General features: G+C 47.7%; 192 protein-coding genes and 2 riboswitches (1 of these 194 only partly in view). Of the genes, 178 read left to right on the forward strand and 14 right to left on the reverse strand.

What is annotated here, in order from left to right:
• Positions 1-656 precede the first annotated feature (656 nt).
• Positions 657-1,331: a DUF559 domain-containing protein gene (locus HI950_RS17735; protein ID WP_169084382.1), complete on the forward strand. Its 675-nt coding sequence runs from the start codon at positions 657-659 to the stop codon at positions 1,329-1,331.
• Between the two features lie 132 nt (positions 1,332-1,463).
• Here HI950_RS17735 and HI950_RS17740 read toward each other — a convergent pair whose 3' ends face one another.
• Together HI950_RS17740 and HI950_RS17745 are read right to left on the reverse strand one after the other, a co-directional pair.
• Entirely contained in the window at positions 1,464-1,982 is a 519-nt protein-coding gene (locus HI950_RS17740) for a GNAT family N-acetyltransferase (protein WP_169084385.1), read from the reverse strand.
• 158 nt (positions 1,983-2,140) lie between these two features.
• Positions 2,141-3,373: an alpha-L-fucosidase gene (locus HI950_RS17745; protein WP_169084387.1), complete on the reverse strand. Its 1,233-nt coding sequence runs from the start codon at positions 3,371-3,373 to the stop codon at positions 2,141-2,143.
• 202 nt (positions 3,374-3,575) lie between these two features.
• Between HI950_RS17745 and HI950_RS17750 the strand changes: the two genes are divergently transcribed.
• The 11 genes from HI950_RS17750 to HI950_RS17800 all read left to right on the forward strand — a co-directional run bounded on the left by HI950_RS17750 (position 3,576) and on the right by HI950_RS17800 (position 13,706).
• Complete coding sequence (locus HI950_RS17750) at positions 3,576-4,400, forward strand: helix-turn-helix domain-containing protein (RefSeq protein ID WP_169084389.1); 825 nt, start codon at positions 3,576-3,578, stop codon at positions 4,398-4,400.
• 189 nt (positions 4,401-4,589) lie between these two features.
• Positions 4,590-5,426 carry a DUF427 domain-containing protein gene (locus tag HI950_RS17755; RefSeq protein ID WP_169084391.1) on the forward strand — a complete coding sequence of 279 codons (837 nt, stop codon included), beginning with the start codon at positions 4,590-4,592 and terminating at the stop codon, positions 5,424-5,426.
• 250 nt (positions 5,427-5,676) lie between these two features.
• Entirely contained in the window at positions 5,677-6,819 is a 1,143-nt protein-coding gene (locus HI950_RS17760) for a betaine/proline/choline family ABC transporter ATP-binding protein (protein WP_317618396.1), read from the forward strand.
• Positions 6,816-7,466, forward strand: coding sequence for an ABC transporter permease (locus HI950_RS17765; RefSeq protein ID WP_169084395.1), 651 nt, complete (start codon positions 6,816-6,818; stop codon positions 7,464-7,466). Before HI950_RS17760 ends, HI950_RS17765 begins: the two co-directional genes overlap by 4 nt.
• A 27-nt stretch (positions 7,467-7,493) precedes the next feature.
• Positions 7,494-8,441, forward strand: coding sequence for an ABC transporter substrate-binding protein (locus HI950_RS17770; RefSeq protein WP_169084397.1), 948 nt, complete (start codon positions 7,494-7,496; stop codon positions 8,439-8,441).
• A 25-nt stretch (positions 8,442-8,466) separates the two neighbouring features.
• Positions 8,467-9,825: an LLM class flavin-dependent oxidoreductase gene (locus tag HI950_RS17775; protein WP_169084399.1), complete on the forward strand. Its 1,359-nt coding sequence runs from the start codon at positions 8,467-8,469 to the stop codon at positions 9,823-9,825.
• A gap of 21 nt (positions 9,826-9,846) precedes the next feature.
• A complete protein-coding gene (locus HI950_RS17780) occupies positions 9,847-10,674 on the forward strand; it encodes a DUF427 domain-containing protein (protein ID WP_191296924.1) in 828 nt (275 codons plus the stop codon).
• Positions 10,592-11,620, forward strand: a complete 1,029-nt coding sequence (locus tag HI950_RS17785; RefSeq protein ID WP_187768120.1) for a DMT family transporter — start codon at positions 10,592-10,594, stop codon at positions 11,618-11,620. The genes HI950_RS17780 and HI950_RS17785 overlap by 83 nt, the downstream gene beginning before the upstream one ends.
• A 47-nt stretch (positions 11,621-11,667) precedes the next feature.
• Positions 11,668-12,786: a thiohydantoin desulfurase gene (locus tag HI950_RS17790; protein WP_169084403.1), complete on the forward strand. Its 1,119-nt coding sequence runs from the start codon at positions 11,668-11,670 to the stop codon at positions 12,784-12,786.
• Entirely contained in the window at positions 12,770-12,913 is a 144-nt protein-coding gene (locus HI950_RS17795) for a hypothetical protein (protein WP_169084405.1), read from the forward strand. Before HI950_RS17790 ends, HI950_RS17795 begins: the two co-directional genes overlap by 17 nt.
• Positions 12,906-13,706: an IclR family transcriptional regulator gene (locus HI950_RS17800; protein WP_317618397.1), complete on the forward strand. Its 801-nt coding sequence runs from the start codon at positions 12,906-12,908 to the stop codon at positions 13,704-13,706. Before HI950_RS17795 ends, HI950_RS17800 begins: the two co-directional genes overlap by 8 nt.
• 110 nt (positions 13,707-13,816) lie before the next feature.
• On the opposite strand, the gene HI950_RS17805 is transcribed toward HI950_RS17800, so the two are convergent.
• From HI950_RS17805 to HI950_RS17815, 3 genes are read right to left on the reverse strand one after another with little or no spacing between them, the layout of a single operon-like run.
• Complete coding sequence (locus tag HI950_RS17805; protein WP_169084407.1) at positions 13,817-15,103, reverse strand: ABC transporter substrate-binding protein; 1,287 nt, start codon at positions 15,101-15,103, stop codon at positions 13,817-13,819.
• A gap of 59 nt (positions 15,104-15,162) precedes the next feature.
• Positions 15,163-15,996 (reverse strand): carbohydrate ABC transporter permease, encoded by an 834-nt coding sequence (locus tag HI950_RS17810; protein ID WP_169084409.1) that lies wholly within the window; start codon positions 15,994-15,996, stop codon positions 15,163-15,165.
• Positions 15,996-16,877, reverse strand: coding sequence for a carbohydrate ABC transporter permease (locus HI950_RS17815; protein WP_169084411.1), 882 nt, complete (start codon positions 16,875-16,877; stop codon positions 15,996-15,998). The genes HI950_RS17810 and HI950_RS17815 overlap by 1 nt, the downstream gene beginning before the upstream one ends.
• A gap of 133 nt (positions 16,878-17,010) precedes the next feature.
• Here HI950_RS17815 and HI950_RS17820 point away from each other — a divergent pair, with 133 nt between their 5' ends.
• The 17 genes from HI950_RS17820 to HI950_RS17900 all read left to right on the forward strand — a co-directional run bounded on the left by HI950_RS17820 (position 17,011) and on the right by HI950_RS17900 (position 34,226).
• Positions 17,011-18,918, forward strand: a complete 1,908-nt coding sequence (locus HI950_RS17820; RefSeq protein WP_169084413.1) for a cache domain-containing sensor histidine kinase — start codon at positions 17,011-17,013, stop codon at positions 18,916-18,918.
• Complete coding sequence (locus HI950_RS17825) at positions 18,896-20,512, forward strand: response regulator transcription factor (protein ID WP_169084415.1); 1,617 nt, start codon at positions 18,896-18,898, stop codon at positions 20,510-20,512. Before HI950_RS17820 ends, HI950_RS17825 begins: the two co-directional genes overlap by 23 nt.
• An 89-nt stretch (positions 20,513-20,601) precedes the next feature.
• A complete protein-coding gene (locus HI950_RS17830) occupies positions 20,602-21,084 on the forward strand; it encodes a CcdC family protein (RefSeq protein WP_411268105.1) in 483 nt (160 codons plus the stop codon).
• A 19-nt stretch (positions 21,085-21,103) separates the two neighbouring features.
• Positions 21,104-22,450 (forward strand): DUF2252 domain-containing protein, encoded by a 1,347-nt coding sequence (locus tag HI950_RS17835; protein WP_169084420.1) that lies wholly within the window; start codon positions 21,104-21,106, stop codon positions 22,448-22,450.
• Positions 22,451-22,700: 250 nt separating this feature from the next.
• Positions 22,701-23,246 (forward strand): glutathione peroxidase, encoded by a 546-nt coding sequence (locus tag HI950_RS17840; protein ID WP_169084422.1) that lies wholly within the window; start codon positions 22,701-22,703, stop codon positions 23,244-23,246.
• A gap of 1,306 nt (positions 23,247-24,552) precedes the next feature.
• Positions 24,553-25,917 carry a sodium-dependent transporter gene (locus HI950_RS17845; protein ID WP_169084424.1) on the forward strand — a complete coding sequence of 455 codons (1,365 nt, stop codon included), beginning with the start codon at positions 24,553-24,555 and terminating at the stop codon, positions 25,915-25,917.
• Positions 25,918-26,106: 189 nt separating this feature from the next.
• A complete protein-coding gene (locus HI950_RS17850; RefSeq protein ID WP_169084426.1) occupies positions 26,107-27,780 on the forward strand; it encodes a glutamine--tRNA ligase/YqeY domain fusion protein in 1,674 nt (557 codons plus the stop codon).
• A 78-nt stretch (positions 27,781-27,858) separates the two neighbouring features.
• Positions 27,859-28,452, forward strand: a complete 594-nt coding sequence (gene mobA / locus HI950_RS17855) for a molybdenum cofactor guanylyltransferase (RefSeq protein ID WP_169084428.1) — start codon at positions 27,859-27,861, stop codon at positions 28,450-28,452.
• Between the two features lie 198 nt (positions 28,453-28,650).
• Positions 28,651-29,154: a GNAT family N-acetyltransferase gene (locus HI950_RS17860; RefSeq protein ID WP_169084431.1), complete on the forward strand. Its 504-nt coding sequence runs from the start codon at positions 28,651-28,653 to the stop codon at positions 29,152-29,154.
• Positions 29,151-29,864 carry a metallophosphoesterase family protein gene (locus HI950_RS17865; protein ID WP_169084433.1) on the forward strand — a complete coding sequence of 238 codons (714 nt, stop codon included), beginning with the start codon at positions 29,151-29,153 and terminating at the stop codon, positions 29,862-29,864. The genes HI950_RS17860 and HI950_RS17865 overlap by 4 nt, the downstream gene beginning before the upstream one ends.
• Before the next feature lie 3 nt (positions 29,865-29,867).
• The gene (locus tag HI950_RS17870; RefSeq protein WP_169084435.1) at positions 29,868-30,311 is read left to right on the forward strand and encodes a VanZ family protein; all 444 of its coding nucleotides are present in this window, start codon (positions 29,868-29,870) and stop codon (positions 30,309-30,311) included.
• Positions 30,312-30,389: 78 nt separating this feature from the next.
• Complete coding sequence (gene hisC, locus HI950_RS17875) at positions 30,390-31,451, forward strand: histidinol-phosphate transaminase (RefSeq protein WP_169084437.1); 1,062 nt, start codon at positions 30,390-30,392, stop codon at positions 31,449-31,451.
• The gene (locus tag HI950_RS17880; protein ID WP_169084439.1) at positions 31,451-31,888 is read left to right on the forward strand and encodes a hypothetical protein; all 438 of its coding nucleotides are present in this window, start codon (positions 31,451-31,453) and stop codon (positions 31,886-31,888) included. The genes hisC and HI950_RS17880 overlap by 1 nt, the downstream gene beginning before the upstream one ends.
• 164 nt (positions 31,889-32,052) lie before the next feature.
• A complete protein-coding gene (locus tag HI950_RS17885) occupies positions 32,053-32,658 on the forward strand; it encodes a TetR/AcrR family transcriptional regulator (protein ID WP_169084441.1) in 606 nt (201 codons plus the stop codon).
• Positions 32,659-32,664: 6 nt separating this feature from the next.
• Positions 32,665-33,093, forward strand: a complete 429-nt coding sequence (locus HI950_RS17890; protein ID WP_169084443.1) for a DMT family transporter — start codon at positions 32,665-32,667, stop codon at positions 33,091-33,093.
• Position 33,094: 1 nt separating this feature from the next.
• Positions 33,095-33,418, forward strand: a complete 324-nt coding sequence (locus HI950_RS17895) for a DMT family transporter (RefSeq protein WP_169084445.1) — start codon at positions 33,095-33,097, stop codon at positions 33,416-33,418.
• A 130-nt stretch (positions 33,419-33,548) separates the two neighbouring features.
• The gene (locus HI950_RS17900; protein WP_187768121.1) at positions 33,549-34,226 is read left to right on the forward strand and encodes a serine/threonine-protein kinase; all 678 of its coding nucleotides are present in this window, start codon (positions 33,549-33,551) and stop codon (positions 34,224-34,226) included.
• A gap of 72 nt (positions 34,227-34,298) precedes the next feature.
• On the opposite strand, the gene HI950_RS17905 is transcribed toward HI950_RS17900, so the two are convergent.
• Positions 34,299-34,508: a hypothetical protein gene (locus tag HI950_RS17905; protein WP_053373729.1), complete on the reverse strand. Its 210-nt coding sequence runs from the start codon at positions 34,506-34,508 to the stop codon at positions 34,299-34,301.
• 288 nt (positions 34,509-34,796) lie between these two features.
• On the opposite strand from HI950_RS17905, the gene HI950_RS17910 reads away from it, so the two are divergent.
• From HI950_RS17910 to HI950_RS36745, 7 genes are all read left to right on the forward strand, one after another.
• Positions 34,797-35,216 (forward strand): RrF2 family transcriptional regulator, encoded by a 420-nt coding sequence (locus HI950_RS17910; RefSeq protein ID WP_169084447.1) that lies wholly within the window; start codon positions 34,797-34,799, stop codon positions 35,214-35,216.
• A gap of 73 nt (positions 35,217-35,289) precedes the next feature.
• Positions 35,290-35,601: a thioredoxin gene (gene trxA, locus HI950_RS17915; RefSeq protein ID WP_053373731.1), complete on the forward strand. Its 312-nt coding sequence runs from the start codon at positions 35,290-35,292 to the stop codon at positions 35,599-35,601.
• A 272-nt stretch (positions 35,602-35,873) separates the two neighbouring features.
• Positions 35,874-36,656, forward strand: coding sequence for a glycosyltransferase family 2 protein (locus HI950_RS17920; protein WP_317618398.1), 783 nt, complete (start codon positions 35,874-35,876; stop codon positions 36,654-36,656).
• Between the two features lie 96 nt (positions 36,657-36,752).
• Positions 36,753-37,097, forward strand: a complete 345-nt coding sequence (locus HI950_RS17925) for a DUF2304 domain-containing protein (protein WP_169084450.1) — start codon at positions 36,753-36,755, stop codon at positions 37,095-37,097.
• The gene (locus HI950_RS17930) at positions 37,097-37,441 is read left to right on the forward strand and encodes an EamA family transporter (RefSeq protein WP_169084452.1); all 345 of its coding nucleotides are present in this window, start codon (positions 37,097-37,099) and stop codon (positions 37,439-37,441) included. Before HI950_RS17925 ends, HI950_RS17930 begins: the two co-directional genes overlap by 1 nt.
• Before the next feature lie 31 nt (positions 37,442-37,472).
• Positions 37,473-38,735: a phospholipid carrier-dependent glycosyltransferase gene (locus HI950_RS17935; RefSeq protein ID WP_169084454.1), complete on the forward strand. Its 1,263-nt coding sequence runs from the start codon at positions 37,473-37,475 to the stop codon at positions 38,733-38,735.
• A gap of 142 nt (positions 38,736-38,877) precedes the next feature.
• Positions 38,878-41,259, forward strand: coding sequence for an S-layer homology domain-containing protein (locus HI950_RS36745; protein ID WP_169084456.1), 2,382 nt, complete (start codon positions 38,878-38,880; stop codon positions 41,257-41,259).
• 98 nt (positions 41,260-41,357) lie between these two features.
• On the opposite strand, the gene HI950_RS17945 is transcribed toward HI950_RS36745, so the two are convergent.
• Positions 41,358-41,501: a hypothetical protein gene (locus HI950_RS17945; protein WP_169084458.1), complete on the reverse strand. Its 144-nt coding sequence runs from the start codon at positions 41,499-41,501 to the stop codon at positions 41,358-41,360.
• Positions 41,502-41,717: 216 nt separating this feature from the next.
• On the opposite strand from HI950_RS17945, the gene ychF reads away from it, so the two are divergent.
• From ychF to prmC, 3 genes are all read left to right on the forward strand, one after another.
• Positions 41,718-42,818 carry a redox-regulated ATPase YchF gene (ychF, locus tag HI950_RS17950; protein WP_169084460.1) on the forward strand — a complete coding sequence of 367 codons (1,101 nt, stop codon included), beginning with the start codon at positions 41,718-41,720 and terminating at the stop codon, positions 42,816-42,818.
• Between the two features lie 168 nt (positions 42,819-42,986).
• A complete protein-coding gene (prfA, locus tag HI950_RS17955) occupies positions 42,987-44,057 on the forward strand; it encodes a peptide chain release factor 1 (RefSeq protein ID WP_169084462.1) in 1,071 nt (356 codons plus the stop codon).
• A 114-nt stretch (positions 44,058-44,171) separates the two neighbouring features.
• Positions 44,172-45,128 carry a peptide chain release factor N(5)-glutamine methyltransferase gene (gene prmC / locus HI950_RS17960; RefSeq protein WP_169084464.1) on the forward strand — a complete coding sequence of 319 codons (957 nt, stop codon included), beginning with the start codon at positions 44,172-44,174 and terminating at the stop codon, positions 45,126-45,128.
• A 547-nt stretch (positions 45,129-45,675) separates the two neighbouring features.
• Here prmC and HI950_RS17965 read toward each other — a convergent pair.
• A complete protein-coding gene (locus HI950_RS17965; protein ID WP_169084466.1) occupies positions 45,676-46,113 on the reverse strand; it encodes a carboxymuconolactone decarboxylase family protein in 438 nt (145 codons plus the stop codon).
• 125 nt (positions 46,114-46,238) lie between these two features.
• Entirely contained in the window at positions 46,239-47,111 is an 873-nt protein-coding gene (locus HI950_RS17970) for an RNA polymerase sigma-70 factor (RefSeq protein ID WP_169084468.1), read from the reverse strand.
• Positions 47,112-47,387: 276 nt separating this feature from the next.
• Here HI950_RS17970 and spoIIR point away from each other — a divergent pair, with 276 nt between their 5' ends.
• The 60 genes from spoIIR to HI950_RS35895 all read left to right on the forward strand — a co-directional run bounded on the left by spoIIR (position 47,388) and on the right by HI950_RS35895 (position 109,975).
• The gene (spoIIR, locus tag HI950_RS17975) at positions 47,388-48,164 is read left to right on the forward strand and encodes a stage II sporulation protein R (RefSeq protein WP_169084470.1); all 777 of its coding nucleotides are present in this window, start codon (positions 47,388-47,390) and stop codon (positions 48,162-48,164) included.
• 125 nt (positions 48,165-48,289) lie between these two features.
• The gene (locus HI950_RS17980) at positions 48,290-49,351 is read left to right on the forward strand and encodes an L-threonylcarbamoyladenylate synthase (protein ID WP_169084472.1); all 1,062 of its coding nucleotides are present in this window, start codon (positions 48,290-48,292) and stop codon (positions 49,349-49,351) included.
• A gap of 131 nt (positions 49,352-49,482) precedes the next feature.
• Positions 49,483-50,043, forward strand: a complete 561-nt coding sequence (locus HI950_RS17985) for a manganese efflux pump MntP (RefSeq protein ID WP_169084474.1) — start codon at positions 49,483-49,485, stop codon at positions 50,041-50,043.
• A gap of 41 nt (positions 50,044-50,084) precedes the next feature.
• Entirely contained in the window at positions 50,085-50,663 is a 579-nt protein-coding gene (locus HI950_RS17990; RefSeq protein WP_169084476.1) for a low molecular weight protein arginine phosphatase, read from the forward strand.
• Positions 50,664-50,734: 71 nt separating this feature from the next.
• Positions 50,735-50,817, forward strand: a riboswitch (ZMP/ZTP riboswitch).
• A gap of 98 nt (positions 50,818-50,915) precedes the next feature.
• The gene (gene rpiB / locus HI950_RS17995) at positions 50,916-51,374 is read left to right on the forward strand and encodes a ribose 5-phosphate isomerase B (RefSeq protein WP_169084477.1); all 459 of its coding nucleotides are present in this window, start codon (positions 50,916-50,918) and stop codon (positions 51,372-51,374) included.
• A gap of 15 nt (positions 51,375-51,389) precedes the next feature.
• Complete coding sequence (locus tag HI950_RS18000) at positions 51,390-51,995, forward strand: TIGR01440 family protein (protein ID WP_169084478.1); 606 nt, start codon at positions 51,390-51,392, stop codon at positions 51,993-51,995.
• 81 nt (positions 51,996-52,076) lie between these two features.
• Positions 52,077-53,324: a serine hydroxymethyltransferase gene (locus HI950_RS18005; protein WP_169084479.1), complete on the forward strand. Its 1,248-nt coding sequence runs from the start codon at positions 52,077-52,079 to the stop codon at positions 53,322-53,324.
• Between the two features lie 659 nt (positions 53,325-53,983).
• Positions 53,984-55,666, forward strand: coding sequence for a peptide ABC transporter substrate-binding protein (locus HI950_RS18010; RefSeq protein ID WP_317618399.1), 1,683 nt, complete (start codon positions 53,984-53,986; stop codon positions 55,664-55,666).
• A 123-nt stretch (positions 55,667-55,789) separates the two neighbouring features.
• Positions 55,790-56,725, forward strand: a complete 936-nt coding sequence (locus tag HI950_RS18015; protein WP_169084751.1) for an ABC transporter permease — start codon at positions 55,790-55,792, stop codon at positions 56,723-56,725.
• A 3-nt stretch (positions 56,726-56,728) separates the two neighbouring features.
• Positions 56,729-57,673, forward strand: coding sequence for an ABC transporter permease (locus tag HI950_RS18020; RefSeq protein ID WP_169084480.1), 945 nt, complete (start codon positions 56,729-56,731; stop codon positions 57,671-57,673).
• Positions 57,674-57,706: 33 nt separating this feature from the next.
• Complete coding sequence (locus HI950_RS18025) at positions 57,707-58,708, forward strand: ABC transporter ATP-binding protein (protein WP_169084481.1); 1,002 nt, start codon at positions 57,707-57,709, stop codon at positions 58,706-58,708.
• On the forward strand, positions 58,705-59,667 hold the full coding sequence (locus HI950_RS18030; RefSeq protein ID WP_169084482.1) for an ABC transporter ATP-binding protein: 963 nt from the start codon (positions 58,705-58,707) through the stop codon (positions 59,665-59,667). The genes HI950_RS18025 and HI950_RS18030 overlap by 4 nt, the downstream gene beginning before the upstream one ends.
• A gap of 322 nt (positions 59,668-59,989) precedes the next feature.
• A complete protein-coding gene (locus HI950_RS18035; RefSeq protein WP_169084483.1) occupies positions 59,990-61,087 on the forward strand; it encodes a glycine-rich domain-containing protein in 1,098 nt (365 codons plus the stop codon).
• Positions 61,088-61,243: 156 nt separating this feature from the next.
• Positions 61,244-61,873, forward strand: coding sequence for a uracil phosphoribosyltransferase (gene upp / locus HI950_RS18040; RefSeq protein WP_169084484.1), 630 nt, complete (start codon positions 61,244-61,246; stop codon positions 61,871-61,873).
• Positions 61,874-61,910: 37 nt separating this feature from the next.
• Complete coding sequence (gene wecB / locus HI950_RS18045) at positions 61,911-63,059, forward strand: non-hydrolyzing UDP-N-acetylglucosamine 2-epimerase (protein WP_169084485.1); 1,149 nt, start codon at positions 61,911-61,913, stop codon at positions 63,057-63,059.
• 190 nt (positions 63,060-63,249) lie between these two features.
• The gene (locus HI950_RS18050) at positions 63,250-63,483 is read left to right on the forward strand and encodes an AtpZ/AtpI family protein (protein ID WP_169084486.1); all 234 of its coding nucleotides are present in this window, start codon (positions 63,250-63,252) and stop codon (positions 63,481-63,483) included.
• Complete coding sequence (locus tag HI950_RS18055) at positions 63,476-63,844, forward strand: ATP synthase subunit I (protein WP_169084487.1); 369 nt, start codon at positions 63,476-63,478, stop codon at positions 63,842-63,844. The genes HI950_RS18050 and HI950_RS18055 overlap by 8 nt, the downstream gene beginning before the upstream one ends.
• Positions 63,845-63,866: 22 nt before the next feature.
• Positions 63,867-64,625, forward strand: a complete 759-nt coding sequence (gene atpB / locus HI950_RS18060) for a F0F1 ATP synthase subunit A (protein WP_053373756.1) — start codon at positions 63,867-63,869, stop codon at positions 64,623-64,625.
• 84 nt (positions 64,626-64,709) lie between these two features.
• On the forward strand, positions 64,710-64,925 hold the full coding sequence (atpE, locus tag HI950_RS18065) for a F0F1 ATP synthase subunit C (protein WP_053373757.1): 216 nt from the start codon (positions 64,710-64,712) through the stop codon (positions 64,923-64,925).
• Between the two features lie 85 nt (positions 64,926-65,010).
• Positions 65,011-65,493 carry a F0F1 ATP synthase subunit B gene (atpF, locus tag HI950_RS18070; RefSeq protein ID WP_053373758.1) on the forward strand — a complete coding sequence of 161 codons (483 nt, stop codon included), beginning with the start codon at positions 65,011-65,013 and terminating at the stop codon, positions 65,491-65,493.
• Entirely contained in the window at positions 65,490-66,029 is a 540-nt protein-coding gene (locus HI950_RS18075; RefSeq protein WP_169084489.1) for a F0F1 ATP synthase subunit delta, read from the forward strand. Before atpF ends, HI950_RS18075 begins: the two co-directional genes overlap by 4 nt.
• Before the next feature lie 25 nt (positions 66,030-66,054).
• Complete coding sequence (atpA, locus tag HI950_RS18080) at positions 66,055-67,569, forward strand: F0F1 ATP synthase subunit alpha (RefSeq protein ID WP_169084491.1); 1,515 nt, start codon at positions 66,055-66,057, stop codon at positions 67,567-67,569.
• 118 nt (positions 67,570-67,687) lie between these two features.
• Entirely contained in the window at positions 67,688-68,548 is an 861-nt protein-coding gene (gene atpG, locus HI950_RS18085) for an ATP synthase F1 subunit gamma (RefSeq protein ID WP_169084493.1), read from the forward strand.
• A 78-nt stretch (positions 68,549-68,626) separates the two neighbouring features.
• Positions 68,627-70,030 carry a F0F1 ATP synthase subunit beta gene (gene atpD / locus HI950_RS18090; protein WP_065386960.1) on the forward strand — a complete coding sequence of 468 codons (1,404 nt, stop codon included), beginning with the start codon at positions 68,627-68,629 and terminating at the stop codon, positions 70,028-70,030.
• A gap of 24 nt (positions 70,031-70,054) precedes the next feature.
• Positions 70,055-70,453 carry a F0F1 ATP synthase subunit epsilon gene (locus HI950_RS18095; RefSeq protein ID WP_169084495.1) on the forward strand — a complete coding sequence of 133 codons (399 nt, stop codon included), beginning with the start codon at positions 70,055-70,057 and terminating at the stop codon, positions 70,451-70,453.
• Between the two features lie 263 nt (positions 70,454-70,716).
• Positions 70,717-72,939, forward strand: a complete 2,223-nt coding sequence (locus tag HI950_RS18100; protein WP_169084497.1) for a methyl-accepting chemotaxis protein — start codon at positions 70,717-70,719, stop codon at positions 72,937-72,939.
• A gap of 195 nt (positions 72,940-73,134) precedes the next feature.
• A complete protein-coding gene (locus tag HI950_RS18105) occupies positions 73,135-74,748 on the forward strand; it encodes a spore germination protein (protein ID WP_169084499.1) in 1,614 nt (537 codons plus the stop codon).
• Positions 74,745-75,995 carry a Ger(x)C family spore germination protein gene (locus tag HI950_RS18110; RefSeq protein WP_169084501.1) on the forward strand — a complete coding sequence of 417 codons (1,251 nt, stop codon included), beginning with the start codon at positions 74,745-74,747 and terminating at the stop codon, positions 75,993-75,995. Before HI950_RS18105 ends, HI950_RS18110 begins: the two co-directional genes overlap by 4 nt.
• Before the next feature lie 3 nt (positions 75,996-75,998).
• Positions 75,999-76,259 (forward strand): hypothetical protein, encoded by a 261-nt coding sequence (locus HI950_RS18115; RefSeq protein WP_169084504.1) that lies wholly within the window; start codon positions 75,999-76,001, stop codon positions 76,257-76,259.
• Positions 76,256-77,479 (forward strand): GerAB/ArcD/ProY family transporter, encoded by a 1,224-nt coding sequence (locus HI950_RS18120; protein WP_169084506.1) that lies wholly within the window; start codon positions 76,256-76,258, stop codon positions 77,477-77,479. The genes HI950_RS18115 and HI950_RS18120 overlap by 4 nt, the downstream gene beginning before the upstream one ends.
• Before the next feature lie 98 nt (positions 77,480-77,577).
• Positions 77,578-77,949, forward strand: coding sequence for an NADH-quinone oxidoreductase subunit A (locus tag HI950_RS18125; RefSeq protein ID WP_169084753.1), 372 nt, complete (start codon positions 77,578-77,580; stop codon positions 77,947-77,949).
• Positions 77,934-78,452 (forward strand): NuoB/complex I 20 kDa subunit family protein, encoded by a 519-nt coding sequence (locus HI950_RS18130; protein ID WP_169084508.1) that lies wholly within the window; start codon positions 77,934-77,936, stop codon positions 78,450-78,452. The genes HI950_RS18125 and HI950_RS18130 overlap by 16 nt, the downstream gene beginning before the upstream one ends.
• Entirely contained in the window at positions 78,449-79,105 is a 657-nt protein-coding gene (locus HI950_RS18135) for an NADH-quinone oxidoreductase subunit C (RefSeq protein WP_169084510.1), read from the forward strand. Before HI950_RS18130 ends, HI950_RS18135 begins: the two co-directional genes overlap by 4 nt.
• Before the next feature lie 7 nt (positions 79,106-79,112).
• Positions 79,113-80,213: an NADH-quinone oxidoreductase subunit D gene (locus HI950_RS18140; protein WP_169084512.1), complete on the forward strand. Its 1,101-nt coding sequence runs from the start codon at positions 79,113-79,115 to the stop codon at positions 80,211-80,213.
• On the forward strand, positions 80,213-81,229 hold the full coding sequence (nuoH, locus tag HI950_RS18145) for an NADH-quinone oxidoreductase subunit NuoH (protein ID WP_169084514.1): 1,017 nt from the start codon (positions 80,213-80,215) through the stop codon (positions 81,227-81,229). The genes HI950_RS18140 and nuoH overlap by 1 nt, the downstream gene beginning before the upstream one ends.
• A gap of 16 nt (positions 81,230-81,245) precedes the next feature.
• Positions 81,246-81,695, forward strand: a complete 450-nt coding sequence (gene nuoI / locus HI950_RS18150; protein WP_169084516.1) for an NADH-quinone oxidoreductase subunit NuoI — start codon at positions 81,246-81,248, stop codon at positions 81,693-81,695.
• Entirely contained in the window at positions 81,696-82,211 is a 516-nt protein-coding gene (locus HI950_RS18155) for an NADH-quinone oxidoreductase subunit J (RefSeq protein ID WP_169084518.1), read from the forward strand.
• 4 nt (positions 82,212-82,215) lie between these two features.
• A complete protein-coding gene (gene nuoK, locus HI950_RS18160) occupies positions 82,216-82,518 on the forward strand; it encodes an NADH-quinone oxidoreductase subunit NuoK (RefSeq protein ID WP_053373773.1) in 303 nt (100 codons plus the stop codon).
• A gap of 8 nt (positions 82,519-82,526) precedes the next feature.
• Positions 82,527-84,398, forward strand: coding sequence for an NADH-quinone oxidoreductase subunit L (gene nuoL, locus HI950_RS18165; protein ID WP_169084520.1), 1,872 nt, complete (start codon positions 82,527-82,529; stop codon positions 84,396-84,398).
• A complete protein-coding gene (locus tag HI950_RS18170; protein WP_191296928.1) occupies positions 84,395-86,026 on the forward strand; it encodes a complex I subunit 4 family protein in 1,632 nt (543 codons plus the stop codon). The genes nuoL and HI950_RS18170 overlap by 4 nt, the downstream gene beginning before the upstream one ends.
• Before the next feature lie 3 nt (positions 86,027-86,029).
• A complete protein-coding gene (locus HI950_RS18175) occupies positions 86,030-87,589 on the forward strand; it encodes an NADH-quinone oxidoreductase subunit N (protein ID WP_169084522.1) in 1,560 nt (519 codons plus the stop codon).
• A 675-nt stretch (positions 87,590-88,264) separates the two neighbouring features.
• Complete coding sequence (locus HI950_RS18180; RefSeq protein WP_223285349.1) at positions 88,265-91,384, forward strand: S8 family peptidase; 3,120 nt, start codon at positions 88,265-88,267, stop codon at positions 91,382-91,384.
• Positions 91,385-91,455: 71 nt separating this feature from the next.
• Entirely contained in the window at positions 91,456-91,722 is a 267-nt protein-coding gene (locus tag HI950_RS18185) for a DUF1146 family protein (RefSeq protein ID WP_169084524.1), read from the forward strand.
• Positions 91,723-92,023: 301 nt separating this feature from the next.
• Positions 92,024-93,460, forward strand: a complete 1,437-nt coding sequence (murA, locus tag HI950_RS18190; RefSeq protein ID WP_169084526.1) for a UDP-N-acetylglucosamine 1-carboxyvinyltransferase — start codon at positions 92,024-92,026, stop codon at positions 93,458-93,460.
• Between the two features lie 179 nt (positions 93,461-93,639).
• Positions 93,640-94,617: a LacI family DNA-binding transcriptional regulator gene (locus HI950_RS18195; protein WP_169084528.1), complete on the forward strand. Its 978-nt coding sequence runs from the start codon at positions 93,640-93,642 to the stop codon at positions 94,615-94,617.
• A 177-nt stretch (positions 94,618-94,794) separates the two neighbouring features.
• Positions 94,795-96,138, forward strand: coding sequence for an ABC transporter substrate-binding protein (locus tag HI950_RS18200; protein WP_169084530.1), 1,344 nt, complete (start codon positions 94,795-94,797; stop codon positions 96,136-96,138).
• 103 nt (positions 96,139-96,241) lie between these two features.
• Positions 96,242-97,126, forward strand: a complete 885-nt coding sequence (locus HI950_RS18205; protein ID WP_169084532.1) for a carbohydrate ABC transporter permease — start codon at positions 96,242-96,244, stop codon at positions 97,124-97,126.
• Positions 97,126-97,953 (forward strand): carbohydrate ABC transporter permease, encoded by an 828-nt coding sequence (locus HI950_RS18210; RefSeq protein ID WP_169084761.1) that lies wholly within the window; start codon positions 97,126-97,128, stop codon positions 97,951-97,953. The genes HI950_RS18205 and HI950_RS18210 overlap by 1 nt, the downstream gene beginning before the upstream one ends.
• Before the next feature lie 24 nt (positions 97,954-97,977).
• A complete protein-coding gene (locus HI950_RS18215) occupies positions 97,978-99,432 on the forward strand; it encodes a glycoside hydrolase family 32 protein (RefSeq protein WP_169084534.1) in 1,455 nt (484 codons plus the stop codon).
• Positions 99,433-99,444: 12 nt separating this feature from the next.
• Entirely contained in the window at positions 99,445-100,395 is a 951-nt protein-coding gene (locus HI950_RS18220; protein ID WP_169084763.1) for a carbohydrate kinase family protein, read from the forward strand.
• 191 nt (positions 100,396-100,586) lie between these two features.
• Positions 100,587-102,107 carry an efflux RND transporter periplasmic adaptor subunit gene (locus tag HI950_RS18225; protein ID WP_169084536.1) on the forward strand — a complete coding sequence of 507 codons (1,521 nt, stop codon included), beginning with the start codon at positions 100,587-100,589 and terminating at the stop codon, positions 102,105-102,107.
• On the forward strand, positions 102,104-102,865 hold the full coding sequence (locus tag HI950_RS18230; RefSeq protein WP_317618401.1) for an ABC transporter ATP-binding protein: 762 nt from the start codon (positions 102,104-102,106) through the stop codon (positions 102,863-102,865). The genes HI950_RS18225 and HI950_RS18230 overlap by 4 nt, the downstream gene beginning before the upstream one ends.
• Complete coding sequence (locus HI950_RS18235) at positions 102,807-103,991, forward strand: ABC transporter permease (RefSeq protein ID WP_169084538.1); 1,185 nt, start codon at positions 102,807-102,809, stop codon at positions 103,989-103,991. Before HI950_RS18230 ends, HI950_RS18235 begins: the two co-directional genes overlap by 59 nt.
• A 123-nt stretch (positions 103,992-104,114) precedes the next feature.
• Positions 104,115-105,314: a stage II sporulation protein D gene (gene spoIID / locus HI950_RS18240; protein ID WP_223285350.1), complete on the forward strand. Its 1,200-nt coding sequence runs from the start codon at positions 104,115-104,117 to the stop codon at positions 105,312-105,314.
• A gap of 81 nt (positions 105,315-105,395) precedes the next feature.
• Positions 105,396-106,139 carry a M23 family metallopeptidase gene (locus HI950_RS18245; RefSeq protein WP_169084540.1) on the forward strand — a complete coding sequence of 248 codons (744 nt, stop codon included), beginning with the start codon at positions 105,396-105,398 and terminating at the stop codon, positions 106,137-106,139.
• A gap of 190 nt (positions 106,140-106,329) precedes the next feature.
• Positions 106,330-106,617 (forward strand): sporulation transcriptional regulator SpoIIID, encoded by a 288-nt coding sequence (spoIIID, locus tag HI950_RS18250; protein WP_053373789.1) that lies wholly within the window; start codon positions 106,330-106,332, stop codon positions 106,615-106,617.
• Positions 106,618-106,741: 124 nt separating this feature from the next.
• On the forward strand, positions 106,742-107,734 hold the full coding sequence (mreB, locus tag HI950_RS18255) for a rod shape-determining protein MreB (protein WP_169084542.1): 993 nt from the start codon (positions 106,742-106,744) through the stop codon (positions 107,732-107,734).
• 171 nt (positions 107,735-107,905) lie between these two features.
• Entirely contained in the window at positions 107,906-108,769 is an 864-nt protein-coding gene (locus HI950_RS18260; protein WP_169084543.1) for a flagellar hook-basal body protein, read from the forward strand.
• A 32-nt stretch (positions 108,770-108,801) separates the two neighbouring features.
• Positions 108,802-109,644: a flagellar hook-basal body protein gene (locus tag HI950_RS18265; protein WP_169084545.1), complete on the forward strand. Its 843-nt coding sequence runs from the start codon at positions 108,802-108,804 to the stop codon at positions 109,642-109,644.
• A gap of 16 nt (positions 109,645-109,660) precedes the next feature.
• Entirely contained in the window at positions 109,661-109,975 is a 315-nt protein-coding gene (locus HI950_RS35895; RefSeq protein ID WP_223285351.1) for a DNA-directed RNA polymerase subunit beta, read from the forward strand.
• A gap of 142 nt (positions 109,976-110,117) precedes the next feature.
• On the opposite strand, the gene HI950_RS18275 is transcribed toward HI950_RS35895, so the two are convergent.
• Positions 110,118-112,328 carry an Ig-like domain-containing protein gene (locus tag HI950_RS18275; protein ID WP_169084546.1) on the reverse strand — a complete coding sequence of 737 codons (2,211 nt, stop codon included), beginning with the start codon at positions 112,326-112,328 and terminating at the stop codon, positions 110,118-110,120.
• 245 nt (positions 112,329-112,573) lie between these two features.
• On the opposite strand from HI950_RS18275, the gene HI950_RS18280 reads away from it, so the two are divergent.
• The 17 genes from HI950_RS18280 (at position 112,574) to HI950_RS18360 (ending at position 142,426) form a co-directional block, all read left to right on the forward strand.
• Complete coding sequence (locus tag HI950_RS18280; protein ID WP_169084549.1) at positions 112,574-113,107, forward strand: CDP-alcohol phosphatidyltransferase family protein; 534 nt, start codon at positions 112,574-112,576, stop codon at positions 113,105-113,107.
• A gap of 176 nt (positions 113,108-113,283) precedes the next feature.
• Positions 113,284-113,715 carry a 3-hydroxyacyl-ACP dehydratase FabZ gene (gene fabZ, locus HI950_RS18285; protein ID WP_056631018.1) on the forward strand — a complete coding sequence of 144 codons (432 nt, stop codon included), beginning with the start codon at positions 113,284-113,286 and terminating at the stop codon, positions 113,713-113,715.
• Between the two features lie 33 nt (positions 113,716-113,748).
• A complete protein-coding gene (locus tag HI950_RS18290) occupies positions 113,749-115,476 on the forward strand; it encodes a phospho-sugar mutase (protein WP_169084551.1) in 1,728 nt (575 codons plus the stop codon).
• 35 nt (positions 115,477-115,511) lie between these two features.
• Positions 115,512-117,665, forward strand: coding sequence for a DUF5693 family protein (locus HI950_RS18295; protein ID WP_169084553.1), 2,154 nt, complete (start codon positions 115,512-115,514; stop codon positions 117,663-117,665).
• On the forward strand, positions 117,629-118,807 hold the full coding sequence (csaB, locus tag HI950_RS18300) for a polysaccharide pyruvyl transferase CsaB (RefSeq protein ID WP_169084555.1): 1,179 nt from the start codon (positions 117,629-117,631) through the stop codon (positions 118,805-118,807). Before HI950_RS18295 ends, csaB begins: the two co-directional genes overlap by 37 nt.
• A 64-nt stretch (positions 118,808-118,871) precedes the next feature.
• Positions 118,872-119,576 carry a WecB/TagA/CpsF family glycosyltransferase gene (locus HI950_RS18305; protein WP_169084771.1) on the forward strand — a complete coding sequence of 235 codons (705 nt, stop codon included), beginning with the start codon at positions 118,872-118,874 and terminating at the stop codon, positions 119,574-119,576.
• 103 nt (positions 119,577-119,679) lie between these two features.
• Complete coding sequence (locus tag HI950_RS18310) at positions 119,680-120,822, forward strand: glycosyltransferase family 4 protein (RefSeq protein ID WP_169084558.1); 1,143 nt, start codon at positions 119,680-119,682, stop codon at positions 120,820-120,822.
• A 261-nt stretch (positions 120,823-121,083) separates the two neighbouring features.
• On the forward strand, positions 121,084-125,193 hold the full coding sequence (locus HI950_RS18315; RefSeq protein ID WP_169084560.1) for an S-layer homology domain-containing protein: 4,110 nt from the start codon (positions 121,084-121,086) through the stop codon (positions 125,191-125,193).
• 491 nt (positions 125,194-125,684) lie between these two features.
• On the forward strand, positions 125,685-128,390 hold the full coding sequence (locus tag HI950_RS18320; RefSeq protein WP_169084562.1) for an S-layer homology domain-containing protein: 2,706 nt from the start codon (positions 125,685-125,687) through the stop codon (positions 128,388-128,390).
• Positions 128,391-128,590: 200 nt separating this feature from the next.
• Entirely contained in the window at positions 128,591-130,693 is a 2,103-nt protein-coding gene (locus HI950_RS18325) for a hypothetical protein (RefSeq protein ID WP_169084564.1), read from the forward strand.
• A gap of 82 nt (positions 130,694-130,775) precedes the next feature.
• On the forward strand, positions 130,776-131,264 hold the full coding sequence (locus tag HI950_RS18330) for a hypothetical protein (RefSeq protein WP_223285352.1): 489 nt from the start codon (positions 130,776-130,778) through the stop codon (positions 131,262-131,264).
• A gap of 112 nt (positions 131,265-131,376) precedes the next feature.
• Complete coding sequence (locus HI950_RS18335) at positions 131,377-131,649, forward strand: alpha/beta-type small acid-soluble spore protein (RefSeq protein ID WP_169084566.1); 273 nt, start codon at positions 131,377-131,379, stop codon at positions 131,647-131,649.
• A 162-nt stretch (positions 131,650-131,811) separates the two neighbouring features.
• On the forward strand, positions 131,812-133,026 hold the full coding sequence (metK, locus tag HI950_RS18340) for a methionine adenosyltransferase (protein WP_169084568.1): 1,215 nt from the start codon (positions 131,812-131,814) through the stop codon (positions 133,024-133,026).
• A 167-nt stretch (positions 133,027-133,193) separates the two neighbouring features.
• Positions 133,194-137,570 carry an Ig-like domain-containing protein gene (locus tag HI950_RS18345; RefSeq protein ID WP_169084570.1) on the forward strand — a complete coding sequence of 1,459 codons (4,377 nt, stop codon included), beginning with the start codon at positions 133,194-133,196 and terminating at the stop codon, positions 137,568-137,570.
• Positions 137,571-137,746: 176 nt separating this feature from the next.
• Positions 137,747-140,455: a stalk domain-containing protein gene (locus HI950_RS18350; RefSeq protein WP_169084571.1), complete on the forward strand. Its 2,709-nt coding sequence runs from the start codon at positions 137,747-137,749 to the stop codon at positions 140,453-140,455.
• A 77-nt stretch (positions 140,456-140,532) separates the two neighbouring features.
• A complete protein-coding gene (locus HI950_RS18355; RefSeq protein ID WP_169084572.1) occupies positions 140,533-141,693 on the forward strand; it encodes a sensor histidine kinase in 1,161 nt (386 codons plus the stop codon).
• A gap of 4 nt (positions 141,694-141,697) precedes the next feature.
• Positions 141,698-142,426 carry a response regulator gene (locus tag HI950_RS18360; protein ID WP_053373810.1) on the forward strand — a complete coding sequence of 243 codons (729 nt, stop codon included), beginning with the start codon at positions 141,698-141,700 and terminating at the stop codon, positions 142,424-142,426.
• A 157-nt stretch (positions 142,427-142,583) separates the two neighbouring features.
• On the opposite strand, the gene HI950_RS18365 is transcribed toward HI950_RS18360, so the two are convergent.
• A complete protein-coding gene (locus HI950_RS18365) occupies positions 142,584-143,789 on the reverse strand; it encodes an LPXTG cell wall anchor domain-containing protein (RefSeq protein ID WP_169084573.1) in 1,206 nt (401 codons plus the stop codon).
• A gap of 32 nt (positions 143,790-143,821) precedes the next feature.
• A riboswitch (cyclic di-GMP riboswitch) is annotated at positions 143,822-143,903 on the reverse strand.
• 248 nt (positions 143,904-144,151) lie between these two features.
• Here HI950_RS18365 and HI950_RS18370 point away from each other — a divergent pair.
• The 38 genes from HI950_RS18370 (at position 144,152) to argH (ending at position 183,692) form a co-directional block, all read left to right on the forward strand.
• The gene (locus HI950_RS18370) at positions 144,152-144,613 is read left to right on the forward strand and encodes a hypothetical protein (RefSeq protein ID WP_169084574.1); all 462 of its coding nucleotides are present in this window, start codon (positions 144,152-144,154) and stop codon (positions 144,611-144,613) included.
• A 150-nt stretch (positions 144,614-144,763) separates the two neighbouring features.
• Entirely contained in the window at positions 144,764-146,971 is a 2,208-nt protein-coding gene (locus tag HI950_RS18375; RefSeq protein WP_223285353.1) for an ATP-dependent helicase ComFA, read from the forward strand.
• Complete coding sequence (locus tag HI950_RS18380; RefSeq protein ID WP_169084575.1) at positions 146,968-147,855, forward strand: ComFC family protein; 888 nt, start codon at positions 146,968-146,970, stop codon at positions 147,853-147,855. Before HI950_RS18375 ends, HI950_RS18380 begins: the two co-directional genes overlap by 4 nt.
• Before the next feature lie 113 nt (positions 147,856-147,968).
• Complete coding sequence (locus HI950_RS18385) at positions 147,969-148,385, forward strand: TIGR03826 family flagellar region protein (RefSeq protein ID WP_169084576.1); 417 nt, start codon at positions 147,969-147,971, stop codon at positions 148,383-148,385.
• Between the two features lie 111 nt (positions 148,386-148,496).
• The gene (gene flgM, locus HI950_RS18390; protein WP_169084577.1) at positions 148,497-148,763 is read left to right on the forward strand and encodes a flagellar biosynthesis anti-sigma factor FlgM; all 267 of its coding nucleotides are present in this window, start codon (positions 148,497-148,499) and stop codon (positions 148,761-148,763) included.
• Positions 148,764-148,771: 8 nt separating this feature from the next.
• Complete coding sequence (locus HI950_RS18395; RefSeq protein WP_169084578.1) at positions 148,772-149,275, forward strand: flagellar protein FlgN; 504 nt, start codon at positions 148,772-148,774, stop codon at positions 149,273-149,275.
• Positions 149,276-149,294: 19 nt separating this feature from the next.
• Positions 149,295-150,854 carry a flagellar hook-associated protein FlgK gene (gene flgK, locus HI950_RS18400; protein WP_169084580.1) on the forward strand — a complete coding sequence of 520 codons (1,560 nt, stop codon included), beginning with the start codon at positions 149,295-149,297 and terminating at the stop codon, positions 150,852-150,854.
• 23 nt (positions 150,855-150,877) lie between these two features.
• The gene (gene flgL, locus HI950_RS18405; RefSeq protein WP_169084582.1) at positions 150,878-151,849 is read left to right on the forward strand and encodes a flagellar hook-associated protein FlgL; all 972 of its coding nucleotides are present in this window, start codon (positions 150,878-150,880) and stop codon (positions 151,847-151,849) included.
• A gap of 11 nt (positions 151,850-151,860) precedes the next feature.
• Positions 151,861-152,427 carry a DUF6470 family protein gene (locus HI950_RS18410; protein ID WP_169084584.1) on the forward strand — a complete coding sequence of 189 codons (567 nt, stop codon included), beginning with the start codon at positions 151,861-151,863 and terminating at the stop codon, positions 152,425-152,427.
• A gap of 98 nt (positions 152,428-152,525) precedes the next feature.
• A complete protein-coding gene (fliW, locus tag HI950_RS18415) occupies positions 152,526-152,918 on the forward strand; it encodes a flagellar assembly protein FliW (protein WP_169084586.1) in 393 nt (130 codons plus the stop codon).
• Positions 152,919-152,933: 15 nt separating this feature from the next.
• The gene (gene csrA, locus HI950_RS18420; RefSeq protein ID WP_169084588.1) at positions 152,934-153,158 is read left to right on the forward strand and encodes a carbon storage regulator CsrA; all 225 of its coding nucleotides are present in this window, start codon (positions 152,934-152,936) and stop codon (positions 153,156-153,158) included.
• Positions 153,159-153,298: 140 nt separating this feature from the next.
• Entirely contained in the window at positions 153,299-154,552 is a 1,254-nt protein-coding gene (locus HI950_RS18425) for a flagellin N-terminal helical domain-containing protein (RefSeq protein ID WP_169084590.1), read from the forward strand.
• Positions 154,553-154,681: 129 nt separating this feature from the next.
• A complete protein-coding gene (locus HI950_RS18430) occupies positions 154,682-156,499 on the forward strand; it encodes a motility associated factor glycosyltransferase family protein (RefSeq protein WP_169084592.1) in 1,818 nt (605 codons plus the stop codon).
• Entirely contained in the window at positions 156,486-157,520 is a 1,035-nt protein-coding gene (locus HI950_RS18435; RefSeq protein ID WP_169084595.1) for an NAD-dependent 4,6-dehydratase LegB, read from the forward strand. The genes HI950_RS18430 and HI950_RS18435 overlap by 14 nt, the downstream gene beginning before the upstream one ends.
• On the forward strand, positions 157,517-158,686 hold the full coding sequence (locus HI950_RS18440; RefSeq protein WP_169084597.1) for a LegC family aminotransferase: 1,170 nt from the start codon (positions 157,517-157,519) through the stop codon (positions 158,684-158,686). Before HI950_RS18435 ends, HI950_RS18440 begins: the two co-directional genes overlap by 4 nt.
• Positions 158,679-159,839 (forward strand): UDP-N-acetylglucosamine 2-epimerase, encoded by a 1,161-nt coding sequence (gene neuC, locus HI950_RS18445; protein WP_169084599.1) that lies wholly within the window; start codon positions 158,679-158,681, stop codon positions 159,837-159,839. Before HI950_RS18440 ends, neuC begins: the two co-directional genes overlap by 8 nt.
• 75 nt (positions 159,840-159,914) lie before the next feature.
• Positions 159,915-160,994: an N-acetylneuraminate synthase gene (neuB, locus tag HI950_RS18450; protein ID WP_169084601.1), complete on the forward strand. Its 1,080-nt coding sequence runs from the start codon at positions 159,915-159,917 to the stop codon at positions 160,992-160,994.
• Positions 160,991-161,986 (forward strand): GNAT family N-acetyltransferase, encoded by a 996-nt coding sequence (locus HI950_RS18455; RefSeq protein WP_169084603.1) that lies wholly within the window; start codon positions 160,991-160,993, stop codon positions 161,984-161,986. Before neuB ends, HI950_RS18455 begins: the two co-directional genes overlap by 4 nt.
• A gap of 17 nt (positions 161,987-162,003) precedes the next feature.
• Positions 162,004-162,666, forward strand: a complete 663-nt coding sequence (locus HI950_RS18460; protein ID WP_169084605.1) for a class I SAM-dependent methyltransferase — start codon at positions 162,004-162,006, stop codon at positions 162,664-162,666.
• Positions 162,667-162,687: 21 nt separating this feature from the next.
• A complete protein-coding gene (locus tag HI950_RS18465; protein ID WP_169084607.1) occupies positions 162,688-164,019 on the forward strand; it encodes an NAD(P)-binding protein in 1,332 nt (443 codons plus the stop codon).
• 66 nt (positions 164,020-164,085) lie between these two features.
• Entirely contained in the window at positions 164,086-165,135 is a 1,050-nt protein-coding gene (locus HI950_RS18470) for a nucleotidyltransferase family protein (protein WP_169084609.1), read from the forward strand.
• Positions 165,132-165,830 carry an acylneuraminate cytidylyltransferase family protein gene (locus HI950_RS18475; RefSeq protein ID WP_169084611.1) on the forward strand — a complete coding sequence of 233 codons (699 nt, stop codon included), beginning with the start codon at positions 165,132-165,134 and terminating at the stop codon, positions 165,828-165,830. The genes HI950_RS18470 and HI950_RS18475 overlap by 4 nt, the downstream gene beginning before the upstream one ends.
• A 263-nt stretch (positions 165,831-166,093) precedes the next feature.
• Complete coding sequence (gene fliD, locus HI950_RS18480) at positions 166,094-167,602, forward strand: flagellar filament capping protein FliD (RefSeq protein ID WP_169084613.1); 1,509 nt, start codon at positions 166,094-166,096, stop codon at positions 167,600-167,602.
• 65 nt (positions 167,603-167,667) lie between these two features.
• Positions 167,668-168,036: a flagellar protein FliT gene (gene fliT / locus HI950_RS18485; protein WP_169084615.1), complete on the forward strand. Its 369-nt coding sequence runs from the start codon at positions 167,668-167,670 to the stop codon at positions 168,034-168,036.
• 151 nt (positions 168,037-168,187) lie between these two features.
• Positions 168,188-168,601 carry a flagellar protein FlaG gene (locus HI950_RS18490; RefSeq protein ID WP_223285354.1) on the forward strand — a complete coding sequence of 138 codons (414 nt, stop codon included), beginning with the start codon at positions 168,188-168,190 and terminating at the stop codon, positions 168,599-168,601.
• Positions 168,602-168,673: 72 nt separating this feature from the next.
• Positions 168,674-169,099 carry a flagellar export chaperone FliS gene (gene fliS, locus HI950_RS18495; RefSeq protein ID WP_169084617.1) on the forward strand — a complete coding sequence of 142 codons (426 nt, stop codon included), beginning with the start codon at positions 168,674-168,676 and terminating at the stop codon, positions 169,097-169,099.
• Between the two features lie 249 nt (positions 169,100-169,348).
• The gene (locus HI950_RS18500; protein ID WP_028608231.1) at positions 169,349-169,546 is read left to right on the forward strand and encodes a cold-shock protein; all 198 of its coding nucleotides are present in this window, start codon (positions 169,349-169,351) and stop codon (positions 169,544-169,546) included.
• Positions 169,547-169,844: 298 nt separating this feature from the next.
• The gene (gene hpf, locus HI950_RS18505; protein WP_169084619.1) at positions 169,845-170,390 is read left to right on the forward strand and encodes a ribosome hibernation-promoting factor, HPF/YfiA family; all 546 of its coding nucleotides are present in this window, start codon (positions 169,845-169,847) and stop codon (positions 170,388-170,390) included.
• A 139-nt stretch (positions 170,391-170,529) separates the two neighbouring features.
• The gene (secA, locus tag HI950_RS18510; protein WP_169084621.1) at positions 170,530-173,037 is read left to right on the forward strand and encodes a preprotein translocase subunit SecA; all 2,508 of its coding nucleotides are present in this window, start codon (positions 170,530-170,532) and stop codon (positions 173,035-173,037) included.
• Positions 173,038-173,105: 68 nt separating this feature from the next.
• Positions 173,106-174,213 (forward strand): peptide chain release factor 2 gene (prfB, locus tag HI950_RS18515; protein ID WP_169084623.1). Its coding sequence is split into 2 segments (ribosomal slippage): positions 173,106-173,177 and positions 173,179-174,213, totalling 1,107 coding nucleotides; the frame shifts between segments, so codons are not numbered across the junction.
• Positions 174,214-174,299: 86 nt separating this feature from the next.
• Entirely contained in the window at positions 174,300-175,205 is a 906-nt protein-coding gene (locus HI950_RS18520; protein WP_169084626.1) for a YitT family protein, read from the forward strand.
• A 352-nt stretch (positions 175,206-175,557) separates the two neighbouring features.
• Entirely contained in the window at positions 175,558-176,607 is a 1,050-nt protein-coding gene (argC, locus tag HI950_RS18525; protein ID WP_169084629.1) for an N-acetyl-gamma-glutamyl-phosphate reductase, read from the forward strand.
• Between the two features lie 66 nt (positions 176,608-176,673).
• The gene (gene argJ / locus HI950_RS18530) at positions 176,674-177,915 is read left to right on the forward strand and encodes a bifunctional ornithine acetyltransferase/N-acetylglutamate synthase (RefSeq protein WP_169084631.1); all 1,242 of its coding nucleotides are present in this window, start codon (positions 176,674-176,676) and stop codon (positions 177,913-177,915) included.
• A gap of 52 nt (positions 177,916-177,967) precedes the next feature.
• Positions 177,968-178,753, forward strand: coding sequence for an acetylglutamate kinase (gene argB / locus HI950_RS18535; RefSeq protein WP_223285372.1), 786 nt, complete (start codon positions 177,968-177,970; stop codon positions 178,751-178,753).
• Between the two features lie 6 nt (positions 178,754-178,759).
• Positions 178,760-179,962, forward strand: coding sequence for an acetylornithine transaminase (gene argD / locus HI950_RS18540; protein WP_169084633.1), 1,203 nt, complete (start codon positions 178,760-178,762; stop codon positions 179,960-179,962).
• Positions 179,963-180,008: 46 nt separating this feature from the next.
• Positions 180,009-180,968 carry an ornithine carbamoyltransferase gene (gene argF / locus HI950_RS18545; protein ID WP_169084635.1) on the forward strand — a complete coding sequence of 320 codons (960 nt, stop codon included), beginning with the start codon at positions 180,009-180,011 and terminating at the stop codon, positions 180,966-180,968.
• A 52-nt stretch (positions 180,969-181,020) separates the two neighbouring features.
• Positions 181,021-182,250, forward strand: coding sequence for an argininosuccinate synthase (locus HI950_RS18550; RefSeq protein WP_169084637.1), 1,230 nt, complete (start codon positions 181,021-181,023; stop codon positions 182,248-182,250).
• Between the two features lie 26 nt (positions 182,251-182,276).
• Positions 182,277-183,692, forward strand: a complete 1,416-nt coding sequence (argH, locus tag HI950_RS18555) for an argininosuccinate lyase (protein WP_169084639.1) — start codon at positions 182,277-182,279, stop codon at positions 183,690-183,692.
• Between the two features lie 180 nt (positions 183,693-183,872).
• Here argH and HI950_RS18560 read toward each other — a convergent pair whose 3' ends face one another.
• Positions 183,873-185,324 (reverse strand): VanW family protein, encoded by a 1,452-nt coding sequence (locus HI950_RS18560; protein WP_317618402.1) that lies wholly within the window; start codon positions 185,322-185,324, stop codon positions 183,873-183,875.
• A 202-nt stretch (positions 185,325-185,526) separates the two neighbouring features.
• Here HI950_RS18560 and ftsE point away from each other — a divergent pair, with 202 nt between their 5' ends.
• The 5 genes from ftsE to HI950_RS18585 all read left to right on the forward strand — a co-directional run bounded on the left by ftsE (position 185,527) and on the right by HI950_RS18585 (position 191,440).
• On the forward strand, positions 185,527-186,213 hold the full coding sequence (gene ftsE, locus HI950_RS18565; RefSeq protein WP_169084641.1) for a cell division ATP-binding protein FtsE: 687 nt from the start codon (positions 185,527-185,529) through the stop codon (positions 186,211-186,213).
• Positions 186,203-187,120 carry a permease-like cell division protein FtsX gene (ftsX, locus tag HI950_RS18570; RefSeq protein ID WP_169084643.1) on the forward strand — a complete coding sequence of 306 codons (918 nt, stop codon included), beginning with the start codon at positions 186,203-186,205 and terminating at the stop codon, positions 187,118-187,120. The genes ftsE and ftsX overlap by 11 nt, the downstream gene beginning before the upstream one ends.
• 6 nt (positions 187,121-187,126) lie before the next feature.
• Positions 187,127-188,392 carry a murein hydrolase activator EnvC family protein gene (locus HI950_RS18575; protein ID WP_486187807.1) on the forward strand — a complete coding sequence of 422 codons (1,266 nt, stop codon included), beginning with the start codon at positions 187,127-187,129 and terminating at the stop codon, positions 188,390-188,392.
• A 187-nt stretch (positions 188,393-188,579) separates the two neighbouring features.
• Positions 188,580-190,037 carry a S41 family peptidase gene (locus tag HI950_RS18580; RefSeq protein ID WP_317618404.1) on the forward strand — a complete coding sequence of 486 codons (1,458 nt, stop codon included), beginning with the start codon at positions 188,580-188,582 and terminating at the stop codon, positions 190,035-190,037.
• Between the two features lie 107 nt (positions 190,038-190,144).
• Positions 190,145-191,440 (forward strand): PDZ domain-containing protein, encoded by a 1,296-nt coding sequence (locus HI950_RS18585; protein WP_169084647.1) that lies wholly within the window; start codon positions 190,145-190,147, stop codon positions 191,438-191,440.
• A 70-nt stretch (positions 191,441-191,510) separates the two neighbouring features.
• Here the strand turns inward: HI950_RS18585 and HI950_RS36750 are convergent, their stop codons facing one another.
• Positions 191,511-195,920, reverse strand: a complete 4,410-nt coding sequence (locus tag HI950_RS36750) for a collagen binding domain-containing protein (protein WP_169084649.1) — start codon at positions 195,918-195,920, stop codon at positions 191,511-191,513.
• 414 nt (positions 195,921-196,334) lie between these two features.
• Here HI950_RS36750 and HI950_RS36755 point away from each other — a divergent pair, with 414 nt between their 5' ends.
• The 12 genes from HI950_RS36755 to HI950_RS18650 all read left to right on the forward strand — a co-directional run bounded on the left by HI950_RS36755 (position 196,335) and on the right by HI950_RS18650 (position 216,461).
• Positions 196,335-197,492, forward strand: a complete 1,158-nt coding sequence (locus HI950_RS36755; RefSeq protein ID WP_169084651.1) for a response regulator — start codon at positions 196,335-196,337, stop codon at positions 197,490-197,492.
• A 327-nt stretch (positions 197,493-197,819) separates the two neighbouring features.
• On the forward strand, positions 197,820-199,820 hold the full coding sequence (gene uvrB, locus HI950_RS18600) for an excinuclease ABC subunit UvrB (protein ID WP_169084653.1): 2,001 nt from the start codon (positions 197,820-197,822) through the stop codon (positions 199,818-199,820).
• Positions 199,821-199,836: 16 nt separating this feature from the next.
• Positions 199,837-202,719, forward strand: a complete 2,883-nt coding sequence (uvrA, locus tag HI950_RS18605) for an excinuclease ABC subunit UvrA (RefSeq protein ID WP_169084655.1) — start codon at positions 199,837-199,839, stop codon at positions 202,717-202,719.
• A 240-nt stretch (positions 202,720-202,959) separates the two neighbouring features.
• Complete coding sequence (locus HI950_RS18610; RefSeq protein ID WP_169084657.1) at positions 202,960-203,868, forward strand: carbohydrate ABC transporter permease; 909 nt, start codon at positions 202,960-202,962, stop codon at positions 203,866-203,868.
• Positions 203,869-203,889: 21 nt separating this feature from the next.
• Positions 203,890-204,714: a carbohydrate ABC transporter permease gene (locus tag HI950_RS18615; RefSeq protein ID WP_169084659.1), complete on the forward strand. Its 825-nt coding sequence runs from the start codon at positions 203,890-203,892 to the stop codon at positions 204,712-204,714.
• 121 nt (positions 204,715-204,835) lie between these two features.
• The gene (locus HI950_RS18620; RefSeq protein ID WP_169084661.1) at positions 204,836-206,200 is read left to right on the forward strand and encodes an ABC transporter substrate-binding protein; all 1,365 of its coding nucleotides are present in this window, start codon (positions 204,836-204,838) and stop codon (positions 206,198-206,200) included.
• Between the two features lie 110 nt (positions 206,201-206,310).
• Positions 206,311-208,116 (forward strand): cache domain-containing sensor histidine kinase, encoded by a 1,806-nt coding sequence (locus HI950_RS18625; protein WP_169084663.1) that lies wholly within the window; start codon positions 206,311-206,313, stop codon positions 208,114-208,116.
• Positions 208,091-209,704, forward strand: a complete 1,614-nt coding sequence (locus tag HI950_RS18630; protein ID WP_169084665.1) for a response regulator transcription factor — start codon at positions 208,091-208,093, stop codon at positions 209,702-209,704. Before HI950_RS18625 ends, HI950_RS18630 begins: the two co-directional genes overlap by 26 nt.
• A 69-nt stretch (positions 209,705-209,773) precedes the next feature.
• On the forward strand, positions 209,774-210,889 hold the full coding sequence (locus HI950_RS18635; RefSeq protein WP_169084667.1) for a glycoside hydrolase family 88 protein: 1,116 nt from the start codon (positions 209,774-209,776) through the stop codon (positions 210,887-210,889).
• 256 nt (positions 210,890-211,145) lie between these two features.
• Positions 211,146-212,189: a peptidylprolyl isomerase gene (locus HI950_RS18640; RefSeq protein ID WP_169084670.1), complete on the forward strand. Its 1,044-nt coding sequence runs from the start codon at positions 211,146-211,148 to the stop codon at positions 212,187-212,189.
• Between the two features lie 30 nt (positions 212,190-212,219).
• Positions 212,220-216,008, forward strand: a complete 3,789-nt coding sequence (locus tag HI950_RS18645) for an S-layer homology domain-containing protein (RefSeq protein ID WP_169084672.1) — start codon at positions 212,220-212,222, stop codon at positions 216,006-216,008.
• A 237-nt stretch (positions 216,009-216,245) separates the two neighbouring features.
• A complete protein-coding gene (locus HI950_RS18650; protein ID WP_169084674.1) occupies positions 216,246-216,461 on the forward strand; it encodes a hypothetical protein in 216 nt (71 codons plus the stop codon).
• Between the two features lie 60 nt (positions 216,462-216,521).
• Here the strand turns inward: HI950_RS18650 and HI950_RS18655 are convergent, their stop codons facing one another.
• Positions 216,522-217,490, reverse strand: a complete 969-nt coding sequence (locus HI950_RS18655; RefSeq protein WP_169084676.1) for a sugar phosphate isomerase/epimerase family protein — start codon at positions 217,488-217,490, stop codon at positions 216,522-216,524.
• Positions 217,491-217,786: 296 nt separating this feature from the next.
• On the opposite strand from HI950_RS18655, the gene HI950_RS18660 reads away from it, so the two are divergent.
• The 7 genes from HI950_RS18660 to HI950_RS18690 form a co-directional block, all read left to right on the forward strand.
• Entirely contained in the window at positions 217,787-218,908 is a 1,122-nt protein-coding gene (locus HI950_RS18660; protein WP_169084678.1) for a S1C family serine protease, read from the forward strand.
• 57 nt (positions 218,909-218,965) lie between these two features.
• Positions 218,966-220,891: a stalk domain-containing protein gene (locus tag HI950_RS18665; protein ID WP_169084680.1), complete on the forward strand. Its 1,926-nt coding sequence runs from the start codon at positions 218,966-218,968 to the stop codon at positions 220,889-220,891.
• A 160-nt stretch (positions 220,892-221,051) separates the two neighbouring features.
• Positions 221,052-224,168: an efflux RND transporter permease subunit gene (locus tag HI950_RS18670; protein WP_169084682.1), complete on the forward strand. Its 3,117-nt coding sequence runs from the start codon at positions 221,052-221,054 to the stop codon at positions 224,166-224,168.
• Positions 224,169-224,184: 16 nt separating this feature from the next.
• Positions 224,185-225,384, forward strand: coding sequence for an efflux RND transporter periplasmic adaptor subunit (locus HI950_RS18675; protein WP_169084684.1), 1,200 nt, complete (start codon positions 224,185-224,187; stop codon positions 225,382-225,384).
• 136 nt (positions 225,385-225,520) lie between these two features.
• On the forward strand, positions 225,521-228,055 hold the full coding sequence (locus HI950_RS18680; protein ID WP_169084687.1) for a U32 family peptidase: 2,535 nt from the start codon (positions 225,521-225,523) through the stop codon (positions 228,053-228,055).
• Between the two features lie 560 nt (positions 228,056-228,615).
• On the forward strand, positions 228,616-229,311 hold the full coding sequence (pcrB, locus tag HI950_RS18685; protein ID WP_169084688.1) for a heptaprenylglyceryl phosphate synthase: 696 nt from the start codon (positions 228,616-228,618) through the stop codon (positions 229,309-229,311).
• A gap of 478 nt (positions 229,312-229,789) precedes the next feature.
• Positions 229,790-230,686 carry the 5' portion of a response regulator gene (locus HI950_RS18690; protein ID WP_169084690.1) on the forward strand. It continues 246 nt past the right edge of the window, so 897 of the gene's 1,143 nt are visible here — the first part of the coding sequence; the start codon lies at positions 229,790-229,792; its stop codon lies off the right edge, out of view.

Genomic DNA, 230,686 nt, shown 5'->3' on the forward strand with positions numbered 1-230,686 from the left:
CTGATAGGAAAACCCCTCGCTAACCGCATGTCTGTAACCCGATACCGCACCAAATAACAGGAAAACCTCCCGCTAATTACTAGTCAGAGGCGCGATATCGACCAATAACAGGATAAACTCCTGTTAATTTAGTGAAATTTCCATTTCGAGGGCTTAAACAAGAAATTAACTGGAGAAATTCCAGTTAAAATCATCCAAGTGTGGTGGTTAGTGCATTTGAGTAGGCTGCCGCGGGTTTTCTTCCATAGTGAACTAAGCTGAACATGGAATCTTTTCCGACTTGCACCTCCTTGTTGGAGAGGAGATAACACAAGCCCAGTCGAATGTCGTTCGATAAATCCGCTAGTGAGGCGTTAAACATATTTTGGTGTTGAGTCCAAAATGAAAGGGAACTGGCTAGTTGGTTCACGAAAGTATTTTGGGGCTTGGTTGTGGGGGACTAACGCGCATTTTGGCGCAGCTTATATGTTGTGAGAGGGTTGATGTTTGAGAAGTCGGTTTGGAAGTGGAGGCTACTAGAACAATTTTCAAACTAGGACTAGTCCTATCCCGCTAGTTGCCCTATAATCAGAGGCAAGAGACGAAGAACGCCCCGTTAACACTCCTAGGTGAGTGATAGCGGGGCGTTTTCTATTTTCCAGAGAGGATGTATGCAAATGGGATATGAAGAAGCGCATCGCTCCTTTATACAGGAGCATATCGACAATAGGTCGGGAGAACGCCGGGGCAAGCTGGAGAGAGGGCATGGACACGCTGAGTCGTTGTTTTTGCGCAATGTATGGTGGCCTCTTCGGGGGGACTTTCAGCATCTGCATCCTGAGTATGAGGTGTTGGACTGGCGGGGAAGATCCTATTTTGCTGATTTTGCTTGGCTTCCAGGAAGGGTAAAGCTGATTTTTGAAATCAAAGGTTTTGCTTCGCATGTACGCGATATGGATCGGCAAAAATATTGCAACGAACTAAACCGGGAAGCTTTCCTGCACGCGATGGGCTTTCATGTTATCTCGTTCGCTTACGATGACGTAGAGAAAAATCCCGGACTTTGCATGACGATGCTTCGCATGGTGACGAGCAGGTATCAATCCGGGCAGTCACCGATCACGCGTGCCCTGCTTGCCGAGAAAGAAATTATTCGGCTTGCGATTCAGCGAGCTGAGCCCATTCGGCCCAAGGACGTGGAGCGCCACTTTGAAATAGACCAAAAAACGGCGGTTAACCTATTGCAAAAGCTATGCGCCAAGGGCTGGCTGCTGCCCTATTATCGCGGCAATCGTGAACGGATCGTCCGATATGAGCTTGCTCATGATTTCATTCGTTACTTAGATGACTAGGAGAATACGGTTTGATTTTGCTTGTAGGAAGCTGCATAAAAAAATTACTCGAATGATGCGGGGTTACCGATCTCGATAACAGCAATCCCGCGTAGATTCTAGTAGATTGATGAATTTTGCATACTCTATTATTTAGATCCAATATCTCTTAATCACGTTGCCGTTTTCTTCCACGAAGGAGGTGTCCTGTACACCGCCATTGCGGATAATCGTTCTCTCCGAGGCGATATTGCTTTCGTTGCATACGACAAGCGCCTTGTGGATTCCTAGCAGCCGCGCTTCCTCTAAGGCTAACGCCAATAGCTTAGTCGCATAGCCTTTGCCTCGCTCGGATGGGCGAATGCCGTAGCCGATGTGACCGCCGCTATTCCTCAGCTTCTCGGTAAGACGATGTCGAATGTTCACGGCTCCGACGATCTGTTCGTCCTCAGCTACAAGCCAGAAGGTAGAGTCAGGCACCCAGCCCTCGTTCAAACGCTCGCCTTTCTCGTTAGCAAGCAAAGTCTGCACCATGCCCTGGAAATCGGTTGGGTCTATACCGACCACCCAGGGAACAACATCTTCTCCGCTATCCATCCACTCCTGATAAAATGCCAAATAGGCTTCTTCTAATTCCAATGCCGGCCTGACTAATGCGACACTTGCTGCCATAAAGTCCCCACCTTCCACGAATAATCAAAAATGATTCTTTTCTGTATTATACCGATTTATTGCTGCTTCACAACACACAAATAGCCGCAAAACCTATGTAATCAAAAAAACAGCCCATTTCAATCGATAACCTCGAAAGAAACGGACCTTTTTTAGTATCAGCAGCAATAAGCTGCAAAGCTCCGTATCAGAGCTGTTTCCACGCTGGACGTCACCCGAAGCCTAAGCTGCTTGGTATGAACCGCGTCAAACCGATCGATCTTTTTGTGGCCGATGGCGCTTCCTTTGACCAGCTCGACCCATTGTCCCTGCTGCTCTGCCTCAAGTACGTAAGAGCGAATGCGTTCGCCGTGGGCGATGTCTTCCATTAATATCACGTGATTGACTTCGGTCGCAGACTCAAACGCTAGGAGGATCGAATCGCCCTCGCCAACCGTTTGGGCAATGGGACTGGAAAATCTTCTCTTGATTTCACTAGTGAGCTCAAGCAGTCGGTTAACGTCCGCCTCTGGCAGCAGCCCCCGGTTATCGGGTGCCAGATTTAGCAAGAGCGTAGCGCCATGTCCAACAGAGCGATAATAAATATCGAGCAGGTTGTCCAGCGAACGAAGCGTATGTTCATCATTCGGATGCCAGAACCAGCGGTCCTTGCGAATCGGCACATCGCACTCGGCAGGCACCCACGACGGGGTTTCCGGCAGCCAAGCGGCCATATCATCCGTGTACATGCTTAGTTTGGCTGATTCATTCGTGTTCCAGCACGGATAAGAAGCAACGCCGTCCTCATTGCCCACCCACCGAATGGTTGGAATCCCCATGTTGAAAATCATCGCATCCGGCTGATACTGATTCACAAGGCCAATGATGCGTCTCCAGTCGTATTCTCTGCCATGCGATCCGGCTCCGTCGAACCAGAGCTCGACCAGCGGTCCGTACTGCGTTAGCAATTCCGTAATCTGAGCAGCGTAAAAATCGTCATATGCCTCCTTGTCTGAATAACAAGGCTCATGCCGATCCCACGGCGACAAATACAATCCAAAGCGGATGCCCTCTTCCTTGCAAGCATCAGCAACCTCACGCACGACGTCGCCTTGCCCATTTTTCCAAGGGCTTGATTTAACGGAATAATCGGTTGTTTTTGTCGGCCATAAACAGAAGCCATCATGATGCTTGGCTGTTAAAATAAAGTAAGCGAACCCGGCTTGTTTAGCCGTGCGAACCCACTGCCGTGCATCAAGCTGCGTAGGGTTGAACAGCTCCGGCGAATCATTGCCCTCTCCCCATTCCTGATCGCAAAAGGTATTCATCCCAAAATGGCAAAACATCCCGAGCTCCATATCCTGCCACTGAAGCTGCTGTTTCGTGGGCTTTGCTAGTCCTGTATCATTCATTGTAATAATCCCCTTTCGAATAATGTGTCATACGATAATCCTTTGCTTATCGTGCTGTGCTTCCTTCATTAAAGCGCTGTCTCGCTTTCCATTACCGTGCTATTCTTTCATTGTAAGATGCGAAAACAGGGAAATGAATGTATAATAATATGAGGTTTTTGCACAATAGTAAGCTATCTTCATGAAAGGGATGTGTGGAAGGATGAACTTGGCTCGCACATATTTATCGAATACGCAGATCCACATGACGACGGGTGCGCTGACGAAAGTACGTCCTGATTGGGGCGGTACAAACACTATTCAAGGAGAAAATGCGCTCTATTATTTTTTGGATGGAGAAGGCAGGCTGAAAATAAATCATATCGAATATTTCCCCGTCCCAGGGGATCTGTTTCTGGTGCCGGCCGGCACGCGTATATCTTTCTCCACGGATGAGACGAATCCTTTTTTGAAATATTGGTGCCATTTTACGGCGACCGTTGGAGAAAATAACTTGTTCGATTTGCTGCTTGCACCGCATCATATCGCCCTGAGAAATGACGAAACGATAAAAAATCAATTCCTAGAGCTAATCGATCAGCACGAGAGCGATACTCTGGCTGCGCCGTTTATTGTTAAATCGATCTTATTTCATATGATGTCAAGGTTCATTGAACGATCCACGGTAGATCCGCTGCAAACAGCTTCGATTCCGTCGGTGCATAAGCTATATATCGTGCTGCAGTATATCGAAAAGCATCTGACTGAGCAAATCACAGTCGAAGCGCTGGCCCAGCTCGTTCACTTTCACCCGAAATATTTTTTGCACTACTTCAAATCGATGCTTGGCGTCTCGCCTATCGTCTATATCAACAAGAAGCGAATGCAAAAGGCTAGCGCCCTGCTCCTTCATTCGGAGATGACTATCGCGGAAATTGCCGAGCGCTTGGGCATGCAAACCTCTTATTTATCACGCATGTTCAAAAGATTTACCGGCTTTTCGCCGAATGAGTTTAGGCAGCAGCATAGGTTGAATCAGCGCATATAGGCGCACGAAGAAGAATGGCGCTTCATAGTCGAAAGTCGGCTCGTGGGGCGCTTTTTTATTTGCTGAATCCATATACTTAAATTCCTGTTGGTTTTATCTGAATAGCTATTGAGAAATGAAAAACTCGATGATATTATAGAATAATGATAATTCATTATCTATAGTTGATATTATTGAGGAGGGAATTGGATGAGTCTTCATGAAACGGAGCAGCAATCCTGTCAGGTGGCGGATACGTCGAAGAAAAATATAAAAGCGGAGCTGAATCCCCGTTGGGTTCGCGTACAGGTCGGAGGTGTGACCATTGCAGACAGCAAATCCGTATTGACGCTGCATGAACGGGGGCATTTGCCGGTTTATTATTTTCCGGAATCGGATGTCCGCAAGGATTTGCTGGTGCCCTCCGGGCACCAAACCCATTGCCCTTTGAAGGGAGACGCCTCGTACTGGAGCATCCAAGTAGGCGATCGATTGATTGAAAATGCGGTGTGGGGCTACCAGAACCCGATTCCTCAGAGTGAAGCGCTGCGCGGATATGTCGCTTTTTACTGGGATAAAGTCGACAAATGGCTGGAGGAAGAGGAAGAGATTTTTGTTCATCCTCGCGATCCGTACAAGCGGGTGGACGCTATCGCCAGCTCCCGTCATATTAAGGTCGTGCTGAACGGGGTGACGGTTGCGGAGAGCAGCCGGCCGGTTATCGTTTTTGAAACGGGTGTGCCTGTGCGTTACTACCTGCCCATCGAGGATATTCGCCAGGAGTATTTCACCGAATCGAACCTGCAAACGAGCTGCCCTTACAAAGGGACGGCTGCCTATCTATCTGCTGACATCAACGGCCAGCTGCATGAAAATATTTTATGGAGCTATCCGAATCCGATTCCGGAAATACCGAAAATCGCCAACCTGCATTCCTTTTACAATGAACGGGTGGACGCTATTTTTGTAGACGGAGTGAAGGAAGAGCAGCCAAGCTGGTACCGTTCTGCGCTTGACTTTTTTAATGCGAGCGAAATTAAGCGATAGCCCGAAATAGATGGCTTAGCTGGGGATGACTGACCTGAAAACAGGAGGTCTTTTTTTATACCCTTTTTTAAACACTTAATTCCTATAGGATTAGTATAAATAATGATTGACAACCGATAAACCCTATACTATTATTGCGATATAGTCATTGATTATCATATGTTAATAAAGTTTGAGGTCAACCTTACGTTAGGAGGTCTCATTTTCCTTTAGGGGAAAGTGGGGCCTCTTATTTTTTTAGAAGGGATGGATGGATATGAGCGAAGCTGCCGTGGAGTTCAAGCAGGTAAGCAAAAATTATGGCGCGGGATTCGTGCTGGAAAACTTTGATCTGACGGTGCCTAAGGAAAAGATTGTTACGATTATAGGCCCTTCCGGCTGCGGGAAAACGACGATTCTCAAAATGATTAATCGTTTGATCGAGCCGGAGGCCGGACAGATCTTGCTCGAAGGCAGCGATATCGGTTCTCTGGACCCAGTGGAGCTAAGAAGAAATATCGGATATGTCATTCAACAAATCGGTTTATTCCCGCACATGACCATTGAAGAGAATATCTCGGTAGTCCCGCGGCTGAAAGGAGAGGAGAAGCGGCAGTTTAAAGCCCGCACGGAAGAGCTGTTATCGCTTATCGGATTGGACCCTGAATCGTATCGCAAGCGGTATCCGCATGAATTGAGCGGCGGCCAGCAGCAAAGAATCGGCGTAGCTCGGGCGCTGGCAGCCGATCCATCCATCGTGCTTATGGATGAGCCGTTCAGCGCGCTGGACCCGATCAGCCGCATTCAGCTTCAGAAGGAGCTGATCAAGCTGAATGAGCAGGTGAAGAAGACGATCGTATTTGTCACGCATGATATTGATGAAGCGCTGAAAATCGCCGATCTTATCGTGCTGCTCAAGGAGGGCAAAATCGTGCAGGCCGGCACGCCGAAGGAGCTGCTGAATCATCCTGCAGATGCGTTCGTCCGCGAATTCATCGGGCAAGAACGTTTCCAGCCGCTTGCGCCCCAGCATACGGTTGAGAGTGTGCTCGCCCATCATTTATCGATCCACTCCCACCTCACGGCAGTCGATGCGCTTCATTATGTGGAGAAGCATGAGCTGGAGGCGCTCGCTGTAACGAGTCCAGCCAATACGTATCTAGGCATTATTGGACTTGAACAGCTGAGGAGCGAAGCGGCAGCACGCAGCGAGCGGCCTGTGAATGAAATTATGCGGACGGACGCTCCATATGTTAGAGGCGATGCGCCGATTTCTCGTATTTTTGAGCTGCTGCGCAAAAATCGTATCGTTCCAGTCGTTGACGCATCGCATCATTTTCTGGGCGCCGTCACGCAAACGAGCTTGATCGAGGCGTTTGGGAAGCAGTTCAACAAGGAGGAGATGCTTGCATGAATCAATTCTGGAACACGATCAAAGCGGACTGGGCGCATATTTTGCAAAAGACGATCGAGCATATGGAGCTGTCGCTCGTTTCCGTTATTATCGCCTGCCTCATCGCCATTCCAATCGGCATTTATCTCACGACGCACAAGAAGCTCGCCAATGGCATCATAACGGTTGTGTCTGTTATTCAGACCATACCAAGCCTCGCTTTGTTCGGCTTTATGATTCCACTGGTAGGCATTGGCACCAAGCCTGCCATAATCGCCTTGACGCTCTATGCGCTGCTCCCTATTCTGCAAAATACATATGTGGGCATATCCGGCGTTAATCCGGCTTTAATCGAAGCCGGCACAGGTATGGGTATGACACGCTGGCAAATTTTGTGGATGGTTCAACTGCCAATCGCGCGGAGCTTTATAATGGCAGGCGTTCGCGTTGTTGCCGTACAGACGATCAGCTTGGCTACGATTGCTACGTATATAGCAGCAGGCGGGCTTGGGGACATCATTACGAGGGGCATCTCGATGATCAATACGAATGTTATTTTAGCCGGGGCTATTCCCGTTTCATTGCTCGTCATCGTTGTTAATTTGCTGCTGCTGCTGATTAATCGGCGCTTAACGCCTAAGGGCCTGCGGCAGCAAAACAAAATATAAAGGAAACTACGGAAGGGGAAGAAAAGAATGAACGCAAGGAAATGGACAGCAAGCAACAACAGCTGGGGGAAATATTCGCTGCGCAAAGCGATTGCTTTGGGTGCAGCGGCACTATTGATTGCCGTGATGAGCGGATGCTCGGCTTCTGGCTCAGGCAAATCAAGCACGATAAACATCGCAACCAAAGGATTTGCCGAATCGGATATTTTGGCGAATGCGTTTAAGCTGCTCATTGAGAATGACACGAAGCTGAAGGCAAATGTAGAGACGCTGGACAACTCCTTGCTATGGAACGCTTTGCAGGAGGATAAAGTGGATGTATATGCAGAGTACACTGGAACGGCACTCATCAATATTCTTAAAGCAGAACCGGAGTTCGATCCTCAGAAGGCATACGACAAGGTGAAAAGCGAGCTTAAAGAGAAGAACCAGCTGACGGTGCTGGACCCGATCGGGTTCAACAACACGTATGCATTCGGGCTGCGTAAGGATCAAGCGGAGAAATACGGCATTAAGACGACCAGCCAGTTGGCTGAGAAATCCGGTGAGCTGATCTTTGGCGCGAGCGAGGAATTCATTAATCGTCCTGATGCTTGGCCTCCGATACTCGAAACCTATAATCCGAAATTCAAAGAAATCAAAACGATTCAAAATCCTGGGCTCGCTTATCAAGCGATCGAGCAGAAGCTGATTGATTCGATGATTCTATACACGACTGACAGCCAAATTACGGTGAAGCCGATTGTCGTGCTTGAGGATGATAAGCATGTTTTCCTTCCGTACTACGCGGTACCGATCGTCCGTGACGAAGTGCTGAAGGAGCATCCGGAGCTGGAAGAGGTGCTAAATAAGCTTGCAGGAAAAATTACGGATGCCGAAATGCAGAAATTAAACGGTGAAGTGGAGTTAAAGCAAAGACCGGCACTGGATGTAGCCAAAGAATGGCTGACTGCCAATGGATTGCTAGAAAAATAAAACTATGAAGGAGTCGTGATTGCAAATGAGCACACCAAAAAGACAGATGGCACTAGGCGCCATGATGTATTTTCCGGCGGGAGAGCATATTTCCAGCTGGCGCCATCCGGAGGCTGAAGCGGAAGGGGTGCTTGATTTCGATTATTACAAACGAATCGTGCAGACGGCTGAGCGCGGAAAGTTCGATATGTTCTTTTATGCGGATGAGCTGTACGTGTGGGACCGGTTCGAATCCGGCGTAAGCCATTCCAACAGCATTCGGCCGGAGCCGTTCACCCTTCTGTCGGCATTATCGGTTGTGACCGAGCGCATAGGGCTGGCCGCGACGATCTCCACAACGTATAACGAGCCCTATCATATCGCGAGAAAGCTGGCTACGCTTGATTTTTTAAGCAACGGACGTTCGGGGTGGAATATCGTAACCTCTCAAACGGATGAGGAGGCTCGCAACTTCGGCAAAGAGAAGCATCTCCAGCATGCGCTGAGATATGAGCGGGCAAGCGAGTTCGTGGATGTGACGCAAGGCTTGTGGGACAGCTGGGAGGATGATGCCCTGCTCTTTAACAAGGAAACCGGTTATTTTGCCAACAAGGATAAGCTTCATAACTTAGAGCATAAAGGCAACGATTTTAACGTGCGAGGGCCGCTTAACGTTTCTCGTCCGCCGCAAGGGTACCCCGTGCTCATTCAGGCGGGCGCCTCCGAGGCTGGCAAGGAGCTGGCTGCCGCCAAATCAGAGGTCGTATTTGCCCCGGGCTCGACGTTTGCTCCAGGCGGTCTGCTGGAGGACGGACAGCGTCTGTACAAGGATATCAAGGATCGCATGGGCAAATACAACAGACACCCTGACGAGCTGAAAATATTGCCGGGCATTATGCCGATTATCGGCCGGACGGAGTCTGAGGCTAAGGAGCGTCTCGCTGTTATTGAGGAGCTGACGCCACAGAAGCTTGGACTGGATTTGCTGTCGCACTATCTCGGTCACGACATTTCCGGTTATCCGCTTGATGAGCCGCTGCCTTTCATTCCTGAAATAGACAGCTTCAATCAAAGCAAGAGCGGTCTGGAACGTATACTGGAGATTTTGAAGCAAGAGCCGTTAACGATTCGTCAATTGTATCAACGGGTAACGAACAAACGCGGGTTTGCCGGTACGCCGGAGCAAATCGCCGACCATCTGGAAGAATGGTTCGTGAATGGCGCGGCTGACGGCTTCAATATCGCATTCCCTCATTTGCCTGGCAGCCTGGACGATTTCGTAAATTTGGTTATTCCCGAGCTGCAGCGCCGCGGCTTGTTCCGGACGGAATATACAGGCAGTACGCTTCGCGAGCATCTGAATTTGCAGCGCCCAGCCAATCGGCATACGTCGGTACGTATCTAAAGGAAGAAGGAGAGATGGAATATGTCGCATATCGATCCCCAATGGTCATTGCGTGATGGTCAGCACACAGGATGGCAAATTCGAGCGGAGCGCAGTCCCAAATGGATTCGTGTCATCTTTGGCGGAATTACAATAGCGGATAGCAAGCAGGTATTGGTCGTTACGGAAACGGGGAGGCTGCCTGTCTATTATTTCCCTCTGGCCGATGTGAAGACGGAGCTCATTGCTTGGTCGGAGCAGCGCGAGAATAAAGGGAACAAGGGTGAGGCTGTATATGGAACTATTACTGTCGGTGACCGGATCTTTGAGCGTGCTGCTTGGAAATATCCAGAGCCAGTAGGCGAGAGCTCGGTCATAGAAGGCTATGTCTCGTTTGCCTGGAAGCTGGCGGATGCTTGGTATGAGGAAGAAGAGCAAATTTTCGTTCATGCCAGAGATCCGTATTCCCGAATCGATGCGATTCCAAGCTCCCGCCATGTGCAGGTATACATAGGCGGCAAGCTGATAGCGGACAGTCGCCGTCCGGTCATTTTGTACGAAACCGGCTTGACGCCCCGCTATTATTTGCCTAAAGAGGATATTCGGTTCGACCTGCTGAAGCCTTCCGCCACGACGACGCAATGCCCGTACAAAGGGACGGCCTCCTACTGGTCAGCTATTGGCGAGGATGGGCAAACGGTCGATGATATTGTGTGGAGCTATGCCGATGCGCTTCCGGAAGTACATGAAATAGCAGGTCGGCTCAGCTTTTACAATGAGGAAGTCGATGCCATTTATGTCGACGGCGTACAGTGGAAGCTGCAGGAAGAGGATCGGCTCCCGTATAAAAATGCCGCGTCTCATTCCTGATGAAACGGCAACTCAGGAAGTGGTTGTAATGCCAACAGCGCTGCCATCAAGCAAATCGGCTTTTATTGGGCTATTTGCCGTTACGGTTTTGTGGGGAATTAGCTACGTGCTTAGCGCCTATTTGCTTAGAGGCTTTTCCCCCGTGCTCTTATCCTTTCTTCGGATCCTAGTGACAGGATTGATTTTGCTCGCGATCAGCAGGGCGCAGCCCCTCCAGCAACCAACAAGGACCGAGTGGCTGCTGCTGCTCGCGTCCTCCTTTTTTTTCACATTCATTCAGCAGCCCCTTTACTTTCTTGGGCTTCAGTATTCGACCGCAGCCAACGGCGCTCTTATTTATGCAGTTGCCCCGCTGGCAACCCTTCTGCTGGAGGCTATATTTTTCCGGGTGAGGCTGGAGGGCAGGAAGCTGGGCGGGGCCGTTCTTGGCTTCTCTGGCGTTCTCGCCATCGTTGCCTCAGGCCGAACAGCCTTTGGCGTGTCGATTGGGGATCTTTATTTAATCATTGCGATGCTTGGCTTCTCAATCAGTTTGCTGTTCATTCCTAGGCTATCGCAAAGGCTATCCGCATTTACAGTCAATCTTTATTCCACGTTGGTGGGGGGAGCGCTTATGCTCCCGATTGCAGCTGGCGAAGGCATGTTAGGCAAGCTTGAAGCAAGCGGGGAGGGCATGATGTGGGTGCTGCTTGTTGTTGCAAGTCTATTGAACGTGCTGGCAGGCTGGTGGTGGACCCGCGGCGTTGCTGTTGTAGGCGCTGGAACCGCTTCATTATTCAATAACCTGCCGCCCTTCATCGCGCTGCTTGCCGGCTATTTGATATTGGGAGATGCCATAGAAGTGACTCAGTTTCTAGGCGGATTTATTATTCTCGCTGGCGTATTTATTTCCAACTACACATGGAATCGGAAGCCGGAGGCAGGGGTAGGAAAGTCCGGATTATAAATCATTAATACAAGCTCGTTAACGAGGCTGAAATAGGGGGAAATCATATGCGTATTCTAACGGATGAGGATGTATGGGCAGCAGTAAGAGGAGGCTCAGTCTTTGCATGCGGAGGGGGTGGCTGGGTGGACCATGGGCTGCAAATCGGAGGAGCCGCCGTAGCGATCGGGAAGCCGCGGCTCGTTTCCGTCCATGAGCTGCCGGATGATGCCATCGTTATTACTGCGACGGCAATCGGTGCGCCTGCGGGTACAGATTGGCAAATGCTCGGAACGGATTATATTAAAGCGGTGAAGCTGCTGCAAGAGAACTACGACGGCAAAATCGTAGGCGTCATGACTCCTCAAAATGGAATGTCCAGTACGATCAACGGCTGGCTCCCGGCTGCGCTGCTTGATTTGGCAGTGGTCGATGCAACAGGGGATATCCGCGCGCATCCAACCGGAAAAATGGGTTCGATGGGACTCGCCGCTTTGGAAGACTACGAAACGATTCAAGTTGTCGTGGGAGGCAAACGCGAAAATGGCTCTTATCTTGAGCTTGTCGTCAAAGGCTCGCCCTCTAAGACGTCAAACATATTGCGCACAGCCGCCGACCAAGCGGGAGGCTTCATCGCATCAGCGCGCCATCCGCTCCCGGCTTCCTATATTAAAGAGCATGCTGCAATCGGCGGCATTACGATTGCAATCGAGCTTGGAAAAGCGATTATTGCAGCGCAGCCGCAAGGCGCCCAGGCTGTTATCGATACGATTGTAACTCAGACAAAAGGCAACATTCTTGGGCAAGGCATCGTTACGCGCAGAGACGTTCATTATTCGGGAGCCTTCGATATCGGAACGATCGATGTAGAGATTGAAGGCGACACCATCACGCTTCATGTCATGAACGAATATATGGCTGCGGACGACAGCCGCGGCAACCGGTTAACGACGTACCCGGATGTCATTACGACGCTGTCTACGGATACGGGATTGCCCGTCAGCGTTGGACATGTAGAGGTAGGCAGCAAGCTTGCCGTGCTGTCTATCAACAAAAATCATATCCCGCTAAGCACAAGCGTCAAAGACCCTACCGTGTATCCCGAAGTAGAGAAAGCGCTTGGGATACCGCTTGCGCGCTATGCGCTGGAAAGCATAAAGGAGCAGCGTCATGATCGCCAAGCATAAGGAACAGGCTCGCAGCTTGACCGGCGACATGCATGCGGCATATAAGCTGCCGAAAAGCAGTCCGTCCATCCATCATCGGGGAGGCTCTGCCGAGCAGGTGGTAATTCACACAGGAAGAGGTGCATAAGCTGACAACCCAATCTATAGAAGCAACTTTAAATGCAAACGTCGAGGCGCGGTCTATAAATGGCACACAAACGTTAGGCAGAGCGCTGGACATCCTATTCGCGCTTGCTGAAGCGGACGGGGCATTGTCCGTTACCGACATCGCACAGAAGGTGGCTATACCCGAGAGCTCGATTTATCGATTCCTGCAAACGCTGGAGCAAAACGGAATCGTGGAGCGCAGAGGCAAAGGGCAGATCGGCCTTGGCATGCGGATTTTGGACCTTGCGAGGAGCCTCAGTCAACAGATGCATAGAGAGATTGTACCGCTGGCGCTGCCAGTCATGGAGGAATTGACTCAAGTAACAAATGAAACTTCGCTGCTGTTCATCCGTTCGGGCGCGAGCGCGACCAGCATCCAGACGGTTCGGAGCAAGGCACTCATCCAGTATTCTGCCGAGAATGGGAGAATGCTGCCGTTATACTTGGGTGCTTCATGCAAAGCGATTCTAGCGTACGAGAGTGAAAAAACGATTCAGAACGTGCTGGACAAGTGGGCGCCGAATCTGTCCAAGGACTCGCTGCTGCAGCAATTGCACCGCATTCGCGAGCAGGGCTATGCGCTTACGCAGGGGGAGATTGATCCCGATGCATTCGCCGTTGGCGCACCTGTATTCGACTCGAGAGGAATGCTAGTTGCGAGCTTGTCGATTGCCGGTCCCAAATACCGCTTTGATGACAAGCTTAGACGTCTATCGATTCAAGCGGTACAGCATGCTGCCGAGGAGCTGTCGCGCAAGATGGGGAAGGAATAGAAGCGAAGAGCCTGTTACGGGTAGTGGGCAATGGGCTTTGCATAAGGCAAAAAAACAGCCGCTTAACCTCCATGATGGACGGTTAAACGGCTGTTTCCTTTTGCTATCTCTTATTTCTTAAGCTTATCCCATGCGCCTTGCATGCCAGTCTCCCATGCAGACTCATCGATTCTGCCCGCAATGTACTGTTGAATGACGCTGGCAAATTCCTGTGTTACGCCATCGGGGTATTTCGAGGATTGCAGGCCAAGCACTTTTTCAGCTTGCACGTAGTTATAAACCTCGGTTCCGATATCGCCCATATCCTCAGGAGTAGCTGTAATTGTCGAAAGCGCCGGAATGAATTTGAATTTTTTCACGATGTATTCTTTACCGATATCAGAAGTAACGAGCCAGTTCAGGAATATTTTAGCTTCTTCCTTCACATCGGATTCTTTGTTGATAACAAGGTTAGCTGGAATACCAACGTTCAGCTTGTCATTCGCTTCAGCATCCTCGCCAAGCGGCATTGGCAGAACGCCAAGGTTCATGTCAGGGTTAATGCTGTCGATTTGCACTTGTGCCCAGTTGCCTTCCTGCATCATTGCAGCTTCACCGCTCGCAAATAGGGATACTTGCGTGTTGTAGTCTGTTGTGAGCGGGTTTTTGTTGCCGTAATCAACGGTAAGCTTCATCAGCTTAGCCCATTCGGCGAATTTCTCGTTGCCTGGAATTTTTGCTGTTCCATCGTTAAGTCCAGCGATAAAAGCATTAACGTCTGGCTGTTGTGCAAATGCAGGGTTGATGCCTTGGTTACCGATCAACCACCACTCTTGGTACGCGTTAGCGAATGGCGTAATGCCGGCTGCTTTTAGCGTTTTGGCAGCAGCCTCTAGCTGAGAGTACGTTTTAGGAAGCTCCGTAATGCCTGCTTTAGCAAAAAGGTCCTTGTTGTAGATGTAGCCGAAGCCTTCAAGGTTCATGGCCATGCCGTACACTTTGCCGTCTTTGGTCATTGGCTCAGCAGCTAAAGGAACTAGATCCTTCACCCACGCTTGGTCGGATAGATCCTCCAGCTTGTCCAGCCACATTTCCATTTCCGCGTAGCCGCCGTTTGAGAAGATGTCAGGCGCGTCGCCGGCAGCAAATTTCGTTTTGAGGGAAGCGCCATAGTCAGCACCGCCGCCTACCGTCTGAATGTCCAGCTTAATGTTTGGATATTCTTTATTAAACTCCACAGCCAATTCATTTAGGCCTTCAACAATTTCGGTCTTGAATTGGAAAATGGTTACCGTTTTTGTTTCGTCCTTGCCTTTGTTTGTGCCGCCGTCTTCATTGCTGCTTCCGCCGCATGCGGACAAGATGATGCTCATGGCCAGCACAAGGCTAAGCGATAGCATGGTCAGCTTTTTATTCATGATGCAAATCCCCCTTGATAATGTATTAGTATATGGAATCGACCGTTTGATTATAAGCGTTAGCCTTTAACCGAACCAGCCGCTACTCCCTCAACGATGTAACGCTGTAATAACAGGAAGAAAGCTACGATAGGCGTGATGCCAAGTACAAGCGCTGGAAGCGCAAGGTCCCACTGCTTCGTATATTGTCCGAAAAACGCGAAGGTCGCGAGCGGGATCGTACGCATATCAGGCTTTTGCAAAATTAGCGATGGAAGCAAGTAATCATTCCACACCCACAGGCAGTTCAAAATGATGACGGTCATGAGCATTGGCTTCAGCAGCGGAAGCACAATTCGGAAGAATACTGTAATCGGATTACAGCCGTCAACGGTCGCCGCTTCTTCAATCTCAAGCGGAATCGCTTTGATGAAGCCGTGAAAAAGAAATAGCGAGAGCGGAGCACCTAAACCGAGATAACACATAATAAGACCGTACATACTATTGTTGACGCCCAGCACGTTCACGACTTTTAACAAAGGGATCATGATCGACTGGAACGGAATAACCATAGCCGCAACAAAAAACATAAACAAAATGCGGTTAAAGCGCGTATTGGAACGAACCATCCGATAAGCGCCCATCGCGCTGATGAGCGCAGTCAGAACAACGGTGACGACTGTGATGATCAGCGAATTGCTGAATGCTTGCGGAAATCGAGTGAGCTTCCAAGCGCGGGAGTAGTTCTCCCAGTTGAACACCTGCGGCCAGCTTGCCGAATTGGCCATAATTTCGCCGAAGGGCTTAACCGAGTTCACGAGCAGGAAATAAAACGGCGCAAGGAACAACAAGCCGACGATAATCATGATCGCTTCGGCTATGAACAGCTTTCCGGTATATTTTTTCGTATCCATTAAGCTTCAACCTCCTTGCTCTTGGTGACGCGAACCTGTATAAGCGTAATGACGGCAACGACGATAAAGAAGATGAGCGATTTCGCTGTACCAAGTCCATACCGGTTGTTCTGGAACGCTTCCGCATAAATATTGAGTGCGACGGATTCCGTTGATTTGAACGGTCCGCCCTTGGTGAGCGACAGGTTGAGGTCGAACATTTTGAACGACCAGGAGATCGCTAAGAACAGGCAAACCGTAATAGCAGGCATAATGAGCGGCAAAATAATGCTGCGAAGCACCTGCATGCGAGTAGCGCCATCGATCTCAGCAGCCTCAAGCACTTCCTTTGATACGTTCGTGAGGGATGCAATGTACACAACCATCAGATAACCGGCTGACTGCCAGACGAATACCATCGTAATGCCCCAGAAGCCAGTCGTCTCATCGCCAAGCCATGGGAGGTTGAAGAAGGACCAGCCGGTCATGTCGCCAACGGTAGAGAAGCCTTTTACAAATATAAATTGCCATATGAAGCCGAGCAGCAAGCCGCCGATTACGTTAGGCATAAAGAAGATCGTCCGCAGCACGTTGCGCGTTTTCAGCTTCTTCGTGAGCAGGTAGGCAAGGAAGAAACCGACCAAGTTGGTTAAAATAACACCAACTACGGTGAAGCGAATTGTAAACCAGAAGGAAGACCAGAAATCGGCATCATTCGTAAAAATTTGCTTGAAGTTGTCGAACCCGACCCAATTAACCGTTCCGGCAACGCCGTTCCAATCGGTAAACGAGTAGTACATGCCAAGCAGAAACGGGATTATCATAATAAGTAGAAAAAAGATGGTAACTGGCCCCACGAATACCAATTGCGGCCACCATCCGGACATTCTCTTGCTGCCCATCGTAGGAACTCCCCTTTCTTTTCACCAGAAAACTATTGTATGTTTAATTATGCAAGTGACAGAGCGTGATAAACACCGACGGATGTGACCGGTCAGGTGCAATATATTGATCGCGAGCGGAGGCGGCTTATTTTTGAGATTCAATAGCATACGGACTAAGCTAATCGTATTTATGCTGATAGCGACCATCGTGCCGATTGTGACGACGATGATTGTGACATACAGCTACACAACGAAGTCGATGAAGGAGAGGGCGCTCGAGGATACGCAAAACCTGCTGTATCAAGGCCAGCGGAACTTGACGGCAGTTCTGGAGGAGCTTAATATCGGCTCGCTTAACGTGTATTCGGATGCAGAGCTGTATCGGCAGCTTCAAACGGGACTTGCCGATTTTCAGACAGACAGCCGCGTGTTCGCGGCATTGTCTTATATGAAGTCATCCGTGCCGGAGGTTCATCAGGTGTACTTGTACGCAAGCCTTGGCAAACGGGCTACGATCGTTACGAATGTGGCGGGAGCGAAGCGTGCGAGCGACATTGCTCCTTTTTCAGATCTTGATGCCTATGTAGGAAGCGGCGAGAGCGTATCGCTTCAGCCGACGCATATGAGCCATACGTACGGCTTTTCTTCTTTGCAGCCGCAGCAGCCCAGCGAGATGGTCTTTACGCTGCATCGGCGCATCGAGCGCATCCCCTCAACTGAGAAGCTCGGTTATGTCTCCATGGATGTGAAGCTGTCGCTTCTTACTGGCATCGTAGGGCAGCTCTATGACCCCCGCGAGGAGGAGCTGTATGTAATCGACAATAACGGCTATGTCGTATTTACAGACAATGAGCTTCTTCTTGGCAAACCGCTCACGGCCGCTTGGTATAACGGTGCGCTGACGAGTGGAGAAGAGGAAAGCGGACATTTTGAGCAAGGCGGTGCACTGTTCGTATATGAGCGTGTGCAGGCATCCGTAGCGGGCTGGACGATCGTTAAGCGCATTCCGACATCTTATCTCATTCGAGAGGCGAATCAAGCAGCAGCTATTAATTTGATGCTGCTTGCGTTGTCGCTTGCCGTGATCGTCGCGGCGACGATCATCGTTTCGCTGCGGATTACGGCTCCCGTGAAGCAGCTGGTTCGTTATATGAATCAGGTGCAAGCAGGAAACTTGAATGTGCCGATCCAGCCTTCCGGGAATGATGAGATTGGCCTTGTTGTTGTACGCTTCCGAGGCATGATGGATACGATCAACAATTTAATTTTACGCGAGTATAAGCTGGAGCTGGCGAATAAGACGAATCAGCTACGGGCGCTGCAAGCGCAGATCAATCCGCATTTTCTAAATAATACGATTCAAATTATCGGGACGCTGGCGCTGGAGCTAGGCGTGCCGCGCATTTATGCGCTGCTGTCCGCGCTTGCAAGAATGATGCGATATAGCATGGATAATGAGGCAAGTACGATTACGCTCAGGGATGAGCTGGCCCATTTGAAAGCGTATGTGGAGCTTCAGAAGGAGCGCTACGAGAATCGGTTTGAGTTCCGTGTCGACGTGGATGAAGCGTTGTTGGATGCAGAGATGCCGAAAATGATTTTGCAGCCCGTCATAGAAAATTATTTTAAGCATGGCATGGATAAGGCAGCTAAGGATGGCGTGCTGCTGCTGCGCGCGCAAGCGCGTGAGGACGGGCTGATTGCCATCCTGGTTGAAAATAACGGGGCAGCGATTCCGGAGAAGCGGCTGTCTGAGCTGCGCCAAGAGCTGGCTGGCATTCATTATTTGAAGGGCGCGCAGGGCGCTGCCCCTCGAGGACAGGAGGCTCGCTCCGGGGTTGAGACGGAAGGCATCAGCCATTCCTTAAAGCTGGCGCAGGATGGCGCCGAGCCGAAGATCGGCTTGAACAATGTACTAACCCGCATGAAGATGGTCTATGGCGATGAAGCGCAGCTTGAGGTTCGGAATATGGAGCCTAAAGGTGTGCGGATTACACTAACGATAAAGAGGACGATTGAAGAAAGGGGGACTAACGATGAAGGCGCTGATCGTGGATGATGAGGCACGCGTAAGAAAGGCCGTTCGACTGCTCGTCAATTGGGAGATGCATGGCATTGACGAAATAGAGGAAGCAAGCGGAGGATTTGAAGCAATCGAGCGGATGAGACAGGACAAGCCTGCTATTGTCATTATGGATATGATGATGCCGGAGGGCAGCGGCGTCGACCTGATGGCGGCGGTAAACGAATTTGCCGGAACGATTAAATTCATAGTCGTGAGCGGGCGTGGGGACTTCGATTTTGTACGTGAGGCCGTCCGTCATGGAGGGATCGACTATCTGCTGAAGCCGATTGAACCGGAGGCTATTAATACGGCTGTGGCGAAAGCAGCCGCGCAGTGGCGGCTTGAGCAGCAGGAGCGGGCTGAGAGGCAAAAGCAGAGCATGCAGCTTAATGAATTCAAGCCGGTCTACGGCGAGAAGCTGCTCACGGGGCTGATCACTGAGCCTGCTACCGCGCAAGCGGCTCTGCGCAGGCTGCGTGCGGAGAGGCTTGTTCCCGAAGTTGCGAACAGTGCGCGGCTTGCGCTATTGCAGGTCGACACCAGCGATAGACAGCTGCATGAGCGCTTCGCATGGGACAGTGATTTGCTGCATTTTGCGATTATCAATATTTGCAACGAGTTTCTGCTGCCAGGGCAAAAAGGCGTAGCGTTCCGCCATTGGGGAGCGCCTACGGAAATTGTCATTGCGGTATGGGGAGAGGCGGATGAGCTGCCAGCTATTCTGCAAGCTATTAATGATGGCTTGTTTGTAACGCTTCAGCGCCGCATGCATATCGGAACGAGTATGGCGGGAGCGTTTCCAGAGACGCTCCCGGGTCAATACGAGGAAGCATTATCTGCCTTGTGGCGCCGAAATATGATGGATGCCAACCGTTATATTCACTTATTCGAGGATGTTAAGAGCGGCAGTCGAATCGCTTTTTCGGATTGGGAAGAAGAATGGAAGGTTGCGGCGCTGAGCGGTAACGAGGAGCAGCTTGCTGCTGCATCGGGACGATGGCTTGAAGCAGTACGCTCTGGCGGATATATTGCCCCGCAAATGCTGGAGGATTATAAGACGGACACGCTTTTATTTTGCGCAAAGATGCTTCGTGAAGCCCCAGGCAGGCTAGCGGGGGATGAAGAGCCTTTGGCTATCATGGAAGAGCTTGCGGGAAAATCGCCGCATGTCAACGCCAGCTCACTTTCGCTTCAGGATTGGCGCGAATGGTCGTGCCTGCTTCTGCAGAGATTGTCGCAGGCGATCGTGCAGCGTCAGGCTCACGAGAAAGCGAAAATGAGCGATATCGCAGCTTTTATCGAGCAGAATTATCAAGCGGAGCTGTCGCTTCAGGATATCGCGAAGCGGTTTTTCGTCAGCCGAGAATATGTGTCCCGCAAGTTCAAGCTGGAGTATGGCATCAACATTACCGATTACATATCGGGCATACGCATTGATAAAGCGAAGCTGCTGATGGTTAATCCGAATTTGCGCATTGCGAAGATTGCCGAAATGGTCGGGTTTCATGACGAGAAATATTTCAGCAAGGTGTTCAAGAAGCAGGAGGGGATCTCACCGAAGGCATACCGCCAGGGCGAGACGGAATAAGAGGCTAGGGCGGTTTGCAGTGATCCTTGTTTTGCAGTACGATGAAAGAAATAATAGGGCACTCATACCATTACATAGGGGAGGACGCAGTGTTGCTCTCTACATATTTTATTCAAGTCAGCTCGATTATCGTATCGGCTTTGGCTGGGCTTACGCTTATCATCCTTCGTATTCGAGCAGGGAAGCAGCCAACCAATTTGCGAAAAATGATTATACCGCCGCTAGGCATGGCAACGGGCTTCATGATGTTTGCCTTCTCGGCGACTCACATTCCGTGGGTATGGGGCTTTTCCTCGTTTTTAACCGGCTTGCTGATCTTTGCGTTTCCGCTAATCGTCACGACCCGCCTCGAGCGTGTGGAATCCGAAATCTATGTCAGGCGCTCGAAGGCGTTTATATTTATTATGCTGACGCTGTTCGTCATTCGGTTAGCGCTGCATCGCGTCGTGGAGCAGTATATGTCGATTCCGCAAACCGGCGCTATTTTCTACTTGCTGGCGTTTGGCATGATTATTCCGTGGCGGCTTGCTATGATTAGCGATTATATGAGGCTTCAAAAAGTAGAGTCATAGATCGAATGGGGGATTGCATATGGATCCGAAGCTCGCAGAACGGGTAAAACTAACGCAGAATAAGCTGAGAAAGCGGACATTATCCGCGATATTTCAAGAGTTTGACCAAAAAATTATGAAACTTGAGCGAAGCAAGCGCGAGGAGAAGTATTTGAAAATGTCGGAAACGCCATTTTCGTTTTTTCGCGGCAGCGCTTATTTGTTTTATTTTGACGTGTCACGGGAATGGTTTCCTTATCATACGCCACTTAGCCGTCCGACCTGGATTCAGGGCGATCTGCACTTTGAGAACTTCGGTGCCTTCCGCAATGAACGGGGCACGCTCGTCTATGACGTGAACGATTTTGATGAAGGCTACTTGGGCTCGTATTTGTATGATCTGCTGCGCATGTCAGTGAGTATTGCGCTTGTCGGCAGGCTCAGGGGCCAGACGTATGACAGCCAGTTCAGCTCGATTGAAGCTTACTTGCAGGCCTATTCCAAGCAAATGCGCCGATTCGCAAAGGGGAAGGATGACCCCGGCACGTATTCGATAGATATGGAGCAGGCGGAAGGTCCGGTGAAGAAGCTGCTCAAAAAGCTGCAAAAGCGCAAGGATCAGCATTTTCTGGAGAAGGTGACTGCGCTCGTTCAGGAGCACCGGCAATTTGCGGCGACCGATGAAATCGTACCGCCTACCGATGAGGAGAGGGCTGCTCTGCTGGAAGCGTGGCCGGATTATTTGGCTACCGTTGCAGCGGATGATACGGAGGAGCTGCGGCATTTTCAGGTGAAGGATATAGCGGTGAAGCATGGCTCAGGAACGGCCTCTATCGGGCTTGACCGGTTCTATGTGCTCATTGAAGCGGGCGAAGGAGCACAGGGCGAGGATGATATCGTCCTAGAGGTGAAGGAGGTACGCGTTCCGGTGCCTGCTTACTTCATGCCTTATGACGAGACATTTTGGTCCATGTTCGAGCATCAGGGCAAGCGGGTGACGATGACGCAGAAGGCAATGCATCACGAAGCGGATCCTTACCTTGGGTGGCTAACAATAGGTGATCGGCAGTTCTATGTGCGGGAGCGATCCCCATATAAGAAGCGGCTTAAGCTTGAATCGCTTGAAACGGCAGGCGATTTGCTATCGGTCACGGACAGTATGGGGAAATTGACGGCTAAGATGCACGCTCGGGCGGATGCCGACGTGGCTCAGGGAATTCTGGCTTACCACAGCGAAGTGGAAATCGTGAAGGCGATGGGCAATGATGAGGACGCATTCTGTACTTCTATTGCGAATTGGGCCATATCCTATGCAGGCCAAGCCGAGCAGGATTACGCATTGTTTACCGATTGGTTAAACGGAAGAAAGAAGCAAACGCAATTATAAATAGCCGTATCCAAAAAGACTGCTCTCAGAAGGCGAAACCATTCGCCTCGGGAGCAGTCTTTTTTTACTTTTCAAAGGGAAAGCTATTTTTTAAAATATACTCGGTAGAAAATCCCCGGTAAGGTGCGAAAATTAACATCATAGATTCGTTTGACAAGCGGTATATCATTATGGTATTCTTTTCTAGTAATTAAGTTGTATACAATTTAATTTACTCAAATAGAAGCAGGTCAACAGGAGGCATTCAACCATGAGCATTTATTCGTACGAGCTAGAGTCCATTAAAGGTGAACAAATAAGCATGGAGCAATATAAGGGCAAGGTGTTGATTGTTGTCAACACAGCTAGCAAATGTGGCTTTACGCCACAATATACCGATTTGCAAAAATTGTATGACCAGTATAAAGATCAGGGACTCGAAATTCTTGGCTTTCCCAGCAACCAATTCGGCGAGCAGGAGCCTGGTGCAAATTCTGATGTGCAAAGCTTTTGCCAGTTGAACTATGGGGTATCTTTCCCACTTTTCGCCAAAACCGATGTAAGGGACGAAACGGCTCATCCGCTATTTAAGCATTTGACGGAAGCAGCGCCTTTCAATGGCTTTGAAGTAAGCGACCCTAGCGGCAAAATGCTAAATGCCTTTCTTCAGGAAAAGCTTCCTCATTACCTTGAGGGCAATTCAGTCAAATGGAACTTTACGAAGTTTCTGATTGATCGCGAAGGAAATGTCGTCAAACGGTTCGAATCGACCGACGAGCCCCTCGATATGAAGGCCGATATCGAGCAGTTACTATAGTGCTCCCTCACTAAAAAATGAAATACATGCGGCTTCCCGGCGAAAAAAAGCCCAGTTAATGGCTATTTTAGTCGTTTTAGAGCGAGAAGTGACGCAAGTTGGCGATTTCTTGTGCAGCGAAGACGGATAAGCTCCTGCGGAACACGAGCCATACGAATAAAAGAGGTGATCCCCGCTGTATATGGTCAATGGAAGTGAAGCGTCGTCGCTCGGAAGGGGAGCGCATTACAAAATGATGCAGATGCAGCCGTTTTGGAGGCGGTAGAGCTGGATGGCAGCTATTTTTCTGCGCGAAATGGAATGCAGGTAACAAATTGCTGTATCTTGAGGGCATATCTAGTGGTAAGAACTACGATAGTCTCCCAGACTGCTTGGACTGGCAAAAGATATGTAATGTGTAACCATCTCTCGTTCTCGCCTTTGCTGACTCCTTTTCCACAGGTAGAATACACCACCAAAATGGTGCTTAGTTACTCTCTGCTCATCAGTTTCGGTGATAGGCTGGTGTGCTGTTTGGTCACACAATAAGTGCGCCATCGCATCTGCATTATTCGAAATTGCGTTAATTATTGGATGTACTGCTATGTATCATGGTAGGTTGAAAATAGATAGAAACAGGGAATATGTTTCTATCTATTTTTTTATGCCTTGGAGACTGATCGGAATGCCGATATGAACGCTGAAGTGATGATTCTTATAAGTTGTATTTGTGCAATAAAATTAAATGATCCATAATGGTTAATGTTGTTTAATCCCTTTATTATTAATAATTGATTGTGATTTTAATGAGGAGTGTTAGTTCGAATAATAAGGTTATTATATGCAAAAATAATAAAGATGCACTCTCGTTTTAGGTGAACGCTTCATTGAAAAAGTCAGAAAGGAATTGGCAATGACACAGGGTGTGAAATATGCTGGTCAAAATCCCATCGAGTTATGCCGCCCACCACGTAATATTCGTGGCATCGCTCTCTGCATGCAGAGCTATTTGCAGCATTTAGAAAATCGCTATTTATTTCAAAGCAAGTGAGATTATCGCTGACGGTGTCTGTGCAGAGACGGGGCATTCGGATATAATGTACTTTTAATATTGATCACAATGTTTCCTTAACAGCTGTTTTTGAAAGGGGTGGGGAGGTTTTTCCAGACCATCGTTTTCCCTCTCGTCCTGTGATCATGTATTCGCTTATATGAAGTCAGTGCAAGGCCGACCAGTACGAAATGCAGATATATTTTTCGGAAATGGTCATACTACCCATCAGCACCTTAGAGAGATTTTGCATAGAAATTTGGGAGGAATTATGTAATGAAGGATCAATTTCAGTCAGGGCCCTTGCATGGCAAGGTGAATAATAAAGAGGAGAGGTTCTCGTCGTCGGGATTTATTTTGGCGGCGATCGGAAGTGCGGTTGGTCTAGGGAATATGTGGAAGTTTCCTTATATAACAGGCCAATACGGGGGCGCGGCCTTTTTCATGTTATTCGTAATATGTTTGCTTCTTGTAGGTTTGCCCGTATTGCTCGCTGAGCTGACAGTAGGACGAGGCGGCCGAGGAAATGCATCGACTTCGCTCATTCGGCTAAGCGGACGGAAGCTATGGGGCGGCTTTGGATTTATTACGATTTTAGGTGCGTTTGTCATATTATCCTTCTATGCGGTGGTTGCCGGTTGGACCTTGCATTATGCGATGCTGTCCTTCACGGGGAAGCTGTTCGAGCATAAGGATTACGCGCTGCTCTTCAGCAATTTCAACGCAAGCTGGATGCCTGTGTTTTGGCAATTTATCGTCATGCTGCTGACGGGCTTCGTCATTATCCGGGGTGTGTCAGCTGGTATCGAGAAATTCAATAAGATTCTTATTCCGGGGCTCGTTATTTTGCTCCTTGTGCTTTGCGTGCGCGCTTTGTCGTTAGAGGGAGCAGGGGAGGGCGTAGCCTTCTTCCTAAAGCCGGACTTCAGCAAGCTCTCGGCGGAGTCAGCGCTCGTTGCGCTTGGACATGCTTTCTTCTCGTTATCGCTCGGCATGGGGGCTATTATGACTTACGGCGCTTATGTTGATAAGCGGCAGTCGCTAGGACTTGCCACGCTAGCCATAGGTATCGGGGATTTGGCTTATGCTTTTCTTGCCGGTTTGATCATATTTCCTACGACGTTCGTATACGGACTAGAGGCATCGCAAGGGCCGGGTCTCGTGTTCGTTGCGCTGCCGGCTGCATTCTCAGCGATGCCGCTGGGAGCCATTTTTGGTGGACTGTTCTTCGTGCTGCTAGCCTTCGCGGCGCTGACTTCCATGATCTCGCTGCTTGAAGTGCCAGTGGCCTTCGTCCGCGAGGCGTTCGGCTGGAGCCGTAAATTCTCAGTCGTGCTGCTGACGCTGCTTTGCTTCTTGGTCGGACTGCCATCTGCTTTATCCTTAGGGGATAAAGCGCCGTGGCTGACGTTTGGCGGCAAGTCTTTCTTTGATTGGATGGACTTCGTCTGCTCCAATATCGTGCTTCCGCTCGGCGGGTTAGTGGTCACCCTATTCGTAGGCTATGCGTGGAAGGGAGCTGCGGAGGAAGCAGGCTTGTCCACATGGTGGCTGAGGCTGTGGATGTTCATGCTGCGCTACGTAGCGCCGATTCTAGTGCTGCTCGTCTTTCTGTACTCGTCAGGTATCTTAACGTTTTAAAACGGGATGGACTATAGGAGCCAACAGCGTGCTGCTATAATTGAAAGGTTAAACAGCCCGCCTCTAATAGAGGATGGGCTTTTTTGCTTTCTGCGAAAATGACGCCAACATGCAAGGAGTATTATAATTTCACGGAAATTTGTGTATTATAAGAGGATAAATATTTTCCGTGGGAAAGGTTGGTCGCAGATGGAGAATGCAGTAGAGAACAAGTCATCATCCTCGAATTTCATAAAAAACATCGTAGTCGAAGATTTGAAGAGCGGCCATGTGCAGGAAATTGTCACTCGTTTTCCGCCGGAGCCGAACGGCTATTTGCATATTGGACATGCCAAGTCGATTTGTCTGAACTTTGAGCTCGCCGATGAGTTCAAGGGCAAGACCAATCTGCGTTTCGACGATACGAATCCGCTCAAAGAGGATACGGAGTACGTGGAATCCATTCAAGAGGATGTCCGCTGGCTTGGCTTTGAATGGGATGAGCTTCGTTTTGCGTCGGATTATTTTGAAGAGCTTTATAACCGTGCCGTGCTGCTTATTAAGAAGGGCAAAGCTTATGTATGCGATCTGAATGCAGAGCAAATGCGAGAATATCGCGGCACATTGACCGAGCCAGGCAAGGAGAGCCCTTATCGGAGCCGCTCCGTGGAGGAGAACCTCGACTTGTTCTCGCGCATGCGCGCGGGCGAGTTCAAGGACGGCGAGCGGGTGCTGCGCGCCAAGATCGACATGGCTTCGCCGAATATCACTTTGCGCGACCCCGTTCTGTACCGAATTGCGCATACGCATCATCACCGCACCGGGGATGCTTGGTGCATCTATCCGATGTATGACTACGCTCACCCGCTAAGTGATGCCATTGAAGGCGTAACGCATTCGATCTGTACGCTTGAGTTCGAGGATCACCGTCCGTTATATGACTGGACGATCGCGGAATGCGAGATGGAGGCTACTCCTCGCCAATATGAATTTGCCCGCCTGAACGTGACGAATACCGTTATGAGCAAGCGCAAGCTGAAGCAATTGGTAGACGAGGCAGTCGTAGACGGCTGGGATGATCCGCGCATGCCGACGATCAGCGGCTTGCGCCGCAAAGGCTATACGCCCGAAGCGATGCGCGCATTTTGTCGCGAGATCGGCGTGTCGAAGAGCAATAGCCTTGTGGACGAGCGCAATCTGGAGCATTTTATAAGAGAAGATTTGAAGCTGAAGGCACTTCGCACGATGGCTGTATTGCGACCTCTAAAGGTCGTCATTACGAACTATCCAGAAGGGCAAAGCGAACTGCTGGAAGCAGAAAACAACGCCGAAAACGAAGAGATGGGAACGCGTCAAATTCCGTTTTCCCGTGAGATCTACATTGAACAGGATGATTTTATGGAAAATCCTCCGAACAAATATTTCCGTCTTTTTCCCGGCAATGAAGTGCGCCTCAAGCATGCGTATTTTATCACCTGCCAAGAAGCGATCAAGGATGCGGACGGCAACGTAATTGAGCTGCACTGCACCTATGATCCGAAGACGAAGAGCGGCTCCGGCTTTAATGAGCGCAAGGTTAAAGGCACGATTCACTGGGTAGAAGCGTCTTCCGCTGTACCTGCGGATTTCCGGTTGTTCGAGCCGCTTATTACGAGCGAGGCAGAAGAGGAAGGCAAGCCGTTCCTTGAATGCATCAATCCGAATTCGCTCGAGGTGCTGACTGGCTTCGTTGAGCCAAACATGAAGGATGCGGCAGGCGGCGATAAGTTCCAGTTTTTCCGCCATGGCTACTTTAATGTGGATCCGAAGGATACGACGGCAGAGAAGCTGGCTTTCAATCGAATCGTTTCGCTGAAAAGCTCATTCGATCCGTCCAAAGCATAAGTAAGCGAAGCGCAGAAGCCTGCTGAGATTACTACACTCGGCAGGCTTTCTTTCTATTTAAAGGGGGGTGGAATGGGAATGGGAAAGCATCCTATTCATAGCTTGCTGCTGGCTGGCGGACTTAGCTCTAGAATGGGGACGGACAAAGCGCTGCTGCTCATTGAGGGCAAGCCGCTGCTGTGCCTTCTAGTAGAACAACTTCGCGCACTGACAGAGCATGTGATCCTGTCGGTCGGATCATCGGAGCGAGAAGCGATTTATCGCGGTATTCTCGGCGATATGGGAGAGTCTGTGAGCTTTGCCTTGGATCGTTATCCAGGCTGTGGTCCGTTGTCCGGTCTTCATGCTGGCTTATCTGCTGTTACTGAAGGTTATGTATTCGTAATGGCCTGCGATATGCCGCAGCTGTCCGAGGAATTGCTCACGCAGCTCATGGGTCATCTGGAGAGCGGCGCGGACGTCATTCACGCCTCCGGCCAGCCGTTTCATGCGCTTTATCATACAAGAGCGGTCCCTCAAATAGCGATGGCGCTCGATGAGCAGGATTTCCGTGTCATGCGGCTGCTTGGGAGGCTGCAGACCGTCGTCGTTAGTCCGCTTGCGATCGGCGGCAAAGCTATTTTCACAAACCTCAACACGCCAGATGATTACTCTAAATATGCGGGTAATTAAAGGGTGGGTAGCTTCGTTATTCATTCACAAGGCCTGCCGAGCATTTTGCTTGGCGGGCTATTTTTTTGGATGCTCAAACAATCGGCGGTGTGATATAATTTGTCAAAGTTAAGAGAGCCTTTGGCCTTCATAAATCATTAATAAATAAGCAGTAGGGAACCCCGCAAGCGACACATAGGAAAGTAAGAGGTGGCGAGTATGTCTCAGCAGCAATATGAAATTATCGACGCTCAGCTAAGCGATCTGGAGCACATTGTCGACATTTATAACTCAACGATTGCAAGCCGAATGGTTACAGCGGACTTGGAGCCGGCGACTGTAGATAGCAAAAGAGCGTGGTTCGATGAGCATTCTGCCGATTTTCGTCCATTATGGGTACTGCGAATTGAAGGGGAAATTGCGGCATGGTTTAGCTTTCAATCCTTTTACGGCAGACCTGCCTACAATGCCACGGCAGAAATCAGCATTTATATAGCGGAGCAATACCGATCCCGCGGACTTGGCTCGGTGCTGATTCAGAAGGCAATCGAGGAGTGCCCGCGGCTTGGGCTGCATACGCTGCTTGGCTTCGTATTCGGACACAATGAGCCAAGTCTGGCGCTGCTTCGCAAGTTTGGATTCGAGGTTTGGGGGCATCTGCCTAAGGTTGCGGTGCTCGATGGCGTAGAGAGAGATCTTGTGATCTCGGGGAGACGCGTATGAAGCGAACGTTAGTCATTAGTGATATCCATGGCTGCTATGCGCCTTTTAATGATCTGCTTGAGAAAATGAACTATTGTCCAGGCGAGGATCAGCTCATGCTGCTCGGCGATTTCGTTGATCGCGGTCCAAGGAGCAAGGATGTGGTTGAGCAGGTCATAGGCCTCGTTCAGAAGGACGGCGCGATTGCTATCCAGGGCAACCATGACGAGAGGCTTGTCGACGTTATGCTGGAGCGAAACGAGCATGCGCTGCTGAAATTTTCCAGCCATGGCGGCAGGCAGACGGCTGAGAGCTATGCCGGCACCAAGCAAGGCTCGATTGAGCATGTCATCGAGTGTGCGAAGGAGGCTGTTCAGGAGCGTTATTCGCATCACATGACCTTTCTTGATAACCTTCCCTATTACCATGAGGACGAGCATTTTATTTATGTGCACGCCGGTCTTAATCCCAATTATTTGAATTGGAAGGAACAGCCTCCGCGAGATTTTCTCTACATTAAACAGCCTTTTCTGTCTAGACCTACCAATGTGAGCAAAACGGTTATTTTCGGCCATACGAAAACAATCGATATTCACAACAAGCCCGATGTTTGGTTCGGTCCCGGCAAAATCGGCGTTGACGGCGGTTGTGCAACAGGGCATCAGCTTAATGGCCTAGCGATTACAGGAGCAAATGAATTTAAGGTTTATTCAGCGCCGTGGAGGCTGTAAACGATGCGGATGTACGCGAATGCTCATTTCAAAAGCTTGCTGCTGAATCTGTTTCTAACCGTACTCGGCTTAGGCTACGCGCTTATTATGGGGTGGCTATTGTTTTACCGAAATCGCTATTTTGGCGAAGGATACAGCTATAATCTCGTTCCTCTCTTTACGATAAAAAAATATATCGTTCATTATGATCATTTCAATTTTGATATCTGGTTTAAAAACTTATTCGGAAATATCGTTTTATTTATTCCGATTGGACTTTTTTTGCCTCTATTAAATAAAAAATATAAACATGTGCTCGCGCTTGCCGGAGCCTCCATCTTGCTTATAACAATCGTCGAGCTTGCGCAAATGCTGACACGGGTAGGCAGCTTCGATATCGATGATATTATTCTAAATACGTTCGGAGCGCTGATAGGCTTGCTGCTGGTCAAGTTTGTTGTCCGTTAGGCTCTGTGATTCGCATATCCATTAATGTTAAACTAAAAGCAACGACTTGGAATAAGGCAACGAAAGGAAGAATGACCATTGAGTAAATTTTGGAGTCCATTGACCGCTTCGCTCGTACCGTATGTGCCAGGCGAACAGCCGAAGGATAAAACGTACATTAAACTGAATACGAATGAAAATCCTTATCCGCCCTCCCCGAAAGTAATCGATGCTATCAAAGCAGCGGCGAACGCTGATCTTCGCCTGTATCCTGATCCTACCTGCGAGGGGCTTGTACAAGCTGCTGCGAGCTATTACGGCCTGCCTGCTGAGCAAGTGTTTGTAGGAAACGGCTCGGACGAAATTTTGGCGTTTGCGTTTGCAGCTTTCTTCGATCCAGCGAAAAAGCTGCTGTTCCCGGATATTACGTACAGCTTCTATAAGGTGTATGCGAAGCTCTATGGCTTGCAGACAGAGCTGGTTCCGCTGGACGAGCAGTTTCATGTGCAGGTGGAAGCCTACGCTTCGGACAACGGCGGCATCGTAATTCCGAATCCGAATGCGCCGACAGCGGAGCTGATTCCGCTCGAGAGCATCCGTAAGCTGCTTGCCAGCAATCCGAATCAAGCTGTCATTATTGACGAGGCTTATATCGATTTTGGAGGGCAATCGGCCATCGAGCTGATTAAGGACTACCCGAATTTGCTCGTTGTGCAGACGCTCTCGAAATCACGTTCACTTGCAGGACTTCGCGTCGGCTTTGCCTTTGGCAGCGAGGAGCTGATCGAAGGACTGAATCGGATCAAAAATTCATTTAATTCGTATACGCTTGATCGGCTCGCCTTAGCTGGCGCCATCGCTTCGCTTGAGGACGATGCTTATTTCCGTGAAACGACAGCAAAGGTGATTGCTACACGCGAGAGGGTGACGGAGCGGCTGCTAGCTGACGGCTTCAAGGTGACCGATTCGAAAGCGAACTTCGTCTTTATCTCGCATCCTAGCATAGCGGCTGAATCCATTTTCCAGCAGCTGAGAGACAAGGGCGTGCTTGTGCGTTACTTCAATCAACCTCGCATTAATGGATATTTGCGGGTGAGCATTGGTACAGATGACGAGATGGATGCTTTTATTAAGGCGCTTCAAGAAATTGTAGGCGTGTAATGGAAGAGGCGGCGAAGGAGCAGCTGTTGTTCAGACGATCGATGAGGTTAGTCCTGCTGCTAAGTGCAATTTATGCTGTAGTCAGCAATGTCTTTCTGTATGCTGCCTACTTTAACAGCGGAATTGTAGAGTGGAGCTACCTCATTTGTGCAATAATGGTCATCGCATTCGTTGTGCCTATTGTCATGCTGTTTCGAAATCGGCATTGGTACTTCCCGGCCTTCATCTTCTTGTTCTGGATACCATTTAGCGTTCTGCTTGCTTTCATACTTAGTCAAGTGCTGCCGATATCGGACCATTATGCCGATTTTGGGCTGCTGCTCGTTTATTGCCTTATTTTGAATGTAGTCGTTATGGTGCTGAGCATCGTTTTAGGCATAATCATCAATACGGGTTGGATCCTTTGGCAACGAATAAACGACTCCAAAAAGCAATAATTACCTAAGCTGTGCATGTATCTCCTCAAAAAAGGAGCATGCACGGCTTTTTTTGTTCCAATAGCTTGTACCTTGACATTTTGGCTGATCCGTCTTACAATTCTGTTAAACTAACTAACGTTCGTTAGGCAAGAGAACGGACAGGGCAGCAGGAGGGATAATGGATGATCACTGGGCCTTCTACGGCGGAACGAATCAAGCAGGCAGCATTAACGATGTTCACGGAATCCGGTTATGAAGGAGCATCGTTATCAGAAATTGCCAAAGCGGTCGGCATCAAGACGCCGTCCATTTATGCGCATTATAAATCGAAGGAGCAGCTGTTCTTGCAGCTCATTCAAGAAGTAATCGCAGAAGAGCGGAAACAATATTTAGAGCTGCTTCAGGCCATCATGAAGGAGCCGATCAAGCAACAGGTCTATCGATTATTTGAGTTTTTTACCGATCTTAATCATTTGACGACCGGGCAGGCATTCTTGAAGCGGACCATTCTTGTACCGCCCCGGCATTTGAGGGATCAACTGAGGCAGGATCTCATGCGCTATGAGAATGAGCTGACCGAAGGTCTTATAGAGGTGCTGCATAAAGGAGCATCCGAGGGATTGTTTAACCGTGAGGAGGAAGAGCGGCTGATCGCTACCTTCTATGTGTGTGTCGATGGCATTCTTGTCGAGAACCAATTATATGAGGAAGAGCTGTTCGAAAAAAGGAAGCGAATGGTGTGGCAATCATTATGGCAGCTTTGGACGATGACAGCGAGAGAGGATTGAAAAATCATGCAGTGGATCTTTTTACTATTAGCCGGCTTTCTGGAGGTTGGCTGGACTTTTGGTCTTAAATATTCAGAGGGCTTTACGCAGCTCGTTCCCAGCTTAGTGACGATTGTGCTGCTTGCGGCAAGCTTTATGCTGTTTGCCCGTGCGATGAGAACAATTGAGATCGGCGTTGCCTATGCGATGTTTACAGGGATCGGTACGGTCGGTACGGTCATAGCGGGTATCCTTGTGCTGCATGAACCGGCTGATTTCTGGCGCTTGTTCTTTATAGCTTTATTGGTCGGAGGCATCGTTGGGCTTAAGCTCGTGTCGAAGGAGAAGCCGGCAGTTGCGACAGAGCAAGCGGAAATAGCTTCATCTATTCAGGAGCGGCAAGAAGCGTCAGCGGTAAGAGCTAACAACAAAGATCGTGAAAAGGTGGGAACGTAACATGGCTTGGGTCTTTTTAATTATATCCGGCTTAGGCGAGGTCGGTGGCGTTACCTTTATGAAGCTGTCAGACGGCTTCAAGAAATGGAAGGGAACCGTTGGGGCAATCGGAGCGGGCTTTGTCAGCTTTTTCTTCTTATCTAAAGCGCTGCAAACGATTCCGATCAGTACCGCTTACGGGATATGGACGGGGATCGGTTCGATCGGCAGCGTATTGCTTGGGATGTTCTTTTTTGGCGAATCGCGGGATTGGCGTAAAATGTTGTTCTTATCCATGATTATTTCAGGCGTGATTGGACTTAAGGTCGTAAGCGGCGGCCATTAGAACCGCTTGTACAGGAAGACCGCGATGAGAAGCTGGAAAGCTTTTTATCTCGGTCTTTATTTTTGCGCCTTGTAGTCTTACAATGAAAGAAAATAACAAATGTGGATAGAAAGAGAGTGAGCCGATCATCATGGAGGAGAAACAGCTGGAGACGTTTATTTCACTAACCAAGCAATCGCTGCTCTCGGATCTTACGCTGAACAGCATCGATCCTGTGAATCCGGTTCGTGTGGATGAGGTGCCGCAAGGCTGGGAGCTGCTGGGTGCTGGCAATTACGCTGGCGTATTTACTCATCGAAATTATCCGGATATAGCCGTGAAAGTATATGCGCCAGGACGGGAAGGCTGGGACAGCGAATGCGAGGTCTACCGTTTAATCGGCAATCATCCTGCCTATTCGATGTGTTACCACGCTGGGGAGCATAATGGCCATTACTATTTAATTTTAAAGCGATTAAAAGGAAAGACCTTATATCAATGCATCATCGATGGGGTAGCGATTCCGACCAAGGTTATTGAAGACATCGATCAAGCGCTTGATTACGCACGCTCCCGCGGATTGTTTCCTCATGACGTGCATGGGAAAAATGTAATGGTGAAGGAGGGTCGCGGCATCGTTCTTGATATTTCTGATTTTTTGAAGGAAGAGCCTTGTACGATGTGGGATGATTTAAAAAAAGCTTACAATAAGATCTACATGCCCTTCTTGTCCAAAAAGCCGAGACCCGTCCCTGAATGGGTGCTCAACGGTGTTCGCAAAGGCTATCGCTGGATGCGAAGCTCTTCTGTAGTGGGACGCTCGTCTTAGCTGAATAACCGAAGCAGCGGCTGCTCATCTTGAGCAGCCGCTGCCAGGCAATCTTTTTTGAAAACCCTCGCATCAATGCTCTTCATCGAAAGCGTCAAGCAGCACCTTGGCGAGATCGGCGTCCTTTTTAAGCACATGAATCCGTCTCAAGGAATTGCCTTCAATGGTAATTTTGGATTTCAATCCATTTGCTTTGAAATGGGCCTGCAACCGGTCAATCAGCTCCGATCTAGAACCCCCTTCTGTACGAACGGGTATCCAACGATTCCAAAATAATGCCATTTTGCGTCACCTCCTTAACGTTTTACATAGTAAAACCGACTTAGGAAGCATGTGCTTTCCGGCTTGGATGGTCAAACCGAAGTGAGACTGCACATTCATATTTATTCAGTGAAAGCGTTCAAACATGACAGTGAATCAAAAAATACTTTCATGCGCGATCCAAAATCTGAGGGGGAATAACTGTCTTGGCCATGCCGCATGCTAAGAAAGTAACTTGGCGACCTGACTATTGACAAACTTAACTGTAACTGATAAAATTACAGTACAAAGCAGGGAGGCCCTTAAACAGTGAACAGCGAATTTACGATTGCCGTACACAGTCTCGTTTACTTGGCTTATTTACCGGAGAAAATGGCTAGCAGCGATATGATTGCCGACAATGTCGGCACGCACTCTGCTCGCGTTCGTAAGGTAATGAGTGGTTTGCGCCGCAGTGGATATGTGGATACGCGTGAAGGATCGGGAGGCGGCTACAGGCTGACCATTGATCCGAATGTGGTCACATTGGCCGACATCTATCGAGTGATGGCACAAGGCTCGCTTATTCCGAGCTGGTGCTCGGGCAATCCAGAGATGGATTGTGTCGTTGGATCGAATATGAATCAAGTGATGTTCGGTATTTTTTGCACAGCGGAGAAGCAGCTCGAGAGCCATTTTAGCGCGATAACGATTCAAGATGTATTGAAGCAAATTCACGCATGCGGTTAGCAAATAATGATTCAATAAGCGGTGAGACGGGTATTCCCTTTATCATACACATTGTTTGGAGAGGATGATTGAAATGGCAGTAGCATTGACGAAAGAAAACTTTAACGAAAGCATTCAAAACGGCGTTTCCCTTGTTGATTTCTGGGCACCTTGGTGCGGACCTTGCAAAATGCAGCTTCCAATCGTTGAGGAGCTTTCCACTGAGCTTGAAGGTCAAGCTGTAATCGCAAAAATCAACGTTGACGAGCAGCCTGAATTGGCTTCGCAATTCGGCGTAATGAGTATCCCGACATTGATTTTGTTCAAAGACGGCCAACCCGTTGACAAAATGGTCGGCGTTCAAAGCAAAGATGCTTTGAAAGCAAAAATCTCCGGTCAGATGTAAGCAACCTTTTGAAACAAATAAACGTCTAAGTATCGTCTGGTTATCAGTCCTTGGCTGGTTTCTGGGCGATATTTTTTTTCGAAAATTGTTCCATCTATCAATCAGAAAATACTAATAATATCCATGAAAGCGATGAGAATATCGCGTAAAATGACCATTTTTTACACATTTTCACAATCGTTTCTGTTGCTTTCTAATAGAGGTATCTAGTAGAATTGGTATAATTGTGCGCATCGGCGTGTCAAAACTATGATTTATGGAGTGGTGATGTAGTGAACGCAGTCATTACGAAAAAGGACAGTACGGTTACCGGAGAGTCCCTGCGGCAAGGATTGACGTCTTCTAAAATTTTGATCATTATTCCGGCTTATAACGAAGAGCACAGCATAAGCCATGTGATTCATGATGTGAAGACCTATTGCCCATCTGCTCATATACTGGTCATCAATGATGGCTCAAAGGATCGTACGCGCGAGGTTGCAGAAGCGAACGGTGCAGCTGTTATCACCCTTCCGACTAATCTAGGAATCGGCGGCGCTATGCAGACCGGATATCGTTACGCTCATCGCTATGGCTATGATGTTGCCGTTCAAGTGGATGGAGATGGGCAGCATAAAGCGGAGCAGCTTCATCTTATTTTAGAGCCCGTGCTTAGCGGAAAAGCGGATTTGGCGATTGGCTCGCGTTTCATTGAACAAACGGGCTTCCTGTCTTCGGCGACGCGGAGAGTCGGAATCAAAATTTTATCTACGATCGTCAGCGCTATGACACACAAGCGTGTCCTGGATGTGACCTCAGGATTCCGTGCTGCCAATAAGCGGGCGATTTCGGTATTTCAAAGCGATTATGCAACAGATTATCCAGAGGTGGATTCAATCGTGCTTATACACCGCAGCGGCTTGCGTACGAGCGAGGTTGCTGTAGTCATGGAGGCGCGCACGGGCGGAACATCGTCCATCAATGCGATGCGTTCGGTGTACTATATGGTTAAAGTAACGCTGTCGCTGTTCATTCGCAGCTTGAAAGCAACAAAGCCGGTTGAGATTCAATCGTAGAGGAAACATAATGTTTACGGGAGAGGTTACGCTTCGCAAACTAAGGTTCATGCTTACGAAGTGAGTTTGCTTCGCAAACTTTAAGGAGGATACACCATGCAAGCCTTGTGGATTATCACAAGTGTCGTTTTTTTGTTTGTACTTATTATGCTGATTAACCGCCGATTACTGCGCGAGCAGTATTCCATGCTATGGCTGTTGTTTGGCGTAGTGATGCTGATTTTGTCCGTACGTGTCCAAATTATTGATACGCTTGCACATGCCATTGGCATTAATTACGCGCCAGCTTTGTTGTTTCTCGTCGGTATCTTATTTTGCATCGCATTGATTCTTCATCTTACAGTCATCGTTTCCAAATTATCGGAGAAGGTTATTCGCCTGACGCAAGAGCTTGGTATTTTGCATCACGAATTACACGAACGCAAAAGGTCGGATTCCTAATGGCATATATTGTATTGTTTTTTAATATTTTGCTTCTTGTTTCAGGTCAATTATTGTGGAAAACAGGTATGAACAAGATGGACACGGCCAAGGGCGATACGTGGGTATCGTTGCTGTGGTCGCCGCATATTTGGTCGGGGCTCGTATTATATGGCATTGCTACGGTTTTGTGGCTGTATGTTCTTAAAAAGCTGCCGCTTAGCTTAGCGTATCCGCTGCAAAGCTTGGCATATGTAATAGCGTTGGTAGCGGCTGTATTTATATTTCATGAATCGGTTCCGGTGCAGCGCTGGATTGGGGCTGCTATTATTTTGGCGGGTGTCATTGTACTCGCTTGGAAATAGGCGGTTTTAGGATTGAGGGGGATTAACGAACGTGGTGGAATGGGTTAGAAAAAACAAGGCATGGACGATAGCGATCGTCCTCATTTTTCTGCTTGCGTCTTGGCTAAGAGCTGACTTTCTTACTTCGGTTAAGCATACCGTATCGCATGATACAAAATATTATGATGAAATGGTTCATCGGCTTCTCGATAAAGGCATATATGCCTATAAGGAAGAGGTTTCTAATGCCCGGGTAACTCCAGGATATCCGTTCTTTATGGCCGGTATGTACATCATTGCTGATCAAATTGGCGTAGAGCCGTTCCCGCTTATTCGATGGGTGCAGGTGCTCATCAGCTTAGCGACCTTAATTCTGATTTATATGATTGCGATACTGGCTACAAGAAATAAGTGGGTTGCCATTATTTCGCTGTTTATCGCGGCGATCTATCATCCTTTTATTTGGGCGAACGGTGCTGTTCTTACGGAAACACTCGCGTTATTTTTTCTGATGGCATACTTGGCGATGCAGCTTTATGCCTTCCGTACGCAGCGAAAACGCGATGCTGCGCTCGCTGGTATACTGCTCGGGATTACTGTGCTTGTCAGAGCAGAGTTTCTGCCTCTATTTGTTCCGTTATATGGTGTGTTTTTGCTCCAGCAGTGGTTCAAGCCCAAATCGGAACAGCAGAATGCGAAAGCCTCCAAGCTGGCCATTTTCAAAAAGGTCGCATTGCTGGGCATTATTACTGGCCTTTGCCTTTCGGCGACGATGCTCCCCTGGTGGATTCGCAATGTGGCAACATTGAATGAATTTGTTATGACCGCATCTCAGACTAATCCATTCAAAGCCGGTACATATCCGAACAAAGATTATACCGACAAAATTGTTGTCCAAAACGGAATGTCGCAGAACGAATATGCTTGGGCACGCATTAAAGCGGGTTTCACGCAGCAAACTTGGAAGTATGTAAAATGGTACACAGTAGGCAAACTCAAACATACGTATACGCATATGTTTTTTGGTTCCGGACATACGCCGATTTATAATGCCTATCCAAATATTGCTTATATGCACCTGTTCATCGTATACAGCACGATTATTCCGCTGCTTGCGCTAGTATGGAGATGGAGGCATCCGGCTGCCATGCTTGCGGTTGTAATCATCATCATGTCGATGATCAGACTCGTTTTCGTGCCGGAGTACCGTTACAACTTTACCGTTATGCCTTTATTTATTATTTTGTCATCTTGGCTTGGTGTATATATTCTGCAGAAGATTGGGTCCTATTTTTCTCGAAGAAAAACTGGCTAACACTTCTTACTTAAATGATAAAGAAAGACTGCTCTAAGGCCGTAAGCCGAGGACAGTCTTTTTTCGTTTATTGTGCAACTTCCCCTTTGTATGGCGCGTCTAAAATTTATGAATAAATTGGAAAGCTCGGGAGGGTGAAGCTGTGAAGAGAAAGAATCAGAAGAGGCTTGCCGTTATGCTGTCGACGGCGATGCTGATGAGCGTAATGCCTGCTGCGGCTTTTGCTGAAAGCGTTAACAATTCTGCTGGGACGAATGCGGCAGCGCAAGCAACGGCTGCGTCGGAGGGAGAAAAGATGGGGGAAGCAATTGAAGCTCCAGTGAATGTCGCGATAACGAAGGAGAAGGCGGAGGCTCTGGCTAGGCAGTATGTGAGCATACCGAAGGAGTACGTGCTCCAAGGAGCTAATCTTTCTATGGATATGCTGTCAAGCGGAAAGCGCAATTCGTGGGGACTCGACTTCGTGAAGAAAGCAAACGGCAAGCATTTGGGCAGCATATACGTACGTATTCATGCGGATAAAGGACAGCTGCTCGAATTCAGCTCGTACACCGATAATCCATCTGCCAAGCCGACATACCCGCTTAAGGTTGAACGTGAGGCTGCACAGCAAACCGCGCTCCAATTCATTGATAAAATAGCTGCTGATTACAAGGCTCAGATTCGTTACAATCCGGATTACGGCGTACAGCTGCTGCCGCCATTATCGGGTGAAGTACTCCACACGCTCCGATATGACCGTGTCGTTCATGACATTCCGTATGTCGATAACTTTATTGAACTGGATGTAGATAGCGAAGGGCATATTCGGAGGTATTCTTTGCAGTGGGACGATACGGCTACCTTTCCAAAAATCGATACGAAGCTTACGTTAGAAGAAGCGAATGCGAAGCTTCGCGCAGCGGCTGCTCCTCGGCTTGCTTATATTTTGCCCCGTAATATGAAGGGAGTAAGAAAGCCAGTGCTGAGCTACGAGCTTCAGGCCATTTCCATTGATGCGGCTACGGGGGAGCCAAAGGAGCAGCGGACGGATTCATACGTTCGAGCAGGTACCGTTTCTGATGCGCCAGTGACGGAGAAGCCGTTAAGCGAGGCGCCTAAGGCGGCAGCGGTTACGGAGAAGCAGGCAGCGGACGCAGTCAAGGCGGCTTTCAAGCTGCCCGCTGGCGCCGAGCTGAGCGGCTCAAACTACAGTGAAAACAACAACGAGAGCACCGGTAAGCTAGAGGCGTATTGGTATTTAAATTGGTCAGTTAAGAAAGATGGCAAGGAGCTTGGCTCTGCTTCTGCAACGGTTGACGGACGCAGTGGAGTTGTCCGTAATTTTTACACGTATACGTACAATGAGCAAAGCCAGTCAGGAAACTTGGGCATAACGCTTGAGCAAGCGACGACACTTGCAGTAGATGCGGTTAAAAAGCATTTGCCTTGGCTGACACATGAGCTCTATTTGGTAAAACCCGACCCTAAGCAGTATGAGGGGATCAATGGTGAGAACCGCCAATATTATTTTGACTTTGTTCACAAAATTCATGGCGCTGCGGTCGAATATGACCGTATTAACGTATCCATCGATTCACGCACGGGAGAGATCGTCAATTACGGTGCTGAGCTATCTGATTTTGAGTTTCCCACTGTCGCTCCAGCTTTGATCAAGAGCGAGCAGGCTGTAGAGCAATGGTTGACTTATTATCGCACGCAGCTGACGTATCGCCTGATTCAGCAGTTTTCATGGAACGGGCAGCCGATCCCAATTGAGAAATACAAGGTGATGCTTGCGGCGGGTGAAATAACGGGCAGCGAGGTGGAGACGACTACCGAAGCTGAGCTTGTCTACAGGCTTGTGCCTAGGCTGATAGATGAGTCCGTATTTCTTGATGCCGAGTCGGGCGGCTGGCGCAACCGTGAAACAGGAGAAGCGACGCAGCTAGAGAAACCGAAGGCACAGGACACCCAGGGGCATTTTGCGCAGCGCCAGCTTGAGCTGATGGTGGCATACAAGGCGCTTGATGTGAAGAACGGCCAGGTACGACCGAATGAGCTGGTTACGCGCGGCGAGCTTATCAAGATGCTGGTACTGGCTAGAAACGGCGGGCGTTCACTCGAATTTTTATCATCTGCCGATCGTTCTTCAGCCAAAGCGTCATTTAATGATGTTGCCTTTGACTCCAACTATTTCGTTTACGTAGAATCCGCCTTGGAGCAAAACCTAATCGATGTAGGCGACGGGTCCTTCAATCCAAACGGCAAAGTATCACGTGACGAAATGGCAGAGCTGATCGTGCGTGCACTTGGCTACAATGCGCTTGCGAATTACGATCAAATTTTCAAAGCGACATTTAAGGATGTTGCGCAGATTGAGAATAAAGGTCAGGCGGCGATCGTCGTGGGTCTTAAAATCATGAGCCTTTCAGACGGCAAGTTTTTGCCAAAGAAGCAGGTGACGCGCGGCGAGGCGTCCGTAGCTTTCTTCCGCTATTTGCAATCGCGCGCTGAGCTGCAGGAAGCACCTCTTCGAATGTAGCGATATGATGTAGAAATAAAAAGGCTTGAATACAGCCAGCGATGAGCCGGCGGTAATCAGGCCTTTTGGTACGTGATGATGAACAATTGGAACAATTGCTAATCCGTTTTCTTATTTTTGGTAGTGAAATTAGACGTGGACTTCGTATCTTCAATCGTATCGTTGACGAATGCCATGTCCTGATTTTTTGCCTTCATATGCGTCGTTCCTTTGTAATTGCCTTTGTGCGATTGATTTTCCATAAGCTCACCTCCTTTAAATGTCTTTATTCACAACGTACTTCGTACGCGTGAGTTTACATTTGCGGATACTTAGCTTGTGTATTGAAACGCTCCTTTATTCGGCATATAGCCTCATGAAAGTGGCTGCCGGGAGCCGTTGGCACTTTCAATGTAGGGTACGCTGGGGTATAATAGCTGGAGTTGTTTACTTTCGGGAAAATAGGGGTGTCTTATCGCATGGCATTGAAAGCTGGAATCGTGGGCTTGCCGAACGTCGGCAAATCGACATTATTTAACGCAATTACACAAGCAGGGGCAGAATCTGCCAACTATCCTTTTTGTACAATAGATCCTAATGTTGGCGTTGTTGAGGTACCGGATGAGCGTTTGGACAAGCTGGTTGAACTTGTCGTTCCGAAGAGCATCGTGCCAACGGCATTCGAATTTGTTGATATCGCAGGCTTAGTAGCTGGCGCGAGCAAGGGCGAAGGTCTTGGCAATAAGTTTTTGGCGCATATCCGCGAGGTTGATGCGATCGTTCACGTCGTTCGCTGCTTCCAAGATGACAATATTACGCATGTAGCAGGAAAAGTAGATCCGATCAGCGATATCCAAACGATTAATTTGGAGCTGATTTTGGCGGATATTGATTCCGTTGACAAGAAGATCGAACGCTCCCGCAAAAACTTAAAAGGCGGCGACAAGAAGGTTGCCCAAGAAATCGAAGTGCTTGAGCGCATCAAGGAAGCGTTGTATAACGATATGCCTGCGCGCAGCTTAGAGCTAAGCGATGACGAGAAGTTGCTTGTTCGCGATTTGCATTTGCTGACGATGAAGACCGTATTGTACGCGGCGAATGTGAGCGAGGATGAGGTTTCAAACTCGGACGGCAATGAGTACGTTCAGCGGGTTCGTGAATTCGCGGCTGCGGAAGGCGCGGAAGTGGTGCCGATCAGCGCGAAAGTTGAAGCAGAAATTGCTGAGCTTGAGGGCGAAGACAAGGAAATGTTCCTTGAGGAGCTGGGCATGTCGGAATCAGGCCTTAACCGTTTGATCAGCGCAGCTTATAAATTGCTTGGACTGTACACGTATTTTACAGCAGGCGTGCAAGAGGTTCGCGCATGGACGATTCGCAAAGGGACGAAGGCGCCGCAAGCGGCTGGCGTAATTCATACCGATTTCGAGCGTGGCTTCATTCGTGCCGAGGTCGTATCCTTTACGGATCTTGCAGCGGCTGGATCGATGGGTGCGGCTCGCGAGAAGGGGCAAGTTCGCCTTGAGGGCAAGGAATATGTCGTGCGTGACGGCGACGTTATCCACTTCCGTTTTAACGTGTAAATAAATTGGGAATAATATGGCCCTGTGAGTGCTGGACTGCGCTTGCGGGGCTTTATTTTGAATTTGGGCGCAGTTTACTGGTTGTATATCCAAACCAGCAGTCGATACAATGCCATTGATATGGTATAATGAACATTATCCTAATGGAATAAACAGAGGTGAATGATCGTGTTTGACCGTTTACAAGCACTCGCAGACCGGTATGAGAAGCTGAGTGAGCTATTGTGTGATCCAGATGTATCCAGTGATCCCAAGCGGCTTAGAGAGCTTTCCAAGGAGCAGTCGGATTTACAAGAGGCTTATGATGCCTTTACGGAATATAAACAAGTTACCGAGCAGCTAGACGATGCCAAGCTGATGCAGGCAGAGAAGCTCGATGACGAAATGCGTGAAATGGTAAAGATGGAAATTGACGAATTGAGCAAGCGCCAAGCTGAGCTTGATGAGAAAATTCGCATCGTACTATTGCCTAAGGACCCGAATGACGACAAGAACGTTATCGTCGAAATTCGCGGCGCTGCGGGCGGCGACGAGGCAGCTTTGTTCGCATATGAGCTTTATCGTATGTATACGAAGTTTGCGGATACGCAAGGCTGGAGAGTGGAGCTGATGGATTTCAGCGAGAACGATCTGGGCGGCTTCAAAGAGGTTATCTTCATGATTACGGGCAAGGGCGCGTACAGCAAGCTGAAGTTCGAGAGCGGCGCGCATCGCGTGCAGCGTATTCCGGTAACGGAATCTGGCGGACGCATTCATACGTCGACTTCAACGGTAGCCGTTATGCCGGAGGTTGAAGATGTAGAGGTTGAAATTCTCGACAAGGATATTCGCGTCGACACATTTTGCTCTAGCGGAGCAGGCGGCCAATCGGTTAATACGACAAAATCCGCGGTACGTGTATTGCATGTTCCGACAGGAATCATGGCCACTTGCCAAGATGGCAAATCGCAGAATGAGAACAAAGCGAAGGCACTTGCCGTGCTTCGTGCACGCATCTCCGATGTTCGTCGCCAAGAGGAAGAAGCAAAATATGCCGGCGAGCGGAAGAGCAAGGTTGGAACGGGAGATCGTAGCGAACGTATTCGCACGTACAATTTCCCGCAAAGCCGTGTAACGGATCACCGCATTGGACTTACGCTTCATAAGCTGGATTCCGTGATGAACGGTGATTTGACGGAAGTAATTTCGTCGCTCACGATTGCGGAGCAAGCGGATCTGATGGAACGCGAAATGGCTTAAACCATAATGCGCTGGGTTGCCGGATGCTTACGATAAGCATCCAGCGGCCCGGCGTTTTATTAGGTTTTGGGCAGCTCGCGGAACTGCAGTAGGAATGTGGAGGGAGTGATCGGCATGAATGTAGGTCAGTGGTTTACGCTGCCGCTATCGATTCGTGAGGCAAGCATGAAAGCCGCCTCTTTGTTGAAGGAGGAGGCGGTCGAGGAGCCGCGCAATAATGCGGAGCTGCTGCTCATGCATTTGCTCAATATCGACCGGGCAGCGCTGCTTCGCGACGGAGGGGATCCTTTCCCATCGGAGAAGCTGGCCGATTGGGAGCAGCTCGTGCGCCGGAAGGCGCTGGGTGAGCCGGTCCAATATATGATCGGCGAGCAGTGGTTTTATGGCCGGCCGTTTGCCGTATCGCCGGCCGTGCTTATTCCTCGGCCGGAGACGGAGCTGCTCGTTGAGGCCGTGCTGGAAGCGACCGATCTGATCTGGCCGCAGGCAGCGGGTGCGGGCGTAAGCGCAGGCGGAGAGCTTGCGCCGACGATCGTTGACGTCGGCACAGGCAGCGGCGCCATCGCCGTCACGCTAGCTGCGCAGCGTCCCGCGTGGCGCGTGAGCGCGTCCGACCTGTCGCCGGACGCGCTGGCAGTCGCCCGCACGAACGCGGCCCGCCATGAAGCGGCGGACCGAATGGCGTTCGTGCAGGGCGACCTGCTCATGCCCTTCATATATGGGCATGAGCAGAGTGTGCACGATCGGCTTCGCATCGATGTGCTGGTCTCTAATCCGCCGTACATTCCTGCGGCGGATATGCCAGGCCTGCAGCGCGAGGTGCGCGACTATGAGCCGCATCTCGCGCTGGAAGGAGGGGCGGACGGCTTGGATCCGTACCGCCGCATGCTGGAACAGCTTCCGCTGCTCGTTCAGATGCCTCGCATCGTCGCCTTCGAGCTCGGCATGGGCCAGCCTCGCATCGTCGCAGACATGATGCGCAGCATGGGCGCATGGGATGATATCCGCATCATCAATGACTATGCGGGAATCGAACGCCATGTTATTGCGGTTCAATCGCAGCCGCGTTAAGAGAATAAAGATATTTCTTACTCCATACGCCGCCTATTTAGGCGAAAATGAAATAGGATGCCGCCAAATTGCTTATTCGGCAGCATCCTATTTTTTGTTTGTGGTTTGTCGCTTAAGTCTCTGAAACGTTTGGGATGAGCTCCATTGCAGAAAGTGCAACAGAAACCTGACATGAAGCCACGAATGACGAGCTACATTGCAGAAGTGCAACAGAAACAGCTAATATGGTGGAAACTGAGAGCAAAATGGGTGATTCTGTTGTACAAACGTAGCAAAGAAGCAAAGTTAGAATAGGCATTTCTGGTGTATTGCAGCAAAAGAGCCCAATACGATCAGAACTTTCTGAGACCCAAACTATTATCTACTCAGTAACCCATCATCACTTACTCCTGCTCGCTACCCACTTACTTCGGCCGACTCTGCTCACTGTCGCGCTTACTCACTCGCTCCGTAATTCTTGCCGACTAGCGCCCATTCACTCACTCAGAAAACTCATGCCAACCAACACCCACTCACTTACTCCGTAAAATCACTAACCCCAATTCATTCACTCCGGCATCATATTCGTACTAATCGCAATGCGGTTCCATGCATTTATCGTAATAATGGCCATAATGATTTCGGCTACCTGCGTGCTATCGAAATGGCGAGCGACCTCATCGTACACCGAATCAGGCACATGCTCCTTTGTAATAACGGTGACAGCTTCCGTCAAGGCGAGCACAGCACGCTCTGCTTCCGTAAAGTATGGTGTATCGCGCCAAGCGCTCAAGGCATATATCCGCTTCTCCGTTTCTCCCAGCTCTCTTGCGTCCTTGGTATGCATATTGATACAGTATGCGCAGCCGTTTATTTGCGAAGCGCGAATTTTGATCAATTCTTTCAGCTGTTTATCGATGCTGGTCGTGCCTAAAAATTTTTCCAAACCGATCATTGCTTGGTAAGCCCCTGGCGTTTCTTTCATGATTACGGTTCTCTTTGTCATGTTATTCATTCTCCTCTATCATCCGATTTGTCAGCCCATTTTGAGCTAAATGCGATTCTTCATCATCTAAGACAAAGGAGCGACACCGGTTGTGACAGAAGATCCGAAAAGTTTTTTCAATTCGCTTAATCGAGCCGGACATGCTTCAGTTTGTCAGGGTTCAGCATGATATATATTCGCTCAACTCGCTGCTCGGTCTCATCCAGCCGAAAGCTGATGACACTTCTAGGCATGCCGTCTTTTTTAATAATGATGCCAAATTGTCCGTTAACGATAGCAAACTGATGGCCATCGCCCAGAAAGGTTCTTGGAATGACGCCCTGCAAAAAGGCCGTGACGCGAGCTCTGCTGACAATAGCGAATATAGCGGCACGAACTTTTCCTCCGCCATCGGAAACGAGTACAGCCTCTTCCGTCAAAAGCGAAATGAGCTTGTCAAAGTTTCCGGACGCCGCAGCCTCCATGAAGGTAACGGCGAGCGGCGCGGCTTTGTCCGAGTTTACCGGAAGCGATTCCCGTTCCCTATGGAGCTTTTCTTTGGCTCGGCTATAGATTTTCCGGCAGTTGGCTTCCGATTTTTGCAGGCAAGCTGCGATTTCCTCGTAATCGTACTGAAGCGATTCCCGAAGTATAAACACGGCTCGCTCGACAGCGGAGAGCTGCTCGAGCATGACCAAGAGCGCATAGGAGACCGACTCATGGAGGTCATACAGCTCCGCCGGGTCTTGCTTGACGGAAACGACATCGGGCTCTGGGAGCCATTCCCCGGTATACACCTCTCTGCGTTTGCGTGCGGATTGATTGAGGTTCAAACTGCGATTCGTAACCATTCGAATTAAATAGGCTTTTTCATTGTTTATTTCGCTAGCATCCAATCGGCTGTAATCTGCAAATACGTCTTGGACCAGATCCTCAGCCTCGCTGTAGGAGCCGAGCATGCGATAGGCGATGGAGTGGAGCAGGGGGCGATAGGTGGCATAGGTCGTTTCGAAATTCATGGGCAACCGTCCTTATCTTGTGAAAAATAGAGGATCTACAAGCTGGCTGAAACGTTTTGTATTATTACTGACATTTATTATAACGTGCCAATCATCTGTTACGTAAAGCTTTCGATCCCTTTCTTCGTTTCTTTTTACTCCTACTCTCAGCATAGAAAATAAAAAAGATAGATTGCTAGGTTTATATACTAGGGCAGGCGGACATAATGACGGATAGATACGTTCCGGAACGCAAGCAGACGCACTGACGGGTGCGACGAGAGGAGCTTGTGTTGTATGTCCAGCCATTATTCCAATCATTCCTATTCTAATATTTCGAAGTCCGCTCATTCTAATTCGGTTCGTTCAAATAAATTTGCTTACCGCAAATCATATGGTTTTATTGTTTTTGCTATTATTATTTTAATTATGAGCTGGGAAGCCCAGAAGATGGACGCTGCGCTTGCAAACGGCCAAATCCCGCAGGAAGCGATTCGTTTGCGTATATTAGCCAATTCCGATAATCCCGCTGACCAAGTCGTTAAGCGTCTTGTGCGGGATGAGATCGTTAAAGCGATGAACGGCTGGGTTACAGGTCCTCAGACGATTGAGGAAGCACGTCGGACGATTATCGCCAATATGCCTGAAATCGAACGGATTACTGAAAAAGTACTGAAGAGTCGCGGCTTTGTCTACGGCTCCTCCGCAGAGCTTGGGTTGGTGCCTTTTCCGACTAAAATGTATGGGAATCAAGTATATCCCGCTGGCGATTATGAAGCGCTCCGCATTACGCTTGGCGAAGGCGATGGCCAAAATTGGTGGTGCGTGCTGTTCCCGCCGCTTTGCTTCATTGACGCTGCGACTGGCGAGGCTTCGGCAGCGCCTGCCGAGGGAACGGTACAGACTGCGGCTGTGAAAGCAGATGCAGCTCCTGAGAAAGCAGCAGCATTGCAAGCAGCGCCTGCAAATGCGCCTGCCGATGCCCCTTCTGAAGGCGAAGCGCCGGAAGCGAAGTTTTTTCTCTGGGAAATGATCAAATCGTTTATCGATTGGATTAAATCATTGTTTGCATAAGAAGCGGCAGTTCCTTCTAGGTTTGTGAAGAAGGGACTGTCGTTTCTGCTCGTTTCGGGGAGCTTATGCTATAATAGCGGATGAATGGACAATTTAATTTTAGTGGCAAGGATTGAAGGATAGAGATGACGACAACAAATATATGGCGCGTGAAGAAAGCTGATGACGATCAGCTCCGCGAGAAGCTTGCGGAGGCTGCTGGTCAGCTGAAGGAAGGCGGATTAATTGCTTTTCCGACGGAGACTGTGTATGGGCTAGGCGCGGATGCACGAAACACAGCGGCTGTTGAGCGGATATTTACCGCAAAGGGACGTCCCTCGGACAATCCCCTTATTGTCCATATCGCTTACCGCGAGCAATTGGATGAGCTGGTGCTGCCTTATCCGCCGCTGGCCGCAGCGCTTATGGATCGTTTTTGGCCGGGACCGCTTACGATTGTGCTTCCCGTTCGTGCCGGTGTGCTCTCTCCGCTTGTGACGGCAGGCTTGTCAACTGTGGGCATTCGGATGCCGGATCATCGAACGGCGCTTGCGCTGCTAGCGGAAGCGGGCTGTCCGATTGCGGCACCGAGCGCGAACCGATCGGGAAGACCGAGTCCCACGCTTGCCGAGCATGTGCTGGACGATTTGGATGGACGTATTGATGGCGTTGTGGATGACGGACCGACAGGTGTCGGCTTAGAATCGACGGTCATTGAGCTGGTTGGCGAGCATAGCATTCGTATTTTGCGTCCAGGTGGAGTAACGCTTGAGGAGCTGCAGCAAGCTGCGCCGGCAACGACAATTGATAACGGCTCGGCAGAGGAGCCTGAGATGGCCCCACGTTCCCCTGGCATGAAGTATACGCATTATGCGCCGCAAGGAGAACTCGAGCTCGTACAGGGCGATTCTGAGGCTGTTGTGGCGTATATTCGAGAACAAGCAGGAGCTGCGAGGGAACGCGGCGAGATAACGGGCGTGCTTGCCTTTGAAGAACGGCTTATGCGTTATGAGGCGGACTCCGTATTATCTCTAGGCAGCGAGACGGAGCTGGATGCAGCAGCTCATCTGCTGTACGCAGCCTTGCGTGATTTTGACGTTGCTGGCGCGCAGCGCATATGGGCGGAGGGCTGCAGCGGAGATGGCATTGGCGCAGCTCTGATGAACCGTCTGGCTAAAGCTGCAGGCAATCGAATCATTTGCGTATAGGCAGGTATAGAAAGCGGTTATAAAGTCAATTTGGCACATCGAAAATTTAGCTGGCAACAGCAATAGTATGTTTGTCCTCATGTCCGCATATGTTTGGTATAGAATACGGGCGGACATGGGGGAGATAGACTGTGGTCGAAGCACATTTGCATGCCGGACAGCTGTTGACGCTGCTTATAATCGCGTTGGCGCTTGGTTTAGACGCTTTTTCACTCGGACTTGGCATTGGGCTGAAAGGTATTCGGCTGCTGGATATACTAAAGCTCGGCCTTGTGATCGCGTTGTTTCATGTTATAATGCCGCTTGCAGGCATATTTACCGGTCAGTATGTAGGCAGCTTGCTCGGGGATGTCGCAACGACTGCAGCCGGTGTTTTGCTGGTGCTGCTCGGGGGGCATATGATCTATAGCTCGCTGCGCGGAGACGCGGTGCAATCTTTTGACCATCGATCATTATGGGGCTTGACGGTGCTGTCGCTTAGCGTCAGTATCGATTCCTTCTCCGTAGGCATAACGCTTGGCATGTTTGCGGCTAATTTGTGGACGACCATTCTGCTTATCGGTTTTTTTGGTGGGCTGATGTCGGTGCTGGGCTTAATGCTCGGACGCAAGGTAAGCGGTAATTTTGGTGAATATGGTGAAGCCATTGGCGGAGGGATTTTATTCGTCTTTGGTATCTTATTTATTTTTTGATGGACAGACATTTCGAATCGGGTAGAAAGGGAGTTGGCAGTGTGAAGCGTATTTTATTTGTTTGTACCGGCAATACATGCCGCTCGCCGATGGCGGAGGCTATGCTGCGCCGGATGGCTGCTCTGAGAAACATTACAGTTGCTGTACGTTCAGCGGGCATATCTACAATTGACGGATTGCCGGTCTCTGCGCATGCGGTAGAGACGCTTAGACAACGCGACATTGATCATAAAAGCACATCTCTTGCGCTGACGAGCGAGGCGGTTGAATGGGCGGACATTATATTGACGATGACGGCTAATCACAAGCGGGGTCTGCTGCAATGGCATCCGGAAGCGGTCGACAAAACATTTACCTTAAAAGAATACGCCAATCAGGATGCTCGCGTGCTCGCCGATATCGAGGAGCTGGAGCGGCTCTATTCGGAGCTCCACATGAAGCAAGCGCTTGGCCAGCAATTGACCTCGGCAGAGAGAAGCCGGCTGTTGGAGCTGGAGCGCCGTATTCCAAGTTTCGACATCGTTGATCCATTCGGAGGCTCGCTGTCGGTTTACAGCACCAGCGCGATTGAAATTGAGGATGCGCTCGTGAAGCTGCTGGACAAGCTTTCTAAGAGATAATTCCACAAATGCCACCAATGTTATAGATTGATTTTTCACGAATGTTCAGCTATTATAAAAAGACAATATACGGTTTCCGATGTAACTGGCGACGGAAGTGGGTTAAACCACGGTGGAGCATCGGAATATACGGCCGGTCGCCTGGGCAAAGAGCAGCATGCTGATTAGCATGTCTTGCTCTTTTTTCGTCTTTTTTTGCAAAAATAGGTATACTAGCACTGTGATGTATCATTTCGAAGGAGGTCTTTTGCGTTGAAAATTGCTATTGGTGCCGATCATGCGGGCTACCGTTTGAAGGACGAGGTTGTCCCTTTTCTTCAATCGCTCGGTCATGAAATTGAAGATGTAGGTTGCAGCTGCGACCAATCGGTTGATTATCCGGACTATGCATTGCCCGTATGCGACCTTGTTACGAGCGGCAAAGCAGAGCGGGGTATTTTGATTTGCGGAACAGGAATTGGCATGTCGATTGCTGCAAATAAAGTGCGAGGCATCCGCTGCGCGCTAGTAAATGATATGTTTTCTGCAAAAGCTACACGCGAGCATAACGACACTAATGTATTGGCGCTTGGGGAACGCGTTATCGGTCCTGGAGTAGCCTTGGAAATTATTCGTATTTGGCTTGAAACGCCGTTCTCAAACGGAGAGCGTCATGTAGGCCGGGTAAATAAAGTGATGCAAATCGAAGAGCAACATATCAGCCAGTCCTAATTGGGGGGCATCGCAATGAGTGAAAATATCCATGTACAGCCGGGAGTCATTGCTGCGCAGGTAGAGACGATTGTGAGAGAGCTGGTGTCCGCAGGCGGGCTCGTTATGAGTCAGCTGCTCGTCATTGGTGTAAGTACAAGTGAGGTGCTCGGCCACCGCATCGGTACAGCGGGGACAATGGATACGGCTGAGCAGATTTATGCAGGCGTGGAGGCTGTTCGCAGCGAGGTCGGCTTTATCCCGGTATATCAATGCTGCGAGCATTTGAATCGCGCGCTCGTTATCGAGCGGGCTGCCGCAGAGCGTTATGGCCTCGACATCGTAGGCGCGGTTCCGGTTCCAAAAGCGGGCGGGTCGATGGCGGCATACGCCTATCGTCAGCTGGAATCGGCATGCTTGGTGGAGACTGTGCAGGCGCATGCCGGCATCGATATCGGCGATACGTTCATCGGCATGCATTTGAAGCGAGTCGCGGTTCCGGTTCGTCCAACGATTCGCAGTATTGGCGAGGCTCACGTGACGATGGCCGTGACGAGACCGAAGCTCATTGGCGGTTCCCGCGCGGTATACGAGCTGGAAACGAATATAACGGCGGAGCAATCAGCTGGAACATGCGAGTAGATTACAGTATCGAGCCATAATGAGTTGATTTTATAACCCTTTTTAAAATACAGGCTGTCTAACTTGAGGAGGAAAATTGAAATGGAAAATTTACGCAAGCAAGATCCAGAGGTTCTAAAAGCGCTAGGCCTTGAGCTAGATCGCCAACGCGATAATATCGAGCTAATCGCATCCGAGAATATCGTTAGCGAAGCGGTACTGGAAGCAATGGGAAGCGTGCTGACGAACAAATATGCAGAAGGCTACCCAAGCAAGCGTTTCTACGGTGGTTGTGAGCATGTGGATATCGTGGAGGACATCGCTCGTAATCGTGCGAAAGAATTGTTCGGTGCTGAGCACGCGAACGTTCAGCCTCACTCCGGCGCACAAGCGAACATGGCTGTTTACCTTGCAGCTTTGCAGCCTGGCGATACGGTTCTTGGTATGAACCTGGCGCATGGCGGTCACTTGACGCACGGCAGCCCGGTTAATGCATCCGGCTTGCTCTACAATTTCGTGGCGTACGGCGTGCAAGAGGACTCCTTCACAATCGATTACGAAGAAGTTCGCAAGCTTGCATTCAAACACCGTCCTCGCTTGATCGTAGCTGGCGCAAGTGCTTACCCGCGTACCATCGATTTCGAGAAGCTAGGCAAAATCGCGACTGATGTAGGCGCATTGTTTATGGTTGATATGGCGCACATTGCTGGTTTGGTAGCAGCAGGCTTGCACCCGAGCCCGGTACCTCACGCGCATTTCGTAACGACAACGACTCACAAAACACTTCGCGGACCACGCGGCGGTATGATCCTTTGTCGCCAGCCTTGGGCAGCGGCAATCGATAAAGCGGTATTCCCAGGCTCGCAAGGCGGCCCGTTGATGCATATTATTGCAGCTAAAGCAGTTGCTTTCGGCGAAGCTCTAAAACCGGAATTTAAGCAGTACGCAACACAGGTCGTTAAAAATGCAAAGGTTCTTTCCGAAGAGCTTGTGGCAAAAGGCTTTAACATCGTATCCGGCGGTACGGACAACCACTTGATGCTGCTCGACACGCGCAACCTGAACATTACGGGTAAAGTAGCTGAGCATGTGTTGGATGAGGTAGGCATCACGGTAAACAAAAACGCAATTCCATTCGACCCAACCAGCCCATTCGTTACATCCGGCATTCGTATCGGTACGCCTGCAGCGACTGCTCGCGGCATGGACGAGAAAGCGATGAAGGTGATTGCTGAGGTTATCGCGCTTGTGCTTAACAGCCCGCAGGATCAAGAAGTGCTTGTGAAAGCTCGCGGAATGGTTCGTGACCTTACTGCGCAATACCCGCTTTACCCAGAAATGAAATACTAATTGAGATACTGAACCTTACAGAATATATTAATAAACACCGCCTCGGGTTACTAACCGAAGGCGGTTTTTTTAATTTAGCTGCACAAACATGCGGTTATGGCTTCAACGAGGCATTGAAATTTTCATTATTATTGTCTATTCATAATAATTGAGCAAATTATATGCGATAATTAATTCACATAATATACCTTTTTTGGGGTGGGAACTACCTTCAAATGAGGTTAAGCTAGCCTTATTTGATTCAAATAAAGGAATGGGTTTCGAGGAAGATGATTCCGGTTAAATTAAAATATTGGTTGTGTAAAAGGATGAAAACGGAGCTGCATTAATGCTGAATCGTATTAGTACTTATGCGTGGTAATGCGAATATGCATTAATGCATATTCGTGGTAATGCAATAAAGTAAATGAGAAAGAGGACGCTGACTCTGATGCTCAAAAATATCAGATTCGGCATAATAAAACGGGCTGTTGGAAAGTTTTGAATTCAAGATTCGAGTTGACAATTATTAAAATTAAGTTGTATATTTTATATCGTTGATTAATACTAACTTAATATTATCTTAATGTTAGTTTTTATGACACAGGGGGCAAAAAGTTATCTTCACCCTATTAAGGTTGGTTTTAACAAAAATTATTTATAAATGGGAGTTGATGGTTGTGAAAGGGAGTTTCAGAAAGCCAGCTCAATTCATGCTGGTGCTAGTGATCGCGTGTAGCATGCTGTTGTCTGCTTGTTCCAGCAACAACAACAAACCGGATCCGTCGAACAATGGCGGCGCCACCAACGGAGGAGAAACGAAAGCTCCTCAAGAGTTCCGCTTCACATTGGCAAGTGAACCACCAAGCTTGGATCCTGCTTTAATGACGGATGCTCAATCAAGTATCGTTGCAGCGGGTTTGTATGAAGGCTTAACTCGTCTGAACACAAACGGCGAGCCTGAAGCTGCAGTTGCAAAAGAGTGGAAGATTTCCGAAGACGGCAAAACTTACACGTTCACATTGCGTGATGATGTGAAATGGAGCAACGGCGACCCTGTCACAGCACAAGATTTCGTTTATTCCTGGCAGCGCACACTGAAGCCTGAAACGGCTGCTGACTATGCTTACATGCTTTATTACCTAGAAAATGCAGAAAAAATCAACGCAGGTGAAATTACTGACGTGAATCAACTTGGCGTTAAGGCTTTGGACGAGCACACTTTGGAAGTGAAGTTGTACACACCAGCTCCCTACTTCATAAGCCTTGTGTCTCACTATACTTATTTGCCAGTGCACCAAGCCTCAGTTGAAGGCAAGCCTGAATGGGCATCAGAAGCAAATACGATTGTATCCAACGGTCCATTCCTTCTAAAAGAATGGAAACATGAGGACAAGCTTATTCTTGAGAAAAACCCTGACTACTACAACAAATCAGCTGTTAATTTCGACAAAGTTACCATTTCGCTGATTAATGATACAAACACGGTTTACAACCTGTACGATACAGACAAAATTGACTGGATCGGCGCTCAAGCGGGATCCGTGCCTACAGACAGAACGCCTCAGCTTGTGAAAGATGGCAAAGCAGAAATCAAAACGGTCGCTTCGACTTATTACTACCTATTCAATACGACGAAAGCACCTTTCAACAACGTAAAAATCCGTAAAGCATTCGCAATGGCTGTAGATCGCCAAAGTCTGATCGACAATGTTGCAAAAGCAAACCAACAACCAGCATTTGCATTGGTACCGCCAAGTATCGCTGGTGTTGACGGCAAATCGTACCGTGAAATGTACCCAGACACTGATTACTTCCAAGAGAATGTGGAAGAAGCGAAGAAGCTTCTTGCGGAAGGCTTGGCTGATAGCGGTCTGACAGCATTGCCTGAAGTTACTCTTCTTTACAACACAGATGATGGTCACAAAGCGATCGCAGAAGCTATCGTAGACATGTGGCGTAAAAATCTTGGCGTAGAAGTTAAACTTTCTAACCAAGAATGGGGTACTTTCCTTGAGTCCAGAAAAGCGGGTCAATTCGATATCGCACGTTCCGGCTGGGGCGCGGACTTCAACCACCCGATCAACTTCACGTATGACTTGATTCACCCGAAATCCGGCAACAACGACGGTAAATACAACAATCCAGAAGTAGGGAAGCTGCTTGACGAATCCCTATTGACTACGGATATCAAAGAAGGCATGGAAAAAGTAGCCGCAGCTGAGAAAATCGCATTTGCGGACGATATGGGTGCATTGCCGCTTTACTACTATACGACTGTAACGATGGTAAAAGACGGAATCAAAAATGTGGTATCCGACTACGCTGGTCATATTGACTGGGTATTTGGTAGCAAGGAATAGGTCGCTCATTATTGTGAATCTATAGTAACTAGCTTAGATTGTCTTGTTTTAAAAGGGTATATATAGTGTCCCTATATATACCCTTTTGAAATGTAATTAAAGATCCAGAGAGTGGGTGATCGCTTGGTCCGCTACATTTTAAGCAAATTTATGTTTATGCTGTTGTCGCTTTTTTTGCTTATTACAGCTACTTTTGTCCTAATGAATGCCGTTCCCGGCAGTCCGTTGCAGACAGAGAAGGCGACAAGCGAGCAAGTTCAGAAAAACTTGGAAGCTTATTACGGTTTGGACAAGCCGATGATTGTCCAGTATGGAACCTATTTGAAGAACCTTGTTAAAGGCGACTTAGGTATTTCCATGAAGAAAAAATTTCAGTCTGTCGACAAAATGATTGCAAGCTCCTTCGGCTATTCGCTGAAGCTGGGCATTTCGGCCGTTGTAACATCTGTTGTCGTGGGAAGCTTGCTAGGGATAATCGCTGCAATGTACCACCGCAAATTTTTGGATAACCTTGCCATGATTATTGCCGTTATCGGCTTAGCGATTCCAAGTTTGGTCATGGCGCCGCTGCTGCAATATTTATTCTCGGTTAAATTAAGGATTTTTGAGGTAGCTGGGCTGAATGGCCCAATGGATTACGTATTGCCGACCATCGCATTGGCGTCAGGACCCATTGCATTTATCGCCAGATTGCTAAGATCCACTATGATCGAAGTGTTGAGTGCGGATTTTATTAAAACTGCCAAATCCAAAGGACTTTCCGGATATGTGATCGTAATGCGGCATGCCATGCGCAACTCCATGCTGCCTGTCGTTACGTACTTAGGTTACCTCACGGCCGGGATTATTACAGGATCAGTGGTCATTGAGGAAATCTTTGGGATACCGGGAATCGGAAAGTACTTTGTTCAGAGTGTAACAGATAGAGATTACCCATTGATTATGGGGATCACCATTTTTTATGCCATTATTCTGATGGTTACCCGATTCTTAGCCGATATCGCTTATGTGTTTGTTGATCCGCGCATGCGGGTTTCCGGCGGAAAGGTGGCGAAATAGTTTATGTCGAAAAGAGTAGACATCAATTCCGTGGACAATCTGTCTCCAGTCATGTTTGAGAAGATAAAACGGGATCATGTCGGCGCGGAAGAGGTAGGACGCAAGAGCTTGACCGCTTGGCAAGACATTAAGATGAGGTTGCTTAGCAATAAACTGGCTATGATGGGCTTCTGGATTGTAGTAGCCATTATCCTATGCGCGATCTTCGTTCCGATTATATCGCCGAATGATCATTATACGAATGATTTAACGCTTACTAACCAGCCTCCAAGCGCGGCTCATTGGTTCGGTACCGACGATCTTGGCCGTGACCTGCTTGAGAGAACCTGGAAAGGCGCTCAGATTTCCCTTTTTGTCGGCTTAGCCGCCGCTTTGATTGACTTGATTATCGGAATTATCTATGGTGGCATCATGGGCTACTACGGCGGTAAAGTGGATGAAGTCATGAATCGTTTTGCTGAAATTTTATATTCGATTCCGTACCTTCTGGTTGTCATTCTATTGCTCGTGGTCATGGAGCCAAGTATAACGACTATTATTGTCGCCATGTCGATTACAGGCTGGATTAATATGGCTTGGATCGTGCGCGGTCAAATTATGCAGCTCAAGAACCAGGAATATGCGCTAGCTTCCAAGTCGCTAGGCGCAAGCGCAATGCGCATTATTTTCCGTCATTTGATTCCTAATGCTATGGGACCGATTCTCGTAACATTAACGTTGACAGTACCAAGCGCGATCTTCACCGAAGCGTTCCTCAGCTTCCTCGGGCTCGGCGTTCAGTCGCCGGTGGCATCATGGGGTACGATGATTGACGACGGTATAGGCGCGATGACGATTTATCCTTGGAGATTACTGTTCCCTGCTTTCTTGCTGAGCTTGACTATCTTTGCCTTTAATGTATTCGGCGACGGCCTGCGGGATGCGTTCGATCCGAAGTTGAAAAAATAACAACCCGTTTAACGGAGAGGAGGTCACGGCTATATGAAGACCTTACTGGAAGTGAAAGATTTAAGCGTATCCTTCGACGTGTACGGCGGTGAAGTGCAAGCCGTCCGCAACGTGAACTTCGATGTGAAGAAGGGGGAAGCCGTCGCGATCGTCGGTGAGTCCGGCTCCGGGAAGAGTGTAACGGCTCAATCGATCATGAGGCTGATCCCCTCTCCACCTAGCAGAGTTAAAAACGGCTCCGTCTTGTTTGAAGGCGAGGAGCTATTGTCGCTGACTGAGAATGACATGCAGAAGGTTCGCGGCAACAAAATCGGCATGATCTTTCAAGATCCTATGACATCCCTGAATCCTACCATGACGGTCGGCGACCAAATTATGGAGGGTCTCATTAAGCATCAAGATTTAAATGCGTCAAAAGCGAAAGCGCGTGCGATTGAAATGCTGCATCTCGTCGGCATTCCTAATCCAGAATCGCGGATCAAGCAGTACCCGCATCAGTTCTCAGGCGGTATGCGTCAACGGGTCATGATTGCAATTGCGCTGGCATGCAATCCATCCTTGTTGATCGCGGATGAGCCTACGACGGCGCTGGACGTAACGATCCAAGCGCAAATCATGCGCGTTCTGAAGGATTTGCAGGAGAAGATGGGCACATCCATCATTTTGATTACGCATGACCTGGGCGTTGTTGCCGACGTCTGCGACCGCGTCATCGTTATGTATGCTGGCCGTGTTGTAGAGACGGGCACGAAATGGGAAATTTTCAAAAATCCACAGCACCCTTATACGAGAGGGCTTCTGCGCTCCTTGCCGCGGCTGGACCAGAAGAAGGATGAACCGCTTATTCCGATTCCCGGCACACCGCCGGATCTGATTAAACCGCCTGTCGGCTGCAGCTTCTGCTCGCGGTGCGACGAGGCTATGAAAGTATGTGTGGATAACGATCCAGAACTGCATGCCATCAAGGGAAGCGATTCCCATGCGGCTGCTTGCTGGATGCTGCATCCGTACGCAAATCGGGAGGTGCCGGTATGAGCTCCCCATTAGTTCAAGTTAGTGATCTGCGTAAGTTTTTCAACTTAGGCAAAGGCAATATTTTAAAGGCTGTTAATGAAATCAGCTTCTCCATCGGACGCGGCGAAACCGTCGGCGTCGTAGGCGAATCCGGCTGCGGCAAGTCGACTGCAGGACGCACAATCATGCGTCTTTACGAGCCGACAAGCGGAGGCGTTACGTTCGACGGCAAAGATATCTACAAGCTGCGCGGGTCAGAGCTCAAGGCGCTTCGTCGTAATATGCAGATGATCTTCCAGGATCCGTACGCATCGCTTAACCCTCGTATGACGGTTACCGATATCATAGGTGAAGCACTGGATATTCATAATTTGGCGGGCAGCCGCACCGAGCGCAAGCGCAAGGTAGAGGGCCTGCTGGATTTGGTGAACTTGAATCCGGAGCACGCGACACGTTATCCGCATGAGTTCTCCGGCGGTCAGCGTCAACGCATAGGCATTGCACGTGCGCTGGCGGTGGACCCGAAGTTCATCATTGCAGATGAGCCAATCTCCGCTCTGGATGTATCCATTCAGGCGCAGGTTGTCAACCTGATGCAGGATCTTCAGCGGAAGATGGGGCTGACCTATCTGTTCATCGCGCATGATTTGTCGATGGTTAAGCATATAAGCGACCGCGTTGCGGTTATGTATTTAGGTAAAATCGTGGAGCTTGCCGAAAGCAGCGAGCTCTACGATAAGCCAGCGCATCCTTACACGAGGGCGCTGCTATCTGCGATTCCGATTCCGGATCCTCAGGTGGAAGCGGAGCGCGAGCGAATTGTGTTGAAAGGCGATCTGCCTAGCCCAATCAATCCGCCGACTGGCTGTCAATTCCATACGCGTTGTCCGATCGCGACAAACAAATGCAAGGTGGATGAGCCAGCTTTGCTTGAAGTGAGAAAAGGGCATTTTGCCGCTTGTCACTACGCGTCCGTCTAAGAAAGTAAATTGATACATGCTAAGGAGCTGTCCCAAGGGCTATAAGCCTTGAAGGGCGGCTCCTTCTTTTTTTTGGAATGTCAAAGACGCTTAATGTTAATGAAATATGGATTGTGCATAAATCTGTTGATAAACTGTGGACAAATGTGGATAACTCGATGTTTAGTTGTGTATACTTTTTTTTATTGCTTTGGGCAGCCTTATAATCGGGGATAACTATTTATTTTTTATGGTTTGTCAGTCGAAAAGGATAAAAACCACTCCTTTGCCCAAAAAGTTTGTGTTAAAATATGGATATGACGAATTGGCTTAGGAGGATCAAATGGCACAATTTATAATATTTTTGGTCATTATGTTTTTCATCATTATTGTAGTAACTGCATCCATTAAATCAAAAGGCAATGGTCGAAATAGCCGTAAAAACGGCAGAGGGTCCTTCGGGCGTACAAACGCGTTTGCGCCTTGGCCGAATGCGGAGCCCGCGGCGGCGCTTGGCGTTCCTTACGGCCACCCTGCAAGACCGGCGGCAGAGCGCTTGGAGTCGGCGCTGGGCTTGGATTTTGAGAGCCGGGTAAAGGATCGGGTGTTAAAGGAATTTCCGAGGATGTCGGATAAAGAGTGGAACTGGACTTGGTTTGAGTTGAAGCGGTACTTTCTGATGTGCGGCATTATGCGCAGCGTTCCGATGTATAGCAGGCAGGTTGATGCGGTGTGGCATGAGATGCTTATGTTTACGAGAGAATATGAGCAGTTCTGCACGCGCTTCTGCGGCGAAATGATTCACCATGCCCCTCATGCGGCAGGTGTGACGCCTCATCCAGGCGAACGGGCCTTATTCGATTGGGTGTATAGCGAGCTGTTCGAGCAAGCGCCAGCCAGCGGCAGAATTTGGGGGGCTTTTTACCGAACCCAAATGCCGGAGCAAAAGCTAAAGGAGCTGGCGGATTGGAGTCCGGAAGAGTTGCGTTTGCAATGGTTTAACGTCAAAGCAGCAGCCAAGTACGCCGACTTGTCTACAACGTCCGGCTATTTAATAGAACGCGCCAAATCGCAGCTTACCGCTGCTAGCAGCGGCAAGCCACCATATGTCAGGAATGCACGCTCTTCAAGCAGCTATGGCTATGATTCTGCCCTTGGAGCAACCGGGCTGCTTTCGGGCATGCTCATTTATCATTCGATATCGAACCCAACTGATTTTGCAGGGCAAATGGACAAGGAGCAGAACGAGGAAGAACGCAAAGCAAATGGGAGTGGCGATTCCACTTACGTGTGCAGCGGCTCCTCCGATGACGGGAGAGATCATTCAGGCGGTTGCAGTGGCGGCTCAGGCGGTGACTCGTCCAGCGGCGGCGGGGACAGCGGTGGAGGTGGAGGTTCTTCATGCGGCTCCTCCTGCGGCGGCGGCTGCGGCAGCTCATAGGTGCGATCTGGTCGAAGGCTGGCAGCATCCTTTCTTGGATGAGCCAGCCTTTATTTACACAATCATAAAACTCGGGATGCAACGGATAGTTTACAGTGCTATAATATACGGGATTGTGTCAAGGCCTACAACAATAAACGGGAGGAATACCGCTCCATGAGCAAATTAATCATTTGCGACCATCCGTTAATTCAGCATAAGCTGACTTTTATTCGGGATAAAGAAACGAATACAAAAGATTTTCGGGAATTGGTTGATGAAGTAGCTACATTAATGTCATACGAACTAACGAGAGAAATACCGCTTGATACCATCAAGGTGCAAACGCCGGTCGCAGAGACAGAGGCTAAGGTTGTTTCCGGAAGAATGCTTGGTCTTGTGCCTATATTGCGTGCAGGCCTTGGTATGGTAGACGGTATATTGAAACTGATTCCATCCGCGAAGGTTGGTCATATCGGCCTTGCGCGCGATCACGAGACGCTTCAGCCGAAGGAATATTATATCAACCTGCCAACGGATGCGCCAAATCGTTTGCTTATCGTCATCGATCCGATGCTTGCGACGGGCGGATCGGCGATTGCCGCGATTTCCTCGTTGAAGAACCATAATTGCGACCAAATTAAATTAATGTGTCTGATAGCTGCTCCTGAGGGTGTAAAGGCTGTACAGGAAGCACATCCCGATGTTGATATCTATATCGCGGCCTTGGATGAGAGACTGGATGAGAAGGGCTACATCGTTCCTGGTTTGGGCGACGCTGGAGACCGCATGTTCGGAACCAATTAACGCTATTCGCATGAATTTATAATAGGAGTGGAAGCTTTTGTCTAAACTGAAGGTAATGACCATTTTCGGAACGCGTCCGGAGGCAGTCAAAATGGCGCCGCTTGTTCTTGAGCTGCAGAAGCGCGAGGACGAAATCGAATCGATCGTATGCGTTACGGCGCAGCATCGCCAGATGTTGGATCAGGTTCTCGATTTTTTTGAGATCCATCCGAACTACGATTTGAATGTCATGAAGGACCGTCAGACTTTGACGGAGACGACTGTGCGCGTTCTAGAGGGGCTAGACCCCGTGCTGACGCAAGCGAAGCCTGATATCGTTCTTGTTCACGGCGATACGCAGACGACCTTTCTGGCGAGCTACGCAGCGTTCCTGAAGCAAATACAAGTCGGTCACGTCGAGGCGGGGCTGCGTACTTGGAACAAGCTATCTCCGTATCCGGAGGAAATGAATCGGCAGCTTGCCGGCGTGCTCTCTGATGTTCACTTTGCACCGACAGAATGGTCGGCAGGCAATTTGCGCAAAGAGAATAAGTCGGATGCTGCCATTTATGTGACTGGGAACACCGCTACTGACGTTTTTCAATACACGGTGGACGAGTCCTTCTCGCATCCGGTCATTGATTGGGCGAAAGGGAAGCGGATGATTCTGATGACCGCTCATCGCCGGGAAGCGCTTGGTGAGCCGCATCGGAATATTTTCCGCGCTGTAAAGCGGATTGCTGACGAGCACGAGGATGTCGTCATCGTTTACGCCGTACATCCAAACCCTGCAGTAAGAGAGCCCGCGAATGAAATTTTGGGTGACCACCCGCGCATTCGCTTGATTGATCCGCTTGACGTATTTGAGTTCCACAATTTCTACCCACATGCTTATATGATCATGACGGATTCCGGCGGCTTGCAGGAAGAAGCGCCTTCATTCGGCGTGCCGACGCTGGTGCTTCGGGATACGACGGAGCGTCCGGAAGGCATCGAGGCGGGTACGCTTGAACTTGTAGGTACGGACGAGGAGCTAGTGTACAGCCGCGCACGTGCGCTTTTGACCGATTCGCAGTTGTACTCCCGCATGAGCCAAGCGGCAAATCCTTATGGCGACGGCCGCGCATCCGAGCGTATTGTAGACGCGATTTTGCATCATTTTGGCAAGCTGAAGCAGCGACCGGATTCGTTCACACAACGTTCATAGATTGAACAGTGGCGATAGCCTGATAGGCGAATGTACAGCATACAGTAGTACTGTACGGTTTTCGGGGCTCGCAATACCTTATGTATCAAGGGTTTTCGGTAATCTTTTCATCAAATGTTTGCAGTTAATTCAATTGACAAACGTGTTGCCGCTTGGATAAAATAAATGAGGATTGACAGGGGTATGAACCATGAATAAAAAGGGCAGAAGGGACAATCCGCTGTTTGCGGCCGGACTCGTTGGCGCACTCGGAGTGCAAGTCGCTGTATGTATCTTTTTAGGCTATTGGATCGGCTCGTCCCTCGGGAACCGTTTTGGTGACGTGAAGGGATGGTCGCTCGGTGGCATACTGGTCGGTCTGGCTGTCGGTCTACTCTCAGCCATTCTGCTCGTTAAGAAGGTTATGGAGGAACCCGATGGATAACATTATGAAGACAGCCTTACGTACGCTTGTTTATGCAATGGCGGTATGCCTAATTGTATGGGCTTTCCTTCCGGAATGGCGTACTGTGTCTCTCGGCCTTCTTGTGGGATTGGCAGCAGGTTCCATGAATGCGTTTTTACTGAGACGCAGAGTGGAAATGGTCACCCTAGGAGCAGCGGGGGTAGGACCGCGTAAGAGAGGTCTTGGTCTTGGAAACCGCATCGCGACAGTGCTGTTGGTTGCCATGATCGCCTATCGTTTTCCGGAGGATCTCAGCATGCCGGCTGCTTTAGCTGGCTGTATGGTCATGCCGTTTGTTCTTTTGGTAGTTGCTTATATCCACAATAAACGACAATCTTAGCGGAAAGGGGTGAAAATTTTAGATGCATGAATTTCCGGTGATGCCACTGGGGCCGTTTAATATTGATATTTCGACCTTAGTAGCAATTGTGGTTTCAGTCATTGTGACGTTTCTGATCGCCAAGCTGGCTGTTCGCAACCTTTCGGTGGACAACCCTTCGAAGATGCAGAACTTTTTGGAATGGGTCGTTGATTTCGTACACAACTTCATTTCCAGCACAATGCCGGCAAACCGAGTCAGACCCTTCATCTCTTTAGGGATGACGCTCATTATGTTCATCTTCGTCTCCAACTTGTTGGGCTTGCCATTTGGTATTGTTACCGAAGCGACCAGCGTAAACGAGAATATCGGTGTTACGCACGAGTTGTTGGAAGAGAAGCATGGACATGTTGAACTTGCGTGGTGGAAATCTCCGACTGCCGATCTTTCGGTAACAGCCGGTCTTGCGCTTATCGTATTCGTAATCGTCCATTTCCTTGGTCTGAAGCAGAATAGAAAGCACTACCTGAAGCATTACTTCCATCCGTTTCCAATTTTCTTCCCTGTTAACATCATTGAAACAATCTCGAAGCCAGTTACGCTTGCGCTCCGGTTGTTCGCCAACATCTTTGCAGGTGAGGTGCTTATTGCAACGATCCTGATGCTTGGCTGGTATGGTACGCCGTTCCTAGTCGCATGGCAGGGCTTCAGTCTTTTTGTCGGCGGTATTCAAGCTTTCTTGTTCACGATTCTAACGATGGTATATATTTCGCAAGCCGCCATCCATGATGAGGAACATTAATTTACGCTTTATGCCTCGGTTTATTTAAGAAATACCGCGGTTGGTTATACAAAAAAACAACAATTTTCGAGGAGGATTTTAAAAATGGAATTATTAGCAGCAGCTTTGGCAGTAGGTTTGGGTGCAGTTGGCGCAGGCGTAGGTAACGGTATGATCGTTAGTAAAACAGTTGAAGGTATCGCTCGTCAGCCTGAACTTCAAGGTAAGCTTCAAACAACTATGTTCATCGGTGTAGGTATCGTCGAGGTTGTGCCTATCATCGGTGTAGTTATCGGTTTCTTGGCTTTCTTCCAAGCTTAATAAATGCAACTGGCGGGGAAGGCCTTAGCCCTCTTCGCCTTCGTTATGATTAAGACAATATTGTGGTGAGAAAGGAGTGGCATCTATGGCATGGCATTGGGAATCGACAGTAATCGCGATGATCGCGTTTGGTGTGCTGTACTGGCTGTTGAGCAAGTATGCGTTTGGTCCATTGTTTGAAGTAATGGAGAAGCGCAGACAGCTTGTGCTTGAACAAATGAATACGGCTGAGAGCAGCCGTAAAGCAGCCGAGCAGCAGATGGAAGAGCAAAAGGCTGCACTCCAGCAAGCTCGCAAGGAAGCTTACGAAATTATCGAACAATCGAGAACTACGAGCTCTAAGCAAGCGGAAGAGATCGTTCAAACTGCAAAATCGGAAGCATCCCGTCTGAAAGACGATGCTCTCAAAGATATCGAAAGCGAGAAAAACAAAGCAATTGCAGCGCTTCGTACAGAAGTTGGCGGCATTTCCGTGAAAATCGCGTCGAAAATTATTGAGAAGCAAGTGGATGAAAAATCGCAAGAGCAGCTGGTTGGTCAATATTTGAAAGAAGTTGGAAATAAATGAGCCGCGATGCAGTCGTAGCGAAGCGCTACGCTAAAGCACTGTTCGAGGTTGCTGAGAAGCAGCAGGTTGTTTCAGAGGTAGAGGGACAGCTTAAGCTGATCGTGCAAGCTCTTGAGCAGGACGCTGACATTCAAAAGTTTCTATCGCTTCCGAGCATTGATCCAGAAAGCAAAATTGCAGTTCTAAAAGCAGCATTCGGCGACCGCGTATCTGCGCTCGTTTTCAATACGATTCAAATTCTTATCTCGCGTCGTCGCCAAGATGTTATTGCTGATGTATATACGGCATACACCAAGGTTGCGGGAGATTCGCTTGGTCAAGCGCATGCGACGGTTTATTCCGCCAAAGCTTTGTCTGATGACGAGCTTGCTGGTGTAGCGGCGCAGTTCGGACAATTGACCGGCAAAACTATTATTGCACAGCAAGTGGTAGAGCCTGCTTTGCTCGGCGGCGTACAAGTACGCATCGGCGACCGTCTATATGATGGCAGCCTGTCCGGCAAGCTGGAACGTTTACAAAAATCGTTTAAAATCTAATGCACTGTAGATAGGGGTGAACGAATTGAGTATCAGACCTGATGAAATCAGCACGCTGATTAAACAACAGATCGAACAATATAAATCCGAAATTCAAGTCGTAGACGTCGGCACCGTAATCAATGTCGGTGACGGTATCGCCCGCGTACACGGCTTGGAAAATGCGATGCAGGGTGAACTGCTCGAATTCTCCAACGGTGTTGTCGGTATGGCTTTGAACTTGGAAGAAAGCAATGTCGGTGTCGTTATTCTTGGACCATACACGGATATTCGTGAAGGCGATCAAGTTAAACGTACTGGCCGTATCATGGAAGTACCTGTCGGCGAAGAGCTTCTTGGCCGCGTAGTAAACCCGCTTGGTCAGCCGCTTGACGGCAAAGGACCAATCAACACCACTCAATTCCGTGCGATTGAATCCCCAGCGCCAGGCGTTATCGACCGTAAATCGGTTCATGAGCCTATGCAAACGGGAATTAAAGCAATCGATGCGATGGTACCAGTAGGCCGCGGGCAACGTGAGCTTATCATCGGTGACCGTCAAACAGGTAAAACAGCGATTGCAATCGATGCAATCATCAACCAAAAAGGCAACGGCGTAAAATGTATCTATGTTGCCGTTGGCCAAAAACAATCCACTGTAGCTAACGTAGTTGAAACGCTTCGTCGCCACGGTGCGCTTGATTACACAATCATCGTTACTGCAGGTGCTTCTGAGCCAGCTCCACTCCTCTTCCTAGCTCCTTATGCGGGCTGTACGATGGGCGAGTACTTCATGTACAAAGGCGAGCACGTGCTCGTTATTTATGATGATCTATCGAAACAAGCAGCAGCTTATCGTGAGCTTTCGCTCTTGCTTCGCCGTCCACCGGGTCGTGAAGCTTACCCAGGTGACGTATTCTACCTTCACTCCCGTTTGCTTGAGCGCGCTGCAAAACTTAGCGATGCAAGAGGCGGCGGTTCAATGACGGCATTGCCATTCATTGAGACACAAGCATCCGACGTATCGGCCTACATTCCTACGAATGTTATCTCGATCACTGACGGTCAAATCTTCCTAGAAGCAGATCTTTTCTATTCGGGTCAACGTCCAGCGGTTAACGTTGGTATCTCCGTATCCCGTGTAGGTGGTTCCGCACAAATTAAAGCGATGAAGAAGGTTGCTGGTACGCTCCGTCTTGATCTTGCGGCTTACCGCGAGCTTCAAGCGTTCTCGCAATTCGGATCTGACCTTGACAAATCGACGCTTGCCCGCCTTAACCGCGGTGCTCGTACGATGGAAATTCTTAAACAAGACGTTAACAAGCCGATGCCGGTTGAGAAGCAAGTTATCTCAATCTACTCCGCGGTTAAAGGTCACTTGGATGAGATTCCGGTTGGCGATATCCTTCGCTTCGAGAAAGAGTTCCACGCGTATTTGGATTCGAACAGTCCAGAAATCGGCCAATCGATTCGCGATACAAAAGACATCGTTGCTGACAACGAGAAAGCTCTCGTTGACGCTATCAATAAATTCAAGAAGAGCTTCGCTGTAACGGCATAACTCTCTTCATCTTTCAATATAGGTCTTCGCCCGTTCGAGATGTCCGGGCTTAGACCGCTTACTCCACCAACACCAGGCTTTGGAGCAGCTCCAAAGCAACAAAGGCGGGTGAAACCAAATGGCAAAAGGTATGCGCGATATTAAACGCGAAATCAAGAGTAAACAAAATACGAAGCAGATTACGAAAGCGATGGAGATGGTTGCCGCTTCCCGCCTAAGAAAGGCACAGGAAGCCGCGCAAGCAGCACGTCCATATGCTGAGAAGCTGAAGGAAGTTGTAGCAAGCATCGCAGCCGGCACCAAGGATGTGAAGCATCCGATGCTGGAGACGCGTCCGGTGAAGAAAACGGGTTATCTCGTTATTACTTCCGACCGCGGCCTCGCAGGCGGCTACAATGCGAATATTCTTCGTAAAGTAACGCAAACCATTCGTGAAAAGCATAAGTCGACTGATGAATACGTGCTATTCGTTATCGGACGTAAGGGTCGCGATTATTTCCGCCGCCGCAACATGCCAATCGTTGAGGAAGTGACTGGCTTGCCAGATGCTCCTTCTTTCGCTGACATCAAATCGGTCGCTTATTCCGCAGTTAAGAATTTCTCGGAAGGCGCTTATGATGAGCTTTACTTGTACTATAACGAATTCGTTAACGCGATTACGCAAATACCGACAGATGTACGTTTGCTGCCGCTTGAAGAAGTGGGCGGAAACGCAGCTGTCACCTCGTATGAATACGAGCCGTCTCCAGAGGGCGTACTTGAAGTGCTGCTGCCTAAATATGCGGAAACGCTTATCTACAGCGCAGTTCTTGACGGTAAAGCAAGTGAGTTCGGCGCTCGTATGACTGCCATGGGAAGCGCAACGAAAAATGCAACGAAGATCATCAACCAATTGACGCTCACTTACAACAGAGCGCGTCAAGCAGCGATTACACAAGAGATTTCCGAAATCGTTGCAGGGGCAAATGCTCAATCGTAATCGATACACTGCAAGAGCAAGGCGCTTGTGATAAGCGAACCGGCTTGCGGTAACAAGAAGGAACCAGGAGGGAAAACCATGAAAAAAGGACACGTAGTATCCGTCATGGGTCCGGTCGTAGACTTAGAGTTCGAACGCGGCAATTTGCCGGAAATTTTGAACGCTGTCAAAATCGAGCAAAAGGGCGAAGCAGGCGGCATTGATATTAACTTGACGCTTGAAGTAGCTGTTCACCTCGGTGACAATAAGGTACGTGCCGTAGCTATGAGTACAACAGACGGTCTTGTACGCGGTATGATCGCTGTTGATACAGGCGCACCAATTACTATTCCGGTTGGCGCTCCAACACTTGGCCGTGTATTTAACGTACTTGGTGAGCCAATTGACGAAGCAGGCGTTGTTACATCGCCAATTAACCTTCCGATTCACCGCGAAGCACCTGCTTTCGACCAATTGTCCACGCAAGCGGAAATTCTTGAAACAGGCATTAAAGTAATCGACCTTCTTGCTCCATACGCAAAAGGCGGTAAAATCGGCCTCTTCGGCGGCGCGGGCGTAGGTAAAACGGTTACGATTCAAGAGCTTATCAACAACATCGCACAAGAGCACGGCGGTATTTCCGTATTCGCGGGCGTTGGTGAGCGTACTCGTGAAGGTAATGACCTTTACCACGAGATGAAGGACTCCGGCGTACTTAGCAAAACAGCGATGGTATTTGGACAAATGAACGAGCCGCCAGGCGCACGTCAACGCGTTGCTTTGACTGGTCTGACAATGGCTGAATATTTCCGTGACGAAGAAGGCAAAGACGTACTATTGTTCGTCGATAACATCTTCCGTTTCACGCAAGCAGGCTCTGAGGTTTCGGCCCTTCTAGGCCGTATGCCTTCCGCGGTAGGTTACCAGCCAACGCTGGCAACTGAAATGGGTCAATTGCAAGAGCGTATCACGTCTACGAAAAAAGGTTCGGTTACTTCGATCCAAGCGATCTACGTGCCTGCCGATGACTATACGGATCCGGCTCCTGCAACGACATTTGCCCACTTGGATGCAACGACGAACCTTGAGCGTAAAATCTCCGAAATGGGTATCTTCCCAGCGGTTGATCCACTCGCTTCGTCTTCCCGTATCCTTAGCCCATCTGTTTTGGGTGAAGAGCATTACAACGTCGCTCAAGGCGTTAAGAAAATTCTTCAACGCTACAAAGAGCTTCAAGATATTATCGCAATCCTTGGTATGGACGAGCTAAGCGAAGAAGATAAATTGACCGTGTCTCGCGCACGTAAAATTCAACTCTTCCTATCTCAACCGTTCCACGTTGCTGAGCCGTTCACAGGTATCAAAGGTAAATATGTACCTGTTAAAGAATCCGTTCGCAGCTTTAAAGAAATTCTCGAGGGCAAACATGACGACCTTCCGGAAGAATCTTTCCGATATGTTGGTGTGATTGAAGAAGCCGTGGAGAAAGCCAAAACGCTTTAATAGCGAAAGGCGGGAGGAATCCACATGAGTTCGTTTTTGGTAGAGATCGTAACACCTGAACGCAAGGTGTATGCAGAAACTGCGAATATGGTTAGCGTATCAGGTGTTGAAGGTGAGCTTGGCATATTGCCAAACCACATTCCACTCGTAACGCCGCTTCGTATCGCGCCTGTTACCATCAAACGTGGCAATTTAGTTGATGTTGTAGCGGTTAACGGAGGCTTTATCGAGGTACGCAAGGATAAGATCGTTATTCTTGCCGAGAGCGCTGAGCTTGCAACCGATATTAACATTGAACGTGCTGAAGCCGCTAAACAGCGTGCCCAGCAGCGTCTTGCCGCTAAGCAGGATCAGGTCGATTTCCGCCGCGCAGAGCTTGCTTTGCAGCGTGCAATGAATCGTCTGAACATCAAGCAAAAATAAGCTATTCCCAAAAAGCACCGTTTGCGCCGCTAAGGCGTGACGGTGCTTTTTTATTTTGCTAAAGGTGGCCAAGTCATCTGGGAATTATTATATAAATCGATGTTAGGTTTAGTTAATATTCGTGTTTAGAGGAAGAAACGGTGTTACATTTCGCAAAAAAAGCTATTATTCGACGGAAAATCTAATGGTTTGTATGTTTTCTCCAAAATTATATGTTAATATAGTTAACATTAGAGACGATAGAGTTGTAGGAGGGGAGCACTATGTTTGACTGGTTAGGTGTGAAGGTAGGATTACCGCTCTGGGTTTCATGGAAATTAAACAAAGGGCTGAAGACGGACGTTGAGCAATGCTTTGAGGGTATTGCAGAAACTCGTAAGGAACTGCTTACCTCGTGGGCAACGGATTATTGGATTCATTTAGAGCGGTTGGGCGACCAAATGACAGCAGCGCTCAGTCAAAGCGAAAGTTCTCCTGCTTCCACAGTACAGTCACAAATAGAACGATTATTTGAGAAAACATACTCGCGCGCAATTGATTTTACGGAACTTTTCTTATTGGATGTGAATCAAACGGTTCTATACTCCACCTATCCATCGCATGTGGGAACGGCTTATCGGGCGGATAGCGTCCTTCAAATGGGACTGGCCTATACGAAGCAAGCGAGCAGCATGCGCAATTGTTTGTTCGGTCCCTACAGTGATCCGATTACGCTGAGGCTGGGAGCACGATCATCCGCATTCCACGATAAAATGACGCTTATGTTTATGCTGCCGCTGACGGTGGACGGCAAACTGGCTGGGACGCTGTGCGGAAGAGTGCCAAATGATGTGCTTGGCGATCTGATACAACGCGAATCGGGCCATGTGTATCCGGATTCGGGCGATAATTATTTATTTATGGCAAAAGCCGGCTTAAATACGCAAATCGCGCCAGGGACTGCGCTTTCTCGAAGCCGCTTTGAGGACCGCACATTCACTCACGGGGAAAACCTCAAGGATGGAGTAACCACAGATTGGGGTACGGTCTCCATCAAGGAGCATACCGAGCTTGAAATCATGTTTACCGATCCGGCCACCGGCCAGCTGCATCCAGGTGTTGCGAATACGATCCGCAACGGAAGCAATTTATTCGTTGAATTTCCGGGCTATTCCGACTACCGCCATATTTCCGTTATCGGCAAAGGTGTCACCTTTCAGCTTCCGCATTGTCCGGATCAATGGGGCATGATGTGCGAAGGCGATCTGGAAGAGGTATACCGCGTTCGCAGCGTAGGCTGGAGACAACAAAAGCTTCAGCTTATATCGGTAATTAGCTTAACGGTTTTAACGACATTGCTTATTGCCTTAATCGCCAAAAACGCGCCGGTTCAAATAACGGCGGCAGCAGCAGGCATTTTCAACTTATTGTTTGGCTTAACCTTCAGCGGTCTGTTCCAGCAGAAGGAATCCAAGCGGGTCGTGTCGCACTTGCGCAAAATCAACAGCTTTATCCGCATAAACGCCGAGGGTAAGGGTGATTTAACGCAGCGGCTTCCGTTAAGCGAGTTCGATAATGATGAATCGAAGGAGCTTGCCAAATGGATCAATAATATGATCGATTCCTTGGAGGGCATTATGCTGCAGGTTAGGCTTACTTCGGCAGATGTGTTATCCAGCCAGCATGTGCTTAATGAATCGGCGGCTGTAACGTCTGCCTCTACGGAGAGAGTAAGCGGGAAGGTAACCGATATGATCGGAAGCATTAGGCAGCAATTAAAGGATATCGACATGGCCAAGGATGCGGCGGGTGATATGCGGACTACGCTAAGACAGATCGAGGAGCAGGCTGCGGGGCAAATCGCCGTAGCGAAAAGCGAGGTTGATCGGATTGGCGATAAGATGCATCATATATCAGCTAAGGTAGGCGAGACCAACCATAGCATTCATAAGTTTATGGATACGGTTCAGGAGATTCAAGGGGTATTGCAGGTGATCGAGGAAATATCTGCCCAAACGAATTTGCTGGCGTTAAATGCTTCTATCGAGGCAGCTAGAGTTGGTGAGCAAGGCCGTGGATTTGCTGTCGTAGCAGCGGAAATTCGCAAGCTTGCCGACATGACCAAAAAATCGACGGAGGAGGTTCATGGCATTACCCGGCATATATACGATGAGGCGAAGCAGGCCTATGCTTCTATGGACGAAGGAACGAGGGTCGTAGAGGAAGGCAATCAGCTTGTTGCGGCAGCAGCGACCACGCTCGCGGCAGCGCATGCCGAGGATCTGCGAAAAACGCAGGTGGTCGACGAGGTGGTGCAGCTTATGGAGAGAATCGCACTCGTAAGCAGAGAGAATCGAAAGGTGTCGTCCGATGTGGAGAGCAAAGTACAGGAGCTTATTTTCGAAATGACAAATGTTCGGCAAACGTCGCAAAGCGTGGAATCGATTACGACGTTTTTGCAGCAGCTAGTCGGGCAATTCAAGCTCACTGAATCACGAATTAGATAACTTCATCGTAAAAGGAGTCGCAGGAAACCGTTCCAGTAACGGGCCTGCGGCTCTTTTTTGTCGCATATGGCTTGGTTAAATGCCCCTAATATTCAGCGGGCATCGATAGCCATTTCCGCTTGAGTACATAATTATGCCATGGAATAGTTATCCTAAGACAGAAAGTTATGCTTATACAAGGAAGGAGAGGGGCAAATGTTCGGAGCTTCGATGAGCGGCAGAGGTAAGGCTAGCAAGAAGGCCAACAAGAAATTGGCTCGCGCTGAGCAGCTGGAGCAGGAGCAGCTGGATCCGTTCTCGGACAAGCCCCTTTTCACTTCGCTGGAGCAAAATATGGAGACAATCAAGCGGGAGCTGGGAGAGAGCCAGGATATTATTTTTCGAGAGCTGCTGCTAAACGATATCGGACATACGAAAGCGCTCATTGTTTATGTGCAGGGAATGATTGACGATGAGCGGATGAACGAGTTTGTTATACAGCCTCTGCATAAACATAGATTTCCGCATGATGAGATCATACAGCCCAATGATGTATTGGAACACATTAAGAGCAATCAATTAGCAACGGGCATTATTAACGATATTTGCGACTGGAAGCTGCTGTTTCAAAAGCTGTTTATGGGCTATTGCATCATAATCATCGAAGGAGCTAGCCAAGCGATAGGGACTAATGTTGTCGGCGGGGCCAGACGCAGCGTCGAAGAGCCCAAAACGGAAATGGCTATTCGCGGTCCGAGGGAAGGATTTACAGAGTCCATTCGAATCAACACATCTATGATTCGCAGGAAAATACGGAGCCCCAAGCTATGGATGGAGCAGTGGACGATTGGAGAAATTTCGCAAACGCCCGTATGCATCATGTACGTCAAAGGGTTGGCGGATGAAAATGTGCTCAAGGATTTAAGAGAGCGGCTGGAGTCCATCCGCATAGACGGCGTATTAGAATCAGGCTATATCGAGGAGCTTATATCCGATCAGAAGTGGACGCCATTCCCAACCGTTTTGAGTGTTGAGCGTCCGGATGCGGTTGCTGGCAACCTGCTTGAAGGGCGAATTGCCATCATGGTTGATGGAACTCCTTTTGTGCTGATAGTGCCTGCCATACTCAACATGTTTTTTCAAGCCTCAGAGGATTATTACCAGCGATATGATATTTCCACTTTTCTGCGTATGCTTCGCTTTGGATCTTTCTTGATCGCGCTTCTTATGCCATCGGTTTACGTAGCCATCGTCGGCTATCATCAGGAAATGATTCCGACGCAGCTGCTGCTGAAGCTGGCGGCGCAGCGGGAGGGCGTACCATTTCCGGCTTATTTGGAAGCATTTATTATGGAATTGGTATTTGAAATTTTGCGGGAAGCCGTCGTGCGAATGCCTAGCGCCGCAGGGAATACCATCTCCATCGTAGGCGGTCTCGTTATCGGCCAATCGGTGGTCGAGGCTGGAATTGTATCTCCAGCAGTCGTAATTGTCGTGTCTTTTACAGCCATCGCCAGCTTCGTATCGCCGTCGTACAGTCTTGGTATTTCGGCAAGGCTGCTGCGATTTTTCCTGCTGTTAGCCGCCTCGACATTGGGCTTTTATGGCATTGCCTTAGTCGTGCTGCTGCTGATCCTTCACCTAAGCAATCTAAGATCATTTGGTATGCCTTATATCAAGCCATTTGCTCCAATGTTCACAGGGGATATGAAGGATACTCTCGTTCGGGCACCGCTTTGGAAGATGCGTAATCGCCCGCAACAGCTGGCTACTAATAATGTCGTGAGGCAAGAAACAGATCCAGAGCATCGGAAGGAGCCTGAGCAATGAACGGGGGGAAGTGCGACAAACGCCTGCGCTTGGTCATTCGAATATGCCGCAAATCGGTGCTGTTATGGACGGCTTGCATATTGATTTTTCTTAGCGGCTGCTGGGATCTGCGTTATTTAGACAAGCTGGGGGTCGTGCTGGCCTTGGGTGTGGATGAAGACCCGTCGGGCAAACAAAAGCTTCAGTTGACGGTTCAGGTTGTACTTCCGCAAAATGTTGCCGCCGAAAGCAAGGGCGGAATCGGAGGAACCGCTGTGACCACGTTCACGGAGACGGGCGATACGATCTTTGAAGCGATTCGCAAAATGTCGGCCAAGACGTCGAGGAGACTTTTTTTCTCCCATACGCAAATGCTGATCATCGGAGAGAAAATGGCACGGAAAGGGATTTACCCTTTGGTGGATTTAATCGAGCGTAACCCGGACATTCGGACCGATATTTCCGTGCTCGTCACACGCGGCGTGAGAGCGGAGGACCTGCTGCAGCTAACGACTCAAATGGAGTCTATCCCAATCAATCAAATTCACGCTATGGTAGAGACCAACCAGTCCGCTTATGCCATGAATTATGTCGTGCAAGTCAATGATATAACGAGACTGAGCGGGGAAGGAAAGCAGCAGGCCGTACTTCCTTCTATGCGAATCGAGGGGAATAAGGGAGTCGGAAACTCCAACGAAAACGTGAATAGTATTCCGGCTAAAGCCATTCCTGAGCTATCAACGATGGCAGTTTTTCGTGAAGGAAAGCTTGTTGATTATTTGAGGCAGAAGGAATCCAGAGGCTTATCATGGCTGCAAAATAAAGTAAAGAGCACGGTCATTAAGCTGGGATGTCCAAATTCGAAAGGCAACTTAATTGTAGAGATTCAAGGAGCTACCGTGTATCACAAGGTCAGGCGAGACGCGAGCGGCAAGCCTGTCGTCCAAGTGAATGTGAGGCTGACAGGCAGCATACAAGAGATCATGTGCACAAATGTCAATGTAACGGAGGAAAAGGTTCTGAATGAGATTGGTACGATGGCGAGTGAGGCTGTGAAGGATGAGATGGAAGCCACGATTCGAAAGCTGCAAAAAAAGCTGAAAGTCGATGCCCTTGGCTGGGGTAAGGAGATTTATTTGCAGCAGCCGCACATTTGGAAGCGTGTAGAGGGGGATTGGGAGTCGGTTTTTCCTAATGTGAAAAGCGAAGTAATCTGCAGCGCCGAAATCGAAGGATCGGGTGTTCGAGGCGAATCTATTGTGAGGTGAGTGATGATGATGATGATGGCTTCTATCGTAGCCGTACTGTTTGCCGCGGGTATAGGGGTTGTTATCTGGAAGCGAAATAGCGATAGCCATCTTTCACGCGAGAGGGGCTGGGCCATGCTTATTTTATCGATAGGCACCCTGCTCATTATAGCTCAACTGCTTCGCATTCCGGTACCCAATCCAACGGATTGGATTTCGGCGATTTTTTCACCTATATCTAAGCCGATTACACAATGGGTTGAGGAGGATATAAAAACGAAATGAGTAAATTCGCTGGCATGAACAATGCGGAAATCACTTCCGGCCAATGCGCGAAAATATTGTACTTATTCGCGCTTGGGAGCGCGGCGCTTATTTTGCCTACTTCTATAACAGCCATTGCCAAGCAGGACGGATGGATATCGATGCTGCTAGCAGGCCCTTTCAATTACTTCATATTGATCGCCCTTTTAGCGCTAGCCGATCGTTTTCCGAACTTATCTCTGGCTCAATACGCGGAACGTGTGCTGGGGGTGTGGGGAGGAAAGATCATTACACTGCTTTATATTTTCTTCTTCCTGCTGCTTAGCGCGCTGGTTCTTCGCAATATTTCTGACTTTATGAACCTTTCCGTGCTGCCTCTTACACCGGAGTGGTTCATTGACAGCACATTTATGATCGTAGTCATATACGGCGTTTACTTAGGGATTGAGACGATAGCGCGAACAGGCGAAATCTTGTTTACCTGGGGAATGTTCGTCATCGTTATCGTTACTTTCTCTTTATTTAATCAATTTGATTTCCATAACTTCGAGCCCTTCTTATATGAGGGATGGGAGAGGCCAATCAAGGGTGTTTATCCGATTTTGGGATTTCCGATTGGAGAATTTGTATTCATGACGATGATATTCCCGCTTGTACGAGAGAAGGATCGTAAAAAGCTGAGAAAATCATTGAAGCTGTCAGCCATGCTGATTACGGTTATAAGCGTTCTCATAACGGTATTTTTAGTAGGCGTAATGGGGGTGGATGAGGCGAGTCGAAGTCCGTTTGCCGTTTACGATATGGCGAAAAACATCAATATCGAAGAAATATTGGTGCGGGTCGAAATTTTGGTGGCAATGGTGTGGATTGGAACCGTCTTTATGAAGCTGGCGCTGTGCGTATATGTATTGACCGTTATCACCGCCCAGATGCTGAAGCTGTCTACCTACCGGACATTGATTCTGCCCTATGCCGTTATTATTGTTCCCCTCTCCTTAATCGTATATCGCAACGCTGCCCATGCTAAAGAGTTTGCGATGAGTGTATGGACTATATACAGTCTGTTTCAAGGCTTCGTTCTGCCGCTGCTTCTGCTTGTCATTGCGATTATTCGAGGAAAAAGGGATAACAGCGATGGCAGCTTTCCCGAGGCGCAGCCGAAGAAAGGAAATGGGGCAGCCACTCAAAAAAAGTCGGAGGATGCAGGGGATTCATTGGACAAGGAGCCTGCTCAGGCTTAACTCCGTCATAGACGGCTGTGGAAGCATTTGTTATAATTGTGAGGAAAATTGACCAAGCGCAGGCGGTCCGTACCTATTCAATTGACGGAGGCGATCGTGTGGAAAACTACGCCAATAATTATGTCGTCGTGGCTATTTTTATCGGGCTTGGCATTTTGCTTCCAGTCGTTGCATTGACTGTAGGAAGGCTGCTTAGACCGAATAAGCCGACAGAACTGAAGCAAACCACCTATGAAAGCGGCAATGAGCCGGTAGGTGAGGGACAGGTCCGTTTTAACATCCGCTACTATTTGTTTGCGCTAATGTTTGTCATCTTTGATGTGGAAACCGTTTTCTTATATCCGTGGGCCGTCGCATACAATAAGCTCGGCTTATTTGTGCTAATCGAAATGTTGATTTTTGCGGGAATGCTGTTTATTGGTCTTCTATATGCCTGGAAAAAGAAGGTGCTGAAATGGAATTCAGTTTAGAGTCGATTTCGATAGAGGAACGCAAAGAGCTAGAACGCAACGTATTTATGGGAACGCTAGAGCAATTGAAAGCATGGGCCAGAAGCAATTCATTATGGCCGCTGACGTTCGGGCTGGCATGCTGTGCCATCGAAATGATGGGTACGGGCGCATCCCATTATGATTTGGATCGCTTCGGTGTCATGTTCCGAACCTCGCCGCGCCAATCGGACGTTATGATCGTGGCCGGAACGGTCACCAAGAAGATGGGTCCGCTCCTTAGGAGGCTGTACGATCAGATGCCGGAGCCGAAATGGGTTATCGCGATGGGCTCATGCGCAACCGCTGGCGGGCCATATATTAAATCATACTCGGTGATTAAAGGCGTCGATCAAATCGTGCCTGTTGATGTGTATATTCCTGGTTGTCCGCCTAATCCGGCTGCGCTTATCTATGGCATTAATAAGCTGCAGGAGAAGATCCGCTACGAGGCGAAAACCGGGAAGCGGGTGACCGGTCGATGAGCGAGGAGCCAAACAACAACGAAGAGAAATCGAAGGTTGATTCGCCGCCTGTTGACGCAGAGCGGGAGGCAAAGCTGAAGGCAGCGGCTGAGGCGCGTGCAGCAAGGGCTGCGGCGAAGGAGAAAGCGGATGCGGAGGCAGCGGAAGCCGCACCGGAAGTGCCCAAGCCGCCGTCTCCACGGCTGCCTGAGCTGGATGCAATCGTAGCGCTATTGAAGCAAGGGGTCTCAGAAGCAGCGGTCGAGGATGCATATGTGAATGAATTGAATGGCGATATGCCGATGATTATCGTCAGCAATTCACATTGGCGCGAGGCAGCACGGCTGCTAAAGGAGCATGAACAGCTGCAGTTCAATTATTTGCGCAATGTGTCCGGCATTGATTATGAAACGCACATGGAAGTCGTTTATCATATGGTCTCGCTTGGCAGTACGAGAGAGGTTGCCATTAAGATTAAGGCAGACCGCGATGCAGCAGCCGTATATTCCGCGACACCGGTATGGGCGACTGCGAATTGGAACGAACGCGAAATCTACGATCTGCTTGGCGTCGATTTTCCCGGACATCCCGATTTGCGGCGCATTATGATGCCCGATGATTGGGTGGGGCATCCGCTGCGCAAAGATTATGAACCGTTAGACTCGGAGGTGTAGGCAGCCCTTGATCCGTACAGAAGAACTGCTCTTGAATGTTGGTCCACAGCACCCAAGCACACATGGCGTCTTCCGAATTATCGTTAAGCTTGACGGAGAAGTCATTACCGAGGCGACGCCTGTTATGGGCTACTTGCATCGGGGCACCGAGAAGATCGCGGAGAACTTGAATTTCACGCAAATCATTCCTTATACGGATCGCATGGATTATGTCTCGGCGATGACAAACAATTATGTGCTCGTGCATGCGGTCGAGACGATGATGGGGCTTGAGGTTCCGCAGCGGGCGGAATATCTTCGGCTGATCGTCATGGAGCTGCAGCGCGTAGCAAGCCACCTTGTCTGGTGGGGAACTTACCTGCTTGATATCGGCGCCATGAGCCCTTTTCTGTACGCCTTCCGCGACAGGGAAATCATTATCGACTTGTTCAACGAGCTGTGCGGCGCAAGACTAACCTATAACTATATGAGAGTCGGCGGCGTGAAGTGGGATGCTCCTCCAGGCTGGATGGATAAGGTACGCGACTTTATTCCGTATATGGAAAATAAGCTGCAGGAATACGATAAGCTGGTCAGCGGCAATGAAATTTTTCTTGCCCGCATTAAAGGGATCGGACAATACGATGCTGCTACAGCAATTGATTACGGCTTAACGGGTGCTAATTTGCGCTGCACGGGAGTAGATTTCGATATTCGCAAGGCAGAGCCCTACAGCTTGTATAGCCAGTTTGAATTCGATGTTCCGGTAGGCACTACAGGCGATTGCTATGACCGCTATCGCATTCGGCTGGAGGAGATCCGCCAAAGCCTGCGCATTTTGAAGCAGGCGCTGGAGCAGTTTCCAAGTGATGGAGTGACGATGGGCAAGGTGCCGCGCGCTATTCGGCCGCCCGCGGGCGAGGTTTACGTGCGAATTGAATCGCCGCGCGGCGAGATCGGCTGCCATATCGTATCCAAAGGCAAAGCCGAGCCGTACCGGCTCAAGTTTCGGCGGCCTTCTTTCGTCAATTTGCAAATACTGCCGAAGCTGCTCGTAGGAGAAACGATGACGAATCTCATTACTATACTGGGCGGCATCGATATTGTCGTCGGGGAGGTCGATTGCTGATGCAGTCATGGCTTAACCAATCGCTTACGTGGGGAAACGCGCTTGTGCTGTTCCTTTGGGCGGTAGTTTTTCTATTCATCGTGCTTGGCTTCGTAACGTATGCCATTTATTTCGAACGCAAGGTGATCGGCTGGATGCAGCTGCGCATCGGACCCAATCGAGTTGGCCCGTTTGGGCTGCTGCAGACGGTGGCAGATATTTTTAAATTGCTCATTAAGGAAGATACGATTCCGCGCAAGGCAGACCGGATGTTGTTCATTATCGCGCCAGCACTGGCTTACATTCCGGCTTTCTCCGTATTGGCCGTTCTCCCTTATACACAAAATCTTTATTTTGCAGATTTGAATGTCGGCCTACTCTATTATGTAGCGTTGTCGGGCATCTCGACGCTCGCTATCGTACTTGGCGGATGGGCTTCCAATAATAAGTACGCCCTCCTTGGGGGTATGCGCTCGGCTGCGCAGATGATAAGCTATGAGGTACCGCTTGTTATTTCGGTAGTTGGCGTTATATTGCTCAGCGGCAGCCTGAATTTACGCGATATTGTAGCCGCGCAGGATGGCGGCTGGTTTTGGGACTGGAATTTCCTGCCTCAAATCATCGGGTTTATCATATTTATTATTGCGGCTGTCTCCGAGCTCAATCGCACGCCCTTCGATCTGCCGGAGGCGGAATCGGAGCTTGTCGCAGGCTACCATGTCGAATACAGCGGCTTCCGTTTCGCATTTTTTATGCTTTCGGAATATGTGTACGTTTATGCGATTGCAGCATTAACGACTGTGCTGTTTCTTGGCGGCTGGCACGCGCCGGCGCCATTTCTTGATTTTGTGCCAGGCATCATCTGGTTTCTGCTCAAATTTGCGTTCATCGTGTTTTTCTTATTTTGGATACGCGCCACACTGCCGCGCATTCGCGTAGACCAGCTCATGGGTCTGGGCTGGAAGGTGCTGCTGCCGATCTCGCTGCTCAACGTATTTCTGACGGCTGTGTATTTGGAGCTATTTATTAAGAACTAGCTAAGGGGAGATGGAAATGAAAGGAATGCTGCAGGGACTAGGCGTTACGCTCAAATCGATGACGGCTCCAAAAGTGACCACTTCCTATCCTGACGTGCCCTTTGTTATGCCGGATCGATTCCGTGGAATCCAGCACTTTATTCCGGATCTATGCATCGTTTGCAATCAATGCGCGCGCATATGCCCGACGGATTGCATAACGCTGACGGGCAAGCCTAACCCGGATCCCGAGAAAAAAGGAAAAGTGATCGACACCTTCGATATTAACTTTGAAATATGCATATTATGCGATCTGTGCACCGAGGTTTGTCCGACTGAAGCGATCGTGATGTCTAACCATTTTGAGCTGGCAACCTTCAGCCGTGATGATTTGTTTAAGGATGCGCAGTGGCTCACGGACAATAATACGCTCACCCGGCAGGATAATAACAATATCGGAGCGCCGGCCAAAGGGGGCAGCAAATAGTTGTTCAATATAGCATTTACAGGAGAGTTCGTCGCCTTTTTCATCTTCTCGGCGATTATGATATGCGGGGCTGTTCTGATGATCAGCTTGGAGAAAGTCGTTCATATGGTTATTTCCATGGCGGCTGTATTTATTGGTTTAGCAGGCATGTTTGTACTGCTTGAAGCGGAGTTCGTTGCTTTCGTCCAGGTGCTGATCTATGCCGGCGCGGTTTCGATTTTGATGATTTTCGGCATTATGATGACGAAACACCAGGCAGGAGAGCGCGAGCCTGTGAAGCCGCTGCACGAGACGCTTGCGGCAGTCGGCGCTCTGAGCTTGTTCGGCATATTGTTTTATGCGATCCGTACGACGACTTTCCCGGAGCCGCAGCCTTTCCAAGCGGCCGAAGACAATACGATGGCGATCGGAGAGCTCTTATATACGGGCTATGTGATACCGTTTGAGCTGCTCTCGGTGCTTCTTACGGTTGCTTTTATTGGAGCGATCGTGCTTGCCAAAAAGGAGGCGGATTGATTACATGCTTCCATCCTATTTAACAATGGCGGCGATTCTGTTCTGTATCGGGCTTTATGGCGCCTTGGTGAAAAGAAACGCAGTCGTCGTTCTGCTGTCGCTCGAGCTTATGCTGAACGCAGTCAATTTGAATTTGGTCGCCTTCTCGAAATACGGCGTCGTTCCGTCGCTGACGGGCCAAATCTTCTCATTGTTTACGATTACGGTCGCCGCAGCTGAAGCGGCTATAGGAGTTGCTATTTTGATTGCGTTGTTCCGATTGCGCGGAACGGTTAATGTCGACGAATTTGACAAAATGAGGAGGTAGCGCGGCAAATGGATATGTACTCACAGGCGGCATGGTTAATTCCGCTGTTCCCGCTGGCAGCATTCCTCGTTTTGACAGCGCTCGGCCGCAGCTATCGGCGAGCGGGCGTGTTGATCGGCACAATCGGCTCGTTAGCTGCTTTCGCCCTATCCTTATTTATCATCATTGATCGGCTGGGCGCTAATGAGGTCGATTACAACTATTCCTTCGATTGGATCGTGATCGGAGAATATACGCTCCGCATCGGGTTTGAGGTAACGAATCTGACTGCGTTAATGCTTGTGGTCGTCACGCTGGTAAGCTTGCTTGTCAATGTTTACTCGGCCGGTTACATGAAGGGTGACGAACGAATTACTGTATTTTACGGTTATGTCGCCCTGTTCACATTTTCTATGCTAGGGCTTGTATTGTCCGATAATTTATTATCGCTTTATATTTTCTGGGAGTTGGTAGGCGTATGCTCGTTCCTTCTGATTGGCTTTTGGTTTACGCTGCCGAAGGCGCGTGCCGCAGCCAAGAAGGCATTTATCGTGACGCGGATCGGGGATGCGGGCCTGCTGCTCGCGATTCTGCTGCTGTTCTGGTATATGCCGGATCATGCGCTTGATTTCAACACGATTCAAAGCGTATTCGACGGACAATCAGGCGCCATTACGAACGGGATTACGACGCTAATTGCCTTGTTGATTTTCCTCGGCGCCGTCGGCAAATCGGGTCAGTTTCCGCTCCACGTCTGGCTGCCGGATGCGATGGAAGGCCCAACGCCGATCAGTGCGCTTATCCATGCGGCTACAATGGTTGCAGCAGGCGTCTTTCTCATCGCGCGTACGTACGACATCTTTCAGGACTCGGCTGCCGCAATGGAAACAGTCGCTTACGTGGGCGGCTTTACGGCTCTATTTGCAGCGACGATCGCACTGGTGCAGAAGGATATCAAACGAATTTTAGCTTACTCAACAGTCAGCCAGCTAGGCTATATGATGATGGCGCTTGGTCTCGGCTCCTTAACGGGCGGGATCTTTCATTTGTTCACGCACGCTTTCTTCAAAGCGCTGCTATTCCTTGGGGCAGGCAGCATCATTCATGCGGTACATACGCAAAACATCAATGAAATGGGCGGTCTAGGCTCGAAAATGCGAGTGACGGCATGGACCTTCGGCATAGGTGCTTTGGCGCTCGCGGGCATTCCGCCGCTATCGGGCTTCTGGTCCAAGGACTTGATTTTGTCGGTTGCCTGGGAGACTAATCCGCTGCTATTCATCGCTGGCTTGGCAGCAGCCTTCTGTACGGCGCTCTACATGTCGCGTTTGTTCTTTCTTGTATTTGCCGGCAAACCGAGTGCAGCATCTGCCAGCGCGCATGAAGCGCCTTTCTCCATGACGCTGCCGCTGATCGTGCTGGCTTTGCTGGCTATCGTGTCCGGCTTTGTCGAGACGCCATGGAATGGCTGGTTCGGGACGTGGATCTATGATGGAAGCGTAGAGCCGCATGAAAGCGGCGTTGCTATTGTCGCATCGATTGCCGTTGGTTTGCTTGGCATTTATATCGGATGGCTCGTATATGGGAAGAGAAGCGTCAGCAGAGCGACTTTTCAAGAGCGAGCGCCATGGCTCTATAGGCTGCTTGAACGCAGTTATTACGTTGATGAGCTGTATGCGTTAATAGTTGTAAAGCCGCTGAAGCTGCTAGGCTCGATATTGCTCGCCTTTGACACTTATGTCATTGCCGGAATCGTTCGTCTGGCAGGCGCAGCAGCAAGCTCAGGCGGAAGAGCGGCAGCACGGCTGCAGAACGGTCAGGTGCAAACCTATGGATTAGCTGCCGTAATCGGCTTCGTCATCATCGTGCTTGCAATAGTCGGAAGGAGGTTCCTGCCATGAGCATCCTGAATGACCTCCCCATATTGTCGATTATTTTGTTGTCGCCTCTGCTTGGCGTGCTCGTCCTCAGCTTGCTGCCGAAGCATCGAAGCAACTGGATGAAGACGGCTGTTGTCGTAACGACGCTAGTCCCGCTTCTTCTGTCTTTTTGGCTTTATGTCGATTACGACAAGCAGCAGGGCGGAGCGGCATTCGATGAGCAGCATAGCTGGGCGATGATTCCGCTTAATAAGGAAGCGCAAACCAGCGTTTCTGAGTTTACGTTCCAATTGCAATACGCGCTTGGCATAGATGGGCTGTCGCTTCCACTGTTGCTGCTGACGACGCTAGTTACGGCGATGGCCGCGCTGGCAGCCGTTCACGTAAAAAAACGATGGAAGTCATTTTTTATATGGTTTCTGCTGCTCGAGACCGGCATGCTTGGCGTGTTCCTTGCCCGCGATCTGTTTTTGTTTTTTGTTTTCTTCGAGATTACGCTTATTGCCATGTATTTTTTAATCGGAATATGGGGCTACTTCAATCGCGAGCGTGCCGCTAACCAATTTTTGATCTATAACGGCATTGGCTCAGCCATCATGCTGTTTGCTTTTGTTCTGCTTGTGAGTACGGCAGGCTTCCGTATTGATCAGATCGGCGATCAGGTAAACTTCATTTATAGCGGCAGCTATTCGGATATTTTCCGCAACATGGCTGATCCCGCCGCATGGGTGAATATGACGCCCGAGCAGCTCGGTACGATCAATCCTTTCCAAATGACGGATACGATGCAGTGGGTTTTGTTTGCGATGCTGCTGGTTGCCTTCGGAATTAAGCTGCCGATTTTTCCATTCCATACGTGGATGCTGAAGGTGCATGCGGAAGCTCCGCCTTCGATCGTCATGATTCATTCCGGCATCCTGCTGAAAATGGGCGCCTACGGCTTGCTGCGGTTCGGGCTGCTGCTCTTTCCGGAGCAGGCTCGCGATTTTGCAATCCCGTTAGCGGTGCTTGGCGTAATCAATATTTTGTACGGGGCGCTGCTTGCCTTCAGGCAGCAGGAGCTTAAGCTCGTGCTCGCTTACTCCTCGATTAGCCATATGGGCATCGTATTGCTCGGCCTTGCTGCCTTTAATGAAATCGGCTTGCAAGGGGCGGTGTTTCAGCTTGTATCGCATGGGCTTATATCCGCGCTGCTGTTTTTAATCGTTGGCAGCATTTATGAGCGAACGGGCACGACCGAGCTGGCTGAGCTAGGCGGCTTGGCGCGCTCTATGCCGTTTATAAGCGGTGTATTGCTGACTGCGGGGCTTGCATCGCTAGGGTTGCCGGGCTTATCGGGCTTTATTGGCGAGTTTCTATCGCTGCTTGGGCTGTTCGAATCGCTGCGCTGGCTGACCGCGGCCGCTGTGCTTGGCGTTATTTTGACCGCAGTCTACGTTCTTCGTGCCGTGCTTAAGATTACATTCGGCCCGCAGCCGGAAAAGTTTGGCGCACTTAAGGATGCGAGGCTGATCGAAGCGGTTCCGATGATCGTGCTGCTTGCGTTTATTGTGCTCCTTGGCTGCTATCCATCCATTCTTACGGATACGGTACAGCATAGCGTTGAAGGGCTGTTCAAACCATTACTTGCAACAAGGGCGGGGGGTTAGACCATGTACGAAGGCGTTTCATTCATACCACTGACATGGACGGATACGTTCTACCTTGCCCCGGAATTTTCGCTTGCAGCCGCTTTTTTGCTATTGATCGTACTGGATTTGCTACTGCCTAAGCGCGTGAGCAGACTTGCGATTGGCTGGTTGTCGCTTGCAGGCATACTTGTATCGCTGCTATTCGTTGTGCTGAGGATGCTGGACATGAACGCTGGAGGAGCATCTGCTGAAGCCATCCAGCTGCTCGGCAACAGCTATCGAATCGATGATTTCTCCAGCCTGCTGAAAATCGTGTTTTTGACGGGGACGGCGCTTATCTTGCTGCTGGCGCTCGGATCGGCGCGGGAAGAGGAAGCGATAACGGAGAAGGCGGAATATTTCTATCTGCTGCTTCCTGCTCTTATTGGCGCAATGATGATGGCTTCCTCGGGCAATTTGGTGACGCTGTACATCGGACTGGAGCTGCTAAGTTTAACGAGCTATGTGCTTGTGGGCATGAAGCGCAAATCGTTGTTGTCTGCAGAGGCTGCGTTCAAGTATGTGGTGACGGGCGGCATTTCCTCCGCAATGGTACTGTTTGGGATGTCGTACATATACGGAATTACGGGCTCGGTTGATCTTGGCGCTATCGCAGAGGCTTTGCCGCGTGCTTTGAACGACTTTAAGGCGCTTGCCTATGTAGGCTTCTTCTTCATGATAGCTGGCTTCGGCATTAAAATTGCAGCAGCGCCGTTTCACGCATGGGCACCGGATGTGTATCAAGGGGCCCCAACTCCGGTAGCTGCCTTCCTAGCGGTTATCGCCAAGGGAGCAGCTCTTGCAGCTATTTTTAGAATCATATACAGCACCACGCTGATCCAAGTAATGGGCGAGGGAGCCGAAGTATTCCAAGATATTTTCTTTACGCTGCTGGTGCTGGCCGCGGCAGCGATGCTTGTCGGAACGTTGACGGCGCTTAGGCAGAAGAATGCAAAGCGGCTGCTCGCCTTGTCAGGCGTGGCTAACGCCGGCTATATGCTTGTGCCGATTGGCATTTCGATAACTGTCGTCCATAGCAGCAATTTCTCGGAGTTTGTTTATTATCTAATCGCTTACTTGTTTATGACGATAGGGGCATTCGCGGTGCTTACGGTCGTAAGCAGAGCCTCCGGGCATGAGGAGCTTAAGGGCTTTGCGGGCATGTACTATCGGGCGCCTTGGACGGCTGTCGCGATGGTTATCCTCGTATTGTCGCTTGCAGGCTTGCCGGTATCGGGCGGATTTTTTGGCAAGCTGTTTATCCTGCTTGGAGCAGCAAGCGCCAAGGCGTATTGGCTGGTCGCTATAATGGTTCTCAGCAGCGTCATCTCCTATTACTTCTACTTCGGCATCATACGCCAAATGTTCATGCGGAGCGGGAATGACGAGAGCGAGATTCGCATTTCAGACGGAACGGGAATTGTGATATGGATATGCGTAGCGGCAACGATTGCGCTAGGCTTATTCCCTGGACCGCTAATGGAGTGGATCGATGCTGTGTTCTCCATCAAAGCGGATTTGATGGTTGGATACGCACGCTAGTTCATAAGCGGAGAAAGCAAGGTGAAGCTCTCTTGAAGACGTAAAGTTTTCGGAGGAGGGTGGTTGCCTTGCTTTTTTTTTATGGGGATTGGGTGGTGTTGGAGTGTACATGACATGTACTTGCACGTGCACGCTGACATTGTGGCTGTAGGATGGGGAGGTGTGGAGTAGATGAAGGCTTGTAATGCTGTTGTAGGTAGGATAAGTGGGGGAGTAGATGAAGGTTTGTAAGGTTGTTGTAGATAGGATGAGTGGGGCTAAGTTTGTAATGCTGATATATATAGGTTGAGTTGGCGAGTAAGTGAATACTAATCTCTAGCCTCTAAGAGGTACGTTGTAGAAAATACAGCAGAAAGCTGTTATCGGCTGCGCTTGTTTCAGTGATATGCCATGTGGGTAAGGAGCAGCAGGGGAGTAAAGATTCATATCCATAGTATTGGAGATGCGGAGAGCTGCTGAGTGCTTTGTTTATTCTAGTTCAAAGTAACCGGGAAATCATCGTATTGCGTCGGGAAACCGTATTTCGTACATACGAAGCGGCAGACTTATAGGTCTTTTGTCCTTTTGTCTGCTTCAAACAAGGGAAATGATGACTCCAAAGAGAAATGATAGGGATAGTATTTTCGATTTGAAAGTGGGAACAAACTATAACCGTTCCGATACGAAAAGGCGAATATGATGATTAATCGAATAGCATCAAGACCAGCACGAAAGTCGCAAATGGATTGCGATCATGCAATGAATGCAGGCATGTCATCTGCGATAAAAAATAATAAAGCGCGCCCGCACAAACGGGCTGCCGCGAAGGGCACGCTCGCCACGCGCATGCTCCTGCGCCGCGCGCTGCTCGCGCTCTTGCTCGCGAGCGTCACCCTCGGGGGCATAGCCCCCGCAGGGCTCGCTCCCGCCGCAGCCAGCGCGGCTGCTGACGCCGCCGGCGCAGGCGAAGAGCAGCCGCAAAGCTGGCTGCTCAAATGGCGTGACCCCGCGCTAGCGCATATACCGCGCGGGACAGAGGTGCTGCGCCGCCAGAATGAGGCGGCGGTCATGCTCGTACGTCCGTCAGACGCTCGCGCGGACGTGCAGGAGTGGCTGCGCCGGCTGCAAGGCTTGCCGGGCGTGGAATATGTGCACCCGAATTATCGGGTGCACGCCTTGTCTTTGCCTGCCGGCGAGGCTGAAGCCGATGCGTCGGCAGCTGCTGAGCCAGCTACGAAGCCTCTGGCTTCCTCTCAAGCGGAGCCTACGCAAGAGGCAGAAGAAGCATCGCCCTCGCCGTCAGCGAAGCTTGCGGGAGCAGCGACGGCTGTTACGCTGCCAGCCAATGACCCGTTGCTGCCTAAGCAGCGTTATCTCAATCAGATCGGCGCCCAAAAAGCGTGGGAGACCATTCGCGAGCAGCAGCAGCTAACGATTGCGATCGTCGATACGGGCGTCGATTTGGACCATCCGGATTTGAAGGATAATCTCGTACCCGGTGCCAATTTGGTAAGCCCGGGCAAGCCGCCGGATGATGATAACGGTCACGGAACAAGCGTGGCTGGGGTCATTGCAGCAGCAGGGAATAATGGCATAGGAGTATCAGGCATCATCTGGAAAGCGAAAATAATGCCGATCAAGGCGCTCGATCACAGCGGCGACGGTACGGAGCAGGAGCTTGGCGATGCGATTTTGTATGCAGTTCGCAGCGGCGCCAGCATCGTCGTGCTCTCGGTAGGTTTGCATCGCTACTCCCCCTATATGCTCGATATCGTGCAGTATGCAGAAAGCAAAAACGTGCTGCTCGTTGCAGCGGCAGGAAATGACGGAGTCTCTCTGGGCCAGAAGGCGGAGGTTAAATACCCGGCAGCTTATCCGACTGTTCTCGCCGTTGGAGGCGTTAAATCCGACAATACTGTAGATGCCCGCTCCAATCGGGGCACGGAGCTTGATTTGGTCGCACCTTGGAATGTTTTTACGACCTCAATCGGCGGACTATATAAGCCGGAAGAGGGTACGTCCATGGCTGCTCCGCAGGTTGCTGCGGCAGCCGCGCTCATTTGGGCGCGCTATAAGGACCTAAAGCCCTACCAAATCCGCACGCTGCTTCTTCAAACAGCTAAGGATATCGGAACACCCGGTGCTGACCGCACATCAGGCTATGGCGTGCTGCAAATCGATCAAGCGGTTAGCGCTGCCTTACAGCAGGATGTCTTCGAGCCTAACGATACTTTTTCGACGGCAGCTCGATTTCCGCTTAACTCGAACATATCAGCAATGCTGAAAGGGACGGCCGATCACGATTGGTATCGAATTGATGCGCCGTATGACGGGACGTTGACCATTCGTTATGAAGGACTAGTAGCTAGCGGAAAGATCGTGCCTCCTGTTCGGCTTACCCATTACACGAATGGCGTGGCGCAGAGCGTGAGCGATACGAAGCTAGCGAGCAGATCTATTGACATTGAGGTCAAAAAAGGTCCGCAGCTTATTCAGTTGGAGCTAATCAATCAGAGTAGCGATGATGAACTGCCCTATCTGCTTACGTCGACTTTCACCATAAAGCAGGACGAATACGAAAAAAACGATAAATCCTACGAGGCATCTACGCTTCAGCCGAGGTCCCAATCGATAACGGGTAATTTTCATCAGACCGCCGATCGGGATTGGTTTGCCGTTACCTTTACGCAAAGCGGGAAGCTAAGCCTCGTGCTCAGCACGAATACGGCGCGTATTGATCCTGGGCTTGCCTTGCAAAGAGCTGGCCAGCAGTTGCTCGTGTATGACGATGAAGGAGAAGGGGAAACGGAGCAATCACCAGTCATAACTGTGACTCCCGGCAAATATTATATTCGTGTTCATAATGCGATCTCCTCGGAAGCTAGTCCGGCTATAGGCATCTATACGCTCAAGATGATTTATACGCCTAAATATGACGATCCGAATGAACCAAACGATAAATCGTATGAGGCTTTCATGATTAATCCAGGTACGGAGTACCTTGGGGTGATCGGCAGCTACTCTGACGCGGATTGGTTTCAATACCGGATTTCGAAAGCAAGCATCGTCAGCATGACCGTAAACGGTTCTCCGCTCGATATCGATTTGAGCCTTCAAGTGTTTGATAAGCGCATGAAATCACTGGCATCTGGCCACACCGGAACAAGCGGGAAGCTTCATACAAAAGAGCTGCAGCTGCAGCCGGGCTTGTATTATGTGAAGCTGACGGCAGACGCACCCTTTGACAAGCAGTATTATCGGTTGAAAATAAAGTCAGAGGAGCTGGTAGCCGGATTCCGCGATATTAAAGAGCATTGGGCGCAAAATGAAATTATTACTTTAAACAAACGGGGTATCATAAATGGTACGGGCGACAAGCGTTTTGAGCCAAAACGTGCAATTACACGGGCTGAGGCGGTAGCGATGGTCGTCAAAGCTTATAAGCCGATCTCGCCTGGCACAGCGAAAGCGAAAAGTTTTAAAGATGTAAAGTCGAGTCACTGGGCAAATGGAGCTATAGCAAGCGCGGTCAAGCAGGGCTGGATAAAAGGGTTCCCGGATGATTCCTTTAGGCCGGATCAGCCGATTACGCGTGCGGAGATGGCGTTAATAATCGGCTATGCCGACAGCGTTCAGCCGCGGCTGCCTACCTTCGATCCGTTCGAGGATGTCGCCAAATCGCATTGGTCGGCTCCCATGCTGTTTGCGATGAGGCTGAATGGTCAAATTGAAGGTATGGAGTCCAATCTTTATAAGCCGAAGCAGCAGGCAAGCAGGGCTGAATTCACTGTGCTTTTGCACCGCGTCATGTCCTAATATTTGCATAGAACATTTTTGCTTCGAATACCGTTTGTAATGTAAATAAGCAGTGAAGCCAGGGAGGCAACATGAACGTCGACAACGAGCTCTACAATGACATGCAAACCTATACGGGCATGACCGGTTTGTTTTCAATTGTCATTGTCATACTCAGCATTATATTTGTTTGGTTCGTGCTTCAGGAGGTAAAGTGGGAAACTTTTTTTCGATTTCCGCGGAGTCCGAAAGCGCGTTTGTTCCAAGTCATCGTAGCCATTATTATGGGCCATTTATTAGCCAAATTTATTTTGGAATACTGGGGTTATACCGTGCTTCTCAAAAGCTTTGTCGAATAACAAAAGCGAAATATGTCAACAATGGGTAATACATGACGGTCTCAAAAAGCAACTGGCTTACGAATAGGTATTAATTAGGACCTAATTGTGGAATGGAAATGGGCTTGCTTTCGAAAAAAAGCGCCGTTTCCAGTGGAAAAAGTCATAAATTGCCGACGGAAGCGTATGCAAAAAGTAGTAATAATTTAACGCTTGTCGATTTGTGTAATTGAGTGATAAGATGAAGTTTGGGTAAAGTGAGCTATTCCAGATTATTCACGAATAGGAAATAGAAATTGCAGTTCGCGGAGGGAACCAAAAGATGACCAAAATTATCGTCCGCGGAGGCCAGCGTTTAAAGGGTACGGTCCGTGTTAGCGGAGCAAAAAATGCAGTACTCCCCATTTTAGCGGCCTCATTATTGGCGACCGAAGGAGACAGCGTCATCTGTGACGTACCCCTCCTCGACGACGTTATGACGATTCAGAAAGTGCTGGCCTCTTTGGGCGCACAATTAACTTATAACAATGAAACGATGCGCATTACAGCGCAAGCGATTACGTCTTTCGAGGCACCTTATGAGCTTATTCGTAAAATGCGGGCTTCTTTTCTTGTCATGGGGCCTCTTTTGGGCCGTATAGGCAAGGTTAGAATTTCGCTGCCAGGCGGCTGCGCGATCGGCACTCGTCCAATTGACCAGCATTTGAAGGGCTTTGAGGCGATGGGCGCAGAAATTACGCTTGGGCAAGGCTTCATTGAAGCAAGTACGAAGACACGGCTAAAAGGCGCGAAGATTTACCTAGATGTAGCAAGCGTAGGCGCAACGGAAAATATTATGATGGCTGCTGCTTTGGCTGAGGGAACAACTATTCTTGAAAATGCAGCCAAAGAACCCGAAATCGTTGATTTGGCCAACTACATCAATGCCATGGGCGGTAAAGTTCGCGGCGCAGGCACGGGCGTGATCCGTATCGAGGGCGTGGACAAAATGTTTGGCGCAGCGCATAATGTCATTCCTGATCGCGTTGAAGCAGGCACGTACATGATCGCTGCAGCCATTACGGGCGGAGACGTATTCGTTGAAGGAGCTATTGCTGATCATTTGACGCCGGTCATTTCTAAGCTTCAGGAAATGGGCGTAGAAATTACTGAGAGCGACAATGGCATACGCGTGCAATCCAGTTCCGTACTGAAATCGGTTGACGTCAAAACGTTGCCGCATCCGGGCTTCCCAACCGATATGCAATCTCAAATGATGGCGCTTCTGCTCGTATCCGAAGGAACGAGCGTTGTAACGGAAACGGTGTTCGAGAATCGTTTCATGCACGTCGAGGAATTCCAAAAAATGAACGCTCAAATTAAGGTGGATGGACGCACGGCAATCGTTAGCGGTGGCCTGCCACTTACAGGAGCGAAAGTATGTGCAACCGATTTGAGAGCTGGAGCAGCACTTATTTGTGCAGCGTTGCGCGCAGACGGCGAGACGGAAGTAACGGGTCTGCATCACGTGGATCGCGGTTATGTCAATATTACAGGCAAGCTTGCAGCGCTGGGTGCTGATATCCATCGTGTTGAGCAAGAAGCTGCCGCTGCAACGGCTTCGTCAAGCAAACATACAACTGCTGGGCATGTTATCGCTCCGGCCCGGGATATCGCTTCTGTAGTAGCGATTTCCGCATCGTCTGATGGTGAATCGGCTGCTTCCTACAAGCGTGAGAAAGAAGTTGCCGTTCTCAAAATACAGCCGACCTGGGCATAACGTACTTAATTTTAATGAAGAAGCTGTTTCAAATAAGCCGATCAGGGCTTATCTGAAACAGCTTCTTTTCGTTGGAATCTTAAAAGAAATAGTTGACTTAGTAATCGTGAATGAAGTATGAATATAGCTTCGAGTTAGCTATAATAAGTGGGACTACTGCAAGATGCAAAGGGGCGGCCATGGCAACGATACACGATGTGGCAAAATTAGCGAACGTATCCGTAACGACGGTTTCGCGCGTTTTAAATAATCGCGGTTATATTAGCGAAGCGACTAGAACCAAAGTTTATAAGACAATGGAGGAGCTCAATTACCAGCCTAACGAAATTGCTAGATCCCTCCTCAGAAAGCAATCCAACGTAATCGGGCTGATCATCCCTAGCGTTGCTCATCCGTTTTTTAGCGAGCTAGCGAATCATGTGGAAAACTACGCTTATGAGCTGGGCTTCAAAATGCTGCTTTGCAATTCCCAACTGGATAAGGTGAAGGAGAAGGATTACATCGAGATGCTCAAGCGAAACCGCGTTGACGGCATCATTATGGGGAGCCATACCCTTCAGGTGGAGGAGTACAAAAACCTGAGCTCTCCGATCGTAACCATTGACCGTCAAATCAGCGGCGAAATTCCTTATATCTCATCTGATAATTATACGGGAGGGAGACTTGCTGCAGAGCTGCTGGTGAATAAGGGCTGCAAAAAGATTGCGCATATCTGCGGCAATCTGGAGCTGCAGCTGCTGGCAAACGAGCGAACGTTGGCTTTTCAATCCATGATGACGGCGCATGGGATAGAGCACCTGATTATTCAGACGGACATGAACGTATTTGACCAAGTGCAGTATGAACAGATTATCCATCGGCTGTTCCAGGAACATCCCGATCTAGACGGCGTTTTTGCTACAAGCGATATTATCGCCGCGTATGCGGTTAAGGAATGCGCAGCTGCCGGCAAACGTATTCCCGAAGATATAAAGATCATTGGGTATGATGATATTAACGCGGCGAGATGGATGACGCCGGAGATCACCACCATTAAGCAGCCGATTGCGGAAATCGGTAAAATGGCGGTAGATTTAATTGTTAAGCAAATGAACGAAGAGCCCTTCGAGGCTCAAAATATTTTGCCAATATCGCTGGTTGAGCGAGCGACTACATAGATGGAAATAACGAAAAATCCCTTGTCATACAAGGGATTTTCTTTTGTCCGAAAATAATGTCAATCGTTTGACATGTCAAACGATTGACATACAAGAATGCCGAATATATAATACGTTATGAAAGCGGTTTACATCATTCGGTAAGTCGTATATATCACAAGAATCGGGGGCAATGAAATGAAATCGTGGAAGTGGGTACAAGCACTAGCTATGTCACTTATCGTCGCAATGGCTGTTTCGGCATGTGGCGGGTCCGGTAACTCCGGTAACTCCGGTAACTCCGGTAACTCCGGTAACGCTGGATCAACAAATGAAGGCTCTGACGTAGAGATAACGCTGCTTAACTCTAAGGGCGAAATTCAAGCCCAGCTGGAAGAAGCGGCAAAAGCATTTAAAGAAGATAACCCTAAAATCACACTTGAAATTATACCGGTACCGGCTGGGCAGTCTCCTTTTGAGAAGGCCTCAGCCCTCTACGCTTCGGGTAATCCGGCTACGATTACGATGCTCGATACGGGAGACGTTGAGAAATTCAAGGATCGTATTCTTGATCTTAGCGGCGAGAAATGGATGGCGGATGCCGTTGACCGCAGTACGGCGCTTACGACGTTCGATGGCAAAAACTACGCTTTCCCGCTAGCAATCGAAGGTTATGGCTTTATTTATAACAAAGCGGTTGTAGATCAAGCGGTAGGCGGGACATTTGATCCAGCAACGATCAACACGACAAGCGCGCTGGAAGATCTGTTCAAAAAAATCGAGGCATCAGGCAAAGCGCCGCTTATCATCTCTCCAATGGATTGGTCGCTGGGCGCGCACTACCTTCCGCTTGCTTACGCGGGCCAATCGGCTGACACCGAAGCGGTTGCGAAGTTCGTAGAGGACCTGAAGGCAGGAAAGGCTGATTTGGCCAGCAACGCCGTATTCAATGGCTTGATCGATACGTTTGACGTCATGGCAAAATACAATATCGACAAGGCTTCCCCTTTGTCCGGTACGTATGAGAGAGGTCCAGAGGTGCTGGGCAAAGGCGAAGTAGGCATCTGGTTCCAAGGAAACTGGGCTTGGCCGCAAATCAGCAGCTTCGATACAGCAAGCGGACAATACGGCTTCCTGCCTGTGCCAGTAAGCAATAATGCGGATGATTTTGGCAATACCCAAATTTCTTCTGCCGTTTCGAAACGTTTGGTGCTTGATAAGGAAAAAAATTCGGCCGAGCAGCAAGCGGCAGCCAAAGCGTTTTTGGAATGGATGGTCTACAGCGAGAAGGGACAAGATTTCCTAGTAAACAAAGCGAATATTATCCCAGCTTTCAAGAACATTACGCTTGAAGCCAAGGACCCGCTTGCGAAGTCGATTTCGGAGCATATCGCAAAAGGCAAAACAGAGGATTCGATGAGCACGCTGCCTGCAGACCACTGGGCAAAGCTTGGCGCATCGATGCAAAAATATTTGGCAGGTGCGGCTGACCGTGCTGTCCTAACGAAAGAAATCGAAGAATATTGGAAGACGGTTAAGTAATCCTTTATAGCTGGCTATTGGCTTACCCCGTATGCAACGGGGTGAGCCGTTTACTCTTATACGCAACATTTTCACAAACCATGCATGAATGCGAGGGATCAAGATGATAACGGAAAAAGGGCTGTGGAATCGCTTGCGACTGCGGCTGCTGTTTACCGGACCTACTTTGTTTGCTTTTCTTGCCGTAATGATTATTCCTTTCCTTTATGGCATCTATTTGACCTTTACGAATTGGGATGGCATTTCGACGACGAGCAGTCTGGTCGGGTTTAGCAATTACGTATCGGTATTTAAGGATGCTGTTTTTTGGAAATCATTTATGTTGACGTTAAAATATGTTTTCATTTCCGTGGGCCTTATTAATGTGGTCGCTTTCCTGCTAGCTTATATATTATCGAGAGGCTTAAAGGGACAAAGCCTTTTCCGGGCAGGCTTCTTTATTCCGAATCTGGTAGGCGGGATCGTACTCGGCTTTGTATGGCAATTTATTTTTTCCAATGTAATGGTGTACTTAGGAAAAGAATGGGGCATTCCGCTGTTCAGCGCTTCATGGCTCGCTGATCCGAATAAAGCTTTCTGGTCAATGATTATCGTCACAGTATGGCAATATGCAGGTTACATGATGGTTATTTATGTAGCCGGACTAATGAATGTGCCTAAAGATATTTTAGAGGCAGCCAGCATCGATGGCGCAAGCCTATGGACCAAAATGCGCAAAATGATTTTGCCGCTTATGGTTCCCTCTTTTATCGTTTGTATCTTTCTGTCGCTGCAAAGATGCTTTATGGTGTATGACCTGAACCTTTCATTAACGAAAGGCGGCCCGTTCAAAAGCACGGAAATGGTATCTATGCACGTGTACGAGAAGGCATTCCTGTCGAGAGATTACGGAGTAGGCCAAGCGGAAGCTTTCGTTCTGTTCCTGCTCGTGGCTACGATCACGATAGCTCAGGTTTATTTTAGCAAGAAGCTGGAGGTAGAGGCGTGATGGAAAATAAAAACGGTACGCTGGCATGGACGAAGTTCATCGCCCTCTTCATTGGCTTATTGCTGTTTGTATTTCCTTTCCTGATGCTGCTGGTCAATTCCTTTAAAGAAAACAAGGCAATTACATCAAGTCCGCTTTCATTACCGGACCGCTTTAGCTTTGCAAACTACACCAACGCTTTCGGCAAAATGGAATATGTCTCAGCGTTTACGAACTCGGTAGTCATAACGGTGCTTAGCGTCACTCTTATTTCTTTTTTAGCAGCTATGACGGCACATTATTTTGTAAGAAATCAATCGAAGCTGAATCAATATACCTTTTTCTTAATGGTTGCGGCTATGATCATTCCGTTCCAGGCCATTATGATCCCTCTCGTCAAAATCTACGGCTCCATCGGCTTTTTGAATAGCAAATGGGCGCTTATCTATATGTATATCGGATTTGGAAGTCCGCTAGCGGTGTTCATTTATCACGGGTTTGTAAAGAGCATTCCTGCTGAGCTGGAAGAAGCGGCGCTTATCGATGGCTGTACGCGAACGCAAACGTTTTTTCGAATTGTTTTTCCAGTGCTGACTCCGACTACGGTTACGATTGCAATCTTAAACGTATTATGGATTTGGAATGATTTCTTATTGCCATCTCTCGTATTGATTTCGCCGAACGAGCGGACGCTGCCGTTGTCGACCTTCTATTTCTTCGGGACGTACACGGTTGATTACGGGCCGCTTATGGCGGGTCTTATGCTGACCATATTGCCTGTGCTGGTCGTTTACTTATTCGCGCAGAAATATATTATTCAAGGGGTTATGCAGGGCTCGATTAAATAATAAGTAAGGGTTGGATGCTTTATTTTGTACACGAGAGAAAATGCCGACAAATTTGTTGCCGATCGCAAATATTTATTGAAAGAGGAATACCGGTTAACCTTCCATTTAATGAGCGAGTTCGGCTGGATGAATGATCCGAACGGCTTTATTTACTATAACGGTGAATTCCATATGTTCTATCAATATTATCCGTATCAGCCGGTATGGGGCCCTATGCACTGGGGACATGTGGTGAGCGAGGACCTGATGAAGTGGAAGCATCTTCCGGTAGCTCTTGCGCCGGACCAAGATTACGACCGCGACGGCTGCTTCTCAGGCAGCGCTTTTGAGCGAGACGGCAAGCTGCATTTGATGTATACCGGGCATCTAGTGACGGGTCCAGATAGGGACAACGAATACTGCCAAAATCAGAATATCGCCGTTTCCGAAGACGGAATCCGATTTGAAAAGCTGACGAGTAATCCTGTCATCGGTCCGGAGCAAATACCGCCAGGTCTAAGCGAGAAGGATTTTAGAGACCCGAAGGTATTCGAGCGCGACGGTGTCTATTATGTGGTGCTGGGCTCCAATGATGGGCAAGGCCACGGGCTTATTTTATTATATCGTTCCGAGGATCTTATTCATTGGAGCTTTGTTGGCGAAATTGCCCGCAGCGATGGACGGCTTGGCGACAATTGGGAATGCCCGGATCTGTTTGAGCTGGGTGGACGCGATGTGCTAATCATGTCGCCGCAGCGCATGCCGGCGCAAGGGGATGACTATCAAAATTTGCACTCCACTACCTATATGATCGGACGTTTGGATATTGGGCAAGGAAGCTTCCATTATGAGCGGTACGAGCCGGTTGATTGCGGCTTTGATTTCTATGCCCCGCAGACGACGGTCGATGCAAAAGGCAGACGAATCGTTATGGGCTGGATGGAGACGTGGGAGACGGAGATTCCGACACAGCTCGGCCATTATTGGGCTGGGGCGATGACCATGCCTCGCGAGGTTATTTTGGACGGGGAAGCACTGTTGTTTAAACCGCTGGAAGAAACGGTTGCTTATCGGCATAACGCCTATGAGGCAAGCGATATAAGGTTAGCTGGCATCAAAGATATGCAAGTAAGCGGAGACTGCTACGAGCTTGAGGTTGTATTCCAGGCTGACCAAGCCGAGGAGTTTGGTCTAAGGCTGAGGGTGAGCGGCGAGGAAGAGACGGTGCTATCCTACAGGCAGGCAGAAAGCCAGTTCCGGTTTAATCGTGATCTTTCGGGAATCGGCCTGGGGGGCGAGCGTAGAACGAAGGTAGAGCTAAAGGATGGTTTGCTAGCTCTGCGCGTATTCGTGGATAAATCGTCTGTCGAGGTGTTTATTCAGGGCGGCGAGAAGGTCATGAGCGGACGAATTTACCCAGGTGCCGATTCGCTAGGCATTCAAGCGTATGCCGACGGCTTATGTTCTATGGTATCCTTTAAAAAATGGGATATAAAGTAGGAGGGGCTTAAACTGTCGAAGCTATATACAATTGGAGAAGCGCTAATTGATTTTATTCCAGATGCACGCGGCGTTGAATTAAAGAACGTTGTCGGCTTTAAGAAGGAAGCCGGAGGCGCTCCGGCTAATGTCGCCTGTGCGGTAGCGAAGCTAGGCGGCGGCAGCGCATTCATTGGCAAGCTAGGCTTGGATGCTTTTGGCGACTTCCTCGTGGAAACGATGGACGCTGCAGGTGTCGATACACGTTATGTGCTGCGGACGAATGAAGCGAATACAGCTCTCGCTTTCGTAAGCTTGAAGGCAGATGGCGACAGAGATTTTTCCTTCTATCGCAATCCGAGTGCGGACATGCTGCTGGCGGAGGACGAAATCGGTGAGGATTGGTTCGCAAAAGGAGATATTTTGCATTATTGCTCCGTTGATCTCATTGAGGCGCCAGTGAAGTATGCGCATCTCAAAGCGATTGCGGCGATGAAGGCAGCGGGCGGCCTTATCAGCTTTGATCCCAATGTGCGCCTACCGCTGTGGGATGATCACGAGCAGTGCAGGCAGACGATCCTTCAATTTATACCTTACAGCCACCTTGTCAAAATAAGCTCGGACGAGCTTGCCTTTATTACGGGATTCGAGGATGAGCAGGAGGCTATCGCTTCCCTGTTTGTCGGCGATGTGCAGGCTGTGGTCTACACTCGGGGCTCCGATGGAGCGGCATGGTATATGCGATCCTACGACGTGTCTGTGCCCGGCCAAAAGGTAGCGGTCGTTGACACGACTGGTGCTGGAGATGCTTTTATTGGGGCATTGTTATATCAGCTTCAATTAAACGAGGGCGTACTAGAGACGATTGAGGCCCAAAAGGCGGAACGGATTCTTTCATTCGCCAATACCGCAGCAGCCCTAACGACGACCAGAGCGGGTGCAATTTCTTCATTACCTCTATTGAAAGAGCTGCCACCACTGTAAAGAACATCTATTAGAGTATTGCTTCTCTTCGCCACTTGGGGGTGAAAAGGAACAATACTCTTTTTTGAGCTTTCTTAAGCTTTTTTTGTGTTGAGCAAGGGAAAAGCGAGCTGGTAGCTTGTTCATCTTCCGTTCATTTTTGAATGCTATAGTCGATCTCACAAAGACCGATGGAGGGTGGATTAAAGCAAATGAAGAAATGGACGATAGGGCTCAGCATTGTTATTATTCTGGCTGCAGCCGGAGCAGGTGCCTATTATTTCTTTTTGGGTAAAGACAAGCAAGCGGCAGAGGAAACGCCTGCATCATTGACGGTTACTGCTACTAAAGGTTCTATCGTAAAGCAAATTAGCGGAACCGGAGCAGTGGCGGCTAACTCTAGGGAAACGGTGACTGCCGGCAAGAGCGGTACGATTGCGACGGTGAACGTCAAAAAGGGAGATAAAATCAAGGCAGGCCAAGTTCTCGTTACCTTTGAGGATGCGGACGATACGGAAGATAAAGTGAAGTCGATTGAAAAAAGCATAACAAAGCTTCAAGAATCGATTGTGGATTTTCAAGAGGAGTACAAGGAAGCGACAGGTACGGAAAATGAAGAGGCTACGAAAAAATCGCTTCAAAAAGAGATGGAAAATGCCAACGACGAGATAGCCGATTACGAGGAGCAGCTGCAGGAAATTTATGAGGAACAACAAAAAGTGGAAAAAGCGGTGGTAGCTTCGCTAGACGGAGAAATCACCGAAATGGATATTGAGGTTGGCGATGAGGTCAACTCGAATACGACGATTGCCACGATTGTGGATTATACGTTGCTGGAATTTGTGACTTCCGTGGACGAGCTTGATATTTCTTCCGTAAAGGTTGGTCAAGCCGTAGATATTACATTAAGCTCGGTTACAGATAGGACGATAGATGCGACGGTGTCCGAGATTGCGCAGGAAGGTACCTCAAGCAATGGCTCGTCTTCTTTTGATGTGAGTATTCGTCTGAAGGACATTGAAGGTGTCAAGGTAGGCATGTCCGGTGAAGCAGCGATTACGATCGATTCCAAAGAGAATATCGTGCTAGTGCCGGTGAATGCGGTCGTCGAAATGGGTACGAGGTCGTTCGTGCGTGTTCCGTCAGAAGCGGGCGGTGAGGAAGCAGCTGCCGCAGGCGGTCAAGCATTAGGCCAAGCACCAAAAAATGGTGCAATAACAGGCAGCGATCAGGAAGAAAGCGCAGCCGGCCAAGGTGCGTCAGCGGGCGGCGAACGACCAAGCCGAGGAGCAGTTGGAGGCGCAACGGGCACCCAAGGCGCCCAAGGCACTCAAGGCACTCAAGGCACTCAAGGCACTCAAAGCGCAGAAGGCGGACGCTTCCGAGCAGCTGATGGGCAGGGAGGGGCGAGCGGCGCAGCGGCAGCTGGAGGCGGTCTTGCAGCAGGCGGCCGTGCAGGCGGCCGGATGCCTAATGCGCTAGGAGGACAATTGGTTGAGGTAACGACGGGCCTCAGCGATGAGAATTTTGTGGAAATCGTTTCCGGATTGAAAGAGGGAGAAAGCGTACTTATTCCGATCGCGCAAGGAACGCCGGGCATGGGAACAAGCTCCGAAGAAACGAACATGCAGCAAGGCGGATTCCCTGGCGGTGTTATGGTCTTCCCGGGCGGCGGAGGAATGGGTGGCGGCATGGGCGGCAACGGCACACGCAGCACCGGTGGCGCGCGATGAGCATAAATCCAAATATCCCCTTGATCGAAATGGCCCATATTACAAAATCCTATATGATGGCGCGGGAAAAAACGACGGTATTGCATGAGGTATCGCTAACGGTTGCCCATGGAGATTTTCTTGCGATCGTGGGTCCTTCCGGATCGGGCAAATCGACGCTTATGAACATTATTGGCTGCCTCGACTTGCCAAGCGAAGGCAGCTACAAGCTGGAAGGGCTTGAAGTAACGGGGCAAAATGACAACAAGCTGACTGAGCTGCGCAATAAAAAAATAGGATTTATTTTTCAAGGCTATCATCTGCTCCCTAAGCTTACAGCGCTGGAGAACTGCGAGCTGCCGCTTATTTATCGCGGCTTGCCAAGCAAAGAGCGCAGGATGCGCGCAATGGAAGCGCTCGAGCGGGTAGGGCTTGGCCAGCGAATGAGTCATCGTCAGAATGAGCTGTCTGGCGGACAGCAGCAGCGTGTCGCCATCGCACGCGCTTTAGCGACCAACCCGCCGATGCTGCTTGCGGATGAGCCGACAGGAGCGCTCGATTCGAAGACAGGCATGGAAGTGCTCGATATGATGGAGGAGCTGAACCGTGCAGGGCAGACCATCGTGTTGATTACGCATGATATGGAAGTAGCGAATCGGGCTAGACGTACGGTTATTATACGGGATGGGGTGTTGACGGAGCAGGAAAGGAGGGTCAGCCATGAAACTCACGCAAGGCCTCAAAATGGCAGTAAAGAGCGTATTATCCAACAAGCTTAGAACGATACTGTCTATGCTCGGCATCCTGATCGGCGTTGCCACAGTCATAGCGCTGGTCGCAATGGGTAAGGCATCCTCCAACGAGGTGGCTAAGCAGGTTTCATCTCTTGGGAGTCCGAACTCGCTGTCCGTTACCATTTTTGGGCGTGGAACCGTTACAACGCTTTCCGTAGACGAAGCCAATGAGCTTGGCGAGGTTGCGAACGTAGCGGGTGTTGCTCCGGTCACAAGCACGACTGGCTATGCGAAATATGGTAAAACGCAAGTATCCGTCACCGTAGAAGGGATAACGGCTGCGTACGAAGAGGTTAAGGCGTTTCCGATTCAGGATGGAAGATATATAGCCTCTCCTGATATTAAGAACAATACGAAGGTAGCATTGATCGGCGTTGATACCGCGGCTGATCTGTTCGAGGACGAGGACCCTTCTGCGGCAGTAGGCAAAAAAATAACGATAAATGGTTATATTTTTACGATTGTCGGCTTGCTTGAATCTCAGGGCAGCTCGCTGACTGGCTCTAATGACGAGAAAATATTAATCCCGGTTACTACGGCTCAAAAAATATTTCAAACAAGCGGCGTGTCTACGATTAACTTGATCGTGACGGATACCGATCTTATGAAAGCGACCGTTACGGCTGTAGAAGCGGTGCTCTATGAGAAATTTCGGGGAAACGAGAATGCTTACCGGGTGTTGAATCAAGAGGAAGCGATGGAGACCTTGAATGCTGTTAATGCCACGATGAATAGACAGCTTATTTATGTAGCGATCATTTCGCTAATTGTAGGCGGTATTGGCATTATGAATATTATGCTCGTATCCGTAACGGAGAGGACGAGGGAGATTGGCATTCGCAAGTCGTTAGGCGCTAAGAAGCGGGACATTTTGTTCCAGTTTCTAGTAGAGGCTGTTTGTATAAGCGGTCTGGGTGGCGCGCTAGGGATCGGGCTAGGCTATGCTGCCTCTATCGTTATTGGTATTTTTATGAAATCGGATACTGAGGTTCCGGTCGACACCGTATTGTTGGCTTTTGCTTTTTCTGCATTCGTGGGCGTGGTATTCGGCTTTTTGCCTGCGAATAAAGCGGCGAGCCTGCGGCCGGTTGACGCGCTTCGCCACGATTAGCCATTTGAAGTTCTACCCTATCATTTAACCTCATAGAATGAACCATCAGGAGCGGTTTAAGAGAGATCAGCCGGCGCGAGCTGATTCCTGTTTTCTCTCACCGCCAAGGTGGAAGGAGAACTCATGAGTCGAAGGATAGGGAAGTTTTCAATAGTTTCGATAGTCGATCGTTTGCGGAAAAGCAGATGGATGGCGTTATTTGCAATTGGTGCTATGCTGGGTGCGTCCATCATGCTAGTAAGGCTATCACTAAATGAGCTGAAAAATGTGCAGGCTGCTCGAGCATTAACAGATACTAGCGGAGTGAGAGACGGCTTTCAAGCAGATTCCTCGGCAGGTATTGCGGATGAGCCAGATGGAACTAAGCCACCAAAAAGTAGAGATCAACCAAAGCCAACGGCCAAGCCTTCCTCAAGTGATGAATCGCATGCAGAAACGTCAAATGCACTTGACCATATCTCGATCCGTGTTTATGTGGCGAAGGAAAAACGGATTGAGAGGGTTCCGCTGGAAACCTACGTCCGCGGCGTTGTGGCTGCGGAAATGCCGATCGACTTCGAGCTGGAAGCGCTGAAGGCGCAAGCGATTGCCGCACGTACTTATATGGTTCGGCGAATCGTTCAAGGAAATGACAGCGGAGTGCCTGTAACGGGAGCTGATGTGACCGATACAGTCGAGCATCAGGTATATGTTCCTTTAGCGAAGCTCGCTCAAAAATGGCCAAAGAACGAGCAGAAGAAGAATATGAGCAAGCTGGACGAAGTAATCGCTCAGACAAGAGGGAAAATAATAACGTATAAGGGCGAGCCGATAGAGGCTTCCTTTTTTTCCACCAGCAACGGTTATACCGAAAATTCAGAGGACTATTGGAATCAAGAGATTCCTTATTTGCGGAGTGTGGCAAGCCCATGGGATAAAGCGATCTCGCCTCGCTATAAAGAAACGGTGAAGCTCTCATTAAACGAGTTTTACAGCAAGCTCGGTGTGAGGAAGAAGGGCTCTGTTAAACCTTCAATCCGCGTAATAGAGAAAACGGAAGGCAATCGCATTAGCAAGATTACGATAGGAGGAACCGCTTTTACGGGGCGGGAAGTGAGAGAAGCGCTAGGCCTTGCATCCTCTCAATTCACCTGGAGCATAAAAGGAAATACCATTTCGATTACGACCTATGGCTACGGACACGGCGTTGGAATGAGCCAATGGGGCGCGAATGGCATGGCTCAAACGGGTGCAGGTGCCGAAGAAATTTTGGAACATTATTACTCTAGTGTTCAAGTGGAGCAAGCTTCAAAGCTTGCGAAGCAGCTCTCTCGCCGCTCGTAATTTAAACTCTTTCAATTTTTCGTATGACCTCACGTATAAACCTAGCAGATCTGGCAACAATGGCTAGTGAGGTGATAGAAAATGAATGATCAAAATCAAAGTAAACCGAAGCAAAAACCAGAAGAAACTCCCAAAACTGTTCTGGGAGGAACGTCTGCCGCCAAATCTAGCAGTGGATGGAAGAACCTTTTTGCAAAGCGATGGGTATCTCCAGCAATCTTCATGGCCGCGGCAGCAATTATCGTAACCTTAATGTGGATCTATCAGGGGGCCGATCAATCGAAATCTACAACAGGAAAAGTCGATCCTACTGAAGTTTCACAAGGGGAAACTACTGCACCGGAAGGCAAAGGCGATGAAACGCCAGAAGTTGTACTTGGTGACGAATTGATGCAATGGCCAATCGCTAACAAAGCGGTACTGAAGGAAGAGATTTCGTTCTATGATGAGAAATCAAGCGACGCGGAGCGCGAAGCAGCACTCGTTCAAGTGGGAGACACGTTCTCGCCGCACATGGGCATCGACTTTGTTGACCCAAGTGGCAAAACCTTCGATGTGCTAGCTGCACTCTCCGGTAAGGTTACTTATGTGAAGACTGAACCAACAAACGGCAACGTTATTGAAATTACGCATGAAGGCGGTCTGGTGACCGTGTACCAAAGCGTGACGGATATTCAAGTCGCTGAAGGCGATGATGTTACACAAGGTACGGTTATTGCAAAAGCTGGCCGCAACGATCTAGAGCGCGATCTGGGCATTCACCTTCATTATGAAACACGCAACAACGGCAAGCCCATTAACCCAAGCTCGTTGATTACAGAGTAAGGTTGGCTGGAGAGTACCTTCTCCCGAAAAAATAGGGCTTTAGACGTACAGGCAGGGAGCAATTCCCTGCCTGTTTTACGTTTTTATGAAAATTTATTCACATTCGGGCTTGTCAGGCTTGACCATAACGAATATATACCCGACCCACTCATATAATGTACCAAACTATCTCGAGTAGGGAGGCGGGAACGTGCACGATTACATTAAGGAGCGAACCATTAAAATAGGCCGCTGCATCGTAGAAACGAAGCACACGGTGCGTACGATTGCCAAAGAGTTCGGTGTATCCAAAAGCACGGTGCACAAGGACTTGACTGAGCGGCTTCCTGAAATAAACCCCGATCTGGCCGATCAGGTTAAGCACATTCTCGAATACCACAAATCCATTCGGCATCTGAGGGGAGGAGAAGCGACCAAGATTAAATATAAGAAAACGAGCACAAAGAAGCGCGAAGTGCTCGCCGCTGGAAAGCTGTGAAGTTTTTTCTCGAATTATAGAGGAAATTTGTCTTTTTTGACGAATAATAAACGTTAGCGGTTTCCATGTCAAGGGAACCAATTGTACGTTTAGTAATTATTATTCGTTGGGGGACTTAAGCCTTATGTTGAGCAAGGATATTGGGATCGATCTTGGAACAGCCAATGTTTCCATTCATGTAAAAGGAAGAGGCGTCGTACTCGATGAGCCTTCAGTCGTTGCGATTGAGAGCGACACGAAGAAAGTGCTGGCTGTTGGCGAGGAAGCACATAGAATGGTAGGCCGGACGCCAGGCAATATTGTTGCCATTCGTCCATTGCGTGATGGCGTTATTGCGGATTTTGAAATTACGGAAATTATGCTTAAAGCATTTATTGATCGCGTCGAGGGACGGAAGTGGTTTAGCCGTCCCCGAATTCTTATTTGCGCGCCAACGAATATTACATCAGTTGAACAGAAGGCGATTCGCGAGGCTGCAGAGCGCAGCGGCGCAAAGGAAGTATTTCTTGAGGATGAGCCAAAGGCTGCCGCTATAGGGGCTGGAATGGATATCTTCCAGCCAAGCGGCAACATGGTCGTAGACATTGGCGGAGGCACAACGGATGTGGCCGTTCTTTCGATGGGCGACGTTGTGACCGCCTCTTCTATTAAAGTTGCAGGGGACAAGTTCGACGATGCGATCATGAAATTTATTAAGAACAAATACAAGCTGCTGATTGGTGAGAGAACGAGCGAGGATATTAAAATTAAGATCGGTACCGTGCTTGAAGGCGGACGCCAAGAGGAGATCGACATCCGTGGCCGAGATATGGTTTCGGGGCTTCCTCTTACGTTAACGATTCGTTCCGGAGAGGTGCGCGAGGCGCTCTGGGATCCAGTCATGTCAATCGTATCTGCAGCTAAGGCCGTGCTTGAGCGCACGCCGCCGGAGCTATCAGCGGACATTATTGACCGCGGCGTTATTTTGACAGGCGGTGGCGCTTTGCTCGGCGGGCTTGATGCACTGCTAGCAGAGGAGCTTAAGGTTCCAGTATTGATTGCGGAAGATCCTATGCACTGCGTCGTAAAAGGGACCGGCATCCTTTTAGATAACTTGGACAAGCTCGGGAAGAAGTAAGGGCAGAAGCGGCCGTGAACATCATCATTTGCGCGGGTAGGGAGCCTTAGGGGGGCGTAGCCGAGGCGGAAATGAGTCATTGGTCGCAGGACAAGCTATTCAGGCAGCCTTGCTTTCAACCGATAACATATATAGGAAGTTCGATTGGAAGCGGCCAAGGGGGTAACAACGATGTTAAGAGGCTTATACACCGCAGCGTCGGGCATGATTTCTCAGCAGCGAAGACATGATACGGTAACGAATAATATTTCAAACATAAACACGCCTGGTTATAAACAAACGAATGCGGTGACCCGTTCCTTTCCGGAAATGATGCTGTCATTGACGGGAGCGGGCCCCGAGAGCATCAACAAGATCGGGAAGCTGACAACCGGCGTATTTGCGGAAGAAAGCTTGTCTATCCATTTGCAGGGCGATTTGACGCAGACGAACAACGCGTCTGATTTTGCGTTGATTTCAAACATTGAAATGGACGGCCTTTCTTTTGACGCATCCGGCAAAAATGTTGGACCAGACGGAGAGGTAACTTTCCAGCCGCAAGCCTTCTTTACCATACAGGATCAGAATGGCGAGATTCGTTATACGCGGGGCGGTAAGTTTACGCTAACGGAGGACGGCTTTCTAATGGCGAGCGATGGCTCGAACGTGCTCGGAACAGATGGACAGCCCATTCAAATGCCGGTCGGCGTAGGCCTTGAGAGCCTCAAATTAACAGGAGACCAACGCTTTCAAGATGTAAATGGACAGGATATAGGCGTCCAATTGCTCATTAGCCGAATCGATAATCCGAATCTGCTCGTGCGCGAAGGGAACGGAAGCTTTGGATTCGCCACAGAGGATGAAGAAGCGGTCGCCATTGCGCCAGATGAGCGCGTTGAAGTGAGACAAGGTTATGTAGAGCGTTCCAATGTCGATGCTGCGCAATCGGCTGTTGATCTAATGTCAGCGCTCCGTGCCTATGAAGCGAACCAGAAGGTCATTCAATTTTATGATCAAAGCTTGAGTAAAGCAGTTAATGATGTAGGTCGCGTATAACAACAGGCTGAAGCAGCGGAGGTGCACGAAGTATGAACAGTTCAATGATCAACGCTATGGTATCGATGAATGGGCTTCAGCAAAAGCTGGATTTGCTTGCAGACAATATTGCTAATGTGAATACCGTTGGATACAAACGCAAGGAAGCGACCTTTGAGGATCTTCTTACAAACTTAAGAAGCCAGCCCGAAGCGTTCAATCAGCCTGGCCGTCTTACGCCGATGGACTTTACGCAAGGCTGGGGCTCTCGAATGACGATGGTTCAGCCGAATCTATCTCAAGGTCTCATGCAGGGAACCAATAAAGAAACCGATATTGCGATCGAAGGAAACGCGTTGTTTGAAGTCGAGGTGGACGGCGCCGGCAATCGCGGATACACGCGCAATGGCGCCTTTCAGTTGACGCTCGGCGCAAACGGTGATACGATTTTGGCAGCGGAAGACGGATATCCCGTCGTAGCTAATGTAGAAGATGCTTTGACTGGGGACATCATTGAGGGCAATATCGTTGTTCCTCAAGGTTACAGTCTACGCGTGAATTCAGACGGATCTGTGTTTGGGGTATCTTCTGACCGTACCATTGAGCTGGGCAGCATAAAGCTGCTTCAAGCTTCGCGTCCGTCAGCACTGACTGCGGTTAACGATAACCTGTTTGTTGTTGGTAACGGCATAGACGCGGGCGATGTGTTGCAGCAGATTGTACCTAATTCGGAAAATCTCATTACTTTGCGCCAAGGATACTTGGAGCAATCAAATGTTGAGCTAACGGATGAGATGACCGAGCTTATTAATGTGCAGCGCGCTTATCAATTGGCAGCTAGAGCGTTATCGTCAAGCGATACGATGATGAGCCTGACAAACGGACTGCGCGCATAAGGATAGGATGATGTAGATGAGTATGGCCGATGAACGAATCGACCGCGACGCAAGCGGGGTCGGGAGTCAAGCTGAAGAGAGCGGCTCCGGGAAGAGAAAGCGCAATAGTCGCGCGAAGGCTGACGGGAGCTCCGATAAGAAGCAACGGCCCAAAGGGGCAAAGATGCTGCTGTGGTTTTTACGCAAAAGCATCGTGCCGCTCATAATGGTTATTATGCTTGTTACAGGTTTATATGTTGGTTATGTCGTAGTGGGCAACCAGCCTAACGAAGATGTATTTAGCTGGTCCACCTGGCAGCATCTTTATGACCTGGTATTCGCTGAATCTTAATAATCATAGAATAAAAAGGTTGTCTATCCAGCGGCATTAGCGGCTTGACGGACGGCCTTTTTTTGCACTAAAAATATTTCAACGGATCAAAAAAAGAAGATCAAGGCTTGTGGCCTTGATCTTCTTTTTTCTGTTGCATGAACTATTTTACGGATACCCGTATGGTTACGCTTTTTCCTGCATAGGTTGCTTTAATGGATGCGGTGCCTTTGCTGACGGCAACGATTTTGCCGCCTACCACGGTTGCAACACTTGCTTTGGATGAAGTCCAAACCGCAGCATCTGTCACATTAGAGGGATCTCCAGTCGTGAAATTAGCTTGCAGTTTAGCCATATAAGTTCCGCCAGCAGTCAGCTGTACCGATTTGCTCGAAAGCACAAGCGATTTCAGCTTAGGCGATACAACGATGGGAACTACGACCGTTTTGCCTTGGTATGAACCTGTAATTTTTGTCGTTCCAACTGCTGCTGCTTTAACAGTCGTACTGCTTACGCTCGCGATATTAGGATTACCGGACTCCCAGTTCATTTTTGAACCGAGAGACACTTGCTTGCCGCTCTTGTAGTAGCCTGTCACCTTAACCGATTTTGACCGGCCTGGATAAAGATCCAGTGCTGCGGGCTCAACTACGAGCTTCACAATCTCTTCTTCAACCTTCACACGTACGGATACGCTCTTTGTCAGGTAAGTGGCTGTGAGTGTAATGCTGGACACCTCAAGGCCCTTCATTACCTCATCCTTCAGCACGATATCCTCTGACGTGGTTTTCCATTTGATTTTGCTTGTGATGTCTTCTTCTTCTCCGTCTTCATTAACGACGGTTACAGAAGGGTATGGCGTTTCTTTTCCTAAAATAATGCTAAGGTCCTTCACGCTTGCGATTAGCTTCAATGGCTTCACATGAACGATTAATTTTATTTCGACTTTTTTTCCTTGAACGGTCGCAGTCAGCAAGGTTTCGCCAATGGCTTTGGCTGTCCATTGTCCGTCTTTAACGATAGCGACTTTCTCGTCCTTGGATGTCCAAGTCACAATTTTCGAAACATCGACCTTTGAACCGTCAAAAGTTGTTGCCGTTACTTTAGGGAGATCACCGCTGATCCCATTAAAGCCGTCGATGGTTTCAGTCTCTACGCTAATGTCGCTTACGCTAGGGTAAACCGTAATCTCGACGCTGCGGCTGACTCCCATGTGGCTCGCTGTAATTTTGGTTGCCCCAACAGCCTTAGGCGTAACCAGACCGCCGGAAACCGTAGCGACTACGACATTGGAGGATGTCCATTCGGCTTTACTTGTTACATCTTCGGAAACACCTGAGTTATTTTGCACCTCAGCTGTTACCTGGAGAGGCGCATCCTGCAGAAGCAGATGATATTCTTTCTCTGGTGACAATCTAATCGATTGGAAAGCCGCACGAACGACTACATCGATAGAGGTGGATACCCCCTTATGGGAGACGGTAATCGTCGTTTTGCCAGCGGCTACTGCGGTGACAACGCCTTTTTTAACCGTCGCCACCTTATCATTGGCGCTTACCCATTTGGCTGTATCCGTCACGATAGAAGTTTCGCCTGTTTTCGAAACGACGGATGCTGTTAATTTTTTGTCATCGGAACCAATGTAGAGCTCCGCTAAATTGCCCGAATCTCCTGAATCGATCGTGATGGATTTGTACGGTGAGGATACGTTCAGCGTAATGGAATCGGATTTGCCTTTCAGCTTCGCTGTAATCGTAGCGGCTCCAACGCCTAACAACGTAATCGTACCTTCATCTACGGTTGCGATAGCGGCGTTCGATGTCGTCCATACGGCTTCGCTTGTAACATTTTTTTCAGTGCTTCCTTTTGTGCCGTCTAGCGTTAGCTCAAGCGGCTGCCCAATCTCAATATCAAGAGTGGCAGGTGCTGTCGTTCCGTCCTGCTTCTTAAGAGTAACGGAATCATAAACGTAATCAGATGCCGCCTTGATGGAAATGGTAAAGCCTTTATAAGTAGCGCTTATCGTCGCCGTTCCCTTGCCGGCACCTGTTAATACGCCTTTTTCCACTTTTACAAATGCTGTGTTGGACGATTTCCATGTGGCGTCCGCTGTGACATCCTTCTTGTTTGCCGAGCCTGAAATGGAGGCGAATACCGTTAAATTGACTTTGTCATCCTCAACGAACGTCTCGAGCGATGATGTGCTGCTGTTGTAATCCGATGAATCATAGCTAAATTCGATGCCGGTTACGGTATCTTCTGCAGCGTTCGCAACTCCTGTTAACGAAGTCATGACGATCACGAATGCAAGAGCAGCTGCAAGCCACCTACGAGTTTCTTTTAACGACGTACCGATACGTAAACTAAAATTCACTACATCCCTGTCCTTTCTTAGTTAAAGTAATTGTTCTTCTACTAATAACGGTAAAGAGATGGCGAAAATGAAGAACAAAGGTATAATATGGTAATAAACTTTTTTAAAAATGCCGGCATGGAACGATGGATGCATAAAAACCCGGCTTTCTCGGACTAGCGACGGTTTTATTTTTAGGGGAGGTAGTTGTATAATAGTTTGGAACCATGATGGACAGTCAGTAATAGGTAGAGGAGCGTGCGAGTTTGAATCTGCCGAATCTATTAACATCATTGCGTTTTGTATTGATTCCAGTTTACATAGCGGTATTCATTAAAGGACATATGATTCCCGCCTTCTTGATTATGGTGGCTGCGGGCATTACTGATGTGCTTGATGGTTATATTGCACGCCGAAGCGGCCAAGTTACGATGGTTGGCATTATGCTTGACCCGCTCGCTGATAAGCTGATGCTTATTACCGTAATTGTATCGTTGCTCATATCCGGTCATATTTCATGGGCGGCAGCAGCAGCGATGTTTTTGCGCGATCTTGGCATGATAGCTGGAGGTTTGTATTTTCACTTTCGAGGAAAGAAGACGGTGCCCGCCAATTGGATGGGAAAGCTGACAACCGTACTGTTCTATGTGGCGATTATGCTCATCTTCTTTGAAGCGCCAAATGCACATTCGTATTTGTGGGCGGTCATTGCCTTTTCGTTCATCACTTCTATTGTGTATGTCGTCATGTTTAAGGCGCTCAATAAAGCAGTCCCGGGAACGCCGACCGGGCATTCGTGATTTACCAAAGCTTCTATATATGAACAAAGAGGCTTGGTGAAGGACACATCTGGTCCAATCAGCCAAGCCCCTTATCTTAACCTTCATAAACTGCAGTTTTATGAGGGATATGCATAGTGTCGTACAATTTCACCATTTTTATACTACTCAACTTTTGAAAGGGGCTTTTTTCTCGCATGTTGGACATTAATCAAATTCAAGAAATCATTCCGCACCGTCCGCCGTTTCTGCTGATCGATCGTATTTTGGAGGTTGAGCCAGGCGTTAGGGCAGTCGGTTTGAAAAATGTAACGATGAATGAGCCTTACTTTGTGGGTCACTTTCCCGGCTATCCGGTAATGCCTGGCGTTCTTATTGTTGAAGCGCTTGCGCAGGTCGGTACTGTTGCGATGCTCATGATTGAAGCCAATCGCGGCAAGCTGGGCTTTTTTGCGGGCATTGACGGTTTCCGCTTCCGTGGTCAGGTTAAGCCTGGGGATACGCTGACTCTAGAGGTGCAAATCACAAGGCTTAAAGGCTCAATCGGTAAAGGGCAAGGAACAGCAAGAGTAGGTGATCAAATCGTTGCCGAAGGCGAGCTAATGTTTGCTTTATCAAATCCTTCATAAATTAAAATTCATGAATGAGAGAGGCTGATAATTATGACAACTCCAACAAATGATACCGTTATTGCTAAATATGAGGCTTGGCTTAATGATCCGCTTATCGATGCGGCGACGAAGGAAGAGCTTCGCGGGCTAGAAGGGCAAGAGAAGGAAATTACGGATCGTTTTTATCGTGACCTTGAGTTTGGTACAGGCGGCTTGCGCGGCGTGATGGGCGCAGGAACGAACCGTCTTAACGCCTATACGGTTGGCAAAGCGACACAAGGGCTTGCCAATTGGCTGCTTGCCGGCGCGTCGGCTGAAGCTGCTAGCCCATCGGTTGTCATTGCTCATGATTCCCGTAATTATTCCCCTGAATTTGCGCTGGACGCTGCGCTTGTGCTTGCTGGCAACGGCATTGTTACGTATTTGTTTTCGGCGCTTCGCCCGACACCTCAGCTTTCCTTTGCGGTGCGCGAACTAAAGGCGTCCAGCGGTATCGTCATTACGGCAAGCCATAATCCGCCTGAATACAACGGCTACAAAGCATACGGCTCCGACGGCTGCCAGCTTATTCCCGAGGAGGCTGAACAGGTTATTTCGGCTATCAGTCAAATTACCGGCTTCGATGAAGTGAAAAGAATAAGCCGCGAGGAAGCAGAAGCTGAAGGCTTGCTTCGCTGGCTTGGCGAGGAAGCCGATCAACAGTTTATTGATACGGTAGTTGCACAAAGCTTGAACGCGGATCTGATTAAAGGCGGAATTGGCGAGAAGTTCAGCGTCGTCTTTACGCCGCTGCACGGGACAGGCAACATGCCAGTTCGGGAAGTGCTCAAAAAGGTCGGCTTCAACAACGTTCACATCGTGCCGGAGCAGGAGCAGCCGGACGGTTATTTCAGCACGGTGAAATCCCCTAACCCTGAAGAGCGTGAAGCGTTCACGCTTGCGATCAAGCTCGCGCAGCAGGTGGATGCCGATATCATTATCGGTACGGATCCAGATGCCGACCGTATGGGTGCAGTCGTGAAGAACAATGAGGGCGAATACGTAGTCCTTACCGGCAACCAGTCCGGTGCATTGATGGTTCATTATGTTCTTAGTCAGTTGAAGGAACGCGGCCAGCTGCCAGACAATGGCGTCGTGGTCAAGACGATCGTAACAAGCGAGTTGGGAGCGGATATTGCCCGTTCGTTTGGGGTAGAGGTTGAGAATACGCTGACTGGCTTCAAATATATCGGAGAAAAAATGACTCGCTATGAGCAAACAGGCGAGCGCACTTTCCTGTTTGGCTATGAAGAGAGCTATGGTTATCTAACAGGAACCTATGCGCGTGATAAAGATGCGATCGTTGCCGCGTTATTGATTTCGGAGGCAGCGGCATACTATAGCAGCCAAGGAAAAACGTTGTATGATGTATTGCTTGAGCTTTATGCTGAATTCGGCTTCTATTTAGAAGGCTTGGAATCACGCACGCTCAAAGGCTTTGACGGCGTACAAAAAATCGGTGCGATTATGGATGATTGGCGTCAAAATCCGCCTGTTGCTATCGGCGGCGTAAAGGTAGAGCAGGTCCTTGATTACGGCAAAGGCCATGATGGGCTTCGTCCAGAAAACGTATTGAAATTTATGCTCGAGGACGGTTCATGGTTCTGCTTGCGTCCTTCCGGTACAGAGCCGAAGATCAAGGTTTATTTTGCTGTTGAGGGCGAATCGAAGGATGCTGCCGCTGCTGCACTGCAAACGTTGAAAATTGCCGTTATGGAACGGGTAGACCGAAGCGAATAGAACGATAATCAACCTGTTTAGAACGGAGGAATTACGTGTTTTTACGTTGGCAGCAATGGAATCGACGGGCAAGGTTTGTACTTTGGGTCATCGCAATAATCGGGGTAGCGGCAGCATTGCCGCTAGGCGCCGTTCGCATGGAGATGGAAAAATCATCAAAGCAAGTGGAATATGTATTTGATTACCGCGACATTATAGAGGTCGCGGAAAAGCAGGCAAGGCCGCAATCCTTCATGACGGAGAAGCTGGCGATGCTGAAGGAATCCGGCATTACGACGATGGCCGTCTATGAGAGCTCGCTTAAGGAGCTGCAGCTATCGGGCAGGTTGACTTATTACAGCTCCAGGGATGCAGCGATGCTGCAAGGCAAGTTTGAAGCGCCCGGCCAAAATTTTACTTATATTTTATTTAATGGTCCCAAAGAAGAAGAGATGATTGGACCGATTTTGCGCAAGGCGTTTGATCTTGCAGAGGCGCCTTACAGCGACTGGTCATTTGGCGGGCGCAACGGTATTGTTGTTGAAATTCCAATCGCGGATGCGGTAATGAAAACGTTGGATTTTGACCCGATGTCGCTGCAAATGATTCATGATGCAGGTCTTGGCATACTGCCGCGCTTATCTGACCGCGTTAAGCCGTACGATCAGTCGGCAACGGATGCGCTTCTTGCCACATTAAAGGGTTACGGCGTTAATCGCGTGTTATTTGATGGCGATACAGTGAAGGGCGCATCAGATCAGGCGATGGACAACAGCTTGGATAAATTCGGCGAGCTGCTGAATAAATACGATATGGGCGTCGCTGTGATCGAAAATTTAAAAAAACCGCAAGAAGGCATAAATAAATTAGCATATATTACAAACTATAATGCAGTAAGGTTATATTCCTTGTCTGAACAAGATGGGATGACCATGACAACAAGCGCGATTTCCGATCGTTTTCTTTTGGCGGCGAAGGACCGTAATATCCGGATGTTCTTCATCAACGGATTGGTAGAGTCGAGCACCGAGAAAGCTAAGGTTGTTCATTCTTTGGACAGGCTCGCCGAAGCGATGAGCGCGGAAGATGGCGTTGTTACGAAGCTTTCGAAGGAAGGCTTTACGCCAGGCACGCCGAAACCGTTCGATTATGAGCAGCCTTCATGGAATAAACCGGTTCGTGCGGTTGTAGCCGCAGGCGCGGTCGCTCTAATTACATTGCTCGTTGGCGCGTTTATACCCGGCGTTTACATTCCGGTCTTTGCAATCGGACTTGTCGGAAGCGCGGGCTTGTACAAGCTTAACAGCTCGATTATGGAGCAGGGGCTTGCTCTAGGTGCGGCAATTGCGGCTCCTACGCTCGCGCTTGTGTGGGTTATGAATCGGATTTACTCCCGTACGGTTGGGGACCGGCGGGTAATTGGCGGACCTGCGTGGTCCGTGGGGCGCAGTCAGCAAGGACAACAAGGACAAACCACGCATCAGCCAGGTGCTGTATATGAAAATGGAAACCGCATGAAGTGGCTTTTCCCAGCGTTGTCCACGGGAAGACGCTTTGGACTTGCGTTGAATTGGTTTATTGTAGCGACGTTGATTACGCTTATGGCAGTGCCGATTGTATTCGGGTTATTGAACAACATCACATACAATCTGAAGCTGGAGCAATTCCGCGGAGTGGGCTTGCTTCATTTGGCACCAATCGCGCTGGTTGCTATATATGTGTTCCTATATAACAGTCAGATAACCGTAGGCCGATTGAAGTCATTGCTTTCGAAACCAATCACGTTAACTTGGATTATTTTGGCGGCAGTAATCGGAATCATTGGCTACTACTACCTGTCGCGTACAGGCAACAGCGGTCAAGTATCCTCGATAGAGCTTGTGATCCGCCGCTTTTTGGAATCGTCATTTGGCGTTCGGCCGCGCTTCAAGGAGTTTTTGCTTGCGCATCCTCTATTGCTGCTGGGTCTTTTCTTATCGCTGCGGTACCGCGCGGCATGGCTGCTCATCATTATCGGCTCGATTGGACAGCTGTCGATGGTTGATACGTTCGCCCATCTTCATACGCCGCTGTACATTTCAATCATTCGAGTGATCCTCGGATTAGGTGCAGGAGCAATTATAGGCTGTATATTGATCGTGGCATGGCAGCTACTGGAAGGGGTATTACGCAAATGGGCACCGGCAATCGTTCGCAAATTCGTCGAATAGTAATATCGGGCTATTATGGCTTCCGCAATAGCGGTGACGAAGCGGTGCTCAGATCGATATTGCTTGCATTGGAGGAAGAAGGAGAGGCGCAGGGCGTTCAGATCGTACCGGTCGTCCTGTCTGCCGATCCGGCTTGGACAAGCCAAATGTACGGCGTTGAATCCGTGAGGCGGATGCATCCTGCGGATTTATGGAAGGCGCTGCGAGGCAGCGACGGCTTGATTAGCGGAGGCGGCAGCCTCCTCCAGGACGCAACAAGCGCGAAGACGATTCCTTATTATACGGGCGTTATGAAGCTGGCGCAGCTGCTTGGCAAGCCTACTTTTGCTTATTCGCAAGGCATTGGCCCTGTGAACCGCCGCTGGATGGACCCGCTTATCCGCAGCGTGATGAAGCGCAGCGCATACGTTTCGGTGCGCGATGCTGAATCCGCTGCATTGCTTGGACGGATTGGCGTACCGGCAGAGCGGATCGACGTCGTTCCCGATCCGGTCATGGGCTTGCCGCTCCCGGCCGAAGCGCATAATGACGCTCAGCGCATTTTGCCGGCTGGACAAGCCGCAAGCTCGCTAAACGCGAATGAGCCGCCGGTAATCGGCGTATCGCTGCGCCATTGGCGCAGCGACGGCGGCGATCTCGCCCGCGCCGCCGAAGCGCTAGTCGCTCTCTCGAAGCGCATGCCTGTGCGGCTGCGCTTCCTGCCGTTCCACACCCCCTCCGACACGCAAACGTCGGAGCAGGTGATGGAACGGCTGCGCGGCAGGCTCGGCTCCGGCTCCACCGCCGAGCTGGCCGCGCCCGGCGACGACCCCCAGCAAATGCTGCTGGCGGTCAGCCGGTGCGACGCTTTGTTCGGCATGCGCCTCCATGCGCTTATCTATGCAGCAGGCCAAATGGTTCCGATGCTTGGCCTTTCCTACGACCCCAAAATCGATCAGTTCCTTAATCGATTAGGGCTAAGTGCGATCGGCTCGACGGAAACGCTCGATGCCGAAGCGTTTGCAGATGCGGCGTGCTCGCTTCTGGAGGATAAGGCTGGCTGGCAAGCAAAGCACAAGCCAGCCATCGACCTTTTAAAACAACAATCGCAAAAACCGGCGCAACAAATCGTACATTTGTTGCGTCATAACATATCGAGGTGAGCTCCTCTTGTCGAAACAAATACCGACAGTGCCGATTTACGGCATTCCGTTCTCAAAGGCCAGCATGGATGAGACGGTTAATTATTTAACAGAAGCTATCGAAAAGAGAAAAGTGACCCATGTCATTACCGCTAATCCGATCATGATCATGTCTGCGGTCGAGGATTCGCATTACAGTGCGATGATCCGCCGCGCGGATCTTATTGTGCCTGACGGCGCGGGTGTTGTATGGGCTGCCAAGCATGTGGGCAATCCAGTAGCAGAGCGTGTGACGGGATTTGATCTGATGCACCGGCTCTTCCAGCAGGGAGAATCGCGCAAATGGAAGGCCTATCTGCTCGGCACCTCGCAGGAGATCATTGAAGCGGCAGCCGAGAAGCTGCATCTGCAGTATCCGCAGGTGCGGATCGTTGGCTATCGGAACGGATTTTTTGGACCGGAGCAGGACGAGGAAGTGGTTGAAGCGATTCGCGAGGCAGCGCCGGACCTATTGTTCGTGGCGCGAGGAGCGGATACGCAGGAGCCTTGGATCGTTAAATTTAAGAAAAAGCTAGACGTGCCTCTTATTATGGGCGTTGGCGGAAGCTTTGACGTTGTTTCAGGCAAGCTGAAACGAGCTCCTGTCATTTTTCAAAAGCTTCGCCTGGAATGGTTTTATCGCTTGCTTCAAGAGCCGAAAAGGTACAAAAGAATGCTCGTTTTGCCGAAATTCGTAGTGAAAGTGCTTCGCGACAAAGAAAACGTAACAAAACCTAGGCCTACACCGTGAAAATCTCGTTAAAACCATGAAAATTGGGTGAAAACGGAGTTGGAGTTTCTTTTTCAATCGGAGTATAATTCACTTCGGTAGAGAAAAAAGGGGAGTTGCACACATGCCAGTTGGCTTGCTGTATTCAATTGGGTTCATAATCGCTTTAGTGCTTGCCATTGCGATGACGCCGCTAGTAAAGAAATTTGCATTCAAAGTAGGCGCAATAGACAAACCAAACCACCGCAAGGTACATACGCGCATTATGCCGCGTCTTGGCGGTCTAGCTATTTATATTGCATTTGTGGGCGCATTTTTTATTCTGTCGCCATTTATACCAGACGGCTTGCTCCGTCCTCAAGATTCCAATATGATCAATGCGCTGCTGGTTGGCGGTACGATGATTATTATTTTAGGAGCCTTCGATGACCGCTTCGAGCTGTCGGCAAAGGTTAAGCTCCTAGGCCAAATCGCAGCGGCATGCGTTGTCGTATTCGGCTTTGATGTAAAGATCGACCTGCTGAACATTCCGTTCGGCGAAACGATGCAGCCGATTGCCGGCTGGATCAGCATTCCGCTTACGATTCTATGGATCGTTGGAGTAACGAATGCGATTAACTTGATCGACGGTTTGGATGGGCTTGCTGCCGGTGTGTCCGGTATTGCAATCGCGACGATCGTTGTGATGGCATCGCTGATGGGCTTTCAACCGGTCATCCTGCTAAGCACGCTGCTGCTTGGAGGAATCGTAGGATTTCTCGTGTTCAATTTTCATCCTGCAAAAATATTTATGGGTGACTCAGGCTCGCTGTTTCTCGGCTTCAGCTTAGCAACGCTTTCGATGCTTGGCTTCAAACAAGTTACGATCGTATCATTCGTAACGCCGCTGCTTATCATCGGCGTGCCGCTTTCAGATACCTTCTTCGCAATCGTTCGCCGCTGGGTGAACAAGCGTCCGATTTTCGCGCCAGACAAAGGCCATTTGCATCACAGGCTGCGCGACCTCGGCTTTAGCCACCGCCGCACCGTATTGATCATTTGGGGTGTGGCAGCAATATTCGGCGCATTAGCTATCGTGCAATCAGCTGTCGTGCAATCGAGCGCTGCGAACTGGATTACCTTCGCCGTTATTTGCTTGCTGATGTTCTTCCTGCAAATCGGTGCAGAGGTAACAGGTATCGTAGACAAAACGCGCAGGCCGCTAATTAACTTCTTAAACCGGATGAGGCTTAGGCTCAAGGTTGACGCCGAATCCCGTTCGAAATAAACAAGAGCTCTGATTCCCGCAAGGGATTCAGGGCTCTTTTTTTTGTGTTAAATTGCTCATTTCACTAAAAAAATGGAAGCCAAAAACCGATAACAACAATACAGAACTTTTCTGCGGTCAGCGTGACTAACTGCAATGATCAAAAAGCTGACTAAGGAGGAAAAGGGAGGAAGGTTTATTCGGAAGCAAGCTGCACAGTCGCCAGTCCATCTCATATTCTAACACCCATGCTTGTCATATACATAAAGGAGGAACATTGTTTTGAAAAGATTACTTTCATTAGCGCTTACGTTGGCATTGTTAATTACATTGTTGCCGCCGTTCGGCCTTTCACAACCAGCCTCGGCAGCAGGCTCATATTTCTTATTTTCTAATGAAAATGCATCGGCAGGAAGCGCGCGTATTGTTTCCAGCCAATCTGTAAGGCTTGAGGGAACGATTAACGGAGTAGTCGGTAATTCGATTAGTTATAATGTAAAACAAATTACGTTGAACGGCTCCATAGAAAACGAAGTGAATACGACCGAAGAGATCACTACAGGCATTTCTACATCAGCTGGTGACAACAGCATTGTAGTCTCTAACCTTACTCTTTTTCCTGGTTTGAACAAAATTACTTTCAAAGGGATAGCTGGTACTTCAACAGTCAGCGAATCCATCTATATTGAATACCGCAACAGTCCAATGCTATATGATCTAAAGGCTACATTTGAGAATAAAGACTATGCTATGCCGGAAGATCAGCCGACGATGCTATACTCGACAGCTCCTGTCGTACAGCAAAACGGTGAAATTGTTATTTCGGGTAAAGCGCCAAATGCACAGAAAATAACGATCGTTATAAACGGCAGAAGCTACGATTTTAATGTATCGAATTCAACAAGCGACAGTAGGTTCAGCACCTCTTTGCTTAGCATCGATAAGGGGATCAATACAATTGTGCTGAAGGTGCACAATAACGGGCAAATCGTGGAGACAACACGCGAGGTAGCTTTTTATAACGGCGAAGTTACTTTTTACGATCTGAAGATGTCATCGGTAGCGCCAGCAACACCTAAGTCAGCTGCTATAGAACCGAATATGAACTTTTCGACAGACTCGGTTGCTGCAAATACTTTAGAAGTATCAGGTAAAGTAATCTTGCCGCTTCCATTACATGATCTAACGAATAGTACTAATCCTTCAGCAGTGGTTACTGTTGATCAAACTAATCTAGCAAAATTATTAAGCTTAGAGCTGAAGAAGGGTGCAGCAGCCGCAGTCCCAATCCCTGTAATTACAAGTTCCGTTACATTCTCACCTGCAACAATAGACAGCACCACTAAATTTATCACGGTAGCCTATAAATTTAATTTGCCAGCACTTGCTTTTGACGAATCCAATCAGCTTCGATTGGTTGCGCCTAACGGATTAGTGTTCCAAAGCTCGGATTGGACACCTTTTGTTGTACGTAACAGCAACATTTCCTATATTTACGATATCAATTATTTGTCGGGCTATGATTCATCCATGAACACGACAACGCCTAATGCTGGCCGCCTTCAAGGATTGCAAGGAACAGACATTCCAAGCGACGGCGTAAATGTGTATTCCATGCCTATGGGTGTAGAGGTTTTGGTAGGCAACTATGCAAGTCTCGGTACAAACCTTACGAATTTGCTAGAAATAAACGGTAAACTTCAAGCGGCTGCAGATTCAGGCTTCACGCAAATCAATCATACCGAGATTGTTTATCGCACCGTTAATAATCAATTGACGCCTTTTTTACGCTTATTCGTTGAAATCAATAAACTGCCTACATCGGGAACAAATCCCATTACTTTCAAGTTAAATGCAGGTTCAAATGGCTCAAGTGAAGTGAAAACAATCATAGCAAAACTATTGTACGGACCTTATGTGAAATTCAACACGCTTGTTGAAGGGATGAAGGTCGAGTACGATTCGGTAAGAGATACAGATCCGCTAATTTTATTAAATAAGCTTGGCCTCTTTAACGGTCAGTTATTTAATGTAGCCAATGAGGCAGAAGTCGTTTATGGAACTGCCGGACAAACAGTATTCCTTTACATTAATAACGTCGAAATTCCTTTGGAAAAAAACACAACAAATACAACGTTTAAACCTAAAGGGACTGCCACTTCTATATTCAGCATTCTGAACAAAGCGGGGGAGAACACCGTAAAGTTTGTTTTCCGCACAACAAAGAACAACTATGAAAATACGTTTAAATTTAGCGTTGTACCTACGAATTTGCCTGTTATCCCGGCTCCTAATACAGACGGTGTCTACCCTTACAGCTATAATTTGTCGCAGCCGCTTCCTAACGATGCTAATTTCCCGAAACAGGGCAGCATCTACACGACAAAAGAAGCTCAGTTGAAGGTCCATGGCACATTTGATTTCGTTGATCTTGGGGGAGAAGGCTCATTTGTTACGGGTCATACAAATTTGGTGGGCAAAGACCAATATATTGTCCGCATCTCATCGCCAAACTGGAGCAGCGATATTAAATGGGATCTTACGAAGGAGTTTACAGCTACAAAGAAAGGCGTGCCGTTGACTGGAGTGGCTCCAATCAATGCCGGACAAACTGTATCTACACCAGATGCTCAAATTGATTTCTATTATGATGTAGAGAAACAATATTTCTACTTCAATATTGCAAGGCAAAAGATGCCGGAAGATGGAAGCTCTCAGGTCTATGTGATGACGGTCTTCAATAGCGGAGAGGCAGGCCCGCGGGCAGCCTACCGAATGGAGATCGATGCGACATCGATTCCTTTCTCGATCTTGGCACCGCTAGTTGAGAAACGCACGACGAACAAAAATTTTGTCGAAGTTATCATTTCGTCACCTGGCGCTGATTCGCTAACAGTTGGTAAAGAAGTTGCCAAGAAAGTGAAATTCATCGATTACAATCAAAGCACGCCAGTAATGATTGATGCATTTAGCGTTACCGTTAAGGATCTCAAGCCGAACAAGGAAAATGACATTAAATTTACCATTACGCGCGGCGAGGATAAAATTAACGACTCCTTTGAAATGGTGTACCAGCCGGCAAATATACCAGGCGCTCAATTTTTGCAAACGATGCAAAGCTCGCACAAGGTATTTGACGGAAAACTTGTCCTAGCATTCGCGAAGAACAGCAAGTTGGTTCGTCCATCTTATAACTCTTCAACGGATTTTTCAGGACAAGTATATAGCGGAAATGATATTTTGTTTGCTATCGCAAGCCCTAATGATGGAATTGTCGATCGTCATGAATTTGAAAGCCAGCCGCCTAACTATTCATCAAATAGCTTGGCTGAAGGCAATCTGCATATTGGGTTTCGGTTCCAGGATCAAGCTAGACAATTCATAAAGGCAAGTCCGTTGTTCTGGATAGATGGAGGTCAAGCCGACAATCCAGATCCAACCTCTCCAGCGTTTGATCCCGTGACGACAGGAACAGATCCGTTCCCGTTTCCGAACGTTGTTGGCAAGCCATCCGACAGTTTTGCTAAACGCTGGAATAAATTTGGTCTTGAGCTTGCTCCAACAGCGCCAGGCAAACTTACATTGTCCTACGACAGTACGGTATCGCAAAGCGCTGGAACAACAATTACGGTATTCCGGTTTGATCCTTACAATAGCACTTGGGAAAATATTGGCGGTGTCGTAGATGATAAGAAACATACGGTGACCGTACCTTTTACAAAATTCGGGTATTATGTTGCGGTTAAGCTTACTCGCGGTTATAACGACATTAACGACCACCCTTATGCGCGTGAGGCTATGGAAGCCATCTATTCTAAGGGCGTTATGAATGCAGTTGATCCAATTGGTTTCTTTGGTGCAGATCGCTACGTAACTCGTGGTGAATTCACCCGCATGATCATTCGTGCGCTAGACATTCCACTGAATTACGGCGGTTCCATGCATTTCTCTTATTTCCCAGAGACGATTACAAACGCAAACAATGCAAATGCCATTTATGACTATCGTTATATCGAGACAGCAGCACGTGCAGGCTTTGTACGAGGTACAAGACCAGGCTTCTTCGATGAAGATGTAGAACTTTCTCGCCAAGACGCCTCGGTTGTATTAGCAAGAGCCTTGAACCTGAAGATGGAGACGGACGCGAAAAAAGCAAAGTTGGCACTTGATAAGGCATTCAAGGATTCAGGCAGCTTTGACTATTATTCGATACCATCCGTTTTGGCGATTCAGAAAAAAGGCTTTATCCAAGGCTCATTAATTGATTCTAATAATCCAAAATCTGGTTCCGTGTTTGAGCCAAAAGCAAAGCTATTACGCAGCGATGCCGCCATAATAATGGCTAGAGTAATGACTGATTTGAAGAAATTGCCTAAGATTTATAGCAAATAAGAAGCAAAAACAGGCCGGCACACGAGTCGGTCTGTTTTTGTGTCAATAAAAAAAGTGAAACATTATCCATGGAAAATGTTTTGCATCGACGAGCTCTATGAATACAAGCTATACTAGCAAAGTACTAAACAGAGTACGCGCACGCGAATACATAAGGTGAGAAAAAGCACGAATGAAAAAAATAAAAAGTTTTTTTCGGAACATCGCAACTTTTTACTCCCACATGCGTTTAAATACATGAAGTTGAAACAAACGCATGATTTGATGCGCAGGACCTACTCTCGTTGGTAGCCATTTGGAATGAATTCTCAACTTCCTCTTTACGGTATGACGTGCCCATTGTATAATATTAAAGTGGTGCCGCTACTCTAGCAATTTTCTAGCCTTTTTTACAAGTTTCTACGACATGATTTTACAAATGGGTTTATCATGATCGTGGACATCATTTATATCAAATCTATGCTCAACTCTGGAAAGGGGGTGAATCAGCTATGAGGGAAAAGAGCAATTCACTATTTAAACAAAACTCTCAACAACCGCATGTATTTAGAGGAGGAGAAATAAAGGTTATGAAGAAAAAAATAGCAGCATTTGTACTATCGGCAGCGCTAGTACTTCCAACATCACTTACAGCTTTTGCAGCAACTACAACACCATCGGATGTGGTAGGTAAACCAAACCAATCCGCAATCGAAGAGCTTACAGCACTTGATATCCTTCAAGGTTACCAAGATGGCACGTTCAAACCAGAAAACAACATTACTCGCGCAGAATTGGCAAAAGTAATCGTTGCTGCAACTGGTAGCGAAACTGCTGCTAAAGCACTTCAAAACGTTAAATCGCAATTTAAAGATGTTAAAACAAACGAATGGTACACTGGCTACATAAACGTAGCTGCTGGCAAAGGCTTCTTGCTTGGCGACAAAGGCACTGGTAAATTCCGTCCTAGCGACAACATCAAGTTTGAAGAAGTAACAGCAATCATTGTTCGTGCTCTTGGCTACCAAGACAAGAACTTGACTGGCGCTTGGCCATACAATGTTTTGTTGAAAGCTGAGTCGCTTGACCTGTTCAACAAAACAACGCTTGCACAAGGAACTGTTACTACACGTGGTGTAGTTGCACAACTAGTAAGCAACGCACTTGGTGAAAACCTAGTTGAGTGGAACGCTGACGCTCAATTGTACGGCAACACTGGTAAATTGCTGATTTCACGTCTTGGAACAACTTCGGAGCAAGTTTTGAACTCTGCAGTTCTTGATTCAAACGGCCGTATCGTTTTGAACAACGTTCCAAAAACATTGGCACCTAAATTTATCGTTACTGGCGGCAAAACATTGTCCGACCTTCTTGCTCACAACTTGACTGTCCTTACTGATAAAGACGGTAAAATCCGTGCTATTACAGACAACCAAGTTGCTGACAACGTAGTTACTGGTAAACTTAACGCTTCATTCAACAATGCGCCTCAAGTTGAAGTTAAAATCGGTTCTGCTGTAAGTAAGTATGACACAGTAACATCTTCTGCTTACTATGTAAACAGCGATTCAACTGTAGCTAGTGATTTCCCAGTTGCTAAGGACACTGACGTTTCTGTGTTCCTGTATGACAATACAGCTGCAAACGTTACTGCAGGCGTTGCTGGTAAAGTTCGTGCAGTTACATTTACAAAAGTAAATGTTGCTGATGCACTATTTGATTCTTATGTTGCAGCAACTTCTACAACAAAAGCACGCGTTCTTACTAAAAACAACTCTGTAACTGTTGGTGATACTACTTCCGTTACAATCAATGGCGAAGTGAAAGCTGCAACTGATCTTGTTAAAAACGATGTTCTTGACATTGTTAACAACAAAGATAAAGTAGCAGTTAAAATCACTGCAACTCGTACTGTTGTTGAAGGTAAAGTTACTAGCAAATCCACTCAAGCTGATGGAGCTATTATCTACACTGTAGATGGCAAAAACTACTCTTCTGTAACTGGCGCTCTTACTGGTCCAAATGAACTGGTTAAAGATGCTTCTTACAAATTGTTCTTGAACAAAGACGGCAAAATTGCTGGCGCTGAGTTGGTGAGCGGTGGAAGTGCTGACGCTAAATACGGCATTATTCTTAATGCGGTAGGTAATGTTAAAGGCACTGACGCTTTCTCTTCTACAAAAGACGTATTCAAGTACTATTCCATTAAAGAAAATGCTACAAAAAATGTTGAGCTAAACGCTGCAACATGGAATGATACTAATACTGCTGGTACTGATGGTACTGCGGTTCGCACTGGCGATGATGTTGCAAACACTACAGCATCTGTTCCTTTCAACAACACAGAAGCTAAAATCGTTATCTGGAACTTGAAAAAATCAGATAACAGCATCAATGGTATCGACGAGATTCGCGATTTGACGAAAGCAACTACTGTTTCTGAGAAAACAGACAAAACACTTAAAGTAACAACTGGCAGCAACACAACTGTTTACGACATTAACGAAAACACTATCGTTCTAGATGGTACTAAAGCTTTCGCTGCTAACGGCGGCGATCGTTCAATCTCTGTAAGCAGCTTGGCTAACCTTTCTGCAGGTAATAAAGTAACACTTATTACTGAAGGTACTTCTACATTTGCTAAATATGTAGTAATTACTGAAAAAGCAGCTAAAGATGCTAAAGAAACTAAATACGGTTTGTTCGTAAATGCTAGTGCAAACGGCGACGACTATTCCGTAACACTTAACATCAAAGGTACTAATGAGACATTTGCTCTGACTGGTACTGAAGGTAAAAAAATCTACAACGCAATTGTTGCTGATCTAACAGCTAGCAACTCGACTTACAAATCAGGTACTAAAACGCTTGTAGCATTGAAAGACACTGTTGATCCAGCTGGTGTTTCTCAAGACCTGAAAGAAGCTAGCACTGCATATGACACATTGTCTGTTTATGCAACTGGCAAAGATATCACTGCAGCTAACCTGAATGATGGTACTCTTACATTGACAGGCGGCACTCAATACTATGTAAACAGCTCTACTGCAATTTATGTGTACGACAGAGTGTCTGACACATTGACTACTGATGGAATCTTCGCTGATGTAACAGCATTTAATGGCGAAGCTTCTTCCAAGTATGACATTGCTGTAGTTGGCGATTCAAGCTATGGCACGTTCACACTTGCTAAAGCAATCGTAGTTTACAAAAACTAATCTACACAAAATGAAGGAATCCGGTGAGGGAACTCACCGGATTCTTTTTTTGTGTTCATACATAATTCATATATTCTTGTTATAATAAAATAGCGATAAAGTGAAGTGATAGGGGGGACAATAAATAGTTTTTAAGAAAACGAAACCTATTGCTTGCTTTATACGTCTATATAAAAAAAGATACGGAGTGATCAAAAATTATGAACATTTTACCAAGAAAAAAATTTTTAAAGAGCCAGCTTGCTTTAGCCATATTGTTGATAATGGCTCTTTTATTGCCGTCTCTGCCATCCAACAGTAATGCAGCAGCGGCTGTGGCAACTTTTAAACCGGTGTACATAACGAGCAACTCCTATGTGAAGCTTGAAAATGCGGATATTATTCCGAGCAGCAAAGGAAGAATGGCAAGCTTTGCGATTACATTCTATAATGGCGGTAGCGCTCCAATTAATTTACGTGATTATTGGGTTCGTTTAAAATCAACAAGCGGCACAAAGTATGTTGCGAATTTGATTGAAAGCGATAAAGCGAAAAAGATGGTACCAGCTAAGTCGAATGTAACTCTTACTTTCTACAGTGAAGTTCCTGCTTCTGTTTCATTGAATAATCTTGTCTTAAATGTGATTAAATTCGACTTCTCGGTTGCTGGCTATGAAAAACAATTAGGCAAGTTTACGTTCCCTGTATCTTACTCCAATGACGTAAAAGTTAATGGTTATAAAGGCGCTAAGATAAATAATGCGGTTATAAACATGAGAATCAATAAATCGACAATTTCCAAAGGTACTGATAATAATGTCGTTAATGTTGAATTGGCGATGAGAAATACAGAAAATTTTGAAGTAACTTTGTCGAACCTTTCTTTCTACCTTCAAGCGAACAACGGTGCGATGTATCAGATTAAAACGACCACTGATACTGCTCAAGGCATTACATTACGTTCGAAAATATTGGAAAATGTAAAGCTATCCGTTTCGCTGCCTAAAGCCATTTCAAGTACAGGCTTAAAGCTGGTCGTTACGCAGTCAGTTGGTGAGGCAGCGACTGCTATCACACTGCCTGTGGTGAAATTTCACTTGAGCTTGAATGCAGCATCAGCAACGACAGCGAACAATTACGCTTATGTAAGTGGCGATTACTCCTATAATGTAAAAGTTAGTTCTATTGAGCGTTATTCTTGGTTGAATGAAGTAAACATTATCAGCAAAATGGAAATTAAAAATGCCGGAACGAAAACAGCGCCGGTTCCTAAGATTACAGGTGCTCTATATTTAGGCAACAATGCGGAAATAGCAACAAAAGCTATTTTATCGGATTCACAAGTATCCTTGGCTGCTGGCGGTTCCATTTCCATTTACTACACGGGTACAGTACCGACCAGCACTTCTCTAACCGATTTGAAGCTTAAGCTGTTTGAGAAGGAAGGCGAGACGCAGCGTGAGCTAACTTCATTGAATACACCTGCTCCACTAACAAATAAGGCTGTTGCCATTGGTGGAGAGAATATTATCGATACGTTTGGACAAAAGTTCACGACAAAGGTGACGGAAGTTAAAGTGCTGGAAGGATCCACAAATAATTTGTATACAGCCTATTTGGATGTAACGAACAATCAGGAGACTGCAGTTGCAACCTCGAGATTGGCAGGATATCTAGAAACGACATCAGGTAACAAGTATACGGTATCTATTACTAAAACGAACAATCTAATCAATGCATCGAAAAAGGAGCAAGTGCTCGTAACGGCTGAGCTGCCGAAGGAAGTTGATTTGGCTAATGCAAGTCTCGTTTTAGGATTGGCTTACAATGACGAAGGTATCGTGAAAGCAACGGATGCAGCTGTAAAAGGATATATTAATGCAGCTCGTTACGCTCTACCATTGCCATTGCAAGAGACAAATAGTTTCAGTAATCTAAAAATCGGTGCCTATACCATTAATATTGATAATATTATTGCTTACTTGAATGATACGACTATTGATGTGGACCTTAACGGTACCGTTACACGCGATACTAGCTATGATGGTTTCACGAACAAGAAATTCAGCTTTGTTTTTGAGGACTTATCAACTAATTTAGTCATGCTGCAAATCCCTTTTGAAATTGAAGCAGCATCCGGACAGTATGTATGGAAAGTCGGCAGCAACTATACGAATATTGTTCAAAGTATGTCTAACAAACTGATTTCACCAACGTTTAATGTAAGTATTTATGAAGAGATGAATGGCTTTAAAGCAAGGCTTGTTACGAAACAAATCAAATGGTCACCTTATCTAAACTGGGCTGATCCTGCAGTAAAGTAATGTAATAATTTTACTAGTTTAAGAAGCGGAAATCGGGTATCGTATTAAGAGGTATCCGATTTTTGCTAGGAGGTTTCATAAATTGAAAAAAATAATGGTAAGGCTCGCTATTGGAGCTGTTTTAGTATCTACAGGATTGGCAATTGGAATGATGAATTCTAATGCAATCGAAGCCGATGGAATTAGCTCTTCGCCAGGCTCTGTAGAGGATCCAGTCGTTACCAAAAGCTATGTGGACGAGCAGTTGGCAAAATTGGGCGGAGGCTCTGTAGGGGGCGGTACGACGCCAGGAACAGACTCAGCATTAGAAGTCGTAACAGTACCCGCAGGCAAGACTTTAATGGCAGGACAAGGCACCGAGGTCATTGTGCGTGTAGGGAAAGCTATTGCATACAGCTCTGATGCCAGCGGTATTGCAGATCTAACAGGCGGAACTGATTTGACCAAGGGTAAAGCTGTCCCTACAAACCATTTATTGTTATTCCCGCGTGAAGGCCGCGGCATTTTACCTGATCCTAATCAGAAGAACGGGCTTACGGTCTTGGTTAATGGAAGCTACACATTACAATAATATGGATAGATGCTCTACATTTTACCCGTACTGACAATAGATTATACGCTTCAAAAAGGATGTTTCGATACACAATACATATGTGTTCTACATCATTTGGAGGTGTCATTTTATGAGTCGGTCGAATAAAGTGGTAGTGCAGCAAAGTAAAGCAGCGCTTAATCAATTGAAATACGAAATTGCAGCAGAATTTGGATTAACTTCAGGAGCCTATGCAGGCACTGGCGCAGATACTGAATTTGCTGGTGAGCTTGGATCATCCTCCGCTGGCTCTGGCCAAAGCGTACACTGGTCTTCGTTATCCACACGACAAGCTGGATCAGTTGGCGGAGAGATTACGAGAAGGCTGATTGCGCAAGCAGAATCAGTGCTTGGCGGATACTAACAAATGTTGGGGAACTCGACTTCCATTGACACAAAGCGACATTTTCGGTATCATACTGTCTTAGAAGAGTTGTCCAACAACCTTTTCCTCCGGGAAAAGGTTCATTTTTTGTGTAGAATGTTCGCACTTATTTCATATTAAGGTTGTAGGAGGTTGATATGGATGTCGGTTAAAGGACGCCACTTGTTTACATCGGAATCAGTAACTGAAGGCCATCCGGATAAGATTTGTGATCAAATATCCGATGCTGTCTTAGATGCATTCCTTGAAGCAGACCCATTCGCGCGTGTCGCTTGTGAGGTTTCTGTCGCTACAGGTCTTGTTTTGGTCATTGGTGAAATCAGCAGCAGCGCGGATTATGTTGATATTTCAGCAATCGCACGCCGCACAATCAAGGAAATTGGCTATACTCGTGCCAAATACGGCTTTGACTCCAGCACATGTGCAGTATTGACATCGCTTAATGAGCAGTCGGCTGATATTGCGCAAGGCGTTAACGCTGCGCTTGAGACTCGTGATGGCAAGGATATGAAGCAAGAGAACGAAGATATCGGCGCTGGCGACCAAGGTCTAATGTTCGGTTTTGCTACGAATGAGACTCCTGAGCTTATGCCGCTTCCAATCGCTTTGTCGCACCGCATTGCACGTCGCTTGTCTGAAGTCCGCAAGAACGAAACGCTTGCTTACCTTCGTCCTGATGGCAAAACGCAAGTTACAATCGAATACGCTGACGGCAAACCAGTACGCGTTGACACGATTGTTGTTTCTACTCAGCATGCGGAAGAAATTACGCTTGAGCAAATCCAACAGGATATTCTTGAGCATGTCATTAAGCCAGTTGTTCCTGTTGAATGGCTTGATAAGGATACTAAATACTTCATTAACCCAACGGGCCGTTTCGTAATCGGCGGACCTCAAGGCGATGCAGGCTTGACTGGCCGTAAAATTATCGTTGATACGTATGGCGGCTACGCTCGTCATGGCGGCGGCGCATTCTCCGGCAAAGATCCTACAAAGGTTGACCGTTCAGCAGCCTATGCGGCTCGTTATGTAGCTAAGAACATCGTTGCTGCAGGACTTGCGGAAAAGTGCGAGATCCAATTAGCTTATGCAATTGGTGTAGCTCAACCCGTATCGATCAACGTTGATACTTATGGAACAGGCAAAATCGGCGAAGATAAGCTCGTTGAACTTATCACTAGCAACTTTGACCTTCGTCCAGCAGGCATTATCAAAATGCTTGATCTTCGTCGTCCAATCTACAGACAAACAGCTGCATACGGTCACTTCGGCCGTACGGATGTTGATCTTCCTTGGGAACGCGTTGACAAAGCAGAGAAGCTTAAAGCAGACGCTGGCGTTCAAAGCGGAGTATAAGCAATTTAAAATAGGTTGATCAAAAGCTATCCACTCAGTAGTTTGACTACTCCGTGGATAGCTTTTTTGCTTTTTATCAGGAACAAAAAAGGGGAATAACCTAAATTTTTCATATGTACAAACCGACAAATAAGGTACGAGTGTAATTTTTTGAGGAGTGAATTCAAATGAGTCGAACTAGCAAGCTGTCTTCATTTATCGCCGTAATGCTTTTTCTCCAAATAACCTTGGCAAGCTGGCCGTTAGCTCAGCAGGCTACCGCTGCATCTGCAGGCCCAGTCGTATTAAGTCTCAGCCCGGCTGATGATCTTATTAATGTTTCGATAACGGCTGTTCTGAAAATGACCTTTGATGAAAATGTCAGCAAAGGATCTCATTCTACGTCCATTTCCATTTATGATTATGCAACGAGCAATTTGGTGGAAAGGATTCCTTTATCGTCTAATCAAATCTCGATTGATGGATCTCAGAGAACGGTGACCATAGATCCGACTAATTATTTCGATTTAAATACGAATTATTATGTTTTGGTAGATGCCGGAGCATTTGTTAATGCTTCGAATGGTGCTGGCTATGCTGGAATCAATAGCGCTAGCAGCTGGAATTTTCGAACGGTGGCTGAAGTGGATGTAACAAGTCCAACGCATACTGGCGTAGCGCCTACAGCCTCACCTATTGCAGTAACAACACCGATTATCATTACCTTTAACGAGCCGGTGTATGTTGCAAGCGGAAACATTCAAATAAATTCAGTTGAGGATAATAGATCGATTGCAGTTACCTCCAACGCAGTAAGAGGCAGCGGTACGAACCAGATCGTCATTCAGCCGCCAGCAGCGCTGCAGCCAAGCACGGCGTATTCGGTGACGATTCCGAACACAGCATTTCAAGATGCGTCAGGGAACCTTTTTAATGGCGTCACATGGAGCTTTACAACGGATACAGCACCGGTGAATGTGGCTGCATTGATTCCTGCTGACAACGCGACATCCGTAGCGCCTGATGCGACGCTAATCATTACATTTGACAAGAACGTTCAGCCACGTGCCGATAAATTTATCGAAATACGCAGGATCAGCAACAATACCTCCGTTGAGCGATTCAGCGCTATTTCATCTAATGTAATCGTCGCGAATAATCAAGTAAGTTTCAAACCAACTTCTAATCTAGAAGCTAATACGGCTTATTATGTATTAATCGATGCCGGGGCGTTTACACAACCGGATCCGAGCGGAGATCAGTGGTACCACGGGATTGCAGGCGCGTCCGTATGGAATTTCAGTACAAATCCCGGCAATGAGAACGTTCCGCCTGCTGCAACGGCTGTAATGCCGGCTGCTGGCGGAACGATCAGCAGCTTGAACTCCCTTTTGCAGATAACCTTTAATGAACCTGTATTTCTAAACCGAGGAGCAATCGAAATTAGGGATTCAGCAACCGGGGCATTGTTCCGGTCAATTCCAGTGACTTCGGAGCGGATAACGGGGGGCGGAACCTATCAGATTACGATTGATCCGAATAAAGCCATTAATGGCGAAGCAGAGAAGGCATTCGTAAATAACACCAAATATTATGTAACCATTGGCAATCGTGCCATTCGCGATGCGGCAGAGAATTATTATGCAGGAATTTCTGATCCGGCTGCTTGGTCCTTCACGGTTTCGCAGGATACGGTAAGACCAACACTATCGTTATTGAATCCGTTGAACAACGCGGTTTCGGTCGGACTAAGCCAAGCGTTTACGGCGACGTTCAGTGAAGCTATTAAGAAAGGCGCAACCGGTTCGATCATATTTAATCCTATCGGCAATAGCACGCTGCAACCGATTCCGGGTAACTTTTATGTAGATGGCAATAATAATAATGTTCTGGTCATCACCCCGACAAAGAGCTTTGACCCAAAGACCGCATATTATGTGACAGTCGATGCAAGCGCAGTGACCGATCTGGCCGGAAACAATTTTGCTGGAATACTCAATGAATATCAATGGACTTTTCAGACATATGGCTCCGATAATACGGCTCCTGTCTTAAGTAAGCTTGAGTGGAGCGGATCAACGATTACGTTGACCTATAATGAAGAGCTAAATGTGCATAAGATTCCTTCTGCGGGAAGCTTTTATGTGACAGTAAATGGCGCGCCGCGCTCAGTGACAGGCGTCCAAGTTCGTGGAGATGCCGTAATTCTTACGGTAGAGAGCCCCATCGTGGCAGGACAGCAGGTAAAGCTATCCTACTCGAAAGCGACAATAGGGCTTATTCAAGATACGTCAGACAACGAAGCAGCAAGCATTGTTAATCAGGATGTATCGGGAGCTAAAGATGTTATAGCACCTACTGTCATAAGCGGCAACGCTTCAGGCAGCGCGATTACATTATCTTTTAATAAAGAACTATTACCCGTAAACAGCTATGCCTACCTGCAATTTTCTGTTAGCATCGGCGGTGTTAAATACAGTACGACATCAATATCAAGCTCTGGAAGCAATATTTTGCTAACGATAAATGGTTCGGTTCAAAATTATCAAAATGTGTATGTGACTTATGTGCCTGGCTCTCATCCGATACGGGATAAGGCAGGCAATTACTTGGCTGCATTTAATAATTACAGTCTTTATAGTGTTCCTGATTCCGGAAAACCGACGCTTCAGTACATTAGCGTCAGCAGTAACATCGTCACATTAAAATACAACAAGAACTTAAATACACAAAGTGTACCAGCTGTTGGACAGTTCAACGTAATGGTTGATAGCAGCGTACGTCCTGTTCAACAAGTCACCATCGCAGGCGATACTGTGCTATTGACACTTTCATCTATCATAACGAATGGGCAAGTCGTGTCGGTAACCTATTTGGCAGCGCAATCGTTGATCATGGATTTGGCTGGCAACACGGCATCGTCCTTTACCAATGTAACGTCAGGCAGCGGGAGCAGCGGCGGGCAAAACGGCACCATTTATGGTGTCATTGCAAAAGGCTACACCATTACTTTGACTTTTGCAGAGTCGTTAAACAGCGGTTATGTCCCTGCTATTTCACAATTTCTAGTGAATGCGAATAGCGCAGTACGACTGGTATCGCGCGTAGAGTTAAGCGGATCATCGGTCATGTTAAGGCTAGCCGCTCCGGTGGCTACAGGCGAGGCGGTAACCATAACCTATTATTCAAATTCGACTGGCCTTCGGACGAATAGCGGAACGATGATCAATAGCTTCTCCAATATAAGCGCCGCGAATCAAACCACGATTCTGGATGGATTGTCGGGCGATTATGAAGAATCCGCTGGGGGCGGAATTGGATTAAAGACGTCAGCTGCGACTACGACTACGGATACCTCGCCAGCTGGCGTACAAGCTAACCGCTATACGCTGCCGTACGATAAGCTGCTGACAGCTTTTCAAACCGTTAGAACAGCCGGTATAGCGACCCCTCGCGTAGCATTTAAAGTGCCTGCATCAGAAAATGCAGCCATTGTATCTGTTCCAATAAGTACGCTCGATATGGCGAATCGTATAAATGCTAATTCCATCTTTGCTGTTCAATACGGCGATGCCACCTATGAGCTGCAGTTGACTGACAGGGATTTTGCGAAAATCAATACATTGCTTAGTGGAAATAGCTCATCAGGACAATTGCTCATTCGTATTGATCAAGGCTCATCGATGCTGACCGGAAATCTCAGCTCAAAAATAAACAGTTCCAATAGCTCGATGTTAGCTGGCCCGTATCACTTTGATGTGACTGCCGTGAGCGGTTCTGTGCAGAAGCCTTTGAATGATTTTAACGGCTACGTGCCGCGTACGATTCAAACCTATCAGGCAGTCGATACGAGCAAGACAGCGGTGGTATGGTTAGACCCTGCCTTAGGGGAGCTATCCTATGTACCGACTGAGCTAACGACAACCGCTGGAAAGACGACAGCGACGTTTAAGCGGAAAGGCAACAGCTCTTACGCGCTTGTTACGAATACATCCAGCTTCTCGGATTTAACCAAGCACTGGGCAGCAGCCAATATCCATACGTTGTCTCGGAAATTTATCGTAGAAGGCCGAACGGCATCAAAGTTTGAGCCTAATCGAGCGATTACGCGCGGTGAGTTTGCAACTTATATCGCGAAAGGGCTGGGCCTAAGCAGCAACAGAGAAGCAGCAGCCAAATACAAGGATGTAAATACGGGTACCGTAATGGGGGCTTATATTGGAGCGGCATCAGCTGCGGGAATTGTAGCCGGCAACACGGACGGTACCTTTAAGCCTAACAATCCGATTACGCGTCAGGAAATGGCTGCTATGATGATTAGAGCCGCCAGTGTAGCTGGCTTAAATGTACAGCTCCCTCAGTCGGCAGCTTCTTATCTCCAGAAGTATGCGGATCGAAGCAAAGTCAGCAGTTGGGCAAAGACAGACGTAGCGAAATCGATATATATTGGTGTTATAAGCGGTAAAACAGCGACGACATTAAGCCCGCAAACGAATGCGACCCGGGCGGAAGGCTCGGTTATGCTTTTGCGTTTACTGCAGAAGGTCAAGTTTTTGACTCCATAATATAAAAAATGAAGGCTCAGGGCGCGCATTTAAAACGCGGACTGAGCCTTTTTGATTATATAGCCGATATCTATCGGTTTATACAATACGATAGTACTCTTTTATCAGACGTAACTTTTATACTACTCTTGTAGTCTATAACTATTAGATTAATTGATGGGAGAGTTGCTAATCTAATGGGTAAGGTTCAGAGAATCATCGAGCGGCAGACAGGAAGCTTGGGGAAACGTGTCATTATTGTTGTATTAGGCGGAGCGTTGCTGGTGCAGCCAATCGCTTCAATCTTGCCTGGAGTCGGGCAAACCGCATTTATAGAGTCCACACAGGCGGCTGCTAGTGATCCAGTGCTTAAGCTGTCACAGCAAACATACGTTACTGCGGGAGCTAAACGGCTTGACTACGTCTTTCATACGACGCGCGGCAGCTCGAAGGCACAAACCGATGTTCATGTCATTGAAATCGATCTAACGAATCCCTACGTATCCTTAAATGCGATGAGCGGGAGAAATAATAGCATTGGTCAAGTAAACACCATTCTTAATATGACAAAAGAAAACGGAGCGGTAGCTGCAATCAATGCTGACGTTTTCGTAATGGGCAATGAGGGTGCGCCACTTGGCGGGCAGGTCGCAAGCGGCATGTTCATGTCAAGCCCAGCCAAGCTGAAGGGGATGTATGCATTCTCGCTTTCGAAGGATCGCAAGCCGATGATCGATAATTATACGTTCGAGGGCTTAGTGACAGCAGCAGACGGGTCAACCTTCCCGCTTGAAGGATTGAATCAATCGGCCTATGTGCCGGAAACGACAGGCACGAACTTTAGTCACGTCAATAAGATGTATATCTATACTAGTGCTTGGGGCGGAGCAGAACGTCCGAAAAATTCGGGCTCCACGCCTACCGAGGTATTGGTTCGCAACGGTATTATCGAAGAGATCTCGATTGACAAAGCAATCGCCGGACAAGCGCCTGCTGATGGATACATAATTCGCGCGCATGGCATTGCAGCTAATTTTGTAAAGGAGCGTTTGCAGATTGGACAATCGATCGCTGCCGACTACTCTCTTGTGTCTCAGACCACAGGATCAAAGGTAGATCCTGCGTCCTTCGAGATGATGGCTGGCGGACATACGCTGCTTGTTAATGGCGGCGCTGCTGCGACTTATTCCCGCGATATTACGGGAGTTAGCGGCAATTCGTATACCTCACGCTCAGGCATCGGCTATTCAAAGGACGGGACGAAGGTCTATCTCATCACAAGTGAACGCTATGGAAGCAATACAGGTGTGAGCCTAAAAGAGCTTCAGCAAATTATGGTGCAGCTAGGTGTATATAAAGGCGTCAATCTCGATGGCGGCGGTTCGACGACGATGATCGAGCGTCCGCTTGGAAGCAGTGCGCTGCAGCTAGCTCACTCGACGCAATATGGATCAACGCAGCGAAGTGTAGCGAACGGAATAGGCGTATTTACAACGGCTCCCAAAGGTACGCTAAAGGGCATATCCGTAAGCGGATCTAAAGTCATGCTTATAGGACAGAAGTCATCCTATTCAATAAAGGGTTATGATACGTATTACAATCCGTTTGAGATCGAAAATGGGTCCGCAATATGGAGCTCAGAGAAAGCGATCGGCACCTTCCAGGGCAGCGAGTTTACAGCGACAAAGGCTGGCAAAACGACACTTAGCGTGAAGTCAGGCGATATATCCACGAAGCAGGATATAGAAGTAATTGGCAAGGATCAGATTGCTTCGCTCTCCATCGATACGGCAGCAGGGGTATTGGCTAAGGGAGCAACGGTCTCGGTTCCGCTGACGATGAAGCTCAAAAACGGAAACACCTACAAGCTAAGCGGCGACTCCGTAAAATGGGAATTTGTCGGCTTCACAGCCGTTCAAAATGGCGACAGCCTAACGGTTCAATCCGTAAATGCCGGCACAAGCACCGGATATGCGATTGCTCGCTATGATGGTTATCCGGCCATGATTCCATTCACGCAAGGGGAAGCGGTTAGTACGTTCGAAGATTTTGAGAAATCGACCTACCCGATTACTTCACAGGTTACACCGGCAGAGACGGTAGGAAGTGTAAATCTGGTGTCCGATTTCCCTGGTCAAACATCCGCCAAAGCGCTGAAGCTGGATTATGATTTTACGAATGGAACGGGTACGAAAGCTTCTTATGCGGTGTTTAATTCCAACGGCCGTGCCATTGAGGGCTCGCCAATATCAATGACGGTAGACCTATACGGTGATAACAGCTTGAACTGGGTACGGGCAGAGTTTATCGATGCAGACGGCAAAGCACAGCTCCTAGATCTTGCGAAGCAGCTCGACTGGACAGGCTGGAAAAACGTGAAGGTGAACCTATCATCCGCAGGGATGAAATTCCCGGTTAAGCTAAAACGCATCTATATTGTAACGATTGCCGAGGGCCAGGATGAGCGTGCTGCATCTGGGTCAATTGGACTAGACAACATGAAGCTGCAATATTCGCCTACCGTAGCGGTTGATTCGAATACGAAGGTAGTGATGACCGTAGGCAAGACAGCAGCATCTGTTAACGGTAAAGCGATCAAGCTGGATTCGGCGCCAATCGTGCTAAATGGAACAACATATGTACCGGTTCGATTCGTATCGGATGCAATGGGGTCCAAGCTGCTATTTAACGGTAAAACGGGGCAGGTCACTGTGCTTCGGGGCAATAAGCTGATGGAAATGACGCTTGGGAAAAAGGATCTAATTTTAAACGGCGTGCAGCAATCCTCTGAGGTAACTCCGATCGTTCGTAATAACCGTACATTAATTCCGGTGCGATTATTCTCAGAGAAGCTGGGATTAAAAGTTGGCTATGACGGCAAAGCCAAAAAGATTACCATCGATTAACGATGGACGAAATGGCTCCTATCTGTGTTATGATAGAATAGATTAACCTTTAAGTAGAGAAAGGTTGCCGATCTATCGTGGACCATTTAACCGTCGATATAAATCGAGTTATAAAAAATGCAATCGAAGTTATGGAAGACAGCAAATATCAGATTTATGAAATATGTGAATCGGCGCGCACGGAGCTGGAGTCGCTGGAGCAGGAGCTTGAGATCGTCCTTCAGGAAACGGTAAAGACGATCGATAAGGTCGATCAGCTGGAGCTCGACTACCGCCGTGCGCGTATACGATTGACGGAAGTAAGCCGGGATTTCGTGCGCTACAAGGAAGATGACATTAAGTCAGCGTATGAGAAGGCTACGCAAATTCAGTTGGATTTGATGGTTTATCGCGAGAAAGAGTCCTACTTGAAGGCGCGTCGGGATGATTTGCAAAAACGCGTCCGCAATGTAGAAAATTCAATCGAGCGTGCTGAAACGATTGCTTCTCAAATAAATGTTGTGCTTGAGTATTTAGCGGGTGACCTGAACCAGGTTACACGGATCATTGAATCTGCCAAAACAAGGCAGCTGCTTGGCTTGAAGATCATTTTGGCGCAAGAGGAAGAGCGAAAAAGGATCGCTAGAGAAATTCATGACGGCCCGGCTCAATCGCTTGCCAATATCGTTCTTCGAACAGAAATTGCAGAACGTATGCTTATCAAGCAGGAATTTGTGATGGTACAGGAAGAATTAGTAGATTTGAAAGGTCAGGTCCGTTCCGGACTTGAGGAGATACGCAAAATTATTTTCAATTTGCGTCCGATGGCGCTGGATGATTTGGGACTTGTGCCGACTCTTCGTAAGTTCACGCAGGATTTTGAAGAGAAAACGAAAATACATACCGTATTCGAGTTAATCGGTAAAGAAGTTCGGATGCCCTCTGCAATGGAAGCGGCAATATACCGCTTGGTTCAGGAAGCCTTCACCAACGCTTTGAAGCATGCGAGTGCTTCTCATGTTTTGCTCGAAATTAACTATCAGCCACAACAGATTTCAATCGTTATTCAGGACAATGGCGTAGGTTTTCATAGCGAATTAATTGAGCAGGATGCTAGCCATAACGCACACTTTGGATTGGTGGGGATGAGGGAACGTATTGAGCTGATAGAGGGAAGGATGGATATAGACTCAAATCCCGGTAGAGGGACGAAAATTATGATAGATATACCTACGACTGCCGAATCTAGAAAGGAGTAAGATGATGATCCAGAAACCTGCAAGCAGTGCGAATACAATCAAAATTTTACTTGCGGATGACCACCAGCTGTTTCGTGAAGGACTTAAGCGGATTCTGAATATGGAAGACGATCTTGAAGTCATTGGCGAATGCGGAGACGGCATTCAAGTAATGGAGTTTTGCAATCATACTATTCCAGAAATTGTTTTGATGGATATTAATATGCCGATCGAGAACGGTGTCGTTACGACTGAGCGTTTGAAAAGCTTGTTCCCTGACGTAAAGGTGATCATTCTATCTATCCACGACGATGAGAGCTATGTATTTGAAACGCTTCGCAAAGGGGCTACCGGCTACCTGCTGAAGGACATGGAGGCGGAATCGCTAATTAACGCGATTCGCTCTGTCGTTCAAGGCCATGCCTATATCCATCCTAAAGTGACAGGCAAGCTGATTAACCAGCTTCGCCGAATGACTTATTTGGACGAGATGGGAATCGTTTCAGGAGCAGCTGCTGCTCAAGAGCCGGGCGTTAAGTTCGTTGCGGGCGATGAGAGCCCTCTAACGCGCCGCGAGGCAGAGGTGCTGAGACTTATGGCAGAAGGCAAGAGCAATAAGCTCATTGGTGAATTTCTATTTATCAGCGAGAAAACCGTTAAAAACCATGTCAGCAGCATTTTGCAAAAAATGGAAGTTGATGATCGTACGCAGGCTGTTATTCAATCGATTAAATATGGTTGGGTTACGCTTTAAAAACGGTTTAACCTCAAAAATCCCGTATCGGATGATACGGGATTTTTGGCGTCTAACTGTTGCCCTAGGGAGCCGCAAAGTAAAAAACTCCGAAGCTGCCTTGTTTAGGCTGCTCCGGAGATAAAGATAGAAATATGGGTTGCTGTGATCCTGCCGCTTATCTTCCTTGCCGTTTCTTACGAAGTGACAGGAAGCCGGCCGAAAGGGCAAAGGCGCCGATCAGATAATAAGGAACCGGACTGGAATCGCCTGTTTTTGGAAGCGTGGCAAGCGGAACTTGATCCTCGGCCACATCGATAACGGTATCAATAGGCGGATCGCCATTTTCATTATCATCAATTCCGCCTATTGGCGGCTCCTCATCCACTATTTCAACAATTGTAGTAACCTCAGGTGATGAAGTAGGAGTAGGTGCCGTCGAGACTGCAGGAGTTGAAGTAGGCGTACTCACAGGCGTTGGAGACGATGCTGGTGTTGAATAAGGCGTGCTCACAGGTGTCGGTGAAGTTGACGGCGGTGTAGTAGGCGTAGTCACCGGTGTTGGTGATGCAGACGGTGGCGTAGTAGGCGTAGTCTCAGGTGTTGGTGATGCAGACGGTGTCGTAGAAGGCGTAGTCTCCGGTGTTGGTGATGCAGACGGTGTCGTAGAAGGCGTAGTCTCCGGTGTTGGCGATGCAGACGGTGTCGTAGAAGGCGTAGTCTCCGGTGTTGGCGATGCAGACGGTGTCGTAGAAGGTGTAGTCTCTGGTGTTGGCGATGCTGATGGCGACGTAGTAGGCGTAGTCTCAGGTGTCGTTGTTGGAGTTGGCGTCGTCGTTGGAGTAGGTGATGGTGTTGCAGAAGGCACAGTACATGTATTGAGAAGTTTTACCTTCCAGCCTAAAATTTTGTCGCCGTGAGCGCCTGTGCCTAGATCGAACAGTTCGAAGCCGCTATAGATATCCAATTGATAAGGCAGGCATTTTGGGATATCAATCTTGACGGAATAGGTTCCGGCTTTATCAACGGGAATGGATTGCCCGCTATAATGCTTCTGCATATTGTAAGGAATAGTCGTGTCGGTGGGGCCGGGTACCCAGTCAGCAGGGCCTTCATAAGAGGAAAAGCTGACTCTCACGCAATCCACGATGGTCGTAAAGGTAGCCGTTGCCGTGCCATCGTTATTCACTGTGATGCTGGCATGATTGGCTATGACATCCGCTTTGCTGGTTGAATAACTCTGGCAGCCGTTTTCAATAGCAGGTTCGGTTGCAGGCGCTCCACCGCCGCTTTGGCCCTCTGCCATTACGAGTGAGCCAAGCGTAAGCGAAAGAATTAATAAGACGACCAGGCTCAATGTAAACTGCTTTTTTACATAATACATCGTTCACTCTCCTCTTAGAGTAGGTAGTGGTTCTAAGAGGGCCGGTTACACTATTGGCTCCATATAATCCAAGTGTCCATATGCAGATTATACTTCATCGCTTCCCTAGCTTTTACGTTGAGCAAAACCCACCTTCTCTCTGTAATCTATGCTTGAATATCGTATATATGCAAGGATGTAGTACGATGATAACACATACAGTGAATTGCTCAAGGGTGTTTCTTTGTCGTAATTTGACTATTAATTTCAGTTTGAGGACGGGTTGTTTACGGACATGTCGCACATTTTGTCGTCTTGTCCCCGGCTCGCGGAACCAGTGGGCTCTTCTTGGCATATAGTGTCACAAAGAGGAGGTGGCCGCTATGTTTGAGCTTCTACTTTTAGTGATTGGCTGTTATGCTTTGGCTGCATTGTCGGTGCATCTGGCGTTTCGAATTTGGCGCGGAAGGCAGCAATCGAGCAAGCATTACGTGCTCGTTGCGGACGTTCGGCAAAAAAATATGGAATGGTATGTGCGTTCATTGTTTTCTTTCTCGCGGAGAATGGGCAAGGATGTTCGCCTGACGATTGTCGATCGCGGCATCACGGACGAGACGCTTGCGATTGTAGAACGTTTGGCTAGAGGCGGCAACGAGGTTAGGGTACACCCTGAAGAAAATGCGCCTAAACCAGAAAACAAAGATAGTAAGCGTTCACAGACGAGTGGTATTGATGGAACCCAGTTGCTGTGGCTGCTGCAGGCAGAGGGAATCGTATCTCACTCCGATCATGCAGTGCTGGTCGATTTGCAAAACCCGTCGGATTTGTCGAAAATGCCATTTTAGTATATAATTTTCAGTAATTGAACATCCGGAGTGAAGCACACTCAATGACGCGGGCTGCGTTGTTGGGTGTGCTTTTTTTGTTGTTCGGGCGTTAAGGCAACACGCGCTAGCGCGATGGGTATTGAAATGCGGGGGAGGGAGCGTAAGCGGATGAAGGCTCAGGTGTATGTTGTGGAGGTTAACGGGCATTGGCAGGCATCGGCAACGATTCATCCAGAGGTGGACAAGCAATTCTGGATGAACGGGGAATTTGGCAAGACTGGGCGGCTTAACGGAAAAATGGCTGAATCAGGTTGGCTTTTGAGAGAGCCGTTGCCGCTTGGTGATGCTTGTCTTGTTGCCCAGCTTTGGGAGGAAGGGCTGAAGCGAAGAAGAGAGAAAAAGGCTGATTTGACCATCAGCCTAAATGAAATGGGATATCAAGCGAGTTCAATCGAAGCGTTAGAGCTGTTGCTCTCTTGTGTAGAGGAGGCTAAGCAATGCGGACTGGATGAAAGAAAGGCTGCCGGCAGCCGGAGGTGGTGGCATTTGGGTAGTAGAGGAAAGCGGCAATCGAAATGGAATGAAGAGAGCTTGTTGGGTTTGGCGGAGCGATGGGAGCTGGGAGCGGGTCAGTTACGAGAGCAGAATGTAAGTAAGTCGCATGATCTGAGTGTAGGTGAGTTGCGAGAGCTTAGTGTAGGTAAGTCACGAGATCTGGGTGTAGGTAAGTCGCGAGAGATTAGTCATGCCGTGCATAGTGCTGTGCGCGAGCAAAGCGGAGAGAGGGAGCGAACGCTAAGCGAAGCCGAGCTGGGAGAGATTGCGGCAGGGGCGAAGCTTGCCGCGGGCATGATGCAGGGACGTGCGCTATTGCGAAGCGAGGCGCACGCCCTGTTAGCTGGCGCGGGTGGGCCCGGCGCCGCTGCAAGCTGGAGCGGCGTGCTCCAGCTTGCAGCGCTGCTCGGGCGGGTGCGCCTAAGCGGATCGATCGCCGCCGGTGGTGGTGGGCGATTGGACGCTTTGGGGCGCCGCAGGCGCGAGCGCAGCTGTTTGCGCTGCGGGAGCTGTGAGGCGCATATGCACCGCACGGCATGTGCGGCGTGCGGGCGGTTGTGCGCCTATTGCGCGGCGTGCATTGGGATGGGGCGGAGCCGGGAATGCGAGCTGCTCGTTGTTGGGCAGCATCCTGCTTTGCTCGGAGTGAAGACGGATCAGCGGCAACTCATGAAGTTGCCGTTAGAGCAGCGGCTTAAGAAGTGGAGCCTTAGCCCGGCACAGGCCGCTGCCGCAGCGAAGGCGCTCCGTTTCGTTGAAGAGTATGAGACGACGGAATCTCCTCAATTATCAAAGGGAATACGAAAGCAAACGAGAGATTTTTTACTTTGGGCGGTGACGGGAGCGGGCAAGACCGAAATGATTTTTCCGCTGGTGGAATCGGTGCTGCTGCGAGGCGGCAAAGCGCTTATAGCTACGCCGCGCCGCGATGTCGTAATTGAACTAGATCCGCGTATCCGCAAAGCGTTCCCGGCAGCTTCGGTTGTCACCTTATATGGCGGCAGCGAGCAGCGCTGGGAGAACGGCGATATCACGCTTGCTACGACTCATCAGCTGCTGCGTTTCTATCAAGGCTTTGATTTAGTCGTCGTAGACGAGCTTGACGCTTTTCCCTACGCCGGCGATCCTATCCTTCATTATGCCGCTGACAAAAGCTGTGCGCCTGGCGCTGCCCGGCTGCTGCTCTCTGCTACGCCGCCAAACGAGCTGCAGCGAGCAGCGAAGCGTGGCAAGCTTCCGCATGCGAGAGTGCCCGTACGCTACCATCGACGTCCGCTGCCCGTGCCGCAAATGTATCAAACGCCAGCAGTGAAACAAATGCTTCACCAGCGCAGGCTGCCATCCAAGCTGTTGGCCGCTATGCAGGCCTCGATCCGGCGGGATGCCCAGCTGTTTGTATTCCTGCAGCAAATTGCACAGACCGAGCCTATGGCTGCATTGCTAAGGGCTGTGCTTCAACTTCTAGCAATAGAGGCAACTTCCTCTCAGGATGCTGGGCGGACGGAGAAGGTGCAGCGTTTTCGCGCAAGGGAAATTCGCGTGCTGGTCACGACCACGATATTAGAGCGAGGGGTTACGATTCCGAGAAGCGACGTTTACATTTTAGATGCGGACGGGCGGCTTTTTGACGAGGCTTCCTTGGTCCAAATGGCGGGCAGGGCAGGACGGTCCGCTGAGGACCCGTTTGGCCGGGTTTATTTCTGCAGCCGTGAGCGCAATCGCTCGCAACTAGCTGCAGTTCGCCACATCCAAAAGATGAACCGCATGGCCCGCAAAGAAGGGTACTTGCTCCCCGCCAGCAAAGGAGGCTCGTCAAAGTGACCGACTCGCTGCAAGCATGGCTCCGGCGCCTCCAATCCGCCTTCGCCACTACCGCGGAGCTGCTCGCTCCAACGTCTGCCGCATGTCTCCTTTGCGGCAAACCGCGAACCGAGGCTCGCAGCCCGGGCAGCTCCAACCAATCGAAGCTGACTCCCCAGCTTCGAAAGTCGCTTTGCGGAGGATGCCTCTCCGCCATACCATGGCTCACCCGCATCGCCTGTCCCAGATGCGGACGCAGCATCGCATGCGAGGACTGCATACGCCGTCCACAACGGGCATTCGTATGCAACCGCAGCGCGGTCTCCTACAATCCAGCTATGCGGGCGATGCTTGCTTTGTACAAATACCGAGGAAACGAGCGGCTGGCGCCTTTGCTTGGCGACATGCTGCTGCCGGCCCTTGAAGCAATGACTTGCGAGGTTGCCCAGCAACTGCAGGACAGCGCTACAAGCGGTACCTTCCCAAAGTCGGTAGGGAAGATAGCCGATTACTGGGATGCGATCACTTATGTCCCAATCAGCCCAGAGAGGGCAAGCGAGAGGGGCTTCAATCAAGCGGAGCAGCTCGCAAGCCATTTAGCACACCGCTATCGGCTACCCCTAATGAACCTGCTCATCCGCTCCCGTCATTCGGAGAAGCAAAGCTTTAAGACGCGCTCCGAGCGAATGCGCGATACAAGGACGCTTTTTGACGTAAACGCAAGGGAGCTTCGTACTCTACTTAACTCAGCCACTAAAGCGCAGCCCTCTCGGAAAACCACACGCATCCTGCTTATTGATGACATATATACAACGGGAAGCACGGCAGAGGCTTGCTCGCAAGAGTTGCATCGGCTGGCGCAGTGCCCGCTGGAAATATACATTTTGACCTGGGCACGTTCCTAATCTATTCAATATTCATAGGTCTGCAATAGATTCATAGTGAAAAAGTTAACGCTTTCGTTTAGAATAAAGCTAATCATATGATTCGTTTGACAGAAAAAGGAGGGCTCAGAGCGATGAATTTGGATAATTGTCCTCGCTGCGGTAAGCTTTTTGCCAAAAATTTTAGAGATGTATGCCCGTCGTGCATGCGTGAAATTGATAAAGAATACGAACTTTGCGCAAACTTTTTGCGTGAGTTCAAGGGTTCAATCATTACTGAGGTATCTGATGCTACTGGCGTTTCCATTAAACAAATTACGAAATTTATCCGCGAGGGTCGTATTTCGATCGTGAATGCTCCTAATATGTCATATCCGTGCGAGTCCTGTGGGACGCTGATTCGTGATCATCATCTTTGCGACAGCTGCCGTCATCGTATCGATAAGGACAAAAAGGAAATGTTCGATAACCTTGCTAAGCAAACAGAAATAAAAAGCGCGTTTAAGCCAACTGGTGTATACAAAGGTCTAGATAGATACAAAGATAAATAGATGAATTCCTGTTAAAATTTTCATGACTATAAAATTTCACTTGACCTAAGCCGATAATACTTGTAAAGGTAATCGGCTTTTTTAGTTTCCGTAAATAATGAGGTGGATAAAATGAAAATAAACGAGACGAATCGTATTGGTGCGCTTAATCCTTACCATAAGCAAAATGAAGCTAGAATAAGTGCAGAAGGCAAGGCAAAGAAGAAGGACGAGGTCCAGATTTCCGCGGCTGCCAAGGAGATGCTGACAACAAGTAAGGCGAGCGGAGCAGACAGAACAGAGCATATCGAGCAGCTAAAGCGTTCGGTAGCATCGGGCACGTATCATGTGGAAGCCGGCAAAATTGCCGAGAAGCTGCTTCCCTACTTGAAGGAGTAGTTCTCTAAATGAATGAGTACATCCAGCAGATATTAGAGGTTTTGCAAGAGCTATTAGATGAGCACCGGCAGCTAATTGAGTACGGCAATGCGAAGACAACGGCCATTACCGTGAACAATGTGGAGACCCTTTCGTACATTTCCAGTAAAGAAAAGAAGTGTCTTCAGCGCATTCTGGAGCTTGAGCAACGGCGGATCTTTCTGATCGGGAAATATATGCTGGATCAAAAGCTGACTAGCCATCGTTCCTTCAAAATGGAGAAGCTCATACAGGCTGTCTATCATGCTAATGAAAAGCAGCAGCTTCAGGCCGTTTGGCAGGAATTATCGGCAGCTCTTACCAAGCTTCAAGATATCAATGAATTTAACCAGCAGCTAGTAAAAATGACGTTGAAGCATTTGCATTTCACGCAGGATCTGCTGCTCGGACCGACGGAGGACGAAGCGACCTATCATCGCGCAGTTCAAGGCATGGCCTACAATCGTAGTGGCCGCTTTAATATTAAGACGTAACAAGAGAGGACAAGATACGATGGCATCGACATTCCATGGCTTAGAAACAGCGAGGCGCAGCTTGTTCACGACGCAGTCCGCTCTAAATACAACCGGACATAATATTTCGAATGCGAATACAAAGGGTTATTCACGTCAAGTTGTGAATATGACCGCTTCAAGACCGATAGATGCAGTTGGCTTCTCCAAATCAACAGCAGCAGGTCAGCTTGGTACAGGTGTAGAGGCAAGCTCTATAACGCGTATAAGAGAGAAGTTTTTGGACAATCAGTTTCGGAATGAAAATAAATCAAACGGCAATTTCACAGTACAACTAGATACATTATCTAAACTAGAAGGAATCGTAAATGAGCCAAGTGATACGGGCATAAGAACGGTCATCTCTAACTTCTGGAACTCATGGTCGGACTTGAGCAAAAACCCAGAGAACGCTGACGGCCGCAAAGTCGTTATGGAGCAAACGATGGCGATGGTCGACGCATTTAATTATACAGCTAAACAGCTTGGCGATTTAAAGGCAGACTTGACTGAAAACGTGGAGATCAATCTGGATACCGTAAATTCTATAACGACAAGCATTGCTCAGTTGAATGGTGAAATTCGTCGGGTCGAAGGACTAGGTGACAATGCTAATGATTTACGCGATCAGAGAGACTTGCTTACGGATCAGCTTTCTGGACTAGTCAATATACGTGTTGAGGATCAAGCCAATGGCTACCGAATTACAATGGGCGGAACGGAACTGGTTCAAGGGACTGCTACAGCAGAATTGGACATGGAAACCTTAAACACAGCTTTTGCTTCTGGTGACCTGAATAGCGGTGCTATATATGGCACGATCTATTCAAGAGATCATTTCGTCGAAGGTTATATTGGTGAGCTTGATAAGCTTGTACAAACGATGGCAAATGGTGAGTTTGATATTACCTTACCTAAGGGTTCCGTTTTGCCAGAAGGTACAGTTTTAAATAACGTTACATACACAGGGACAAACCGCACATTAACAGAGGATACGACTGTGACTGTGAAGGGCTTGAATGGTTTGCATCAGCTTGGTTATTCATTAGCAGGAGAAGATGCGGGATTGCCATTCTTCACAGACAGTGCGGGTGGAACAACTGGAATAAATGCGGGAAACATTACACTTAATCCAGCGATTGTGGCTAATTCTAATCTGATTGCTACTTCAATGCGTGTGGTTACTAATGCTGATGGCTCGGAGTCAGTGATTAGCGGTAACAATTCTTTGGCTGTGCTCTTCTCGCAAATGCGGGATACCCGTATTGATTTTGATTCAGGTACGGGCGAGAATAAGAACACGGTGGATGCCTATTTTCGTTCGGTTGTCGGTCAGCTTGGCGTTCAAACTGCAGAAGCAACTCGAATGCAAACCAATCAACAGATTATAGTCGACCAAGTTGAATCACGCAGACAATCGGTGAGCGGTGTCTCACTCGATGAGGAAATGTCGAATATGATTAAATATCAGCATGCTTATAACGCAGCGGCTAGAAATATGACAATGATTGATGAAATATTAGATAAAGTAATTAATGGAATGGGTAGAGTAGGCCTGTAACCATAATTCGGGGGTGAGAGATTATGTCTTTACGCGTCACGCAATCGATGATGAACTCGCAATTACTGCGTAATATATCGAATAACATGGGTCGAATGAACACACTGCAAAATCAGCTTTCAACAGGAATGAAAATTAATAAACCATCAGATGACCCTGTCGGTATTACGTTTGCTCTACGTTATCGTAGTGAGCTGGATGCTAATGAACAATACAGCGAAAATGTTAGTTCTTCGTTATCCATGCTTGAGTATACCGATACAACGATCGGACAAGCTGGTGAAATTATGCAGCGGACTAGAGAATTGTTAGTCAGTGGGGCAAATGGGACGCTTGAACAAACAAGTCTAGATGCTATAAAAGTCGAAATGTCCCAGCTATATAACCAAATGGTTGAAATCGGTAATAGCCAATTTAATGGTAAGCAAGTGTTTAATGGCGAATTGACGGGTGATAAACCATATCCAACGATGGGCGTAGACGGTACAGTTGATTTGATAAGTGATCCACCATCACTAAAGGCATTTCAAGTTAGCTCAGATACCGGCTCAATTAAATATGAATTATCGGCAGGCATGAAGTTAGGCGTAAACATTACGGGTAATGAGGTCTTTGGTGAGGGCGTATCGCCTACGGCAACTCAAGCAGAGATAGAAAGCAGCGATAATGCTTTCTTACTTCTTCAACGAGCATACGATATGTTGGGCTCTGGTGATCAAGAGGGAGTTTCTGCATTAATTAAGCAGGTAGATAGTCGTATGAATACGATGCTTTCAAAACGTGCCGAAGTAGGAGCAAAAGTAAATCGTGTCGATATTGTTCAAAATCGGCTTGCGGATATCGAAATCAATCTAAAAACGGTTCAGGCGAAAACAGAAGATGCAGATATGTCAGAAGTGATTACCAATATGAAAACGGAGGAAAATGTATATCAAGCTTCACTATCTGTAGGAGCACAGCTTATACGTCCTAGCTTGGTTGACTTCTTGAGATAGGAGATATACACATGCAAATTCCTCAAATTCAAATTCGCTCGCAGGATGCTGTTTTGTCAATCGATGCCGATATCGGAAAACAGCGTCTTGAGCAGCCTGCGGCAACAGTCGACATGGAACAAATAAGGCCAGAACAACATTTTAAAACGACTAAGGGACGGCTGGAAATTAATCAGGACCGAGTATGGGACGCTTTAGCTTTAGGCAATAATTTGCAAACGATGAGCAAGATATATTCAATGGCTTCTGATATAGCATTGCAGGGGATTGCACGGATTGTGGAGAAGGGCGATCAGATGGCATCGATTCATTTAGGCGGGAATCCTATAGCGGAAATGGCAAGAGAATGGAAACGTACCTTTCCTGAGTTTGATTTTCGCGGGGAAGCAGCCTATGATAATATTGATATCGAGTATATTCCAGGTGAGCTCACTATTGATACCACCCCAGGACGTGTAAATTTGAATGTGCAAGTAAATAAACCTATTCATGAATATGAGCGAGGCAAGCTAGATATTTATATGAGCCAATACCCAAAGGTAGATATTATCCCACCAGAAATCGATCAACTTATTTAGCTTTGCGTTCATTTAAGACTATAGATCATTTGCGTATGACGCATAAGGTCTATAGTTTTTATTTTAATAAAAGAGGTATCCTAATAGGAGGTTATTATATGAAATTTGAACAGCAAATTTATACATTTGAGCAGGGTATACCGGGATTCGAGCATTTGAATCAATTTGTATTCGAAGAGGTAGGAAATGATTTGCCAATGAAGTTAATGAGAGCGGTTGAGGATCAAGCCATATCTTTGCTAATTGCGAGTCCATTTTTGTTTTATCCCGATTATGAATGGGAGCTTCCGGATATCATTAAACAAGAGCTAGGTATCGAAAATGGTGAAGAAGTTGAGATTGGTTCAATTATAACGGTACCTGCAGACTGGGAAAAGGCAACAATTAATCTACTTGCTCCGATCGTTCTGAATAACAGGACAAAATTAGGAAAACAGCTTATTCTTCACGATAATACATACAGCTCGCGTGCTCCGCTCAATCGAACCTAGGGAGGTAGAAAAGCCATGCTTGTTTTATCACGGAAAACTAATGAGTCCATCATGATTGGCGCAAATGTAGAAATTATTGTTTTGGGCGTAGAAGGCGATAATGTGAAGTTAGGCATTCGAGCACCGAAGGAAGTTGATATTCATCGCAAAGAAATATATATGGCTATTCAAGCTGAAAATCGTGCGGCAGCAACTAATGCTTTATCCATTGAAGACGTTTCAAAGTTATTTAAAAAATAATTTGTTTTTTTAAATATAAGCTATAAACAATTGATGCGGAAATCCGATAAATATATTAGCGCGATAATAGGACGGCCGAACTATTATCGTAAGCTTCCGCAAGGATGCGGAAATACGAAAATTTCAAGGAGGAAATATCAATGATTATTAACCACAATATCGCAGCTTTGAACACACATCGTCAATTGGGCTCCAACACTGCAGCAACTAGCAAAAACATCGAGAAATTGTCTTCAGGTCTTCGCATCAACCGTGCAGGTGACGATGCAGCGGGACTAGCAATCTCCGAAAAAATGCGCGGTCAAATCCGCGGTTTGGATATGGCTTCGAAAAACTCCCAAGACGGTATTTCTTTGATTCAAACAGCTGAGGGTGCTTTGAACGAAACTCATTCCATTTTGCAACGTATGCGTGAACTATCCGTACAATCTGCGAATGATACAAACACTGCTCAAGATCGTACTAACCTTCAAGACGAAATGACGCAACTAACTAAAGAAATTGATCGTATATCCTCAACAACACAATTCAATACTAAAAATCTACTTGATGGTTCGATGGGTAGTGCAGTGAATGCAGCGGTAGCTAATGAGAACAGCAGTGCTGTATTGAAAACTGGAACTGGTACAACGGCAGCAGTAGCAGCACTAACTACATTAGCAACAGCACTTAACGATGCAAATGGTAACTCTCTTGGTCTTGCTGTTGGGGATAAAGTTGATGTTTCTTACGTAACAAATGATGGTACTACAAAAACAGGTTCTGTAACTATTACAGCAACTACTGCATTGTCTGATATTACAGGTTTAATAACTGAGGGCGCAAGCACGGTTAATACTCTCGGTTCTATAACCGTAACTGCTTCTGCTGCGGGTACAACAGGTGCTGTAAACGGGATCACAATGACAGTCAAAGATAGCACTGGAGCAGTGAAAAATTCCGCAACTAATGCACTGTCTTCATTCTCTGAAACAAAACAAGCTGAGAACGTACGTACTGATGGTTCTGCTACTTTCCAAATCGGTGCTAATAGCAATCAATCGTTGAACTTATCCATTCAAGAAATGACTTCTTCTGCACTTGGAGTTAAGGGATTACAAGTTGCAACACAAAGTCAAGCAACAACGGCTATGAAAGTCATTGATACTGCTATTCAAAAGGTATCTTCTGAGCGTTCTAAGCTTGGTGCAACACAAAACCGTCTTGAACACACAATTAACAACCTGAATACTTCTTCAGAGAACTTGACTGCCGCTGAATCACGTGTACGCGACGTAGATATGGCAAAAGAAATGATGAGTCAAACAAAAAACAACATTCTTGCACAAGCTGCACAAGCTATGCTGGCTCAAGCAAACCAACAGCCGCAAGGCGTGCTTCAATTGTTGAGATAATAATTAAACTTCAAAACCAAAAAGTCTCTCGAATTTTTCGGGAGATTTTTTTGGTTTAAACTACTATGAGTTGGTTCGCAGAAATGGTGTATAAGTGAATGGATTTTCTGAGATAAAGGAGAATACAGCATGAGCGTGACAATATTGGATCGAAATATAGATGTTATATCCAGAAATCCTAATCACTGGATAGGTCAACCCAAAGAAGATGACATTCATTTAAATTTTATCGGAACAGATGAAGAGGGAAATGAACTGCTTTTCATAAACAATCAAATTATAATTATAAAAAATGAATTTGATGAATCAAATATGCCTAACGATAATAAAAAAGAGTTAATCATATTAGTGGGTATTAATTCCTTAGAGGAAATAGAAAAGCATATTCAGACCATGAGCAAAGAGTCTTATCTTCTTATTATCGAACCTAACTTTTCTTTTTTTAATCATGCATTAAATAAACAAGATTTAAATTTATTTAATAATCTGAATGTAATACTCTTTGCTGATGATTTGAAAAACCTTTCGTTCTTTTTAGATAATCTATTATCAACTACACTAATATATTACATTAAAAACATTAAATTTTATTTCACTTATTTTTATAGGGAATATAGTTTGGACTCATGTATAGCAATAGTGAAAAAAGTTAAGGAAATTATTCATTATAAAGCCATGTTGTATGGTAATTCAATTGAAGATAGTATGATTGGATTTAGGAATAATATAAAAAATATTAATTGTTTAACACGTTCTAAGGACGTTTCTCAATTGAAAAGATTATTTGAAAACAAACCAGCAGTTGTTGTATCCGCGGGTCCATCATTAAATAAGAACATTGAACAATTGAAAAAAATGAAAAATAAAGCCGTAATAATTGCTGTAGATACAATTGCTAGCAGACTTTGCGACGAAGGGATTATTCCAGACTTTATTTGTTCAATAGAAAGAGGGAAGGAAACTTATACATATTTTTATGAGAACAAGAATTATCCGAGCGAAATAACATTAGTGGGACCGTTGGTTCTTCATCCCCAAATATTTGAAGAGTATCAAGGTAATATTGTTATTCCAATGCGTGAAAAAGTAGGGGAGTATAACTGGATACAGGATGTTTTCGGTATATCGAAAGACAGTTCTATTAGCATTGGTCTGTCATGCGCACATGTTGCATTTGGTTTTGCAGAACACATTGGAGCATCTCCAATTGTGTTAATGGGTCAGGATTTAGCTTTTGGAGATTCTAAAGAGGAGTCTCATGCAGGTGGAACAATATATGACAATAAAGAGTTTACAAATAACATTTTTTCATCAATAGACGAAACAATTGTTGAAGGTTATTATGGGGGTTATGTAACTTCAAATGAAATATGGATTAATTTTCGGAAATGGTTTGAAAAGGAAATATTTGATAAAAATTTATTTGTTATTAATGCAACTGAAGGAGGAGCTAAAATTGCAAACACGCTTCAAATGAGCCTTGCTGAAGTTTTAAATACACATTGTTCTGAAAATTTAGTACCAGTATTGGACATATTGAAAAATGTAGCATCAAATCCTCTTAATCAGGAACAAATGAAGATTAAAATTGAAGAACAAATAGAGTTTTTTTCTGATTTGAAAATAAAATATGAAAATCAATTGATTAATATTAAAAGGCTAAAAATAACGAATATCTCTTCAGAAAAAGAATTACAAAAAACACTGAAGAAATTGGAAAAAACTGATCCGTTGTTTAGACAGGTTACAGATAATTGGCTTTTACGTCATATCTTACAACCAGCTTTAATGACCGCTATTTGGAATCTTTACGATATTGAGCAAATCCTCTCATCAAGTAATTTAAACAGGAATAAGGAAATACAGGTTGAATTTCTTTCAGCTAGTGTTTTTGTACTGGCTCAAATAATTTCAATTCTTAGTGAAAGTTTAGATGGATTTAAATAGTACTATTGGAGTGAGAAAACTGAAGACATCTGAGAAAATTCTGATTACGGGTGCAGACGGCTTTATAGGATCACATTTAACAGAAGAATTAGTCAAGCTCGGATATAACGTGAAGGCTTTTGTTTACTATAACTCTTTTAATTCCTGGGGATGGCTGGACCATTCAGCATACAAGAACGAGTTTGAAGTATTTGCTGGAGATGTAAGAGATCCGCATGGAGTTAAGGAAGCGATGAAAGATTGTAGTAGCGTTTTGCATTTGGCATCGCTAATTGCTATTCCCTATTCCTATCATTCTCCAGATACCTATGTAGACACGAATATTAAAGGGACATTAAATGTGTTGCAAGCGGCACGTGAGCTTGGTATTTCCAAAGTCGTTCACACGTCAACAAGTGAAGTGTATGGGACAGCCCAATATGTACCTATAGATGAGGAACACCCATTACAAGGTCAGTCACCTTATTCAGCTTCAAAAATTGGAGCTGATCAAATGGCGCTATCTTTTTATCGTTCATTTGATACGCCGATAGCCATTATCAGACCTTTTAACACGTATGGCCCACGCCAATCCGCGAGAGCTGTTATTCCGACCATTATCACGCAGCTTGCATCCGGTAAGGAGAAAATCAAGCTGGGTGCGTTAAGTCCTACTAGAGATTTCAACTATGTTAAAGATACCGTGAGCGGATTTATTTCTGTTATGAATAGCGACAAAGCGCTTGGTGAAGTAATTAATATAGGCAGTAACTATGAAATATCAATAGGGGAAACAGTTGAGGCAATTGCTGATGTAATGGGCAATAAAATTGAAATTGAAACAGATGAAATCCGTCTGCGTCCTGAGAAAAGTGAAGTTGAGCGGCTTTGGGCAAATAATCAAAAAGCGAAAGAATTGCTTGGATGGGAGCCATCATACGGTGGCATTGATGGATTTAAATGTGGATTGAAAGATACAATTAACTGGTTCACGGATCCGGTGAATTTATCACATTATAAGACAGAAGTATATAATATATGAGGAAACAGTGGAAGCAAATAGCTGAGGATATTAGGGGAATTCATGGTGCTAATGACTTTCTGCCCTTACATGAACCGACGTTTAGCGAAACAGAAGTTGAGTATGTATCGGATTGTTTACGAACAGGCTGGGTATCATCTGTTGGGAAATATGTCGATGAGTTTGAAAGAAGACTTGCAGAATATACAGGAGTGAGGAGAGCTATTGCCGTTGTAAACGGAACTGCTGCATTGCATATTGCACTAAAAGTGGCAGGTGTGCAAGCAAATGAAGAAGTTTTAATGCCGGCACTGACATTTATTGCAACAGCCAATGCGATTTCGTATGTACAGGCAATTCCACATTTCATCGATGTATCAGAAGAGACACTTGGTATTGATCCAAAGAAACTCGAGGAACATATTCGAGAAATAGGTATTATTGACAAAGGACAATTAATTAACAAGGTGACAGGAAGGGTCATACGAGCTGTAGTTCCGATGCATACATTTGGACATGCTGTCGATTTAGATCCGTTAATTGATATATGTGAACGTTATGGTCTTGTTCTTGTTGAAGATGCAGCAGAATCACTTGGTTCCTATTATAAAGGTAAACATACTGGTGGATTTGGACTGGTTGGAGCGCTTAGTTTTAATGGCAATAAAATTATGACAACCGGCGGTGGCGGGGCTATTTTAACAAACGATGAAAAACTTGCCGACTATGCAAAGCATATTACGACTACAGCCAAAATTCCTCACCGCTGGGAATACCGTCATGATGAAATAGGGTACAACTACCGAATGCCGAATATTAATGCAGCAATTGGATGTGCTCAGTTAGAAAAAATGAACCATTTTATTGAATCAAAAAGACTATTAACGACGAGATATCAGCAATTGTTTAAAAAAATTGAGGGCGTACAATTGCTAATAGAGCCTTCTTTCGGGAAAAGCAACTATTGGCTGCAAACGTTATTAATTGATGAAAATACTCATGCTCGTGATTCGATTTTGGATATATTAAATGGCGAGGGTGTAATGGCGCGTCCGATTTGGACACCTCTAGACCAATTGACTCCATACGCAGATTGTCCTAAAGCGGATCTTTCTGTTACCAACTTATTAAATAATCGGGTTATTAATATTCCATCAACTCCATTGCAAGGAGAATACCATGGGTAGACGTAAAATATGTATCGTGACCGGAACACGCGCAGAATATGGACTTTTATGCCGACTGATGACAGAAATTCAGAACGATAATGAATTGGAGTTGCAATTGGTCGTAACGGGCATGCACTTATCTTCCGAATTTGGATTAACCTATAAACAAATCGAAGAAGACGGATTTTATATAGACGAAAAAATAGAGATGCTTTTGTCATCAGATACTCCGACTGGTATTGCGAAATCAATGGGGATTGCCATATTAGGCTTTGCAGATGCATTTCAGAGATTGCTTCCAGACGTGCTAGTTCTTCTTGGGGATCGATTTGAAATATTGAGTGCTGCTCAGACTGCTTTGGTCATGAGAATTCCAGTAGCCCATATTTCTGGTGGTGAATTGACTGAAGGCGTGATCGATGAGTCGATTCGACATTCGCTTACTAAGATGAGTCATATTCATTTTACCGTGAATGAGGAATATACGAATCGTGTTATCCAGCTCGGTGAGCAGCCGGATCGGGTGTTTAAGGTAGGCGATCTTGGTGTTGAAAATATCCGAAAAATGTCCCTTTTATCGAAAGAGGAGCTGGATTGCTTTTATGGATGGAAACTTGAAAAGTTCTTTTTGATTACTTTTCACCCCGCTACGCTAGAAATCCAAACAGCCGAGGAACAGATGAAAAGCTTGCTGGCAGCAGTTGATGCGTTTCCAGAATATCAGGTTATTTTTACAAAATCGAATGCAGATACCGACGGTAGAAGAATTAATGAATTAATTGATGATTATTCTACATTGAATTCTGGTAGAGTAAAGTCTTATTTTTCGTTAGGACAGTTAAGGTATCTAAGTACGATGAAATATTGCGAAGTAGTCATTGGGAATTCTTCCAGTGGAATTATTGAAGCTCCGGCCTTTTCGAAGCCGACGATTAATATTGGCGACAGACAAAAAGGTAGATTAAAAGCGAGCTCTATCATTGACTGCGCTCCAAAGACAGACGAAATTATTAATTCGATCCAAATGGCTATTTCTACACAGTTTCATCATTCATTAACAGAGATGCAATTAGAGTATGACGGCGTAACCACGTCTAAAGATATTAAGGACCATTTGAAGCATGCTGAATTAAAAGACATTATAAAAAAACCATTCTATGATTTAAGATAGACCGCTTAAATTCTAGAATCTATAGCTATAACATTTCCGGTTTACCAAGATTGATGAAAAATCAGAGGTGAGTAAATGAGCGGAACTTATATTATCGCCGAAGCAGGTGTTAATCATAATGGTGATATCGAATTGGCAAAGAAGTTAGTGGATATTGCAGCAATGGGCAAAGCAGATGCGGTGAAGTTTCAAACTTTTAAAACGGAAAATGTAATCAGCAAGTATGCTCCTAAAGCGGAATACCAGATTAATACGACTGGCAAAGGAGAATCGCAATTTGACATGGTGAGAAAGCTGGAACTCTCTTTTACACAATTTGGAGAGTTAAAGGCCTATTGCGATGCTCGTGAAATTGAGTTTTTATCGACACCGTTTGATATTGAAAGTGCTGATTTTCTAATTGATGAGTTATCGCTAAAAACAATTAAAATACCTTCAGGTGAGATTACAAACGCTCCGCTCATCTATCATATTGCAAGAAAAAGAGTGAAAATTATTTTGTCAACAGGAATGTCAACAATGAGTGAAATAGAAGCGGCTCTTGGTGTTATTGCTTTTGGTTATCTACAGAAAGAAGAACATCCAACTATTGAAGCATTTAAAGAAGCGTTTATTTCTGAAGAAGGGCAGCAGCTTTTGAAAAAAAACGTGACCTTGCTGCATTGTACTACAGAGTACCCTGCACCTGTTCAAGATGTAAATTTGATAGCGATGAATACGATGAATAACGCTTTTGGACTTCAGGCTGGATACTCAGATCATACGGAAGGCATTGCAATATCAATTGCTGCCGTAGCTTTAGGAGCAGCAGTTATAGAGAAGCATTTTACGTATGATAAACAGGCAGAAGGACCAGATCATAAGGCTTCGCTTTCACCGGATGAATTAATTCAGATGGTTGATGGGATTAGGCAAGTGGAGTTAGCAAAAGGATCTGGTATAAAGATTCCTTCGAGATCTGAAATGAAAAATGTTCAAATCGCAAGAAAAAGTGTCGTGGCGAGGAAAGAAATCAAACAAGGTGAAGCATTTACGGTTGAGAACATAACGGTTAAAAGGCCCGGTAATGGAATAAGCCCTTTTGAATATTGGAATATGTTAAAACAGATAGCTCCAAAAGAATTTAAGTTAGATGAGGAAATCAGATTAAGATGATAGTATCAGCAGAACAAGCATTGCTTATTTTCAAAAAATTGCCTGCAGAAATGCAATCCTTTTACTTTCATCCTCAATATGTCATTAATGATGCTCTTTATAAGAAAGATATACAGGCCGTTTTTTTTGTTCAAGAAAAAAACGAGAATATCTATTATCATGCATTTCATCTAGGTAAAGTGCCAAACACGCCATACTTTGATATCCAATCACCATATGGCTATGGGGGGCCGCTTTGCGTAGGAGATGAGTTGTTTAAAAATGAATGTATCGAAAATTATAAAAAATGGTGTATAGACCAATCTGTGCTGATTGAATTTATCCGATTCCATCCATTAATGAAAAATGAAATGAATTATTACGGTCAAATTTTTGAGAATAGACAGACGGTATATATAGATTTAACAAAAGAAAATTTGCTTTACGAATTCAGTACTCGAGTTCGGACAGCTATAAAAAAAGCTCAAAATAGTAATGTTACTATTACTTTTTCAAAGTCCAAGTATTATATTCAGCAATTTATTGATATGTATATTGCATTGATGAACAAAAAAAATGCACTAGAAGATTATTTTTTTAATGAAGAGTATTTTATACATTTATTGCAAAATGAAGCTGTGTTCCTAGCTAATGCCGAAAATGAATTGGGGCAGGTTATCGGAGCTTCCCTTTTCTTTGCGAACGGTCATATAGCAGAATATCATCTCTCTGCTTCAATTGAAGAAGGCAGAAAAAAGAACGTTGCAAACCTATTGCTATATGAATTTGCTGAACTTGTGAAGAAACAGGATGTACAATTGTTGTATTTAGGTGGCGGGACCGACCGTACAAATGAAAACCCACTTCTCTTTTTCAAAAGAGGTTTTTCAAAAAATGAGGCAACTTTTAAAATCGGGAAATACGAACATAATCACGTTGTTTATAATGAAATGAAATCAGAGTATTTGAAAAAAGAACCACATAAAGAACATTTCATTTTATATTATCGATAAGGATAGGGGTATGAATAATGGCATGGGATCAAACTTGGGAAGAAATATTCAAAAGTCAAGAATGGGGGAAATATCCGTCTGAAGATTTAATTCGCTTTATTGCACGTAACTTCTACGGAACCGCGAGTAGAAAAGAGATAAAAGTATTAGAAGTAGGTTGTGGGACTGGCGCGAATTTATGGTATGTAGCGAGAGAAGGATTTTCAGTTTATGGGATAGATGGTTCTATGACTGCCATTGAAAAAGCAAAAAAAAGATTGAATTCTGAAGTCCTTGATTGGACAGGTGAACTAATAGTCGGAGATATTGTTAAACTACCATATGACGATGATATGTTTGATGCAGTTATTGATGTAGAAGCTATTAGTTGTAATTCTTTTGGAAATTCTGAATTAATCTATAATGAAATTTTTCGTGTTTTAAAAAAAGGCGGTAAGTTATTTAGCAGAACGTTTGCCACTAGTTGTTGGGGTGATCAAACGGGTGAAGAAGTAAGTTATAATACTCGGATTCCGACACAAGGCCCATTGAGCGGTAAAGGAACTGTACGATTTACTTCTAAAGAAGATATTTCTAAACTTTTAAGCAAGTTCGAGATCACTGAACTAGAAATATTGGAAAGAACGTATGATCTTGAACAACGAATTATTGAATGGTTAATAACGGGAATTAAAAACTAATTTGACGATAGGAGGTATAAGGTGTCTACAAACGTAGTTGTAGTTGGTGGGGGGATTGCAGGCATACTATCGGCATTAATGTTAAAAGATAAATTTCCTAATGTGATTCTAATTGAAAATAGTAGTGAATTAGGTGGACTCCTAAAGAGTGATAATTATGGAAATGAACATTGGTTTGATAAGGGAACTCACCTGCCTGCTCTGACTCATCATCAGGAAATTAATAAATACTTAATTCCTGATGAAATAAATGACTCAAATTTATGGTTGAAACTAACACATCTCAAACCAGGGAATTATTTTAATAAGAAGCTAAATTCACTAGGTTCAGCTATTGATATTACTTCTTATGATGAAGAATATTATCATAAGATTTTAATAGAGTTACTTCATAGTAGACTTGAATCTAGATCGCAATATGAAAATTCATATGAACAAATAAGAGACTTATTTGGTGAAGCATTAACCAATAATTTTTTTGAGAAAATTTCTTTTAAATTTTTTGGAACAGCTTTAAAAGATTTAGCCCCGGATGTTTTAAAATTAATAATAAACCCTCGAATTATTGCATTTGATGAGAATAAAACGAAAGAGTTAAAAAAATCCAATTTTTTTGATATGAGATTATCCTTGTCTACTCCAAGTATAAATAAGGATGTAGAATATTTTTATCCTAAAAAAGGTGGAATACATGAATGGATAAGCTTATTAGAAAATAAAATGAATAATAATGGTATTCGTATACTAAAAGGTGCGAAAATATCGGGAATCCATGTAGATAAGAATGAAATTACAAAGTTAACCCTTGAAGATTGCGAAGAAATAACTGGAATTTCTCATGTTGTTTGGACAGCTCCGGTGTCACTTCTTGCTGGGAGATACAATCTTGTTGAAAATCGATCGTTAAAAGGTGTAAGGAGAACCACATATTTGTTTCATTTATTGTTGGATAAGCCGTTTTTAACTGATAGGCATTACATAACTTGCTATGATTTTGAAATGAAAACCTTCAGAGTTACTATTTATAATAATTTTCAGAAAAATGATAAGTATAAATGCACTGTTGAAGTTTTAGATGACGATAATGTTGTTATTGATGAAAAGAAAATCATTCAAGAACTCGTGACTATGGGGATTATTAGTGAAAATACAAAAGTGGTAGAGAGTTATGCTTATAAGCTTGGAAGCTATTTTCCTGTTATTACACCAGAGATGCTAGAAATTAATGGAGATATTATTGACGCTATAACCAATGAAATTAGCAATATTACACTTGCCCAAAGGGATAGTAATCAGTTTTTTATGGCTGATGTATTGGCTAACGTCTTTAAATATGTAGGAAAGATTAAGTGATTTTATAAAACCTCATGGTAAATACACATATGATATGATTTGCTATGTAATAAGGATGTGCAGATAATGACTAATTGGGAATCAATAATGATTTTGCCAGAGACATCTATTATTCAAACAATGCAAATTATCGACAAGTCAGCTCTACAATTTGCTGTTGTAGTTGACGGAAATAAATTTTTACTTGGTACAGTAACAGATGGAGATATTCGACGAGGCCTTCTTAAAGGTTTGTCATTAGAAATACCTATTAAGGAAGTCATGAACAAATATCCCGTATACGAAAAATTTGGAAAGAAACCGCAATATTATGCAGAACTAATGAAAAAGCTAAAAGTGAAACAACTACCGATTGTAAATGAAGAAAATCAGATTCAAAACGTCTTATTTGCAGATAATGTAGCTCAAGGGTTGCAAAAAGCAAATACAGTTATATTAATGGCAGGTGGTCTTGGAACAAGACTTCGCCCTTTGACGGATCATGTTCCAAAGCCTATGTTGAAAGTGGGTGATAAGCCCATTTTGGAAATGATTATTAATAGTTTTAAAGATTTCGGATTTTCAAACTTTATTTTATCGGTAAATTATAAGAAGGATATGATTAAAGACTATTTTCAAGATGGAAAGCATCTTGATGTTAACGTATCTTATATAGAAGAAACAATGAGATTAGGAACAGCTGGAGCACTATCACTAATTATAGAAAAGCCTGATCAACCTTTTTTTGTAATGAATGGAGATTTATTGACCAAAGTGAATTATGAACAGTTGCTTAATTTTCACAATGAAACGAATTCAATTGCAACAATGTGTGTAAGGGAATACGAATACCAAATACCGTATGGTGTTCTAGAAACGGAGAATCACCGTCTTTTGTCGATTGAAGAGAAGCCAATTCATAAAAGTTTTGTTAATGCTGGTATTTATGTGTTAAGTCCTGACGTGTTGAAATCAGTTCCTCAAAATGAATTTTACGATATGCCAGATCTTTTTAAGAAATTGATGAAGCAGCAACAAGAAGTATCAGCTTTTCCACTGAGAGAGTATTGGCTTGATATTGGTCGTATGGACGATTATGAAAAGGCTAATTATGAATTCAGTGGAGGCTTAATATGATTAATAACAAAAAAGTATTAGGGATTATTCCGGCTCGTGGTGGTTCTAAAGGAGTACCTAGAAAAAATATTTGCGAAATAGCGGGAAAACCGTTGATTGCTTGGACAATAGAAGCTGGTAATAAATCTGAATATATAGACAGATTAATTGTTACATCAGATGATTTGGAAATAATAGGTGTAGCCAAGGAGTATGGTTGTGATGTTCCATTTATTCGTCCCCAGCAATTAGCTCAAGACACAACGCCGGGGATTGATCCCGTTCTTCATGCGATAGATAAATTACCTGATTATGATTATATTGTTCTTCTTCAGCCTACATCTCCGTTAAGAATGGCAGAAGATATCGATGGTTCTATTGAAAAAATGATGGAATCGGATGCGCCTTCCTGCGTGAGTGTAACTAAAGTCGATAAGTCACCTTATTGGATGTATTCATTGCAAGAGAATAACCATATGCAGTTGCTTATCCCACAGGAAAAGGTTCCATCACGCCGTCAAGATTTATCCGATGCATTTGTTGTGAATGGGGCTGTGTATGTAGCCGAGTCCAAGTGGCTTTTAAACAACAAATCTTTTTTAAGAGATGAAACAGTTGCATTTGTTATGCCAAAAAGCCGGTCATATGATATTGATACAGAAGAGGACTTTATATTATGTGAGGCTTTGATGCGAAGGTCGCTTATACAAGAATGAACATGTAATCCTAAGTTGGATAATGACTAAAACACTAATGATTCCTGGACTCATCGGGAGTCATTTTTTATTTCAATGGGTTGCCATGCAGGTATGCATAGGCTATTAACCTTTTAATTTATAATGATCATTTTTGTAATTCAACTAAACTAAATTCTATTTATATCCGATAGTACTATTAGTAGGTGAAATCGGAAATTAATTTACATAATGGGTCAGTATTTTTCTATTCGTGAAAGATGAGGAGAGGCAGGAGGAATAAAATGATAAATTCAATTCGTATGGGCGGCTTAGTCTCAGGTCTTGATACAGAAACAATCGTCAAGAATCTTATGAAGGCGGAGAGTGCTCCGCTTAATAAACTTCTTCAGAAAAAGCAAACAGAAGAATGGAGACGTGATCAATACCGAGAGATGAACGCGCTCCTATCAGATTTAAAAAATAAAACCTTTGATATGAAGCTACAGGGAACATACCAGAAGAAGGTTTTGACATCCGACAATGATTCAGTCGTATCTGTAAAACAAAAAGGCGTTCCAAATGCATCTGTATATAATGTGGAAGTAGATACGCTCCCTGTTTCTGCTAAAACAGCATCTGTGAAATTCACTATTGCTGATGCTAATTTAAAAGGCGGGTCTACTGCAATTGCGGATGGAGCCTTTTCCTTTAATATTGGATCAGAAACTATTGAAGTTAAAACAGATGATACAATTAATAGTATGATAGCAAAAGTTAATGCTCTATCGTCCAAGACAGGTGTTACCGCAAGCTACCTGCAAGATGATAATTCTATTACTTTCTCTTCGAATGGTAAGAATTCGAATATTGATATTAGTGGTACATTTGGGACTAAGCTTGGTATGTCAGCGGGTAATACGGATATAGCAGTTGGGTCACCCGGTGGTTTCTCTGGTTCAGCGAAAAGCCAAAAAGCTGAAGCTGGCGTACCAGGAAACGTGTTGATTAATGGTATATCCTATTCAGTCAATAGTACATCCTTCACGTTTGATGGTGTGGAATTTAATATTAAAAGTAAGGGAACAACCAGTGTCAATCTTAAACCGGATGAGGAAGCAATCTTTAAGTCAATTAAAGAATATGTAGATAAATATAATGATATTCTGGATAAGATCAATAATAAAATAAGTGAACGAACCTTTAAGGATTTTAAACCTCTTTTAGCGGAGGAAAAAGAAGCACTATCAGATAAACAAGTTGAACAATGGGAAGAGAAGGCGAAGAGCGGCTTGTTGCGTCAAGATTCTCTGCTCTCGAGTGCGTTATCACAAATGCGTCAATCATTATCAATGAATGTAACGGGTGCAGGGATTGATTCGAAATATGATAGTCTTAGTGAAATAGGAATAACAACTGGAACTTATTCAGAAAAAGGAAAGTTATATATTAATGATACGAAACTGCGTGAAGCTATATCTCAAAATGGAAATGGTGTAATGGAGCTATTTACAAAAATTAGCTCCTCAACAGATCCTGCTACAAAAGTCAGTGAGAGTGGATTGGCACAGCGTCTGTACGATCAGATTAACACCACCATTACTAAGCTCACGGATAAAGCAGGAAGCAAGGCTTCACTTGTAGATAATAGTATTCTTGGTAAGGGTCTCGGCAGAATTAATACGGATATTAGTAATTGGGGAGCACGACTCGAAAGCATTGAACAACGTTATTGGAAAAAGTTCACTGCAATGGAGACTGCCATGAGTAAAGCAAATGCCCAAGGTAGTTGGTTATCACAACAACAAGGATAAACTAGTTAAGTTTTAAGGGAAGCATATTATTTAAAAATGTTTTAGAAAGAGAGGAGAAGAGGACCATGGATACCTCTCTAGATTCTCTACTTAACGACTTTTTATTACATACGCTTTCGTTACAGCAGAGAGTATTAGATGATGACAGTGAGCCAGAAGAATGGATAGATCTACTGGACAAGAGACAAGTGGTTTTAGAGAGTATTTCACGATGTTTAGAAAAGGGGTTCTCTTTTTCGGAAATTCAGAAAAAAAACTATCTTCAACCTGCTTATGAAGTTGATCAGAAGATTATTCCGATCATGGATCGCAAGAAACAGGATTTAGGTTCTGAAATTATGAATATGAAGAGAAGCCAAGCGGTTACGCAGCAGTACGGAGATTTTGGAAGTACTTATTCTCCATATGGTGCTTTTTTTGATAAAAAGAAATAATAAGCAAATTAGGCCTCTCATTGGAGTGGCCTAATTCTATTTATTGGAACAGAGAAACAGATGTAACAAATTACAAGTTTTCATCTAATGCAAAAGTTAACAGTTGCCGATATATTAACTAGGACTATTGATGCGGAAGGAATGATAGGTTATGAACACTAATATACCGGCTACAGTAACGAGTAATCCGCCGATTAGAGTTGCTACTAGTATGGATTTAGGTAATACTGGGGCAGTGAAAGAGAGTTCAAGTAAGGTAAGTGATTCTCAACAACTTTCGAAATTCTCAAGTTCTTCGGAACTGAAAAAAGCTGAGGCCCGCGGTGAGCATGTCGCAATTAGCGAAGAACAGCTAGTTAAGGCTATCGATAGAGCAATTAAGGCTATCGAGGGAAAAAGCACAAACTTAGAGTTTTCTGTGCATAAGCAGACCAATATCATTTCAGTGAAGGTATTAGACAGTGCATCGGGTGAAGTCATTCGTGAGATTCCTCCAGAGAAAACGTTGGATTTTGTCGCTAAGATGTGGGAAATGGCTGGTATACTTATAGATAAGAAAGGCTAATTCATTATTGTATGATGATGCACTCACACAGCGCATAAATGATAAATTAATTTAGTTCTAGGAGGATAAACAATGCAACTTCAACAACGTAATAAGTATCTTCAAAACACAGTTCAAACGGCAACTCCAGGACAACTACTTATTATGCTCTACGATGGCGCTATTCGTTTTTGCCGTCAAGGAATTGAAGCAATTAAAGAACAACGTTATTCAGATGCAAATACAAGTTTACTACGGGTTCAGGACATCGTGAGTGAGTTTGTTATTACAATCGATCGTACTAATCCTATTTCAGAAAACTTGCTGAAGCTATATGAATATTTCAATATGCGTCTAGTTGAAGCAAATATAAAGAAAAACATTGAACCGGCCGAAGAGGTACTGGAGCATTTGATTGAACTAAAGGAAACATGGCTGCAAGCTGCGAAAGAATTCAATCAGGTAGTTGGACAAGCAAATGGGAGTACTTACAAACAAACACAATCAACTGTCGTCTAAATGGATCCAGTAAACGGGCGGTGTGTTTTACAAGTAATTTACAAAGCTACCCCAGGGGGTGGCTTTTTTATTACGAAGGAAAAACGGTTCATTCGACAAGAATCGTCAGCCGTAAATCCCCGCCGATCCTCAAATGAATTCGCTTACAATAAATTGTTTGACAATTCCGTTAAGTGGGTGTTATAGTCAAATTGTGGGTTATACAAAGCGATGCCTCACAGTATTTGAAGATGAAGGGAATGTTTGCAAATGCAAGGTAAAGTTAAATGGTTTAACGCGGAAAAAGGTTATGGATTTATCGAGACTGAGCAAGGCGGCGACGTATTTGTTCATTTCTCCGCTATCCAAACTGAAGGTTTCAAAACACTTGAAGAAGGCCAATCCGTCGAATTCGATATTGTTGAAGGCGCTCGTGGTCCACAAGCCGCTAACGTAGTCAAACTGTAATTATCCGGCTGATCCAGCCAACCTATAATTTGGATCACTAAACAAGTAAATTACACAAAGCTCCGGGTAACCGGGGCTTTTTTTTGTTGACTGGAACTGGAAACACATGGGGCTAACATACGGAAGATTGTCTTGGGGGAGAGCTCCATTTTGAGTCGAAAAGAGCTTGCAGCTTAATTGTGAGAAATCTATTAGTTCTATTGCATTATTTATCTGAAAATTCGAAATAAAACAAAAACTATTTTGATTCGGGCGCTTGCATATGTTATAATAAGACCATGTAAAGGAGGAGTTCCCCATGAACTACAACATTCGAGGTCAACACTTTCAAGTGACAGACGCATTGAGAGACTACGTCGAAAAGAAACTCAGCCGATTGGACAAATATTTCGAAGCACCAATCACCTCCGATATTAACGTAACACTTTCCGTCACCAAAGGTAAACATGCAGTTGAGGTGACCATTCCGCTCACCGGTGTCATGCTAAGAGCCGAGGAGAAAAGCGAGGATATGTACGCATCGATTGATGTTGTGGCAGACAAACTCGAACGACAAATACGTAAACATAAAACAAAAGTAAATCGTAAGTTCCGCCAAGGTAGCGGCGTACGCGCCTTATTCAGGGAAGAAGGCTCAGCAGTGGGCGTTCTGGAGGAAGAAGACGATCTGGAGCTTGTACGTACCAAGCGCTTTGATCTGAAGCCGATGGACGTGGAAGAAGCGATTTTGCAAATGAATATGGTTGGTCATAGCTTTTTCGTATTCTCGAATGTAGATAACAAAGAGGTAAGTGTTGTGTACAGACGCAGCGACGGAAAGTATGGCTTAATCGAGCAAGGCTAGCAGCAATTATACTTAGAACGAAGAGCCTTTTCTCCTTTTTGGAGAGAGGCTTTTTCTTTTCCAATCATCTTCGTTGCGGCGGTGTCGACAAACTGATACAATTTAATGCAAAGAGGCGTCATTACGAAAGGGGAATTCCATGCTCGGACTAGTGAAAAAGATATTTGGTGACCATAACGAGCGCGAGGTAAAACGGCTCCAACGGACGGTAGATGAAGTAAATGCAATAGAGTCGAAATTTACAGCTTTATCCGATGAAGCGCTGCGCGCGAAAACTGAGGAATTCAGAGCAAAAATTGAAAAGGGAGCAACACTGGATGAAATTCTTCCTGAAGCTTTTGCAACGGTAAGAGAAGCATCCAAGCGTACGCTTGGCATGCGTCATTTTGACGTGCAGCTTCTCGGCGGTATGGTGCTTCATGAAGGCAAGATCGCGGAGATGAGAACGGGTGAAGGTAAGACGCTCGTTGCGACGCTTCCGGTTTATTTGAACGCTTTGCTAGGCAAAGGCGTACATGTTATTACGGTCAATAACTACCTGGCACAGCGTGATAGCGAGCTGATGGGTCAGCTTTACGGCTTCCTAGGCATGACTGTTGGCTGTAACCTGCACGGCTTGTCGCATGACGAGAAGCAAGCAGCTTACGCTTGCGATATTACGTATGGTACAAATAATGAATTCGGCTTTGATTATTTGCGTGACAATATGGTGCTCTACAAGGAACAAATGGTACAGCGCCCGCTTTATTTTGCAATCATCGATGAGGTGGATTCGATTCTGGTCGATGAAGCGCGGACGCCGCTTATTATTTCTGGACAAGCCGCAAAATCGACTGAGCTTTATTTTGCAGCAGACCGCTTTATTAGCCGTTTGAAGCCTGAAGAGGATTTCACGATAGATATTAAGCTGCGCAGTGTTATGCTGACGGAGTCAGGCGTTGAGAAGACGGAGAAGGCTTTTCAGATCGAGAATCTATTCGATCATGCGAATGTCACGCTTAACCACCATATTCAGCAAGCGCTGAAAGCTAACTTCATTATGAAGCGCGATGTGGATTATGTCGTTGAGGAAGACGAGGTTGTTATCGTCGATGAATTCACAGGTCGTCTCATGTCGGGACGCCGTTATAGCGACGGCTTGCACCAAGCGATTGAAGCGAAGGAGCAGCTTGAGGTTCAGAACGAGAGCATGACTCTTGCGACGATTACGTTCCAGAACTATTTCCGTATGTATCGCAAGCTTGCAGGTATGACGGGTACGGCGAAGACGGAGGAAGAAGAGTTCAAGCGTATTTACGGGCTTGATGTTATTCAAGTGCCGACAAACCGTTCGATGATCCGTAAAGATATTGCAGATGTTGTCTACAAATCCGAATTGGGTAAGTTTAAAGCGGTCGTTGAAGAAATCGTTGAACGCCATAGCAAAAACCAACCGGTGCTCGTCGGTACGATTTCCATCGAGAACTCCGAGAAGCTATCGGAAATGCTTAAACGCAGAGGCGTGACGCACAAGGTGCTCAACGCGAAGTTCCATGCGGAGGAAGCGGAAATTATTTCTCGCGCGGGCCAAGCGGGCTCTGTGACGATTGCAACGAATATGGCTGGTCGTGGTACGGATATTTTGCTGGGCGATTCGGTTGCTGATCTTGGCGGCCTGCATATTATTGGTACGGAGCGTCATGAAAGCCGTCGTATCGATAATCAGCTGCGCGGTCGTGCTGGTCGTCAAGGCGATCCAGGCTCCTCACAGTTTTATTTGTCGCTAGAGGATGAGCTGATGCGCCGCTTCGGTTCTGAAAATATTATGGGTATGATGGATAAGCTAGGACTTGACGAGGATCAGCCGATCGAGAGTCGGATGATTTCAAGAGCGATTGAATCGGCTCAGAAGCGTGTTGAGGGAAACAACTTCGACATTCGGAAAGTCGTTTTGCAATATGATGATGTAATGAACCAGCAGCGTGAAGTGATTTATAAGCAGCGCCGCGATATTTTGGGCTCTGAGAATATTCGCCAGGAAGTTATGGATATGATCAAGCCGGTTATTGAGCGTATCGTTGAAGCGCACTGCTCGGAGGATATTCCGGAAGAGTGGGATCTTCAAGCGGTCGTTGATTACGCGCACGCAACCTTCCTGCAAGAAGGCTCCTTGTCCAAAGAAGAAATTTGGGGCAAAGAGAAAGAAGAGATCATCGACTATATTTACGAAGAGGTCGTTGCTTCTTACGATGAGCGCGAGGAAGAGCTTGGAGCAGATACGATGCGCGAGTTCGAGAAGGTTGTTGTGCTTCGTGCGGTAGACAGCAAGTGGATGGACCACATCGATGCGATGGATCAGCTGCGTCAAGGTATCCATTTGCGCGCATACGGCGGTACAGATCCGCTTCGCGAATATCAATTTGAAGGCTTCGAGATGTTCAAGGAAATGATCGAGAGCATTCAAGAGGAAGTTGCGCGGTATATTATGAAGGCGCGCGTGGAGAGCAACCTGGAGCGTCAAGAGGTAGCTCAAGGCCAAACGACGACAACAAGCGGCGGCGGAGAAGCGGTTGAGAAGCGTCCGGCTAAGCGCGAGGAGCGCGTTGGCCGCAATGATGCATGCCCGTGCGGCAGCGGCAAAAAGTATAAGCAATGCCACGGCAAGTAAGGAACGGCGTTAGTCGCCGCAGCATACGGTAAGGCATTGAAGAAATATTTTGAGGTGAAGCTGAAGCTATGATAGACATAACGGTTAAACAAGACCTGCGTGAAATGGCCAAGCGGCTCCAAGAGCTCAGGGGGTCTCTTTGACTTAGATCTTAAGCAGGAGATTATTGCGAATTTCGAAGAAAAGATGACGCTGCCTGATTTTTGGGATGACAATGAAAAAGCGCAAAGCGTTATTTCAGAACTCAATGCGGTGAAGTCGGTCGTCGATCATTACGATGGACTGAATAACGAGCAGGAAGAGCTTCAGATGATGCTGGAGCTGGCGGAAGACGAGAGCGACGAGTCGCTTGCAGCGGACGTCGTAAGCGGCGTAGCGAAGCTGATGCGGAAGGTGAGCGATTTTGAGCTGCAACTGCTCCTTAATCAGCCTTACGATAAGCTGAACGCCATTCTCGAGCTTCATCCTGGTGCCGGCGGCACCGAGTCGCAGGACTGGGGCCTCATGCTGTACAGGATGTATACGCGCTGGGCGGAGAAGAGCGGCTTCAAGGTGGAGCTGCTTGATTACTTGCCTGGCGATGAGGCGGGCATAAAGAGTGTGACTATTTTGGTCAAAGGCTTTAATGCTTACGGCTACTTGAAAGCGGAGAAGGGCGTGCACCGGCTTGTTCGTATTTCACCGTTCGATTCGGCGGGCCGTCGCCATACGTCGTTTGCTTCCTGTGACGTTGTTCCGGAAATCGACGATAGTATCGAGATAGAGATTCGCACCGAGGATTTGAAGGTGGATACGTACCGGGCGAGCGGAGCGGGCGGACAGCACGTCAACAAGACGGAGTCAGCTATCCGGATTACGCACATTCCATCGGGAATCGTAGTCGCTTGCCAGCAGGAGCGTTCGCAAATCCAGAACCGGGAAAAGGCAATGAAGATGCTTCGTTCCAAGCTGTATGAGAGGAAGATCGAGGAGCAGATCAAGCACTTGGCGGAAATTCGCGGCGAGCAATCGGAGATTGCTTGGGGCAGCCAGATTCGTTCCTACGTATTCCATCCTTACAGCATGGTGAAGGATCACCGCACATCGGTGGAGACCGGAAATGTCGGCGCGGTTATGGATGGCGACATCGATGCATTTATCGATGGATATTTGCGTCACCAGATTCGCCATGATTAATCTATAGAAATAGGGAAGAGTTCCAACACGGCTAGCTTGTGGAGCTCTTCTTTTTGCGAAAATCAGCTTGCAAGGAGATTGAAGGCATGAGTGAAGGCACGGTCAGTGAGGGCGCGATGAAACGGAGAAAAGGTGGACGAAGCTTAAGTCCGCGGGCACAGTCGGTATGGAGCATTGTCCAGCTTCTGATCGGCTCGGTTATTGTGGCGATCAGCTTCAATATGTTCATGGTGCCGAGTGGAATTGCTTCGGGCGGAGTATCCGGTGTATCTATCCTCGTACAAAGATTAACGGGCATTACGCCGGCGCTAACGCAATGGGCAATCAATATTCCGCTGTTTATCGCTGGCTTATGGCTGCTCGGTAAACGGTTTGCGGTAAAAACAGCGCTCGGCTCGGTCATCCTGCCGTTGTTTGTGCTCCTGACGGACGGTTGGCCCTCGCCAACCGATAATCCGCTTCTGGCGGCTATATACGGCGGTATCGGAGTCGGGCTTGGACTTGGCCTTGTGTTCCGTGGTGGTGCGTCTACCGGCGGGCTGGATTTGGCAGCTCAAATCCTGCATCGCTATACCGGACTTCCGCTAAGCCTTGCGATTGTTTGCTTTGACGGATGTGTTATCGCGGCAGCAGGTATCATTATATCCCCCGAGGTAGCGCTGTACGCGCTCATTGGGTTGTTTGTAACGAGCAAGACGATTGATTTTGTGCAAAGCGGTCTTCAGCTGTCTAAAGTGGCCTTTATTATAAGCGATCAATCAGAGGCTGTCGCCGAATCGATATTGAATGATTTGGATCGGGGCTTGACGCGGCTCGACGGCCACGGCGGCTATACGGGGGCAGGGCGTACGGTGCTTATGGTCGTCGTTGGGCAAAATGAGGTGCCGAAGCTGAAGCAGCTCGTGCGGGCGATTGATCCCGGCGCTTTTGTTATTATCAGCAATACGGCAGAGGTGCTCGGGCAAGGGTTTAAGCTGGAGAGCAATGGATGATGCCCCATCACCGCTGATCGCATAAGAGTCTATGAACAGCTGATACAGCAGGTTCATAAACTCTTATTTTTTTACATAAAGCACGATAAGTTGAACAGCATTCCGCCTCTTGGAACTGGGCATTTTTGTTCATATAATCGCTTCAATTGTTCGTTGTATTATTATGAATTCGAATGTATAATAATACGAAACAATGTGCGTATTTCCATCAACTGCCGAATGTTGTACAATTATTAGTTGAGGAAGAAGACAACCTTTCCGCATGCGGAAAGAGCAATAGATAAAGCTGCAGCATGCTTGTCCGAGCATGGCGAAAGCCGTGTGCGGCATCTAGTTTCGGGGAGAGATTAATATGAGCACAAAGGTGAAAATAGCGATTATCGGTTCAACCGGCTACGGCGGTGTAGAGCTCATTCGACTGCTTGCATCCCATCCGCTGGCAGAGGTGACTTCAATCATCTCGTCCTCCAGCGCAGGTACGCCGATTACAGAGGGTTACCCGCATTTGACGAACATTCGTGAGGAGCTTCTCGACGATGTAGATCCTGTCGCGATCAAAGCGAAAGCGGATGTCGTATTTCTTGCAACACCTGCGGGAGTTGCTGCCAAGCTGGTTCCGTCCTTGCTTGAGGCGGGCTTGAAAATCATCGATTTGTCTGGAGACTTCCGCTTGAAATCGCCAGCGCTTTATGAACAGTGGTATAAGAAGCCGGCTGCGGATGAGGCATTTTTGAAGCAAGCGGTGTTTGGACTGGCGGAAATTTATAGGGACCAGGTGCTGGATGCTCCATTTATTTCGAATCCGGGCTGCTACCCGACTGCAACGCTGCTTGGACTTATCCCTGCGGTTAATGAGGGCTGGATCGATCCGGCTACCATTATTATCGATGCCAAATCGGGTGTTTCAGGTGCAGGACGCGGCGCATCGCTGGGCACTCATTATTCAGAGCTTAATGAAAACTTGAAAGCTTATAAGCTTAATCAGCATCAACATGTTCCAGAAATCGAAATGGTGCTGTCTGATGCGGCGGGCAAGCCGGTCGTAACGACGTTTACGACACATCTTGTACCGATGACGCGCGGCATTATGTCCACGATGTACGCAACCATTCAGGGCGAGCGGAGCACAAAGGATTTTATCGATCTATATCGTTCTTATTATGAAGGCCGCAGTTTTGTACGTATCCGTCCGGAAGGACAATGGCCGACTACGAAGGAAGTATGGGGCTCCAACTACTGCGATATCGGCTTTGCGGTCGATGAGCGCACGGGTCGTGTAACGATTGTATCGGTTATCGATAATCTGGTTAAAGGCGCAGCGGGTCAAGCGATTCAAAACTTGAACCTGATGATGGGCTGGGACGAGACGTTTGGTCTGCAATTTGTTCCCGTTTATCCGTAAATAACGAAACATATCTTTTGAAATCATCATCCATACTCATACAGGTGAAGGAGATACGATTTTACGATGGGACAGGATCAAACAGCAGCCTTGTTCTCGGTCGTCGCAGACGGCTCGATAACAACGCCCCAAGGCTTTAAAGCAGGTGGATTGCACTGCGGTCTTAAAAAAACGACGCGCCATGATTTAGGCGCAATCGTATGCGAGGTTCCAGCGACGGCAGCAGGCGTATATACGACTAACGTGTTTCAGGCTGCGCCGCTTCAAGTGACGCGAGAGAGCATCGGTTCGGGCGGCTTGCTGCGCGCTGTGCTCGTAAACAGCGGCAACGCGAATGCCTGCACAGGCAAGCAAGGCGAAGCGGACGCATACGAAATGCGCGCTAGATTCGCAGAGTCGATCGGCGTATCTGCGGATCACGTTGCGGTTGCATCGACTGGCGTTATCGGCGAGCTGCTTAAAATGGATAAAGTACGCGAAGGCATCGACGGCCTTCCGGCTAAGCTGGACGGAAATCGCGCTGGCGCGGACGACTTCTGCCAAGCGATACTGACGACGGATTTGGTGCAAAAGATGGTATGCGTCGAGCTGGAGCTGGACGGCAAAACCGTGTATGTGGCAGGTGCGGCTAAGGGCTCCGGCATGATTCACCCGAATATGGCCACGATGCTTGGATTCGTTACGACGGATGCGGCAATCGGCAGTGAGGCGCTTCAGCAATTGCTGCGCCAATCGACGGATTTGACGTTTAATATGATTACAGTTGACGGCGATACGAGTACGAATGACATGCTTGTAGCTATGGCGAGCGGTCTTGCTGGCAATTCCGAGCTGACAGAAGCACACGCAGGCTGGGCAGCATTTGCGGCAGCGATCCGTCATGTATGCGAGGTGCTGGCGAAGGCGATCGCCCGCGATGGCGAAGGCGCGACGAAGCTGGTTGAGGTACAGGTGAATGGCGCGGTGAGCGATGATTCGGCACAAGCGATTGCGAAGACGGTTATCGGATCGTCGCTCGTGAAGTCAGCTGTGTTCGGCGCGGACGCGAATTGGGGCCGTATTATCGCGGCGGTGGGCCGTGCAGGCCAGCCGGTTAACCCGGAGACGGTTGATATCCGTCTAGGTGATATTTTGACATTGGAGAAATCTCGTCCTGTCGCGTTCGACGAAGAGATTGCCTTGGAATATTTGAAGGGCGATACGGTAGTGATTCGCGTGGATCTACATAATGGCGAAGGTACAGCAACGGCATGGGGCTGCGATTTGACCTATGATTATGTGCGCATTAATGCGGCATATCGGACTTAGAGCAAAGAAGACGCTTGGAGGGTATGGAACAGTGACGGAGCAACGATTTGTAATGAAATGCGGAGGCAGCACGCTGGCGGCGCTTCCGAGCAGTTTTTTTGATGAGCTGCGCGAGCTGCAGCAAGCGGGCGTTCTCCCGGTTATCGTGCATGGCGGCGGCCCTGCCATATCGGATACGCTCGGCAAGCTAGGGATCGAGACGGGCTTCGTGAATGGGCTGCGCATAACGAGTGAAGCGGTGCTTGATGTTGTTGAGATGGTGCTTGCTGGCCGGATCAATAAAGAAATCGTTCGAAAAATTCAGATCAACGGCGCAAAAACGCTTGGCCTATCCGGTGTAGACGGCATGCTCATACAGGCTCAGCCTGTTGCAAACGCGGCGGAGATCGGCTTCGTAGGCGATGTCACGGACGTAAATGCCAAGGTTATCGAAGGTGTGATGGGGCTGGGCTACATACCGGTCATTGCTCCAATCGGGATTGATAGCGCGGGCCAGCGCTACAATATTAATGCAGATACGGCGGCAGGCGCGGTTGCGTCCCATCTTGGGGTAGAGCAAATGATCGTCGTCACGGACGTGCCGGGCATTTTGAAAACGGTGGATGGCCAGAAGCAGGTGCTCCCGGTTGTGACCGTAGCCGAAATCGAAGAGATGATAACGAGCGGTGAAATTTACGGCGGCATGATTCCAAAAGTGCGTGCAGCCATTCAGTGTATACAGGGTCGCGTGCGCGAGGTCGTTATCGTAAGCGGCGAGGAGCCGGGCGTGCTGACGAGAGCTGTCCGCGAGGGCGGCGTAGGCACACGTATTGTTCAGACGAATGAAGGGCGGGTGTAAGGAAAGATGAGCGAGACAAATACAGCAGCAGCTGTTGACCAGTCGTTGTTTCCAACCTATGCAAGATATCCGATGGCTTTGGTAAAGGGCGAAGGAAGCTGGCTGTGGGATGATAAAGGAAATAAATACCTCGATTTTATGAGCGGCATTGCCGTTACGAATCTCGGGCATGCTCCTAAACAGATCAAAGCGGCGCTTATCAAGCAGCTGGATGAGCTGTGGCATGTCTCGAACCTGTTCCATATCCCGAACCAAGCGGAAGCGGGCAAGCTCATCACGGATAATAGCTGTGCGGATGCTGTGTTCTTCTGTAACTCAGGCGCTGAGGCGAACGAAGCGGCAATCAAGCTGGCACGCCGTTATAACCAGAAGGTGCTGAACAACGGCCGTTTTGAAATTATTACGTTCGAACAATCGTTCCATGGACGCACCCTTGCGACGCTTACGGCAACGGGCCAAGCAAAGGTGAAGGAAGGTTTTGCGCCGCTGCCTGAAGGGTTCAAAACGATTCCGCTTAACGATTTGGCTGCGCTTGAGGCAGCTGTTTCGGAACAGACCGCAGCGGTTATGCTGGAGATGGTACAGGCGGAGGGCGGCATTCATCCGGTTGACCCAGCCTACATGAAAGAGCTTGTCGCATTGTGCGAGAAGCAAGGCATCCTGCTTATTGTGGATGAGATTCAAACAGGCATGGGCCGTACAGGCAAGCTGTTCGCTTATGAGCATTACGGCATTGAGCCGGATATTTTTACGATGGCAAAAGGTCTCGGCAGCGGGTTCCCGGTTGGCGCGATGGCAGCGAAGGAAAAGCTGCGCGAAGGCTTCACGGCAGGCAGCCATGGCTCGACGTTCGGCGGAACGCCGATTGCGACAGCAGTCGTCAAAGCGACGCTTGAGACGATCGTCGGCGAAGGCTTGTCCGAGCGCGCGGCGCAAAAAGGCGAGTATTTGATGGCGCAGCTTCGGGAAAAGCTGGCTGGCAATGCTTTTGTCCAGGAGGTTCGCGGTCTTGGCCTGCTTGTCGGCATTGAATGCGCGGAGCCGATTGCAGATATTTTGAATCAGGCGCAGGAACGCGGATTGATTGCGATCTCAGCAGGCCCGAACGTTATCCGCCTATTGCCTAATTTACTCGTCACGGATGAAGAAATCGATACGGCTGTAGCGATCTTAGCAGATCTGCTGGAAGCGAAGCGGCCTGCCGTTTAACAACATAAGAAAGCAAATTGCTTGAACCTGAAGGAGGGCTTCACCAATGCAAGGAACTGTAAATGAGGAGTTGGCGCAAAGCTTGAAGGGGCGCGACTTTCTAATGCTGGTTGATTTCAAGCCGGAGGAAATCCGTTACTTGATCGACCTCGCGATTGATTTGAAGCAAAAACAAAAAGCAGGCGAAACGCACCATGTGCTAAAAGGGAAGACGCTTGGCATGATTTTCGAAAAATCTTCGACACGCACGCGCGTTTCGTTCGAAGTTGGGATGTATCAGCTTGGCGGACAAGGACTTTTCCTTAGCGGAAATGATCTGCAAATCGGCCGAGGCGAGACGATCTGGGATACCGCTCAGACGCTGTCCCGCTATTTGGACGGTATTATGATTCGTACATTCGCGCACCGCAAAGTGGTTGAACTGGCTCGCGGAGCAACGATTCCGGTTATCAACGGATTGACGGATTTGTCGCATCCTTGCCAGGCGCTCGCGGATTACCAAACGATTCTTGAGCACAAGGGCCGCTTGGAAGGCTTGAAAATCGCCTACATCGGCGACGGCAACAACATGACGCATTCCCTGCTCATGGGTGCGGCTAAGCTTGGACTGCATATGTCCGTAGCGACGCCAGAGGGCTATGAGCCGGATTCCGATATTATTAAACAAACGAAGGATCATGCTGCTGAGACAGGCTCGCAAATTCATATTTGCCGCGATCCGAAGGAAGCGATTGCCGATGCCGATATCGTGTACACGGATGTGTGGGCGAGCATGGGGCAAGAAGCGGAGCAGAAGGAACGCGAGGTGGCATTTGCCGCTTATCAGGTGAATGAGGCGCTAATGAAATATGCGAAGAAGGATCATCTCTTCATGCACTGCTTGCCGGCGCATCGCGGCGAAGAAGTAAGCGAGGGCGTTATCGACGGCGACCAATCGATTATTTTTGACCAGGCAGAAAACCGTCTTCATGCGCAAAAAGCGATTATGGCAGCGATTATGGCCTAGCTTCAACGCTCTTAACTATATGAATTTATTCGAAGGGAAGTAATACACTACTATGGCAAAAGAAAAAATCGTACTCGCCTACTCCGGCGGCTTGGATACTTCGGTTATCCTCAAATGGCTGAAAGAAACGTATGACGCAGAAATTATCGCTTTTACAGCAGATATCGGACAAAAGGATGAGCTGGACGGCTTGGAAGCAAAAGCACTGGCAACAGGCGCTTCCAAAGTGTACATCGACGATCTTCGCGACGAGTTTGCAAAAGATTTTATCTATCCGATGTTCCAAGCGGGAACGCTTTATGAAGGCCAATACCTGCTCGGCACTTCGATCGCACGTCCGCTTATCGCGAAACGTATGGTTGATATTGCTCGTGCGGAAGGCGCGGCTTATATTGCGCATGGCGCAACAGGCAAAGGCAACGACCAAGTTCGCTTCGAGCTGACTGCTGCTGCTCTGGCTCCTGAGATCGGCGTTATTGCGCCTTGGCGTCTTGAAGCATTCCGCGAGGAATTCCCGGGCCGTGCCGAAATGATCGCATACGCGGAGAAGCACAACATTCCGGTTACCGCTTCCGCGGCTAAACCTTATTCGACTGACCGCAACCTGCTGCATATCAGCTTTGAGAGCGGCATGCTGGAAGATCCTTGGTTCGATCCAAGCTCCGAAGAGAACGAGAGCATGTATGTGCTGAGCGTATCTCCTGAGAATGCGCCGGATAAAGCCGAATATGTGGAGCTGACTTTTGCCGAAGGAAATTGTACGGCTATTAACGGCAAAGAGCTTAGCCCGCTTGAAGTGATGGATACGCTCAATGAGCTTGGCGGCAAGCACGGCATCGGACGCGTTGATATGGTAGAGAACCGTTTCGTCGGCATGAAGAGCCGCGGCGTGTACGAAACACCGGGCGGAACGATCTTGTTCACCGCTCACCGCAAAATGGAATCTTTGACAATGGACCGCGAGGTTATGCACCTTCGTGACTCCTTGATCGCAAAATACAGCCAGCTCGTATACAACGGCTTCTGGTTCGCACCGGAGCGCCTAGCGCTGCAGGCACTTGTTACGGAATCGCAAAAGAACGTGAGCGGCGTCGTTCGCTTGAAGCTGTACAAAGGAAATGTTATTGGAGCAGGCGTTCAAAGCCCTGTTAGCTTGTACAATCCGGACATTGCAACGATGGAAGCTGATCCATCCAAGGCTTACGATCAAGGCGATGCAACTGGCTTCATCCGTCTGAACGCTTTGCGTCTGAAAGTGTCCTCTGCTGTTAGCAATAAATAAGGTTTACAAGGGAGTGTAACGAACCAGTGAGTAAATTATGGGGCGGTCGTTTTACGAAAAAAACGGACCAATTGGTAGAGGAATATACGGCTTCGATCATGTTCGACAAGGAGCTTGCCGAAGAGGATATCCAAGGCAGCCTGGCGCATGTCACGATGCTTGGCAAGCAAGGCATTCTTCCGGCGGACGACGTGGAGAAAATTAAGGACGGCCTGCACCGCGTCCTTCAACGCATCAAGCGCGACGATATCGAATTCTCGATCGGCGACGAGGATATTCATATGAATATCGAGAAGACGCTGATCGACGATGTTGGATCGGTAGGCGGCAAGCTGCATACCGGCCGCAGCCGGAACGACCAAGTGGCGACGGATATGCATTTGTGGCTGCGGAAGCGCGTTGTTGAGTTTGTGGATATGCTGTACAAGCTGCAATCGGCGCTAATCGAGCAGGCTAAGGCGAATATCGATACGATTGTGCCGGGCTATACGCATTTGCAGCGTGCGCAGCCGATCCTGTTCGCGCATCATTTGATGGCGTATGTATCGATGTTCGGGCGTGATATCGAACGTCTACAGGACAGCTACAAGCGCATTAATGTGCTTCCGCTTGGAGCGGGCGCTTTGGCGGGAACGACGTTCCCGATCGACCGTCATTTTGTAGCGAGCCAATTGAAATTTGATCGCGTCTACGAGAATAGTCTGGATGCCGTAAGCGACCGTGACTTCATCGTTGAGTTTCTGGCTGACGCATCGATCATCATGATGCATCTGTCGCGCCTTAGCGAGGAGCTTATTCTATGGTCAAGCACGGAATTCCATTTCGTTGAGCTGGACGATGCGTTCTGTACGGGCAGCAGCATCATGCCGCAAAAGAAAAATCCGGACGTGCCGGAGCTTGTACGCGGCAAAACCGGACGGGTATACGGCGATCTTGTCGGCTTGCTGACCGTTCTCAAATCGCTGCCGCTTGCTTATAACAAGGACATGCAGGAAGACAAAGAAGGCATGTTCGACACGGTGAAGACGCTGCAAGGCGCGCTTCAATTGTTCGCTCCGATGATCGCCACAATGAAGGTGAACAAGGACCGGATGCGTCAAGCGGTAAATCAAGACTTCTCTAACGCAACGGATATCGCGGACTTCCTAGTCGGCAAAGGCTTGCCTTTCCGCCAAGCGCATGAGGTTATCGGCAAAACGGTATTGTATTGCATCGAGCAAAACAAATATTTGCTGGACCTGACGCTTGAGGAGTTCAAACAGTTCTCGACGCTGTTTGATGATCGCATCTATGCGGTGCTTCAACCCGAGCAGGTCGTTAATGCGCGTAACGTCTACGGCGGTACGGCAAAAACACAGGTGCAGGACGCGATCGGCCGCGCCGAACTGGCGTTGGAGCAAACAGCTGCTTGGGTAACCGAGTATCTGGAGCGCAGCAGATAAGTAGAAACAGCCTATTATGGGCTTTATAAAAGCAGCTCAGCGTTGCCTCTTGCGGAGGCAATCAGCTGAGCTGCTTTTTTATTTGGCGGTGTTGGCTCTAGCTGCATCTAGCTGAGATTAAATTCTGCTGCAGTTTGTGCAAGTAAGGCCGTTCCGATCTTTTGCAAAAGCTGCTACCTCTTAAACCCCATCCTCCAGCAGCGGCTCAGTTGTATCCGGCGTTGGAGTTGGCGTAGCCGACGGGCCGCCTGCGCCCTTCATCGGACCAACCTCGATTACTATAGGCTGCGCCTTGTACGTATCGCGCGATATGCGGTCACGCTTTACTTCCTTTCCGTCACGAACAAGCGTACGGAACGTTTCAACGAGATAGCCTGCCTTACCCTTCTCTACCGTAACCTTCTGGCCGGGAGATAAACGGGCGTTGCTTTTCTCCTGCACCGAAGGAGCAATCGTCTTGAGAGTTACGGACTCGATCTCGTAGCGTTCATTCGCCTTCATCGTACCGAACAGCTTGACAGTGAGCTTGCGATCCTCGACAACAGTGCGAATAATGAGATGTTTGCCTGTTGTGTTTTTAAACCGGAAGTTAATAGCCCCTCCCGCATAAGTGGCATCCTGACCTATAGGCAAATAAGCGACGGGCAGAGAATGATTGCGCCGCTCCACGATCTCTAAGCCAGCACGCAGTGCTGCGTTATAAAGGGTGCTCGATACTTGGCAAATTCCGCCTCCGATGCCGGGCACGAGCTTTCCGTTCAAAATAACCGGCGCTTCGCGATAGTCGTACAGCTCTTCCGCCCTCGCGATAAGCTTGCCGTAGTCGAATACTTCATTCGGCGCAAGCTCCCAATCATTCAAAGCCTCGGCTGTCACCGTTACATTAAAGGCACGGCCCTCGGCACTCGTTTTGAAATCGGTGGAGAACGCTACAATTTTTCGCTCTACCCCTTCGTCCTTCAGCTTCTCCAGCGTTAGCTCGGGATGAATGACTGCAATCGGAAGCTCCGCTTCAAAAGCAGGTTCGACAGCTGCGCCAATCTGCTCTTTTTTAAGCACGACCCAGCCATCAACCTCATCGAGCAGTTTTCCAATGTCCAAACGATAAGCGTCAATATGAGGCTCGTATACAACCTCGTCGTCCTCTGTAATGGTGCGGGTAGCATTTTTGGTCTCGCTTTTTTCAATCCAGCTCCACTGCTTGCGGACAGCGGCGTCAAATACATCGCGGTTCCAGCCTTGCGTCAGCTCGTATTTTTTGGCGAATTGATACCGATAAACGGCACGATCCCATATATCTCCGTCGCCCAGCTTTAATAAAGCATCGCGAACGCCCTTGAATTCGGCTTTGTAGCCAAGCTCGGCAACGGTCCACTGCTTGCTGTCGCCGTTTGCAGCCGTGGCATGAATCGCAATCGTCCGCTGAAGTAGCGACTTCTCATAGTTCTCAAGCAGCTTCAGAGCATCGTCCACTGGCATTCCTCCGATCGGGATGCCGCCAGCATCCACCTCGCCAGGAACGGTCTTTTGAAGCGCGTAATTCATGACAAAGCCCCAGCCTACAGCTGCAACGAGCAGCAATGAAGCAATAACAATGATACTGACATGTATACGTTTTACGATACGAATCACTCCTTCCTGCGTGTTCAAACAAGGGCAGTCTTACATGTATATGCAACCTATCCTGTAATTTTGTCTATTGCGCGGGATGAGCTCGATTCGACAATTGGATTTTTATGAGATTTGTGAAAAATGAGGAAAGCCATCTCCTTATGAAGGAATTCAGCACAAACTGTCGAAATAGTACTACTGACTATTAACAGGATGTGATAATGTGATCGAGATGCAAGACATATGGAAAACGTACATCGACGGAACGCATGCGTTAAGAGGCGTCTCTGTTCGTATAGATCGTAATGAATTTGTTTATCTAGTTGGACCATCGGGTGCAGGTAAATCGACATTCATGAAATTAATTTATCGCGAGGAAGTACCGACCAAAGGACAGATCTCAGTTAACGGATTTAACATAGGCAAGCTGAAGCCGCGCAAAATACCATTTGTTAGACGTAATATAGGCGTTATTTTTCAAGACTTTAGACTATTACCCAAATTAACCGTATATGAAAACGTCGCATTCGCCATGGAAGTTATTGAAGCACCAACTCGCGTAATCAAGAAGCGAACGATGGAGGTGCTTGATCTCGTCGGTCTGAAGCATAAGCACGCAAGCCTGCCGGCGCAGCTTTCTGGTGGCGAGCAGCAGCGGGTATCGATCGCACGGGCGATCGTCAATAACCCTTCGGTAATTGTAGCGGACGAGCCTACAGGCAATCTCGACCCGGAAACGTCACAGGGCATTATGAATCTCCTCGAAGAAATAAATTTCCGCGGCGCAACAATCGTAATGGCTACCCATAACAAAGATATCGTCAACTCCATGCGCAAGCGCGTCATTGCTATCGAAGACGGCAATATCGTACGCGACGAGGCTAGAGGGGAGTACGGTTATGAAGCTTAGAACCATACTCCGTCATCTCCGGGAAGGCGCCAAAAACATCATTCGAAATGGCTGGATGTCGTTTGCTTCCATGAGCTCCATTTTTATTTCTTTATTCATTCTTGGCATATTTTTATTGCTCGCCTTGAATGTGAACAGTATGGCTTCACAAATTGAGAGTCAGGTACAAATTCGCGTATTCCTGCAGCTTAATGTCGATAAAGCGAAGATTACGGAGCTGCAAAATAAAATCGGCAATCTTACCGAGGTAAGCAAAGTAACGTTTGTGTCCAAAGCAGAAGGTCTTGAGCTGCTTCGCAAAAACCTAGGCGATGAAAACAAGGATTTGCTTGACGGTTATGAGAAGGAAAAAAATCCGCTGCCGGATTCCTTTACGGTAGAGGTTTACGATCCGCAGTCGATCGAGGCGGCAGCCAAGCAAATCGATGCGATTAATAAAGCAGACGAGCTTATCCCGATTGCCAAAATCAAATATGGACAAGGCACGGTAGAGACGCTGTTCAAAATTACAAATGCGGTCCGTTACATAGGCATCGTCGTTGTTGTCGGTTTGTCAGTAACAGCTATGTTCCTCATTTCCAATACGATCAAAATGACGATTATTGCAAGACGTCGGGAAATCGGCATTATGAAGCTGGTCGGCGCAACTAATTCCTTTATTCGCTGGCCGTTTTTTATTGAAGGCGCATTAATTGGCATCATCAGCTCGGTCATTACTACGGTAGCCGTCTTGGTTGGCTATTCACAGCTCGTAAAGTTTACGCAAATGGAACTGTCACTCATGATGATAAAGCTCGTCACGATAGAGGAGTCTGGCCTGCTGACCGCCACGCTGCTCATAGGGCTCGGCACATTGCTAGGCATTTGGGGCAGCACGATTTCGATACGAAAGTATTTGAAAGTGTAGGTGGGATTGAACGTGAAGAAGAGAAAATGGTTACTATTCACAGTTACGATGATGCTTACTGTATTTGTATTGCAGCCAACAGGAGGAGAAGCTGCTTCTCTTAGCGATATCAAGAAACAGATTTCAGCAGCGAAAGCGGAAATGAGAGCAGCGGAGAGACGTGCAGCCCAAGCGGAGCGGGAGGCGGCTAACGCTCAACGACAGGCATCGAGTGCCAAGAGTGAGAAGGTTGATATCGAGGGCAAGAAAACGGAAGCAGAAGCGTCAATCGCTAACTTAATGTCTGAAATCGATAATGTCGTCATCAACAAAACGAAAATGCAAGCGCAGAGCGATGCGAAGGAAGAGGAACTGCTCCAGACGGGTCTTGAGCTGGATCAAGCCGAGGAGCGCGTGAAAACGCGCGATGAGCTTCTGCAGTCCCGCATGCGTCTTATGTATACGAACGGATTTGTTTCCTATATGGACGTGCTGCTCAGCGCGACTAGCTTTACTGATTTTATCGATCGCTTTGATGCGCTCCAATCGATTCTGTCGCAGGATCGCGATATTTTGGCGGAGCAGAGGGAAGAGAAGGAGCTTGTCGCTCTCAAAAAAGTCCAGGTAGAGAAGCAGTTTGCCGAAGTGAAAGCGATTTATGAGAAGCTTAAGCTATACGAAGCTCATCTTGTGAAGAAGGAACAAGAGAAGGAAGTAATGATTGCAAACTTTAACAGCAATATTAAACAGCTGGACAACAAGCTTCAGCAAATCGACAGCACGCTCGAGGAGCTTGAGGGAATCAGCAAGGAGCAAGAGGATCTGCTGATGGCGCTTGCTGCCAAAGTATCCAAGCTGAATGCGGCGAAAAATAGTATTACGAACCCGTATTCCGGGGGCAAGCTAGGCATGCCGATCAGGGACAGCTACCGGGTAAGCTCCAACTTCGGCACGCGTGTCCATCCGATTTCTGGGAAGAGACATACCCATACGGGGATCGATTTTGCCGCACCGCAAGGCACTGATATTTATGCGGCTGAGGATGGCGTTGTTCTCGTTGCACAATCGTGGAGCAGCTACGGCAACTGCGTCATTATTGATCACGGAAATGGCTTGTGGACGCTTTACGGACATATTCGGAATGGCGGAATCAAGGTCGAAAAAGGCGAGAAGGTCAAGAAGGGCGAAAAAATCGCCGAGGTCGGCAGCACAGGAAACTCGACAGGACCGCATTTGCATTTTGAAGTGCGTAAAAACGAAACGCCAGTTAACCCGAGCAGCTATTTAAAATAAGCTATCTCTCACTCATAGCAGGACATCCAGAGGCAGCCCATGTGGCTGCCTTGTTTGAACTATAACATCCTTCAAATTGGCAGAAGATCATCTTTACCCTAAAATACAAATAATTGTAAGTGAAATGTCATATACTAGGATGGTCTTGAATTTAAGACCGTGTAAGATGAGAAGGTGGTGTAGACAGGTGCATTTCAAAGGACGCACGGTATTCGCGTTCGTTATGCTGACGATGATTGCATCCGTACTCGTTACGCTGACGATCGCGGACCAAATGATTAATCCGGACGAGCCGTCAAAGCCTGCACTCACGTCCTCGGCAGCCGATGAGGGTGAGCGTTTTAGGCTGAAAGAGGATGAGCTGACGAAGATTAATGCGGTACTGGAATTAATCGAAACAAAATATTATCAAAAGGTCGATCGCCTCGAGCTGCTCGATGGCGCGGTAAGCGGAATGATGTCTTCGCTGGATGATCCTTACTCCGTCTATATGGAAAAGGACGTAGCGCAGCATTTTTCGGAATCGATTGAAGGCTCGTTCACGGGCATAGGCGCAGAGGTAACGCTTGAGAATGGGCGTATCGTCGTCGTATCTCCGATTAAGGGCTCGCCGGCGGAGCGCTCGGGCTTGCTCGCTAAAGACGTGCTGCTATCCGTGAACGGAGCAAAGCTGGACGGTCTGAATTTGCAGGATGCGGTAGCTAAAATTCGCGGTCCCAAAGGGACGAAAGCCAAAATTCAGGTGCAGCGGGCCGGCTTCTCAGAGCCGATTCAGCTTGTACTCATCCGCGATGATATTGATGTGGAAACAGTATATGGCAGCCTGCGCCCTGATGGGACAGGCGTCATTGAAATCAGACAATTCTCTTTGCATACCGCGGAGCGCTTTAAAGAAGAGCTCGCTAAGCTTGAGGAGCAAGGGATGAAGGGGCTTGTGCTGGATGTGCGCAACAACCCCGGCGGCGTGCTGCCAGTTGTCGTTGAGATTGCGCAAACCTTTTTAGCCAAAGGCGAGACAGTCGTACAAGTAGAGGACCGGAACGGAAATCGGGAAAAGACGCTGTCAAAAGGACAAAGCAAAAGCTACCCGATCGCGGTTCTCATGAACAACGGCAGCGCAAGCGCGTCCGAAATATTGGCTGGCGCTTTGCAGGAGAGCGCAGGAGCGAAGCTGGTTGGCGAAACCTCCTTCGGCAAGGGCACCGTGCAAGTGAGCTACAACAAGGCATTAGGTGACGGCAGCTTGGTGAAAATGACGATTGCCAAATGGCTGACGCCAAAGGGCAATTGGATTCACGAAAACGGAATTAAGCCGGATATTGCCGTACAGCCGCCGGATCTCTATACGGTAGCGAGATTAACGCTGCCTGAGACGCTGAAGCAGGATATGCTTGGCGAGCAGGTGCGAAGCGTACAAATTATGCTGCACGGGCTCGGATATGAGCCGAAGCGCGAGGATGGCTATTACGGTTCGGATACGACAATGGCCGTTAAGAAATTCCAAACGGAGCATAGCTTGCCGGCTACGGGACAGGTCGACAAGCAGACCGGGGAAGCGATTGAGAAAGCGGTCGTTAAATGGATTCAAGATGAGAAAAACGATACGCAGCTTCACGAAGCAATTAAGGCGGTAGGCAGGAAATAAAGCGGGCATGTCGAATGAATAAGAGGTTGACTCTGTTTAACGGAGTCGGCCTTTTATTTTTTTACGCTTATTTTAGGACATGTGGAACGAGCAAAGGAGTGTTGGCTTTGGAAACGGCGATGGAGTTGCTTGAAATGCTCGGGAAAGCGGCTGTCCAATTGGTTGCACAGCCATTTTATTATATTGCGGTTTTGTTTATTGTTTTACAGTACACGAGGCAAATACGGATGGAGCGGCAAATGTTTGCGGTCAAGCTGCACAACTGGGTAGGCCTTGTGTTTAAAGCGCTGCTGGCGGGATTGTTGATTGGCGTGGCGGTGTCGGTCGCAGGAGCGTTTGTAGGCGTGTCGTTAACGGGCGAATCGGTCATTTGGCTATGGGTGGTTGCAGCCATTCTTATGCTCGCAAAAATTCGGTACTTATGCTTCGCTTATAGCGCTGGGGTTATTACGCTCCTTCAATGGGCGCTCGGATGGACCTCGCTCTCGGAGAGGCCGGACTTCCTCGGATCAGCCGCAGCGTCGCTGGCAAGCATCGATGCCGCAGGGCTGCTCGTGTTGGTCGCACTTCTTCATCTGGCTGAAGCCGTGCTCGTACGCTGGCAAGGAGACCGGTTGTCTACGCCGTTATTTTTGGAAGGGAAGAGAGGCAAGCTGGTTGGCGGCTATATGCTGCAGGGCTTTTGGCCAGTACCGCTTCTGATGCTCGTACCGACTGCCGGAGCCGGAGCATCAACGTCAGCTTTGCCATGGACGCCGCTATTTGGGGCGGACTGGTCGCAGGGCTGGACGTTTGTCGCATTGCCCATGATTATCGGCTTTACCGAAATGACGCGGTCATTATTGCCCAAAGACAAAGCAAAGCACGCAGCCAAAGGGCTGCTCTTATACAGCATCTGCTTGGCGGGTGCAGCTATTCTAGCCTGGTGGCAGCCTATGCTGCTGCCGCTGGCGGCGCTGGTCTCCCTATTGTTTCATGAAGCCATCATATGGCGCAGCAGGACTGTTGAAGCTGCACAATCGCCTCTGTACGTGCATGACACGCGCGGCTTGCGCATTCTGGGTATCGTGCCTGGGACGCCGGCAGCGGCTATGGGGCTCCTTACAGGCGAGGTGCTCCACAAGGTGAATGGCGTGCGGGTTAGAACGAAGGAAGACCTTTATGAGGCGCTAGTTCAAAACTCAGCATTTTGCAAGCTGGAAGTATTGAATTTAGATGGTGAATTAAAATTTGCGCAGCGCGCGCGATTTGCCGGCGAGCATCATCAGCTGGGCGTTATTCTCGCTCCTGATGAGCAGGCTAATTATTATGCTGCTTCCGGGCCGGCATCGCTGCTGGAGCTGCTTCGGAGCTCGAGAACGTCGAATCGGCGCGATGTTAAGATAGAGAGCGCGGAGAGCTGAGCGGCGGAACTTGTGGATGAAAAAAAGGTGGATCAGGAATTTAATCCTGATCCACCTTTTTTTATATTTATTAACGTCTTGTTTTTCTTCTTTTGACAGCGAGTGCTGCAAGTCCTACAGCAATCATGGAAAAGCCGAGAAGCTGCATAAGCAAATAGCTGCTTTCACCTGTCTTAGGCAATACCGGTACGTCAGGCGTTGCTATAACTCCGCCTTGCGGCGGCTCCTCAACATCGATTTCAAAGAAGATTTCTTCTTCGTTGCCATCTTTATCGATGACGATAATCGAGAACTTGTCTTTTCCGACGTAGCCTGGATTTGGCGTATAAACCCATTTGCCGTCAGGCGAAATCGTAACCTTGCCATGCTCCGGTTTAACTCCGCCAACCGGCGTGCCGTCCTCAGGAATTTCTACATCGCCTTCAATTGGCTTGTCGACCTCTGTTACTTCTTTTTCAATTGAAGAAGTAGGTGCCGGCGTAGCCGATACAGTCGGAGATGCAGTAGGCGACGCAGTAGGTGATGGCGTAACCGCAGCAGTTGGCGTCGGAGACGGAGTTGCAGTCGGCACCACTACTGGTGGCGTTGCAGTCGGATCAACTGTAGGCTTCGGTGTAGGCGTAGGGCTTGGCGTTACAACCGGCGCTATCCATTTACTGTTTTTTACGGTAACCGTATTGCCGACGGTTGATAGAATAGTAATAGCTACTTCGCCGCTGCCGATAATCGTGTAGCCAGCAGGAGCTGAGATTTCCTTCAGCACATAATTGCCGTAAGGAAGATCGGTGAAGGATAGCTTGCCGTTAACGGCTGTCGTTTTTTGTCCTAGGCTTACGTTCGCACTATTGAATAGTTCGAACTTGGCTCCTTGGAGAACAATACCTGTATTATCGCTGTCAACCTTAGTGACTTCTAGGCCGCCAAGCAAGATCTTCGCGTTTTCTACTTGCTTAGCATTTGTTGGTGCGTTGATCGCAACATTCAGCTCGCCATTGCCAATAGTCGTGTAGCCAGCAGGAGCTGCGATTTCTTTCAGCACATAATTGCCGTAAGGAAGATCGCTGAAGGATAGTTTACCGTTAGCGCCTGTCGTTTTTTGTCCAAGGCTTACATTCGCGCTATTGAATAGCTCGAACTTGGCTCCGGCGAGAACGGCAGACGTATTGGCGCTGTCTACTTTAGTCACTTCTAGGCTGCCAAGTAAGATGACAGGTAGCTTTTTATTTTCAACCTTTTGCGGAACAGCGGCTGCATTGATCGTTATACTTACTTGACCGCTGCCGTCTATGCTGTAGCCAGCAGGAGCGGAAATTTCTTTAAGCACATAGCTGCCATACGGCAGACCGGTAAAGGTAATTTTGCCGTTAGCCGCGGTCGTTTTTTGTCCAAGGCTTACATTCGCGCTATTGAATAGCTCGAACTTAGCCCCTTCGAGGACGATCGCGTTATTGTCCTTGTCCACCTTGGTAATTTCCAAGTTTCCTGTTTTCTTTTTGTTAGCGATTGGCATAGGTAGAGGAGTGGATGAATTAATCGTTACCTCATAAGTCCCGGTGCCGTCCACGTTATACCCTGCAGGTGCGCTCGTTTCTTTTAACGTATATTTGCCGTAGCGCAGATTTCCAAATTCAAGCTCACCAGCGGCATTGGTCGTTCCACTGGACTTTTTGCCATTGGAATTACGAGTCAGTTCAAAGGATGCGCCGGATAATTTGATGCTTGTATCATCCGCATCAACCTTTTCAACCTTCAAGGAACCGATATAAACACTGCCGTTGCCTTCAGCGCCAGACAAAGCTACTCTGACCTCAGTAGGATTGTCGATGAGCTTAGTGCCAACGCCATTTCCTGTGAACGAAGCGGTATTCGTTACCTTTTCGCCATCCTTAGCATCAATAATGGATTGATATTCAAGAATGTAAGGCTTGGAAATCGTATTTAAAAAGCGGAGCTCAAAGGTTTCGTCGCTATCGATAGCTGGGTTGGTATTTTCGGTAAACTCAAGCACATATTCGCTTGGATTAACTGTACCAAGCTTGTTAACCGTACCGTCTGCAGATACGGAAGTGTTGAATAGCTTGAACGATTGTTTGATCAAGGTTTGCTTTTTGCTAGGCGTATCATTGATTTTGGCGCCGGAAACGGTCGATTGGCCGCGGTTGATATAGACCGTCCAGTTGATCGAATCGTCGCTTTGCGCGCCGGTTTTTGCTACATATTCGCCTGCTTTAGGGATGGTTACTTCAGCGTGCAGCGTCTTTTCATTAAAGCCCGTTCCGCTAAACAGGGCATCGTTTTTAATCAATGTGTCGTCGATGAACTCGTTCACGAGACTTGTTTTGAACGTAATCAAGTAAGGATCGGTAATCGTATGGTTAAATGCGACGGTCAGCGTATTCGCATTTGCTGCATCTGGATTTGTTACGCTGTACTCCGATGCTGGCACGACAGCACCTTGAGCAGTCGTGCCATTACTGTTGATTACGAGCTTATGAACCTCTACAGAGCCGACTTCATAGTTTTGGACGGATGCCAGCTTGTCTACTAGTTTAGCGGCTGCTATCGTTTTGCTGTTGTAGTTGACGCCAATATTCCATGTAATTTGCTTATCGGTTGCATTATAGCTGCCTTTTTTGTAGCCGTTGTCCTGCGTATTTTTGTTAGGCGTAAACGTTGAAGGTCCCGTTTGCTCCTTAACGGTTCCAGCAGGCGTCTCTTTCCAAATCACCTTGCCGTTGTTAGTGAAAGCAAAACTTGCATTGGAAAAATAAGTTGTGCTTACATAGTCGTACTGCGTCGTATACGTAATCGTATAGGAAGCATTTCCATCCGGGAGTACTAGACTGAAGCCCTTAGTTGCGGCAGTATCACTAACCGGATCATAGGCAAGCGTATAGACAGAATTGCCAACCGTAACTCCGTTTTGCTTCACGACCAGGCTGCCTGGTACAAGCTTTAAGGCGCCTAATTGGGCAGGGAAGGTATCCTCAAATTTCAGGTCATACAGATTGTATTTATCCGCGTTAATTTCTACTTTCCAGTCAATGGTTCTGGCTGCGTAATTCGCGTTGGTGTTTGTTTTATGCACGAAGTGATGCTTAATTGTTTTGCTGACTGAACTCTGTTTCGTTTCTGAATAAACAGTGTTATTGATCGTCGCATCGGCATACAGGTTCGCTGTCGGACGAGTTTGGTATTTGATTTTATAAGCGCCTGTAATGGGATTAGGATTTGTAAAAATCAGTTTGAAGCCGTTCTTGCTGGTTGTATAGTTAGGATGACTGCTAACGTTGGTATCTATCGTGTAATCAGCTGCTGGAATCTCCGTTCCCGCTGTGCCGGTAACAGGGTCAGCAACTGGAAACACTTTAATGGAGCCTGGCACAAGCTCATGAAGATTGTTAAACAAATCGGTCAAGTTAGCATTTGCAATAGAGTCCTCGCCGAAATTGTATTTAATTTCCCAATCAATGAGCTGCGTGGATTCGTCGTATGTTCCCGATTTGTCGAGCAGCTTGCCGCGTGTATTGGTCACCGTATCAGCAGCTGTGACATTGCTGATATTGTTGCCTTTTAAAACAGCGGTGTTCATGAAGCTTGCTTTCGTAATATCTGTAATTTCCGTCTCGTACACTATGCGGTAAGAGGAAGCGATATTTCCTAATTCGATCTTCATCTCATAGGCAGGAGCTGTAGGATCCGTAGTCGAAGGCGTTACAGGGATCGGATTGGACAAAACGCCGTTCGTATCCGTATCCATTTTGTATACCTTCAACGTGCCAGGCTTATAAGTCAAACCCTCAGGAATGATATCGGTAACGACGGCATCATTCACTTTTTGCAAATCTCTATTTACGTCAACGGTCCATTTGATGCTTTCTGCGTTAAAGGGTTTGTCCGCAGCGCCCTTCTTGGTGATTGGGGAGGTACCAGGTTTAGGCGCAATCGGAATCGTGATGCTGTCTCCGATATTGAACTGAATAGGGACCTCCGTTTTGTAGTTGATGCTTTGCTCGGTGAAGTAATTCCAGAAGCTAAGCGTTCCGTCTGCTGGTGATCCTTCGATTTTTTCATTAAAGGTTAGCGTTACCATTCCATTCGTGACCTTGTAGGTTCCGACTGAAGGCGAACCAACCAGAGGCCTCTCCGAAATATTCCCGCCGTACATGACAAATTGCGGGGGAAGCTGGAAGGTGTACGTATCGCCGCTTTTATAAGTGTGGTTTTCAGGAAGCGCCCACTCATAATTCAAAGTCAGATATTGCCCTAATTCGACACGGATATCCGGGTTTACATAATAAACGGATTCATATACAGAAGCGATGACGGTGCTTGGCGTATCCTTATCCGTCAATGTCATTTTTGTAATGATATTACCAGTTATACCTGCTGCTTCAGCCGTTTTCAAAACACCGGCGAAATTCACATATTGAAAAATTAATAAAAAAGCAACCATTAATGCGATCGTTCTTTTTTTCATTTCTTTGTATCCTCCATCTTTGTGTGGTCAATCAGGTCTAATCATTGATTTCATTTAACGTTTAAACGGCAAAGCACCATTCCTTTCTCAATAAGACGGGTATAATTTAGGGATCGGCCTGCTGATATTTATGAGATAATCTATGTATGCATGGCAGCTTTACGAGAAAAGCGCCGACCTAGCGAGGGTGATTGGAGCTTCAATTCCAGTTGTTTTTTCTTCATTTTTCGCTAAATTGTGAGCATGGTTGCATGCTTTAGCATTATAACAACCAAATCTATACATTTTCTGAACATAATAGTTCTTAAGCCTTATCGTTTTTTTGGAAGTTGCCGATAGGAGTATGTAGAAGGTAATGACGCGGCCTAAGCAAAATAATAGGACTATTTTTACACGGATGTGGGAGTGAAGCCGGTGAAGGTGTTTTTAATAGATGATGAAAGACTGGCCCTTGTTCAATTAGAGAGAATGCTTCGCCAAACGACCGAGGTAACGTCAATGGTTTCGTTTCAAGATCCGATGCAGGCCGTGGAGCAAGCTGCCGCGCTGCAGCCGGACATTATTTTTCTGGACATTCATATGCCCGAAATTACTGGATTGCAGGCAGCGGAGCTGCTCTCCGAGGTTTGTCCGCTTGCGGATGTTGTATTTGTGACCGCTCATGATGAATATGCGGTACAAGCGTTTGAGCTAAATGCGGTGGATTATGTATTGAAGCCGGTTCAGACTTCTCGGCTGCAGAAAACGATGGAGAGGCTGATCACGAGAAGAAGCTTGCCGGCAGCGTCAGAAACGGCGACCGAGCACACGCAAAAAATTAATTGCTTCAAAACATTAAAGTTCCAATCCTCAGGGCAGTCTCCTGAGCTGCCGAAATGGCGTACGGCTAAGGCGCAGGAGCTTTTTGCTTATATGCTGCACCACAGGGGGCAGATATTACACAAGTCGACGCTTCTAGAGATATTTTATCCGGAGATGGATTTGAAACGGGCCATGACTCAGCTCTATACCACCATTTATCAGGTCAGACAATGCATCCAGAAAATGAATATGAATATTACGATTCAAAACTCCAGCATTCAAGAGGGGTATATTCTCGATATCGGCCATGTCATGCTGGACATCGAGCAATGGGAGAAGGAGCTTGATAAGCTGAACGGTCCCATTTCCGCACAATTCGATCGTGTCTTGCATCTGCTGGCAGAGTATGAGGGAGATTATCTTCAGGATTACGGCTATATTTGGGCTGAGAATGAGAGAGAGCGCTTGCGTCAGCTGTGGCTGAACCTTGCAAGGCGGCTAGCAAGCTATTATTTAGAAGAAGCGAGCAGCCCGATCGATGCGCTGCAAATCTATGAAAGAATGCAATCGATTGATCCTTATAATGAGTCTGATGCGCTAATCGTGATGAGGTTATATGACGAGCTGGGCTACTACGACAAGGTGACGGCTCATTACGAGCGGCTTTCTCAATCGATAGAGAAGGAGCTGGGATTAGCGGTCCCGCGACAGGTGAATTCATGGTATGTGCAATGGAATGAGAAGAGAATGAGCGAGGAACGGTTGCAGTAATCGAGCTAGACAATAGGGCGGCATAGTTTGGAGAAGCTGGATGTTCATTGCTTTAATGGTTATCGCCGTCAGCGGAACGGCGGTACTAAACGTATACGGAGCGAGCCGGGCCAAGGTACAACCGCACAAATGAAAATACCTCAGCACGAGTCTTGAATAGACGGTGCTGAGGTATTTTTTTGTATGGGGATGATTGCGCGGCAGGAAAGATAACGGTATAATATACGGGAACAAACATTCTTATTTTTATAAACACTGATGAAATGAAATTCCTATAATTGACTATAATGATAAGAGTATTCGGAATGACGGGGGTGGATGGTAAGCGTGAGTGAACTTGTAAAGGAAACGAAGCTGTTTAAAATACAGTCGGATTATACGCCGCAGGGCGACCAGCCGAAAGCGATCGAGCAGCTGTTAGAAGGAATTAAGGCGGGCAAGAGGCATCAGACGCTGCTCGGCGCAACCGGTACGGGCAAAACATACACGATAGCAAATATGGTGGAGAAGCTGAATCGGCCAACGCTCGTCATTGCTCATAACAAGACGCTGGCCGCACAGCTGTGCAGCGAATTCAAAGCGTTTTTCCCGGATAATGCAGTGGAATATTTTGTGAGCTATTATGATTACTACCAGCCGGAAGCCTACATCCCTTCAACCGATACTTTTATCGAGAAGGACTCAAGCATCAACGATGAGATCGATAAGCTGCGGCATTCGGCGACAAGCTCGCTGTTTGAACGCCGTGACGTTATTATCGTTGCGAGCGTCTCTTGCATATACGGCCTCGGATCGCCGACGGAATATGGAGGGCTGGTGTTCTCGCTGCGTGTGGGTATGGAGAAGTCCCGCGATACGATATTGCATAAGCTGGTCGATATTCAATACCAACGCAACGATATTAGCTTTACGCGGGGAACGTTCCGCGTTCGCGGCGATATCGTTGAGATTTTCCCCGTAGCCAACAATGAGCGTGCCATTCGCGTGGAGCTCTTCGGCGACGAGATCGAGCGAATCTCGGAAATTGATGTGCTGACCGGCGAGATTATCGGCGAACGCGAACATATTGCTATTTTCCCGGCTTCTCACTTCGTTACGCAGGAGGAGACGATGAAGGCAGCGCTTGTTAACATTGAGCGTGAGCTGGAGGAACGGCTTGCCGAGCTGCGCGAGGCAGGCAAGCTGCTTGAAGCGCAGAGGCTGGAGCAGCGGACGCGCTACGATATGGAAATGATGGCGGAGATGGGCTTTTGCTCCGGCATTGAGAACTACTCGGGACCGCTTACGTTCAGGGAGCGAGGAGCTACGCCGTATACGCTGCTCGATTATTTCCCTGACGATATGGTTATCGTCATCGATGAATCACATGTCTCGCTGCCGCAAATCAGAGCGATGTACAATGGTGACCGCGCGCGTAAGGAGATGCTGGTCAATCACGGCTTCCGGCTTCCTTCGGCGATGGATAACCGGCCGCTCCGCTTTGAAGAATTTGAAGCGAAGGCGAAGCAGCTCGTTTATGTATCGGCTACGCCAGGCCCATATGAGATCGAGCATACCGACAAAATGATCGAGCAGATCATCAGGCCTACCGGCCTAATCGATCCGATCATCGACGTTCGTCCGACGAAAGGACAAATCGATGACCTGCTGAACGAGATTCGCGATCGCATTGCGAAGGATGAGCGGGTTCTCGTCACAACGCTGACTAAGAAGATGTCAGAGGATCTTACCGATTATATGAAGGAGATTGGCATCAAGGTTCGCTATCTCCATTCCGATATTAAGACGCTAGAGCGGTTGGCCATTTTGCGCGACCTGAGACTTGGCGTATTCCATGTCCTCATCGGCATCAATCTACTCCGGGAAGGATTGGATTTGCCGGAGGTATCGTTAGTTACGATTCTTGATGCGGATAAGGAAGGCTTCCTTCGCTCGGATCGCGCGCTTATCCAAACGATTGGGCGGGCGGCCCGCAACAGCGAAGGCCGAGTCATTATGTACGGCGACAAAATAACCGATTCGATGGACCGAGCGATAAAAGAAACCGAACGGCGGCGTACGATTCAGCTTGCTTACAATGAGAAGCATGGCGTAACACCGCAAACGATTCGCAAAAAAGTGCATGACGTAATTGAAGCAACTAAGGTAGCGGAGCAGAAAGCAGATTATTTGACCGAAGCCGGCGTTGGCAAGATGAACAAGAAGGACCGTTTGGCGCTAGTTCAAAGACTGGAAGCGGATATGAAGGACGCAGCGAAAAATTTGCAGTTCGAACGTGCAGCAGAGCTGAGGGATGCGCTGCTTGAGCTGCGCGCAGAGATGGGTTAAGTAGGAGGAGAAACGATTGGCTAGCGATAAAATTGTTATTAAGGGCGCTCGCGCCCACAATCTTAAAAACATTGACGTCACCATACCGCGCGACAAATTTGTCGTTCTGACAGGTCTAAGCGGATCTGGCAAATCCTCGCTCGCATTCGATACGATTTATGCGGAAGGACAGCGCCGTTATGTGGAATCCTTATCTGCCTATGCGCGTCAATTTCTTGGACAAATGGAAAAGCCGGATGTCGACTCCATAGACGGGTTATCACCGGCTATTTCCATCGATCAGAAGACGACTAGCCGCAACCCGCGTTCTACAGTGGGCACGGTTACTGAAATTTATGACTATTTGCGGCTTTTGTTTGCTCGTATCGGCAAGCCGCATTGTCCAGAGCACGGCATCGAAATTACATCGCAAACGGTCGAGCAGATGGTCGACCGGATTATGGAATATCCCGAGAAGACGAAGCTTCAAATTTTGGCTCCGCTCATTTCGGGACGCAAAGGCGAGCATACCAAGCTGCTGGCAGATATTCAGAAGCAAGGCTTCGTCCGCGTCCGTGTAAACGGAGAGCTGCGCGAGCTTAGCGAGAAGATTGAGCTGGAGAAAAACAAAAAGCATAGCATTGAAGTCGTTGTCGACCGTATTGTGGTCAAGTCGGATATTCAGACTAGGCTGGCGGATTCTCTGGAAACGGCGCTTAAGCTGTCCGAGGGACGCGTGCTCGTAGATATTATCGATCAAGAGGAGCTGCTCTTCAGCTCCAACCTTGCTTGTCCGGAATGTGGATTCAGCATCGAAGAGCTGGAGCCGCGGATGTTTTCCTTCAACAGCCCATATGGCGCTTGCCCAGATTGTGACGGTTTAGGCGTAAAAATGATCGTCGATCCAGAATTGCTGGTACCGGATACGACCAAATCGGTTGAGGATGCGGCTTTCTTAGCTTGGGCAGGCAGTACGTCCAACTATTATCCGCAGTTTCTGAGCGCGGTTTGCGTACATTACGGCATTCCGCAAAACGTGCCGGTATCGGAGCTTGAGCCAGAGCAGATGAAGAAGCTGCTTTTTGGAACAGGCGGAGAGCGCGTTCGTTTCTTATATGAAAATGATTTCGGCCACCGGAAAGAAGCATATGTTCCGTTTGAAGGGATCGTCCACAACCTTGAGCGCCGCTATCGCGATACGGCATCGGATATGATGCGCGAGCATATTGAGAACTACATGAGTGCCAAGCCATGTGCAGGCTGCAAGGGACAGCGGCTTCGCAAGGAAAGCTTGGCGGTAACGATCAACGCGCAAAATGTGTCGCAAGTGACTTCGTTCTCCATCGGTGATGCACAGCGTTACTTCGAGTCGCTTGAGCTGACGAAGAAGGAGCTCGCCATTGCGAGCCTCATTTTAAAAGAAATTAATAGCCGTCTCGGCTTTCTTGTCAATGTCGGGCTGGAGTACTTGTCGTTAAGCCGTGCAGCCGGAACACTTTCAGGCGGGGAAGCACAGCGGATTCGACTCGCAACCCAAATCGGCTCCAGCTTGATGGGCGTGCTCTATATATTGGACGAGCCGAGCATCGGCTTGCATCAGCGGGACAACGACCGGCTGATCGAGACGCTTGAGCATATGCGCAATCTCGGCAATACGCTGATCGTCGTCGAGCATGATGAGGATACGATGCTCGCAGCCGATTACATCATTGATATCGGGCCAGGAGCGGGCATCCATGGCGGTATGGTTATAGCCGAAGGTACACCTGCGGAAGTAATGGAGAATGAGAACTCGCTGACCGGACAATATTTAAGCGGACGCAAGTTTATCGAGGTGCCGGCTGAACGCCGCAAGACAAACGAGAAATGGTTGGAGGTTCGCGGAGCGAAGGAAAACAACCTTAGAAACGTGAATGTAAAAATACCGCTCGGCGTATTCACGGCTGTTACAGGCGTATCCGGCTCAGGCAAATCAACCTTCGTTAATGAAATTCTATACAAGACGCTAGCGCGTGATTTGAATAAAGCGAAGACTCGCCCAGGTCAGTACAAGGAGCTTCGAGGCATTGAGCATTTGGAGAAGGTCATCGATATAGATCAATCGCCAATTGGACGGACGCCAAGATCGAATCCGGCAACTTACACAGGCGTTTTTGATGATATTCGTGATTTGTATGCGAGTACGACCGAGTCGAAGGTACGCGGCTATAAGAAAGGCCGATTCAGCTTTAACGTGAAGGGCGGCCGCTGTGAGGCGTGCCGCGGCGACGGAATCATCAAGATCGAGATGCATTTCCTTCCTGACGTATACGTTCCTTGTGAGATCTGCAAGGGCAAACGCTATAATCGCGAGACGCTGGAAGTGAAGTACAAAGGAAAAAACATTGCCGAAGTGCTGGAAATGACGATTGAAGACGGCTGTTCCTTCTTCGAGAACATTCCTCGTATTCATCGTAAGGTGCAGACGCTGCTTGATGTAGGTCTTGGCTATATGAAGCTGGGTCAGCCTGCAACGACATTGTCTGGCGGCGAGGCGCAGCGGGTGAAGCTGGCGGCTGAGCTATACCGCCGCTCTACGGGCAAGACGCTTTACATTTTGGATGAACCAACAACGGGCTTGCATGTGCATGACATCGATAGATTGTTGACGGTATTGCATCGATTGGTTGATTCAGGTGAATCGGTACTCGTCATCGAGCATAACCTAGACGTCATCAAGACGGCGGATTACTTAATTGATCTAGGGCCGGAAGGCGGCAACGGCGGCGGTATGATTGTTGCGACTGGAACGCCGGAGCAGGTCATTAAGGTGGAGCAATCGTATACGGGCAAGTATTTGAAGCCGATTCTTGAGCGTGACCGTGCGCGGACCATCGCGCAGCAGAAAGAGAATCAGAAGGTAGCTGCAGCAGCAGAATAAGTAAGAATAGAAGAGAAAGCAATCTGATTTCAATCAGATTGCTTTCTCTTTTTTTTGCATATTTACAACCAATTCGAAAATCGGCTGCGATCACAAATGAACGAGTCTGTTATTGTCTGATCAAGTGTGTGAAATGATAAAAAGTAAAATATGTTCCAAAATACAAAGATCTAATTCTTATGAGCATCGGTTTTTTTTTCTAAAATGAAGCTTATACAGAAAGTTTGAAGGAGGAGCTTCATGAAACAGAGAAAAACGTTGATCCAGCTCAGTATGGGCGCTAGAGAGGAAATAGCAGGCTACTTATTTGTCGCTCCTTTAATGATCGGGCTCGTTGTGCTTACGCTAATTCCCGTTCTAGGATCATTATTGCTAAGCTTTACGAATTGGAATTTTGTCGCTGGTGTGGGTGCAATTAAATTTGCAGGATTAGATAACTTTGTCCGATTATTTCATGATGGTGTCTTCATGAAAAGCTTATTAAACAACCTTATTTTTATCATTACGGTACCTATTACGATCATACTCGCATTGGTGCTGGCGATCATTATTGATAAGCATGTTTATTTAAAGGATATGTTCAAAGTCGTCTATTTCCTGCCCTACATTTCTAGTGTGGTTGCTGTAGCGATGGTGTGGCAAGTACTCTTTCACCCCTCGCATGGGCCTGTTAACAATTTCTTGATTTCAATCGGGATAGACAACCCGCCAAAATGGCTGGCGGATATCGATTATGCGATGCCATCGCTCATGATGATTCAAATCTGGATACTGCTCGGCTATAACATTATTATTTTCATTGCCGGCTTGCAGGGAATTCCGAAGGATTTGTATGAAGCAGCTGATATTGACGGAGCGAATGTATGGACCAAGTTTCTAAAAATTACGGTGCCCTGCATATCGCCGACGACCTTCTTCCTGCTCGTAACCGGGATCATCGGGACGTTCAAAATCTTTGATTTGATCCAAGTGCTCACACAGGGCGGACCGGCCAATTCGACGACCGTTATCGTATATGAACTATATGATACGGCATTCAATCAATTGAAGACGGGCTACGCATCGAGTATGGCTCTTGTTCTCTTTGTTATTTGCCTAGCGATTACGGGCTTGCAAATGCTCGCACAAAAAAAATGGGTGAACTATTAATTCGGAAAGGAGGCATAGCTAATGAAAAACGTGAGTGTATCAAAAATAATATGGACAATCCTAATGGCAGCGGCGGGCATGATATCGTTGCTCCCGTTTTTATGGATGCTAACCACCTCCTTCAAACCGGAGGCAGATGTATTTAATTTTCCGATTGAATGGATTCCGTCGAAGTGGCATCTGATCGAAAACTACAAGCAGGTGTGGACAGGAGGATTTTTTAAATATTATCTCAACTCCATCTACATTACATTGACGACAACATTCATAAATGTTTTCGTATGCGCTCTGGCTGCATTCGGTTTCTCTAAATTACGGTTCCGCGGCAGAGATACGATGTTTCTGCTTGTGCTTGCCTTGTACATGGTACCGCCGCAAGCGTCGCTTGTACCGCAATTTCTATTGTTTAACTGGTTGAATCTCATTGATACGCATATTGGCCTTATACTTATCAATAGCTTCAGCATTATTGGAGCATTTATGCTCAGACAATTTTTTATGGGCGTGAACAATGAATTTATGGAGTCGGCACGTATGGACGGCGCAGGACATTTCCGCTCCTTCTTTCAAATTGCGCTTCCGCTCATTCGCCCAGGTCTAGCAACCTATGCAATTCTGCGTTTCATATGGACGTGGAATGACTACCAATATCCGCTTATCTTTTTGAAGTCGAAGGAGCTATTCACGATTCAGCTTGGCATCAGGCTGTTTGGCGACCAGTACGGAGATATTTACTCGCTTATGATGGCGGGTGCTGTATCGGCAATCGTTCCGCTGCTTATTATTTTTGCGCTTGGCCAAAAGCAGGTTATCGAAGGGATCTCGCTTGGCGGTGTAAAAGGGTAACAAAGTCAAAATTGTTTCTCTTCAGTAAAATTTGAGAACTTCGAATACGATTTGTACGTGGTAGGATTTGATTGTAGACGTATTCAAAACTAGACGGGTCATAAATATTAGGAGGGTTACGATGAAAAAGAGATTATCGACGATGTTAGTGGGCTTGGCTGTATTCGCAACGGCTTGCTCCGGGGGCAGCAATGGCGGGACTCCGAACAGCACTGCGACAAACGCTACGAATGCTACGAATGCTCCTAAAGAGACAGCGGCAGAGCAAGTAACGTTGAAGCTAAGCACATGGCAAACGGATGGTAAAGCGAAGTGGACCGAAATCATTTCCGTATTTGAAGAAAAACACCCGAATATTAAAGTAGAGCTTGACCTGCTCAATGAAAAAGGCGACTCCGTTGCTTCTATGCAAAAATTGGACCTAATGGCGGCATCCAATGACCAGCTTGATATCATCGAGCTGCCTTATACGAACTATTCGCAGCGTGCTAATATTGGCTTGCTTGAGCCTTTGGATAGCTATATTGAGAAGGACGGTTATAAATACGAGGACGAATATTTGGTAGACACGAAGGTTAACGACAAAATTTATGCTTTGCCTTCTTCCATGCAGCGCTGGTTCGTGCTCTTGAACAAGGAGATGCTAGACGAGGCAGGCTTGCCGGTTCCGAAGGACTGGACGTGGAACGAGTTCATGGAATATGCGCAAAAGCTCACTAAGGGCGAAGGAACAACGAAGCGTTATGGCGCGTATTTGCATAACTGGCCGGACTACTTCCAATTGCAAATGATGAGTAAACCAACCGACAATACATTCCTGAAAGCGGACGGTACATCCAATGCAGCTGATCCGGTGTTTAAATCGAATTTGGAAATGATGAAAAAAATGATGTACGAAGATAAAAGCGCCAATATGTACGAGGACATTATTTCGCAAAAGCTCGCTTACCGTAACCAATATTTCAACGGTCTAGCTGCTATGCTGCCAATGGGAGACTGGATGGTAGCTGAATCCGGAGGCACGGATGCGATTCCAGCTAATTTCGTAACCGCATTCGCCCCACTTCCAAAATTGGACGGAGAAAGCAAGCATTACTCGCCAGTACAGCCGACTTATATGGGCGTAGCTGCAAAATCAAAAAACAAAGAAGCGGCCTATACGTTTGTAAGATGGTATACCTCTGAAGGTCTAAGCATCAGCGGACGCGTATTCTCCGGCTGGGCGAAGTCCGATTCCAGCAAGCTTATTGATACGATTGTAGCTGCAGCTAAGGACCCTTCGAAAATTGATGTGGAGTCGCTGAAATATACGATGAGCACGACAGTTCCAGGAACTGCGCCTGTACCTGCAAAATATGCCGATGAAGCTAAAAATACGGTTATCCCTGAAGCGGAATTGTACATTTTAGGGAAGCAGGACGTGGACACCACGATCGCCAATATTGATAAAAATATCGCTGAGGTTGTTAAGAACAACGGGAACTAATCTTGTGTCGAATTGAAATTGATCTTTCATAATAAAGGGCTTACAATGTTGTGGGACAGGAGGAGCACCAATTTCTGTCCCTATTCTATTCAGATATGAGGCCTGCACTCGTGTTAACTCGACAAGATTCGCTGCGGAAGAAATTAGTGTGGTCAGCATTGATTTGTTTTGTCATACCGCTCGCCGTTATTTATTTAGTTACGAATTATTTTACGAGAGATATTATTTTGGAAAAAGTGGTATTGAACGCAGAAGACTCGCTTAAAGTCGCTAAATCCGAAATAAACAGCGTCTTTGAGCAAACCTTGAATCTATCCAATTTTGTATTGATGAATAACGAAATCCGTCAAATGCTTATGGTCAATAAGGCTGAATTAGCCTTGCCGCAGCAGAAGCAAGAATATGCGGTCAATTTCAGCAAGCTATCGCGGATTTTGGACGATCTTTTTATCCAAAAGGATGATTTTCAGGTCACGATATTAGGGGTGAAAGAACCCTTCTATACGAACTATTCGCATAGCGACCTAAACCCGAGATTATGGTATGAGAAAAGCTGGTTTCCGCATTTAAATGAGCTGCCGATGTTCTCATCCTATTGGCTGGGAGAGCACGTCCAATCGGCGAAGACGAAGACCGCCTACGTTACGATGGGACGACCGATCAAACGGACGGCTAGCATTCCTATCGGCTACATGATCGTTAATGTGAATGAACGGTTGATTCGGCCCTATCTCACCACAAATGAAAATCAGGAAATGATTTTGTTAGACGCGAGCGGAGTTGTGATATCACATGATGACCCTGCCCGAATAGGGGAGAAGCTGCTATGGTGGAAGCAAGAGGGAATGGGGCGAACGATTGAAATAGAAGGCAAGAAATACATTTATGTGGAGCAGAGGCTAGAAAGCAATGATTGGCGAGTCGTCAGCCTTATTCCTTTGTCAGCAGCCATCGATAAGAACAGGCAGGTTTTGTTTATTAGCTTTATCGTTCAAGCCTTGTTTTTCTCCTTATTTTTTGGCTTATTGACGATACGGATCTCGGCATTGACGAAGCCGATTCGCGATTTAAGCGTGTTCGTAACGAAGATCGGACGCGGGCAGCTTGACGAGCGCAATGGCATTCGCGGGCATAACGAGGTCGGCCATCTGGCTAAAACGATAGATTTTATGCTAGACCGTATTCAGGAAATGTTCGAGCAAATTACGGTAGAGCAGGCAAAGAAGCGCAAAGCCGAGCTGGAAATGCTGCAAGCGCAAATTAATCCGCATTTTATGTTCAACCTGCTCAATTCGATCAGGCTCAATATATTGGTGCAAGGGGATCGGGAGAATGCGGAATTAATCAAATCGTTGTCCTCGCTGCTGCGAATGACGATTAATCGGGATAACGAGTTTATTCCTCTGCAAGAAGAGGTGGACACCGTGCTCCATTATGTGAAGCTGATGAATTTCCGCCATGCCAATCAGGTTAGGGTCGCTTATAACTTCGAGAATGGCTGCGAGCAAGCATTAGTTCCGCGCTTCATGATACAGCCATTGATTGAAAATGCGATTATTCACGGCTTTGAGCAATATGACGGCGAAATCTTTATCGAAGCCAGCAAGGAGAAAGGCGATGGACGCGAGCTGCTGCAAATAAAGGTGCGGGATAACGGCATCGGCATGACGGAGGGCAAGCTGAAGGAGCTTCAAGCAAAAAGCGAGGACGATCATGATGCGCAGGATAGCGAGAGAAAAAGTTTTTCCGGTATCGGCGTCAAAAACGTGTTTCAAAGGCTGCGCCTCGTTTATGGAGAGTCTGTTAAATCGACGATCGAAAGCGAGTCCGGTGTTGGAACGACGATAACTTTAATTTTTCCATTTGAATGTGAGAGAGCAGGTGCGCAGCGTGTTGACGGCAATTCTAGTGGATGACGATTATCCGGTCATACGTTATCTCTCACAAACGGTATTATGGCAGGAGCTCGATATTAAGCTGATCGGCTGTTATTCAAATGGCCTAGAGGCTTGGGAGGCCGCATGCCAAAATCCGCCCGACATTATTTTGACCGATATTGGCATGCCTAAGATGAGCGGGCTTGAGATGCTGGAGAAATTTTGCGAAATTAATCCGAAAGGCAGAGCTGTTGTGCTTTCCTGCCACAATGAATTTAAGTATGCGCAGCAAGCGCTGAAGCTGAATGTGAAGGATTATATATTGAAGGAAAGTTTGGATGTCGAAGAGCTGCAAGCGATCTTGAAAAATATCGTGACCGATTTGCAGGCGGAAAATAAGAAAACGACAGACATGCTCTTGTATAAGCAAAAAGAGGCGATGAATCAATCGGCGTTTAAGGAAAAGTTTCTGAAAGACACCTTGTTTCAATCGTTCTGGAAAAAAGAGACCTGGATCGAGCACGGCAGGGCCAACGGTGTTTTGCTTCATGCCAAAAGCTACATCCCGCTCGTTCTTATTATTGACCGGATGTCGACCGTAGCAAGCAATAGGAAATTAAACGATTATACGATTGCTTTCTCGGTGGAAAATGTATTGCAGGACTTATTGGATTCTTCCCGCTGGTTGACGTTCCGTTACAGCAATAAGCAGCTCGTTATTTTGTATGGCAGCGATGAGCCCGCCAAAGATCAGCAGCTCATTTATTATGCGATGCGGGAGGCTATTGCAGCTATCCAAACGTACTTAAAAATATCGGTTTCCTGTATTCAGGGAAGGGAAACGAGAGGGCCAAAAGAAATGCAAGAGGTTCTGCTGCCAATGCTGAAGCAGCCGGAGCATTGCTTTTACCTGAGGGAATCGACCGTTCATAGCTTCGAAATCGCGCCCTTTTCGAAAGAAGATATGTATACCGAGTATGCTCAGTTATTCGCGCGCATTAATCAAAGCATCGCTTTAAATGAGCCTGATGCACTGCGGAATACGATCGTGGAGTGGTCAAATGTCGTTCGAGTGAAAAAATTCCATCCTAGCGACGTGAAGGAGCTCGTGCTGCAGCTGCTCATGGACTTGCAAATGAAGACGAAGGTTACGCTCCAGTATCATCCCTTCCTATCCGGCGAGAAATTATATGATGCGGTGAACGCGATTGAAACGCTGGATCATTTGGAGGAGTGGATGATTAAGCATTTGAATGAGCTCTCCAGACGATTAAGCATCTATGCGATCAGCTCAAGACGGACGGAAGTGATCAAGGCGCAGCAATTTGTCGTAACGCATGTTACGGAAAAACTGACACTTGAGGATATGGCTCATCATTTGAACTTGAATTCCAGCTATTTTAGCCGCCTGTTCAAAAAAGAGACGAACCAAAATTTCATCGAATATGTCAATATGGTCAAGCTGCAGAAAGCAAAGGAGCTGCTTCAGCAATCTAGCAAAAGCGTTGAAGAAATTTCGGATTATTTGGGATATGCCAACAAAAGTTACTTCATTAAATTGTTCAAGCGAGAGATGGGCATGAGACCTAGCGAATATTCGGTTTGGAGCAAAGGCCATTTCGAGTAAAACGGAGAGAGCTAGAGGAATAGAGGACAAAGCAAGGTGATGGATAACGTATAAGGCGGTGAATGGTTTATGTGGCAAACAGCAATTAATGATGCGATTGGCAAAGTGAAACAAAATATTGGTAAACACCCAGGAAAGCTGCCGCATATTACAGAAGGGCAGCGTTATGAATGGGGAGAGAATGACGATTGGATAGAGGGCTTCTACATCGGCATGATGTGGCTTGCCTACGAATACAGCGATGATTCCTTCTATAAGGAAGCGGCGGAATCATACCTGCCGAACTTTAAAGACCGTCTGGATCGCCATGTAGCGCTGGATCATCATGATATCGGTTTTTTATATTCATTGTCAGCAGTGGCGCAGTGGCGTGTGACGGGAAGTGAAGAGGCGCGTTCGGTCGCTCTGCAAGCGGCAGAAAAACTTTATTCGCGCTGGCGGCCGCAGCTTGGCATTATTCAAGCATGGGGCAAGGAGGATGACCCGGAAAATGGCGGACGGATGATCATCGATTGTTTAATGAATCTTCCGCTCTTATTCTGGGCATATGAGCAGACTGGCGAGCAGAAGTATTATGATATTGCGTACAAGCATGCTTGTACAAGCCAAAAGTTTTTGGTGCGCGGAGATCGGTCGTCTTACCATACGTTTTATTTTGACCCCAAAACCGGCCATGCCCTTCGAGGCGGGACGCATCAAGGCTATGAGGATGGCTCAACTTGGACGAGAGGCCAAGCATGGGGCATTTATGGCTTCGCTCTTGCCTATCGTTATACGAAGGATGCCGCTTTTTTGGAGACGTCCAGACGGCTGGCGCATTACTTCATTGAGCATCTGCCGGAGGATCAGGTTGCATATTGGGATTTTGATGTGCCGATTGAATCGCATACACCGCGAGATAGCTCAGCATCTGCCATTGCCGCTTGCGGCCTGCTTGAATTGCTGGAGGTGCTGTCTGCGGACGATTCCGACCACGCCATATTCGAGGAGGCGCTCCAAAGCAGCATGGGGTCGTTGTTCAGCCGATATGCAACAACAGATCTGCCGGATGCGGAAGGACTGCTGCGGCACGGGTCCTATCATGTGCGCGGCGATCGTGCGCCTGATGATTATATGATTTGGGGCGATTATTATTATGTGGAAGCGCTGATTCGCATGCAGAAGGGGATTAAAGGCTACTGGTAACAATCACGGTGGGCGGCAGCTTATAGCAAAAAAGAACCTTTGAATTCATTTGGATTCGGAGGTTCTTTTTTGCGTTGGAGAGGTGGTTCATCACGTAAAGGCGTTTCCAATCTCATAATCAGCTGCAATAGCTGAAAAAGGTAAAATTTATACGACATCAGTCAAATTTATTCATTATAGCGAAGTTTGCTTTCTGTCTATAATGGTACAAAGCATAATTGTAAGTGCTTACATTTATGGAGGGAGGAAGGATGTTGTGAGAAGGAAAAGGCTTCTATTCGCTTTAGCTAGCATCCTGATTTTATTTATTGCCGGGGCATTTGGGCTTGGCGACATGCGGTCATTAGGCTCCAATGCAAACACTGCTTTTTCGATCGGCAAGTACAACGTATCGGATCGTGAATTTGAAGCTTTTTTGCAAAATAACAAGGCCTTAGCAACCAGCTATTTCAAACGCACCTATAATGCCGATTACGGCAAGAGCTTTTGGACCTCTTCCTTTAACGGCGAAAACCCGCTCGCGTATGCGAAGCAAAAAGCATTGGATGAGCTTACTAAGGTTAAGATCGAGCAAATCATCATGAAAGAGAACGGTATCGTCAGCGACATTTCCTATGAGGCGTTCTTGAAGAGATATGAGCAGGAAAATAAGGATCGAGCAAAAAAGCTCGCAAATAAGCAGCCTATCTACGGTCCCCAAAAATATGGGCTAGCGGAGTACTACTCCTATTACCATAGCATGAACGTTCAAAAGCTAATCGATAAATGGACGAAGGAAGCTCAGCGCACGCTGTCCGATGGTGAACTTAAATCCTACTATGACAAGGTGAAGGAGCCGTATTTTCATAAAGGCTATGCGTTTGATTATGAGAAAATTTCGCTCCAGAACGAAGCGGGCGAGCAGGAACAATTAATTAAGATCCGCCAAGTCTCTACTGAAAAAAATATCCCCGTTGACGAGGCAGCGGCTTTTCTTGGTGAAGAGGTAACGACCGAGCATCTGACCTTGAACCTGGATGAGACCTCGAAAGAAGACACACAATCTCAAAATCTGTACCTCCAGTTTCTCGATTTCTCGACAGGCGAGCTCAGCGAGATCGAACAATCCGACAACGAATGGTTTATGTACAGGCTTGTGTTGAAGCGGGATAAAGGGCTTGAAAAGTATGAGGAAGTAAAAAGCGCAGTCATTCAGCTTTATGTGCAAGAGCGTCTGGAAGCGGAAGTGGGCAAGCGTTTGAAAGAATCGAAGGTTCAATTGAATAAGGAGGTGTTCCACAACATTACGATCAAAACATGATTCCATCAAAATATGAGGAGGTAGATGTTTTTGAAACATCTAATGAAGCAAAAGCTCGTTTCAATGATTCTGTTCGTAGCACTCTTAACGACAATGGCGATCCCCGCTGTTTCGGCGCAGGAGCTCAGCGAATCTTCGGAGGAAGCGCAGCCGACGGCTGCAGCAGAACAGACGGTATCAGGCTCAACCTATTATGTGAGCAATGCGGGAAATGATGCAAACGATGGTAAATCGGAAGATCAAGCGTGGGCATCATTAGAGAAGGTCAACAGCGTAAGCTGGCAGCCCGGGGACCGGATTTTATTCAAGGCTGGAGACGTATGGAATGGCTCCTTGAAGCTAAGAGGGATTTCGGGAACGCAAGAAGCGCCTATTGTTTTCGATAAATACGGCAGCGACGATCCGTCTATAAGACCGATCATTAATGGCAATGGTACAACAACGACTGAAAAATCAGCTATTATCCTTAACTATGCAGGTGTAAAAGATAAAACGTTATCCGCAACGATCGATGTTGTCGATGGCAGCTATCTGCAATTTAGCAACTTCGAATTAACGAACAAAAACCCTGACGTTGTCTCTCAGCGTGCGGGCATCAACATTAGAACGGCCTCGACAAATGTAACGGAATGGGAAGCTAATCCACACCGGGGCATCGTAGTAAGAAACAACTACATACATGATGTCGACGGCAACCCTTCAGGCTGGAAGGTAGGCAGCGGCGGCATTCTGATCCTAGGCAATATTGAGGATGTGCTCGTTGAGGGGAATACCGTTGAACGAGTTGATATTGAAGGGATTCGGAATGCGGGACTTTACCGGGAAGGCGACACGAAAGCCAACTTTCCTAGAGTTCTCAAAAATATCGTGTTCAATAACAATTATGTTGCCGACGTGCAGGGTGACGGCTTCGTCATGAGCAATGTGGGAACCAACGGCAGAATGGAATACAATACGGTTGTCAGACATTCTGCGAAAAATGTAGGCAATGTTAACTATGCCGGCCTTTGGGTCATCGGCGTAAAGGATATGGTCATCCAATATAATGAGGTGTATGGCGGTATTTATGGCTACAACGACGGACAGGCTTTTGATGTGGACATGTTCTGCGAAGGAACGCTGTATCAATACAACTATAGCCATAGCAACCGCGGCGGATTCATTCTATTTATGAGCGGCTCCACAAACTCGCTCGTGCGCTATAACGTCAGCGTAAATGATGGAGACGGACGATATCTCTTCCATTACCTGCCGACTACGCTTGGAGATGCGCCGCTGATTCATAACAACACATTCTTTACGGATGCGCATGTGCAGACGAAGCTGATCAGCGATCCGGGAAAATATTTAAGATTTTACAATAACATCTTCTACTCCAAGGCCAATACGCCGATCGGTCAAGATCGCTTTGCTGGCGGCGAAGTGAAAAATAATATCTTTTATCCGGGGAGCGGCTATCTTGACTTGAAGCTTACTGGATTGTCACTCGAACAAAACTTGTTTGCGAGTCCGCAATTCGCAAGAGCGGGCGAGGAGCCAAAGGATATCGTTAACGCTAGCCAAAGCGCGTTTGATGTAGAAAAGTTAAATGGATACAAGCTGCTTCCAGGCTCGCCGGCTATCGATGCGGGGATGGATATGACGGCCTTGACGCCGTCCGTATGGGCATCTGCGACAAAGGACTTCTTCAATAATCCGATTTCATCAGCTGCTAAAACGGATATCGGAGCGCATGAATATTCGGGTGATGCGCCAAGCGAGCAGGCACCGGAAATGATGCCGCAAACCATCGTCATCGACAAGCCGGTGCTGGAGCTTCATGCCAAGCATAGAGGAGAGAAGCTGTCCGCAATAGTCGGGCCTGAGAATGCTTGGTTTAAAGGCATTAAGTGGTCCAGCAGCAATCCAGCTGTAGCGGCAATTAATGCGCAAGGATTTGTGTCGCCGCTGCTTGAGGGAGAAACGACCATTACGGCTGAAAGCACCATTAATCCGAGTGTTAAAGCGGAGTCACGGGTCATTGTTCACGCACCTTCCAAGGTCATATCCTATCAGATCGCTTCGGACGGCACGGAGCTATCGGATGAGAAATCTAAGCTGCAGCTAAGAATTGACGGTGTGACCGAGGAACAAAATACGATCCAATATGCAGATTATCATCAAGTGGAGTATGCGACAAATAATGAGAATGTTGTTGTTGATTCCTTGACGGGCAAGCTTGAAGTGACCGGCGACTTAAGCGGTGTGACGGAGGTTGAGGTTTCCGCTAAGGTGCAGGAATACAAGGATTTAATTTATTCGGAAAGCTTCGAGAACGGCTGGAATGACTTCACGCCGGAGACGGGCACGAGCATAACAACGGGCAGCATATCTGATGCAGTCGCGTATCATGGCGATCAAAGCGCCCTTTATGTAGTTGGAAACGGCAGCAATGCCATTCAAAAGGTGTTTGGCGGCAAGCAGCAGGGCGTCGTATCGATGATGCTTTATGATGACGGCTCCGAAAGCTCGAAGACGCGAGTGGTCGCGCATGTCGGCAACGCTAGAAGCAGCTTGCTGGCAGGAATGGGCTTGCTCTATGATGGCAGCGCTTATGGCTCATTGACCCATTACTCGGTAAGGGCAAGCGCTTCTTCAACCGCATGGGAGGCAACGCCGATTAAGCGGAGCGTAGGCTGGCATGAGCTGAAGTGGGATTACACATCGGGAACCGATTTGAAGATGTATATCGATGGTCAATTGGTGAAAACAACGACAGCGATTGCAAGCTTTGACCGGATCGTACTCGGCTACTTATGGGATAGTGCGAATGGACGTACATTTGCCTTCGATAATATCAAATACGCTTCGACGGGCGAGTTAGTCACATTGCCGACCAAAGCGCTAACGCTTCATGTAAAACAGCCTGTGCCTGAGCCGCCAACATGGGAGAAAGGGGCAGTAACCGCTTCGAACGTGTCTCAAACCGGGGTAACCTTGGACTGGAGCGGGGCTGATGATGCGCCTAGCATTACCGAATACGCAGTTTATAAAGATGGCGTAAAGCAGGCGAGCGTAGCAGGCAGTGTATATAGCTATCAAGTTGTCGGGCTGACTGCGGACACATCGTACGCGTTCAAAATAGAAGCGAATAACGCAGGCGGCAAATGGAGCGAGGATGGCCCTAGCGTTGTTGTGAGGACGCTAGCGAATTCCACCTCGCCTGGCGACGGCAACCCTGGAGGGGGGATCTCGAAGCCTGAACCGGAGAAACCGGATGTAGAAGAGCCTTCCAAGCCATCCGTACCTATCGTTCTAACTGATATTGAAGGCCACTGGGCATCCAAAGCGATTCAAGAAGCGGTTCAGCTTAAATTCATAAACGGTTACACGGACAATACGTTCCGTCCGAATGCAAACGTAACGCGTGGAGAATTTGCGGCGATGCTAGCAAGAGCGCTGCATTTGGAAGCAGAAGCAGATATCGATTTTGCAGATTTGAACCAAATTCCGGCTTGGGCTAGGCCATATATTGCGAGCATGGTGAAGTCCGGTATTGTAAGCGGATTCCAAGACAATACTTATCGTCCGGCTCAGGCCATTACGCGCATAGAGATTGCGGCGATGATTGTCCGGGCGTTAAAGCTTCCGCTTGAGAATCATGTAGAGTTAACGTTTAAGGATGCGGATGAAATATCGGCATGGGCAAAGCCATATGTAGCCGCGGCATTCAAAGCGAAGCTTATTCAAGGCAGAGAAGGCGGCATCTTCGCTCCTGCGGATAACGCAACCAGAGCAGAAGCAGTTACGATGATTTTAGCATTGCTGAATAGCAAATAGGCGGTCAGGGATAAGGGGAGCGTTGGACTAACGCTTCCCTGTCCCTTTTTTTGCAGTTATAGATCTTGGAAGAGATGGACAATTTATATTTGTGGGGTAGAATAGGAATAGTTATAGAAGCGTATATTGGAAATCGTGACAAAGTTGTTACGAATCCTGATTCAGACTTGCGTCCGAAGCCACAAAAAGCTAACATATAGTAATATAGGTTACGTGCGAAAAAAAGGAGGTCCCTTCATGTTTTTGGCAGAAGAAGCAGCTCAAGCAGCAAGTAAAATTGGTACTTTCGATTGGTTTATGCTTGCCTTTACCATTTTGATCGCAATCGGTCTCGTTCGGCTATTGAACGCTCGTCCGAAGAAAAACATTTTCGCGATCGGCTTTACGACAGTTTCGCTGGCATTGTTTTTATTGATCGACTTCATTATGATCACAAAAGTTTGGATGGCGTAGCATGTCGCATAGAAAAAGGTCTGCCGGACAAGTCCGGCAGACCTTTTTCTTGTTGATCTATTATACCCACCACATCTCGCCAAGCGGCTCGCGGATGAGAATTTGTTGAAGATTTTGAACAGCCTTCGTGAAGCCTTCGTCTACGGACATCAAGCCGTCTTCGTGCTCGATGCTGACAACGTAGTCGTAGCCGACAAGACGAAGCGCGCTAAGGATGTCTGCCCAAGTTTTAAGGTCATGGCCATAGCCAACCGTACGGAACTGCCAAGCGCGATCGAGCATCAGGCTATAGGATTGCATATCCGTTACGCCATGATGATTGACGTTGATTGGATCGATCGTTGTATCCTTCGCGTGGAAGTGATGGATCGCGCCTGCACGGCCAAGAATATGTACCGCTTGAACAGGATCGATGCCTTGCCACCACATGTGGCTTGGATCAAGGTTAGCGCCGATTGCGTTTCCAGCCGCTTCGCGAAGGCGAAGCATAGTAGCCGGGCTGTGAACGGAGAAGCCGCCATGAAGCTCAAGGCCAATTTTTACGCCGCCTGCAGTTGCAAGCTTAGCGATCTCAGACCAATATGGAATAACTTTTGCTTCCCATTGCCATTTCAAAATATCTTGGAAATCATTTGGCCATGGAGCAACAGGCCAGTTCGGATATTTAGCATCCTCATGGTCGCCTGGGCAGCCGGAGAATGTATTGACGACCGATACCTCTAGACGGTTGGCAAGCTCAATCGTTTTGCGAATAACCTCATCATGCTCCGAAGAAATCGCTTTTTGCGGGTGAAGCGGATTGCCGTGGCAGCTAAGCGCGCTGATCATCAATCCACGTGATTCTACCGCATGCTTAAACGCTTTCAGTTTGCCTTCATCCGCTAGCAATCCATCCAAATCGCAATGCGCGTTTCCTGGGTATCCGCCAGTTCCGATCTCAATGGCATCAAGTCCTTTGGAAGCGATATAATCGAGTGCTTCCTCGAACGGTTTTTGTGCAAAAAGCACGCTGAATACTCCTAATTTCATTTGTTCATTTACCTCCCGAATCCATCAAATGGATTGATTTAGTAGTCCAATATAGTATACCACTTCTGTAATGAGAACACATAATGGAAACGACTTTTGACAAAATCGCATAATAAATAAACAAAACAAGCATAGTGCGCGAACAATGCCGGTTTGAATAGGCCTCTATGGAACTAGCAATCTCTCTATTTTTCGTTGTTGGTGATGGAGAAATATGCTATATTACGAAATGGTTGTTAAATATTGTATTGCAGGATCAATACCGAAGCCAGTATAGAGACAGGGAGATGGAATCCATGAAAAGCAGTGTGCTGCGTGTTTGCAGTTTTATCGTTTTAGGAGCGATTGTCGCTGCAGGAACAGCATGGGCTGCGGGTACAGGCACAGGCAATTCAGCAACGCACGCATTGAACGCGATTAAGGTTAATGGTGAGGTTTATGTGAAAGCGGGCTCGTTGACGAACACGCTGGGCGGAAGCGGAACATTTGATTCGAAGACGAACACTTATGTGTATAAGCCGGTCGATATTCCATCCGTCGTCAAGAAGGTATCGCCTTCCGTCGTCGCCATAATCGGCAAGCCGAAGGATATCGGCTCGGCTGATCCGAGATATGCGTTGGCGCACGGAACGGGTGTAATTATTAAGGCAGACGGATGGATCGTAACAAATGCGCATGTCGTCGAGGATATGACCAATTTGGTTGTCGTAACGGCAGACGGCAAGCAGTATGATGCAGAACGAACCCATCATGATGAGGCGAGTGACTTGGCGCTTGTGAAAATTAAAGCTGCGAAGCTTCCTACCGCGAAGCTGGCGCCGTCCCCGCTTAAGGTACAGGTTGGAGAAACGGTTGTGGCGATTGGTACTCCAGTATCATTCTCGCTTCGCAATACAGCGACAAGCGGTATTTTGAGCGGTATGAACCGCAGTGTCTCATCAGCCTATAATCTCCTTCAAACGGATGCAGCCATTAACCCTGGCAACAGCGGCGGACCGCTCGTCAATATGAAGGGGGAGGTCATCGGCATCAACTCTTTGAAGTTTGTAGAGGTAGGCGTCGATAATCTCGGATTTTCTATTCCTGCCGATACCGTACAATACGTTACGAATCACTTTTTCAAATACGGGCATGTCAAACGTGCATCGCTTGGACTGGGGCTTGAGGAAAGCTGGTCAGCATTTATCGGCATCCCGACCTCTGATCCATTAACGGTCAAATCCGTAACTTCGTCAGCAGCCAAAAAAATCGGCATTCAAAACGGCGATTTGCTTTATAAAGTTGCAGGCAAGCAAGTATCCACGATCGTTGAGCTTAATGAGCTGCTGAAAAGCTATTTGCCTGGTCAACAGGTCGAGGTTATGCTGCAGATCGACGGCGATCTTGCGACTCGGAAGCTGACACTAGTCGAAGGTTAATTTTAAGGATGAAGCCCAAAAGCATCGCAATTATTTGATAATAAGGAGCTATTTATCATGAAAATGAATTTGTACAAAAGAATGTTTTCTCTTCTGCTGCCAGCATTGCTTATCCTTGCTATGCTGCCAATTGCCGTATTCGCCGCAGATGCAGACAATAAGGTTGAAGTTCGTTTGAAGACAGGAAGCCCCACGGTCAAAATTAACGGGAAGTCGACTACCGTCGTACCCCCATTTGTAAGCAATGGCACAACAATGGTTCCGCTGAAGGTCATTACAAATGCTTTTGGAGCAGGACTTAAATTGGAAAATGGCAATGTGATTACTCTTACATACAATGACCGCAAGATCGTCCTAACCTTCGGAAGCAAAACGGTAAAAGTAAATGGTGCTGCAAAAGCAGTAGCCGTCGCTCCTGTAGCCGTCAAAGGCTCGACGATGGTTCCGCTTCGCGTTATTGTAGAAGCCTTTGGCGCGAAAATAACAGCTGACAGCGCAACGAAAGAAACGGTTATCGTAGGTGTCCGCGCGCAAACGTCAGGAGCTGGCGGAACGTCGATCGATTCGGATTTCGGTAAAACAAAAGTTGGCGACAGCTACTATGGTTGGTCGTTGAAATATCCAACAGGTCTCGTTCAAGTTCTTCAAAGCGACAACGGTGATTTTGTAAAATGGGCAGATACGGTGGATGATTCTAAAGTTGCTGCGCAAGTAAACGTGTTTACTGAGCGTGTCGGCGACGACGAGCTGTCAATTGAAGAAAAGCGAGAACTCATCCTGTCCTATTATGATGAAGATGAGATTACGGTGGATAAACGTGCCATTACGGTGAATGGTCTTACATTTGAGAAGGTGGTAAGCTACGCGAAACAAACAAAAATGTATTATGAGTACCGCGGCATTCAGAAAGAGGATACCTTTTACATTGTAATTGTAGGTGCAAAAGGTGCGGACAAAACGGTGCTGAACAGCTATGATGCGTTTTTAAATAGCTTTGTGCCTTCCTTTAACCAAGCGGATACGACGTTAAAAGATATTACGAAGGTGAAGAATGGATCCATTACGTTTAAGGATGCTGACTATGGCTTGACCGTTAAGCTGCCGGCCGACTGGAGCAGCGATCCGGAGAGCACGACACCATGGTATGAGAATGATACCGATGCTTTCCAATTCTCGTTCTCAGCAGCTGCACCGGGAGATACGCTTGAGAACTGGGCGTCACGCAGGGAAGCGCGTATTCGCGAGGACTACGCTGCTTCAAATCTTCGCAATATAGCGAAGGCACCGATTACCTTGCTAGATGGCAATGCTCAAACGCTGAGCTATGAGATTTCATTCGGCGACAACATTTGGTTTACCTATATCGAGGTTACCTACATTTCTGGGGACTATCGTTACTCGTTCGACTATATATACCCTTCTTCCAATAGTACGAAGAGCATGCAAACGTACAAGCAGATTATTGGCTCCGCTGATATCGATACGGCTTTTATAGAGAAAAGCTTTGGAACCGTCGAGGATGATTATGATCTGGTTGACCGCAGCGGGAAAACAATGAAGCGCAGCTCAACCTATGGGTACTCCATTGATATTCCTACATACTGGGATGGCGTGCAAAACAACTTGGACAAGGATGAGGTCTTTTTTTCCTACAGTGCGGGAGATCTCCAAATTTTCGAGTCGAACGAAAAAGCTGCGTCAATCGTGTCGACTGTATTAGAGGTTCCAAATTCAAATGATGGTGTCTCAGAGGGGGTTACGGCTAAGGGATCTTCTGCGGTAACGATCAATGGGAAATCGGGGCAAAAAGTAGAACTTCACTACTCTACGCCAGAGGAGGATCTACCTTATACGCTTGCCATGTATATCTTTGATACTGAAAAGGGTTCGATCGTGTTTAGTTTTATTACGTACGATATGCACGCAACGGATAGCAACCTTAAAATGATTAACGATGTGGCGCAATCGATACGCTTTAATTAATTTAAGTCGATAATGGCAAGACCGGTTTCCCAAGCGGGAATCGGTCTTTTGTGCAAAAGGTAGCAATTTGGTGACAAATGATGAATTCATTCAACTTAGACCAAGAAAATGCCGATATTTAAACAATCGTTTTATATAGATAAGCTAGGAGGGGTTTTGGTTGAATGGTTTGATCCGCTTTTCGATGAATAAAGTGGCCGCAATGATGATTTTAATCGCGATGCTAATCGGAGGAGGACTGTACTCGGCATCATCGCTCAAGGTGGAAAATATTCCTGATATCTCGTTCCCAGTCATTATGATTGTGACGACCTATCCTGCACCGCCTACGGATGTGATGGAAGAGGTGACGAAGCCAATTGAGGATAAGATCGCTAATCTTCAAGATTTGGATACGTTGAGCTCAACATCCAGCGATAATGTATCGAGCATAGTCGTACAGTTTAAGCAAGGCGCGGATATCGAGAAAAAGAAGAAGGACTTGGAAAGCTTAGTGCAGGAGGTCACGCTGCCTGCCAGCGCGGCTTCGCCTAAAGTGATGACCTTCGGCTTTTCCTCAAGCCCGGCCTATTATTTAACGCTCTATGCGGACGAGGGGATGTCGCAGGGCGAGCTGAATAAGCTGTATGAGGACAAAATCAAGCCGAGTCTCGAAGGTGTCGATGGCATTGACCATACGGACTCGATTGGCGTGAGCGAGACGACGCTCGACATTTTGCTGAAGGCGGATGCCTTGTCCGTATTTGGGCTGTCGGGGGTAGAGGTTACGAGCGCGATACAGTCGGCTCTGACTAACGGTGCTGTAGGCTCCGTCGAATTAGACGGAAAAGCGCAAATGGCACGCGTGAAGGGCGATTTAAACAGCATTTACGGATTGCAAAATCTAGAGCTGGCTACAAGTAAAGGACAGACGGTATTGCTGAAAGATTTGGCGGAAATAAAGGCTGTTAATGATGAGAAGTTTATTGCAAGGTTTAACAGCAAGCCTGCGCTAGGCATTCGATTGTATAAAACAAGCGCGTCAAACGCTGTTGATTTCTCAGACGCAGTCAATGCGGTTATCGCCGATTGGGAGAAGCAGCAGCCTCAGATTACGTTTAATAAAATTTATGACAGCGCCGATGAAGTGAGGAAGTCGATTGGCGGCATTTTGAAGGAAGGCTTTATCGGGATTATTCTCGCATCGCTCATGATCTTATTGTTTCTTCGCAACATAAGAATGACGTTAATTGTGCTTGTTTCGATCCCGCTATCGGTTTTAATTACGCTAGTGATGATGTCGAGCCTGAACATTACGCTTAACATTATGACGCTTGGCGGCATGTTTATCGCAATTGGACGAATCGTGGACGATAGTATTGTCGTTATTGAGAATATTTACAGCAACTTGGAAAAAGCGCAGGAGCGCAACCAGTCGGTCGTCATCATGGCCGCGAAGCAGGTATCGATGGCTATTACGTCCTCGACGCTTGTTACGGCTGGCGTATTTTTGCCGCTGGCACTAGTAACGGGCATCGTAGGGGAAATGTTCAGGCCATTCGCTTTGACCGTGTCCTGTGCTTTGCTTGCATCTCTGCTGGTTGCCCTGACGGTCATTCCGATGATGACCAAGCTGCTCGTGCTTCGCAGCAGAAAGCAATTCAAAATGAAAGAGCATTCGCATGAAGGAAAGATACCGCGTTTCTACCAGCGCGTGCTTGAATGGTGCCTGTCGAACAGAATCAAGACGCTGCTGCTGTCACTCGTCTTATTGATAGCGACAATGGTCATTACGATTCCGAATTTGGCTGTTAACTTCTTGCCCTCAGGCGGACCGGAGAAGCTTGTTTTCATTCAGGTGAAGCTTCCATACGAAACCTCGCTTGCAAGCAGCGACCTGCAGATGCAGCAGATCGAGAACATGCTGCTTGAAGCGAAGGACAGCGCAGGGGACAAGCTGTTTACCTTTGTAGAATCTTTGGTTGGCTACAATGATGATGATGAGCAGATCCCTTACATCACAAACATAACGGCAGAGCTCAATGAAAATGCTGATGTAGAGCGGGTTCTGGAGCAATATAAAGAAATGATCGAAGCCCAGCTTCCGCAAGGGTCTGAAGTGGAGACGCAAACGACCGGAGGAGATACGGGGGGTGTAGGTACATCCAACTTCTCCTATGTGCTGAAAGGGGAAGACCAGCAATTGCTGGAGCAGGGCGCGCGCCTTGTGAAGGAGAAGCTGCAGCAATTCCCGGAGCTAATCAATATTGAGGATACGCTTAGCGATGCGAAAACAGAGGTAAGCATTACCGTCTCGCAGTCCAAGGCAAGAGAGCTCGGCCTATCGCCGGCTCAAGTACGGGACGCGGTAAGCATGTGGATTGCAGAGCAGCCACTGGGTGACATCCGTCTCGATAATCAGCTGTATACCGCGGTTGTGAAACTGTCCGACGAGGATAAAAACTCGATGGAGCGGCTTGGCAAAATGCCGATTCAATCGCCAACAGCCGGAATCGTCTACTTGCAAGAGGTGGCTAAGCTGGAGGAGGTACAGGCTCCGGTGTCGCTAAGCAGGGAATCGCAATCGCAAATTGTGAAAATAACGGCGTTGATCAATTCGCCTAACCAGACGGTGGTCAGCGCGAAGGTATCGGCTGCGCTCGTAGATATAGAACTGCCTACAGGCGTTTCGACCGAGATACAGGGTGTCTCGGAGGATATTGCGGAGAGCTTCTCGCAATTGTTTCTAGCGATGGGCATTGCTATAGCCATTGTCTACTTCATATTGGTGCTTTGCTTCGGCAATGCGAGTACGCCATTCGCGATTCTATTCTCGCTTCCGCTTGCTATTATTGGAGGATTGCTTGGGCTGCTTATATCCAATGAATCCATCAACGTCACCTCCTTGATCGGATTTATGATGCTGATCGGCATCGTTGTCACCAATGCGATCGTCCTGTTGGACCGCGCGCAGCAGCTGCGGGAGGAAGGCATGCCTGTCCGTCAAGCTTTGATCGAAGCGGGCCTCGTTCGTTTGCGTCCGATCATTATGACTGCCGTTGCGACGATTGCGGCTATGGTGCCGCTGGCGCTGGGCGCTGGCGAAGGTGTGCTTATCTCCAAAGGACTAGCCGTTGTTGTTATAGGCGGATTAATTACTTCGACGCTGCTTACGCTGGTCGTCGTACCTGTCGTATATGAAATACTTGAAGCGCTCAAAAACAAAATGCTGGGCAGGCCGAATAAACCTGCAGTCCCTCATCCGGACAACCACACACCTAAAGGATTAGAGGTATAGAAGGGAGCTGAATCATATGTTTCTACGATTTACAAAAAGGAAGCAAGGAGCGGCGGCAGCCGCTTTTATCGCAATCGCTCTATTGCTGGCGGGCTGCTCCGCAGCGGAACCTGTCGCAGAAGAAAGCGGGAACGCACCTGCCATCGAAATTAAGACGGAAGCCGCCGCCAAGGTTAGCATGGGCGAGCCGCGGGAGCAGGTAGCGGAGGTGAGTGCAGCAGTCAGGCTGGATATTCCTGCGCTTGCAAGCGGAAAAGTCGTTCAACTATTAAAGAAAAACGGCGATTCAGTCAAGGCAGGTGAAGTGATCGCGAAGCTGGAATCTCGCAGCGCCGAGCTGCAGAAGAAGCAAGCGGCAGCAGGTCTATCAAGCGCTCAAAAATCGCTTGAGAAGGCTAAGGTCGATCAGGCCGCAAGCCGCGCCGCTCTTGTGAATTCGATCGCAGCGCTGGAGGATGCGTTTATTCAAGCAAGCTCGCAGGAGGATCAGCAGTTGATCGATGCAGCGCGCCGAAATTTGGAGTCTGCCAAGCAGCAGCTTGCCTCCCATGACAGCGCTAATTCGCTTGTCGTATATGAAGGGCAAGTGGATGCCTCCAAAGTTCAGCTGGAGCAGGCTGATTTGACGCTCGAGAGCTTTAACATTGCAGCTCCGGCAGCCGGAACGCTTACGGATCTTGCCATTGCCGAGGGAATGGCGATTAATGGCGGCACGACGATCGCCGTTGTTCAGAACGTGAAGCAGCTGAAGATCAAGACCGAGCTGAGCGAGCCTGCAGCGGCGCTCGCTCGCGGCAAAAAAGAGCTTCTCTATTATAATGCCGATAATCCGTCCGACAAGAGGAAGGCGACAATCGTCTACCTCTCAGACGTTCCGAATGCGGCAAGCAGAATGTACGCGCTCGAATTAACAGCGAATAATTCAGATGGCGCCATAAAGCCGGGCGAGCGCGTACACGTACAATTGACAACGACCGAGGAAGAACTGGTTGTGGCTGTTCCATCGCTAAGCGTGGTCAGAGCGGGCAGCGATACTTTCATTTATATTTCGAGCGCTGGCGTTGCCGAGAAACGAGCCGTAAAGCTCGGCCGGGTAAGCGGCATTTACCAGGAAGTTTTGGAAGGGCTGAAGGAAGGCGAGACGGTAGTCGTGTCTGGCCAGCATTCGCTGAAGGACGGCCAAAGCATACAATCTGGCGCGGTCGAATCAAAATAAAGGTGAAAAGACTGGCTTCCGCTGCTCGGGAGCCAGTCTTTTTGCGCGATGCCAGTATTGTGTAGTGGTATAGCTGTCTGTGGTTTGTTAAGATAGTAGGAGCAGGTTTGAAGAATGTGAGGGATAGATCGTTAAAATGACAGATACAATAGTAAGATCGGACATAGAGCTGCTGGCTCCGGCTGGCGATTGGGAATGCATGCGGGCGGCCGTAGCGAATGGCGCCGATGCTATATTTTTTGGCGTAGAGAAGTTTAATGCCCGCGCCCGCGCGAACAACTTCCGGAGCGAGGAACTGCCGGAAATTATGGCTTTTCTGCACACGTACGGCGTGAAGGGCTTCCTGACGTTTAACATCCTCGTCTTTGAGGACGAGCTGAGAGACGCGCAGAAGCTTATTGAAATGTGTATTGATGCAGGTGTTGATGCGGTAATTGTACAGGATCTCGGCCTCGTGAAGCTCATTCGCGAGCTTTCGCCGGACTTCCCGATACACGGCTCGACGCAAATGACGATAACATCGCCAGAAGCGGTAGAGTTTACGAAGCCGTTTGGGCTTGAGCGCGTCGTGCTTGGGCGCGAAAACAACTTGAAGCAAATCCGCACGATTGGCGAGCAGGCGAAGCTTCCGATGGAAGTATTCGTGCACGGCGCGCTTTGCGTGTCGTATTCGGGTCAGTGCCTCACCTCCGAGATGTGGGGAGGACGCTCGGCCAATCGCGGCGAATGCGCGCAGGCTTGCCGGCTGCCGTATGATTTGATGGTTGACGGCGAGGTGCAGCCGATGGGAGACATCGCGTATTTGCTGTCGCCGAAGGATTTGGCGGCGATCGATATTGTGCCGGAGCTCATCCAAGCGGGCGTGACGTCGTTTAAAATAGAAGGGCGTCTCAAAAGCCCGGAATATGTCGCGAATGTCGTGAGCAAGTATCGGCGTGCGATCGATAAATATTTTGACGGCGATTTGTCGAAGCCGTCGGTGGAGGATGTGCGTGAGCTGCAGCAAAGCTTCTCGCGCGGCTTCACGCATGGTTTTCTGTCGGGAACGAACAACAAGCAGCTCGTAGAAGGCACGTTCCCGAAAAGCCGTGGCGTCTACCTCGGCCGTGTAGAGCGCATTATGCGCGATGCGGTTACGCTGCGGATCGACGCGCCGCTTAAGCGCGGAGATGGCATTGTGTTTGACGCAGGCGACCCGACGAAGAAGGAAGAGGGCGGCCGCGTCTACGATATTCGCCGCCAAGGCGTGAAGATCGAAGGCGAAGCGCAGGAAGGCACGATGATTGAGCTGGTAGCGGGCCGCAATGATGTTGACTTGCGCAAGGTGCATGTCGGCGACCGCGTCTGGAAAACAAGCGATCCTGCGCTGGACAAGCGTCTGAGAGCGACCTTTGAAACGGAGAAGCCGTATCGCGTATTCCCGCTTCATGTAAGAGTAACCGGCGCGCTTGGGCAGCCGATGCGTACTTGGTGGACCGATGTTCAGAAGGGCACGACGGTAGAGGTTGTGACCGAGCTTGAGCTGGAGCAAGCGCAAAAGCGTCCAATGGATGCGGCGCTGCTTGAGGATCAGCTGGGCCGTCTAGGCGGTACCGTGTATCAGCTGGAGAAGCTTGAAGTTGAGCTGCAGGGCGATTTGATCGTTCCGATCCGCGAGCTGAACCGGCTGCGCCGCGAAGCGGTAGAGCTGCTTGCTGGCGAGCGTCCGAAGCCGCCTGTCTATGTGAAGAATATTGTAGCTTCACGCGAGGATGTCTACCAGGCTGATGCAGCGAAGAAGGATATTTTGGCGCCGCAAAGCGGCAAGGATGCGAAGCTGATCGCATTATGCCGCAGCCTTGAGCAGGTACAGGCAGCGGTGACAACCGATATCTCTTACGTCTATGCCGATTTCGAATTCATTAAGCAATTTCCAGCTGCTGTAGCCGCTGCACGTGAAGCGGGCAAGCCGATTGCGCTGGCAACGCCGCGCATTCACATGCCGGGCGAGAACGGCTACCATGCGAATATTTTGAAGCTGCAGCCTGATGCGGTGCTTGTACGGAACACAGGTGCGCTCTATTATTACCTGCGTGCCCGCGCAGCGAATCCGGATAAGCCTTTCCCTAAGCTGATCGGCGATTTCTCGCTGAATGTGGCGAACCACAAGGCCGTCAATTTGTTTACGGATGTAGGTCTTGATCTCATTACGCCATCGTACGATCTGAACATTCAGCAAATGATCGATTTGCTTGAAAATTCGGATACGTCGATGCTGGAGATGGTCATCCATCAGCATTTGCCGATGTTCCATACGGAGCATTGCGTGTACTGTACGTTCATGAGCGAAGGGACAGACTTTACGAACTGCGGACGTCCTTGCGAAGAGAAGCGAGCTTCCTTGCAGGATCGCATCGGAATGGCGCATCCCGTTCGCGTGGATGAAGGCTGCCGCAATACGGTATACAACGCGATCGAGCAATCGGGCGCAGAATATATCCGCAATTTTGTCGGCTATGGCGTATCCCACTTCCGCGTCGAGTTTTTGGAAGAAACGCCGGAGAAGGTGCTTGAGGTGTTGTCGCTATACCGCGATGCGCTCGATGGCCGCATAAGCGGAACGCAGGTATGGCGCAGTCTGAAGGCAATCAATCAACTGGGCGTAACGCGCGGCCAGCTCGTGAAGAAATAAATGTTTTTTATGATAAATGACTAAACAATACGAGAACGAGCCATTAGAATCGCTTCTAAGGCTCGTTTTTTTATGCATATTGACGGTATTCGTAGTCGAATCCTTAAGTAAGGAAATAACAGTAAAATGACCATCTAATTTTTCCGTGCGGCGGTCAATAGATCAATTAACAGGAAAATCTCACGTTAAAATTGCGTTTTCACCTCAAATGGACGTGGAATAGAAATTTAACGGGAGAAAATCCTTCTACTTCTCATATTGGTCTAAAATTCCATGAATTAGCGGGATATTTTCCTGTTAATTTCCATGCTGATGCACGATCTATCGGCAAGCGGGCCTTAGAATCGCTGCTAAGGCTCGTTTTGTGCTTGGAAGTCCTAATTAAAGCCCCTAAATAGTTTGCATTTTCACAGATAACTGCATTTTAGCGCCTCCGACAAATGAGGCGTTTTTTTTCCATCCAGCAGATCATTTGACACGGTATTCCCGCTGACATAGCATAGAAGGAAAAGCAATGCTTCGACATTCGATTTTTGGGAAAAAGCGAGGTTTGGTTATTCATGAATGAGGTTTGGTTTTCTGGCTGGAGGCATGTGTTTAAGCTTGATCCCGATCGGGACATATCCGATGAGGCGCTGGATCAAATATGCACCTCAGGTACTGATGCGATCATCGTCGGAGGCTCCAGCGGCGTTACGTTTGAAAATACGGTTGATCTGATGGCGCGCATTCGCAGATATGCGGTAGACTGCGCGCTAGAAGTATCCAGCTTAGAAGGTGCTGTTCCCGGCTTCGACGGTTATTTTGTACCGCTTGTGCTGAACACGAGCCGGGCGGAATGGATTACGGGACGGCAAACCGAAGGGCTGATGGAATATGGCTCCTTTGTGCCTTGGGAGGAAACGGCTGCGCAGGGCTATATTATTTTGAATGCCGATGCAACGGCGGCGAAGGTAACGGAAGCGAAAACCGAGCTGACGGAAGCTGAGCTCATAGCCCATGTGCGGATGGCAGATCGGCTCATGCGCCTTCCGGTTATTTATTTGGAGTACAGCGGCCGATTCGGGGATATGCAGCTTGTGAAGCGGGCAAGATCGGCTGTCACCCATGCCCAGCTATTTTATGGCGGAGGAATCGATAATCCGGACAAAGCACGCCTTGCGGCGCAAGCGGCGCATACGGTAGTCGTCGGCAACATTATATACAGCGATCTAGGAGCCGCTTTGTCCACGGTGGCAGCAGTGAAGAATGCCTGATCTCGCGCAATTCTAAGCTTACAACGCAATGATACAAGACGCATCTGTAGAATCCTCCTGATGGTTATGAGCAATGATGACCAAAGGTCGATAATGCCAGATGCTTTTTTTGTTTCAATCCGCTCATACGTCGGTACTTGGTTATGAGGGAACAACGTTACGTATGGCTGCTGCTGGCGCATGCGCGAATAGCGATTGGACTGAATCAGTCTGTGCATCCGTTCAAACAACAAAAATGACATATTTTCGGACGCAAATGAAGCTTCATTTTTTGTATAATGCACTAATAACCATATTTGAACCATAGTCTCATGCTAAAAAGAGGCAGGGCTTCGCAATATCCATAAGCGGCAGGTTGCCTAGTATGCCAAAGGGCTTCAGTTGTTAAGACGCGAGGGTGAAGGAATAACGGAGAGCCTTGCGATTACGATTGCGAAAATCAATGGATGTTTAACGGCAAGTGCAAGGAGGGATTATTTTGAAAGCGATTCTTATCGATGATGAAAAACCTGCGCTGCTTCAGCTTGAGCGGCTGCTTGTTGCGGATGGCCGCATCGAGATCAGAGGCAAATTCACGACATTTGCGGAAGGCAAGGTGCATCTGGCGCAAGAGAAGGCGGATATCGTATTTTTGGATATCGAAATGCCTGATATAAATGGCTTGGAAGCCGCGGAATATATTCAGCAAATGGATAGCGCGATTACTATTGTATTCGTGACGGCTTTCTCCGAATATGCGGTTGAGGCTTTCGAGGTTCAGGCGTTGGATTATTTGCTGAAGCCAGTATATCCGGCTCGTCTCGCGAAGACGATTGATCGGATTACCGCCGATGCTGTACGCTTTGAAGTTCAAGCGGATTACTCGGCGGCTCTGGATGAAGGAGCACAAATCCTTTGCCTCGGAAAGCTTGTGCTGCGCAGCTCGCCTGATCGGGCAGAGCCCTTTAAATGGAGAACGTTAAAGTCGCATGAGCTGTTCGCCTATTTGCTTCATCACAAAGGAAAATGGCTGGACAAAGACCAAATTATCGAAACGCTATGGTCGGACTATGCACCGGATAAGGCAATCAATCATTTACATACATCCATTTATCAAGTCCGCAAGCTTCTTAAGGATTGGATGCCGAATATCAAGGTGGAGTTTGAGCGGAACTGCTATCGCCTTACAATAGAGAACCTTATTATGGATACGGAGCTGTTCGAGAAGGCAGCCGAGCAGCCGATGCTAACAGAGCAAAACTTAAAATATTATGAAAGCTTGCTTGCCTTGTACCGCGGCGATTACTTGGAGGAGCTTGATTGCGTATGGGTCCTTGCGAGGCGTGAGCAGCTCCGTCGTTTATATATGCAGATCGTGATCGCTGTTGCTGCCTAT

The organism is Paenibacillus sp. PL91 (assembly GCF_012935325.2).
Classification (GTDB): Bacteria; Bacillota; Bacilli; order Paenibacillales; family Paenibacillaceae; genus Pristimantibacillus.

Excerpts from the sequence above, each read along its gene's own strand:
- HI950_RS17735 (WP_169084382.1), top strand. The coding sequence starts at position 657 with ATGGGATATGAAGAAGCGCATCGCTCCTTTATACAGGAGCATATCGAC.
- HI950_RS17740 (WP_169084385.1), bottom strand. The coding sequence starts at position 1,982 with ATGGCAGCAAGTGTCGCATTAGTCAGGCCGGCATTGGAATTAGAAGAA.
- HI950_RS17745 (WP_169084387.1), bottom strand. The coding sequence starts at position 3,373 with ATGAATGATACAGGACTAGCAAAGCCCACGAAACAGCAGCTTCAGTGG.
- HI950_RS17750 (WP_169084389.1), top strand. The coding sequence starts at position 3,576 with ATGAACTTGGCTCGCACATATTTATCGAATACGCAGATCCACATGACG.
- HI950_RS17755 (WP_169084391.1), top strand. The coding sequence starts at position 4,590 with ATGAGTCTTCATGAAACGGAGCAGCAATCCTGTCAGGTGGCGGATACG.
- HI950_RS17760 (WP_317618396.1), top strand. The coding sequence starts at position 5,677 with ATGGATATGAGCGAAGCTGCCGTGGAGTTCAAGCAGGTAAGCAAAAAT.
- HI950_RS17765 (WP_169084395.1), top strand. The coding sequence starts at position 6,816 with ATGAATCAATTCTGGAACACGATCAAAGCGGACTGGGCGCATATTTTG.
- HI950_RS17770 (WP_169084397.1), top strand. The coding sequence starts at position 7,494 with ATGAACGCAAGGAAATGGACAGCAAGCAACAACAGCTGGGGGAAATAT.
- HI950_RS17775 (WP_169084399.1), top strand. The coding sequence starts at position 8,467 with ATGAGCACACCAAAAAGACAGATGGCACTAGGCGCCATGATGTATTTT.
- HI950_RS17780 (WP_191296924.1), top strand. The coding sequence starts at position 9,847 with ATGTCGCATATCGATCCCCAATGGTCATTGCGTGATGGTCAGCACACA.
- HI950_RS17785 (WP_187768120.1), top strand. The coding sequence starts at position 10,592 with ATGCCATTTATGTCGACGGCGTACAGTGGAAGCTGCAGGAAGAGGATC.
- HI950_RS17790 (WP_169084403.1), top strand. The coding sequence starts at position 11,668 with ATGCGTATTCTAACGGATGAGGATGTATGGGCAGCAGTAAGAGGAGGC.
- HI950_RS17795 (WP_169084405.1), top strand. The coding sequence starts at position 12,770 with ATGATCGCCAAGCATAAGGAACAGGCTCGCAGCTTGACCGGCGACATG.
- HI950_RS17805 (WP_169084407.1), bottom strand. The coding sequence starts at position 15,103 with ATGAATAAAAAGCTGACCATGCTATCGCTTAGCCTTGTGCTGGCCATG.
- HI950_RS17810 (WP_169084409.1), bottom strand. The coding sequence starts at position 15,996 with ATGGATACGAAAAAATATACCGGAAAGCTGTTCATAGCCGAAGCGATC.
- HI950_RS17815 (WP_169084411.1), bottom strand. The coding sequence starts at position 16,877 with ATGGGCAGCAAGAGAATGTCCGGATGGTGGCCGCAATTGGTATTCGTG.
- HI950_RS17825 (WP_169084415.1), top strand. The coding sequence starts at position 18,896 with ATGAAGGCGCTGATCGTGGATGATGAGGCACGCGTAAGAAAGGCCGTT.
- HI950_RS17835 (WP_169084420.1), top strand. The coding sequence starts at position 21,104 with ATGGATCCGAAGCTCGCAGAACGGGTAAAACTAACGCAGAATAAGCTG.
- HI950_RS17840 (WP_169084422.1), top strand. The coding sequence starts at position 22,701 with ATGAGCATTTATTCGTACGAGCTAGAGTCCATTAAAGGTGAACAAATA.
- HI950_RS17845 (WP_169084424.1), top strand. The coding sequence starts at position 24,553 with ATGAAGGATCAATTTCAGTCAGGGCCCTTGCATGGCAAGGTGAATAAT.
- HI950_RS17850 (WP_169084426.1), top strand. The coding sequence starts at position 26,107 with ATGGAGAATGCAGTAGAGAACAAGTCATCATCCTCGAATTTCATAAAA.
- mobA (WP_169084428.1), top strand. The coding sequence starts at position 27,859 with ATGGGAAAGCATCCTATTCATAGCTTGCTGCTGGCTGGCGGACTTAGC.
- HI950_RS17860 (WP_169084431.1), top strand. The coding sequence starts at position 28,651 with ATGTCTCAGCAGCAATATGAAATTATCGACGCTCAGCTAAGCGATCTG.
- HI950_RS17865 (WP_169084433.1), top strand. The coding sequence starts at position 29,151 with ATGAAGCGAACGTTAGTCATTAGTGATATCCATGGCTGCTATGCGCCT.
- HI950_RS17870 (WP_169084435.1), top strand. The coding sequence starts at position 29,868 with ATGCGGATGTACGCGAATGCTCATTTCAAAAGCTTGCTGCTGAATCTG.
- HI950_RS17880 (WP_169084439.1), top strand. The coding sequence starts at position 31,451 with ATGGAAGAGGCGGCGAAGGAGCAGCTGTTGTTCAGACGATCGATGAGG.
- HI950_RS17885 (WP_169084441.1), top strand. The coding sequence starts at position 32,053 with ATGATCACTGGGCCTTCTACGGCGGAACGAATCAAGCAGGCAGCATTA.
- HI950_RS17890 (WP_169084443.1), top strand. The coding sequence starts at position 32,665 with ATGCAGTGGATCTTTTTACTATTAGCCGGCTTTCTGGAGGTTGGCTGG.
- HI950_RS17895 (WP_169084445.1), top strand. The coding sequence starts at position 33,095 with ATGGCTTGGGTCTTTTTAATTATATCCGGCTTAGGCGAGGTCGGTGGC.
- HI950_RS17900 (WP_187768121.1), top strand. The coding sequence starts at position 33,549 with ATGGAGGAGAAACAGCTGGAGACGTTTATTTCACTAACCAAGCAATCG.
- HI950_RS17905 (WP_053373729.1), bottom strand. The coding sequence starts at position 34,508 with ATGGCATTATTTTGGAATCGTTGGATACCCGTTCGTACAGAAGGGGGT.
- trxA (WP_053373731.1), top strand. The coding sequence starts at position 35,290 with ATGGCAGTAGCATTGACGAAAGAAAACTTTAACGAAAGCATTCAAAAC.
- HI950_RS17925 (WP_169084450.1), top strand. The coding sequence starts at position 36,753 with ATGCAAGCCTTGTGGATTATCACAAGTGTCGTTTTTTTGTTTGTACTT.
- HI950_RS17930 (WP_169084452.1), top strand. The coding sequence starts at position 37,097 with ATGGCATATATTGTATTGTTTTTTAATATTTTGCTTCTTGTTTCAGGT.
- HI950_RS17945 (WP_169084458.1), bottom strand. The coding sequence starts at position 41,501 with ATGGAAAATCAATCGCACAAAGGCAATTACAAAGGAACGACGCATATG.
- ychF (WP_169084460.1), top strand. The coding sequence starts at position 41,718 with ATGGCATTGAAAGCTGGAATCGTGGGCTTGCCGAACGTCGGCAAATCG.
- prmC (WP_169084464.1), top strand. The coding sequence starts at position 44,172 with ATGAATGTAGGTCAGTGGTTTACGCTGCCGCTATCGATTCGTGAGGCA.
- HI950_RS17965 (WP_169084466.1), bottom strand. The coding sequence starts at position 46,113 with ATGACAAAGAGAACCGTAATCATGAAAGAAACGCCAGGGGCTTACCAA.
- HI950_RS17970 (WP_169084468.1), bottom strand. The coding sequence starts at position 47,111 with ATGAATTTCGAAACGACCTATGCCACCTATCGCCCCCTGCTCCACTCC.
- spoIIR (WP_169084470.1), top strand. The coding sequence starts at position 47,388 with ATGTCCAGCCATTATTCCAATCATTCCTATTCTAATATTTCGAAGTCC.
- HI950_RS17980 (WP_169084472.1), top strand. The coding sequence starts at position 48,290 with ATGACGACAACAAATATATGGCGCGTGAAGAAAGCTGATGACGATCAG.
- HI950_RS18000 (WP_169084478.1), top strand. The coding sequence starts at position 51,390 with ATGAGTGAAAATATCCATGTACAGCCGGGAGTCATTGCTGCGCAGGTA.
- HI950_RS18005 (WP_169084479.1), top strand. The coding sequence starts at position 52,077 with ATGGAAAATTTACGCAAGCAAGATCCAGAGGTTCTAAAAGCGCTAGGC.
- HI950_RS18020 (WP_169084480.1), top strand. The coding sequence starts at position 56,729 with ATGTCGAAAAGAGTAGACATCAATTCCGTGGACAATCTGTCTCCAGTC.
- HI950_RS18025 (WP_169084481.1), top strand. The coding sequence starts at position 57,707 with ATGAAGACCTTACTGGAAGTGAAAGATTTAAGCGTATCCTTCGACGTG.
- HI950_RS18030 (WP_169084482.1), top strand. The coding sequence starts at position 58,705 with ATGAGCTCCCCATTAGTTCAAGTTAGTGATCTGCGTAAGTTTTTCAAC.
- HI950_RS18035 (WP_169084483.1), top strand. The coding sequence starts at position 59,990 with ATGGCACAATTTATAATATTTTTGGTCATTATGTTTTTCATCATTATT.
- upp (WP_169084484.1), top strand. The coding sequence starts at position 61,244 with ATGAGCAAATTAATCATTTGCGACCATCCGTTAATTCAGCATAAGCTG.
- HI950_RS18050 (WP_169084486.1), top strand. The coding sequence starts at position 63,250 with ATGAATAAAAAGGGCAGAAGGGACAATCCGCTGTTTGCGGCCGGACTC.
- HI950_RS18055 (WP_169084487.1), top strand. The coding sequence starts at position 63,476 with ATGGATAACATTATGAAGACAGCCTTACGTACGCTTGTTTATGCAATG.
- atpB (WP_053373756.1), top strand. The coding sequence starts at position 63,867 with ATGCATGAATTTCCGGTGATGCCACTGGGGCCGTTTAATATTGATATT.
- atpE (WP_053373757.1), top strand. The coding sequence starts at position 64,710 with ATGGAATTATTAGCAGCAGCTTTGGCAGTAGGTTTGGGTGCAGTTGGC.
- atpF (WP_053373758.1), top strand. The coding sequence starts at position 65,011 with ATGGCATGGCATTGGGAATCGACAGTAATCGCGATGATCGCGTTTGGT.
- HI950_RS18075 (WP_169084489.1), top strand. The coding sequence starts at position 65,490 with ATGAGCCGCGATGCAGTCGTAGCGAAGCGCTACGCTAAAGCACTGTTC.
- atpG (WP_169084493.1), top strand. The coding sequence starts at position 67,688 with ATGGCAAAAGGTATGCGCGATATTAAACGCGAAATCAAGAGTAAACAA.
- atpD (WP_065386960.1), top strand. The coding sequence starts at position 68,627 with ATGAAAAAAGGACACGTAGTATCCGTCATGGGTCCGGTCGTAGACTTA.
- HI950_RS18095 (WP_169084495.1), top strand. The coding sequence starts at position 70,055 with ATGAGTTCGTTTTTGGTAGAGATCGTAACACCTGAACGCAAGGTGTAT.
- HI950_RS18100 (WP_169084497.1), top strand. The coding sequence starts at position 70,717 with ATGTTTGACTGGTTAGGTGTGAAGGTAGGATTACCGCTCTGGGTTTCA.
- HI950_RS18105 (WP_169084499.1), top strand. The coding sequence starts at position 73,135 with ATGTTCGGAGCTTCGATGAGCGGCAGAGGTAAGGCTAGCAAGAAGGCC.
- HI950_RS18110 (WP_169084501.1), top strand. The coding sequence starts at position 74,745 with ATGAACGGGGGGAAGTGCGACAAACGCCTGCGCTTGGTCATTCGAATA.
- HI950_RS18115 (WP_169084504.1), top strand. The coding sequence starts at position 75,999 with ATGATGATGATGATGGCTTCTATCGTAGCCGTACTGTTTGCCGCGGGT.
- HI950_RS18120 (WP_169084506.1), top strand. The coding sequence starts at position 76,256 with ATGAGTAAATTCGCTGGCATGAACAATGCGGAAATCACTTCCGGCCAA.
- HI950_RS18130 (WP_169084508.1), top strand. The coding sequence starts at position 77,934 with ATGGAATTCAGTTTAGAGTCGATTTCGATAGAGGAACGCAAAGAGCTA.
- HI950_RS18135 (WP_169084510.1), top strand. The coding sequence starts at position 78,449 with ATGAGCGAGGAGCCAAACAACAACGAAGAGAAATCGAAGGTTGATTCG.
- nuoH (WP_169084514.1), top strand. The coding sequence starts at position 80,213 with ATGCAGTCATGGCTTAACCAATCGCTTACGTGGGGAAACGCGCTTGTG.
- nuoI (WP_169084516.1), top strand. The coding sequence starts at position 81,246 with ATGAAAGGAATGCTGCAGGGACTAGGCGTTACGCTCAAATCGATGACG.
- nuoK (WP_053373773.1), top strand. The coding sequence starts at position 82,216 with ATGCTTCCATCCTATTTAACAATGGCGGCGATTCTGTTCTGTATCGGG.
- nuoL (WP_169084520.1), top strand. The coding sequence starts at position 82,527 with ATGGATATGTACTCACAGGCGGCATGGTTAATTCCGCTGTTCCCGCTG.
- HI950_RS18170 (WP_191296928.1), top strand. The coding sequence starts at position 84,395 with ATGAGCATCCTGAATGACCTCCCCATATTGTCGATTATTTTGTTGTCG.
- HI950_RS18175 (WP_169084522.1), top strand. The coding sequence starts at position 86,030 with ATGTACGAAGGCGTTTCATTCATACCACTGACATGGACGGATACGTTC.
- HI950_RS18180 (WP_223285349.1), top strand. The coding sequence starts at position 88,265 with ATGATGATTAATCGAATAGCATCAAGACCAGCACGAAAGTCGCAAATG.
- HI950_RS18185 (WP_169084524.1), top strand. The coding sequence starts at position 91,456 with ATGAACGTCGACAACGAGCTCTACAATGACATGCAAACCTATACGGGC.
- murA (WP_169084526.1), top strand. The coding sequence starts at position 92,024 with ATGACCAAAATTATCGTCCGCGGAGGCCAGCGTTTAAAGGGTACGGTC.
- HI950_RS18195 (WP_169084528.1), top strand. The coding sequence starts at position 93,640 with ATGGCAACGATACACGATGTGGCAAAATTAGCGAACGTATCCGTAACG.
- HI950_RS18200 (WP_169084530.1), top strand. The coding sequence starts at position 94,795 with ATGAAATCGTGGAAGTGGGTACAAGCACTAGCTATGTCACTTATCGTC.
- HI950_RS18205 (WP_169084532.1), top strand. The coding sequence starts at position 96,242 with ATGATAACGGAAAAAGGGCTGTGGAATCGCTTGCGACTGCGGCTGCTG.
- HI950_RS18210 (WP_169084761.1), top strand. The coding sequence starts at position 97,126 with ATGGAAAATAAAAACGGTACGCTGGCATGGACGAAGTTCATCGCCCTC.
- HI950_RS18225 (WP_169084536.1), top strand. The coding sequence starts at position 100,587 with ATGAAGAAATGGACGATAGGGCTCAGCATTGTTATTATTCTGGCTGCA.
- HI950_RS18230 (WP_317618401.1), top strand. The coding sequence starts at position 102,104 with ATGAGCATAAATCCAAATATCCCCTTGATCGAAATGGCCCATATTACA.
- HI950_RS18235 (WP_169084538.1), top strand. The coding sequence starts at position 102,807 with ATGAAACTCACGCAAGGCCTCAAAATGGCAGTAAAGAGCGTATTATCC.
- spoIID (WP_223285350.1), top strand. The coding sequence starts at position 104,115 with ATGAGTCGAAGGATAGGGAAGTTTTCAATAGTTTCGATAGTCGATCGT.
- HI950_RS18245 (WP_169084540.1), top strand. The coding sequence starts at position 105,396 with ATGAATGATCAAAATCAAAGTAAACCGAAGCAAAAACCAGAAGAAACT.
- mreB (WP_169084542.1), top strand. The coding sequence starts at position 106,742 with ATGTTGAGCAAGGATATTGGGATCGATCTTGGAACAGCCAATGTTTCC.
- HI950_RS18260 (WP_169084543.1), top strand. The coding sequence starts at position 107,906 with ATGTTAAGAGGCTTATACACCGCAGCGTCGGGCATGATTTCTCAGCAG.
- HI950_RS18265 (WP_169084545.1), top strand. The coding sequence starts at position 108,802 with ATGAACAGTTCAATGATCAACGCTATGGTATCGATGAATGGGCTTCAG.
- HI950_RS35895 (WP_223285351.1), top strand. The coding sequence starts at position 109,661 with ATGAGTATGGCCGATGAACGAATCGACCGCGACGCAAGCGGGGTCGGG.
- fabZ (WP_056631018.1), top strand. The coding sequence starts at position 113,284 with ATGTTGGACATTAATCAAATTCAAGAAATCATTCCGCACCGTCCGCCG.
- HI950_RS18290 (WP_169084551.1), top strand. The coding sequence starts at position 113,749 with ATGACAACTCCAACAAATGATACCGTTATTGCTAAATATGAGGCTTGG.
- csaB (WP_169084555.1), top strand. The coding sequence starts at position 117,629 with ATGGGCACCGGCAATCGTTCGCAAATTCGTCGAATAGTAATATCGGGC.
- HI950_RS18305 (WP_169084771.1), top strand. The coding sequence starts at position 118,872 with ATGGATGAGACGGTTAATTATTTAACAGAAGCTATCGAAAAGAGAAAA.
- HI950_RS18310 (WP_169084558.1), top strand. The coding sequence starts at position 119,680 with ATGCCAGTTGGCTTGCTGTATTCAATTGGGTTCATAATCGCTTTAGTG.
- HI950_RS18320 (WP_169084562.1), top strand. The coding sequence starts at position 125,685 with ATGAGGGAAAAGAGCAATTCACTATTTAAACAAAACTCTCAACAACCG.
- HI950_RS18325 (WP_169084564.1), top strand. The coding sequence starts at position 128,591 with ATGAACATTTTACCAAGAAAAAAATTTTTAAAGAGCCAGCTTGCTTTA.
- HI950_RS18335 (WP_169084566.1), top strand. The coding sequence starts at position 131,377 with ATGAGTCGGTCGAATAAAGTGGTAGTGCAGCAAAGTAAAGCAGCGCTT.
- metK (WP_169084568.1), top strand. The coding sequence starts at position 131,812 with ATGTCGGTTAAAGGACGCCACTTGTTTACATCGGAATCAGTAACTGAA.
- HI950_RS18345 (WP_169084570.1), top strand. The coding sequence starts at position 133,194 with ATGAGTCGAACTAGCAAGCTGTCTTCATTTATCGCCGTAATGCTTTTT.
- HI950_RS18350 (WP_169084571.1), top strand. The coding sequence starts at position 137,747 with ATGGGTAAGGTTCAGAGAATCATCGAGCGGCAGACAGGAAGCTTGGGG.
- HI950_RS18360 (WP_053373810.1), top strand. The coding sequence starts at position 141,698 with ATGATCCAGAAACCTGCAAGCAGTGCGAATACAATCAAAATTTTACTT.
- HI950_RS18365 (WP_169084573.1), bottom strand. The coding sequence starts at position 143,789 with ATGTATTATGTAAAAAAGCAGTTTACATTGAGCCTGGTCGTCTTATTA.
- HI950_RS18370 (WP_169084574.1), top strand. The coding sequence starts at position 144,152 with ATGTTTGAGCTTCTACTTTTAGTGATTGGCTGTTATGCTTTGGCTGCA.
- HI950_RS18375 (WP_223285353.1), top strand. The coding sequence starts at position 144,764 with ATGAAGGCTCAGGTGTATGTTGTGGAGGTTAACGGGCATTGGCAGGCA.
- HI950_RS18385 (WP_169084576.1), top strand. The coding sequence starts at position 147,969 with ATGAATTTGGATAATTGTCCTCGCTGCGGTAAGCTTTTTGCCAAAAAT.
- flgM (WP_169084577.1), top strand. The coding sequence starts at position 148,497 with ATGAAAATAAACGAGACGAATCGTATTGGTGCGCTTAATCCTTACCAT.
- HI950_RS18395 (WP_169084578.1), top strand. The coding sequence starts at position 148,772 with ATGAATGAGTACATCCAGCAGATATTAGAGGTTTTGCAAGAGCTATTA.
- flgK (WP_169084580.1), top strand. The coding sequence starts at position 149,295 with ATGGCATCGACATTCCATGGCTTAGAAACAGCGAGGCGCAGCTTGTTC.
- flgL (WP_169084582.1), top strand. The coding sequence starts at position 150,878 with ATGTCTTTACGCGTCACGCAATCGATGATGAACTCGCAATTACTGCGT.
- HI950_RS18410 (WP_169084584.1), top strand. The coding sequence starts at position 151,861 with ATGCAAATTCCTCAAATTCAAATTCGCTCGCAGGATGCTGTTTTGTCA.
- fliW (WP_169084586.1), top strand. The coding sequence starts at position 152,526 with ATGAAATTTGAACAGCAAATTTATACATTTGAGCAGGGTATACCGGGA.
- csrA (WP_169084588.1), top strand. The coding sequence starts at position 152,934 with ATGCTTGTTTTATCACGGAAAACTAATGAGTCCATCATGATTGGCGCA.
- HI950_RS18425 (WP_169084590.1), top strand. The coding sequence starts at position 153,299 with ATGATTATTAACCACAATATCGCAGCTTTGAACACACATCGTCAATTG.
- HI950_RS18430 (WP_169084592.1), top strand. The coding sequence starts at position 154,682 with ATGAGCGTGACAATATTGGATCGAAATATAGATGTTATATCCAGAAAT.
- HI950_RS18435 (WP_169084595.1), top strand. The coding sequence starts at position 156,486 with ATGGATTTAAATAGTACTATTGGAGTGAGAAAACTGAAGACATCTGAG.
- HI950_RS18440 (WP_169084597.1), top strand. The coding sequence starts at position 157,517 with ATGAGGAAACAGTGGAAGCAAATAGCTGAGGATATTAGGGGAATTCAT.
- neuC (WP_169084599.1), top strand. The coding sequence starts at position 158,679 with ATGGGTAGACGTAAAATATGTATCGTGACCGGAACACGCGCAGAATAT.
- neuB (WP_169084601.1), top strand. The coding sequence starts at position 159,915 with ATGAGCGGAACTTATATTATCGCCGAAGCAGGTGTTAATCATAATGGT.
- HI950_RS18455 (WP_169084603.1), top strand. The coding sequence starts at position 160,991 with ATGATAGTATCAGCAGAACAAGCATTGCTTATTTTCAAAAAATTGCCT.
- HI950_RS18460 (WP_169084605.1), top strand. The coding sequence starts at position 162,004 with ATGGCATGGGATCAAACTTGGGAAGAAATATTCAAAAGTCAAGAATGG.
- HI950_RS18470 (WP_169084609.1), top strand. The coding sequence starts at position 164,086 with ATGACTAATTGGGAATCAATAATGATTTTGCCAGAGACATCTATTATT.
- HI950_RS18475 (WP_169084611.1), top strand. The coding sequence starts at position 165,132 with ATGATTAATAACAAAAAAGTATTAGGGATTATTCCGGCTCGTGGTGGT.
- fliD (WP_169084613.1), top strand. The coding sequence starts at position 166,094 with ATGATAAATTCAATTCGTATGGGCGGCTTAGTCTCAGGTCTTGATACA.
- fliT (WP_169084615.1), top strand. The coding sequence starts at position 167,668 with ATGGATACCTCTCTAGATTCTCTACTTAACGACTTTTTATTACATACG.
- HI950_RS18490 (WP_223285354.1), top strand. The coding sequence starts at position 168,188 with ATGAACACTAATATACCGGCTACAGTAACGAGTAATCCGCCGATTAGA.
- fliS (WP_169084617.1), top strand. The coding sequence starts at position 168,674 with ATGCAACTTCAACAACGTAATAAGTATCTTCAAAACACAGTTCAAACG.
- HI950_RS18500 (WP_028608231.1), top strand. The coding sequence starts at position 169,349 with ATGCAAGGTAAAGTTAAATGGTTTAACGCGGAAAAAGGTTATGGATTT.
- hpf (WP_169084619.1), top strand. The coding sequence starts at position 169,845 with ATGAACTACAACATTCGAGGTCAACACTTTCAAGTGACAGACGCATTG.
- secA (WP_169084621.1), top strand. The coding sequence starts at position 170,530 with ATGCTCGGACTAGTGAAAAAGATATTTGGTGACCATAACGAGCGCGAG.
- HI950_RS18520 (WP_169084626.1), top strand. The coding sequence starts at position 174,300 with ATGAGTGAAGGCACGGTCAGTGAGGGCGCGATGAAACGGAGAAAAGGT.
- argC (WP_169084629.1), top strand. The coding sequence starts at position 175,558 with ATGAGCACAAAGGTGAAAATAGCGATTATCGGTTCAACCGGCTACGGC.
- argJ (WP_169084631.1), top strand. The coding sequence starts at position 176,674 with ATGGGACAGGATCAAACAGCAGCCTTGTTCTCGGTCGTCGCAGACGGC.
- argB (WP_223285372.1), top strand. The coding sequence starts at position 177,968 with ATGAAATGCGGAGGCAGCACGCTGGCGGCGCTTCCGAGCAGTTTTTTT.
- argD (WP_169084633.1), top strand. The coding sequence starts at position 178,760 with ATGAGCGAGACAAATACAGCAGCAGCTGTTGACCAGTCGTTGTTTCCA.
- argF (WP_169084635.1), top strand. The coding sequence starts at position 180,009 with ATGCAAGGAACTGTAAATGAGGAGTTGGCGCAAAGCTTGAAGGGGCGC.
- HI950_RS18550 (WP_169084637.1), top strand. The coding sequence starts at position 181,021 with ATGGCAAAAGAAAAAATCGTACTCGCCTACTCCGGCGGCTTGGATACT.
- ftsX (WP_169084643.1), top strand. The coding sequence starts at position 186,203 with ATGAAGCTTAGAACCATACTCCGTCATCTCCGGGAAGGCGCCAAAAAC.
- HI950_RS36750 (WP_169084649.1), bottom strand. The coding sequence starts at position 195,920 with ATGAAAAAAAGAACGATCGCATTAATGGTTGCTTTTTTATTAATTTTT.
- HI950_RS18610 (WP_169084657.1), top strand. The coding sequence starts at position 202,960 with ATGAAACAGAGAAAAACGTTGATCCAGCTCAGTATGGGCGCTAGAGAG.
- HI950_RS18615 (WP_169084659.1), top strand. The coding sequence starts at position 203,890 with ATGAAAAACGTGAGTGTATCAAAAATAATATGGACAATCCTAATGGCA.
- HI950_RS18620 (WP_169084661.1), top strand. The coding sequence starts at position 204,836 with ATGAAAAAGAGATTATCGACGATGTTAGTGGGCTTGGCTGTATTCGCA.
- HI950_RS18635 (WP_169084667.1), top strand. The coding sequence starts at position 209,774 with ATGTGGCAAACAGCAATTAATGATGCGATTGGCAAAGTGAAACAAAAT.
- HI950_RS18650 (WP_169084674.1), top strand. The coding sequence starts at position 216,246 with ATGTTTTTGGCAGAAGAAGCAGCTCAAGCAGCAAGTAAAATTGGTACT.
- HI950_RS18655 (WP_169084676.1), bottom strand. The coding sequence starts at position 217,490 with ATGAAATTAGGAGTATTCAGCGTGCTTTTTGCACAAAAACCGTTCGAG.
- HI950_RS18660 (WP_169084678.1), top strand. The coding sequence starts at position 217,787 with ATGAAAAGCAGTGTGCTGCGTGTTTGCAGTTTTATCGTTTTAGGAGCG.
- HI950_RS18665 (WP_169084680.1), top strand. The coding sequence starts at position 218,966 with ATGAAAATGAATTTGTACAAAAGAATGTTTTCTCTTCTGCTGCCAGCA.
- HI950_RS18675 (WP_169084684.1), top strand. The coding sequence starts at position 224,185 with ATGTTTCTACGATTTACAAAAAGGAAGCAAGGAGCGGCGGCAGCCGCT.
- HI950_RS18680 (WP_169084687.1), top strand. The coding sequence starts at position 225,521 with ATGACAGATACAATAGTAAGATCGGACATAGAGCTGCTGGCTCCGGCT.
- pcrB (WP_169084688.1), top strand. The coding sequence starts at position 228,616 with ATGAATGAGGTTTGGTTTTCTGGCTGGAGGCATGTGTTTAAGCTTGAT.